At 66.8% G+C, this 230686-nt stretch carries 186 protein-coding genes, 4 tRNA genes and 17 pseudogenes (2 of these 207 only partly in view); 81 read left to right on the plus strand and 126 right to left on the minus strand.

Annotation, left to right across the window (positions count from 1 at the left end; translation table 11 throughout):
- Positions 1-530: pseudogene (locus tag SHTP_RS29830) on the plus strand (PE family protein) (it extends 778 nt beyond the left edge of the window).
- 23 nt (positions 531-553) lie between these two features.
- Here the strand turns inward: SHTP_RS29830 and ppc are convergent.
- Positions 554-3361, minus strand: a complete 2808-nt coding sequence (ppc, locus tag SHTP_RS15205; protein ID WP_096371034.1) for a phosphoenolpyruvate carboxylase — start codon at positions 3359-3361, stop codon at positions 554-556.
- A 69-nt stretch (positions 3362-3430) separates the two neighbouring features.
- Here ppc and secG point away from each other — a divergent pair, with 69 nt between their 5' ends.
- Together secG and SHTP_RS15215 are read left to right on the plus strand one after the other, a co-directional pair.
- Positions 3431-3664 carry a preprotein translocase subunit SecG gene (gene secG / locus SHTP_RS15210; RefSeq protein WP_011739926.1) on the plus strand — a complete coding sequence of 78 codons (234 nt, stop codon included), beginning with the start codon at positions 3431-3433 and terminating at the stop codon, positions 3662-3664.
- Positions 3665-3820: 156 nt separating this feature from the next.
- Entirely contained in the window at positions 3821-4165 is a 345-nt protein-coding gene (locus SHTP_RS15215) for a hypothetical protein (RefSeq protein WP_096371035.1), read from the plus strand.
- Positions 4166-4198: 33 nt separating this feature from the next.
- Here the strand turns inward: SHTP_RS15215 and SHTP_RS15220 are convergent, their stop codons facing one another.
- Positions 4199-5074 (minus strand): GntR family transcriptional regulator, encoded by an 876-nt coding sequence (locus SHTP_RS15220; protein WP_231991650.1) that lies wholly within the window; start codon positions 5072-5074, stop codon positions 4199-4201.
- A gap of 263 nt (positions 5075-5337) precedes the next feature.
- On the opposite strand from SHTP_RS15220, the gene SHTP_RS15225 reads away from it, so the two are divergent.
- From SHTP_RS15225 to SHTP_RS15235, 3 genes are read left to right on the plus strand one after another with little or no spacing between them, the layout of a single operon-like run.
- On the plus strand, positions 5338-6540 hold the full coding sequence (locus tag SHTP_RS15225; protein WP_420873012.1) for an ISAs1-like element IS2404/ISMul1 family transposase: 1203 nt from the start codon (positions 5338-5340) through the stop codon (positions 6538-6540).
- Between the two features lie 39 nt (positions 6541-6579).
- The gene (locus SHTP_RS15230) at positions 6580-7923 is read left to right on the plus strand and encodes an APC family permease (protein ID WP_096372497.1); all 1344 of its coding nucleotides are present in this window, start codon (positions 6580-6582) and stop codon (positions 7921-7923) included.
- Positions 7920-10859: an aminotransferase gene (locus tag SHTP_RS15235; protein WP_096371037.1), complete on the plus strand. Its 2940-nt coding sequence runs from the start codon at positions 7920-7922 to the stop codon at positions 10857-10859. The genes SHTP_RS15230 and SHTP_RS15235 overlap by 4 nt, the downstream gene beginning before the upstream one ends.
- Positions 10860-10903: 44 nt before the next feature.
- On the opposite strand, the gene tpiA is transcribed toward SHTP_RS15235, so the two are convergent.
- From tpiA to gap, 3 genes are read right to left on the minus strand one after another with little or no spacing between them, the layout of a single operon-like run.
- Positions 10904-11689 carry a triose-phosphate isomerase gene (gene tpiA / locus SHTP_RS15240; RefSeq protein WP_096371038.1) on the minus strand — a complete coding sequence of 262 codons (786 nt, stop codon included), beginning with the start codon at positions 11687-11689 and terminating at the stop codon, positions 10904-10906.
- Positions 11686-12936 carry a phosphoglycerate kinase gene (locus SHTP_RS15245; protein WP_096371039.1) on the minus strand — a complete coding sequence of 417 codons (1251 nt, stop codon included), beginning with the start codon at positions 12934-12936 and terminating at the stop codon, positions 11686-11688. Before SHTP_RS15245 ends, tpiA begins: the two co-directional genes overlap by 4 nt.
- A gap of 12 nt (positions 12937-12948) precedes the next feature.
- Positions 12949-13968 carry a type I glyceraldehyde-3-phosphate dehydrogenase gene (gene gap / locus SHTP_RS15250; protein WP_096371040.1) on the minus strand — a complete coding sequence of 340 codons (1020 nt, stop codon included), beginning with the start codon at positions 13966-13968 and terminating at the stop codon, positions 12949-12951.
- Between the two features lie 343 nt (positions 13969-14311).
- Between gap and SHTP_RS15255 the strand changes: the two genes are divergently transcribed.
- Positions 14312-14989 (plus strand): beta-xylosidase, encoded by a 678-nt coding sequence (locus SHTP_RS15255; protein ID WP_172900553.1) that lies wholly within the window; start codon positions 14312-14314, stop codon positions 14987-14989.
- A 7-nt stretch (positions 14990-14996) separates the two neighbouring features.
- On the opposite strand, the gene SHTP_RS15260 is transcribed toward SHTP_RS15255, so the two are convergent.
- From SHTP_RS15260 to SHTP_RS15270, 3 genes are all read right to left on the minus strand, one after another.
- Entirely contained in the window at positions 14997-16418 is a 1422-nt protein-coding gene (locus SHTP_RS15260; protein ID WP_096371042.1) for a phytoene desaturase family protein, read from the minus strand.
- On the minus strand, positions 16415-18163 hold the full coding sequence (locus SHTP_RS15265; protein WP_096371043.1) for a DUF3556 domain-containing protein: 1749 nt from the start codon (positions 18161-18163) through the stop codon (positions 16415-16417). Before SHTP_RS15265 ends, SHTP_RS15260 begins: the two co-directional genes overlap by 4 nt.
- A 194-nt stretch (positions 18164-18357) precedes the next feature.
- Entirely contained in the window at positions 18358-20196 is a 1839-nt protein-coding gene (locus SHTP_RS15270; RefSeq protein ID WP_096371044.1) for a PE family protein, read from the minus strand.
- Positions 20197-20468: 272 nt separating this feature from the next.
- On the opposite strand from SHTP_RS15270, the gene SHTP_RS15275 reads away from it, so the two are divergent.
- Genes SHTP_RS15275 through SHTP_RS15285 form a run of 3 tightly spaced genes read left to right on the plus strand, consistent with a single transcriptional unit; the run spans position 20469 to position 24130 of the window.
- Positions 20469-21212, plus strand: a complete 744-nt coding sequence (locus SHTP_RS15275; RefSeq protein ID WP_231395689.1) for a lysophospholipid acyltransferase family protein — start codon at positions 20469-20471, stop codon at positions 21210-21212.
- Positions 21213-21215: 3 nt separating this feature from the next.
- Complete coding sequence (gene fadD12 / locus SHTP_RS15280) at positions 21216-22850, plus strand: acyl-CoA ligase FadD12 (RefSeq protein ID WP_096371045.1); 1635 nt, start codon at positions 21216-21218, stop codon at positions 22848-22850.
- Positions 22847-24130, plus strand: a complete 1284-nt coding sequence (locus SHTP_RS15285) for an alpha/beta hydrolase (RefSeq protein WP_096371046.1) — start codon at positions 22847-22849, stop codon at positions 24128-24130. Before fadD12 ends, SHTP_RS15285 begins: the two co-directional genes overlap by 4 nt.
- Here SHTP_RS15285 and SHTP_RS15290 read toward each other — a convergent pair whose 3' ends face one another.
- The 11 genes from SHTP_RS15290 to SHTP_RS15340 all read right to left on the minus strand — a co-directional run bounded on the left by SHTP_RS15290 (position 24131) and on the right by SHTP_RS15340 (position 35716).
- Positions 24131-25513 carry a WS/DGAT/MGAT family O-acyltransferase gene (locus SHTP_RS15290; protein ID WP_096371047.1) on the minus strand — a complete coding sequence of 461 codons (1383 nt, stop codon included), beginning with the start codon at positions 25511-25513 and terminating at the stop codon, positions 24131-24133. It lies immediately after the preceding gene.
- A gap of 102 nt (positions 25514-25615) precedes the next feature.
- Positions 25616-26593 carry a DNA-binding protein WhiA gene (gene whiA, locus SHTP_RS15295; protein ID WP_096372498.1) on the minus strand — a complete coding sequence of 326 codons (978 nt, stop codon included), beginning with the start codon at positions 26591-26593 and terminating at the stop codon, positions 25616-25618.
- Complete coding sequence (locus SHTP_RS15300) at positions 26590-27666, minus strand: YvcK family protein (protein ID WP_020724958.1); 1077 nt, start codon at positions 27664-27666, stop codon at positions 26590-26592. The genes whiA and SHTP_RS15300 overlap by 4 nt, the downstream gene beginning before the upstream one ends.
- Positions 27663-28583, minus strand: coding sequence for an RNase adapter RapZ (gene rapZ / locus SHTP_RS15305; protein ID WP_096371048.1), 921 nt, complete (start codon positions 28581-28583; stop codon positions 27663-27665). Before rapZ ends, SHTP_RS15300 begins: the two co-directional genes overlap by 4 nt.
- Entirely contained in the window at positions 28580-30523 is a 1944-nt protein-coding gene (gene uvrC, locus SHTP_RS15310) for an excinuclease ABC subunit UvrC (RefSeq protein WP_096371049.1), read from the minus strand. Before uvrC ends, rapZ begins: the two co-directional genes overlap by 4 nt.
- A 19-nt stretch (positions 30524-30542) precedes the next feature.
- On the minus strand, positions 30543-32012 hold the full coding sequence (locus SHTP_RS15315) for an HNH endonuclease signature motif containing protein (protein ID WP_096371050.1): 1470 nt from the start codon (positions 32010-32012) through the stop codon (positions 30543-30545).
- Positions 32013-32057: 45 nt separating this feature from the next.
- On the minus strand, positions 32058-32711 hold the full coding sequence (locus tag SHTP_RS15320; RefSeq protein WP_096371051.1) for a hypothetical protein: 654 nt from the start codon (positions 32709-32711) through the stop codon (positions 32058-32060).
- A 19-nt stretch (positions 32712-32730) separates the two neighbouring features.
- Positions 32731-33201, minus strand: a complete 471-nt coding sequence (locus SHTP_RS15325; RefSeq protein WP_012393987.1) for a PH domain-containing protein — start codon at positions 33199-33201, stop codon at positions 32731-32733.
- Complete coding sequence (gene ribH / locus SHTP_RS15330; protein ID WP_015355803.1) at positions 33198-33680, minus strand: 6,7-dimethyl-8-ribityllumazine synthase; 483 nt, start codon at positions 33678-33680, stop codon at positions 33198-33200. The genes SHTP_RS15325 and ribH overlap by 4 nt, the downstream gene beginning before the upstream one ends.
- The gene (locus tag SHTP_RS15335; RefSeq protein ID WP_096371052.1) at positions 33677-34954 is read right to left on the minus strand and encodes a bifunctional 3,4-dihydroxy-2-butanone-4-phosphate synthase/GTP cyclohydrolase II; all 1278 of its coding nucleotides are present in this window, start codon (positions 34952-34954) and stop codon (positions 33677-33679) included. The genes ribH and SHTP_RS15335 overlap by 4 nt, the downstream gene beginning before the upstream one ends.
- A 138-nt stretch (positions 34955-35092) precedes the next feature.
- Complete coding sequence (locus tag SHTP_RS15340) at positions 35093-35716, minus strand: riboflavin synthase (protein ID WP_011739904.1); 624 nt, start codon at positions 35714-35716, stop codon at positions 35093-35095.
- A 109-nt stretch (positions 35717-35825) separates the two neighbouring features.
- Here SHTP_RS15340 and SHTP_RS15345 point away from each other — a divergent pair, with 109 nt between their 5' ends.
- Both SHTP_RS15345 and SHTP_RS15350 read left to right on the plus strand, forming a co-directional pair.
- Positions 35826-36527, plus strand: a complete 702-nt coding sequence (locus SHTP_RS15345; RefSeq protein WP_096371053.1) for an LppX_LprAFG lipoprotein — start codon at positions 35826-35828, stop codon at positions 36525-36527.
- Complete coding sequence (locus SHTP_RS15350; RefSeq protein ID WP_012393983.1) at positions 36527-38080, plus strand: MFS transporter; 1554 nt, start codon at positions 36527-36529, stop codon at positions 38078-38080. Before SHTP_RS15345 ends, SHTP_RS15350 begins: the two co-directional genes overlap by 1 nt.
- Positions 38081-38084: 4 nt before the next feature.
- Here SHTP_RS15350 and ribD read toward each other — a convergent pair whose 3' ends face one another.
- From ribD to fmt, 4 genes are read right to left on the minus strand one after another with little or no spacing between them, the layout of a single operon-like run.
- The gene (gene ribD, locus SHTP_RS15355) at positions 38085-39104 is read right to left on the minus strand and encodes a bifunctional diaminohydroxyphosphoribosylaminopyrimidine deaminase/5-amino-6-(5-phosphoribosylamino)uracil reductase RibD (protein WP_096371054.1); all 1020 of its coding nucleotides are present in this window, start codon (positions 39102-39104) and stop codon (positions 38085-38087) included.
- A 7-nt stretch (positions 39105-39111) separates the two neighbouring features.
- On the minus strand, positions 39112-39810 hold the full coding sequence (rpe, locus tag SHTP_RS15360; RefSeq protein WP_096371055.1) for a ribulose-phosphate 3-epimerase: 699 nt from the start codon (positions 39808-39810) through the stop codon (positions 39112-39114).
- Positions 39811-39867: 57 nt separating this feature from the next.
- Positions 39868-41313: an RsmB/NOP family class I SAM-dependent RNA methyltransferase gene (locus SHTP_RS15365; RefSeq protein WP_420866667.1), complete on the minus strand. Its 1446-nt coding sequence runs from the start codon at positions 41311-41313 to the stop codon at positions 39868-39870.
- Entirely contained in the window at positions 41310-42248 is a 939-nt protein-coding gene (gene fmt / locus SHTP_RS15370; protein WP_096371057.1) for a methionyl-tRNA formyltransferase, read from the minus strand. Before fmt ends, SHTP_RS15365 begins: the two co-directional genes overlap by 4 nt.
- 201 nt (positions 42249-42449) lie before the next feature.
- On the opposite strand from fmt, the gene SHTP_RS15375 reads away from it, so the two are divergent.
- Complete coding sequence (locus SHTP_RS15375; RefSeq protein ID WP_011739897.1) at positions 42450-43274, plus strand: class I SAM-dependent methyltransferase; 825 nt, start codon at positions 42450-42452, stop codon at positions 43272-43274.
- A 122-nt stretch (positions 43275-43396) separates the two neighbouring features.
- On the opposite strand, the gene SHTP_RS15380 is transcribed toward SHTP_RS15375, so the two are convergent.
- Positions 43397-43879 carry a MarR family winged helix-turn-helix transcriptional regulator gene (locus SHTP_RS15380; protein ID WP_012393977.1) on the minus strand — a complete coding sequence of 161 codons (483 nt, stop codon included), beginning with the start codon at positions 43877-43879 and terminating at the stop codon, positions 43397-43399.
- A gap of 222 nt (positions 43880-44101) precedes the next feature.
- Here SHTP_RS15380 and SHTP_RS15385 point away from each other — a divergent pair, with 222 nt between their 5' ends.
- On the plus strand, positions 44102-44926 hold the full coding sequence (locus tag SHTP_RS15385; RefSeq protein WP_096371058.1) for a class I SAM-dependent methyltransferase: 825 nt from the start codon (positions 44102-44104) through the stop codon (positions 44924-44926).
- Between the two features lie 17 nt (positions 44927-44943).
- On the opposite strand, the gene SHTP_RS15390 is transcribed toward SHTP_RS15385, so the two are convergent.
- Together SHTP_RS15390 and SHTP_RS15395 are read right to left on the minus strand one after the other, a co-directional pair.
- Positions 44944-46890, minus strand: a complete 1947-nt coding sequence (locus SHTP_RS15390; RefSeq protein ID WP_096371059.1) for a primosomal protein N' — start codon at positions 46888-46890, stop codon at positions 44944-44946.
- Positions 46891-47000: 110 nt separating this feature from the next.
- Positions 47001-47738: a lysoplasmalogenase gene (locus tag SHTP_RS15395; RefSeq protein ID WP_020724949.1), complete on the minus strand. Its 738-nt coding sequence runs from the start codon at positions 47736-47738 to the stop codon at positions 47001-47003.
- On the opposite strand from SHTP_RS15395, the gene SHTP_RS15400 reads away from it, so the two are divergent.
- The 4 genes and pseudogenes from SHTP_RS15400 to SHTP_RS15415 all read left to right on the plus strand — a co-directional run.
- The gene (locus tag SHTP_RS15400; RefSeq protein WP_012393973.1) at positions 47737-48711 is read left to right on the plus strand and encodes an alpha/beta hydrolase; all 975 of its coding nucleotides are present in this window, start codon (positions 47737-47739) and stop codon (positions 48709-48711) included. The two genes, SHTP_RS15395 and SHTP_RS15400, sit on opposite strands and share 2 nt — an antisense overlap.
- 26 nt (positions 48712-48737) lie before the next feature.
- A complete protein-coding gene (locus SHTP_RS15405) occupies positions 48738-49709 on the plus strand; it encodes an alpha/beta hydrolase (protein WP_096371060.1) in 972 nt (323 codons plus the stop codon).
- A gap of 150 nt (positions 49710-49859) precedes the next feature.
- Complete coding sequence (locus SHTP_RS15410) at positions 49860-51389, plus strand: flavin-containing monooxygenase (protein ID WP_096372499.1); 1530 nt, start codon at positions 49860-49862, stop codon at positions 51387-51389.
- A gap of 40 nt (positions 51390-51429) precedes the next feature.
- Positions 51430-51990 (plus strand): annotated as a pseudogene (locus tag SHTP_RS15415) (pyridoxamine 5'-phosphate oxidase family protein); the annotation flags it as partial.
- A 95-nt stretch (positions 51991-52085) separates the two neighbouring features.
- Here the strand turns inward: SHTP_RS15415 and metK are convergent.
- The 12 genes from metK to pyrR form a co-directional block, all read right to left on the minus strand.
- The gene (gene metK, locus SHTP_RS15420) at positions 52086-53297 is read right to left on the minus strand and encodes a methionine adenosyltransferase (protein ID WP_096372500.1); all 1212 of its coding nucleotides are present in this window, start codon (positions 53295-53297) and stop codon (positions 52086-52088) included.
- 128 nt (positions 53298-53425) lie between these two features.
- The gene (coaBC, locus tag SHTP_RS15425; protein ID WP_096371061.1) at positions 53426-54667 is read right to left on the minus strand and encodes a bifunctional phosphopantothenoylcysteine decarboxylase/phosphopantothenate--cysteine ligase CoaBC; all 1242 of its coding nucleotides are present in this window, start codon (positions 54665-54667) and stop codon (positions 53426-53428) included.
- Positions 54668-54682: 15 nt separating this feature from the next.
- Positions 54683-55015: a DNA-directed RNA polymerase subunit omega gene (gene rpoZ, locus SHTP_RS15430; protein ID WP_012393967.1), complete on the minus strand. Its 333-nt coding sequence runs from the start codon at positions 55013-55015 to the stop codon at positions 54683-54685.
- 86 nt (positions 55016-55101) lie between these two features.
- Positions 55102-55695 (minus strand): guanylate kinase, encoded by a 594-nt coding sequence (gene gmk, locus SHTP_RS15435; RefSeq protein ID WP_012393966.1) that lies wholly within the window; start codon positions 55693-55695, stop codon positions 55102-55104.
- Positions 55696-55824: 129 nt separating this feature from the next.
- The gene (gene mihF, locus SHTP_RS15440; RefSeq protein WP_015355818.1) at positions 55825-56142 is read right to left on the minus strand and encodes an integration host factor, actinobacterial type; all 318 of its coding nucleotides are present in this window, start codon (positions 56140-56142) and stop codon (positions 55825-55827) included.
- Positions 56143-57116: 974 nt separating this feature from the next.
- The gene (gene pyrF, locus SHTP_RS15445) at positions 57117-57953 is read right to left on the minus strand and encodes an orotidine-5'-phosphate decarboxylase (RefSeq protein WP_012393964.1); all 837 of its coding nucleotides are present in this window, start codon (positions 57951-57953) and stop codon (positions 57117-57119) included.
- Positions 57950-61315 (minus strand): carbamoyl-phosphate synthase large subunit, encoded by a 3366-nt coding sequence (gene carB, locus SHTP_RS15450; RefSeq protein ID WP_096371062.1) that lies wholly within the window; start codon positions 61313-61315, stop codon positions 57950-57952. Before carB ends, pyrF begins: the two co-directional genes overlap by 4 nt.
- A 91-nt stretch (positions 61316-61406) precedes the next feature.
- On the minus strand, positions 61407-62534 hold the full coding sequence (gene carA / locus SHTP_RS15455; protein WP_096371063.1) for a glutamine-hydrolyzing carbamoyl-phosphate synthase small subunit: 1128 nt from the start codon (positions 62532-62534) through the stop codon (positions 61407-61409).
- Positions 62531-63040, minus strand: a complete 510-nt coding sequence (locus tag SHTP_RS15460; RefSeq protein WP_096371064.1) for a PH-like domain-containing protein — start codon at positions 63038-63040, stop codon at positions 62531-62533. The genes carA and SHTP_RS15460 overlap by 4 nt, the downstream gene beginning before the upstream one ends.
- Positions 63037-64329 carry a dihydroorotase gene (locus SHTP_RS15465; protein WP_096371065.1) on the minus strand — a complete coding sequence of 431 codons (1293 nt, stop codon included), beginning with the start codon at positions 64327-64329 and terminating at the stop codon, positions 63037-63039. Before SHTP_RS15465 ends, SHTP_RS15460 begins: the two co-directional genes overlap by 4 nt.
- Entirely contained in the window at positions 64326-65288 is a 963-nt protein-coding gene (locus SHTP_RS15470; protein WP_096371066.1) for an aspartate carbamoyltransferase catalytic subunit, read from the minus strand. Before SHTP_RS15470 ends, SHTP_RS15465 begins: the two co-directional genes overlap by 4 nt.
- Positions 65285-65848 (minus strand): bifunctional pyr operon transcriptional regulator/uracil phosphoribosyltransferase PyrR, encoded by a 564-nt coding sequence (gene pyrR / locus SHTP_RS15475; protein WP_012393958.1) that lies wholly within the window; start codon positions 65846-65848, stop codon positions 65285-65287. The genes SHTP_RS15470 and pyrR overlap by 4 nt, the downstream gene beginning before the upstream one ends.
- Before the next feature lie 183 nt (positions 65849-66031).
- Here pyrR and SHTP_RS15485 point away from each other — a divergent pair, with 183 nt between their 5' ends.
- Positions 66032-66667 (plus strand): class I SAM-dependent methyltransferase, encoded by a 636-nt coding sequence (locus SHTP_RS15485; RefSeq protein WP_172900554.1) that lies wholly within the window; start codon positions 66032-66034, stop codon positions 66665-66667.
- 6 nt (positions 66668-66673) lie between these two features.
- Here SHTP_RS15485 and SHTP_RS15490 read toward each other — a convergent pair whose 3' ends face one another.
- From SHTP_RS15490 to SHTP_RS15510, 5 genes and pseudogenes are all read right to left on the minus strand, one after another.
- On the minus strand, positions 66674-67687 hold the full coding sequence (locus tag SHTP_RS15490) for a sulfotransferase domain-containing protein (RefSeq protein ID WP_172900555.1): 1014 nt from the start codon (positions 67685-67687) through the stop codon (positions 66674-66676).
- A 37-nt stretch (positions 67688-67724) separates the two neighbouring features.
- Positions 67725-68699 (minus strand): annotated as a pseudogene (locus tag SHTP_RS15495) (sulfotransferase domain-containing protein); the annotation flags it as partial.
- An 80-nt stretch (positions 68700-68779) separates the two neighbouring features.
- Complete coding sequence (locus SHTP_RS15500; RefSeq protein WP_096371069.1) at positions 68780-69961, minus strand: type III polyketide synthase; 1182 nt, start codon at positions 69959-69961, stop codon at positions 68780-68782.
- Positions 69958-71420 (minus strand): annotated as a pseudogene (locus tag SHTP_RS15505) (fatty acid desaturase). Before SHTP_RS15505 ends, SHTP_RS15500 begins: the two are co-directional and overlap by 4 nt.
- Before the next feature lie 266 nt (positions 71421-71686).
- Positions 71687-72565 carry an LppX_LprAFG lipoprotein gene (locus SHTP_RS15510; RefSeq protein WP_096372502.1) on the minus strand — a complete coding sequence of 293 codons (879 nt, stop codon included), beginning with the start codon at positions 72563-72565 and terminating at the stop codon, positions 71687-71689.
- A gap of 408 nt (positions 72566-72973) precedes the next feature.
- On the opposite strand from SHTP_RS15510, the gene SHTP_RS15515 reads away from it, so the two are divergent.
- From SHTP_RS15515 to SHTP_RS15525, 3 genes are read left to right on the plus strand one after another with little or no spacing between them, the layout of a single operon-like run.
- Positions 72974-74179 (plus strand): serine hydrolase domain-containing protein, encoded by a 1206-nt coding sequence (locus SHTP_RS15515; protein ID WP_071497941.1) that lies wholly within the window; start codon positions 72974-72976, stop codon positions 74177-74179.
- Positions 74180-74194: 15 nt separating this feature from the next.
- Positions 74195-74767, plus strand: coding sequence for a GNAT family N-acetyltransferase (locus tag SHTP_RS15520; protein WP_096371070.1), 573 nt, complete (start codon positions 74195-74197; stop codon positions 74765-74767).
- Positions 74768-74812: 45 nt separating this feature from the next.
- Entirely contained in the window at positions 74813-76033 is a 1221-nt protein-coding gene (locus tag SHTP_RS15525; RefSeq protein ID WP_096371071.1) for an FAD-dependent monooxygenase, read from the plus strand.
- Between the two features lie 5 nt (positions 76034-76038).
- Here SHTP_RS15525 and SHTP_RS15530 read toward each other — a convergent pair.
- The 5 genes and pseudogenes from SHTP_RS15530 to SHTP_RS15550 all read right to left on the minus strand — a co-directional run bounded on the left by SHTP_RS15530 (position 76039) and on the right by SHTP_RS15550 (position 81677).
- Positions 76039-78868, minus strand: a pseudogene (locus SHTP_RS15530) (aminotransferase class I/II-fold pyridoxal phosphate-dependent enzyme).
- Positions 78869-79049: 181 nt separating this feature from the next.
- On the minus strand, positions 79050-79457 hold the full coding sequence (locus tag SHTP_RS15535; protein WP_012393948.1) for a hypothetical protein: 408 nt from the start codon (positions 79455-79457) through the stop codon (positions 79050-79052).
- Positions 79457-79978, minus strand: coding sequence for a transcription antitermination factor NusB (nusB, locus tag SHTP_RS15540; RefSeq protein ID WP_011739866.1), 522 nt, complete (start codon positions 79976-79978; stop codon positions 79457-79459). Before nusB ends, SHTP_RS15535 begins: the two co-directional genes overlap by 1 nt.
- A 2-nt stretch (positions 79979-79980) precedes the next feature.
- Entirely contained in the window at positions 79981-80544 is a 564-nt protein-coding gene (efp, locus tag SHTP_RS15545) for an elongation factor P (RefSeq protein ID WP_096371072.1), read from the minus strand.
- 14 nt (positions 80545-80558) lie between these two features.
- Positions 80559-81677 (minus strand): M24 family metallopeptidase, encoded by a 1119-nt coding sequence (locus SHTP_RS15550; protein WP_096371073.1) that lies wholly within the window; start codon positions 81675-81677, stop codon positions 80559-80561.
- 33 nt (positions 81678-81710) lie between these two features.
- Here SHTP_RS15550 and SHTP_RS15555 point away from each other — a divergent pair, with 33 nt between their 5' ends.
- On the plus strand, positions 81711-82469 hold the full coding sequence (locus SHTP_RS15555; protein ID WP_096371074.1) for a B-4DMT family transporter: 759 nt from the start codon (positions 81711-81713) through the stop codon (positions 82467-82469).
- On the opposite strand, the gene aroQ is transcribed toward SHTP_RS15555, so the two are convergent.
- The 10 genes from aroQ to SHTP_RS15605 form a co-directional block, all read right to left on the minus strand.
- Positions 82466-82906, minus strand: a complete 441-nt coding sequence (aroQ, locus tag SHTP_RS15560; protein WP_012393943.1) for a type II 3-dehydroquinate dehydratase — start codon at positions 82904-82906, stop codon at positions 82466-82468. The two genes, SHTP_RS15555 and aroQ, sit on opposite strands and share 4 nt — an antisense overlap.
- Entirely contained in the window at positions 82903-83991 is a 1089-nt protein-coding gene (aroB, locus tag SHTP_RS15565) for a 3-dehydroquinate synthase (RefSeq protein WP_096371075.1), read from the minus strand. The genes aroQ and aroB overlap by 4 nt, the downstream gene beginning before the upstream one ends.
- Positions 83988-84542 (minus strand): shikimate kinase, encoded by a 555-nt coding sequence (locus SHTP_RS15570; RefSeq protein ID WP_096371076.1) that lies wholly within the window; start codon positions 84540-84542, stop codon positions 83988-83990. Before SHTP_RS15570 ends, aroB begins: the two co-directional genes overlap by 4 nt.
- An 8-nt stretch (positions 84543-84550) precedes the next feature.
- A complete protein-coding gene (aroC, locus tag SHTP_RS15575; protein ID WP_096372504.1) occupies positions 84551-85774 on the minus strand; it encodes a chorismate synthase in 1224 nt (407 codons plus the stop codon).
- Positions 85775-85850: 76 nt separating this feature from the next.
- Entirely contained in the window at positions 85851-86294 is a 444-nt protein-coding gene (locus tag SHTP_RS15580; RefSeq protein ID WP_012393939.1) for a prepilin peptidase, read from the minus strand.
- 11 nt (positions 86295-86305) lie between these two features.
- Complete coding sequence (locus tag SHTP_RS15585) at positions 86306-87139, minus strand: shikimate dehydrogenase (RefSeq protein WP_094357527.1); 834 nt, start codon at positions 87137-87139, stop codon at positions 86306-86308.
- Complete coding sequence (gene mltG, locus SHTP_RS15590; protein WP_012393937.1) at positions 87136-88392, minus strand: endolytic transglycosylase MltG; 1257 nt, start codon at positions 88390-88392, stop codon at positions 87136-87138. The genes SHTP_RS15585 and mltG overlap by 4 nt, the downstream gene beginning before the upstream one ends.
- A complete protein-coding gene (gene ruvX / locus SHTP_RS15595) occupies positions 88385-88897 on the minus strand; it encodes a Holliday junction resolvase RuvX (RefSeq protein ID WP_096371077.1) in 513 nt (170 codons plus the stop codon). Before ruvX ends, mltG begins: the two co-directional genes overlap by 8 nt.
- The gene (alaS, locus tag SHTP_RS15600; protein ID WP_096371078.1) at positions 88898-91603 is read right to left on the minus strand and encodes an alanine--tRNA ligase; all 2706 of its coding nucleotides are present in this window, start codon (positions 91601-91603) and stop codon (positions 88898-88900) included.
- A 118-nt stretch (positions 91604-91721) separates the two neighbouring features.
- Entirely contained in the window at positions 91722-92123 is a 402-nt protein-coding gene (locus tag SHTP_RS15605) for a secondary thiamine-phosphate synthase enzyme YjbQ (RefSeq protein WP_096371079.1), read from the minus strand.
- A 212-nt stretch (positions 92124-92335) separates the two neighbouring features.
- Here SHTP_RS15605 and SHTP_RS15610 point away from each other — a divergent pair.
- Positions 92336-92958: pseudogene (locus SHTP_RS15610) on the plus strand (hypothetical protein).
- 45 nt (positions 92959-93003) lie between these two features.
- Here the strand turns inward: SHTP_RS15610 and SHTP_RS15615 are convergent.
- Entirely contained in the window at positions 93004-94362 is a 1359-nt protein-coding gene (locus SHTP_RS15615) for a replication-associated recombination protein A (RefSeq protein ID WP_096372505.1), read from the minus strand.
- 190 nt (positions 94363-94552) lie between these two features.
- Between SHTP_RS15615 and SHTP_RS15620 the strand changes: the two genes are divergently transcribed.
- From SHTP_RS15620 to SHTP_RS15630, 3 genes and pseudogenes are all read left to right on the plus strand, one after another.
- The gene (locus tag SHTP_RS15620) at positions 94553-95659 is read left to right on the plus strand and encodes a hypothetical protein (RefSeq protein ID WP_096371080.1); all 1107 of its coding nucleotides are present in this window, start codon (positions 94553-94555) and stop codon (positions 95657-95659) included.
- Between the two features lie 153 nt (positions 95660-95812).
- A pseudogene (locus SHTP_RS15625) lies at positions 95813-99148 on the plus strand (transglutaminase family protein).
- A gap of 45 nt (positions 99149-99193) precedes the next feature.
- Complete coding sequence (locus SHTP_RS15630) at positions 99194-101869, plus strand: circularly permuted type 2 ATP-grasp protein (protein WP_096371081.1); 2676 nt, start codon at positions 99194-99196, stop codon at positions 101867-101869.
- A 23-nt stretch (positions 101870-101892) separates the two neighbouring features.
- Here the strand turns inward: SHTP_RS15630 and SHTP_RS15635 are convergent, their stop codons facing one another.
- Together SHTP_RS15635 and SHTP_RS15640 are read right to left on the minus strand one after the other, a co-directional pair.
- Positions 101893-102948, minus strand: coding sequence for a zinc-binding metallopeptidase family protein (locus SHTP_RS15635; RefSeq protein WP_015355849.1), 1056 nt, complete (start codon positions 102946-102948; stop codon positions 101893-101895).
- On the minus strand, positions 102941-103885 hold the full coding sequence (locus SHTP_RS15640; RefSeq protein WP_086084675.1) for a transglutaminase family protein: 945 nt from the start codon (positions 103883-103885) through the stop codon (positions 102941-102943). Before SHTP_RS15640 ends, SHTP_RS15635 begins: the two co-directional genes overlap by 8 nt.
- A gap of 133 nt (positions 103886-104018) precedes the next feature.
- Here SHTP_RS15640 and SHTP_RS15645 point away from each other — a divergent pair, with 133 nt between their 5' ends.
- Complete coding sequence (locus tag SHTP_RS15645) at positions 104019-104417, plus strand: MmcQ/YjbR family DNA-binding protein (RefSeq protein WP_096371082.1); 399 nt, start codon at positions 104019-104021, stop codon at positions 104415-104417.
- Between the two features lie 6 nt (positions 104418-104423).
- On the opposite strand, the pseudogene SHTP_RS15650 reads toward SHTP_RS15645, so the two are convergent.
- From SHTP_RS15650 to aspS, 3 genes and pseudogenes are all read right to left on the minus strand, one after another.
- Positions 104424-105483: pseudogene (locus tag SHTP_RS15650) on the minus strand (FUSC family protein).
- A gap of 28 nt (positions 105484-105511) precedes the next feature.
- Positions 105512-105938: pseudogene (locus SHTP_RS15655) on the minus strand (nitroreductase family deazaflavin-dependent oxidoreductase).
- Positions 105935-107716 (minus strand): aspartate--tRNA ligase, encoded by a 1782-nt coding sequence (aspS, locus tag SHTP_RS15660; protein WP_096371083.1) that lies wholly within the window; start codon positions 107714-107716, stop codon positions 105935-105937. Before aspS ends, SHTP_RS15655 begins: the two are co-directional and overlap by 4 nt.
- Before the next feature lie 91 nt (positions 107717-107807).
- Here aspS and SHTP_RS15665 point away from each other — a divergent pair, with 91 nt between their 5' ends.
- The 3 genes from SHTP_RS15665 to ypfJ all read left to right on the plus strand — a co-directional run bounded on the left by SHTP_RS15665 (position 107808) and on the right by ypfJ (position 110175).
- Positions 107808-108695, plus strand: a complete 888-nt coding sequence (locus SHTP_RS15665) for an oxidoreductase (RefSeq protein WP_231991619.1) — start codon at positions 107808-107810, stop codon at positions 108693-108695.
- An 18-nt stretch (positions 108696-108713) separates the two neighbouring features.
- Positions 108714-109229, plus strand: coding sequence for an SRPBCC family protein (locus SHTP_RS15670; RefSeq protein ID WP_096371084.1), 516 nt, complete (start codon positions 108714-108716; stop codon positions 109227-109229).
- Between the two features lie 61 nt (positions 109230-109290).
- A complete protein-coding gene (gene ypfJ / locus SHTP_RS15675) occupies positions 109291-110175 on the plus strand; it encodes a KPN_02809 family neutral zinc metallopeptidase (protein WP_096371085.1) in 885 nt (294 codons plus the stop codon).
- A 49-nt stretch (positions 110176-110224) separates the two neighbouring features.
- Here the strand turns inward: ypfJ and SHTP_RS15680 are convergent, their stop codons facing one another.
- Entirely contained in the window at positions 110225-111115 is an 891-nt protein-coding gene (locus SHTP_RS15680; RefSeq protein ID WP_096371086.1) for a dihydrodipicolinate synthase family protein, read from the minus strand.
- Between the two features lie 37 nt (positions 111116-111152).
- Complete coding sequence (locus tag SHTP_RS15685) at positions 111153-111938, minus strand: aldolase (protein ID WP_096371087.1); 786 nt, start codon at positions 111936-111938, stop codon at positions 111153-111155.
- 92 nt (positions 111939-112030) lie between these two features.
- Here SHTP_RS15685 and SHTP_RS15690 point away from each other — a divergent pair, with 92 nt between their 5' ends.
- Complete coding sequence (locus tag SHTP_RS15690; protein WP_012393918.1) at positions 112031-112573, plus strand: helix-turn-helix domain-containing protein; 543 nt, start codon at positions 112031-112033, stop codon at positions 112571-112573.
- An 11-nt stretch (positions 112574-112584) separates the two neighbouring features.
- Here SHTP_RS15690 and SHTP_RS15695 read toward each other — a convergent pair whose 3' ends face one another.
- Positions 112585-113067 carry an Rv2576c family protein gene (locus tag SHTP_RS15695; RefSeq protein ID WP_172900556.1) on the minus strand — a complete coding sequence of 161 codons (483 nt, stop codon included), beginning with the start codon at positions 113065-113067 and terminating at the stop codon, positions 112585-112587.
- Positions 113068-113095: 28 nt separating this feature from the next.
- Between SHTP_RS15695 and SHTP_RS15700 the strand changes: the two genes are divergently transcribed.
- Both SHTP_RS15700 and SHTP_RS15705 read left to right on the plus strand, forming a co-directional pair.
- Entirely contained in the window at positions 113096-113941 is an 846-nt protein-coding gene (locus tag SHTP_RS15700) for a patatin-like phospholipase family protein (RefSeq protein WP_172900557.1), read from the plus strand.
- Between the two features lie 38 nt (positions 113942-113979).
- Entirely contained in the window at positions 113980-115563 is a 1584-nt protein-coding gene (locus SHTP_RS15705) for a purple acid phosphatase family protein (RefSeq protein ID WP_096371089.1), read from the plus strand.
- Between the two features lie 7 nt (positions 115564-115570).
- Here SHTP_RS15705 and SHTP_RS15710 read toward each other — a convergent pair whose 3' ends face one another.
- The 4 genes from SHTP_RS15710 to SHTP_RS15725 all read right to left on the minus strand — a co-directional run bounded on the left by SHTP_RS15710 (position 115571) and on the right by SHTP_RS15725 (position 120341).
- Positions 115571-116599 (minus strand): Rv2578c family radical SAM protein, encoded by a 1029-nt coding sequence (locus tag SHTP_RS15710; RefSeq protein ID WP_096371090.1) that lies wholly within the window; start codon positions 116597-116599, stop codon positions 115571-115573.
- Between the two features lie 280 nt (positions 116600-116879).
- On the minus strand, positions 116880-118343 hold the full coding sequence (locus SHTP_RS15715; RefSeq protein ID WP_096371091.1) for an HNH endonuclease signature motif containing protein: 1464 nt from the start codon (positions 118341-118343) through the stop codon (positions 116880-116882).
- Positions 118344-118407: 64 nt separating this feature from the next.
- The gene (gene hisS, locus SHTP_RS15720; protein ID WP_096371092.1) at positions 118408-119670 is read right to left on the minus strand and encodes a histidine--tRNA ligase; all 1263 of its coding nucleotides are present in this window, start codon (positions 119668-119670) and stop codon (positions 118408-118410) included.
- A complete protein-coding gene (locus SHTP_RS15725) occupies positions 119667-120341 on the minus strand; it encodes an MBL fold metallo-hydrolase (protein WP_096371093.1) in 675 nt (224 codons plus the stop codon). Before SHTP_RS15725 ends, hisS begins: the two co-directional genes overlap by 4 nt.
- 164 nt (positions 120342-120505) lie before the next feature.
- On the opposite strand from SHTP_RS15725, the gene SHTP_RS15730 reads away from it, so the two are divergent.
- Positions 120506-121393, plus strand: coding sequence for a peptidylprolyl isomerase (locus SHTP_RS15730; protein WP_096371094.1), 888 nt, complete (start codon positions 120506-120508; stop codon positions 121391-121393).
- 56 nt (positions 121394-121449) lie between these two features.
- On the opposite strand, the gene SHTP_RS15735 is transcribed toward SHTP_RS15730, so the two are convergent.
- The 6 genes from SHTP_RS15735 to yajC form a co-directional block, all read right to left on the minus strand.
- Positions 121450-123822: a RelA/SpoT family protein gene (locus SHTP_RS15735; RefSeq protein WP_096371095.1), complete on the minus strand. Its 2373-nt coding sequence runs from the start codon at positions 123820-123822 to the stop codon at positions 121450-121452.
- A 67-nt stretch (positions 123823-123889) separates the two neighbouring features.
- Positions 123890-124459, minus strand: coding sequence for an adenine phosphoribosyltransferase (locus SHTP_RS15740; RefSeq protein ID WP_015355866.1), 570 nt, complete (start codon positions 124457-124459; stop codon positions 123890-123892).
- Positions 124441-126153 carry an ABC transporter family substrate-binding protein gene (locus SHTP_RS15745; protein ID WP_231991489.1) on the minus strand — a complete coding sequence of 571 codons (1713 nt, stop codon included), beginning with the start codon at positions 126151-126153 and terminating at the stop codon, positions 124441-124443. Before SHTP_RS15745 ends, SHTP_RS15740 begins: the two co-directional genes overlap by 19 nt.
- Positions 126154-126158: 5 nt before the next feature.
- A complete protein-coding gene (gene secF, locus SHTP_RS15750; RefSeq protein WP_096371096.1) occupies positions 126159-127499 on the minus strand; it encodes a protein translocase subunit SecF in 1341 nt (446 codons plus the stop codon).
- 4 nt (positions 127500-127503) lie between these two features.
- Complete coding sequence (gene secD / locus SHTP_RS15755; protein ID WP_096371097.1) at positions 127504-129351, minus strand: protein translocase subunit SecD; 1848 nt, start codon at positions 129349-129351, stop codon at positions 127504-127506.
- A 111-nt stretch (positions 129352-129462) separates the two neighbouring features.
- Positions 129463-129804, minus strand: coding sequence for a preprotein translocase subunit YajC (yajC, locus tag SHTP_RS15760; protein WP_011739829.1), 342 nt, complete (start codon positions 129802-129804; stop codon positions 129463-129465).
- 229 nt (positions 129805-130033) lie between these two features.
- Between yajC and gabT the strand changes: the two genes are divergently transcribed.
- The 3 genes and pseudogenes from gabT (at position 130034) to SHTP_RS29835 (ending at position 137309) form a co-directional block, all read left to right on the plus strand.
- Entirely contained in the window at positions 130034-131374 is a 1341-nt protein-coding gene (gene gabT / locus SHTP_RS15765; RefSeq protein ID WP_096371098.1) for a 4-aminobutyrate--2-oxoglutarate transaminase, read from the plus strand.
- 180 nt (positions 131375-131554) lie between these two features.
- Positions 131555-135079: a carboxylic acid reductase gene (car, locus tag SHTP_RS15770; protein ID WP_096371099.1), complete on the plus strand. Its 3525-nt coding sequence runs from the start codon at positions 131555-131557 to the stop codon at positions 135077-135079.
- Between the two features lie 153 nt (positions 135080-135232).
- Positions 135233-137309: pseudogene (locus SHTP_RS29835) on the plus strand (PE family protein).
- Positions 137310-137346: 37 nt separating this feature from the next.
- Here the strand turns inward: SHTP_RS29835 and SHTP_RS15780 are convergent.
- Both SHTP_RS15780 and SHTP_RS15785 read right to left on the minus strand, forming a co-directional pair.
- Positions 137347-138039, minus strand: coding sequence for a hypothetical protein (locus tag SHTP_RS15780; RefSeq protein WP_096371100.1), 693 nt, complete (start codon positions 138037-138039; stop codon positions 137347-137349).
- An 89-nt stretch (positions 138040-138128) separates the two neighbouring features.
- Positions 138129-138515 (minus strand): DUF1304 domain-containing protein, encoded by a 387-nt coding sequence (locus SHTP_RS15785; protein WP_041300342.1) that lies wholly within the window; start codon positions 138513-138515, stop codon positions 138129-138131.
- 194 nt (positions 138516-138709) lie between these two features.
- On the opposite strand from SHTP_RS15785, the gene SHTP_RS15790 reads away from it, so the two are divergent.
- Both SHTP_RS15790 and SHTP_RS15795 read left to right on the plus strand, forming a co-directional pair.
- Positions 138710-140371 carry a PE family protein gene (locus SHTP_RS15790; protein WP_096372509.1) on the plus strand — a complete coding sequence of 554 codons (1662 nt, stop codon included), beginning with the start codon at positions 138710-138712 and terminating at the stop codon, positions 140369-140371.
- Between the two features lie 220 nt (positions 140372-140591).
- Positions 140592-142055 carry a PE family protein gene (locus SHTP_RS15795; protein ID WP_096372510.1) on the plus strand — a complete coding sequence of 488 codons (1464 nt, stop codon included), beginning with the start codon at positions 140592-140594 and terminating at the stop codon, positions 142053-142055.
- A 25-nt stretch (positions 142056-142080) separates the two neighbouring features.
- Here SHTP_RS15795 and ruvB read toward each other — a convergent pair whose 3' ends face one another.
- Genes ruvB through ruvC form a run of 3 tightly spaced genes read right to left on the minus strand, consistent with a single transcriptional unit; the run spans position 142081 to position 144266 of the window.
- Complete coding sequence (gene ruvB, locus SHTP_RS15800) at positions 142081-143118, minus strand: Holliday junction branch migration DNA helicase RuvB (RefSeq protein ID WP_012393880.1); 1038 nt, start codon at positions 143116-143118, stop codon at positions 142081-142083.
- 3 nt (positions 143119-143121) lie between these two features.
- Positions 143122-143715, minus strand: a complete 594-nt coding sequence (ruvA, locus tag SHTP_RS15805; RefSeq protein WP_011739821.1) for a Holliday junction branch migration protein RuvA — start codon at positions 143713-143715, stop codon at positions 143122-143124.
- Positions 143712-144266: a crossover junction endodeoxyribonuclease RuvC gene (gene ruvC, locus SHTP_RS15810; RefSeq protein ID WP_011739820.1), complete on the minus strand. Its 555-nt coding sequence runs from the start codon at positions 144264-144266 to the stop codon at positions 143712-143714. Before ruvC ends, ruvA begins: the two co-directional genes overlap by 4 nt.
- A 214-nt stretch (positions 144267-144480) precedes the next feature.
- Between ruvC and SHTP_RS15815 the strand changes: the two genes are divergently transcribed.
- The 6 genes and pseudogenes from SHTP_RS15815 (at position 144481) to SHTP_RS15840 (ending at position 149173) form a co-directional block, all read left to right on the plus strand.
- Entirely contained in the window at positions 144481-145089 is a 609-nt protein-coding gene (locus tag SHTP_RS15815; protein WP_096371101.1) for a DUF4178 domain-containing protein, read from the plus strand.
- Positions 145090-145104: 15 nt separating this feature from the next.
- Positions 145105-145332 (plus strand): annotated as a pseudogene (locus tag SHTP_RS15820) (DUF2617 family protein); the annotation flags it as partial.
- Positions 145329-145760: a DUF4247 domain-containing protein gene (locus SHTP_RS15825; protein ID WP_096371102.1), complete on the plus strand. Its 432-nt coding sequence runs from the start codon at positions 145329-145331 to the stop codon at positions 145758-145760. The pseudogene SHTP_RS15820 and the gene SHTP_RS15825, both read left to right, overlap by 4 nt.
- Positions 145761-145793: 33 nt before the next feature.
- Complete coding sequence (locus tag SHTP_RS15830) at positions 145794-146264, plus strand: DUF350 domain-containing protein (RefSeq protein WP_011739815.1); 471 nt, start codon at positions 145794-145796, stop codon at positions 146262-146264.
- Positions 146261-147847, plus strand: coding sequence for a polyamine aminopropyltransferase (locus tag SHTP_RS15835; protein WP_096371103.1), 1587 nt, complete (start codon positions 146261-146263; stop codon positions 147845-147847). Before SHTP_RS15830 ends, SHTP_RS15835 begins: the two co-directional genes overlap by 4 nt.
- Before the next feature lie 123 nt (positions 147848-147970).
- Positions 147971-149173 carry an ISAs1-like element IS2404/ISMul1 family transposase gene (locus SHTP_RS15840; RefSeq protein WP_420811867.1) on the plus strand — a complete coding sequence of 401 codons (1203 nt, stop codon included), beginning with the start codon at positions 147971-147973 and terminating at the stop codon, positions 149171-149173.
- Here the strand turns inward: SHTP_RS15840 and SHTP_RS15845 are convergent, their stop codons facing one another.
- From SHTP_RS15845 to SHTP_RS15865, 5 genes are all read right to left on the minus strand, one after another.
- On the minus strand, positions 149174-151054 hold the full coding sequence (locus SHTP_RS15845; protein WP_231991651.1) for a PE domain-containing protein: 1881 nt from the start codon (positions 151052-151054) through the stop codon (positions 149174-149176).
- 169 nt (positions 151055-151223) lie between these two features.
- Positions 151224-153095 (minus strand): hypothetical protein, encoded by a 1872-nt coding sequence (locus tag SHTP_RS15850; RefSeq protein ID WP_477506046.1) that lies wholly within the window; start codon positions 153093-153095, stop codon positions 151224-151226.
- Between the two features lie 657 nt (positions 153096-153752).
- The gene (locus SHTP_RS15855; RefSeq protein ID WP_420873013.1) at positions 153753-154955 is read right to left on the minus strand and encodes an ISAs1-like element IS2404/ISMul1 family transposase; all 1203 of its coding nucleotides are present in this window, start codon (positions 154953-154955) and stop codon (positions 153753-153755) included.
- Between the two features lie 119 nt (positions 154956-155074).
- On the minus strand, positions 155075-156751 hold the full coding sequence (locus tag SHTP_RS29840) for a PE family protein (RefSeq protein ID WP_172900558.1): 1677 nt from the start codon (positions 156749-156751) through the stop codon (positions 155075-155077).
- A gap of 68 nt (positions 156752-156819) precedes the next feature.
- Positions 156820-158022, minus strand: a complete 1203-nt coding sequence (locus tag SHTP_RS15865; RefSeq protein ID WP_420873014.1) for an ISAs1-like element IS2404/ISMul1 family transposase — start codon at positions 158020-158022, stop codon at positions 156820-156822.
- A gap of 182 nt (positions 158023-158204) precedes the next feature.
- Between SHTP_RS15865 and SHTP_RS15870 the strand changes: the two genes are divergently transcribed.
- Positions 158205-158414, plus strand: a complete 210-nt coding sequence (locus SHTP_RS15870; protein ID WP_420866668.1) for a helix-turn-helix domain-containing protein — start codon at positions 158205-158207, stop codon at positions 158412-158414.
- Positions 158415-158429: 15 nt separating this feature from the next.
- Here SHTP_RS15870 and SHTP_RS15875 read toward each other — a convergent pair whose 3' ends face one another.
- Positions 158430-159185 carry a YebC/PmpR family DNA-binding transcriptional regulator gene (locus SHTP_RS15875; RefSeq protein WP_096371107.1) on the minus strand — a complete coding sequence of 252 codons (756 nt, stop codon included), beginning with the start codon at positions 159183-159185 and terminating at the stop codon, positions 158430-158432.
- A gap of 274 nt (positions 159186-159459) precedes the next feature.
- On the opposite strand from SHTP_RS15875, the gene SHTP_RS15880 reads away from it, so the two are divergent.
- Positions 159460-161256 carry a PE family protein gene (locus SHTP_RS15880; protein WP_096371108.1) on the plus strand — a complete coding sequence of 599 codons (1797 nt, stop codon included), beginning with the start codon at positions 159460-159462 and terminating at the stop codon, positions 161254-161256.
- A gap of 26 nt (positions 161257-161282) precedes the next feature.
- Here the strand turns inward: SHTP_RS15880 and pdxT are convergent, their stop codons facing one another.
- The 11 genes from pdxT to SHTP_RS15935 form a co-directional block, all read right to left on the minus strand.
- Positions 161283-161879: a pyridoxal 5'-phosphate synthase glutaminase subunit PdxT gene (gene pdxT / locus SHTP_RS15885; protein ID WP_011741064.1), complete on the minus strand. Its 597-nt coding sequence runs from the start codon at positions 161877-161879 to the stop codon at positions 161283-161285.
- A 7-nt stretch (positions 161880-161886) separates the two neighbouring features.
- Positions 161887-162732 carry an acyl-CoA thioesterase II gene (gene tesB / locus SHTP_RS15890; protein ID WP_012393869.1) on the minus strand — a complete coding sequence of 282 codons (846 nt, stop codon included), beginning with the start codon at positions 162730-162732 and terminating at the stop codon, positions 161887-161889.
- Positions 162733-162741: 9 nt separating this feature from the next.
- Positions 162742-163695, minus strand: coding sequence for a pyridoxal 5'-phosphate synthase lyase subunit PdxS (pdxS, locus tag SHTP_RS15895; protein ID WP_015355890.1), 954 nt, complete (start codon positions 163693-163695; stop codon positions 162742-162744).
- An 86-nt stretch (positions 163696-163781) separates the two neighbouring features.
- Positions 163782-164849, minus strand: coding sequence for an NUDIX hydrolase (locus SHTP_RS15900; protein ID WP_012393867.1), 1068 nt, complete (start codon positions 164847-164849; stop codon positions 163782-163784).
- Positions 164849-165973: a glycosyltransferase family 4 protein gene (locus SHTP_RS15905; protein ID WP_096371109.1), complete on the minus strand. Its 1125-nt coding sequence runs from the start codon at positions 165971-165973 to the stop codon at positions 164849-164851. Before SHTP_RS15905 ends, SHTP_RS15900 begins: the two co-directional genes overlap by 1 nt.
- Positions 165973-166923 carry a phosphatidylinositol mannoside acyltransferase gene (locus tag SHTP_RS15910; protein WP_096371110.1) on the minus strand — a complete coding sequence of 317 codons (951 nt, stop codon included), beginning with the start codon at positions 166921-166923 and terminating at the stop codon, positions 165973-165975. Before SHTP_RS15910 ends, SHTP_RS15905 begins: the two co-directional genes overlap by 1 nt.
- The gene (pgsA, locus tag SHTP_RS15915; RefSeq protein WP_096371111.1) at positions 166920-167624 is read right to left on the minus strand and encodes a phosphatidylinositol phosphate synthase; all 705 of its coding nucleotides are present in this window, start codon (positions 167622-167624) and stop codon (positions 166920-166922) included. The genes SHTP_RS15910 and pgsA overlap by 4 nt, the downstream gene beginning before the upstream one ends.
- Before the next feature lie 7 nt (positions 167625-167631).
- The gene (locus SHTP_RS15920) at positions 167632-168204 is read right to left on the minus strand and encodes an ATP adenylyltransferase (RefSeq protein WP_096371112.1); all 573 of its coding nucleotides are present in this window, start codon (positions 168202-168204) and stop codon (positions 167632-167634) included.
- Positions 168205-168206: 2 nt separating this feature from the next.
- Complete coding sequence (thrS, locus tag SHTP_RS15925) at positions 168207-170282, minus strand: threonine--tRNA ligase (protein WP_096372511.1); 2076 nt, start codon at positions 170280-170282, stop codon at positions 168207-168209.
- Positions 170283-170409: 127 nt separating this feature from the next.
- On the minus strand, positions 170410-171033 hold the full coding sequence (locus SHTP_RS15930) for a PaaI family thioesterase (protein ID WP_096371113.1): 624 nt from the start codon (positions 171031-171033) through the stop codon (positions 170410-170412).
- Positions 171034-171119: 86 nt separating this feature from the next.
- Positions 171120-171980, minus strand: coding sequence for an aldo/keto reductase (locus SHTP_RS15935; RefSeq protein ID WP_420866694.1), 861 nt, complete (start codon positions 171978-171980; stop codon positions 171120-171122).
- A gap of 79 nt (positions 171981-172059) precedes the next feature.
- Between SHTP_RS15935 and SHTP_RS15940 the strand changes: the two genes are divergently transcribed.
- The gene (locus tag SHTP_RS15940) at positions 172060-172563 is read left to right on the plus strand and encodes a DUF1990 domain-containing protein (protein WP_012393859.1); all 504 of its coding nucleotides are present in this window, start codon (positions 172060-172062) and stop codon (positions 172561-172563) included.
- A 32-nt stretch (positions 172564-172595) separates the two neighbouring features.
- On the opposite strand, the gene SHTP_RS15945 is transcribed toward SHTP_RS15940, so the two are convergent.
- The 5 genes from SHTP_RS15945 to fdxA are packed head-to-tail and all read right to left on the minus strand — an operon-like array spanning position 172596 to position 175350.
- Complete coding sequence (locus tag SHTP_RS15945; RefSeq protein WP_020787924.1) at positions 172596-173540, minus strand: NAD(P)H-dependent flavin oxidoreductase; 945 nt, start codon at positions 173538-173540, stop codon at positions 172596-172598.
- Positions 173541-173542: 2 nt separating this feature from the next.
- Positions 173543-173887, minus strand: coding sequence for a cupin domain-containing protein (locus SHTP_RS15950; protein ID WP_096371115.1), 345 nt, complete (start codon positions 173885-173887; stop codon positions 173543-173545).
- 12 nt (positions 173888-173899) lie between these two features.
- Entirely contained in the window at positions 173900-174274 is a 375-nt protein-coding gene (locus SHTP_RS15955) for a hypothetical protein (protein ID WP_096372512.1), read from the minus strand.
- A 47-nt stretch (positions 174275-174321) separates the two neighbouring features.
- Positions 174322-174993: a helix-turn-helix transcriptional regulator gene (locus SHTP_RS15960; protein WP_231991490.1), complete on the minus strand. Its 672-nt coding sequence runs from the start codon at positions 174991-174993 to the stop codon at positions 174322-174324.
- A 9-nt stretch (positions 174994-175002) separates the two neighbouring features.
- On the minus strand, positions 175003-175350 hold the full coding sequence (fdxA, locus tag SHTP_RS15965; protein ID WP_096371117.1) for a ferredoxin: 348 nt from the start codon (positions 175348-175350) through the stop codon (positions 175003-175005).
- Positions 175351-175517: 167 nt separating this feature from the next.
- Here fdxA and SHTP_RS15970 point away from each other — a divergent pair, with 167 nt between their 5' ends.
- The 3 genes from SHTP_RS15970 to SHTP_RS15980 all read left to right on the plus strand — a co-directional run bounded on the left by SHTP_RS15970 (position 175518) and on the right by SHTP_RS15980 (position 178973).
- On the plus strand, positions 175518-176936 hold the full coding sequence (locus tag SHTP_RS15970) for an MFS transporter (RefSeq protein WP_096371118.1): 1419 nt from the start codon (positions 175518-175520) through the stop codon (positions 176934-176936).
- Positions 176937-177125: 189 nt separating this feature from the next.
- Entirely contained in the window at positions 177126-177950 is an 825-nt protein-coding gene (locus tag SHTP_RS15975) for a class I SAM-dependent methyltransferase (RefSeq protein ID WP_012393853.1), read from the plus strand.
- Between the two features lie 129 nt (positions 177951-178079).
- Positions 178080-178973 carry a universal stress protein gene (locus tag SHTP_RS15980; RefSeq protein ID WP_096371119.1) on the plus strand — a complete coding sequence of 298 codons (894 nt, stop codon included), beginning with the start codon at positions 178080-178082 and terminating at the stop codon, positions 178971-178973.
- Here SHTP_RS15980 and SHTP_RS15985 read toward each other — a convergent pair.
- From SHTP_RS15985 to SHTP_RS16005, 5 genes are all read right to left on the minus strand, one after another.
- The gene (locus tag SHTP_RS15985; protein WP_096371120.1) at positions 178970-179764 is read right to left on the minus strand and encodes a universal stress protein; all 795 of its coding nucleotides are present in this window, start codon (positions 179762-179764) and stop codon (positions 178970-178972) included. The two genes, SHTP_RS15980 and SHTP_RS15985, sit on opposite strands and share 4 nt — an antisense overlap.
- 53 nt (positions 179765-179817) lie before the next feature.
- On the minus strand, positions 179818-180996 hold the full coding sequence (locus SHTP_RS15990; protein ID WP_096371121.1) for a site-2 protease family protein: 1179 nt from the start codon (positions 180994-180996) through the stop codon (positions 179818-179820).
- A gap of 89 nt (positions 180997-181085) precedes the next feature.
- Complete coding sequence (locus SHTP_RS15995) at positions 181086-181763, minus strand: hypothetical protein (RefSeq protein ID WP_096371122.1); 678 nt, start codon at positions 181761-181763, stop codon at positions 181086-181088.
- A 57-nt stretch (positions 181764-181820) separates the two neighbouring features.
- Complete coding sequence (locus tag SHTP_RS16000) at positions 181821-183248, minus strand: wax ester/triacylglycerol synthase family O-acyltransferase (RefSeq protein ID WP_096371123.1); 1428 nt, start codon at positions 183246-183248, stop codon at positions 181821-181823.
- 15 nt (positions 183249-183263) lie between these two features.
- Positions 183264-184517 carry an alpha/beta hydrolase family protein gene (locus SHTP_RS16005; protein WP_231991491.1) on the minus strand — a complete coding sequence of 418 codons (1254 nt, stop codon included), beginning with the start codon at positions 184515-184517 and terminating at the stop codon, positions 183264-183266.
- 254 nt (positions 184518-184771) lie between these two features.
- On the opposite strand from SHTP_RS16005, the gene SHTP_RS16015 reads away from it, so the two are divergent.
- The 3 genes from SHTP_RS16015 (at position 184772) to SHTP_RS16025 (ending at position 189233) form a co-directional block, all read left to right on the plus strand.
- Positions 184772-186637: an AMP-dependent synthetase/ligase gene (locus SHTP_RS16015; RefSeq protein ID WP_096371125.1), complete on the plus strand. Its 1866-nt coding sequence runs from the start codon at positions 184772-184774 to the stop codon at positions 186635-186637.
- 61 nt (positions 186638-186698) lie between these two features.
- Positions 186699-187823 (plus strand): Rv2629 family ribosome hibernation factor, encoded by a 1125-nt coding sequence (locus SHTP_RS16020; protein WP_096371126.1) that lies wholly within the window; start codon positions 186699-186701, stop codon positions 187821-187823.
- A 99-nt stretch (positions 187824-187922) separates the two neighbouring features.
- The gene (locus SHTP_RS16025; RefSeq protein ID WP_096371127.1) at positions 187923-189233 is read left to right on the plus strand and encodes a phosphoribosyltransferase; all 1311 of its coding nucleotides are present in this window, start codon (positions 187923-187925) and stop codon (positions 189231-189233) included.
- A gap of 53 nt (positions 189234-189286) precedes the next feature.
- Here SHTP_RS16025 and SHTP_RS16030 read toward each other — a convergent pair whose 3' ends face one another.
- A complete protein-coding gene (locus tag SHTP_RS16030; RefSeq protein ID WP_096372514.1) occupies positions 189287-189568 on the minus strand; it encodes a DUF1876 domain-containing protein in 282 nt (93 codons plus the stop codon).
- A 100-nt stretch (positions 189569-189668) separates the two neighbouring features.
- On the minus strand, positions 189669-191978 hold the full coding sequence (locus SHTP_RS16035; RefSeq protein ID WP_096372515.1) for a PE family protein: 2310 nt from the start codon (positions 191976-191978) through the stop codon (positions 189669-189671).
- Between the two features lie 883 nt (positions 191979-192861).
- On the opposite strand from SHTP_RS16035, the gene SHTP_RS16040 reads away from it, so the two are divergent.
- Together SHTP_RS16040 and SHTP_RS16045 are read left to right on the plus strand one after the other, a co-directional pair.
- Positions 192862-194064, plus strand: a complete 1203-nt coding sequence (locus tag SHTP_RS16040; RefSeq protein ID WP_420873015.1) for an ISAs1-like element IS2404/ISMul1 family transposase — start codon at positions 192862-192864, stop codon at positions 194062-194064.
- Positions 194065-194085: 21 nt separating this feature from the next.
- A pseudogene (locus tag SHTP_RS16045) lies at positions 194086-194577 on the plus strand (phosphotransferase-like protein); the annotation flags it as partial.
- Positions 194578-194586: 9 nt separating this feature from the next.
- Here the strand turns inward: SHTP_RS16045 and SHTP_RS16050 are convergent.
- Positions 194587-196224, minus strand: a complete 1638-nt coding sequence (locus SHTP_RS16050; RefSeq protein ID WP_096371130.1) for an acyl-CoA synthetase — start codon at positions 196222-196224, stop codon at positions 194587-194589.
- 231 nt (positions 196225-196455) lie between these two features.
- Here SHTP_RS16050 and SHTP_RS16055 point away from each other — a divergent pair, with 231 nt between their 5' ends.
- On the plus strand, positions 196456-197112 hold the full coding sequence (locus SHTP_RS16055) for a DedA family protein (RefSeq protein WP_096371131.1): 657 nt from the start codon (positions 196456-196458) through the stop codon (positions 197110-197112).
- Positions 197113-197122: 10 nt separating this feature from the next.
- Here SHTP_RS16055 and SHTP_RS16060 read toward each other — a convergent pair whose 3' ends face one another.
- Entirely contained in the window at positions 197123-197728 is a 606-nt protein-coding gene (locus tag SHTP_RS16060) for a TetR/AcrR family transcriptional regulator (protein ID WP_015355360.1), read from the minus strand.
- A gap of 152 nt (positions 197729-197880) precedes the next feature.
- Here SHTP_RS16060 and SHTP_RS16065 point away from each other — a divergent pair, with 152 nt between their 5' ends.
- On the plus strand, positions 197881-198321 hold the full coding sequence (locus SHTP_RS16065) for an anti-sigma factor antagonist (protein ID WP_096371132.1): 441 nt from the start codon (positions 197881-197883) through the stop codon (positions 198319-198321).
- A gap of 19 nt (positions 198322-198340) precedes the next feature.
- Here the strand turns inward: SHTP_RS16065 and SHTP_RS16070 are convergent, their stop codons facing one another.
- The 3 genes from SHTP_RS16070 to SHTP_RS16080 all read right to left on the minus strand — a co-directional run bounded on the left by SHTP_RS16070 (position 198341) and on the right by SHTP_RS16080 (position 200078).
- Entirely contained in the window at positions 198341-199288 is a 948-nt protein-coding gene (locus tag SHTP_RS16070; RefSeq protein WP_096371133.1) for a catalase family peroxidase, read from the minus strand.
- 42 nt (positions 199289-199330) lie between these two features.
- Complete coding sequence (locus tag SHTP_RS16075) at positions 199331-199621, minus strand: hypothetical protein (RefSeq protein ID WP_012393834.1); 291 nt, start codon at positions 199619-199621, stop codon at positions 199331-199333.
- A gap of 97 nt (positions 199622-199718) precedes the next feature.
- Positions 199719-200078, minus strand: coding sequence for an Rv2640c family ArsR-like transcriptional regulator (locus SHTP_RS16080; RefSeq protein ID WP_011741093.1), 360 nt, complete (start codon positions 200076-200078; stop codon positions 199719-199721).
- Positions 200079-200179: 101 nt separating this feature from the next.
- Here SHTP_RS16080 and SHTP_RS16085 point away from each other — a divergent pair, with 101 nt between their 5' ends.
- The 7 genes and pseudogenes from SHTP_RS16085 to SHTP_RS16120 all read left to right on the plus strand — a co-directional run bounded on the left by SHTP_RS16085 (position 200180) and on the right by SHTP_RS16120 (position 207684).
- Positions 200180-200650, plus strand: coding sequence for an ArsI/CadI family heavy metal resistance metalloenzyme (locus SHTP_RS16085; protein ID WP_096371134.1), 471 nt, complete (start codon positions 200180-200182; stop codon positions 200648-200650).
- Between the two features lie 79 nt (positions 200651-200729).
- Positions 200730-201107: an ArsR/SmtB family transcription factor gene (locus SHTP_RS16090; protein ID WP_011741095.1), complete on the plus strand. Its 378-nt coding sequence runs from the start codon at positions 200730-200732 to the stop codon at positions 201105-201107.
- A pseudogene (gene arsB, locus SHTP_RS16095) lies at positions 201104-202419 on the plus strand (ACR3 family arsenite efflux transporter); the annotation flags it as partial. The gene SHTP_RS16090 and the pseudogene arsB, both read left to right, overlap by 4 nt.
- 142 nt (positions 202420-202561) lie before the next feature.
- Positions 202562-203753 (plus strand): annotated as a pseudogene (locus SHTP_RS16105) (ISAs1-like element IS2404/ISMul1 family transposase).
- Between the two features lie 22 nt (positions 203754-203775).
- Positions 203776-203991: pseudogene (locus SHTP_RS16110) on the plus strand (low molecular weight phosphatase family protein); the annotation flags it as partial.
- 127 nt (positions 203992-204118) lie between these two features.
- Positions 204119-204934: a hypothetical protein gene (locus SHTP_RS16115; protein ID WP_096371136.1), complete on the plus strand. Its 816-nt coding sequence runs from the start codon at positions 204119-204121 to the stop codon at positions 204932-204934.
- A 539-nt stretch (positions 204935-205473) separates the two neighbouring features.
- Positions 205474-207684, plus strand: a complete 2211-nt coding sequence (locus tag SHTP_RS16120; RefSeq protein WP_096371137.1) for a PE family protein — start codon at positions 205474-205476, stop codon at positions 207682-207684.
- Positions 207685-207787: 103 nt separating this feature from the next.
- Here SHTP_RS16120 and SHTP_RS16125 read toward each other — a convergent pair.
- Positions 207788-207859, minus strand: a tRNA-Val gene (locus tag SHTP_RS16125).
- Positions 207860-208029: 170 nt separating this feature from the next.
- Here SHTP_RS16125 and SHTP_RS16130 point away from each other — a divergent pair.
- The 4 genes from SHTP_RS16130 (at position 208030) to SHTP_RS16145 (ending at position 209826) form a co-directional block, all read left to right on the plus strand.
- A tRNA-Gly gene (locus SHTP_RS16130) sits at positions 208030-208102 on the plus strand.
- A 29-nt stretch (positions 208103-208131) separates the two neighbouring features.
- Positions 208132-208205, plus strand: a tRNA-Cys gene (locus SHTP_RS16135).
- A 15-nt stretch (positions 208206-208220) separates the two neighbouring features.
- A tRNA-Val gene (locus tag SHTP_RS16140) sits at positions 208221-208295 on the plus strand.
- A 130-nt stretch (positions 208296-208425) separates the two neighbouring features.
- Positions 208426-209826 (plus strand): APC family permease, encoded by a 1401-nt coding sequence (locus tag SHTP_RS16145; protein WP_096371138.1) that lies wholly within the window; start codon positions 208426-208428, stop codon positions 209824-209826.
- On the opposite strand, the gene SHTP_RS16150 is transcribed toward SHTP_RS16145, so the two are convergent.
- From SHTP_RS16150 to SHTP_RS16160, 3 genes are read right to left on the minus strand one after another with little or no spacing between them, the layout of a single operon-like run.
- Positions 209804-211471, minus strand: coding sequence for a tetratricopeptide repeat protein (locus SHTP_RS16150; protein WP_096372516.1), 1668 nt, complete (start codon positions 211469-211471; stop codon positions 209804-209806). The two genes, SHTP_RS16145 and SHTP_RS16150, sit on opposite strands and share 23 nt — an antisense overlap.
- A gap of 31 nt (positions 211472-211502) precedes the next feature.
- Entirely contained in the window at positions 211503-212462 is a 960-nt protein-coding gene (locus SHTP_RS16155; protein WP_012393826.1) for an alpha/beta fold hydrolase, read from the minus strand.
- 53 nt (positions 212463-212515) lie between these two features.
- The gene (locus tag SHTP_RS16160) at positions 212516-212839 is read right to left on the minus strand and encodes a DUF732 domain-containing protein (protein WP_172900559.1); all 324 of its coding nucleotides are present in this window, start codon (positions 212837-212839) and stop codon (positions 212516-212518) included.
- A 108-nt stretch (positions 212840-212947) separates the two neighbouring features.
- Between SHTP_RS16160 and SHTP_RS16165 the strand changes: the two genes are divergently transcribed.
- The 3 genes from SHTP_RS16165 to SHTP_RS16175 all read left to right on the plus strand — a co-directional run bounded on the left by SHTP_RS16165 (position 212948) and on the right by SHTP_RS16175 (position 214835).
- The gene (locus SHTP_RS16165) at positions 212948-213691 is read left to right on the plus strand and encodes a Clp protease N-terminal domain-containing protein (RefSeq protein WP_096371140.1); all 744 of its coding nucleotides are present in this window, start codon (positions 212948-212950) and stop codon (positions 213689-213691) included.
- 78 nt (positions 213692-213769) lie between these two features.
- On the plus strand, positions 213770-214330 hold the full coding sequence (locus SHTP_RS16170; RefSeq protein WP_020787955.1) for a hypothetical protein: 561 nt from the start codon (positions 213770-213772) through the stop codon (positions 214328-214330).
- A 1-nt stretch (position 214331) separates the two neighbouring features.
- Positions 214332-214835 carry a GNAT family N-acetyltransferase gene (locus SHTP_RS16175; RefSeq protein ID WP_223161269.1) on the plus strand — a complete coding sequence of 168 codons (504 nt, stop codon included), beginning with the start codon at positions 214332-214334 and terminating at the stop codon, positions 214833-214835.
- Here the strand turns inward: SHTP_RS16175 and zapE are convergent.
- The gene (gene zapE / locus SHTP_RS16180) at positions 214813-215925 is read right to left on the minus strand and encodes a cell division protein ZapE (protein WP_096371141.1); all 1113 of its coding nucleotides are present in this window, start codon (positions 215923-215925) and stop codon (positions 214813-214815) included. The genes SHTP_RS16175 and zapE overlap by 23 nt on opposite strands.
- Positions 215926-215946: 21 nt before the next feature.
- On the opposite strand from zapE, the gene SHTP_RS16185 reads away from it, so the two are divergent.
- From SHTP_RS16185 to msrB, 4 genes are read left to right on the plus strand one after another with little or no spacing between them, the layout of a single operon-like run.
- Positions 215947-216729, plus strand: a complete 783-nt coding sequence (locus SHTP_RS16185) for a pyrimidine reductase family protein (RefSeq protein ID WP_096371142.1) — start codon at positions 215947-215949, stop codon at positions 216727-216729.
- A 30-nt stretch (positions 216730-216759) separates the two neighbouring features.
- Complete coding sequence (locus SHTP_RS16190; RefSeq protein ID WP_096371143.1) at positions 216760-218349, plus strand: alpha/beta fold hydrolase; 1590 nt, start codon at positions 216760-216762, stop codon at positions 218347-218349.
- 19 nt (positions 218350-218368) lie between these two features.
- Positions 218369-219679: an arabinofuranan 3-O-arabinosyltransferase gene (gene aftC, locus SHTP_RS16195; protein WP_096371144.1), complete on the plus strand. Its 1311-nt coding sequence runs from the start codon at positions 218369-218371 to the stop codon at positions 219677-219679.
- Entirely contained in the window at positions 219676-220116 is a 441-nt protein-coding gene (gene msrB, locus SHTP_RS16200) for a peptide-methionine (R)-S-oxide reductase MsrB (RefSeq protein WP_096371145.1), read from the plus strand. The genes aftC and msrB overlap by 4 nt, the downstream gene beginning before the upstream one ends.
- 7 nt (positions 220117-220123) lie before the next feature.
- On the opposite strand, the gene SHTP_RS16205 is transcribed toward msrB, so the two are convergent.
- From SHTP_RS16205 to hemE, 4 genes are read right to left on the minus strand one after another with little or no spacing between them, the layout of a single operon-like run.
- Positions 220124-220873, minus strand: coding sequence for a class I SAM-dependent methyltransferase (locus tag SHTP_RS16205; RefSeq protein WP_096371146.1), 750 nt, complete (start codon positions 220871-220873; stop codon positions 220124-220126).
- On the minus strand, positions 220870-221565 hold the full coding sequence (gene hemQ / locus SHTP_RS16210) for a hydrogen peroxide-dependent heme synthase (RefSeq protein WP_011741110.1): 696 nt from the start codon (positions 221563-221565) through the stop codon (positions 220870-220872). Before hemQ ends, SHTP_RS16205 begins: the two co-directional genes overlap by 4 nt.
- Before the next feature lie 5 nt (positions 221566-221570).
- Entirely contained in the window at positions 221571-222938 is a 1368-nt protein-coding gene (locus tag SHTP_RS16215; protein WP_096371147.1) for a protoporphyrinogen oxidase, read from the minus strand.
- Positions 222935-223996, minus strand: a complete 1062-nt coding sequence (gene hemE, locus SHTP_RS16220) for a uroporphyrinogen decarboxylase (protein ID WP_096371148.1) — start codon at positions 223994-223996, stop codon at positions 222935-222937. The genes SHTP_RS16215 and hemE overlap by 4 nt, the downstream gene beginning before the upstream one ends.
- 122 nt (positions 223997-224118) lie before the next feature.
- Here hemE and SHTP_RS16225 point away from each other — a divergent pair, with 122 nt between their 5' ends.
- The 3 genes and pseudogenes from SHTP_RS16225 to SHTP_RS16235 all read left to right on the plus strand — a co-directional run bounded on the left by SHTP_RS16225 (position 224119) and on the right by SHTP_RS16235 (position 226957).
- On the plus strand, positions 224119-224928 hold the full coding sequence (locus SHTP_RS16225) for an enoyl-CoA hydratase/isomerase family protein (protein WP_012393814.1): 810 nt from the start codon (positions 224119-224121) through the stop codon (positions 224926-224928).
- Positions 224929-224968: 40 nt separating this feature from the next.
- Positions 224969-225648: pseudogene (locus tag SHTP_RS16230) on the plus strand (DUF3000 domain-containing protein).
- Position 225649: 1 nt separating this feature from the next.
- Positions 225650-226957, plus strand: coding sequence for a ribonuclease D (locus SHTP_RS16235; RefSeq protein WP_011741115.1), 1308 nt, complete (start codon positions 225650-225652; stop codon positions 226955-226957).
- On the opposite strand, the pseudogene SHTP_RS29090 reads toward SHTP_RS16235, so the two are convergent.
- Positions 226954-227815 (minus strand): annotated as a pseudogene (locus SHTP_RS29090) (transketolase C-terminal domain-containing protein); the annotation flags it as partial. The gene SHTP_RS16235 and the pseudogene SHTP_RS29090 overlap by 4 nt on opposite strands.
- Before the next feature lie 685 nt (positions 227816-228500).
- Between SHTP_RS29090 and SHTP_RS30040 the strand changes: the two are divergent.
- Positions 228501-230686, plus strand: the 5' portion of a protein-coding gene (locus SHTP_RS30040) for a PE family protein (RefSeq protein WP_276527381.1). It continues 301 nt past the right edge of the window; 2186 of the gene's 2487 nt are visible here — the first part of the coding sequence; the start codon lies at positions 228501-228503; its stop codon lies off the right edge, out of view.

Below are 230686 nucleotides of genomic sequence, written 5' to 3' on the forward strand. Positions count from 1 at the left end.
GCGGGATCGGAGGCAGCGGCGGCGCCGGTGGTGACGGCGGGTGGATGTACGGCGACGGTGGGGCGGGCGGCGCTGGCGGCAAAGGCGGCACGGGCGGTCAGGGCTTGGGCATCGGCGGCATCGGCGGCGACGGCGGCGGCGGGGGCGATGGAGGCGCGGGCGGCAATGGCGGCTGGGTGGTCGGCAACGGCGGCATTGCCGGCGCGGGCGGCCACGGCGGCACTGCGGGCTCCGGAGGCCAGTCCAGCGGCAACGCCGACGGCGGTGACGGCGGCAACGGCGGAGCCGGCGGCACCGGCGGACGGCTGCTCGGCAGTGCCGGTGACGGCGGCGGCGGCGGAGATGGCGGCTTGTCCGTTGGCCCCCACAGCGGCCGCGGCGCGGGTGGCGGTGGCGGTGGCGGCGGTAGCGCGCTGCTGATCGGGAACGGGGGCAATGGCGGGGCCGGTGGCACCGGCTTACCGGAGGGAACCGGCGGCAACGGCGGCACCGGCGGACTGCTCTTCGGCACACCCGGGATGCACGGGTAGCCGTCCAGGGCGGCCAGCCGCGATCAGCCGCTGTTTCTTAGCGCGCTGGCCAGCCCGTTCATCGTCAGCAGAATGCCGCGCTGCACGGATTCGTCGTCCTCACCGCTGCGGTAACGGCGGAGCAGTTCGACTTGAAGGTGGTTGAGCGGTTCCAAGTAGGGGAACCGGTTGAACACCGAGCGCGCCAGGGCCGGGTTGTCGGCAAGTAGGTCGTCTTGTCCGGTGATCCGCTTGTACATGGCGATGGTGCGGTGGTGCTCGTCGGCGATTTTGTCGAACACCCGGCGCCGCAGCGTTTCGTCGGCCACCAGTTCGGAGTAGCGGGCCGCCAGTTCCAGGTCGCTCTTGGCCATCACCTGCGCCATGTTGGACAGCACGCTGCGGAAAAACGACCACCGCTGATACAGGTCGTGCAGCACCTGCAGCCGGTCGGCCTCACTTTCGGGACCCGCCGCTAGCCATTGCTCGAATGCCGAGCCGGTGCCGTACCAGCCGGGAAGCATCACCCGCGACTGGCTCCAAGCCAGCACCCACGGGATGGCCCGCAGGTCGGCGATGGAAGCGGTGGGTTTGCGCGAGGTCGGCCGGCTGCCGATGTTCAGCGCCCCGATTTCGCTGACTGGGGTGGAAGCCTTGAAGTACTCGACGAAACCCGGTGTCTCGTGCACCAATTCGGCGTAGGCACGTTGCGCCAATGCCGCCACCTCGTCGAGCACCGCATAGGCCGGCGCCGCCGTATCGCCCAACCCCTCGACGTCCAGCAGCGTCGACTCCAGGGTGGCGGCCAGCAGGCTCTCCAGATTGCGTCGGGCCATCTGCGGTTCGGCGTACTTGGCGGCGATCACTTCACCCTGTTCGGTGAGCCGCAACGATCCGCTTACCGCACCCGGCGGCTGCGCCAGGATGGCCTGGTAGCTGGGTCCGCCACCGCGGCCGACCGTGCCGCCACGGCCATGGAAGAGCCGCAGCCGGATTCCGGTCTTGCGCGCCGTCTCCACCAGCGCGAGTTCGGCTCGATACACCGCCCAGTTGGCGGCCAGATACCCGCCGTCCTTGTTCGAGTCCGAGTAGCCGAGCATCACCTCCTGGCAACCACCCCGGGCCGTCACCAAAGCGCGATAGAGCGGAAGATCCAACATCGCTTGCAGAATGGCCGCCCCGTTGTGCAGGTCCTCGATCGTCTCGAACAGCGGCGAGATACCCACCGGGCAATAGGGTTCCGACTCGGAAGCGTCCAGTAGGCCGACCTCTTTGAGCAGGACCGCGGCTTCCAGCATGTCCGATACCGACCGGCACATCGAGATGATGTAGTTGGGCACCGCGGCGGGACCAAAGGTCCAGACGGCGTGGGCGGCGGCCGCCAGAACGCCCAGTTCGCTGCGAGCCAAATCGGAAAGCTGCGCGCCATCGCGGATCAGCGGCCGGCGGGTGCTCAGTTCGGCCGCCAACAGCTCGACCCGCTCCGCTTCGGCCAGCGAGGTGTAGTCCGGGTGCACGCCCGCCCACGCGAGCAGCTCTCCGACCACCTGCTCGTGGACGTCGGAGTTCTGTCGCATGTCCAGGCCGGAGAGATGAAATCCGAAGACCCGCACCGCTTCACGCAGCCGGGCCAGCCGGTCGTCGGCCAACAACCCGGCGCCGTGGTTATGCAGTGAGGCATCGATGGTGTCCAGATCGGCCCGCAGTTCGGCCGCGGTGGCATATGGCGGCAACCCCAACTCCAGCGTGTGCTGCGGTTGCTGGTCCAGGATTTCGGCCGCGGTGGCGCTGAGCCGGCCGCGCACGACCTGCAAGGCGCGCCGGTACGGCTCGTCGGGGCGGGCACCCGCCGGACAGGCATCGGCCAGCGTGGCCAATTCGGGGGTGACGGTGATCAGTCGCGCCGACATCGAAAGCTCCTGCGCAAGTGCCGTCAGTTCGGCCAGGTAGTGCGCCAGCGCGGTGAAAGCGGCACTGCCGGTGGCCAGCCGAACCACCTCGGCGGTGACGTTCGGGTTTCCGTCCCGGTCCCCGCCGATCCACGAGCCCGGCCGCAAAATGGGTTCGGAAAGCAGGTCGGCATCGGGCCAGCGGGCTCGCAACGCATCCCGCACCTCGGCATTCACCTGCGGAATCACCTCGAAGAGCGCCGCCGGGTAGTACCGCAACCCGACCTCGATCTCGTCGGAGATCTGTAACCGAAACAGCCGGATCAGCGCGGTCTGCCACAACCTCAAGACCTGCCGACGCAATTCGACTTCGATGCCGCGCCCGTCGTCGGTTTCGGTGTGGCCTTCCGCGTGCAACCGCATCAACTGGGTGATCCGGTGCTGGGTCTCGAAAATGGTGCGCCGCCGGGTCTCGGTCGGATGGGCGGTGATGACCGGAGACACTAGTGCGCCCTTCAGCGCTTCGGCGATGGTTGCCGAATCCAACTGGGCCGCGTCAAGTTTCATGTACGTGGCGGCCAGACTGCTGTCCTGCGGCGGCTCACCGGCGGCGACGTGAATGCTGCGACGGCGCTCCCGGTGGATGTCTTCGGCCACATTGGCCAGCAACGCGAAGTGACTGAACGCACGGATGATCGGGATGGCGTGGTGGATGTCGATGCCCTCGAACATGCGCGCCATCTCGGCACGGTCGATCTCGGAGTGCCGCACCCGAAAGGCCTCCACCCGCGCCCGCTCCACCAACTCGAAGACCTCGTCACCGTTTTGCTCACGGACGGTATCCCCGAGGATGGCGCCCAGCAGTCTGATGTCGGCTCGCATTGGTTCGGTAGCCCCGCGGCCAATCCGGGTCCGGTGGACGTCGCCAATGGGCTCGAGTGCGGTATCGGACACCTCAACCATGTGTCCCAGTATCAAGGACCAACTCGCCCGGCGCCTGTTGTCGATCGGTTGTTCGGTAGGCTGCTGGTCATGGAGTTGGCCCTGCAGATCACCTTGGTGATCACCAGTGTGCTGGTGGTGTTGCTGGTGCTGCTGCACCGCGCGAAGGGTGGCGGCCTGTCAACGCTGTTCGGCGGCGGTGTGCAGTCCTCGCTGTCCGGGTCCACCGTGGTGGAGAAGAATCTCGACCGGTTGACCCTGTTCATCACCGGGATCTGGCTGGTATCGATCGTCGGCGTGGCATTGCTGATCAAGTACCGCTGACGCGGCACACCTCGGTGAGCTATCCCCACCAACCGGCGCCGTACCCGCATGATCGCCCCCACATCAGGCTTATCCGCCCGCACCGCACGGCTACGTCCAGCCGAGCCCGGGTTCCGGCGGAATCGCGGTAACGACTCAGTACTTCCCGCTGGGTTCATGTTGGCGCTGTTCAAGCCCAAGATTTTCATCAATGGCTTCGAGGTACCGGTTGCCGGTTGGGATCGTACGGTCGTGCCCGTGCAACCGGGACGGCACCGGGTGCACGTGCATGTGCCCTACTGGTTGCCGTCGCAGATCGGGCCGGCGGACACCCTGGTGGATGTCTACCCTGGGCACTTGGCCGAATTGGAGTACACGGCGCCGGTTTGGGGGTACAGCGCCGGGTCGCTGGGCACCCCGCCGCAAAGCTACAACGGCGTCGGAATCACCATCGCCGTGCTCACGATCGTCGCGGCCTTGGTGTTCGTACTGCCGATCATCGTGGCGTTGTTTCTGGCCTGACTCAGCGGACCCGCAGCACTGCAGCCGCTGCAGTCAGCTGGCGACAATCCGGATCAGGACGTCGCGATTGATCCGAAGATGTTCGGAGATTAGCTGCGTCGAACGTTGCTCGTCGCGGTCTCGAAGCGCCTCATACATTGCTTTGTGCTCACCGAATGCCTTTGCCGCATCGGTCTTGTACTCGCCCTCGCTGGCCTCGAGAATGGCCAGCGCATAGAGCATCTCGGCCTCGATCGCCGCAAAAAAGCGATCCACGCGCGGGCTGTCGAGGAGGCCGATGATTGCCGCGTGGAAGTCAAGGTCAGACTTGACGATCAGCCCGGAATCGGTCCCCCGCGAGGCCTGCTCCAGCCGGCCAAGCGCCTCGGTCAGGCGGTGGAATCGGTACCCGGAATCCACCTCGCCTGCCCTACACCACCGTTTTGCGGCATCGAGTTCGAGGACCTCGCGCGACCGGTACATATCGGTGATGTCTTCAGCACTGAAGTCGACCACGGTCGAGCCCTTGTGCCGCTGATGGCGAACCAGCCCGTTGGACTCCAATACCCGAAGCGCATCTCGAACCGTGCGACGAGACACCTGATACCGGTCGGCAATCAATTCTTCGCGCAGCGGCGCACCGCGCTTTGCCTCGCCGGACAGGATCGACTCCTGGATCAGATCCGCGACCTGTTCGCCGATGGTGCCGCGCGCCGGTAACCGCCCGCACGTCTGATCTGGACTATCCGCCCTTGGGATCACCACCGCTTCTTCCTCGAGCATTCGTCGTTTCAAAACATTGTTACCACGACGGTTTACACCGCCAATGAGCACGCGCCCGGCGGCCGGCCGAAGTCTTCGGTTCGCGCTTACCGAGATCGGCGCGTATCGTCTACCGACGAATCGTATCATTGTGATATTGGTGATCAATCTTTCCTCGCAAATCTACACACCTCTAGGTGGGAGGCCAAGCATGCAAGACGGTTCGACGCAGTTGATCAGACCGGTGCCATCGTGAGTCAGCCCACAGGCGAACCACGGCTGCGCCGGCAGGGCTCCGGCGTTGTTGATTAGCAGGCTTGTGAGCTGGGTTGATGATCTTTGGTGCCGCGCTATTGGGGCCGGAGTGTAGGCACGGGCTATCTGGAGAACGATCGAGTTGGTTACTGTTCGTCGTTGGTCTGGAGTTGCCCGTGCCTACCGTTTCAGTATTGCCTGTGTCGTCGGTTCCAGAGGTGTTCGACCGCTGGAGTCCTGGTGAGCGCAGCGAGCTCATCGGATCGGAGTTTCTCGATGTGTTGGCCTCGGTGCCAGACCCGAGGGGCCCACGCGGTCGGAGGTATTCGCTGATGGCTTTGTTGGCGATCGCGGTTCTGGCCACTGCCGCGGGGATGCGCGGCTATGCTGGTTTTGCCACATGGGCGGCCACCGCTCCCGATGATGTGTTGGCCCAATTAGGGGTCCGGTTCCGGCGGCCCAGTGAGAAGACCTTCCGCGCTGTTTTGTCTCGGCTAGACCCCGCCGACCTCAACGCCAGGATGGGCAGTTACTTCACTGCACACGTGGCCAGCAGCGACCCCAGTGGATTGGTGCCGATCGCGTTGGACGGCAAGATGCTGCGTGGTGCTTTACGCGCCAAAGCGACAGCCACGCATCTCGTGTCGGTGTTCGCCCACCGTGCCCGATTGGTGCTCGGTCAACTCGCTGTCGCCGAGAAAAGCAATGAAATTCCCTGCGTACGTGCCCTGCTCACGCTGCTGCCGGGTAGCTTGCGGTGGCTGGTCACCGTGGATGCGATGCATACCCAGGTCGTCACCGCGAAGTTGATCTGCGCCACCTTGAAGTCGCACTACCTGATGATCGTCAAGTCCAACCAAGCCAAAATACTTGCGCGTATCACCGCGCTGCCCTGGGCCGAGGTGCCCGCAGCCGCTACCGACGACTCCCGCGGCCACGGCCGTGTCGAGACCCGCACCCTGCAAATCATCACCGCTGCACGAGGAATCGGCTTCCCCTACGCAAAACAAATCATCCGGATCACTCGTGAACGCTTGATCACCGCCACCGACCAGCGCAGCATGGAGGTGGTCTATGCCATCTGCAGCCTGCCGTTCGAGCACGCCCGCCCTACCGCGATCATGACCTGGATGCGTCAACACTGGGGAATCGAGAACAGCCTGCACTGGATACGCGACGTCACCTTCGACGAAGACCGTCAAAGGGCACATACCGGAAACGGCGCACAGGTCCTAGCAACGCTACGCAACACCGCGATCAATCTGCACCGCCTCAACGGCGCCGACAACATCGCCGAAGCCTGCCGGATCACCGCTTTGACCGCCAACCGCCGCCTAGACCTCCTCAATCCACAATTCCCCAGCTCACAAGCCTGCTAATCAACAACGCCGGAGTCCTGGCTGCGCCGGGCGTTGGGCGTGGCCGGGCTGGTTGCATTCGGCTTGGCCTACATCGACCCGCTCGCCATGTTCGACACATTCGGCGTCGTCAGCCAAACGACGCACGGCCACGTGCCGACCGCCTACGTCGTGACATTTGTTGCGATGCTGTTCACCGCCGCAAGCTACGCCGTGCTCGTCCAAGCCTACCCCAGCGCCGGGAGCGCCTACACTTTCGCGCGCCGCTCCTTCGGCGGCAACGTCGGCTTTCTGACCGGCTGGGCATTGATGCTCGACTACCTGCTGTTGCCCCTGGTAAACTACCTATTGATCGGGATCTACCTCAACGCGCAGTTCCCCGCCGTCCCGGCGCCCGTCTTCTGCTTGGCCGCAATCGCCTTGGTCACCACCGTCAACATTGTCGGCGTCGTCATCATGAACCGCCTCAACTTCGCGCTCGTCGGTTTGCAGCTGGCGTTCGTCCTGGTCTTCATCACGGTGTCGCTGCTGTACCTGCGCGACCACCCGGACGCGTCGCTGCTACAGCCGCTCTACAGCGCCGGATTCCGCGGCGGAGACATCCTCGGCGGGGCGGCCGTCGTCGCCTTGAGCTTCGTTGGGTTCGACGCGGTGTCAACGATGGCTGAGGAGGCACGCAACCCGCGCCGCACGGTTCCGCTGGCGATCATCCTCACGGTGCTCATCGGCGGTGCGACCTTCTTGTCAGTCTCCTACTGTGCCACCCTGGTCGAGCCGGACTACCGCGCAATCACCACGCCAAACTCGGCCGCATTGCAGATTGTCGTCTCCGCCGGCGGCCATTCGCTGCAAACATTTTTTATCATCGCCTACATGTGCGCCTGCAGCGCCGCCGCGCTGTCATCGCAAGTCAGCGTCACCCGCATCCTCTACGCCATGGGACGCGACGGTGTGTTGCCCCGTGCGGTGTTTGGCCGGATCAGCCGACGATTCCGCACCCCGATCGGAGCGGCGCTGGTCGTCTCGGCAGTCTCCACGCTGGCGCTGATCGCGGACCTCGAGACGATGGCGTCGATCGTCAGTTTCGGCGCATTGGCCGCCTTCACCCTGGTACATCTCGCGGTCACCAAACACTTCCTGATCGATCAGCGCCGGCGCGGCTGGCGAAGCTGGGCGCTGTACGCGGCTATGCCTGCCGTCGGTGTGGTCCTCACGGGCTGGCTTTGGACCAGCCTGTCCGTCGGTGCCTTTGCCATCGGGTTTGCCTGGCTCGGGATCGGAACCAGCTACCTGGCCGTACTGACGCGCGGATTTCGCAAGCCAGCACCGACGGTGGATTTCGACGCCGACGCCGCGCCCATCCAGACCGAAATTGATCTCACCAAAGAAGGGACCCTGCAGTGAAACCCGTGAAAGCCCCGACGGGCTTCGACTTCTTCGCGCACCCGGAACTGCCGGGGCCGCCGGTCAGCGAACGCGATGCCGAGAAGTTTGTCGTCGAGAACTACGAAATCAGCGCTTGCGCCAGGAGTCTGGGAAGCCAGCAGGACGCCAACTTCTTGATGACAGATCCCCACGGCAACACGGTCGGGGTGCTCAAGGTGGCCAACGCGGTGTTCAGCACCGAAGAGATCGACGCCCAGGTCGAAGCCGTTGAATGGGTGGCCGAACGCGACAGCGCACTACGACTCCCCCGCGCCATCCCGGACCGCCGGGGCCAGCGCCACGCTCCCATGTCGATCGGGCAGGAAATGCTGGGAGTGGCCCGCCTGCTGACCTTCCTACCGGGCGGCGCCATGTCGCAGTCCGGATACCTCGCACCGAAGATTCTCGCCGGGATGGGCAATGTGACGGGTCGTGTCAGCCGGGCGCTTGCCTCATTCGAGCATCCTGGGTTGGATCGCGTGCTGCAGTGGAATCCACGCTTCGCGAGCGAGTCCGTCGATGCCCTCATCGGGCATGTAGCCGAACCCGCGGAGGCGCACCGCCTAGCGGTCGCCACCGCCACGGCGGTCAACAGCCTGCAGCGCCTTGACCCACAACTGCCGCGACAGGCCGTTCATCTCGATATCGCCGACACCAACATGGTGGGGTCCCCGGGCAGCGACGGTCGCCACCACCCCGATGGCGTCATCGATTTCGGCGACCTGACCAAGACCTGGGCGATCGCCGAGCTTGCCACCACCGTGGCCTCCTGCCTGTACCACGCGGGCGCCGAGCCGGCCACCATTCTTCCGGTCGTCGCCGCCTTCCACGCCATTCGTCCCCTCAGCAGCGACGAGATCGAAGCGCTGTGGCCCATGGTGATCGCGCGGGCTGCCGTGCTACTGGTCAGCGACCTGCAACAGATCGCCATCGACCCCGGCAACGAATACGCCGCCAACACCGTCCAACGCGAACGGGTCATCCTCGACCAGGCTCTGCTGGTGCCGGCCCCGGTGATGACCGGCCTCATACGCGACCGGCTCGGCATCGCGCAACCGCAGCACCACCCGCTCCCCAAACCGCACCGACCGATCATCGATATCGACCCAAAGTCCATTGTGAGATTGGACTTTTCCGTGGAGTCCGACGCGGCGAACCGGGGCGCCTGGCTCGATGGCGCCCTCGCCCACGAGCTGGCAGACTCCGCACTTTCATCCAACGCACTCGCCGCAGCGACGCGCTACGCGGCCACCCGCGCGGATTACATCGCACCGTTGCACCCACGAAGCAGCCCCGCCATCGCCACCGGCATCGATTTCTGGCTGCGCGAAGACACGGAGCTCGTTGCCCCGTGGGCCGGAGACGTCGTCGCCAGCACCGGGGCCATCACCCTACGCACCGACTCCCATGAGCTGCAGCTCACCGGCGCACAGCCGGTGCCGACTAGCGGCCAGCGGGTCCAGGCGGGCCAGCCCTGGGCCAAAGCCCCCTTTGGCCAACGCATTCACCTCGCGCTACGCCCGACCGACGCGCCCACCGCGCCCCACACGGTACGTCCCGAGTACGCACCTGGCTGGTTGGCCGTCACCGAAGATCCGGCCGCGCTGCTGGGCTTGGAGCCAGCCCCCTCTGATGGGCTCGACGTGCTGGAACGGCGCGCCGCCACATTCGCCGAAGTGCAGGAGCACTATTACGACGACCCGCCTCAGATCGAACGAGGCTGGCGGCACTACTTGCTGTCCACGGCGGGGCGAAGCTATCTGGACATGGTCAACAACGTCACCGTTCTGGGACATGCCCACCCAGGTGTGGCCGCGGCGGCGGCGCGCCAACTGGAGCGACTCAACACCAACTCGCGATTCAACTACGCGGTGGTGGTCGAGTTCTGCGAACGACTTACCCAGCTGCTGCCGGATCCCCTCGACACCGTATTCCTGGTCAACTCCGGTTCGGAGGCCGGCGACCTCGCATTGCGGCTGGCGATGGCGGCCGCCGGCCGGCGCGATGTCGTCGCGGTCGGCGAGGCGTATCACGGCTGGACCTACGCCACCGACGCGGTATCCACGTCGACCGCGGACAACCCCAACGCGTTGAACACCCGCCCGGACTGGGTGCACACCGTGGAGTCCCCGAACAGTTTCCGCGGAAAGTACCGCGGTGCCGGGGCGTCCCAGTACGCCCACGACGCCGTCGCCGCCATCGAGGACCTGGTGCAGTCGGGCCGTGCGCCCGCGGCATTTATCGCCGAAACCGTCTATGGCAGCGCCGGAGGGATGGCACTTCCCGATGGATACCTGGACGCGGTATACACCGCCATTCGTGCCGCGGGCGGCCTGACCATCGCCGATGAGGTCCAGGTCGGGTACGGCAGGCTCGGCAAGTGGTTCTGGGGATTCGAGCAACAAGGCGTTGTGCCCGATATCGTGGCGATCGCCAAAGCGACGGGGAACGGTCATCCCGTCGGCGCCGTCATCACCAGCAAGGCCATCGCGCAGCGATTCCGTTCGCAGGGCTACTTCTTCTCGTCCACGGGTGGCAGCCCGCTGTCGAGCGCAATCGGGATCGCGGTACTCGACGCCCTGAAAAGCGAACGGCTACAACACTATGCCCTGGCCGTCGGCAGTCACCTAATCGCCCGGATACGCAAGCTGGCCACCAAACACCCGCTGATCGGTACCGTCCACGGTTTCGGCCTCTACATCGGCGTCGAGATGGTCCGCGACCGCAAGACACTGGAGCCAGCGGCCGAAGAGACCGCTGCCATCTGCGACCGGATGCTCGAACTCGGAGTCATCATCCAACCAACCGGCGAGCGGATGAACATTCTGAAGACCAAGCCACCGCTGTGCATCGACATGACCGCGGCGGACTACTTCGCCGATACGCTGGACCGAGTGCTCACCGAGGGTTGGTGAGCACTCGGTGAGCACTCGCGGGACCGCTCGCCGTGACTGCCCGGTTACGGCAGCGGTCCCCCGGCGGCGATGGCCGCCAGCGTCGCAAACTGTTCACCGTCCAACGACGCGCCACCCACCAGGCCACCGTCGACGTCCGCCTGCGCGATCAGTTCGCCGATGTTCTTCGCGTTGACCGAGCCGCCGTAGAGCACCCGAACCGCGTCAGCGATCTGCGGCGAGGCCAGCGAACCAAGCTCGCTGCGGATTGCCGCACAGACTTCCTGGGCGTCGGCTGCGCCGGCTACCCGCCCGGTGCCGATCGCCCAGACCGGCTCGTAGGCGATGACCACCTTGCTGATCTGCTCTGCTGAAAGCCCGGACAGCGAACCGCGCAGTTGTTCGACGTTGTGCGCCACGTGATTTCCCGCCTCACGCACATCGAGGTGCTCGCCGATGCAGACGATCGGAGTCAGGTCGTGCTTGAGCGCCGCGGCAGCCTTGGCGGCCACTAGAGCGTCGTCCTCGTTGTGGTAGGTGCGCCGTTCCGAATGCCCCACGACGACGAAGCTGCAGCCCAGTTTGGCCAGAAATGCCCCACTGATGTCACCGGTATAGGCACCGGAGTCGTGCTGGGACAGGTCTTGACCGCCATAGGTCAGGCGCAGCTTGTCACCGTCGACCAAGGTCTGTACAGTGCGCAAGTCGGTGAACGGCGGAATGACCGTCACATCGACTTTGTCGTAGTACTTGTCCGGCAACGAGAATGCGATCTTCTGCACCAGAGCGATCGCCTCGAAGTGATTGAGGTTCATCTTCCAGTTGCCGGCGATCAACGGCTTGCGGCTCACGCGGGTCCTCCGCCCTCGGTTTGGCCGTGCTGGGGTCTACCGAGCACCTCGATGCCGGGCAGCGTCTTGCCCTCCAGGTATTCCAGCGACGCGCCGCCGCCGGTGGAAATGTGCGAGAACGATCCCTCCGAAATGCCAAGCGCGCGAACCGCGGCGGCGGAGTCACCGCCGCCGACCACGCTGAACGCACCCTTGCCGGTCGCCGCGACAATCGCCTCGGCGATGCCCCTGGTGCCCGTCGCGTACGCCGGGAATTCGAATACGCCCATCGGACCATTCCAGAAGATGGTCTTGGCGTTGGACAGCAGCGCGGCGAACCTCTTGACCGATCCCGGCCCGATATCCAAGCCCATCGTGTCGGCCGGGATCGCATCCGCGGCAACGGTTTGAGGTGGTGAATCGGCGGCGAACTTCTCGGTCACCACCACGTCGACGGGTAGCCGCAGCACATCGTGGTAGGTGTCGAGCAGCCTTCGACAGGTGTCGATCATCTCTTTTTCCAGCAGCGACGTGCCGACCGAGTAACCTTGGGCGGCAAGGAATGTGAAACACATTCCGCCGCCGATCACGATGCTGTCGGCCTTGGTTGCCAGCGACTCGATGACACCGAGCTTGTCGGATACCTTCGACCCGCCCAGCACCACCGCGTACGGCCGCTCGGTCGAACTGGTCAACTGCTCGAGCACGCGGATTTCATCAGCCACCAGCCTGCCGGCATAGTGCGGCAGCAACGTGGCGACGTCATACACCGAAGCTTGCTTGCGGTGCACCACGCCAAAGCCATCCGAGACGAAAGCACCTCCCGGGCTGACCAGTTCGGCGAGCTGCTTGGCGAAAGCGAGGCGCTCGCCGTCGTCCTTGCTGGTTTCGCGCTTGTCGAAGCGGATGTTCTCCAGCAGCAGGACGTCGCCGTCGGTCAGCCCTTCGGCACGAGCGAGCGCATCGGTGCCGACGATGTCTCCGGCCAACTGCACGTGCCGGCCCAGTTGCTCGCCAAGAGCCGCGGCAACCGGCTCCAGAGACAGCTTCGGGTCGGGCCCATCCTTGGGACGACCCAAATGCGCTGCGACGACGACCTTGGCGCCGCCGTCGAGCAGCGCCTTCAACGTCGGTACCGACGCGGTGATACGGCCCGCGTCGGTAATGACACCGTTCTCGTCGAGCGGCACATTCAGATCGGAGCGCACCAGCACCCCGCGACCCGAAACACCTTCAGCGAGAAGGTCTTCAAGGGAATGGATGGTCACGGCTGCCGGAACCTAGAGGGACTTGCCGACCAGCGCGACCAGGTCGATGAGCCGGTTAGAGTAACCCCATTCGTTGTCGTACCAAGACACCACCTTGGCCTGGTCATCGATCACCTTGGTCAGCCCGGAATCGAAGATTGAGCTGTGCGGGTCGGTGACGATGTCGCTGGACACAATCGGGGCGTCGTAGTACTTCAGAATGCCCTTGAGTCTGCCCTCGGCCGCGGCTTTGAACGCCGCGTTGATCTCTTCGGCGGTCGCGGCCTTGGCCAATTCCGCGGCCAGGTCGGTCACCGAACCGGTCGGGATCGGCACCCGCAGCGCGTAACCGTCGAGCTTGCCCTTGAGCTCGGGCATCACCAGACCGATGGCTTTGGCGGCGCCGGTAGAAGTCGGCACGATGTTGAGCGCGGCGGCCCGGGCACGACGCAAGTCCTTGTGCGGCCCATCCTGCAGGTTCTGGTCCTGGGTGTAGGCGTGGATGGTGGTCATCAGGCCCTTGACGATGCCGAACTCGTCGTGCAGCACCTTGGCCAACGGCGCCAGGCAGTTCGTCGTGCACGACGCGTTGGAGATGATGTTCTGGCTGCCGTCGTACTTGTCGTCGTTGACCCCCAGCACGATGGTGAGGTCCGGGTCGGTCGCAGGCGCCGAGATGATCACCTTCTTCGCACCCGCGTCCAGGTGGCCCTTGGCCTTGGCGGCGTTGGTGAAAAGACCGGTGGACTCGACGACGACATCGACCCCCAGGTCGCCCCAGGGCATCGCCGCCGGGCCCTCCCGCACCTCGAGGGCCTTGATCTTCACACCGCCGACGACGATGGTGTCCTCGCCCTCGAGACTCACGTCCTGGGGCAACCGGCCCAGAATCGAGTCGAATTTGAGCAGCTGGGCCAGCGTCTGGTTGTCGGTGATGTCATTGACGGCGATCACCTCGATGTCCGCGCTGCCCTGCTGTTGTTGAGCCAATAAGGCCCGGTAAAAGTTGCGGCCGATTCGACCAAAGCCGTTGATACCTACCCGGACCGTCACTTGCCTCTCCCTGCCTTCCATGTCCGCCTAAAAGCGCCTTGCCCGTCAGCCTAGATCAGTGACACGCGTCACCGCCCTGCCGGTAACAACTGCCAGAACTCTGCGGCCGCGAAAGCCCAGGCGCGGCGCGGCGGGTTCGCCGGCCCCGGCGGACAGGGCCGGAAGGGGATTCGAGGGGAAACGTCACCATTTGGAAACGGCGCGGTGCGGCGCGGCGCGTGTATCGCGGCGGCCGCTAACAATTGTGCCGGTCGGCTAGACACGAGTGCAGTAGGACCATGCGGTGTTACTGCACCAATTGATTGCAGAAGTACCGGGCGCGAATAAAGAGGAGTCGGCGTTGATGACGATCTTTGATCGGTTCAACTTCAAGGTAGTTGCCTGCGCTGGGCTGTGCGGAGCCGCTATTGCGTTGAGCCCACAAGCGGCAGCTGTCCCGCTGAAAACCGACGGCTACGCGTGCATCCAAGGGATGGCGGGCGAAGGCGGAGCACCGGCGGCGGGCGGTCCGGCTGCGGCGGGCGGTCCAGCTGCGGCCGGCGGTCCGGCAGCGGCCGGCGCGACATGCGCGGCCAGCGCTCCCATCAATGACATGGCTGGTGTTCCGATGGCGGTGCCAGGGCCCATTCCGGTGCTTCCGGCTGGTGCGCCACTGATCGATCTCGGTGGGGCCGCGGCGGCCGCACCGGTGCCGATCCCGGCCGCCGCACCGGTACCCATCCCGGCCGGCGCACCCGTGCCCATCCCGGCCGGCGCACCCATCCCCATCCCGGCCGGCGCACCCATCCCCATCCCGGCCGGCGCACCCATCCCCATCCCGGCCGCCGCACCGGTACCCATCCCGGCCGGCGTTCCGCTGATCGCGCTCGGGCCGGTGCCCGCGGGCGTTCCGGCGGCCGGAGCTCCCATCATCGATATGTCGGGAACCGGCAAGGACGGGCCAATCGGTCCGGCGCCGGCCGGCGGACCTGTGGCGGGTCAGCCGGTTCAGCCCGGCCCGTCGGGTGCGGGAGCCGGCTGAGACAGCCTCAGCGCCGCTTACGCAACCCCTGCAACGCCGATTCCGCGGCGTGGTAGCCACACAGTCCGTGGATTCCGGCGCCCGGCGGGGCGGATTGGGAACACAGATAGACACCGGGTACCCCGATCGCATACGGATCGAGGGCTATCCGCGGCCGGAAAATGACCTGGAGCCCGTCATTGGCCCCGCCGATGATGTCACCGCCGATGAAGTTGCGGTTGTAGGCCTGTAGCTCGGCGGTCGACTTGCTGACGGTCGCGGTGATGCGATCGCGGAATCCGGGCGCGAATCGTTCTATCTGGTCGATGACGGCGGCAGTGGCGTCGCCGGCATAGCCGAACGGTACGTGTGCGTAGGCCCAGATCGGGTTGATGTTGCCCGCCGAACGCGACGGGTCGGCCAGGTATTGCTGCCCGATCAAGACGAACGGTCGTTGCACCATTCGACCTTGTGCGCGTTGGCGTTCGGTGTCCGCGATCTCGGCGAACGTGCCCCCGAGGTGGACGGTCCCGGCCCGCCGGCAGTCAGGATTGGTCCATGGAATGTCGCCTTCGATGGCGAAGTCGACCTTGAACGCCGACGATCCTTCCCGATAACGCCGGTAGGACCGCTTGATCCGCGCGGGCATCGCATCGCCGTACAGCGTCAGAACGTTGGCCGGGCTGAGGTCGAGCATGACGATGTCGGCATCGGGGATGTCACGGCGGCTGGTGACGGTTATCCCCGTGGCCACGACACCGCCGAGCGCGTCCAGGGCGGCTCCCAGTGCCGCGGTTATCGACCCGGAACCGCCTTGTGCGACGGGCCAGCCGTAGCGGTGGCCGCTGGCCAAGATCATCAACCCCAGCGACGCGGTCAGCGACCGGTCCAGCCGGGTGTAGACGTGCGCGGCAGCGCCTCCGAACAATGCGCGCGCCTGCTCGGTACGGAACCAGCGCGCCATCATGGTGGCGGGCAGCGCCGCCCGAGGCCCGAAGGCGGCCAGCCGAAGCGGGTGACGGGGAACGCCGAGCACCGGGCGGAGCAGGTCGCCCGCCAGTTCATCGAAACCGGCCGCCAGGTCCCCCACCGCACAGCGCCACCGTTTGCCGTCGGGCCCCATGCCCGCCGCCGTGCGTTCAATCGACTGGTGCAGCACCCCGGCCGTGCCGTCGTCGAGCGGATGTGCGCAGTCGACTTCGGGCCAATTCCACGTCAACCCGTAGCTTTGAAGGTCGATCTCATTCCAGAACGGTGAGCCGACACCCAGTGGGTGAAACGCTGAGCAGTGATCGTGGATCACCCCGGGCACGGTCAGCTCACCCGAACGCGCTCCCCCACCGATGGTGTCGTGCGCTTCAAGCACCTGCACCTCGACCCCGTGCTTGGCCAACTGGATCGCGGCGGCCAGGCCGTTGGGCCCGGCCCCGACAACGACTGCCTTGGTCATTGGGCGGCGCGTTGAGTCGTCACGTGTACCGGAAATTCGTCGCCGGGCTCGGGCCACGGCTGCCGGGCAAGCATGTCCTCGACTGTGACGTACCCGGCTTCGATCAATCCGGTCTTGGCGTCGACGATGCGGTACCACTGCTTTTGGATGTGGATCGGTTGACCTTCAAGGATGATGACGCGCAGGTCGCCGTCGGCGAGATTGCAGCGCCGCTGCACGGCCTGTACCAGCTGCTCATTGTGCAGGTGGCCCTCGCCGAAGTTCCAGCCGACCAACGGCCCGGCCACGATTTCGCCCTCACGGACCTTGTACTCGGCTTCGTTGCCGATCGCCCGGGGCAACAACCCGTTGAGCGCCCTGCCGTGGGTATGCATGGCCCGGAACGCGGCCGTCTTGTCGACCATGATTTCGGCCGTGTTCGCGTCGTAGAGCTTGGCCAACTGGTTGACCACCAGCGCGGAGCTCTTGACGACGCTGGCCTCGATCTTTTCCTCGGCCCCGGCACGGAAACACCACACGCTGGTGGCCCAGTTACCCGCGTAGTAGCGCATCGCCGGCAGGAACGAAATCTTCTCCGGGAAAAGGTTTCCCGCTACCACCACGGCGACAGCGGCGAGCACGATCGCTAGCAGCAGCGGGGATCGAAGAGCTATGGCGCGGATCGAGCCGTAGTGCCCGAACAGATAGAACAGCGAAAAGACGAAGAACACATTCCACTCCAGCGGGACTCCCATGGGGAGGTTGGAGAGGATGTTGAGGTGGAAGATCACCATGAACCCGATCAGGAACCAGCGCCACGGCTGGTCACCGGCGACGAGCACCAGAACCGCCGGAACCAGGAACTCCGCCGTGGTCCCACCCACGTGGGCCATGATTTTCGGCAGCCAGGACGGGCGCAGGTCGTTGACGTGGTCGCGGTAGAGCAGATGCTTGATCGGATTGAACAGCCTGCCGCGCAGTAGCGCGTTATTGCTGGTCATCACCGCGACGACGTACGGAAAATGGTGGTTGAGCTTGGACGTGGCCGCTCCCCACCACAGGCAGAGCATGATGATCTTGAACGCCGCGATCTGATCGGTGAACGGGAAGAAGAACACGAACAGCTTCAGCCAATAGTGTTCCCCGCGCGCGGCCAAAAAGACCGTCTTGTCACGCAGACCCAGTAGCGCCAGCGCGATGATCGTCGGTACCACCAGGATCGGGTCGATCAGGCCGACGTCACCGCTGGCTGTCACCTGTCCCGCATGGCCGGGAGAAAACAGTGCCCACCCCCCGCTGATCAGGACGATGGCGTAGAGCGTCACATCCACCACGGTGCGAGTGTCCCCGTCGGTGAAGGGCACCTTTGCCGGCCAGGGTGGCAGGCGAATTGTCTTGGGTCGCAGCCAATAAAGGAATCCGCCAACCGGCGGCATGAACCGCCCGGTCAACGGTCCGGACCCGCAGCCAAATCCGAGGACCTCGAACAGCAGTGTGAAGATGATGACCTTCTGATACACGATTGGTTGCGTCCACCAGTCGGCGATATGCCCCAGCCCACCCAAACCCGGCGTCAGCGAGATGATCGCCGCGGGGGCGGCGACGTAGATCCCGATCTTGAGCAAATAGAGCAGGTACACCGCATACGGGGTCCCGAAGCCATGTTCGGCCCAGTGCCGAGTAACAACCTGCAGTCGCGTTGCACGTGGCAGGGTATGCCAGGTTTCGTGATCGACGTCTGACAAGTCCGGTGACATGAATCCCATAGCGGCCTCATTCTCGGTGCGAAACCCTGCTGGTGTGTCCCTTGCGGTTCCAATCTATCGGCACCACGCGGCCGACGAATAGATGCTTTTGAATCCCGCCGCGCCTTCTCCGTCCGGCCGCGACGAAAAGCACTAGCACACAATGTCTTCACGGCCTTCATGGCCTTCAGGTTGCTGCACCGACACGGCAACTATCAGGGAAAGTCACGACCGATGTAAGCGGAGACCCCGGCCGCGATCGGAATTGTCGCACCGAAAGTCAGCAGCATGGCGTTGGTGGCAGGGATGAGTTGCAGGTTTTGATTGAAGCCGCTGAGGTTGCCGGCCGCCAGATCCTTGATCGCGTTGATCGAATAGTAGGTATCGGCGGTCAGAATGACCCCCGGCCCTTCGATCAAGATCGGCAACACCTGCCGGCCAACGTAGATCGCGTTGAGCAGTTCGGAAGAAGCGCCGTGCCTGGCGGCCTCGGTGGAGAGGTCGGCACCATATTGATAGATACCCGATGTGATGGCGGGATTTATCTGCCCGTTGATGACGCTGTCGAGTGTGCGATACAGATGATCGAGCGGCCCGGCTATCGCACCGCCGAGCTGCGGTGGAACCGCAATGGCGCTAGGAACACTCGCCGGCCAGCCGGGGATGGGCGGCGCATTGCTCCATATTTCCGGCAGCAACGGCGCGGCCGGCAGATCCGGTAGCGGCGGTAGCCCCATGCCGGCCAGGCCATTATCGATCCCCCGCACCGCGCCCTCTACGAACGCGCCCGCGACCACGTTGGGATTGACATTGGCGGGGAACAACGACGCGGGGGTGGGAACATCCGCGTATCCGGTTCGGTCGTAGCCCAACTCAACGACGTCGCGCAGACCGGGCTCAATGCCATCGAGCACCGAATCGGGCACAATGCCGCGCAGTGGTTGCAGCAAAGGCAAGTGCTCGTTCGGGATCAAGATATAGGTGGTGTTGACGTCCGGCGAGGACACCGGCAGCACCACGCCCGCCGCCACTTGATCAGGCGTGAGCCCGTAGTAGAGGCTGTGCGAATAGGAGATACCCAACAGCGCATTGACGTCCGCGACGACATTGAGCGGGTACTGCGGGAAATCGGCAAAGCCGTCATATTGGGTCGTGTAGACCGTCGTCGGGTACTCGGTGACCGCCGTCGCGCCATTGAATGTCAGACCCACTGATTGGATATACAGACCTGGAAAACGCGCCAGGATCCCGCCGTTCGGATTGTTCGGATTGCCGAGCAATACGAACGAGAGGTCCTCGGGGCTCGGCCTGCTGTCGATGGGCAGGCTCTGCAGATGCCGCATCTCCAGGGTCGCCACCGAAGCGCCCTGCGAAAAGCCGGCAACGACAACGCGATTCCCGTCGGCGAGTTGTTGCGTGATCGCGGCGTGCAAGTAGCTGGCTCCCGTAGCGGCCGATTCATCGAAGGTCAGGTTGGGAATCCCGGTGAACGGCTGGAACTGCGCGGGTGTCTGTACGCCGAAAAGCGAATCGCCAAAATAGTGCGGTGCGACAAACAGGTCGTAGACCTCCCGCATGAAGCGATACGACGGTCGCGGGGTTCCGGTGGAGCCCACGACCAAGACCGAGCGCCCGCCGGACAGCAAGGCCGAACTCATCAGCGCGTCAACGCCGGACGCTCCCGCGGAGGCGGCGCCGGCCCCAGACCATGCCCTGCCCGGCGCCGTCAACCCGGTGAGTAACTCCTGCTGCACGTTGCGCAACAGCGCCGCGTTGCCGGTTTCCGCGTCCGCGTACCAACCCGCGGTCCGATCGAGGGCCTGCACCAATTGGTCGTGGTAGGTGGCCAGCTGGCCGCCCAGGAGCTGATATTCCTGGGCGTGGGTGCTCATCAACGCCGCGATCCCCGCCGATACCTCGTCAGCAGCCGCGGGAAGAAGCCGCGTGGTCAGGGCCGCGGCCGCCGCGTTGGCCGCCTCGATTGCCGATCCGATGCCCGTTAGTTGGGACGCCGCGGCGACCACCGTCTCCGGCGCGGTGACCACGAACGACATCCCACCCCCCCCTCCGCCGCCTGACCCAGGCAGCTCTGGCAAGGTCAGCCGCCCAGCACATCTAGCAGGGCGGATGCTATCGCGATCCGGCAAACTCTGGTGGGTGATTCGCCGAGATCACTGCCGCCCACCCGGTGGGGCCGCCGGCCGCGGGACCAATTGGCGATCGGTACCATCGGTTGACCCACAGCGCCCATGGTCAGGGGATCTTCGTGAGCGATACCGACAACGACAAAGACATCGAGAAGTTCGACCCGGGCCTGACCCGGCGCATGATCGGTGTGATGCGGCCGGTAGTGAAGACGTACTTCCGCTCCGAGGTCCACGGCTTGGACTCGTTTCCGCCGGGCGGGGCGCTGGTGGTGGGCAACCACTCCGGTGGCATGTTCCCGATGGACGTCCCGATCTTCAGCGTCGACTTCTACGACAAGTTCGGTTATGACCGGCCGGTCTACACGCTCAGCCACGACATCCTGTTCATGGGCGCGACCGGGTCGTTCTTTCGGCGCACCGGCTACATCCGGGCCAGCCGAGACAATGCGGCAAAGGCATTGCGCTCCGGCGGGGTGGTGATCGTGTTTCCCGGTGGCGACTACGACGCGTACCGGCCCACGCTTTCGGAAAACGTCATCGACTTCAACGGCCGCAAGGGGTACGTCAGCACCGCGATCGAAGCCGGTGTCCCCATCGTGCCCGCGGTGTCCATCGGCGGACAGGAAACCCAGCTCTACCTGTCCCGGGGCACCTGGCTCGCCGAACGGCTTGGGCTAAAGCGGTTGCTGCGCAGCGATATTCTGCCCCTCTCGTTCGGCTTCCCGTTCGGATTCAGCGCGGCTATCCCGCCCAACCTGCCGCTGCCGACCAAGATCGTCACCGAGGTGCTGGATCCGATCGACGTCATCGCCCAATTCGGCGAGGATCCCGACGTGGACCAGGTCGACCAACATGTTCGTTCGGTGATGCAGGAGGCTCTCACCAGGCTGGCCGCCACTCGTCGATTCCCGATTCTGGGCTGAGCCATGGCGCCTCGCATCGACCAGATCCTGGGTCTGATCACCACGTTGGCGCGGTCCGGTCTGATCGCCCCGATGCGACCGGACCGGTACCTGAAGATCGCCGCCGCCATGCGTCGCGAGGGGATGGGATTCACTGCGGGATTCGCGGCAGCCGCCCAGCGCTGCCCACATCGGCCGGGCCTGGTCGACGAGTTGGGCACGCTGACCTGGCGGCAGCTCGACGAGCGCAGCAACGCGCTGGCCGCAGCGCTGCAGGCACTGCCGGCCGGCTCGCCCAAGGTCGTCGGAATCATGTGCCGCAACCATCGCGGGTTCGTCGAAGCGCTGGTGGCGGCCAACCGGATCGGTGCCGACATTCTGCTGCTCAATACCGCATTCGCGGGTCCGGTGCTGGCCGATGTGGTGGCCCGCGAAGGCGTCGACACCGTCATCTACGACGAAGAATTCACCGCCACGGTCGACCGCGCATTTGATGGCCGGCCACAGGCCACTCGAATCGTCGCGTGGTCTGATGGACAGCACGACCTGACCGCCGAACAGCTCGTCAACGCCCACCTGGGTCACCAGCCCGAGCGCACCGGCCGCACCGGGCGGCTGATCCTGCTGACTTCAGGCACCACCGGAACGCCTAAGGGCGCCGAGCATTCTGGAGGTAGCGGCGGAATCGGCACCCTGAAAGCGATTCTGGACCGCACATCGTGGCGAGCCGAACAGCCCATCGTGATCGTGGCGCCGATGTTCCACGCCTGGGGCTTCTCACAGCTGGTACTGGCCGCATCACTGGCATGCACGATCGTCACCCGCCGCAAGTTCGACCCGGAAGCGACGCTGGACCTCATCGACCGCCATCGGGCGACCGGCCTGGTGGTGGTGCCGGTGATGTTCGACCGCATCATGGAACTGCCCACCAAGGTGCTCAACCGCTACAGCGGCCGCACATTGCGGTTTGCCGCGGCGTCCGGTTCCCGGATGCGCCCCGACGTCGTCGTCGCGTTCATGAACCGATTCGGCGACGTGATCTACAACAACTACAACGCGATCGAGGCCGGGATGATCGCCACCGCGACGCCGGCAGACCTGCGTGCCGCACCCGACACCGCGGGCCGCCCCGCCGAAGGAACCGAAATCCGGATCCTGGACCAGGAATTCAACGAAGTGCCGGAGGGCGAGGTCGGCAGCATCTTTGTCTGCAACGACAGCCAGTTCGACGGATACACATCGGGCACCACCAAGGATTTCCAGGCCGGCTTCATGTCGTCGGGCGACGTGGGCTACCTGGACCGCAACGGACGGCTGTTCGTGGTCGGGCGCGACGACGAAATGATCGTCTCCGGAGGAGAGAACGTCTACCCGATCGAGGTGGAAAAGACCCTTGCTACCCATCCCGAAGTCGCGGAGGCCGCGGTGATCGGCGTCGACGATGAACAGTACGGACAGCGGCTGGCCGCATTCGTGGTGCTCGAACCCGACGCTGATCTTGATGAGAATGCCGCCCCCGAAACCCTCAAACAACATGTGCGCGACAACCTGGCCAACTACAAGGTGCCCCGCGAAATTGCGGTTCTCGACGAGTTGCCCCGCGGTAGTACCGGCAAGATATTGCGTGCCGAACTGCAGGCAAAGGTCTGCGGCACATGAGGGGCGATCGACTGCGCAAGCTGGCCCGCCGGCCCCGGCCCCGGCCCCTGACCCGGGCGACGGCCGAACTCGTCAACGCCGCCAACGGATTACGGCCCATCAGCCGCAACCCCTATGCCGCCTTTTTCGTGTTCTGGCTTGGCTGGCCGACCTCGGAGGTGCCTGGTCTTTACCTGACCGCGTCAGTGGTGGACGCGCTGCGCCGCGGACGACGCGGTGATTTCGCCGGGCCGAAGGGCAAAGTCGCGTTGGCCCTTACCGCCGCGGCCTGGGCAACGCTGGGCGTGATCCGCTACCGCGGCATCACCACCCCCGGCCCGGTCCTCGAGGAGGGGTTGACCGAAGGACTGGGGGCTGACTACGCCCAGGAGTTGGCCACCCTGCCGACCGAGCCGACGCGGCGGGGACGACGCAACCTCCCCCTGCGCACGACCGTGGCACGCCGACTCTATGTGGAGAAGACCAACATCGTGGCCTACGGCCCACACCGCCGTGCCAACCTGGCCGACATCTGGCGGCGACGCGATCTGCCGCGCGACGGCAAGGCCCCGGTGCTGGTGCAGGTGCCCGGTGGCGCCTGGGTCCTCGGATGGCGCCGCCCCCAGGCGTATCCCCTGATGAGCAACCTGGTTTCGCGTGGCTGGGTCTGTGTGTCGCTGAACTATCGGGTCTCTCCCCTACACACCTGGCCGGCGCATATCGTCGACGTCAAGCGCGCGCTGGCCTGGGTGAAAGAAAACATCGCCAACTACGGCGGCGACCCGGACTTCGTGGCGATCAGCGGCGGGTCAGCGGGCGGCCACCTGTCCGCGCTGGCGGCTCTGACCCCCAACGAGCCCAGGTTTCAATCCGGCTTCGAGGAAGCCGACACCTCTGTGGCGGCAGCGGTTCCCATCTATGGCCGCTACGACTGGTATTCGACCGAGGCCGAGGGGCGACCTGAATTCGTCGAATTGCTAGCGCGTTTCGTGGTGAAACGGAAATTCCGCGACCACCGCGAGGTCTTCGTCGATGCTTCGCCAATCCACCATGTACGGGCCGACGCACCACCGTTCTTCGTGCTACACGGCCAAGACGACTCCCTCATCCCGGTGGTCGAAGCTCGAGAGTTCGTCGAAGAATTACGGGCGGTGTCGAAGTCCCCGGTCGCCTACGCCGAATTGCCCAACGCCCAGCATGCCTTCGACATCTTCGGTTCCCCACGCGCGCATAAGGCTTCCGAAGCCGTGGCCCGGTTCCTGTCCTGGGTGTACGTCACCAACGGCCCGGGCCCACGCTAGCTAGAGACCAGCCGCGCGTTCGAGCTCGGCCAGCGCCGGTTCGATGAGGTCGGCCATCTCGTCGATGTCATTGGCTACCTCGGGTGTCGTCACGAACCCGAAGTCCAGATGCTCCTGATACGAGAAGCAGGTGATGTTCAACGCCACGTCCATCACCGGCGGCCCTAGCGGCACCAAGGAGTCCAGCCGCGCACCCGCCATATAGAGGGGGAACTGCGGGCCGGGGACGTTGGATACGACGAGGTTGATCGGGGCCAGGTTATGGGAAAGCCCGGTAGCGGTGTACGCGCGGGCGGCCAGATGGAGCAGACCTGGCGGGGTGGTCTCGGTAAGCCCCATGATCTGATGCGCCGAGAGCGCCTTGGCCATCTCTTTGGCGTTCTGGGTGCTCTCGTGAATGGCCTTGAGACGCTCGGCCGGATCATTGATGTGGGTCGCCAGCGACGCCGTCATCGAGCTGATCTGGTTGCCGACGTCCTCCTTGGTTTGATCGGTGCGGGTGGACACCGGGATCTGCGCGATGAGCGGCTTGGCGGGCAGCTCGTCGCGCTTCTTCAGGTATTCCCGCGCCGCCCCGGCCACCGTCGCCAGCACAACGTCGTTGAGTTTGACGCCGAAGGCATCCTTGACCGCCTTGGCTCTTGCCAGTTCAATGCGGCACCCACTGACCCGCCGGTGCGGCGACACATGTGCGTTGAACCGGGTCTTGGGTGCATCGAAGTAGCGGGGTGGCCTGGCGCTCACGCCCAGCGCCGCGATCTGCTGGCGCACGGTTTGCTCCACCAGCCGTGCGATGCGGAACGGGGTCATGATTCCCACGTTGATCAGGGCACCCACCGCGCGGCGCTCCAGCCTGGGGATCTGGAATCCGACGAATCCAACTGTTTCCTCTTGCGGCGGCCGAGGTTCGGGCGTGACATCCAGCAGGATTTCACCTAACCCGGCACCCGAGACACCGTCGACAATGGCGTGGTGCATCTTGGTCAGGGTGGCGATGCGCCCGCCTTCGACACCCTCGATGACCCAGAGTTCCCACAGCGGTCGAGAGCGATCAAGCTTGTAGGACATGAGCCGACCGACGAGTTCCTCGAGCTCGCACCGGCCGCCCGGCGCGGGGACTCCGATTCGCCGCACGTGAAAGTCGACGTCCAGATCCTGGTCTTCGACGAACCAGGGCCGGTCCAGCCCCAGCGGGGCCCCGGTGACTCTCCAGCGCAGCTGTGGGATCTCCGGGAGCCGTTCGATGAGTAGTTCGCGCAACCGCTGAAAGCTGTAGTCGGGCGCATCGGTCGGATCGCAAATCGCCAGCGCACCAACATGCATGTGCCAGCCTGCGGTCTCCGCAGACCAGAACGCCGCATCAACACTCGAGAGCCGCCTCATTGGGCGACCATAACCTCCCGTGAGCTGCTAGGGCCAGCACTCCCAGAAATCTCACAACGCGCCGTCGTCGTGCGACGGACCCGCAAGCAGTGCTTGCGCGGACTACGCATCCTCGAGCAAGTCGGGCGTCACCGCCGATTCGGTGTCGGGAATTCCTTCCACCTTCGCCTTGCGATCGGCCATCGACAGCAGCCGCCGAATCCGACCCGCCACAGCATCTTTCGTCATCGGTGGATCGGCGAGGCGGCCCAGCTCCTCCAGCGACGCCTGGCGATGCTCGACACGCAGTTTGCCGGCCGAGGCCAGATGATCGGGCACCGTGTCACCGAGGATCTCCAGCGCTCGTTCCACCCTGGCGGCCGCCGCCACCGCCGCGCGCGCCGAGCGGCGCAGATTGGCATCATCGAAATTGGCCAGCCGGTTGGCCGTCGCGCGCACCTCGCGACGCATCCGGCGCTCTTCCCAGACCAGCCTGGTGTCCTGCGCCCCCATTCGGGTCAGCAGGGCACCGATCGCCTCGCCGTCGCGCACCACCACGCGATCGGCTCCGCGGACCTCACGGGCCTTGGCACCCACCCCGAGCCTGCGGGCGGCCCCCACCAGCGCCAGGGCAGCTTCCGGGCCCGGGCAGCTGACCTCGAGGGCCGACGAGCGCCCGGGTTCGGTCAGTGACCCATGCGCCAGAAAGGCGCCCCGCCACGCGGCTTCCGCGTCGCCGATACTGCCGCCGACCACCTGGGCCGGCAGGCCACGCACCGGACGGCCCCGCATGTCGAGCAGTCCGGTCTGACGCGCCAGCGCTTCGCCGTCGTTGGCGACCCGCAGCACGTACCGGGTGTTCTTGCGGATCCCGCTGGCCGACAGCACGTGCACCACCGCGCTGTAGCCATAGAGGTCGAAGATGTCTTTGCGCAGCCGCCGCGCGATGCTGCCCAGATCCACCTCGGCCTCGACGACGACGCACCCAGCCACTATGTGCAGGCCCCCGGCGAATCTGAGCAGCGAAGTGACCTCAGCGCGCCGGGCGCTGACCGATTTGACTACTAGGCGACTCAGTTCGTCCTTGACTTCAGTCGTCATCGCCACGCGTCGTCACCCTTCGGTTTGTTGCCACCCGCCCCGGGCCCGCCGGTCTGTTGACGTCCGCCCTCGATCGGTATCTCCTGCGGACTCGTCACCGGAGGTGTCGTGAGGTCCCTGTCACGGACCCGCACTGCATCCAGGACGGCCGCTAGCTTGCCCGGGTCATGTAAAGGTGTACCAGGTCGGGCAACGTCGGCGAAGTGGACCTCGGCCTGAAGCATTGTTGCCGTGCGGCGAAGTTGCTCCTTCTCTCGATCGCTAGGCACCCGGTCCGCGTCGATGATTATGTCGTGGACCGTGAACCCCGGGGCATGCTGGGCCAGGACGTGCAGGTGACGCTCAACCGAGAAACCGGCCGTCTCCCCCGGCTCGGCCACCAGGTTGAGCACCAGCGCGCGACGCGCCGACGTGGCCTGCAACGCCGCGAACAGCCCCGGCACCAGCACATGCGGAATCACACTGGTAAACCACGACCCGGGACCTAAGACGATGAGATCGGCAGCCATGATGGCGTCGACGGCCTGGCGGGTCGCCGGTGGGTCGGCCGGCCGCAACCGCACCCGTCTCACCTTTCCCGGGGTGGTGGCCACCGCCACCTGGCCGCGGATCAGCCGGAACATCCGCGGATCAGACTCCAGCCCGGAAACGTCGGCTTCGATCTGCAGCGCAATCGGACACATCGGCAGCACCCGGCCCTTGACACCGAGGATGCGTCCGAGTTCGTCGAGCGCGGCTACCGGATCGGCCAGCACCTCGGACAGGCCGGCCAGCAACAGGTTGCCGATCGGATGCCCGGCCAGCGCGCCGCTGCCACCGAACCGGTGCTGCAGAATGGTCGCCCAAAGTCGGCCGTACGGACTGTCGGATGCCAAGGCCGCCAGCGCCATTCGCAAATCACCCGGCGGTATCACGTCGAGTTCGCTACGTAGCCGACCCGAGGATCCACCGTCGTCGGCAACGGTCACGATCGCGGTGACGTAGGGAGTGAGCCGACGAGCCGCCGACAGCGTCGCGTATAGCCCGTGTCCGCCACCCAAAGCAACGATGCTGTGGCTCGCCGGTGAATTCATTCGCGGCCCAGATCCCGGTGCAGTACCCGCACCGAAAGTCGCGAATTCGACCGCAGCAGCCCCACCAGTGCTTCGGCGATGGCGACGCTGCGATGCTTGCCACCGGTGCAGCCGATCGCGACCGTCATGTAGCGCTTGCCCTCCCGGCGATAGCCCTCCACGACCAGGGATAGCAGCTCATGGTAGGTCTGCAGAAACTCGGACGCGCCAGACCGGCCCAGGACGTAGTCGCTGACCGCCTGGTGTTGGCCGGTCAGTGGCCGCAGCTCGTCGACCCAGTGCGGGTTGGGCAAAAACCGCACGTCCATGACCATGTCCGCGTCCATCGGCAGTCCGTACTTGAAGCCGAAGGACTCCACGGTGACGCTGGTGATCGCCGCGGCGTCGCCGCCGAAAGCTCGTTCGATGTTCTCCCGCAGCCCGCGCACCGAGAGCGTGGACGTGTCGATGATGAGGTCAGCGGTGGCGCGCACCGGCTCGAGCATCTTGCGCTCGGCGGCGATCCCCTCGGCAAGTGTGTGCCCGCCCTGCAGCGGGTGGCTACGGCGATTCTGTTCGTAGCGGCGCACCAACATGTCGTCGGACGCCTCCATGAACACCACTCGGGGGGTGATGTTGCGGGTGGCCAGTTCGTTGCGCACCGAATCCAGGTCGCCGGTGAAGCCCCGTGACCGAACGTCCATCACCACGGCGAGTTGGGTGATGCGCGATCCGGCCGCCAGCCCGAAATCCACCATTCGGGTGATCAGCTGCGGAGGCAGGTTATCCGCGACATACCAGCCCAGGTCCTCTAGCACCTTGGCCGCCGTGCCGCGGCCCGCCCCGGACAGCCCGGTCACCAGCACCACGTCGATACCGGCCGAGGCGTCGCCTTCTGGACCGGGCGGATTTCCGCCACCCGCAATATGGTTGGTCATTGGGCACCCCCCGGCTGGTCGGGACGCAACGCCTCGAGCACGGCAGTTGCCGTTGCTACGCCAATACCCGGTACCGCGGTGATCTGGTCGACGGTGGCCTCCTTGAGGCGGGCTATCGATCCGAAATGGGTGACGAGCGCCTTGCGACGGTAATCTCCCAATCCGGGCACCGCATCCAGCGCCGACGCCGTCATCCGCTTGGATCGCTTGCTCCGATGGTAGGTGATGGCGAATCGGTGCGCCTCGTCGCGCACCCGCTGCAGCAAGTAAAGGCCCTCGCTGTTACGCGGCATGATGATCGGATCCGGCTCGGAGGGCACCCATACTTCTTCCAGCCGCTTGGCCAGGCCGATCACCGCGACGTCGACGATACCCAGCTCCTCGAGAACGGCGCTGGCGGCGTTGACCTGCGGCGCACCGCCGTCAACGACATAGAGATTGGGCGGATAGGCGAATCGGCGAGATTTTCCTTCCGGGGAAAGCAGATTCGGATCGTTCTGTTCACTCAGGTGGCGCTGGAACCGGCGTCGAGTCACTTCGGCAATGGATGCGACGTCGTCGGAGCGGCCCTGCCCAGCCGCTTCCCGGATGGCGAAGTGGCGGTAGTCGGACTTGCGCGGTAGGCCGTCCTCAAAGACCACCAGCGAGGCGACCACATCGGTGCCCTGCACGTGGCTGATGTCGACGCACTCGATGCGCAACGGCGCATCGGCCAGCCCGAGCGCCTCCTGAATATTCTGCAGTGCAGCAGATCTGGCGTTGAAGTCACCGGCCCGCTTCAGCTTGTGCTGCTGCAGCGCCTCTTTCGCATTTCGCTGCACCGTTTCGGCCAGCGCGCGCTTGTCTCCGCGGCGCGGCACGCGCAGCGTAACCCGCGAGCCGCGCAAGCCGGACAACCAGCTGGACAGTTGGTCGGCGTTGGAGGGCAGGCACGGCACCAGTACCTCGCGGGGAACCGGGTTGACCGACTCATCGGCGGCACCGCCCAACTCCGCCTGGTCGCCATAGAACTGAGCCAGGAATTGCTCCACCAACTGTTCCTCGACCGAAACATCTGGTGCACTGGGCTTTTCGACCACCCAGCCGCGCTGACCGCGGACCCGACCGTCGCGGACATGGAACACCTGCACCGCCGCCTCGAGTTCGTCGTCGGCAAATGCCACCACGTCCGCGTCGGTGCCGCCCCCCAGCGCCACCGCTTGCTTTTCCATCGCGCGCTTCAATGCAGACCGGTCATCTCGCAGCCGTGCGGCGCGCTCGAAGTCGAGGTTCTCCGCAGCGGCGTTCATCTGCTGTTCCAGCTCGCGGGCGTATCGGTCGGTCTTACCGGAGAGAAAGTCGCAGAAATCATCGACAATCTGGCGATGCTGCTCTTTGCTGACCCTGCCGATACAGGGAGCCGAGCACTTGTCGATATAGCCGAGCAGGCATGGCCTGTCTATCTGCTTGTGCCGCTTGAACACTCCCATCGAGCAGGTGCGCGCCGGAAACACCCGGGTAAGCAGATCCACTGTCTCGCGGATCGCCCACGCGTGCGAGTAGGGCCCGAAATAGCGGACCCCTTTGCGCCGTGGACCGCGATAGACCATGAGCCGGGGAAAATCTTCGTTGAGCGTGACGGCCAGCACCGGATATGACTTGTCATCGCGGTAGCGAACGTTGAAGCGAGGATCGAATTCCTTGATCCAGTTGTACTCGAGCTGCAGCGCCTCGACTTCTGTGTTGACCACCGTCCACTCGACCTTTGCGGCGGTGGTCACCATCTGGCGGGTCCTCGGCTGCAAGTGCGCGATGTCGGCAAAATACGACGTCAGCCTGCTGCGCAGGCTCTTGGCCTTGCCGACATAAATGACTCGCCCATGCGGGTCCCGGAATCGGTACACCCCCGGCTCGACCGGGATGGACCCGGGCGCGGGGCGATACGTCGCGGGATCTGGCACGTACCCAGGCTAGTAGCCGCTAGAAGGGCGGCGGCTCGTCGGGACCGATTGTCGGCTCCGGGGTGTCGTACCGGTCGGCGTGGACGCCGCCGACGGCTTCCAGTGCCCTGCGATTGCATCGGCGCTCGGTGTCGATGCGATTCGCCCGGTTTTGTGCGCGGGTTCGGGCACGGGTCGGCATCCTCGCCGCTCGGCCAGCACGGGGGCTGCCGGCCGTGCCCACGATTGGCGGTAGCTCCCCGGTCGGCACGCATAGGTTCGGAAACAGCAGCGCGCTACCCGGGGTGGTCACGTAGGTGTGCCCGTCGGGCAGCAGCCAGATCACCGTGCCGTCGGGTAGCTGCAGGTCGCGCCAGCCCCAGAACGTTTTCAGCAGATGGTGTTTGCGGCACAAGCACTTCAGGTTCGACGCGTGCGTGTGCCCGCCGTCACCGTATGCAACGGTATGGTCCAGATCACAGCAAACTGCCGGCTGGTCGCAGCCGGGTGCTCGACACGTCAGATCACGGCACCGCACGAATTCGGCGAGCCCCGCTGATGGCGCGTATCCGGACTCGGGGCGCCCTGACGGTCGCATCAGCGGCCGCAGTGTGGCGACCTTGGCCAGCTCGGCGATCAACGAGGCCGGGATCAGCCCTTCGGCGCCGAGCAACACAGCGGGCGTGTGACCGGTTCCGTCGACAGTCGATTGATCGGCAACGACGTGAATCACCACCTTGCTCGGAGCTGACCGCGCTGCGGCAGTGCAATCGGCGGACGTGCAGCCGCACGCCAACCGATCACTGCCCGCCACCAGCGCCCCCACCGCGTCGGCACGACGCTGCTCACGGGTGCGCGGGTCGGCGGCGCACACCGTGTTCGCAAGCTCGTCGAGGCGCCGGTCAAAGGCTCGCCCCGCGGTCGCGAGCACGCTTCCGGCCAGCGCGGCCAAGCCCGAACCGTCGGCGATCACATCCACATCGACGAATCGACCGTCGGCCGCCTCGGCAACGCGGCGCACGGCATCGCGATCGACATCGGCCACCACTTGATCGACCGCAACGGACAGCCGACCTCGAGTTACCGCAGGACATCGCGCCAAAAACGCGGCGAGCTGTGCGTCCACCTTCGCCAGCACCTCGGCGTCGGTGATGAGGTCGGTGCGAAACACGATCGTCTGGAATGCCCGGTAATCGATATCTCCGGCGCGGAAGGCCTGCCCCACCTTCGGCAATCGGTTGCGCATCGCCATCGCATAACGCAAATAGCTCGAGCCCATCGCCACGCTGGTTCGTAATGCGGCAGCCACCTGCGCGGCGACCGCCTCCCAAGTATCCGTCGCCCATTCGGCACGGTCGCCGGACTCCCGGCACCGCAGCACGAACAATGCACCGACCACGTCCAGCCGTTCGGCCGCGGCCGCAGCCTCCCGGCGAGATGCCTCTCGCGCCCTCTCCAACAGCGCATTCGACTCCGCCGTCGGACGGGAGGCATACCAGCACTCGAACATACGTTCGACCCTAGCAACCGATGGCGACACTTCCCCCGACTCGTGTCAGACCCGGTCGTCGAGCTGCGCCCGTCGGGTGACCGCCCACTCCGCCATCGGAAATCCGGAATTTTGGTCCCACGCGGATATGACCAGAGCGGCCCGCGGCACCACCGCCAGTCCGTAGTCGCAGTTCCAATCCGAACGGCCCATGCTCCACACCAGCACACCCTCAGCCGGAGTGCCGAAGGACTTGAGCGTGATCAGCCCGAACTCCCCCGCCGGATACCCGGCAAATGCATCGCCATGGCATTGCGACACCGCGCGGAATCCGTTCTGCACCACGTCGTGAGGATTCAACGGGCTGTTGTAGACATCGACCGACTCGGCATACATCGCCGTAGCCTGCACTCGGTATGCGGACTCGGCGAAGTCCGCCGAGCCCGGTGGCCGTAGCGGCGAACCTTTGAACAACACCGCGGCCGTGCATTCGGGTGGCCGGGCGCTGGTGAAATAGGTTTCGCCCACCCGAGTCGAAGACGCCGGCCCCAGCGGCGTGTTGTCCCCATCCTGCAACAACAAGTCACGAGCCGAGATGTGGGCACGCGGCTGACCGGAGGCCCGAATCGCGCGACCGGCAACGGAATTGGTGCACGCGGCCATCGCCACCACCACGACGAGCAACACCACCGCCGCGCAGATACGCCCAAGACGCGTCATCGGCAGATCGTAGCGCGGCTCAGCGGGTGGGCAGGTCCGGGCGATATTGGGTCAGCAGGGAGCGCACCGCGTCCATTGACGCCACCGCACGCTCCTTGTCCACGGCCTGAATCGCCATCACCGGGATGTACTCGTCATCGGGCAAGTCGATTCGCGCCCAGCGACTCCCCCCAGGAAACGACACACCGACCACGTCTTTCCAAGGAATCAGCTTATAGCCCAACAGATTACGCACCGAGATGCCCGCAGCACCGATCCTTAGCCGCGGTCGGGTGAACAGCAGCACAGCACCGGCGAGAATGAGCCCGAGGGCGCCCATCGCCACTTGATCACCGGTCTGAAATATCATCCCGCTCGAGCCCACCTTGAGGAACAATCCACCGGCTACATGCGCCGCCACGATCAGGATCGCCGCGGTGTACGCGACAACCGGTGTCCAGTAGGGACGCAAGACGACGTCCCACTCGGCGCGTTGTGCTTCGTCGGTCATGACTCAGCACGCAGCTCGCGCAGGGTCAACGCGGTGGTCAACGCCGCCGCGGTCGCCTGCGCGCCCTTGTCCTCATCTGAGGTTGGCAGGCCAGCCCGGTTGAGCGCCTGTTCCTCGGAGTTGGTGGTCAAAACCCCATTGGCCACCGGCGTGGAGGAGTCCAGCGAGACCCGGGTCAGACCCTGGGTCACCGCATCGCAAACGTAGTCGAAATGCGGTGTCTCACCACGTATTACCACACCCAACGCGACCACAGCGTCGTGATTTCGAGTCAGTTCCTGTGCCACCACCGGAATTTCGATCGCCCCCAGGACGCGCACCACCGTCGGGTTGTCGATTCCGGAATCGGCAGCCGTGTTGCGCGCACCGGCGAGCAGGGCATCACAAATCTTGGTGTGCCAGGTGCTGGCGACGATAGCCAGCCGAACGCCGGAAGCGTCGAACGCCGGCACGTCCGGAATGCCGGCGCCACCGCTCACAAAGCACCACCGAATTCCCCTGGCAGGTGCACCGATTCGTGAAAGTCGTCTAATCCGGTCAAGTCATGTCCCATCCGGTCGCGCTTGGTCATCAGATAGCGGATGTTCTCCGCATTGGCCCGCACCGGCAACGGGACCCGCTCGATGATGTGCAAACCGTAACCGTCCAGCCCTACCCGCTTTGCCGGGTTGTTGGTCAGCAGCCGCATCGAACGGACCCCCAGATCAACCAGAATCTGGGCCCCGATCCCATAGTCGCGTGCATCAGCGGGCAGACCGAGCTTGAGGTTGGCGTCGACGGTGTCATCCCCGGCGTCCTGGAGTTGATAGGCCTGCAGCTTGTGCAACAACCCGATGCCGCGGCCCTCGTGTCCGCGCATGTACAGCACCACCCCACGCCCCTCCCTGGCGACCATGGCCATGGCCGCGTCGAGCTGGGACCCGCAGTCACAACGACGTGACCCGAAAACGTCGCCGGTCAGACACTCCGAGTGCACCCGCACCAATACGTCGTCGCCGTCGCTGTTCGGCCCGGCGATCTCGCCGCGCACCAGTGCAACGTGCTCGACGTCTTCATAGATGCTGGTGTATCCGATGGCGCGAAACTCCCCGTGCCGGGTCGGAATCCGGGCCTCGGCAACGCGCTCGATGTGTTTCTCGTGCTTACGCCGCCATTCGATCAGGTCGGCGATGGTAATCAGTGCCAGCCCGTGTTCGTCGGCGAAGACCCGCAGCTCGTCGGTCTGGGCCATCGACCCTTCATCTTTTTGGCTGACGATCTCACAGATCGCGCCCGCGGGCTGCAGGCCAGCCATCCTGGCCAGGTCCACCGCGGCCTCGGTATGGCCCGGGCGGCGTAACACCCCGCCGTCCTTGGCGCGCAACGGAACGACGTGACCGGGACGGGTGAAGTCTTCGGCCACACTCGCCGGATCCGCAAGCAGCCGCATCGTGGTCGCTCGGTCGGAAGCTGAAATACCAGTTCCCACGCCATTTTTCGCATCCACCGTAACGGTGTAGGCGGTACCGTGCTTGTCCTGGTTGACCGCGTACATCGGCAGCAGTCCCAGCCGGTCACACACCGCTCCATCCAGCGGGACGCACAGGTACCCAGAGGTGTAGCGCACCATGAACGCCACCAGCTCCGGTGTTGCCTTCTCAGCGGCGAAGATCAGGTCGCCCTCGTTCTCGCGGTCCTCGTCATCGATGACGATGACAGCCTTGCCCGCACCAATGTCGGCAGCCGCTCGCTCGACGGAGTCCAACCTCGTCATCTTTGCTACCTTGCTGTCAGACCTACTCACACGAGATGTTTCACGTGCTGCAATCAGTATGGACTACCGCACCGCCACAGTTACTGTCTTGCGGCTTTGAGGTCCCTGCCCGCTGATTCTGACCGGTTTCCTACCGCGCTAGTGCGCCGGGTCGGCTGTCGGTCCGGATTGCATCAGTCGTTCGACATATTTGGCGATCACGTCCACCTCCAGGTTTACCTGCGTACCCACCGGCGCTTGTCCCAGCGTGGTGAGCTCTCGGGTGGTCGGAATCAGCGAAACCTCGAACCAGTCCCGAGGCTGCGCACCTAGATCGGAGACGGTCAGGGAAATGCCGTCGACGGTGATCGATCCCTTCTCCACGACATAGCGGGCCACCGTCGCTGGGACCTGAATGCGCACCACTTCCCAGTGCTCCGACGGGCTCCGGGCGATGATCTCGCCGGTCCCGTCGACATGGCCCTGGACGATGTGCCCACCGAGGCGGCTGTTGACGGCCGCGGCACGCTCCAAATTGACCTGGCTACCGACCTGTAGTTCCCCCAGGTTGGACCGGTTCAGCGTCTCGGCCATCACATCGGCGGTGAACTGGCCGTCGGCGAGCACCTCCACCACCGTCAGGCAGACACCGTTGACTGCGATCGAATCACCATGACCGGCGTCGGCGGTAACGATCGGGCCACGAATGGTCAAGCGTGCCGCATCGGTGAGGGTGCTCCGGTCGGTGATTTCGCCGAGTTCCTCGACTATTCCGGTGAACATTGCACCAGGCTAATTGGCCCTCGGCGGGCCGCGACAAACGCCGTTGTGTAGCACGCTGCACACCCCGCGTTGCCCGACCCGGTCGGCGGCACCCTCTACGATGCAGGATATGCAGACCCGCCGCCGTCTATTCGCTGTCCTCGCCGCCCTCGGCACCGCCACCGCCCTGGTTGCCGGCTGCTCGTCGGGCACGAAGGACAGCGGCGGACCACTACCCGATGCGACACCGTTGGTGAAGCAAGCAACCGAGCTCACCAGGAACCTCAAGAGCGCGCACCTGGTCCTCACCGTGAACGGCAAGATCCCCGGCCTGTCGATGAAGACGCTCTCCGGCGATCTGACCACCAACCCGACCGCCGCGAAGGGAAACGTCGAGCTCACGCTCGGCGGATCTGCGATCGACGCCGATTTCGTGGTGGTGGACGGAACCCTGTATGCCACCCTCACCCCGAACAAGTGGAGTGATTTCGGCCCGGCTGCCGACATCTACGACCCGTCGCAGATCCTGAACCCGCAAGTTGGCCTGGCCAATGTGCTGGCCAATCTCCAGGACGCCAAGGCCGACGGTCGCGACACCATCGACGGACAGACCACGATCCGGATCACCGGAAAGGTCACTGCCGAGGCGGTGAACCAGATCGCGCCCCCGTTCGATGCAACAGAACCCGTGCCGGGCACCGTGTGGATTCAGGAGAACGGTGACCATCAGCTGGTGCAAGCCAAACTGGACCGCGGGTCGGGCAATTCCGTCGAGATGACCTTGTCCAAGTGGGGCGAGCAGGTCAGCGTCAGCAAGCCCCCGGTGAGCTGATGAGCACGCAGACAGGGCGCCGCGTCGCCATCAGCGCCGGCAGCCTGGCGGTATTGTTGGGCGCCCTCGACACCTACGTCGTGGTCACCATCATGCGCGACATCATGGGCAGCGTCGGCATCCCGGTTAACCAATTGCAGCGGATCACCTGGATCGTCACCTGGTATCTGCTCGGCTACATCGCCGCGATGCCGCTGCTGGGACGGGCTTCCGACCGGTTCGGCCGCAAGCTGATGCTGCAGGTCAGCTTGCTCGGCTTCGCCGCCGGCTCGGTGGTCACCGCGCTGGCGGGGCATTTCGGCGATTTCCATATGCTGCTCGCCGGCCGGGCACTTCAAGGTGTGGCCAGCGGTGCGCTGCTGCCGATCACCTTGGCGCTGGGTGCGGATCTGTGGGCACAACGAAACCGCGCCGGCGTCCTCGGCGGTATCGGAGCCGCCCAGGAACTCGGCAGCGTGCTGGGGCCGCTCTACGGGATTTTCATCGTCTGGTTGTTCCATGACTGGCGAGACGTCTTCTGGATCAACGTCCCCCTGACCGCGATCGCCATGCTGATGATCCAATTCAGCCTGCCGGCGCACGACAAGAACGCAGAGCCGGAGAAGATCGACCTGGTTGGCGGTGCGCTGCTGGCAATCGCGTTGGGGCTCGCCGTCATCGGGCTGTACAACCCCAACCCGGACGGCAAAGAGGTGTTGCCGAGCTACGGACTACCGGTGCTGACCGGCGCGATCGTGGCCGCGGTGGCGTTCTTCGCCTGGGAGCGGTTCGCTCGAACCCGGCTGATCGACCCGAATGGGGTGCACTTCCGGCCGTTCTTGGCCGCCCTGGGTTCATCGGTGGCCGCGGGTGCCGCGCTGATGGTGACTCTGGTGAACGTGGAGTTGTTCGGCCAGGGCGTGCTGAGCATGGACCAGACCCAGGCGGCGGGGATGCTGCTGTGGTTCCTGATCGCCCTTCCGATCGGCGCGGTGACCGGCGGGTGGATTGCCACCAGAGTCGGCGACCGGGCGGTGACGTTTGTCGGGCTACTGATCGCCGCCGGCGGCTATTTGCTGATTTCGCATTGGCCCGTCGATCTGCCGGATTATCGGCACAGCATCTTCGGCTTGTTCACCGTGCCCGCCATGCACGCCGACCTGCTGGTGGCCGGCCTAGGGCTTGGCCTGGTGATTGGGCCGCTGTCGTCGGCCACGCTGCGAGTTGTACCGGCCGCCCAACATGGCATCGCCTCGGCGGCGGTGGTGGTCGCGCGGATGACCGGCATGTTGATCGGTGTGGCCGCGCTGAGCGCCTGGGGTCTGTACCGGTTCAACCAGATCCTGGCGGGATTGTCGGCGGCCGTACCGCCCGACGCGACCTTGCTCGAGCGCGCGGCCGCGATCGGAGCCCAATACCAACAGGCATTCGCCTTGATGTACGGCGAAATCTTCACGATCACCGCGTTTGTGTGCGTCTTTGGTGCGGTGCTGGGTCTGCTGGTCAGCGGACGCAAGGAGCACGCGGAAGAACCGGAGATCTCGGAGGAACCGGCCGTAGCGCCCCGGCCGTGAGTCGCTAGCGCGACACCAGGCTGAGCAACAGGTCGGGGCCGCACCGCTCGACGCCGTCGAACTGCCAGCGCAATGCGTGCGCGATGCTGGACACGCCCACGTCGTCAACGGCGGTGACCGGGCCGCCGAGCAGGATCGGCGCCACGTAGGCCAGGATGCGGTTGATGGCTCCGGCCCGTAAGAAGGCCCCGGCCAGGGTCGGACCCCCTTCTAGCAACACGTCGGTGCGGTCGGAGAGGGCTCGCAGGACCTCCACCGGCTCGTGGGTCTTGATCATCATCGTTCGCGCATCGTCGTTGAGCACCTCGGCTTCGGGCGGAATGTCACGCTTGCCCACCACCACGCGCAGCGGCTGCTCGGCCGCCAAGGAACCATCCGACAGCCGGGCGGTCAGGGTTGGATCGTCAACCAGCACGGTGCCGGTACCGACCACGATCGCATCGGAAATGGCGCGGCGCCGATGCAGATCCGCACGGGCCGCCTCGCTGGAAATCCACTGGCTGGAACCGTCGGCGGCAGCGCTACGGCCATCGATACTCGTGGCGTACTTCCAGGTCACATGCGGCAACCCGGTGCGCTGCTTGTGCAGCCACTCCCGCAACGGTCCGGCCGCCACATGATCGGCCAGCACGCCGGATCGCACCTGCAGGCCGGCGGCCGACAGCCGCCCCGCGCCCCCACCTGCGATCCCATCGGGGTCGGCGACGCCGTATATCACCGTTCCGACCCTGGCTTCGATCAACGCGTTCACACATGGCGGAGTCTTGCCGAAGTGGTTACAGGGCTCCATGGTGACCACCGCTATGGCGCCGGCCGCCAAACCACCCGCCTTGCGCAGCGCCACCACCTCGGCATGATCACCACCGGAGGGCTGGGTGCCGCCGATGCCGACGACCCGGCCTTCCTGGTCGACAATGACAGCGCCGACCGGCGGGTTCGGGTACGTCGTGCCTTTGACCAGCATCGACTGCTCGATCGCCAGACGCATCGCCTCTTCGAGGCTCTTGACCTGTTCGACTGTCATCTGGCGCTCACCGGCCGTGATGGCTGGAAACGGCCCCGGCCTGTCGCCGAAGTGCCTCCACCGCGGCAGCGGGATCCTGGGCTCCATACACCGCCGACCCGGCGACGAAGCAGTCCACGCCGGCCTCCGCCGCTTGCTCGATGGTGTCTGCGTTGATGCCGCCGTCGATCTCGATCAGGATCGTCAACTCACCCGAATCGACCAGCTTGCGTACCGTCCGCACCTTGCTGAGCACCTCGGGAATGAAACTCTGTCCGCCGAAGCCGGGCTCCACCGACATCACCAGCAGGGTGTCGAAGTGCGGCAGGATCTCGAGGTAGGGATCCAGCGGGGTTCCCGGTTTCACACTGAACCCGGCTTTCGCACCGGCCGCGCGAATGTCGCGGGCCACCGCGATCGGGTTGTCGGTGGCCTCGGCGTGAAACGTGACGTTGTAAGCCCCGGCCTCGGCGTAGGGCGGAGCCCACCGATCCGGGTTGTCGATCATGAGATGGCAATCCATTGGAATGCCGCTGGCCGCCAGCAGACTCTCCACCACGGGAAGCCCGAGCGTCAGATTGGGCACGAAGTGACCATCCATCACGTCGACGTGCAACCAATCGGCACCGCGCACCGCAGCGGCTTCGTCGGCTAGCCGGGCAAAGTCAGCTGACAGGATCGACGGCGCGATCATGGGACCCCCGATGCTGTTAGGCATGAGCGACACACTACTGAGCCGCGCGGCGCGACGCGCGACGCACGTCGGCGATTCGCTCCCGCTGCCTCATGCCCGCCTGCGCAGCGCCGCGGCGAACATGGCGTCGGTGCCGTGCCGGTGCGGCCACAGCTGCACGTACGGCCCCTCCCCCAGGCCCTCGGTGATGGGCTCGAAGAGTGCTCGGGTATCCAGCGCATCCACCGGGTGCCGGCGTAGCGCGTCGGCGACGACCCCGACGGTTTCGGCCAGGTGCGGCGAACAGGTGGCATAGAACACCACCCCGCCCGGACGAGTCAGGTTGATCGCCGCGGCCAGCAGCTCACGCTGCAGCTTGACCAGGGTGGGCACGTCCGACGGTTGCCGGCGCCAGCGGGCTTCCGGCCGCCGGCGCAAGGCGCCCAGGCCGGTGCAGGGCGCATCGACGAGCACCCGGTCGAAAACCGGCTCCAGGTCGGTGTAGCGCCCGTCACCACGGACGAGATCCACCGGCAGCCCGCCGGTGTTGTCCGCCACCAGGTCGGCGCGATGCGACGACGGCTCCACGGCGGTCACCCGGGCCCCCGTTGCCACGCCCAGCGCGGCCAGCAGCGCCGTCTTGCCGCCCGGCCCCGCGCACAGGTCCAGCCACCGACCCGAGTCGCCCTCGACCGGGGCCAGCGTCAACGCCCGCGCCACCAATTGACTGCCCTCGTCCTGCACCAGCGCCTGACCGTCGCGCACGGGCGCCAGCAGCCCCGGGTCACCACCGAGCAGGTACACGGCGTACGGCGAGTACCTGCCCACGGTGCCGCGCACCTCATCGGCCAATGCGGCGGCCGTCAGCACCCCCGGACGAGCCGCCAGGTGCACTTGTGGACGCTCGTCATCGCTGGCCAGCACCGCATCGAGTTCCGCCGCCGACGGGCCCAGCGCGTCAGCGAAGGCCTGCGCGATCCAGCGTGGGTGAGCATGGACGAAGGCCGCGTGCCCGACGGGGTCGCGGCGCGGGTCTGGCGCCAGCTCCTGGACCCACGATTGCTCATCGCGATCAGCGATCGTGCGCAGCACTGCGTTGACGAAACCCGCCCGCGCCGAATCGAATTCGATGCCGGCTTGTTCGACCGTGGTGGACACCGCGGCGTGGGCGTCCACCCGGGTGCGCAACAGCTGATAGGCACCTAGCCGCAACAAGTCCAGCAGGAAGGGGTCGATCGCCTCGGGCGAACGTCCGGCCGCCGCTCCGATGATGGCGTCGAGCAGTCCCCTGGCCCGGCAGGCGCCATAGGTCAACTCGGTGGCGAAGGCGGCGTCGCGGCCGGTGATGCCGCGCTCCCTCAGCAGCGCGGGCAGCACCAGGTTGGCGTAGGCGTTGCGCTCACTCACCGCCCGCAAGGCGTTGAACGCGGCGCCGCGCGCCGGATCCAGCGGCCGCCGGCGCGGGCCCCTGCGCTGGTTCGGCACGCCCGTGCCCTCGGAGCGTCGCGGCTTTCGGTCCGGCCGATTTCGCTGTCGTTTGTCCTGGCCGGGGCTCATGATGCACGCACGCTGGGGTCCAGGCGGGCACCGCGTGCCCAGTCGGCGGCGTTCATCAGCTTCTTGCCCGGCGGCTGGACCTGGCCCAATCGCAAAGGTTCCGAGCCAGTGCCGACCCACACGTGCTTGCGATCCACCTGAATCGCACCTGGGGGCAAGGGGCCGGGAGGTTCGACCGCGGCATCGAGATACACCGGCCCCAACTTGACCCGCAGGTCACCGATGAGCGTCCAGGCGCCCGGATTGGGAGTAACGGCCCGGATCCGACGCTCGATGATGGGCACCGGCAACTCCCACCGCACCCTGGCCTGCTCGACGGAGATTTTCGGCGCCAGCGTGACGCCGTCCGCAGGTTGCGGGCGCGCTGTCAAAGCCCCCTCGGCGATCCCGTCCAGGGTGGCCGAGAGCAGCTCGGCACCCGAAACCGCAAGTCGCCCAAGCAGATCGCCAGCGGTATCGGTGGGCCGGATGGTCTCGGTGACCACCCCGTACACCGGTCCGGAGTCCAGACTGGGCTCGATCTGGAAGGTCGTGGCCCCAGTGACCGCGTCACCCGCGGCAATGGCGGCTTGCACCGGCGCCGCACCACGCCATGCCGGCAGCAGCGAAAAATGCAGGTTGACCCAGCCCTGTGGCGGCACCCCGAGCAGCGCGTCACCCAGGAGCGCGCCGTAGGCGACCACCGCACAGCACTGTGGCGCCAATTCGGATAGTTCAGCGACAAACTCCGCCGAGTTCGGCCGTGACGGCCGCAGCACCGGGATGCCCCGTTCCAGCGCCGCACGCGCCACGGGCGACGGTTCTGGCTTACCGCGCCGACCCGAAGCGGCATCGGGCCTGGTCAACACCGCGATCACGTCGTGTCGCGGCGAATTGATGAGCTGATGGAGCGCTGGCAGCGCAGTTTCGGGGGTACCGGCAAAAACGAGACGCACCGGGACAGTCTAGGAAGTGCCTGTGAAGTGGCATGGACCACAATCTTCAATGGCCAGATTCTCAGCCGTTTATAAACCTGCTATTCCATACTGTGTCCGGCGGAAACGTTCTGCGAGCATGCAGTCGAGTTTTCCCGCCGCGCCTGCGACGACGATGTCGAAGTAACGCAGCCCTTTCCCTTTCCTTTTGAGGAGCTCTGAATGACTATCGACACACCCATCCGCGAGGACGTATCGCTCGCGGCTACACACCGGGCGATGTGGGCACTGGGCGACTACGCATTGATGGCCGAAGAGGTGATGGCTCCGCTCGGCCCGATCCTGGTCGCTGCCGCCGGCATTGGGCCCGGCGTGCGCGTGCTCGACGTTGCGGCCGGCTCCGGCAACATCTCGCTTCCGGCGGCCAAGTCGGGCGCCACGGTGGTATCGACGGACCTAACATCCGAACTGCTGCAACGGTCCAAGGCGCGCGCCGCAGCCCAGGAATTGACCCTTGACTACCAGGAGGCCAACGCACAGGCACTGCCGTTCGGCGACAGCGAGTTCGACACCGTGATCTCGGCGATCGGCGTGATGTTCGCCCCGGATCACCAGTGCTCAGCCAACGAACTGGCCCGCGTCTGCAAGACCGGCGGAACCATCGGCGTGATCAGCTGGACGCCAGAAGGTTTCTTCGGCCGCATGCTGGCCACCATCCGGCCCTACCGCCCGAGCCTGTCGGCGGCCCTGCCCCCGTCTGCGCTATGGGGACGGGAAGCCTACGCCCGCGGCCTGTTTGGGAACCACGTCTCCGACATCCAAACGCAGCGCGGACAGTTGGAGGTCACACGCTTCCAAACGGCGCAGGCCGTGCACGACTACTTCAAGAATCACTACGGCCCGACGATCGAGGCCTACGCGAACATCGGCGACAACGCGGTGCTGGCGGCCGAACTCGACGCCCAGCTGGTTGAACTCGCCGACCAATACCTGACCGACGGCGTCATGGAATGGGAGTACCTGGTTCTGACCGGCACCAAGAAGTAAGCCGCTCCGCAACCGGGCCGGGCCGCCCGCCAATTCGGCGGGCGGCCTGGAACGGCTGAATCCCGACGTCTTCGAGAGGACCCCAAAGACCCAAAGCCCAAATGGGCACCAAAAGGCTGGGCCTATAGATCCATCTCGACATTTGCGTCCGGCTCACCGCCGGCCGCGGTGAACGCGGTCAGCGCGCGAACCAACCCCTGCCGTTCGGCCGGCGGCATCTGCTCGACGATACGAGCGATTTCGTCGCGCCGGTGCGCGGTGACCCGGCGGACGAGATCACGACCACGCTTGGTCAACACCGCGAGTAGTTCACGACGCGAGGTCGGGTGCGGCTGTCGGTCGATCATCCCGGCGCTGACGAGACGGTCGACCATCCGGCCGGTCGCCGACGGCTGCACCCCAAGCAGGTTCGCCAGCGTGGCCAGATTGACCGGTCCCCGATTGGACAGAATGACCAGGGTCCTAAATTGCGGGATGGTGATGTTCTCATCGACCTGCGCGATCGAATGCGCCGAGATGCCTACCAACAGCCGAGACGCCGTTAGCAGCGCATCGGTAATCATGTCCAGTGACTCTTCAGCTGCCGTCGCGTTCTCCGTGGACATTAATGGCCCCCTTCCCCGGATTTCGCTGGGCTTTTCAAGTTCGTTGTCGCACAAAACAGGCTGCAGCAAGGGAAGAGTCTAGCAGCGCCCTACATTCGTAGACAGCGATTATTGATCACGTATACAATTGCCGCCGGCAACGTTCGGAAGTGGTTTCCCTGCGCCTGCCTTGCGCCGACGATGGTGTCGCAGCAAATTTCCCGAATTCGGTCAGGAGGGGCAATGGCTCTTGACACACCAATCAGCGATCGGCGGGCCCCGGCAACCACGCATCGGGCCATGTGGGCGTTGGGCGACTATGCGGTACTGGCCAATGAAGTACTGGCCCCGCTGGGGCCAATCCTGTTCTCCACCAGCGGCATTCGCCCCGGAGATCGCGTCCTCGACGTTGCCGCGGGTTCGGGGAATGCGTCGATCGCCGCGGCGGTTGCGGGTGCTCATGTCGTCGCCTGTGACCTCACGCCGGAACTGCTGCGCAGCGCTCAGCGACGCGCCGCGGCAGCGGGAGTACACCTCAGCTGGCGGGAAGCCAATGCCGAGACCCTGCCCTTCGGGTTCAACGAGTTCGACGCGGTGCTTTCGACGATCGGGGCGATGTTCGCTCCGCGTCATCAGCGCACGGCCGACGAGCTGGCCCGGGTGTGTCGCAGGGGCGGCAAGATCAGTGTGCTGAGTTGGACGCCGGAGGGGTTCTACGGCCAGTTGCTCTCCACCCTCCGGCCGTACCGGCCGACGCTGCCGATGGGCGCCCCGCATGAGGTGTGGTGGGGGCGCGAAGAGTACATCGGCGACCTGTTCAGCGACCACGTGTGCGATGTCCGGACGCAGCGGGGCTCGTTGCGGGTAAAGCGGTTCGGGCAACCCGAAGAATGCGTCGATTACTTCAAGGATTACTACGGACCGACGATCAACGCCTACCGCAATATCAGCGACGACCCCCAACGAGTTGCCCAGCTCGACGCCGAACTCATCGAACTCAGCCGCGAATACCTCACCGACGGCGTGATGGAGTGGGAGTACCTGATTTTCACCGCGCGCAAGCGCTGACGATGGATCAATGCGGGTTAGCCGATGTGCAGCGGGTCGATCTGTACCCGGACCGGTTCATGAGTCTGGCGTGCGCTGAGCACACCGACTCCGCGGCGCAGACACCCGGCTAGTTCCAGACCCTGTTCCCGGCGTACCCGCACCAGCATCCTGGTCACGGGCACGCCGTCGGGGGTGCCTGCCGGGCGGCGTACCCCCGGCGGCAGGTCGACCGGGCCGAGCATGTCTGCGTCTTCGGGCAACCGGGCCTGATCCAGCAAGGCCAGGACCGCCTCCGCGGTGCCATCGATGGCGGCGATGTGCACGCTCGGCGGCAGCCCGACTTCGCTACGGGCCTCCAGCTCGGCTTCGGCGTGCCCCACCGGGTCCCAGCGGATCAGCGATTGCACCGTCGGGATAGACGATTCGGCGACCACCGCCACCACGCCTCCGTCGGCACGCGAGCGCACCAGGGCCGCTGCAGCCATCCAACGGCAGAGCGCTTCCTCGGCCGCGCGCAGATCTTGACGGCCCAACAACGCCCAGGTATCCAGCAACAGGGCGGTCCCGTATCCCCCGGCTGCCCGGGGCTCAGCGCCCGGGGTGGCCACGACCAGCGCCGGGCGAGCATCGACGTCGGGCACGATCGCATCGCCCGCCGAGGTGATCACCGACGTACCGGGGAAGGCGCGTCCCAGCTCTTCGGCGGTGCGCCGGGCTCCAACGACGACGGCCCGCACGGTGTCCGACCCACAGCGCGTGCAGCGCAGCAGCGGTTCCCCATGCCCGCACCATCGACAGACCGCGCCGGGCGCGCCGCGTTCCGGCAGGGACAGCGGCCCCGTGCAATGTCGGCACCGCGCGATTGCCCGGCAGCGCCCACAAGCCAGGGAGGGCACGTACCCGCGCCGTGGCACCTGGACCAGTACGGGCGCCCCCGCCTGCAACGACGAGCGGGCGGCGTGCAGGGCGATCGATGGCAGACGCGCGGTCCGTGCGGCCGGGTCGCGTTCGTCGGCGTAGCCGCTGTCATCGAGGGCAATGACGCGCGGGGTGCGCGCCCGAACCACCTGCCGGGCCGCGACGATGTCATGCGCCCACCCGCTTCGCACCAGGGCGTGGGCCTCGGCGGTTCGGGCGTAGCCGCCGATCAACGCCGCGCACCGGGCTTGATGTGCCCGCAGCATCGCCACCTCCCGGGCGTGCGGGTAGGGCGCCCGCGGCTCGGCCAGGGTGTCGTCGCCGTCCGCCCAGACCATGACCAACCCCAGGTCGCTCAGCGGCGCGAACACGGCGCTGCGGGTACCGATCACCAGTCGTGCACCACCCCGCAGCGCGGCCAGCCAGCGTCGGTAGCGGGCGGCCGGACCCAATCCGGCCGACAATGCCGCCACGCTGCGCTCATCGATGCGGGTTGTCGCCGCTCGCCACAGCTCGTCGAGGTCCCGCTGGTCGGGAACGATCGCCAGCACCGCCCGGCCGGTGCGCACCGTCTGCGCGGCGGCCTCGGCGAATCGATCGGCCCACGGCTCGCCGGGTAGCGCCTGCCAGACGGCACGCGCCGCCCGCGCCTCGCCGAGGGCGTCCAAGAATTGGCCGCCCCTGCCGTACCCCGCCCAGCCGGCCCCATCGACCGGAGCCACCTCCGGCAGGTCCGGCCGCGTTGCGACTTCGCGCTCCACCCGCGCATGCCGGGCCGGCACCGCCAGCCGCAAGACGTCCGGCCGGGTGCCTGCATAGCGAGCGGCCACGGCGTCGACCAATCGGCGGATCTCCGGCGTGAGCACCTGTTCGGCCGATACCACCCGATCCAGCCAGCCCAGCTTGCCCTGGTGGTCGGTGTCGTTGCGGCGCTCGAGCACAAACCCGTCGACCAATCGGCCGTGGAACCGCACCCGGACCCGCACCCCGGGCTGGGCATCGTCGGACTGCTCGGCGGACACCAAGTAGTCGAATTCACGATCGAGGTGGGGCACCGAAAGCATCGGTAGTACCCTCGCGATCGGCTCTACCTCGATCGGTACGCGCTCGCAGCCTCGAGATGATTTGCTAGACAATCTTTTTCTTGCTTTTTCGCAACAACGGACGCGGCGCCTCAGCCGTCGACAGCGGCCGGCCCGTTATCCGAAATATCCCGGCCGAAGAAGAACCCGGCGGTAATCAAGATCTCCGCGGCGGCATATGCCCACCAGATCGGCACCGCCAGGGCCTCGTTACCGAGGATGAACCGGCTGATCGCGATCATCGAGTCCGATACCGCGAAACTCAACGCCCCCACCGCTGTCCATATCGTCGGAAGCCTGGTGACGAAAGCCGTGCACACCATGGCGGTCAGCACCAGGATGTAGACCGTCACCGGAATCGTCAGATTTTCCTGACCGAGGTGCGGCCAAAACCAAATCAACAGCCCCACTGAGACCACGCACATCAACGCCGCCGCAGCGATCCGTGGACGCGATGGAACCGCCCCCCAGGCCATCGGCAGCATGGCTCCGAGAAAGCACAAGTGGGCCAACAAGAACGAACCAAGCCCCAGCACAAATGACTGGGTCCACCACGGGATTGCCAACAACCAGTCACCGGCGGCGGAAAACAGCAACGCCGCTATCAGCCACCGTCGCTCGCGCGCGATCGGGTGGGCGGCCGCCGCTAGCGCGAGCAGCACCGCCATCGATGCCTTGAACGGCGGCTGCAGGATCCAATGCCCGGTCAGTTCCATACCCTGCGGGCGGCGCATCGCGATGATGGTCAGGTACACGCCGTAGCCGAGGCCGGCCCATCCGGCGAGCACCCAGCCGCCGGTCACCAACCGAGGTGCGTACGGTACGTCCATGCCCAGTTTGGACAAAACCGCAGACGAGAAACCCGCTATCGACCCCATCATGCAGAAGGTACTGGATGCGGTTCCGTTTCGGCTATCCACCGAGGACGGAATCGATGCGGTACGTCAGCGGCTGCGGGACTTGCCACGCCGGCCCGTGCACCCCGAGCTTCGCGTCGAGGACCGGGCCATCGACGGACCGGGTGGATCCATCCCCATTCGGATCTATTGGCCACCAATCAGTCCCGATGCCACCGATCCACTACCGGTGGTGCTGTTCTTTCACGGCGGCGGCTTTGTCATGGGCGACCTGGACACTCACGACGGAACCTGTCGTCAGCATGCCGTCGGGGCCGACACGCTGGTCGTTTCAGTCGATTACCGCTTGGCCCCAGAGCACCCCTACCCCGCGGCCATCCAAGATGCTTGGGCCGCAACGCGATGGGTCGCCGACCACGGATCCACTATCGGCGCTGACCTCAACCGGGTAGCCGTGGCCGGTGATTCAGCAGGTGGAACCATCGCTGCGGTGATCGCACAACAGGCCCGGGACAATGCCGATGGCCCCATACCGCCGATCGCCTTTCAACTGCTGTGGTATCCGTCCACGATGTGGGATCAGACATTGCCGTCGTTCACCGAAAACGCCACCGGCGAGGTTCTCGACGTCAAGGCCATCGCCGACTTTTCCCGCTGGTATGCAGGCGATACCGACCTGTCTAACCCACCAGCGGGCATGGCTCCGGGCCGCGCCGAGAACCTGGCGAATCTACCGGCCGCCTACATCGCGGTGGCCGGCCACGACCCGCTACGTGACGACGGCATCCGGTACGGCGAATTGCTGGCCGCTGCCGGCGTCTCGGTTGAAGTTCACAACGCCGGATCCCTGGTACACGGCTACATCGGCTATGCCGGCGTGGTGCCCGCGGCCACCACCGCCATGGAGCGCGGGCTGGCGGCATTGCGCGTTGCGCTGCACGGATAGGCCACAAGTGCGTACCGTGTAGGACCATGACGGAGCAGATCGGCACCCGCCCCGGCATCGATCCCATCCTGAAGATGCTGCTCGACGCGGTTCCGATGACCTTTTGCGCCGCAGACGGCGTCGAATTGGCCCGCGAACGGCTCGCCGCGCTCAAAGCACCACCGGAACTGCTCCCCGATTTGCGGACCGAGGACCGCAAGATCGGCTATGGCGAGCTTACCGACATCCCCGTCCGAATCTATTGGCCCACCGTGGAGCCCGACTGGGTCCTTCCGGTCGTCGTGTACTACCACGGCGGCGGCTGGGCGCTGGGCAGCTTGGATACCCACGACCACGTCGCGCGGGCGCATGCGGTGGGCGCGGAGGCCATCGTGGTCTCCGTCGACTACCGGCTCGCTCCGGAGCATCCCTACCCGGCCGGGATCGAAGACAGCTGGGCGGCGTTGCGGTGGGTCGGTGAGCACGCTCACGAGTTGGGCGGGGACCCGAACCGGATCGCCGTAGCCGGCGACTCCGCTGGCGGCAACATCTCGGCGATCATGGCGCAGCTGGCCCGTGACCATGCCGGTAATGGCGCTCCGAACCTGGTCTTCCAGTTGCTGTGGTACCCGTCGTGCGTCGGCGACCTGGCCCTGCCGTCCTTCAGCGAAAACGCCACCGCGCCCATCCTGGATCTCGAGGTCATCGACGCGTTCCTGTCGTGGTATGTGCCCGACCTTGACGTCAGCGACCACACGGCGCTGCCTGCCACGCTCGCGCCGGGCAACGGCGACCTGACCGGGCTACCTCCGGCCTTCATCGGCACCGCCGAACACGACCCGCTGCGTGACGACGGGGCCCGTTATGCCGAGTTGCTCACTGCCGCGGGGATAGCGGCCGAGTGGTGCAACGAGCCCAACCTGGTGCATGGCTACGTCAGCTTCGCCGTGGTGGTGCCCTCAGCCGCCGAAGCAACCAGCCGCGGCTTGGCGGCACTGCGCAAAGTGCTGCATTACTAACAAGAACTAGCAGGGACTCGAAAGACCCGGGAGTCCGGCCCTTACCGGCCACCGCCGTCAGCCATACAGTGGTGCCATGGCCCTCGAGGCGGCGCTGATCCTGCGGCCCGAGCACGGAGTTCTCGGCATCGGAGGGGAACGCTAGTGAGCATCGAACCGGACTACCAGATCGTGATCGTCGGCGCCGGATTCTCCGGCATCGGTGCCGCGATCAGCCTCGACAAGGCGGGATTCGGCGACTACCTCGTGATCGAAGCCGGCGACGGCGTCGGCGGAACCTGGTTCTGGAATACCTATCCCGGCATAGCCGTGGATATTCCGTCGTTCTCCTACCAGTTCTCGTTCGAGCAGAGCCCGGACTGGTCGCGCAGCTACGCACCCGGCCGCGAGCTCAGGGCCTACGCCGAGCACTGCGCCGACAAGTACGGCATCAGGCCCCGAATCAGGTTCAACACCAAGGTCCTTGGTGCCGAGTTCGATGACGAGCGCAGTCTGTGGCGTCTGCAGACGGATCCCGGCGGCGAACTGACCACCCGATTCATCATCAATGCCAGCGGCGTTTTGACCGTGCCAAAGCTTCCTGACATTGCCGGCGTCGACTCCTTCGCCGGCGTCACCATGCACACCGCGCGCTGGGATCACAGCCAGGAGCTGACCGGCAAACGCGTCGGGATCATCGGCACCGGCGCGTCGGCGGTCCAGGTCATCCCGGAAATCGCACCAATCGTGAAACACCTCACGGTGTTTCAGCGAACTCCGATCTGGTGTTTTCCGAAATTCGACTTTCCGTTGCCGGCAGCGCTGCGCTGGGCAATGCGCATCCCGGGCGGAAAAGCGCTGCAGCGGCTACTCAGCCAGGCCTATGTGGAGGCGACCTTCCCAATCTCGGCGCACTACTTCACGGTGTTTCCGTTGGCGCGCTGGAGCGCGGTGCTGGGACGGCGCTATTTGCGACAGCGGGTCGACGATCCGGTGGTGCGCGACCAACTCACCCCACGCTATGCGGTCGGCTGCAAGCGACCCGGATTCCACAACGGCTACCTGTCCACCTTCAACCGCGACAACGTGCAGCTGGTCACCGAGCCGATCGAGAAGATCACCCCGACATCGGTGGCCACCGATGACGGCACCGACCACGAGATAGACGTGCTGATCCTGGCCACCGGCTTCAAGGTGCTCGACACCGACGATGTGCTGACCTATCCGGTCATCGGACGCGCAGGTCGATCACTGAGCCAGTTCTGGGAAGAGCATCGCGCGCAGGCCTACCAAGGCGTCAGCGTTCCCGGATACCCCAATTTCTTCGCCGTGTTCGGCCCGTATGGCTACGTGGGTTCGTCGTATTTCGCGCTCATCGAGACGCAGACCCACCACATCCTGCGCTGCCCGAAGCGGGCCCGACGCGACGGCGCGACCCGGGTCGAGGTGACCGAGGAAGCCAACGCCCGCTACTTCGCCGAGATGATGCGGCGCCGGTACCGCCAAGTGTTCTGGCAGGACAGTTGCCGCCGGGCCAACAGCTACTACTTCGACAAGAACGGCGACGTGCCGCTGCGTCCCACCACCACCGTGGAAGCCCACTGGCGTGGCAGGCATTTCGATCTCGACGACTACCGCTTCGGACGCCGAGAGCTCCCCCGAGACAAAACTCACGTCGCCGACCTCGCTGGCCGGCGTTAGGCTCGAACGTGCGGCTTCGAATGAGCAAAAGGAGATTTCGGTGGCCAAAGAGTTCTCGCACATCGACGAGTCGATCCGCGAGTTCATCGGCAACCAGGCCATGTTCTTCGTTGCCACCGCGCCGTCCGACGGAGGCCGAGTCAACCTCTCCCCCAAGGGTTATCGCGACACTTTCGCGGTGCTGGACGACCACACGGTCGTCTACATCGACCTATTCGGCAGCGGCGCCGAAACCATTGCGCACCTGCGCGACAACGGCCGGATCACGATCATGTTCTGCTCGTTCACCCGCAACTCGCGGATCCTGCGGCTCTATGGGACCGGACGAGTGGTGCGCCCCGATGACGGCGAATTCCAAACCCTGAGAGAACATTTCAAGACTCTTCATCCGGGCACGCGCTCCGCCGTCGTGATCGACGTCGACCGCATCGCGGATGCGTGCGGATTCGCGGTTCCCTATTACGACCTCGTCGATGAACGACCGGTGCTGGACGCCCACTTCCGCAAAGCGACCGAGGAAACCTTCTCTGGTGTCATCGATCGCAACCAGCACAGCATCGATGGCCTGCCGGCGTTGGACTCCGACCATCCCCGCCGCCCAGCGCGCAAAACTGAGCCACCACACGCGCGAGCAGACGCGGAATCGCATTGCGCGGGGATCCCGCGCGCGATTCCGCGTCTGCTCGTGCCGGAAACCTAGATGGCGCGCTTGAGGTCGTCAACCTTGTCGAGCCGCTCCCACGGCAGGTCGACATCGGTGCGACCGAAGTGCCCGTAAGCGGCGGTGGGCGCATAGATGGGCCGTAGCAGGTTCAGGTCGCGAATGATCGCGCCAGGCCGCAGGTCGAACACCTCACCGATGGCCTTCTCGATCTTGACCGGGTCGACAGCCTCGGAGCCGAATGTCTCCACGAACAGGCCGACCGGGGCGGCTTTGCCGATGGCGTAGGCCACCTGTACCTCGACCCGCTCGGCCAGTCCTGCTGCGACCACGTTTTTGGCCACCCAGCGCATCGCGTACGCCGCCGAGCGGTCCACCTTGGACGGATCCTTGCCGGAGAATGCGCCACCACCGTGCCGGGCCCACCCGCCGTAGGTGTCGACGATGATCTTGCGGCCGGTGAGGCCCGCATCGCCCATCGGTCCGCCAAGGACGAACTTTCCGGTCGGGTTGACCAGCACCCGCACCGCCGAGGCATCCAGGGTGTCGTGGGCCAGGTCGTCGAGCACGGTCTTGAGCACCTGCTCGCGAATGTCGGGATCCAGCGTCTTCACCAGGTCGATGTCGTCCGCATGCTGGGTCGAAATGACCACCGTGTCCAGCCGCACCGGCACCCGGTCCTCGTAGGCGATGGTGACCTGAGTCTTGCCATCCGGGCGCAAGTAGGGCAGCACACCGTTCTTGCGGACCTCGGTCAGTCGCCGCGACAACCGGTGAGCCAGCGCGATCGGCAGCGGCATCAGCTCCGGGGTGTCGTTGATCGCGTAACCGAACATCAGGCCCTGGTCGCCGGCGCCTTGCGCGTCCAACGGATCCGCAGCGCCCTCGACGCGGGCCTCATGGGCGGTATCAACACCTTGTGCGATGTCGGGCGACTGGGCTCCGATACCGATGTTCACTCCGCAGGATGCCCCGTCGAAGCCCTTGTCCGACGAGTCGTAGCCGATGTCGAGGATGCGTTCGCGAACGATATTGGTGATGTCAGCGAACGCCTCCTTGGCGGTCGTCGTGACCTCACCCACCACGTGCACCTGCCCGGTGGTCACCAGGGTCTCAACTGCAACACGCGAGCGGGGGTCCGCCGCCAGAAGCGCGTCGAGGACCGAGTCGCTGACCGCGTCACAGATCTTGTCGGGATGTCCTTCCGTCACCGACTCACTGGTAAAAAGGCGACCCTTTTCACGCACTATCTGCATCCTTCCGATAATTAGTTAGCCGAATTATATCCTCAGACATCAATTTGCGCTAGTCCACTCGAGCAAGGCATCGTTCAGGACCTGTCCAGCCGCTGTACAGCACCGAGCCCGTGGATCGACTACCCGCGACAGCTATCCAGGAACGTAACTATTGCGTCAACGATACGGCTTGCCATCAGCGTCTTCGACCCGTGCTGCAGCGCCGCCTCGGTTCCATCGGCGGCCAATAGCCAGCCGTCGTTGTTGTCCACCTCAAAGGCCCTGTCACCGCCCACGGCGTTGACGACCAGCAAGTCGCAGCCTTTTCGCCGCAGCTTCTGTCGGGCGTGAAACAGCACATCCCCGTTGGCGTCACCGGTCTCGGCGGCAAAACCAACGATGGCACGCATCTTGGGCAGCTGCCCATCCTCGCGCGCACGCACCGCACCGGCCAACACATCGTCGTTGCGCAGGAGTTCGATCACCGGTGGACTGTCGGCAGTCTTTTTGATCTTGGCGGTGGAAACTTGCGCCGGCCGAAAGTCGGCAACGGCGGCGGCCATCACCAGCACGTCCGCGGTGGGTGCGTGCTTGGAGACGGCGTCATCGAGTTGCTGCGCGGTGCTGACGTGCACCACCTCGACACCGGCCGGGTCGATCAACCCGGTGGTGTGCCCCGCGATCAACGTCACCTCGGCGCCCCGCTGGGCAGCGGCGCGCGCGACGGCGTAACCCTGCTTACCGGAGCTGCGGTTGCCCACGAAGCGCACCGGATCGATCGGCTCCCGGGTGCCACCGGCGGTCACCAACACCTTGCGGCCGGCCAGGTCGTAGGGCAACGCATCATGGCGTTCCAGCAGCAGCTGGGCCAGGGTGGTGATCTCCTCGGCCTCGGGCAAGCGTCCGGCGCCGGTGTCACTGCCGGTCAGCCGCCCGGATGCGGGTTCGAGCACCACCGCGCCACGACGGCGCAGCGTGGCCACATTGTCGACGGTGGCCGGATGCAGCCACATCTCGGTGTGCATCGCTGGAGCGAACATCACCGGACACCGGGCCGTGAGCAGAGTTGCTGTCAGCAGATCGTCTCCGCGCCCGGCTACCGCCCGGGCCAGCAGATCAGCCGTCGCCGGGGCGACCACGACCAGGTCAGCCTGCTGACCGATTTGAACATGCGGCACCGCCGGCACGTCGTCGAACACCCCGGTGTGCACGGGCTGACCGGAGAGCGCCTCGAAGGTGGCCGCCCCGATAAAACGGAGCGCAGATTCGGTGGGGATGACCCGGACGTGATGACCGGCCTCAGTCAGTTGACGGACGACCGTGCACGCCTTGTACGCGGCGATACCCCCAGAGACGCCGACGACGATCCGCTTACGGTCCATCCGGGGCCTGCCCTGTTACTCGCCCTCAGTGTGCTCGAGCAGATCGGCGTGGATCTCACGCATCGCGATCGATAGCGGCTTTTCCTGCAGGCCCGGCTCCACCAACGGCCCGACGTATTCCAGGATGCCCTCGCCGAGCTGGTTGTAGTAGTCGTTGATCTGCCGAGCCCGCTTCGCCGCATAAATCACCAGGGCGTATTTGCTCGAGACGCGATCCAGCAACTCGTCAATGGGCGGATTGGTGATGCCCAGCGGGGTGTCGTAGGCACCGACCCCGCCAGAGGAAGGATCGAATTGATCCACGGCGGAAACGGCGGCCAACGGCGCATCGGACTGCGGAATACTCACTTAAGACTTTCTCCTGGCGGCGTAAATCGTTGCGAAGACGGTAAAGATCTCGATTCTGAATTCTGGCTCTTTGCCTGGCTGATGACTCACCCAGAGCCGGGCACAGTTCTCACCAGCAAGGATACCAATTCAGCGCATGCGGATTCCAATCGACCGTTTACCACGACCTTGTCGAAGTCGGGTTGGGCTGCCAGTTCGGTCTGCGCGGTCTGTAACCGGCGACGAATAACGTCCGGCGTCTCAGTGCCCCGACCGACCAGCCTGGCCTTGAGGTCCTCCCAACTGGGCGGCGCCAAAAACACGCTGATGGCCTCGGGCATCGCCTTCTTGACAGCCCTGGCCCCGGCCAGATCGACCTCGATCAGCACCGGAACTCCGGAGGCCGTGGCCTCCCGCACCGGTTGAGCCGGGGTGCCCGATCGGTGCAATCCCCCGTGAATCTCGGCCCACTCCAGCAACTCGCCCTGGTCGATCATCTGCTGGAAGCTCTCCGGGGTGACGAAGTGGTAGTCCACGCCGTCCACCTCCCCCGGCCGCGGCGCCCGGGTGGTGGCCGAAACGCTGAAGTGCAGGTTTGGGATCCGCTCACGCAAACAGCGGACCACCGTCGACTTGCCGACAGCGGAAGGACCGGACAGCACGACCACATGTCCTGTGCCCGGTCCTCCGCCGGCGCTCATCGGCGCTCCTGAGTCGGCACCCCCACCAGGCACTGCAGCCTAGATCCTTGGGCGCTGATTGCCCGCACCACCCCTGCTAGCGGGTGATACCCCACCTCAGGCCCAGCGGCCTGCATCGTCGGCAGCGGGCTAGGCGGAGCCGAACTTTTCCAGCAGGGCCTTGCGCTGACGGTCACCAAGACCACGCAGCCGCCGGGTCGGGGCGATTTCGAGCTCGGTCATGATTTCCTGCGCCTTGACCTTGCCCACCTTCGGCAAAGCCTCGAGCAGCGCAGACACCTTCATCTTGCCCAAGACTTCGTCGGTCTCGGCGTCCTTGAGCACCTGGGTGAGGTTGGTGCCGCCGCGCTTCAGCCGGTCCTTGAGCTCTGCTCGCGCTCGACGTGCGGCAGCAGCCTTCTCCAACGCGGCCGCGCGCTGCTCGTCGGTCAACTGGGGAAGGGCCACGATTCCTCCGTCTCTCATCGATATCAATCGATCATTTGTTTGTCTTGGCTGGTACTACAGCCAGCGGAGACGACCGTACTCACGGTTCCTGACGAAATCTAACCCGACCCCCTGGTTTGGGTGACAAATCCCCAGCGTGGGCCCCGGCCGCGAGACGAATCAGCGCTCCGCCGCCACGCCCGAGCGGCCACAAACCACGGGGTCGAGCGCCCAGCGGGCTGGTCCGGCCACACCCCCAGATATTGATGCCTAGCTGCGGTTATTTGCGATTTGACTGGAATCTGCGGGCGGCGCCGCCCGACGATCGCACCGCCCGCCGGCCGGTTTGGGCCGCCCCGGGCCACCCCGAGCAACCCCCCGCGACCAACGTGCCATGGATCACGCATTTCGGTGGCGTGTCGCGCGTGTCGGGCGGTTCGGGGCAAATGGAGCGAATCAGCAGGCCAGCGCATGCTCGAACCGTGCGGTGGGCCCGTCCACGTTGCCGGAACGGGGCGGACCCGAGACCCCACCACGCCGACTCACGACGCGGGCGTCGCGCCGCATTCACCGACGGACGAACATCGGTCCATTTCGACTGCCCAGCAAATCTGGTACGGATGTCCAGCCGAATGCGACCAGCAACGTCGGGGTTTCCCGAACAACAGCGCGGCGCGGGCGCCCAAACGGCCACACGCAGTTGATCGCGCCGGCACCAATGCGAACGTGCCGACGCCGACTCGGGCAGTTTGGCGGGCCGCGACGAAGCCCCGGTGACCACGGAAATCTGACGATTTTCCTTTTACTGCAAGCCTTTTCAGAGTGGATTCCGGCAAGCATGGAGCCTGGCTGCCGCGCACGGTTGCCGAGCGCCGACGTGTGAGGTGGCAAGCGGGCTGGGATTCCGGCGGCGCTCAGACGCAGATCGACCCCGGGCGTCAGCGGCTACAGAAACTCCAACAGCAACGGGCGCCGAGCGTGCTTGACCCGAAGACCTAGACCGCTGAAAGGTACGCGACGGAGTCCAGCATCCGCTCGGCCGCCGCCCGGACTTCAGAAATGCTGGGGCCGGCGCGCAGGACCTCGCGCGACACCGCGGGCAACAGCTGTTGTGGCGCCGCGCCGCCGAGGCCGCCCAGCGCCTCCGGCCGGCCGCCCTGCACCCCGACGCCGGGAACCAATACGGGTCCGCCCAGCCCGCTCACATCCGGCGGATTCAGCACCGTTGCGCCGACGACCACACCAACCGATCCGGGCTCCGGCCCCGTCACTTCGCCAACTTCACTATTGAAGAGTCCGACTTGATCGACGATCAGTTGGGCCACCGTGCGGCCATCCGCGTCGGCGCGTTGAATGGTGGCGCCCTCCGGATTGGAGGTAGCCGCGAGCACAAACACACCCCGATCATTGGCCGTCGCAACCTCGAGCAGGGGCCGCAGCGAGCCGAACCCCAGAAAGGGCGAGACAGTCACGGCATCGGCCGCCAGCGGCGAGTCGCCCGCCCAGGCCGCCGCGTAGGCCGCCATCGTCGACCCGATGTCGCCACGCTTGGCGTCCGCCAGGACCAGCACACCATTGGCCCGTAGCGCGGCCATCGTGCCTTCCAGCACCGCAAATCCCGCGGCACCGTACGCTTCGAAAAACGCCACCTGCGGCTTGACCACCGCAAATCCCGCGAAGGCCGCCACGCAGATATCGCAGAACGCGGCCAATCCGTCGGCGGTGGCCGGCAGATCCCAGGCCCGAAGTAACTCGGGGTGGGGATCGATCCCCAAACACAGCGGCCCGCGGTGTGCCTTGGCCTCTGCCAAGCGTGCGCCGAATCCGGTCACCGGGCCCCGCCGTCGGCCGCGCTCTGTTGTTCGATGGCGCGGTGCAGCTCTTGCAGTGACCTCACCCCGATATCGCCGCGGATCCCGGCTTCGATGCCCTGCACCGCGGCCGACGCGCCCTGCACCGTGGTGACGCACGGGATGTTGACGGACACGGCAACCGAGCGGATTTCGTATCCGTCGACACGCGGGCCGGAGTTCCCGTATGGGGTATTGATCACCATGTCGACCTCGCCGGCCCGGATCGCGTCGACGGCGGATATCGCCGGGCGTCCGGGTTGTGGCGCCTCGAAATGCTTGCGAACCTCGTCGCAGGGAATCCCATTGCGTCGCAGCATCTCTGCCGTGCCCTCGGTAGCGAGCACCCGAAAGCCCAGGTCGGCGAGCCGCTTGACGGGGAACACGAGTGAGCGTTTGTCCCGGTTGGCGACCGAAACGAACACGGTCCCCGCCGCGGGCAACGAACCGTACGCGGCGGTCTGGCTCTTGGCAAAGGCGCTGCCGAAGTCCCGGTCGATCCCCATCACCTCGCCCGTCGACTTCATCTCCGGTCCAAGCAGCGAATCGATGGCCGCGCCGTCCGCGCGCCGGAAGCGGTGGAAAGGCAGCACAGCCTCTTTGACGGCTATCGGGGCACGCGGGTCGGCGTTGGCGCCGTCCCCGGTACGCGCCAGCATCCCTTCGGCGCGCAACTGGGAAATACTGGCGCCCAACATGACCCGGGCACATGCCTTGGCCAGCGGGACGGCGGTGGCCTTGGACACGAAGGGCACGGTGCGGCTGGCGCGCGGATTGGCCTCCAAGACATACAAGATGTCGTCTTTGAGCGCATACTGCACATTGAGCAGACCCACCACACCGATGCCATGCGCGATGGCTTCCGTGGCTTTGCGAACCTTTTCAATGTCGCTGCGGCCCAAGGTCACCGGCGGCAGGGCACACGCCGAGTCACCGGAGTGGATCCCGGCCTCCTCGATGTGCTCCATGACCCCGCCGATGTAGACCTCGGTCCCGTCGCACAACGCGTCCACGTCGATCTCGACAGCGTCTTCGAGGAAGCGGTCGACCAGCACCGGATGTGCCGGCGAGAGTTCGGTCGCGCGGGTGATGTAGCCGCGCAGCGTCTCCTCGTCGTAGACGATCTCCATCCCCCGGCCACCCAGCACGTACGACGGCCGCACCAGCACCGGATAGCCGATGTCTTCGGCGATACGGCGGGCTTGCGCGAAGGTGGTTGCGGTGCCATAGCGTGGCGCGGGCAGTCCCGCCGCGGTCAGCACATCGCCGAACGCCCCGCGGTCTTCGGCCAGGTCGATGGCGGCGGGCGGGGTGCCGACGATCGGCACCCCCGCGTTGGCCAGCCGTTCTGCCAGCCCGAGCGGCGTCTGGCCGCCGAGTTGCACGATGACTCCCACCACGCCGGCCCCACCGGCGGCCGACTGCTCCTCGGCATGAAATACCTCGAGCACGTCCTCGAACGTCAGCGGCTCGAAGTACAGCCGATCCGCGGTGTCATAGTCGGTGGATACCGTCTCCGGATTGCAGTTGATCATCACCGTCTCGAAACCGGCCTGGCTCAACGTGGTTGCCGCATGCACGCAGCTGTAGTCGAACTCGATCCCCTGGCCGATGCGGTTAGGCCCGGACCCGAGGATCAGAACCTTCGGTTTGTCGATCTGCGGAGCCACTTCGGTCTCGGCCGCCGGATCCAGCTCGTAGCTGCTGTAGTGGTACGGAGTCTTGGCCTCGAACTCGGCGGCACAGGTGTCCACCGTCTTGTACACCGGGTGGATGCCCAGCCGCTCGCGCAGTGAGCGCACACCGTCTTCCCCGGCCAGTTCGGGTCGCAGCGAGGCGATCTGCCGATCGGATAGCCCACTGTGTTTGGCGTGGCGCAGCAGATCCGCGTCGAGCACCGGCGCGTCGACCAATTCGGCACGCAAACCGACCAGCTCGTCGATCTGCGCGACGAACCACGGGTCCACGCCGCTGGCCTCGGCCACCCGATCGACCGAGGCCCCCAGCCGCAGCGCCAGTTCCAGGTCGTAGAGCCGACCTTCGGTCGGGGTTTGCAGCCTGGTCAGGACGTCGTCGAGGCCGCCTTCGGGATCGGTGGCGGTCCAGAACCCGGCCCGGCTGGTTTCCGGCGAACGCATCACCTTGCCGAGCGCCTCGACGAAGTTGCGGCCCAACGACATCGCCTCGCCCACCGATTTCATGGTGGTGGTCAGCGTGGCATCGGCACCCGGGAACTTCTCGAAGGCGAACCGCGGCGCCTTGACCACGACGTAGTCCAGGGTGGGTTCGAAGCAGGCCGGCGTTTCTTTGGTGATGTCGTTGACGATCTCGTCGAGCGTGTATCCGATGGCCAGCTTCGCGGCGATCTTGGCGATCGGAAACCCGGTCGCCTTGGACGCCAACGCACTTGACCGCGATACTCGCGGGTTCATCTCGATGACGATCAGCCGGCCGTCTCGGGGGTTGACCGCAAACTGAATGTTGCAGCCGCCGGTGTCCACCCCGACCTCGCGCAGGATCGCAATCCCCAAGTCACGCAGCCGCTGGTATTCCCGATCGGTCAGCGTCATGGCCGGCGCAACGGTGACCGAGTCGCCGGTGTGCACGCCCATCGGGTCGAGGTTCTCGATCGAGCACACCACCACCACGTTGTCGTGGCCATCGCGCATCAGCTCGAGTTCGAATTCTTTCCAGCCGTAGATCGATTCCTCGATGAGCACATTGGCGCTGGGCGAGGCGGCCAGCCCGGCGCCGGCCATCCGATCCACCTCGTCGGCGGAGTAAGCCATACCCGAGCCCAACCCGCCCATGGTGAAGCTGGGCCGCACCACCACTGGAAGGCCCAGCTCGGCAACGGTCTCGCGAACCTCGTCCATGGTGAAACACACTCGGCTGCGGGCGGATTCACCCCCGACCTTGGCAACGATGTCCTTGAACCGCTGCCGGTCCTCGCCGCGCTGAATGGCTTCGAAATCGGCACCGATCAGCTCGACGCCGTAGCGTTCCAGCGCCCCGTTCTCGTGTAGAGCGACGGCGGTGTTCAGGGCGGTCTGCCCACCCAGGGTGGCCAGCACGGCGTCAATCTTGTTGCCGCGCTCGGCTTGCTGAGCGATGACCCGCTCGACGAACTCTGGGGTAATTGGCTCGACGTAGGTGAAGTCAGCATACTCGGGGTCGGTCATGATCGTCGCCGGATTGGAGTTGACCAGACTGACCTGTAGGCCCTCGGCGCGCAGTACCCGGCACGCCTGGGTTCCGGAGTAGTCGAACTCGCAAGCCTGGCCGATGACGATCGGCCCCGAGCCGATGACCAGAATGTGGTGTAAATCGGTGCGGCGCGGCACTAGCAGCCCCCTAAGGTTTGGACGCGAAGGTGCGCGGTCTTGCGCCGAACCCAGCGTGTCAGCTGGGGGCACCCGCTCGCGGCGATGAGCATCAGCGGTCCCCCGCCATCAGGTCAACAAACTGATCGAACAGGTACTCGGCATCGTGTGGGCCCGCCGCGGCCTCGGGGTGGTACTGCACCGAGAATGCGCGGCCGTCAACCAGTCTGACCCCCTCGACCACACCGTCATTGGCGCAGGTGTGGCTGACAGCGGCCCGGCCGAACGGCGTCTCGAAAGACTGCCCGGCCTCCCCTTCCAGCGCGAAACCGTGGTTCTGCGCGGTTACCGCGACTCTCCCGATGGCGTGGTCGATGACCGGAATGTTGATGCCCCGGTGCCCGAACACCATCTTGTAGGTCGATAATCCCAGCGCTCGGCCGAGGATCTGGTTGCCGAAGCAGATACCGAACAGCGGGATTCCGGCACCGAGCACCTCACGGGTCAGCGACACGACATGGTCTGCGGTCGCCGGATCGCCGGGTCCGTTGGACAAGAACACGCCGTCTGGCTTGATATCGGCGATCTGATCGAAGGTCACCGACGAGGGCAGCACATGGCTGCGAACGCCGCGCCGGGCGAAGTTGCGCGGCGTGTTGGTCTTGATACCGAGGTCCAGGGCAACCACGGTAAAACGCTGCGGCCCTTCTGGTTCGACGATGTACGCCTCGGGGGTGCTGACCTCTCCGGCGAGATCGGCACCCAGCATCGGGGGTTGGGCAGCCACCCGCTCGACCAGCTCGGCTACTTGCGTGCCGGCGGTCAGGGCCGCACCGGAGAACACACCGGCCTTCATCGAGCCGCGGCTGCGTAGATGACGCACCACTGCGCGGGTGTCGATGCCGGCGATCCCCACGATGCACTGGCGGATGAGCTCGTCTTCCAGTGTCGTCGATGAGCGCCAGTTGGAGGCGCGCGGCGACGGGTCACGTACCGCGTAGCCCGCGACCCAGATCTTGTCGCCGCGGCTCTCGCCGTCCTCGTCGTTCCAGCCGGTGTTGCCGATCTGCGGGGCGGTGGCCACCACGATCTGGCGGTGGTAACTGGGATCGGTCAGCGTCTCCTGATAGCCGGACACGCCGGTGCTGAAAACGGCTTCCCCCAGTGTTTGGCCAACCGCACCGAATGACATTCCGGTGAAGACTCGGCCATCTTCAAGTACGAGCAAGGCTTTGCTCACACGATTCCCTCCGTTCGGGGCTGAAGCCAGCCTGCTAGCCAGCCGTCGTACTCGTCACGATTGTCTGCCCGGAACCCGGTGTCGATCTCAGTACCTGATGGCAGCCGCCACCGGATTGCCAGTATCCCGTCGCGCGCCGCGATCTTGCCGGCGATTCCGCGCTCGGTGCGTACCGCGGTGATCGAATCCTGTGGGATCCAAATCGGCTGCGCCCGCGCACGTTTCACCAGAATTCCGTCCGGATGACGGGTCAGTTCCGCCCGGCTGCGGTACCCGAGGTCGCCGACCACAACCCGGTGGTTGGACGCCGGCGCCAGGGTGCAACCGACGTACATGCCGCAAGTGATGACCGACGCGGGACCCACCGCGGTGGGCAGGTCGGGCAACGCACCGATCAGCTCGCTTTGCAGTCGCGCGCGACGCCGCCAGCCCCTGATCACCATCGCGATCAACACCGCCAGCACGGCCGCAAAGATCAGGGAGCCGATCAGCGTGCCTGAGTTCATGCCGGGCTCTTTCCGTCCCTGGCGGTGATCTTTCCACGCAACAGCGTCGCCGTGACCCGGGCGGGCAAGGTCATCGACTCGTACGGGGTGTTGGCCGAGCGGCTGGCCAGGTCGGCCCCGGTGACAGTCCAGGTGGCGTCGGGATCAATCACGGTCAGGTTGGCCGGCTCCCCTACCTCGAGCGGCCGGCCATGATCGGGCAGCCCCACGATTCGCGCCGGGTTCTCGCTCATCACCCGCGCGACATCGCGCCAGCTCAGCAGACCCGGCTGCACCATCGTCTGCACCACCACCGACAGCGCGGTCTGCAGCCCGAGCATGCCCGGGCGCGCCGCGGAGAACTCGACGCATTTCTCGTGCTCGGCGTGCGGCGCGTGATCGGTGGCCACACAATCGATGATCCCGTCGGCCAGCGCCTGTCGCAGCGCCATCGCATCAGACGCCTCGCGCAGCGGTGGATTGACCCGATTCACCCCGTCGTAGCCGGACAGTCTGCGGTCATCGAGCAGCAGGTGATGCGGAGTAACCTCCGCTGTGATCGAAATACCTTGTGATTTAGCCCATTTCAATATTTCGACGGTTCCCACGGTGGAGGCGTGGCAGATGTGCACCCGCGCGCCCGCGTCTCGGGCCAGCAGCGCGTCGCGGGCCACAATCGATTCCTCAGCCGCCCTGGGCCAACCCGCCAGGCCCAACTGCGCGGCATTCGGGCCTTCGTGGGCGACCGCACCGACGGTCAGCCTGGGCTCCTCGGCGTGCTGGGCGATCAGCACACCCAGGCCGGTGGCGTATTCGAGAGCGCGGCGCATGATCAGCGGGTCGTGCACGCAGATCCCGTCGTCGGAGAACATCCGCACCGCGGCGACACCGGCATTCATCATGCCCATCTCGGTGAGTTCAGTTCCGGCGAGCCCGATCGTGACGGCGCCGACGGGATGTACGTCGACCAAACCGACCTGCTGTCCCCGGTGCCAGACGTGGTCGGTGACCACCGGACTGTCGGCCACCGGATGGGTGTTGGCCATCGCGAACACCGCCGTGTAGCCACCCAGCGCTGCTGCCGCCGAACCGGTCTCGATGTCCTCGGCATATTCGCGGCCCGGCTCGCGCAGGTGGGTGTGCAGGTCGACCAGCCCCGGCAGCAGCACGTGATCGGTGGCATCGATGACATCCGCCGTATCGGGGATGGCCAGTCCGGTCCCGATGTCAGCGATCTGGTTGTCGTCGACGAGCACGTCGACCCGTTCGCCCTCGCCGTACAACCGCACTCCGCGCAGCAGAACGCTCACGCCGCACCCTCTTCCCCAGCCGACTCGAGTCCAACCAGGACATGGAACAGCACCGCCATGCGTATGTGGACTCCGTTGGAAACCTGTTGCAACACAGCCGACTGTGACGAGTCGGCAACCGATGAGGCGATCTCCATGCCGCGCAGCATCGGCCCGGGATGCAGCACCACCGCGTGACCGCCCAGCATCGCCTGCCGACGGTCGGACAGACCGTACAAGGTCGAGTACTCCCGCACCGAGGGGAAGAATCCGCCGTTCATCCGCTCGGCCTGCACCCGCAGCATCAGCACCGCGTCGGCGGCGGGAAGCTCGGCGTCAAGGTCATGGGATACGGTGACCGGCCAATCCGCGACACCCACCGGCAGCAAGGTGGGCGGCGCCACCAGCACCACCTCGGCACCCAGCGTGTGCAGCAGCGTGACGTTGGAGCGGGCCACCCGGCTGTGCAGGATGTCGCCGACGATGACGACGCGCCGGCCCTCGATGCCACCGAGCCGCTGCCGGATGGTCAGGGCGTCCAGCAGCGCCTGCGTCGGGTGCTCGTGAGTGCCGTCGCCGGCGTTGATCACCGAAGGGCCACCGTCGGATTGGCCGGCGGTCCAATCGGCGAGCAGCCGCGCCGCCCCGGACGCGGGGTGCCGGATGATCAGGGCGTCGGCGCCAGCCGCACGCAGGGTCAGCGCGGTGTCGCGCAGCGACTCGCCCTTGCTGACCGAGGACCCGCTCGCGCTGACATTGATCACGTCCGCGCTCATCCACTTACCGGCCACCTCGAAGGACACCCGGGTTCGTGTCGAGTTCTCGTAAAACATCGCCACCACGGTGCGACCGCGCAGCGTCGGCAACTTCTTGACCTCACGACCAACCAGGGCCTGCGCGAAGCGGTCGGCGTCGTCAAGGATCGCAATGGCGTCGTCGCGGCTCAAGTCGCCCGCCGCCAGCAGATGCCTGGGTGTCATCGAGAGATCACCACCCCATCGTGGCCGTCGTGTTCGCTGAACTGGACATGCACGCTTTCGCTGCGGGCGGTGGGCACGTTCTTGCCCACGTAGTCCGCGCGCACCGGCAGTTCCCGGTGCCCGCGGTCGACCAACACGGCCAGCTGGACCGATCGCGGCCGCCCGACATCGCGCAACGCGTCCAGCGCCGAGCGCACCGAGCGCCCGGAGTAGAGCACGTCATCGACCAGAATCACCAAGGCGTCGTCGACGCCGCCGGCCGGGATCTCGGTCTCCTCCAGCGGCCGCGGCGGTTTGCTCATCAGATCATCGCGATACAGCGTGATGTCCAGCGCACCATGGTCGACCTCGATGCCACTGTATTCACCGATGTTGGCCGCCAACCGCGACGCCAGGATCACACCGCGAGTCGGGATCCCGAGCAACACGACGCGTGGCGAGTCCGGGCTATCCAGCGCGGTCTTTTCGATGATCTGGTGCGCAATGCGGGAAATAGTTCGACCGACGTCGGCCGCGGACATCAACTCCCTGCCATCCACGGCATCATTGGCGGCACCCATGCGAGAACCTGACCTCCTTCTCCGCCTCTCCGGACGGGTCGTTAAAGGATGTCGACTGCCCGACACCGTAGCATTGCGCGCCCGCGGCCACGATGCGGGGCCCGCCGTGGGGATACCCTGGCATAGGTGAGGGACTCCACCGCTTCTGGGGATTCCACCGGTTTTCCCGCCGGGCTGCAACAGATGGATTTTGCTGCGCTGTACCGCGGCGAGAGCCCGCGCCGGGGCGTTGCGCCGATGACGACGCCCCCGTGGGATACCAAGGCTCCCAAAGAAAATGTCATCGCCTGGCAAGCCGGCGGCTGGGTGCACGGCGACGTGCTGGACATCGGTTGTGGGCTGGGCGACAACGCGATCTACCTGGCTGCGCACGGACACCCGGTGACCGGCCTGGACATTTCCCCGACCGCGCTGATCACCGCGGCGCGCCGAGCCGATGACGCGGGCGTGCACGTCACGTTTGCGGTGGCCGACGCCACCAAGCTCGACGGTTACACCGACGCCTTCGACACCTTGATCGACAGCGGCATGTTCCACTGCCTCGACGACGAGGGCAAGCGCAGCTATGCGGCCGCGGTGCACCGCGCCACCAGACCTGGCGCCACCCTGCTGATGAGTTGCTTCTGCGATGCCAACCCGCCCAACGAACAACAGCCGCGCCCGGCGGTGCCCGAGCAGACGCTGCGCGACGTGCTAGGCGGTGCGGGCTGGGAGATCGCGGCGCTGGATCCGGTCACGGTGAACCGCCAACTCGGTGGATCCGACGGGCAGCCCATCGAGCTGGCCTTCTGGTACGTCCGCGCGCGGCGGCAAAACTAGCGCAGCTCAGCCCACCGGCCCGGCGGGATCACAGCCCCGGCGACCCTCATGCGCCCAGGCCAGCAGATCCGGCGCGGCCAGCTGGTTGATGCGATCGTAGTAGCGGCGATAGACGCGCTCGTCGAAGAACTCCTGCCATTCGCCGCTACCACCGGCCCGGAAAAAGCGCTCGTTGCTGCGCCAAATGCCTTCGGTGGACTCGGGGGCGAGTTCGGCGGCGCGCGCACGCATCGAGTTCAGCGTGGCATGCTGCGCGAGCTCCTCGGCACGATCGCGGCCAAGGGAGCAGCCCAGGACCCCCGCCAGGCGGATCAGCTCACCCACGAGGTCGGCGCGGTAGTCGGTGTAATGGAACATCGACACGTTGGGCAGCTGACGTCGCGACCAGACCGTGTTGAAGTGATGCAGGATGTTGGACAGCGAGCCCATGTGTTTGGCCATGGGCGGCATCGGGCCCGGTCCCCCGTGCGGAGGCGGGAATCCGGGGCCGGGGGGCGGCGCGATCGCCGAAGGTGGGGGTGCAACCGGGCCTTCCGGGGGCATGATCGGCCCTTCCATCCAGGCCCGGAAGGCCTGGATGGGCGTGGGATCATCCTGTCGATCGCCGGCGGCGGACCCCCTCCGGTTGAGGTTGGCGTGGTTCATGTTGCCCCACTGGAAAAGCTCCGACATCGCGGCGTCGCGCGGGTCGCGGCCCACACCGATGTAGGTGACCCGGTCATCGAGCACCACGCCGTCCAGCGGCGTGTGGGTCTTGATGAATCGGCGGTGGCCCTGCGCGTTGAGGGCGGCAACAACCTCGTTCACCGGCCGGACCGTCCTATCCAGCCATGGCGAAACCTCGGCCAGCGGCCCCGGCAACTGCGGTCCATCGAAGACCAGCAGCGACACCAGGCGCTGGGTCAACGTGACGCCGCACTTCGACGGTGCCGAAATCACGATGTCGCCCTCGCGCAGCTCCAGCGCGTCCCAACGCCGGTTGTCGCTGATCCACGAGCGATACCCAACTCGGGTGGCCATCAGGACTCCCCCGCCCGACGGGGCCACGGCGGTCCCCGCGACCCCGGTGAGCCCAGTCGAGGAACTCCGGGCCGCCCAGATTCCCGGCCAATTCGGCCGCGCGTTCGCCGTAACGCCGATGCTCGGCGGCGGTGAAAATGTCGTGCCACTGGCCACGTCCACCGGCCCGGAAGAAGGGGGCTTCGGTACGCGGCTGGTGCCCGGGTAAGACGCCGCGGGTGGCCGCGGGAGCAAGCGCATCGGCGTGCGCGCGCATGGCGTCGAGGGTGGCGTGTTCGGCCAACTCCGCGGCGCGATCGGGACCCAGCTCGGTACCCAGGACCGAGCCGAGGCGCAACAGTTCACCGACGAGGTCCGCCCGGTAGTCCGCGTAGTGGAACATCGCGACGTTGGGCTGCCTGCGCCGGTCCCAGAACATGGCGAAGTGATGCAGGATGGTGGCCAACGAAGCGACCCCCTCGGTGGGTACGTTGGGCCCTTCCAGCCAGCGCCGCATCACATCGAGCGGGCTGAACTCGCCGTCGAAGTCCAAACCCGGGGGCGCGAATCGCTCACCTGGCGGCCCCAGCACCTCGTGCAGCGCCCGCATCCGGTGCTGGTCCATCAGCATCGAGACCGCGGCATCGCGGGGATCGCGCCCCACCCCGATATAGGTGACCCGATCCTCGAGCACCAAGCCGTCCAGCGGCGTGTGGGTCTTGATGAACCGGCGATGGGGCTGGGCGTCGAGTGCGGCGGCGACCTCCTGCACCGGCCGGGCGGTCAAGTCCAGCCACGGCGACACCAAGTGCATCGGCGCCGGCAGCTGCGGCCCATCGAAGATGAGCAGGGAAATCAGGCGTTGCGTCCAGGTGGTGCCGCACTTCGGCGGTGCCGAGATCACGATGTCGCCGTCCCGCAACGTCAAGCTATCCCAGCGCAGGTTGTCGCTCATCCAGGAGCGGTAGGCAACCCGGTCATCGGTCCGGAACTGACCGGATGACGGCGCCGGAGGCGGGTGATTGTTGCCCATTTCATCGGATGCGATTGGCACGACACTTCTCCTGCTCAGCATGGTCTCGGCTGGTTGGGTTCTCGGCTGGGCAGCGGCCATCAGCGGCGGATGGTGTCGAACAGCATGCCTTCGACCGTGACACCCGGGGCGAAGGCGAACGCCACACCCGTTGAGATGGGTTTGTCCGACTCGGCCTGCGCAACCATCATTTCCAGCACGAAGATCAGCGATACGCTCAACATGTTGCCGAACTGGGCTAGTACATCCCAGCTCTGCACGGCTCGCCCGACGGGAATCCCCAACGAGCGTGCCGACTGCTCGATGATCTTCGGCCCACCCGGATGTATCGCCCACAGATCGATATCGGCCTTGCTCAACCCGTTGTCCCGCAACATCTCTGCGACCACCGGGTCGACCGAACGGTAGATGTAGCTGGGCAGATTCTCCGACAGTTCACACGTGATGCCGTCGTGATTGACCCCAAGCACGATCCCGTCCTCGGAGTCGTCGAGCAGCTGGCTGAAGCTGCTGCGGATCACCACGTTGCCAGCGGGCAGCGGCTGCTGGACCTGGCTGGCTCCAATGACCAATGCGCCGCAGCCATCTCCGAACAAACTGTGGATTACGACGTCGTTGATGTCATCGGCGAAAACCGCATTCACCGAGGACAATTCGATGCACACCACCAATGCCTTCATGCTCGGGTGGGCTCGGACGTAGTTCGTCGCGGTGCGAATGGCGTTCATTGCGGCAGCACAACCCATGAAGTTGACCACCACCCGCGATATCGACCGGGGCAGACCGAGCTGCTTGACGATCTCTACATCCACGCCCGGTGCAATGAAACCGGTGCTGGTGACGAACACCAGCTGGCCGATCTCGTCGGCGGCGTATGGGAGGCCGTCGAGGGCACGGGCGGCCACGTCGACCGCCAGCGGTACGGCGTGCTGATAGAACAGGTTCATCCGGTCCCGGATCGTTGCCGGCTCGCGCCGGAACTCGTCGAACTCGTCGTCGAGCGGATCCACTGCCATCCTGCGGGTATCAATCCGGGTCTTGTCATATATCCGCGAAATTCGTTCCCGCTGTTGCGGATCAACAAACAACTCAGAAACACGAGCGGCGGCGTCGGCCTGAGCAACCACCCGTTGCGGGGCGCCGGTGGCCATGCCTTCGATAACGGCCACCGTGGTGGGCGGTGCCGGCGGCAATTGCGCGAGGTCGTAACGCGGCTCGTGGCCGGCCCGGCGGATTGCGCCGCCCTCGGCTGCGGTGCTCATACCGACCCGATTCCGACGAAGCCGGCGACCACGTAGCTGGCGCTGGCTTTCCAGGCTGCGGGTGAGCAATGCTCACGGATCAGGCCCCAACCTTGCTCCCTGGCCTGCCGGGACGGTGCCAACAGATATGAGCGGCAGAGCTTGGGCAGTCGGTCCGCGACGAAGCTCTTCGGCGCAAGCCACTCGACACCGAACCTTGCAGCCTCTTCCCGCAACACGTCCTCGGTGACAATGTTGGCAAATCTGCTGCGCTGGAACGGCAGCACGTGATGAACGCGGTGCGAACTCAACCCCGCGGACAAAAGCAGTCAACGTAGCGATTCCCGATCACCGTGAGGTCGTTGGCGTGCACGACTTGGTCCACACCCCAGTCCTCGCCCTGCTCGACACCCTCCGCCGAGTCGTCCTCGAACTCGTGGCTGGCGACCACCAAGAAGGTGCTGACCCACAGCGTCACGATGAATTGCAGGGCCCAGGCCCAAAAATCGCCCGCCAGGGTGAACACCACCAGCTCGGTGACCAACAGCAGCCGCACTCCCGACGAGCCGAGGAAGTGCGGCAGCGCCGCACGCCAGCTTCCGTAGGACTCTTGTACACCTACCTTGCGGGTGATTTTCCATACGTCGGCAATCCGAATGGCCATGCCGGTGAACATGTGGCCGAACTTGTGAATGGTATGCACCGGGATCCGATACAACCGGGGCAGTCCCATCATCATGGTGAACACGTTCTTCTTGATGTCCACATCGCTTTGCGTGTACGGGTGGTGCAGCAGGGTATGTCCGTCAGCGGTCACCAAAGCCAGTGCCACATAGTTCATATCGAAGCTATTCCCGAGCACCCTGTTGACGCCCCGTTGGGCGCGGTGCAAGGCGTAGTGACCGAAGCCGGCAAGCGAGCTGCGCAACAACACCATCGCGGTCACGAAGGCCGGCAACGGCATCCATCGGGTGTCGAGCAATCGCAGACCCTGCACGGCGAAATAGGCAACCGCCAGCAGCGCCACAACGATGTTGAAAAGTCGATCCGTGCGCTTGATCCGGGCGGCCAGCGCGGGCTCGTTCAGCCGGGCTTTGACGCGGTGCATCAGGTCGTTCCGGTCGTCAAAGCGGTACTTGGGGGTATCGCGCCAACTGTTGAAATCGTCTTTGAACAAGAACGCCGGCGCGTTGTGCTTGGGATGGATATTTCTGGGAGTCGCGTCGCGCCCCAACGCATATCGTTGCAGCATCCGCTCGATCTTGGCCGGGTCGCGATGGTAGGCGGCGCTGATGGCGGTGATGTCGCGGTTCTTGGTCCGCCCGATGAAGAAGGCGCCGCCGGGGTGTTTGGAAATCCAATCGCTGAGGTCGTAGGCCCTTCCGTTGTAGACCCATACGTCGGCCATCGGCGGCCCTCCGGGCGGAGGAGCAGGACGTAGCCCAGGGCGCTCCTGAACTTCTGGGAGGTCGTTCGGCATTCGTATTCCTCCAGGTGTGGTCGGGTGAGATCGGTTGCTAATCGCCATTTCCGGCGAAGTGACCCCAATACTGGAGCGACGACCTTGGAGGATTCTCAACGGAATTCCGGATCGCGGAACTGGGGTGTCTGCAACGACGCGGCACCAGATCTGTTGCGCCCGCACGGCGAACCACCGACGAGAGCCGGCCCGGAAACTACCGGCAGCCCTTTCCCCCATGCTGCGTTTCCGGGCCGGTTCTCAATCCGAAGTCCACCGCTGCCGTGTTACCCCGTCGGGTTGGGGATGGTCACCGGGACACCCCAGTTGTACAGGGTTAGCTCGACGTTGCCCTGGCCTTTGTCGACCACCATCCGGACCAGGTTTGCCGCCGGCGGCTCCGGTGCCGGCGACTCGGCGGTCGAACTCGCCGGAGCCTGGGCACTGGTGTCAACGATCCACAGGGTGATCGGCATCGTCCCCCCGTCCTTACCCAACTGAGGCACGATCGGATCGATCACCGCGCCGTCGATGGTGCCCGACACCTTGACGGTTGCCATGCCGTCGACCGTTTCGTTTCCTTCGATCTTCGGGTTCTGCACCTGTGCGATCACCGCACCCAGGCCACGGTCCTTGTCCAGGATGATGCCCGGGTCGTAGATCCTATGGGCCGGACCGACCGACGTGTAGGTCTCGCCGTTCTTGGTGTGCATGGTCTTGTTCGTGACCAGGAAGTCGGTCGCGACGGCCGGAGCATCCGGCTGCATCCGGACCTTGGCATTGCCTACCGCCTGGCCGTTGCCCTGCGGCTGATTGGTCACGTCGGCATTCACGCTTTCGAACGGCAGCTTCGGTAGATCGGTGACGTTCACCGCGACGTGAACCGAATGCAGACCCTTGGTCGCCTTGGAACTGTCTTGCAAGATCTGCTGGGCTTGTGGTGATGGGGCGCCCGTGGCCCCGGATGTCGCCGTGGTGGCAGAGGTTCCCGACGCCCCTGGGGTTTGCGAGGTTGCCGTTGTGGATTTGTGCCCGCACCCGGTCATGACCGTTGCGACAAGTGCCGTCGCAAACAGGATTGCGACAGACGTCGGGGTCGAGAATCGACGGCAGGGACGGGAGAGAAGTCGGTGGGAGGTGTGCGCTTGGGAGATCAAGCCATTCATGGCCAACCTTTGCTGAGTTATCCAACCGGTGGTAATGAGCAGCGGGTCGCTACCCTCGTCGTAGCACATGGACAGCGCCAGCCAGTTCGGCCCCGTCCATGGTGGCGGGTCTTGGTGACTGCACCCCGCACCCTGGTTCACCAGCAACAACACTGCAGTCATTCGCGCGCCATTGCCCTCACAGTATGTTCCCCAGATCACATTTGCCGGAGAGCGCGACAGTAACACGCGACCACTGACCGAGAAGGCCTTTCGCAGAACTAGCAATCAATCCGGCACCACCGCGAAGCCGTGGGCGTTGCCCGACCTCGTTGGCGCGGTCCACGCGCGGCGTGGTTCGCCGGCGCCCGCAAACCATCGGACGGCCGCCGCCTGACCCGCCGACCGCCAGCGGCTAACCTCAATCCGATGAATCTCGACGCCAACCAGGCTGATATCCGCGAGGTCTGCGATGCCGGATTGCTCTCCGGCGCAGTGACCGTGGTTTGGCAGCACGGAGAAGTACTGCAGGTCAACGAAATCGGCTACCGAGACGTCGAGGCGGGCCTGCCGATGCAGCGCGACACGCTGTTTCGCATCGCGTCCATGACCAAACCCGTCACCGTTGCCGCGGCCATGAGCATGGTCGACGAGGGCAAAATAGCCCTGCGTGACCCGATCACACGCTGGGCGCCCGAGTTGCGCGACATCCGGGTGCTTGACGACCCGCACGGCCCGTTGGACCGCACGCACCCCACCCGACGGCCGATCCTCATCGAGGACCTGCTGACCCACACCAGCGGGCTGGCCTACAGTTTTTCGGTGTCCGGGGACATTTCCCGGGCGTACATGCGATTGCCATTTGGTCATGGTTCCGACGCCTGGCTGGCCGAACTCGCCGCGCTGCCACTGGTGCACCAGCCCGGCGAGCGGGTCACCTACAGCCACGCCATCGATCTGCTCGGCGTCATCATGTCCCGCATCGACGACAAGCCTTTCTACCAGGTGCTCGACGAGCGAATACTGGGCCCGGCCGGCATGACCGACACCGGCTTCTTCGTGTCGACACAGGCCCAGCGCCGCGCCGCAACCATGTACCGCCTCGACGAGCTGGACCAGCTACGACACGACGTCATGGGCCCGCCGCACGTGCGGCCTCCGTCGTTCTGCAACGCCGGCGGCGGATTGTGGTCAACCGCCGACGACTACCTGAGATTTGTCCGGCTACTGCTCGGCGACGGGACGATCGACGGCGTTCGGGTGCTCTCACCGGAGTCGGTGCGGCTGATGCGCACCGACCGGCTCAGCGACGAGCACAAGCGACACAACTTTCTCGGGGCGCCCTTCTGGGTGGGCCGCGGGTTCGGGCTGAACCTGTCGGTGGTGACCGACCCGGTTCAGTCCACTCCACTGTTCGGCCCGGGCGGGCTTGGCACCTTCAGCTGGCCCGGTGCCTACGGGACCTGGTGGCAGGCCGATCCTGGCGCCGACCTGATCCTGCTGTATCTGATTCAGCATTGTCCCGACTTGTCCGTGAACGCGGCGGCTGCGGTCGCGGGCAACCCGGGGCTGGCCAAGCTGCGCACGGCACAACCCCGGTTCGTCCGGCGCACCTACCGCGCGCTCGGACTGTAGCGGCGCGAGGTCGAGATGGCCCACTTCCCCCCTCGATACCTGGACAGGCGGCGTCTGCTCCTGCGGCCACCCAAACTCGACGACGCCGACCCGATATACAAGAAAATCGCCAAAGATCCCGAAGTCACCCGCTTCCTGCTGTGGAGAGCACACCGCAACGTGGCGGAAACCCGCCGAGTGCTGATCAACCAGCTCAGCCGGAGCCGCTACGAACGCAATTGGGTGATCTCGCTACACGGCAGCGGCGAGATCGTCGGCCTGATCAGCTGCCGAAGGGACGCGCCCCGCTCGATCGAGATTGGCTACTGTCTGGGCCGGCAATGGTGGGACATGGGTTTCATGTCCGAGGCGCTGAGCCTGTTGCTGGCCGGGCTGCCGGCCGACGCCGCCGGGTGCCGCGTCTGGGCAACATGCCACATCGACAACGCCCGGTCGGCGCGGCTGCTGCAGCGCGCCGGGTTCGTCCTGGAGGCCAGACTCTGCCGTCACGCCGTCTATCCGACCATGGGTCCCGAACCCAACGACAGTCTGCTGTACACCAGGATCCTGCGGCTCAACCGCGCCCCGATGCCACGGTTTGCCCCCTGAGCACAGCTTCGCGCCCACTGGAACCGCTGCCCTAGGCTGAGCCCCATGGCGAAGCCGATCGTCCTGATCAGCGGCGCGGGGATCGCCGGCCCGGCGCTGGCATTCTGGCTCACCCACAGCGGATACCAGGTGGTGGTGACCGAACTCGCCGACGACATCCGCCCGGGCGGTCAGACCGTCGACTTGCGGGGGGCCGGACGGCTGGTCATCGAACGGATGGGACTGCTGGAGCAGATGCGCCAGCGCACCCTGCGCCAGCGCGGCATCGCCTGGATACGGGCGGACGGCCGGCGCCGCGCCGAGATGCCGGTTGAGGCCTTCCACGGCAACGGACCGGTCAGCGAGCTCGAGATTCTGCGCGGTGACCTGGCCGCGGTGCTCTACCGGGCCACCGCCGCCGGCACCGACTACCGATTCGGTACCCGCATCACCGATCTGGCACCGTCGGGCGACGCGGTCCAGGCGAGGCTGTCCGACGGGACGACGGTGCGGGCGGATCTGGTGGTCGGCGCCGACGGTCCACACTCGGGTGTCCGACGGCTGGCCTTTGGCCCCGAAGAGCAGTTCGCCCGGCCGCTGGGCGGCTACAACGCCTGGTTCAGCGCACCCGACACGGTCGGCCTCAACGGCTGGTACCTGATGTACCAGGCCCCCGGAGGGCTCAACGCGTCGATGCGCCCGTCGCACGATCCCGCGACAGCCAAGGCCGGACTGGCATTTCGCTCCGCTCCGATCCGCTACTTCCGTGGCGACCTGGACGCCCAACGCGATCTGCTCGCCGCCCGCTTCGCCGGTGCCGGCTGGCAATCCGACGCGCTGATCGCCGCGGCGCGCGAGGCCGATGACTTCTACCTGGACGCGATCGTCCAGATTCATCTGGACGCGTGGTCACGCGGACGGGTCACGCTGGTCGGCGACGCCGGCTACTGCGCATCGCCGCTGAGCGGCATGGGCACCAGCCTGGCGCTGGTGGGTGCATACGTGCTGGCCGGCGAGTTGGGCCCGGCCCACGGCGACGGCATCGACGAGGCCGCGCTGGCGGCCGCGTTGGCCCGCTACGAGACCGTGCTGCGGCCGTATGTAGCCAACTGTCAGGACCTGCCGAACAGCATCGATCGCTTTCTGCCGATGTCGGAGTCCGAGATCCGGTCAAACGCTGCGGCGATGAAGTACATGCAGCGCTGGCCGTTTCGCTTCTTCGCCGAAAGAAAGTGGTTCACCATCGCCGAGTTCATCGAGCTGCCCCGGTATCCGCGGCTGCCCTAGCTGCGTCAGGCGTCGTCGGCGACGGCCTGAAGCACACCGTCACCGTTGACAACCGAAGAAGCCGGCGCAAGCTCGAAGGCCGGCAGCTCCGCGCCCGCCGAGGCGATCACATTGCGAGCCGCCTCCATCCGTTTCAGCGCGACGTCGGTGAACACCGACAACCCGAGTTCGTGGTTGTAGCCATGGATTTCTTTGACGTCGAGCTGAGCCAGGAAGTAGACGATCTCTTTGGACACCACCTGGCCCGGGACCAGCACCGGGAAGCCCGGAGGGTAAGGCACGACGAATGTGGTGGAGACCAATGTTCTGCCCTCGGCCAGGCGGCGCCCGGCCATGCCGATCTGGACGTACTCGCGGTCGGATTCGTCATAGCCGGCGTAGAAGGCCGACCGCATGTCGCCGAAACTGCTCGCATCATCGGGGCGGAACGCAATGTCGAACTCGCTGAAGTCGGGCAGATGCGGCAAGTCCTGGGTGATCTCCTCAACGCGACGCTCATGCAGCGCCCAGTCGGCCGCGCTGGCCGCCCGCTGGCTCCGATCGAAGTCCGTGGCGATCCGGCGCAACACGTCGAGCAGGTAGTGAACGCTCGACCAGGTCACTCCGATGGTGAAGATCAGCAGCACGCTGTTGATCGACGTCTTGTTGATCTGGATCCCGAATCGCTCCATCAAGATCTTCTCGCGGAAGTCGTATCCGTTCATCCCGGTGCTCCCGATGAACAGGGTGACCCGGGTGGCGTCCAGCACGAACTGATCCGATCGCCATGCCTCGTTCCACTCGGCCAGAGCTCCCTGTCTGACTTGGCGGTAGGAGCTGACCGATGAGGCCCGGAACTCCTCGGGAACCAGATCGGCTTCGTCGAGAATGCGGAACCACTTGCTGATCAGGCGGTCTTTACGAACACGGTGCCGAAACACCAGCGCCATGTCGTAGACCTGCCGGACCAATTGGAATCCCTCGATATCGACCTGGCGGCGCGCCAGGTCCAGCGAGGCCAGCAGTTGCTGGTTGGGCGAGGTCGAGGTGTGAGTCAAAAACGCCTCGCCGAACGCGTCGCGGGTCAGGGCGTTGAAGTCCTGGTCACGGACGTGGATCATCGATGCCTGCCGCAGCGCCGAGAGCGACTTGTGGGTGGAGTGCGTGGCGTAGACGCGCACCCGTGCCCGTTTCGGATCCGGCAGCAATCGGTGCTCGGCCCACTGCGGCCGCGGAATCCCTTGCATGGAGGCGCGCCACTTCTCGTATACGGCGCCGTATTCGTCAGAGGCCAACATTGATTCGAGGTACTCCGCGGACACCATCGCGGTGCGCTGCCGGGCCCATGGGACCGCGGTGGCAAACGCGTACCAGGCCTCGTCCCAGAGGAAACAGATATCCGGCTTGATCGCCAGCACCTCCTCCATGACCAGCCGCGGGTCGTAGACGACGCCGTCGAAGGTGCAGTTGGTCAACAGCAGCATGCGCACCTTGTGCAGCTGTCCGGCCGCCTCCAGGTCGAGCAGCACCTGCTTGATCGTGTGCAGCGATACCGCCCCATAGATGGCGAACGGGGGCAGCGGATAGGCGTCCAGATACAGCGGGTAGACACCGGCGAGCACCAGGCCGTAGTGGTGCGACTTGTGACAGTTGCGGTCGATCAGCACGATGTCGCCCGGTCGGGTGAGGGACTGCACGACAATCTTGTTCGCGGTCGAGGTGCCGTTGGTGACGAAATAGGTGTGGTCGGCGTTCCAGGTACTGGCGCCTTGTCCATGGCCTTCTTGATGTTGCCGTGCGGGTCCAGCAGCGAATCCAGACCGCCCGACGTGGTCGACGTCTCGGCCATGAAGATGTTGCGGCCGTAGAACTCCCCCATGTCCTGCAGCGACTTGGAGTGAAGATGCTGGCGCCGCGCGCGACCGGAAGCGCGTGGAACTGGCCTACCGGAGCCGCAGCGTAGGCCCGCAGAGCATCGAAAAACGGTGTGGCGAACCGGTTCCGTAGTCCGGCCAGCACCGTACTGTGCAGATCGGTGACATCGTTGAGCCGGTAGAAAGTCCGGTCGTATACGTCCGGATCGTCCTCGGCCCCGGCTGCGATCGACTCGTCGGTGCGCAGGTAGAGGTCGATGTGCGGGCGCAGCTCCCTGATCCATTCCCCACATTCGATCCAGTCGTGCGGGCTATCGGGGGCAACCACGTCATCGTTGGCCCCCAGCAGTGCGTTCATCAGCGGCAGCCGGTCCCGGGACCGAAGTGGCAGGTCGTGCCGGATGATTGCGGCCTGTATCTCGCCGTTGAGTGCGACCGCGGTGATCGCGTCCTCGACACTCGGGGCGAGCAGGACTTCGAACTGGACGTCGTCAGACGGATTGTGCAATGCCCGAAGGTGCTCGGCCAACGAGTCGGGCGCCGATGTGGGCGCATCATCGGCAACCAGCACGGTGTAGAACTGCTGCTGCTTGGCCTGGGCCACCAGTTCCTGCTCGGCCAGCGGCGCCGAAGTATCGAAAAGTGCTGTGCGGTCACCATATTCACCCAGCAGACGGACCGCCAGGGAGACCTCTTCTTTGAGCCGCACCGTGGACTTGCTTTCCAGGTGTGCGCGAAAATTTGCCAGGTTCTGTGCGCCCGGATAAAGCCAATACCGTTCGTAGGCGCCGATGCGGTCCATCAGCCGCCGCACTTTCGCCATGTCGTGGGTGATGTCCATCCCGGCCAGGTCGACCTCGGCGAGGTGACAGCACGCGTCGTCGAGCAGGTTCCACGTATCAACACGTGCGTATGACGGGTTGGCTACCGCAGCCAGAGCGGAGACACGAAGTCGTCGCGGGCGGGTGCTGTATCGCTTCATGTCGTCACCTGTTCTAGTGGTGCGGGACGCGCCGGCGGGCGGCTTAGGTATCGCCCGCGGCGTACCTTTCATACCCGAAAACTCACCCTTGCAGGTTATCGAGTCATGGGGCCGGATCTAGCCCCAATCCGGCACCGAATGTTCGCCCTGACCGCGACGCTTGAGGGTGCGATCCGTTCGGTCAGGCTTCGAACTCGTCGTCGCTGTCGACGACCCGCCGGTTTCCCCGGCCGCTGTCCACCCAGCGCAGCACCGGAAGCTGCGGGAACTGGGGAAGCTCCCAGCGGCGCGCGGGCAAGTCCGTGACATCGCCCAACGAGCGCACCACCGCCTGGGTCAGACCCATGATGGCGGCCATCACGGGAAGCAACGGCTGTAACGGCCTGGCCGCGGTACGAACCGTACTGATCCGGCGGGCCAGAATCAGCCGCTCGACCGAGTGGTACAGCCAGGCACCCACGCCCAGGGCGTAGATCGACAGTGCGGAGGCGACGATGGCCCACCCGTAGGCGGCGCATATGACCGCGCCGAGGATCACCGCCGCTGCCATCCAGGCCGCGACCACGACACGCAACTCGAGCCTGCTCATCAGCACGATCCCTGGTTTTCCGGCAGGCGCGACGATTCGTCCGGGACCGCCTGCCGGACCGCCGCGGCAGCCGCCCGAATCTGCGGCCTCACCAGCATGACCTGTCCCAGCACACCGTTGACGAAGCTCGGCGAGTCGTCGGTGGACAATTCCTTGGCCAGCTCGACGGCTTCATCGACGGCGACCGGTTCGGGCACGTCGTCGGCATACAACAGTTCCCACACCGCGACTCGCAGGATGGCACGATCCACGGCCGGCAACCGGTCCAGCGTCCAGCCCTGCAGATGCGACGTGATCAGGTCGTCGATGTGAGCGGCGTGCTCGCCAATCCCGCGCGCCACCGCCGCCGTGTACGGGTGCAGCGGCGCCACGTCCGGCTTCGTCTCGGCCAGCTCGGTGCGCAGGTCCGCGATCTCGCCCGGGCCCAGGCCCCGCGCCTCAGCCTCGAACATCAGGTCCACCGCACGCTTGCGGGCCTGGTGACGTCCTTTAACCGGTTTGCCCGGCCTTCCCTCAGGCATACTCAGGCGTTGACCCTGCCCAGGTAGCCGCCGTCACGCGAATCCACCTTCAGCTTGTCCCCGGTGTTGATGAACAGCGGCACGTTGATCTGGGCGCCCGTCTCCAGGGTGGCCGGCTTGGTGCCGGCGCTGGAGCGATCGCCCTGCAAACCCGGCTCGGTATGGGTGACCACGATCTCGACGGTCACCGGCAGCTCGATGTACAGCGGCGCTCCGTCGTGAAACGCCACCTGCACCGGCATGCCCTCCAGCAGGAATCGGGCGGCATCTCCCACCAGCGACTCCGGCAATGGGTGCTGCTCGTAGTCCTGGCTGTCCATGAACACGAAGTCGGAGCCATCGCGGTAGAGGTAGGTGGTGTCGCGCCGGTCGACGGTGGCGGTGTCCACCTTCACGCCGGCGTTGTAGGTCTTGTCGACAACCTTGCCCGAGAGCACGTTCTTGAGCTTGGTACGCACGAAGGCCGGACCCTTACCGGGCTTAACGTGCTGGAATTCCACGATGGACCACAGCTGTCCATCGATCTGCAGAACAAGTCCGTTCTTGAAGTCAGCAGTGCTCGCCACGATCGGTAAATCTCCTACAAGATGGTCAGTTCCTTCGGGAACCGGGTCAACAATTCCGGGGTCTGCGCGGCGCTTCTCGGTGTCTTCGGGCCCCCATTGGGCACTACCAACGTGTCCTCGATGCGGACACCGCCGCGGCCGGGCAAATAAACGCCGGGCTCCACGGTAACCACGGAGCCCGCCAGTAGTGTACCGACGGATGTGGCCCCGATGCCCGGTGCTTCGTGTATCTGCAGGCCAACACCGTGTCCCAGACCGTGACCGAAGTTATCTCCATGCCCCGCGTCGACGATCATCTGTCGCGCGGCGCCATCCACGTCGCGCAACTCGGCGCCCGCAGACAACGCCTCTCGACCGGCCTTTTGCGCCGCGGCGACCAGCTCATAGATCTCCAACTGCCAGTCGGCCGCCTTGTCCAGCACGAAGGTGCGGGTCATGTCCGAGTGATAGCCGGCAACCAGCGCACCGAAGTCGATCTTGACGAAATCACCCTTGGCCAGCACCGCGTCGGTGGGCCGGTGGTGTGGGATGGCCGAGTTCGGCCCGGCAGCCACAATCGTCTCGAACGACACCGCGTCGGCACCATGGTCGAGCATCAGGCCCTCAAGATCGCGGGCCACCTCGCGCTCGGTGCGGCCCGGCCGCAGCCCGCCGCGCTTGATCAAGTCCGACAGCGCGGCGTCGGCCGCCTCGCACGCCAGCCGCAATAACGCAAGCTCACCGGCATCTTTGATCTCGCGCAGTACCTCCACGGTGCCGGAGGCGCGAACCAACTCGGTGTTGGTGTCCGCCAGCGCACCCGTGAGCGCATCAAAGCCGTCCACCGTGACCACATGGCTTTCGAAGCCCAGCCGGCCAACACCGTCATCGGCAGCCCGGCAGCTCAGGTGTCGCCCGATGGCGCGTTCGATGGCCACCTCGAGGTCCGGCGCCTGATGGGCGGCCTGCGTGCGGTATCGACCGTCGGTGGCCAGCACGGCTTCACGCTCGTCGGCGAATACCAGCAACGCACCGTTGGATCCGCTGAACCCGGAGAGATATCGCACATTGATCAAATCGGTGACCAGCATCGCGTCCAGTCCGGCGGCACTGATTTTGGATTTGAGGTTGTGTCGACGCTGGGAATGTGTCACGACCCTTGACGGTACTCGCTACGCTGACCATTCATGACTAACTGGATGCTGCGTGGACTAGCGTTCGCCGCCGCGATGGTCGTTCTCCGCCTCTTCCAGGGGGCCTTGATCAACGCATGGCAGACGCAAGCCGGACTGATAAGCCTGGTGTTGCTGCTGCTGTACGTCATCGCCGTCATTGTGTGGGGCACACTCGACGGCCGTGCCGACGCCAAGGCGAATCCGGACCCGGATCGCCGCGCAGATCTGGCCATGACCTGGCTGGTGGCCGGCCTGGTGGCCGGTATCCTCAGCGGCGCGGTCGCCTGGATCATCGCGTTGTTCTACAAGGGTATCTATGTCGGCGGGCTGATCAACGAGGTTACGACGTTTACCGCCTTCACCGCGTTGATCATCTTCCTGCCGGGAATTTCCGGTGTGGCCGTGGGCAGGTGGCGGGTGGACCGCAATGCTCCCCCGGTGCCCACCCACGACGGAACCGGCGGCCGCGCCGACACTGATGTGTTCGCCGCGGTGCGCGCCGACGACAGTCCTACCGGGGAGATGCCGGTGGCCTCCAACCAGGCACAGGCAACGGCTCCCACCGCGGTTGCCACCGTCGAACGCGATGCCCCGACCGAGGTGATCGCCACCACCGAGCAAGAGTCACCGACCGAGGTGATCCGCACGGCCGAGCCGGAGGCAAAAACCGAGACGATCGCCACCACAGAAAGTGAGGCGAGCACCGAGGTGATCCAGCTCGACGAGGGCGAGACCAAGACGGACGAAGTGCCGAAAAAGAAGAAGGACTAGTAGCTGGCCAGGTACCGCAGGGCCAGCAGGTAACCCTGGATGCCCAGCCCGACGATCACCCCGGTTGCAACCGGGCTCAGGTAAGAGTGGCGCCGGAACTCCTCGCGGGCGTGGACATTTGAGATGTGCACCTCGATCAGCGGCGCGCTCAATTCCGCACAGGCGTCGCGCAGCGCCACCGAGGTGTGCGTCAACCCGCCGGCATTGAGGATCACGGGCTGGCCGGCGTCGGCGGCCCGATGAATCCAGTCCAGCAGTTCTGCCTCGCTATCACTTTGCCGAACAACCGCCTGCAGTCCCAGCCCGGCGGCCTCCCGCTCGATCAGGGCGGCGAGTTCGGCGTGCGTGGTGCTGCCGTAGACGTCGGGCTCACGCCGGCCCAGCCGGCCCAGGTTGGGACCATTGAGAACGTTGACGACGGTCATCGGCTCGCTCATGGGGCACAGATTCCCGCGTAGGCGGTCACCAGCAACCCCGGATCCGGACCCACCATCCGTCCCGGCTTGGCCAGCCCGTCGAGCACCACGAACCGCAGCACTCCGGCCCGGGTCTTCTTGTCGCCGGTCATGAATTCCAGCAACTGCGGCAGCGCATCGGCGTCGTAGCTGACCGGCAGGCCCAGCGCCGACAGGATGGTGCGATGACGCAGCGCCGTGGCGTCGTCGAGGCGCCCGGAAAGCCGGGCGAGTTCGGCCGCGAAGACCAGACCCACCGACACCGCGGCACCGTGTCGCCACTGATAACGCTCCCGGCGCTCGATCGCATGAGCCAAAGTGTGTCCGTAGTTGAGGATTTCGCGCAGCTCGGATTCTTTCTCGTCGGCCGCGACAACCTCCGCCTTGACCGCAATCGAACGCCGGATCAATTCCGGCATCACATCACCGGACGGATCCAATGCGGCCTGCGGATCGGCTTCGATGAGGTTCAGGATAACCGGATCGGCGATGAAGCCCGCCTTGACCACTTCGGCCATCCCACAGACGATTTCGTTTTGCGGCAAGGTCTGCAGCGTGGCCAGGTCGGCGAGCACCGCGAGCGGCTGGTGGAAGGCTCCGACCAGGTTCTTGCCGGCGTCGGTGTTGATACCGGTCTTGCCTCCGACGGCCGCATCGACCATGCCCAGCAACGTGGTTGGCACGTGCACGATCGAGACACCACGCAGCCAGGTGGCGGCCGCGAACCCGGCGACGTCGGTGGCCGCGCCGCCGCCCAGGCTCACCAGAGCGTCCTTTCGCCCGATCCCGATGCGCCCCAGCACTTCCCAGATGAATCCCACGACCGGCAGCTCCTTACCGGCCTCGGCGTCGGGGATCTCGATGCGGTGCGCGTCGATCCCCTTGTCGGCAAGGTGGTTACGGATGGCCTCGGCAGTCTCGGTCAGCACCGGCTGATGCAGGATGGCGACCTTGTGCCGGCCGGCGAGCAGTTCCTCCAGCTCGGTCAGCAACCCGGTACCGATCACCACCGGGTACGGCGGGTCGACGGCCACCTGCACGGTGACCGGTTCTTTGTTGTCGCTCATGTGGCGGCCCCGCTGGCGGTGGAGGAGGGACTCGTGTTCGGTGTGGGGTCGTCCAGGCGCGACATGATGTAGCGCACCACCGCACCGGGATTGCGGCGATTGGTGTCGACACGAATGGTCGACACCCGCCGATACAACGAAATCCGTTGGGACATCAGCGCGCGGAACTTCTCCGCCCGATCGGGCCCGGCCAACAGCGGCCGTACGTTGCTGCCGCCGGTGCGGCGCACCCCTTCGGCGGCACTGATCTCCAGGTAGACGACGGTGTGGCCGTCCAGCGCCGAGCGAACCCCGGGGCTGGTGACCGCGCCGCCGCCCAGCGACAGCACTCCGTCATGATCGGCTAAAGCCGCGCGCACCACTTCCTCCTCGATACGTCGGAACTCCTCTTCCCCGTCGGTGGCGAAGATCTCGGCAATGCTGCGCCCGGCCTGCTGCTCAATCGCCGCATCGGTGTCGAGCAGACTCACTCCGAGCGCCTTGGCCAGCCGACGCCCGATGGTCGACTTGCCGGAACCCGGCAATCCCACCAATACCGCTTTGGGTGCCATCGTGGCGCCTAACCCCGGATGGCCCGGGCCCGGGCGGCCGGCGCTTCCCGGTCGGCAACGCTGCGCTGATACGCCTCGATGTTGCGGCGGGTCTCGGCCAGCGAATCGCCACCGAATTTCTCCAGCGTCACTCTGGCCAGCACCAGCGCCACCATGGTCTCGACCACCACTGCCGCGGCCGGCACGGCGCACACGTCGGAACGCTGATGGATGGCGACGGCTTCATCGCCGGTGGCCAGGTCAACGGTGGCCAGCGCCTTGGGGACGGTGGAGATGGGCTTCATCGCCGCACGCACCCGCAGCGGCTGGCCATTGGTCATCCCGCCTTCCAGACCCCCGGCCCGGTTGGTGGAGCGCACCACACCGTCGGTGCCGGGGTACATCTCGTCGTGGGCGCGACTACCGCGGCGACGCGCGGTCTCGAACCCGTCACCGATCTCCACGCCCTTGATGGCCTGGATGCCCATCACCGCCGCGGCGAGCTGGCTGTCCAGCCGGTTCTCACCGCTGGTGAACGACCCCAGCCCCACCGGCAGCCCCAGCGCTACCACCTCGACGACGCCGCCGAGGGTGTCGCCGTCCTTCTTGGCCGCCTCGATCTCGGCGATCATGGATTTTTCGGCTTGCCCGTCGAACGCGCGCACCGGGCTGGCGTCGATGGCGGGCAGGTCCTCGGGCTGCGGCGGCGGGCCGTCGTAGGGCGCCGACGCGCCGATCGAGACGACGTGCGACAGCACTTCCACGCCCAGGGCCTGACGCAGGAAGGCCCGCGCTACGGTGCCCGCGGCGACTCGGGCGGCGGTCTCGCGGGCACTAGCCCGTTCCAGCACCGGCCGGGCGTCGTCGAAGCCGTACTTGAGCATGCCCGCATAGTCGGCATGCCCCGGCCGCGGCCGGGTCAGCGGCGCGTTGCGGACGGAATTCTCCAGCTCGGCCGCGGCGGCCGGGTCCAGCGGGTCGGCCGCCATCACCGCTTCCCACTTCGGCCATTCGGTGTTACCGATCTCGATCGCGATCGGGCCGCCCAGCGTGCTGCCGTGGCGTATTCCGGAGAGCACGGTCACCGCGTCACGCTCGAACGCCATCCGGGCGCCACGTCCGTAGCCGAGCCGGCGGCGGGCCAACTGATCGGCGATCTCCGTCGAGGTGACCTCTACCCCGGCAACCATTCCGTCGACCAGGGCCACCAACGCACGGCCATGGGATTCCCCCGCAGTTATCCAGCGCAACACCCGAACATCTTCCCACGATGGCCGTGCACGCCCGGCCATGGCTCGGCTGCCGGCCGCCCGAACCGGCCGGGCCCAACTACCCGAGCAGCGCCAGCCCGGCGGCCACGGCGGTCGCCAGACACATCGACGGACCGTGCGGGACGGCCAGGGCACCGGTGCGCAGCCGTGCGCCGACCGCCCACAGCGCAGTCATCAGCGGGGCCGCCAACGCCGCCAGGAACCACACCTCGACCCCGAGCGAGCCGGCCAGAGCACCCAGACCGATCGCCAGTTTCACGTCGCCGGCACCCAGCGCGGCTGGAGCCAGCAGATGCACCAGCAGGTAGACACTTGTCAGCGCGGCCGCCCCGGCCAGTGCCGCCGTCCCCCGCCCGGCCACCAGGGCACCGAGCAGCATCGCGCCCGCGCCGGGCAGCGTGAAACGGTTGGGCAGCCGCCGATGTCGAATGTCGGTGTAGCTCAACACCAGCAGCCAGGCCACCACGACGGCCACTACCGGGGTTCGGATCACCAGCCACATTCCCAGGCAGGCTAATCCAGCGCCTCCAATGCGCAAGTCATCGCCGCACGGGGGGCGGGTAACCCGGTGAATTGCTCCACCTGGGCAAATGCCTGATGCAAAAGCATGTGCAGGCCACTGATCACCCGGCCACCCGCGGCGGCCACGGCGGCCGCCAGCGGTGTCGGCCACGGGTTGTAGATCGCATCCAGCACCACCGGGACCGTGGCGAAGGTGGCCGCGTAACGTGACGCCACCTCGGCCGGAATGGTGCTGACCAGCGCCGCCGCGGATGCGGCCCGCTCGCCCAGCTCGGGGTCATCCAGTCCGCAGAACCGGCTGGCCACCCCGAGCCGGGCGCCCAGGTCGACCAATCGGGCGGCTTTGTCCGCGTTGCGCGCCGCGATCGTGATCTCTGTGACGCCGAGTTCGGCCAGCCCCACCACGGCTGCCGGTGCGGTGCCGCCCGAACCGCAGACAATGGCCGGTCCGGATGCCTGCCCCAGCGCCCCCGCGACACCGTCGATGTCGGTGTTGTCTGCCCGCCACCCGCGTGGGGTGCGGACCAGGGTGTTGGCCGATCCAACCAGCTCGGCGCGGGCGGTGCGCTCGTCGGCAAACTGCAACGCGGCGAACTTGCCCGGCATGGTCACCGATACGCCGACCCACTCCGGCCCGAAACCACCCACCACCGCGGGCAATTGCGCGGCGTCGCACTCGATCCGCTGGTATGTCCAGTCGGTCAGGCCCAGCGCCCGGTAGGCAGCCAGATGCAGCTGCGGGGACCGCGAATGAGCGATCGGCGAACCGAGGACGGCCGCTTTCCTACCGCGCGGTGGTTGATTGTGCTCCTGGCCGCTGCTCATCGCGCGCTATCGAGGACACCGTTACGTTTGGCCAGCTCGATATTCGCCAGGTGTTGCTGGTAGTCCCTGGTGAACAGCGTCGTGCCTTGGCTATCGATGGTGACGAAGTACAACCAGTCCCCGGGTTGCGGATGCTCGGCCGCGTGCAGCGCTTCGACCCCGGGCGAGCAGATCGCGGTGGCCGGCAACCCTTCGGACATGTAGGTGTTCCACGGAGTCCGCATCGCGCGGTCGGCGTCGCTGGTGGCCACCTCGCGACGATCCAGCGAGTAGTTCACCGTGGAGTCGAACTCGAGGGCGCGGTGCTCGTTGAGGCGGTTGTAGATGACCCGCGCGACTTTCGGGAAATCTTGGGCGTTGGACTCCTGCTGCACCAACGACGCCACCACCAGGATGTCGTAGGGCGACAGGCCCAGCGACTTGGCGTTGTCCACCAAACCGGATTTCAAGTACTCCACGGCACCGGCGCTGATCAGCGAGGCCAGGATCTTGTCCGCCGATCCCGCGGGATCGATGTTGAAGGTCCCCGGGGCGATCAGGCCCTCGATCCGGCGATGATCAGCGCCGAGTTCGAGCACCGGTTCGACGGCCCACGACGGCACCGCCAACGTGGCGGGCGTGCTCTTGGTCGCCGCCGTACGCAAGTCGGCCATCGAGATGCAGTGCTTCTTGCCGTCCAGGTCCACGCACGTGGCACGCGAAATCAAGGTCAGAATGCCGGGCGTCACCACATTGGTCTTCATGTCGGTGGTGTCGTCGAGCTGACGGCCCTCCGGGATGACCAGCTTGCCGACGCGGTTCTTGGGGTCCGCGAGCCGGGCGACCGCATCGGCCGCCGGGATCTCGGTACGCACCAGGTAGAAGCCCGGCTGGATCGCCGCGATCACGGCGTTGCCGTGGGCCGCGTCCACGAATGCCCGCACCGTGGCGACCACGTGGTTGTTGTACAACGTTTCGCCGACCGCGGTGGTGGAGTCGCCCGGGCTGATGTGGATGACGACGTCGCGCTTGCCCGGACCGGCGTAGTCACCGCCGGTGCCGAGCATGACATTCCATAGCTTGGTGCCGAAGACGACGACCACCACCACGAACACGACCAGCAGTCCGAAGACGAATCCCCCGAGGACGCGCCGCCGCCGGCGTCGGTTGTGTTGTTCGCGATTGCGCTTGAGCCGGTCAACCCGGCTCATCCGGTGCCGGTTGGGCCCCACCGCGACCGGCTCAGCCCGAGACCGATACACATCCTCAGCCATCGGCGCGGCCCCCGGCCAGGGTGCGCCGCTGGTCCAGCCAGGCCTGCAGGATCGCGACCGCCGCGGCCTGGTCGATCACCGCACGCTGATTCTTGGCCTGGACACCCGCCTCGCGCAGCGATCGCTGCGCACTGACGGTGGTCAGCCGTTCGTCGGCAAGCCGCACCGGTATCGGAGCCACCCGCGCCGCCAGCTCATCAGCCAGGTCGATCGCGTCCTGCGCCGAGGAGCCGATGCGGTCGGCCAGGGTCCGCGGCAGGCCGACGATGACCTCGACCGCCTCCGTTTCACCGACCAGCGTGGCCAGCCGACGCAGGTGCTTGCCGGAGCGCTCGCGCCGCACCGTTTCCAGCGGAGTCGCCAGGATGCCATCCGGATCGCTGGACGCCACCCCGATGCGCACCGTTCCCACATCGATACCCAAGCGTCGGCCTCGGCCCGTCCCGGGTTCGAGGCCCTCTGGATCACCGGGCCGGTCGGGCGAGCGGTGCGATGCGGCGACCACTCAACCGACCCGCGCTATCTCTGCACGTAATGCTTCGAGCGCGGCGTCGATGCCAGCCGGTTTCTTTCCCGACCCCTGGGCCAGGTCCGCTTTGCCGCCACCGCGGCCGTCGACTGCCGCGGCTAGGTGTTTGATCAGTTCATTGGCACCGAGGCCGAGTCCCTGGGCGGCCTGGTTGGCCGCGACCACATAAGGCACGGTGGAGGACTCTCCCCCGGCCGGGGCGGCGATCAGCGCCACCACCGCGGGGTCGCTGCCCAGCTTGCCGCGGATGTCGCCGACCAGGGTGCGCAGGTCCGCCGGCGTCATCTCGCTGGACATGCGCTGCGCCACCAGCCGGACGTTGCCGATGCGCTCGGCGCCGGCGGCGGCGTTGACCGCCGCCGCCCGCACACTGGCGAGCCGGGCACGCTCGAGTTCCTTCTCGGCGGCCTTGAGCCGCTCGACCAGGCTGGCCACCCGGGCCGGGACCTCTTCGGAGGGCACCTTCAGTGACGAGGCGAGCCCGGCCATCAGGGCGCGCTCCTTGGCCAGGTGGCGGAAGGAGTCCAGGCCGACGTAAGCCTCCACCCGCCGCACCCCCGAGCCAATCGAGGACTCGCCCAGGATCGTCACCGGACCGATCTGCGCCGAGGTGGCTACGTGGGTACCGCCGCAGAGCTCGATCGAGAACGGCCCGCCGATCTCGACCACCCGGACTTCGTCCGGATAGCTTTCGCCGAACAGCGCCATCGCGCCCATGGCCTTGGCCTTCTCCAGCTGCTCGGTGAAGGTGTGCACGGCGAAATCGGCTTGCACCGCTTGATTGGTGACTTCTTCGATTTGGCCCCGCTGCTCTTCGGTGAGCGGACCCTGCCAGTTGAAGTCGAATCGCAGGTAACCGGGACGGTTCAGGGACCCGGCCTGTACCGCGTTGGGCCCCAGCACCTGCCGCAGGGCGGCATGCACCATGTGGGTGCCCGAATGGCCCTGGGTAGCGCCTTTGCGCCAGCCCGCGTCCGCGGCCGCGACGACACCATCGCCCTCGACGAATTCCCCGGATTCGACGTTGACCCGGTGTAGCCAGAGGGTCTTGGCGATCTTCTGGACATCGGTCACCGCCGCGCGGGCGCTGCTGCCCGACCCCGTTCCGCTGATGGTTCCGACGTCGGCGATCTGGCCGCCCGACTCGGCGTACAGCGGGGTGCGGTCCAGCACCAGCTCCACCCGATCGGCGTCGACGGCCTGGCCGTGGGCCACCACCGGAACCCGCTTGCCGTCGACGAAGATGCCCAGGATCCGCGCTTCGGAGGTGAGCTCATCGAACCCGGTGAACTCGGTAGGTCCGGCATCGACCAGTTCCCGGTAGGCCGTCAGGTCGGCGTGGGCATGTTTGCGCGCGGCCGCGTCGGCCTTGGCCCGCCGGCGCTGCTGCGCCATCAGTTCGCGGAAGCCGCCCTCGTCCACCGTCAGGCCGGCTTCGGAGGCCATCTCCAGGGTCAGCTCGATCGGGAATCCGTAGGTGTCATGCAGGGTGAACGCGTCCGAACCGGACACCACGCTGACACCGGAGGACCTGGTGGCGCCGGCCACCTCGTCGAACAGCCGCGAGCCCGACGCCAGCGTGCGGTTGAACGCGGTCTCTTCGGCAACGGCGATGCGGTTGATCCGGTCGGAGTCGCTGGCCAATTCGGGATAGGAGGGCCCCATCGCATCGCGCACGGTGGCCATCAGATCTCCGACGATCGCGGTGTCGATGTTGAGCAGCTTGGCCGACCGGATGACGCGGCGCAGCAGTCTGCGCAACACGTAGCCGCGGCCGTCGTTGCCGGGGCTCACCCCGTCGGCGATCAGGATCGCAGCGGTGCGGCTGTGGTCGGCGATGATCCGGTAGCGCACATCGTCAGCGTGATTGCCCTGGTCATAACCGCGGGGCGTGCGGGCGGCAACCAAGTCGATGATCGGGCGCAGCAGATCGGTCTCGTAGACGTTGGGCACCCCCTGCAGGATCAGCGCGACGCGCTCCACACCCATCCCGGTGTCGATGTTCTTGCGAGGCAACGGGCCGAGGATCTCGTAGTCCTCTTTGGTGGTTCCCTCGCCCCGCTCGTTCTGCATGAACACGAGGTTCCAGATCTCGAGGTAGCGGTCCTCGTTGACGACGGGGCCGCCCTCGGGCCCGTAGTCCGGGCCCCGGTCGTAGTAGATCTCCGACGACGGCCCGCAGGGACCGGGAATGCCCATCGACCAGTAGTTGTCGGCCATGCCGCGGCGCTGGATCCGATCGGCCGGTAGACCGGCCACTTCACGCCACAAGCCGGCGGCCTCGTCGTCGTCGAGGTAGACGGTGGCCCAGAGCTTCTCCGGGTCCAGCCCGTAACCCCCGTCGGCGACGCTGTTGGTCAGCAGCGCCCAGGCAAGTTCGATCGCCCCGCGTTTGAAGTAGTCACCGAACGAGAAATTGCCGGCCATCTGAAAGAACGTGTTGTGCCGGGTGGTGATGCCCACCTCGTCGATATCGGGGGTACGTATGCACTTCTGGATGCTGGTGGCCGTCGCATACGGCGGGGTGCGCTGTCCGAGGAAGAACGGCACGAACTGCACCATGCCCGCGTTGACGAACAACAGGTTGGGGTCATCGAGTATCACCGAAGCGCTGGGCACCTCGGTGTGACCCGCCTTCACGAAATGATCAAGGAACCGCTTCCTGATCTCGTGTGTTTGCACCGTCGTTGTTTCCTTAAGTTTCCTTGGTTTTTCTCTAGCAGAGATCGATTGCCAGCCTATTCGCCGGACTATTAGAAGGCTGTCCAAAGACGCATTCCGGGTCCGTTCAGCCTTCCACCTAGCCTTCCAGGAAGCTCAGGCGGACCGACCGCCGCGGGTTGTCCTGATTCAGGTCGACCAGAACGACGCTTTGCCAGATACCCAACAGCGGCTCGCCCGACGACACCGGCATCGTCACCGACGGCGACACCAGGGCCGGCAACACGTGATCGGCACCGTGCCCGCGCGACCCATGCGCGTGGCGGTAGCGGTCGTCGCGCGGCAGCAATGTCTGCAGGGTGTCGACCAGGTCGTGGTCGGAACCGGCGCCCGTCTCGATGATGGCGACACCCGCCGTCGCGTGCGGGACGAAAACGTTGCACAGCCCATCACCATGGTTGGCGCAGAAGGCCCGCACCGCGTCGGTGAGATCGACGGTGCGGCGACGCGATGTGTCAACGTCGAGGACATCGGTATCCATCCAGACCAGCCTACGGTGGGCGCTCGGCGACCTGCCAATCCGTTCCCTCCCGCCGCACCATCGCCACGATCGCCCGTGAGCTGGTGGGCGGATCCCCCCGAGATCTCCCGAGATCCCCTCAGGTCATTGCCAGGCCGAATCGGCAGGAGGAAGGTAATTGGTGGGACCGGTGGCGCCACCGGGGCGCCGCCCCGACAGAGGAGGGGCCGATCGTGTACGCACGCTCCACCACCATCCAGGCGCAACCCTTGTCGGTCGACATCGGAATTGCCCATGTTCGCGATGTCGTCATGCCCGCTCTGCAGGGATCGACGGTTACGTCGGGTTGTCACTGCTGGTCGACCGCCAGTCCGGCACCTGCATCGCGACCAGCGCGTGGGAGACCTTGCAGGCCATGCGCTCGCGCGCACCGGCGGTGGCTCCCATCCGGGACCGGGCCGCGATGATGTTCTCCGACAATGCGCGGGTCGAGGAATGGGACATCACCATGCTGCACCGTGACCACCGTTCCCGGCAGGGTGCATGCGTGCGGGCCACCTGGCTCAAGGTGGTTCCGGATCAGATCGAGCGATCCCTGGACTTCTACGGGATGTACGTGTTGCCCGAGCTGGAGGGCCTGGACGGGTTCTGCAGCGCCAGCCTGATGGTCGATCACCCGGCCTGCCGGCGTGCGGTCTCGTGCGCCACCTTCGACACCATGGAGGCGATGGCGCGAAACCGCGATCAGGATTCCGAACTGCGCAGCAGGCGGGTCCGTGAATTGGGCGCCGAGGTGCTCGACGTGGCCGAGTTCGAGCTGGCGATCGCTCACCTGCGGGTGCCCGAGCTGGTCTGAGTGGGCTGAGGCCGCTATTGCGGCAGGGCAACGCCCGCCAACCGGTCAGGCACGCTTTCGGCGGATGATGGCCCGCAGCCGCTCCAGGCGGCCGCCGATCTCGCGTTCGCCGCCGCGGCCGGTCGGCCGGTAATAGTTGGTGCCCACCAATTCGTCGGGCGGATACTGTTGGGCCACCACCCCGTCCGGGTCGTCATGGGAGTACTTGTAGCCCTGTGCGTGGCCCAGCGCGGCCGCCCCGGAGTAGTGCCCATCGCGTAGGTGTGGCGGCACCAGGCCGGCCTTGCCCGCCTTGATATCGGCCATCGCCGCGGCCAGCGCGGTGGTGACCGCATTCGACTTCGGCGCGGTCGCCAGATGGATGGTGGCGTGCGCCAGCGTGAGCTGCGCCTCGGGCAGGCCGATCAGGGCGACCGTCTGCGCGGCGGCCACCGCGGTCGGAAGCGCCGTCGGATCCGCCAGGCCGATGTCCTCGCTGGCCAGGATTATCAGGCGGCGGGCGACGAACCTGGGGTCTTCACCGGCCACCAGCATCCGAGCCAGGTAATGCAGCGCGGCGTCGACATCGGAGCCCCGCACCGACTTGATGAAGGCGCTGACCACGTCGTAGTGCTGGTCACCGTCACGGTCATAGCGGACCGCGGCTTTGTCCAGCGACTGCTCGATGATCTCGACGCTTACCTGCGACCCGGCCGCCTGGGCCGCCTCGGCCGCCACCTCCAGCGCGGTCAGCGCGCGGCGCGCGTCACCGGCGGACAATTGCACCAGCAGGTCGGTGGCATCGGGGGCGATCGCGACTCGCCCACCAAGCCCGCGTGGATCCTGTGCCGCGCGCTGCACGACCGCGCGAATGTCGTCGGCGCCCAGCGGGTGCAACTGCAGAATCAGCGATCGCGACAGCAACGGGGCCACCACCGAGAAGGACGGGTTCTCGGTGGTCGCGGCCACCAGCAACACCACCCGGTTCTCGACGGCCGACAGCAGGGCGTCCTGCTGGGTCTTGGAGAACCGGTGCACCTCGTCGATGAACAGCACCGTCTGCTCGCCGCGACGGAGCACCTGCCGGGCAGTCTCTATCACCGCCCGCACATCCTTGACTCCGGCCGACAACGCCGACAGCGCCTCGAACCTTCGTCCGGTGGCGTGCGAGATCAACGCCGCCAGCGTCGTCTTCCCGCTACCTGGCGGGCCATAGAGGATCACCGAGGCGACGCCGGAGCCCTCCACCAGCCGGCGCAGCGGCGCCCCCGGAGCAAGCAAGTGGCCCTGCCCCACCACTTCGTCCAGCGACTCCGGGCGCATCCGCACCGCCAGCGGCGCGCCGGCCGACACTTCCAGAGCATGATCGCTGTGTTGCGGTGCGCCGGGCAGGTCGAACAGACCGTCGGACACGGGTTCAGACATACCACTTCGCAATATCGCCAGTTGCGCCGCATCACCGGTTGAGCAGCACATCCGAGGGGATGCGCCGGCGCCGATTACAGGCGCCGCGCGACCAATGCGCGCGCCTGCCACACATATTTGCTAAGTTCCGGTTTGCTTGATTCGCCCGTGCGCACCGCGCGGGCGAACTACGGAAGCACTTAGGAAAGCGATGAGCCAGCCGCCAGAAAATCCGGGCAATCAGGCCGACCCCCAGGGCGGCGATCAGAGCACTCCGGGCTACCCGCCACCACCGAACTACGGCACGCCTCCACCGCCTCCCCCACCGGGTTACGGCGCACCACCGGCCGGGCCTCCCGGCTACGGCGCCCCGCCCCCGCCTCCTGGTTACGGCACCCCACCACCGCCTCCGCCTCCCGGTTACGGCCAGGCGCCCGGCGGGTATGCGCCCCCGGGGTACAACCCGCCGCCACCCCCGCCCCCCGGCTACGGCCCACCGCCGGCCGGCTACCCGACCCAGCCGGGATTCGGCGGCCCGGCCAAGCCGCCCTTCAGCGTGGGCGAAGCCATCAGCTGGGCGTGGAACCGGTTCACCCAGAACGCAATGGCCCTGGTGGTTCCGATCGTCATCTACGGCTTGATCCTGAGCGCTGTCGGCGGCGTGATGGTCGGGCTCTTCTTCGCTTTCTCCGACCGCACCAGCACGACCTATACCGACGCTTACGGCAACACGTCGGAAACCGTGAACATGACCATGAGCCCGCTGGCGAGCATCGTGATGTTCATCGGCTACCTGGCCGTGTTCGCGGTGGTGCTGTTCATGCACGCCGGCATCACCACGGGCTGCCTGGACATCGCCGACGGAAAGCCGGTGACCATCGGATCGTTCTTCAAACCGCGCAACCTCGGCATGGTGATCCTCACCGGCCTGCTGGTGATCGTCTTGACCGCGATCGGCTCGGTGCTGTGCATCGTTCCTGGCCTGATTTTCGGCTTCCTGGCGCAGTTCGCGATCATCGCTGCCGTGGACCGATCGCTGTCGCCGATCGATTCCATCAAGTCCAGTTTCGCGACGGTCCGTGCCGAACTCGGTAACACCGCGTTGTCCTGGCTGGTGCAGTACGCGGTGGTGCTCGCCGGTGAGCTGCTATGTTTTGTCGGCATGCTCGTCGGCGTTCCGGTTGCCTCGCTCATCCAGACCTACACCTGGCGCAAGCTGTCCGGTGGCCAGGTTGTCGAGCTGAGCCAGCCCGGGCCTCCGGCGGGTCTGCCGCCCGGTCCGCCCCCAGGGGCGCCGCCGGGACCGCAGTTCGGGTAGGACCCCGGTCCACCCCGCAACACCAACCGTAAAGCCACCGAAACGCCGTTGTTACACGCGACGGCGTGACGCTGCCCATGGCCGTCAAGCCCACGGCGACACCGAATTTCGAAGCGCTGCGGGCAGCAGAGTCTTGTGATGGGATCAGCTTCTATGAGCATCAAAGTTGCGCTGGAGCACCGCACCAGTTACACCTTTGACAAGCTGGTGCAGGTTTATCCGCACGTTGTGCGGCTGCGCCCAGCACCGCACTCTCGCACCCCCATCGAGGCTTATTCGTTGCGGGTTGAGCCAACCGAGCACTTCGTCAACTGGCAGCAGGACGCGCTGGGAAACTTCATGGCCCGGTTGGTCTTTCCCAAACCAATGCAGCACCTGACCATCACCGTCGGGCTGATCGCCGACCTGAAGGTGATCAACCCGTTCGACTTCTTCATCGAAGAATGGGCCGAAACCTGGCCGGCCGAAGGCCTGACCTAACCCAAGGCACTGGCCGATGACCTCAAGCCGTACTTGCGGCCGGTCGACGAGACCGGCGAGGAGTCCGGCCCCGGGGACCTGGTTCGGGCTTGGGTCGCCAACTTCAGCGTGCCCGAGGGCACCCGCACCATCGACTTCCTGGTCGCGATCAACCACGCGGTCAACGCCGACGTCGGGTACAGCGTGCGGATGGAACCCGGTGTCCAGACACCGGATTTCACGCTGCGCACCGGCATCGGATCGTGCCGCGACTCGGCGTGGTTGTTGGTGTCGATCCTGCGCCAATTCGGGTTGGCCGCCCGGTTTGTGTCGGGCTACCTGGTCCAGCTGGCCTCCGACATCGAGGCCCTCGACGGACCCTCGGGCCCCACGGCAGACTTCACCGACCTGCATGCCTGGACCGAGGTCTACATTCCCGGTGCGGGCTGGATCGGGCTGGACCCGACCTCGGGGCTGTTCGCCGGTGAGGGCCACATTCCGCTCGCGGCCACGCCCCACCCCGCCAGCGCGGCTCCCATCAGCGGGGGCACCGGCGTGTGCAACACGGTGCTGGAATTCTCCAACACCGTCACCCGGGTGCATGAAGACCCGCGGGTCACCCTGCCCTACACCGATGAGGCGTGGCAGACGATCTGCGATGTAGGCCGCCGTGTGGACGAACGCCTGGCGGCCGGTGATGTCCGGCTGACCATGGGCGGCGAGCCCACCTTCGTGTCGGTGGACAACCAGGCCGATAAGGAGTGGCGCACCGCCGCCGACGGTCCGCATAAGCGATCACGGGCATCCGATCTGGCCGCGCGCCTCAAGGCCCGGTGGGCTCCTGAGGGGTTGGTCCAACGCAGCCAGGGCAGGTGGTATCCCGGGGAGCCATTGCCGCGCTGGCAGATTGCGCTGTATCGGCGCACCGATGGACGTCCGCTGTGGACCGACCCCACGCTGCTGGCCGATCCCTGGCTGGACCCGCCGACTCCGGTCGATTCCGACGCCGCCCACCAGGTGCTCAGCGCATTTGCCGAGGGAATGGGACTGCCCCTGTCGCAGGTACGCCCGGCCTACGAGGACCCGCTGGCGCGGCTGGCGGCCACGGTGCGACTGCCGTCCGGCGACCCCGTCGACCCGATCGACGACCTCGACCCCGAAACCGACTCCGACACCCCTGTCGGCCGCGCCGAGCTATTGGCCCGCCTCGACGCCTCGGTCGCGTCCGCGGCCGCCCACGTGCTCCCGCTACACCGCCGCGAGGACGGCTCGGGCTGGGCCAGCGCGGACTGGCGGCTGCGCCGCGGCCGGCTGGTCTTGATCGAAGGGGATTCACCGGCCGGGCTGCGGCTGCCCCTGAACTCCATCAGCTGGCAACCGCCGCGGACATCCTTTGACGTCGACCCGGTGACGGTGGGGTACGCACTGCCGGAACCCGCCACCGCCGGGGCCGTGGATGCGGTGCTTGACGACTCCGAAAATGCGCCGCCGACCGCGATCGTCGCCGAGGTTCGCGAGGGGCTGCTGTACATCTTCATCCCGCCCACCGAAGCGCTTGAAGACTTCGTGGACCTCGTCACCCGCATCGAGGCCGCGGCGGCGAAGGCCAACTGCCCGCTGGTGCTCGAGGGTTACGGCCCGCCACCGGACCCGCGGCTGGAATCGACGACGATCACCCCCGACCCGGGCGTCATCGAGGTCAACGTCGCACCGACCGCCAGCTTCGAAGAACAGCGCCAGCAACTGGAAACGCTGTACGAAGAAGCCCGGCTCGCCCGGCTCTCCACCGAGTCGTTCGACGTGGACGGATCCCACGGCGGCACCGGTGGCGGCAATCACATCACGCTGGGCGGCGTCACGCCCGCGGACTCGCCACTGTTGCGCCGCCCGGATTTACTGGTGTCCTTGCTGACCTACTGGCAGCGGCACCCCTCTCTGTCCTACGTGTTCGCCGGGCGCTTTGTCGGCACCACCTCCCAGGCGCCGCGAGTCGACGAGGGCCGCGCCGAGGCACTGTACGAGCTAGAGATCGCATTCGCCGAAATCGCTCGGCTGTCGGCTGGCGGTGCGGCCAAGCCCTGGGTGACCGATCGTGCGCTGCGCCATCTGCTGACCGACATCACCGGCAACACCCATCGCGCCGAGTTCTGCATTGACAAGCTCTACAGTCCCGAAGGCACCCGCGGCAGGCTCGGGCTGCTAGAGCTGCGCGGTTTCGAGATGCCGCCACATCTGCGCATGGCAATGGTGCAGTCGCTGCTGGTGCGTTCGCTGGTGGCGTGGTTCTGGGAGCAACCGCTGCGCGCTCCACTGATCCGCCACGGCGCCAACCTGCATGGGCGATATCTGCTGCCGCATTTTTTGATCCACGACATCGCCGATGTGGCCGCAGACTTGCGAGCCAACGGCATCGACTTCGAGACCAGCTGGCTGGACCCATTCACCGAATTCCGCTTCCCGCGCATCGGCACCGCCGTGTTCGACGGTGTCGAGATCGAGCTGCGCGGGGCGATCGAGCCCTGGAACACCCTTGGCGAGGAGTCGACCGCCAGCGGCACTGCCCGTTACGTCGACTCATCGGTCGAGCGCCTCCAGATCCGCGTGATCGGGGCCGACCGCCACCGCTACGTGGTCACCTGCAACGGCTACCCGGTGCCCCTGCTGGCCACCGACAACCCTGATATCCACGTCGGTGGCGTGCGATTCAAGGCCCGGCAACCGCCCAGCGCGCTGCACCCGACCAGCTCCGCCGACGGGCCGTTGCAGTTCGAGCTCATCGACCTGACCGCCGGAACCTCTCGCGGCGGGTGCACCTATCACGTCACCCATCCCGGCGGGCTCGCCTACGATGAGCCACCCGTCAACGCTGTCACAGCGGAGTCGCGCCGCGCCCGGCGTTTCGAGGCAACCGGCTTCACTCCGGGCAAACTCGACTTGTCCGACATCCGAGAGAAGCGGGCTCGGATGTTCACCGATATCGGCGCGCCTGGCATTCTCGACCTGCGACGCGTACGTACCGTGCAACAGTAATGGTCCTGCAATCCGGCAACGAATTGACGCGTGGTGGTACTTGGCATGAGTAGGCCGGCGGCTGTTGCCGCCGCCGAACCCTACGACGTCGACCGGCTGCTGGCCGGCTACCGCACCGCGCGTGCTCAGGAAGCACTGTTCGATGTGCGCGACAGCCCGGGCATCGGTTACGACGAGTTCGTCGACGCCGACGGCAATGTGCGGCCGGCCTGGACCGAGCTGGCCGACGCGGTCGCCGAACGCGGGCGAACCGGCCTGGACCGGCTGCGTTCGGTGGTGCACAGCCTGATCGACCACGACGGCATCACCTACACCGGAGTCGATTCCGGGCGCGAGGATCACGGCGTGCACGGGCTGGAGCCCGGACCGTGGCGTCTGGACACGCTGCCGCTGGTGGTGTCCGCTCAGGACTGGGAAGTTCTCGAAGCCGGACTCGTGCAACGGTCGCGCCTGCTCGATGCGGTGCTCGCGGACCTGTATGGCCCGCGCAGGTTACTCACCGAGGGTCTGCTGCCATCCGAACTGGTCTTCGGCCATCCCGCCTATGTGCGCGGCGCCAATGGCATCGAGGTGCCTGGGCATCATCAACTTTTCCTGCACGACTGCGACATCAGCCGGATACCCGACGGCAGCTACCAGGTCAACGCCGACTGGACCCAGGCGCCTTCGGGAGCCGGCTATGCGCTGGCCGACCGGCGCGTGGTCGCCCACGCCATCCCCGATCTGTACGAGAACATCGCGCCCCGGCCGACCACGCCGTTCGCGCAGGCGTTGCGTCTGGCGCTGATCGATGCGGCGCCCGACGTCGCCCAGGACCCGGTGGTCGTGGTGCTCAGCCCGGGCATCTATTCGGAGACCGCGTTCGACCAGGCCTACCTGGCTACACTGCTGGGTTTCCCGCTGGTAGAGAGCGCGGATCTGGTGGTCCGCGACGGCAAACTTTGGATGCGCTCGCTGGGGACGCTCAAACGCGTCGACGTGGTGCTGCGCCGGGTCGACGCCGCCTACGCGGACCCGTTGGATCGTCGTGCCGATTCCCGGCTCGGCGTGGTGGGTCTGGTCGAGACGCAACACCGCGGTGCCGTGACCGTGGTCAACACGCTGGGCAGCGGCATCCTGGAGAGCCCCGGCCTGATGCGTTTCCTGCCGGGGCTGGCCGAGCGCCTGCTGGGTGAGGAACCGATGCTGCAGAGCGCGCCCATGTACTGGGGTGGCATCGCCACCGAGCGTTCCCACCTTTTGGCGAATCTGTCGTCGCTGCTGATCAAGTCCACCGTCGGGGGGAAGACCCGGGTCGGGCCGACGCTCTCATCCGCGCAGCTGGCCGAGTTGGCCGCGCGAATCGAAGCGATGCCCTGGCAGTGGGTGGGACAGGAGCTCCCGGCCTTCTCCTCGGCGCCCACCGATCACGCGGGTGTTCTGTCTTCAGCCGGGGTTGGCATGCGGTTGTTCACCGTCGCACAGCGCAGCGGTTACTCGCCGATGATCGGTGGCCTGGGCTATGTCCTGGCACCCGGACCGGCCGCGTACACGCTGAGATCGGTTGCAGCAAAAGATATTTGGGTCCGCCCGACCGAACGCGCCATCGTCGAGACCGTTGCGGCGCCGGTCACCGGCCCGATTGTGCAGCCGATATTGGAGCCGTCGGCGCTGGTGCCGATCAAGACCGGTGCGGGCACCCTGGGGGTCAGTTCCCCTCGCGTGCTCTCCGACCTGTTCTGGATGGGCCGCTATGGCGAGCGCGCCGAGAACATGGCCCGCCTGCTGATGGTCGCCCGCGAGCGCTATCACCTGTTCCGACACCATCAGGACACCGAGGAATCCGAATGCGTGCCGGTGCTGATGGCCGCGCTCGGCAACATCACCGGGACCGATACCGGGGCCGCCAACGACCACGCCGAAATGATCGCCGTCGCTCCCTCGATGCTGTGGTCGATGACGGTGGACCTGGAGTGGCCGGGCTCGCTGGTTCAGTCGGTGGAGGGACTGGCGCTGGCCGCACGGGCGGTGCGTGGCCAGTTGTCCAACGACACCTGGATAGTGCTGGCCGACGTGGAACGCGCCGTCACACTCAGGTCGGATCCGCCACAGTCGCTGGCCGAAGCCGATGGGCTACTGGCCGAGGCCCAGGCGCAAACGCCGGCCGGGATGCTCACCCTCTCCGGGGTGGCCAGCGAATCGATGGTGCGCGACGTGGGCTGGACCATGATGGACATCGGCAAGCGCATCGAACGGGGCCTGTGGCTGACCGCGCTGCTGGCGGACACCCTGACCACGGTGCGCGGCGTCGTCGCCGAGCAGACCATCATCGAGTCGACGCTGGAAGTCTGTGAGTCGTCGGTGATCTACCGGCGCCGCACCGTCGGAAAGTTCCGCGTTACCGCCGTCAATGAATTGATGCTTTTCGACGCGCACAATCCGCGTTCGCTCATCCACCAGTTGGAGCGGCTGCGGGCCAATCTCAAGGATCTGCCCGGCACCTCGGGCTCCTCGCGCCCCGAGCGAATGGTGGATGAGATCAGCGCCCGGCTACGCCGGTCGCATCCGGCCGAGCTGGAAGAAATCACCGACGGGCGGCGCACCGAGTTGGCCGAACTGTTGAACGGCATCCACGTTTCGCTGCGCGAGCTGGCCGAAGTCATCACCGACACCCAGCTGGCCCTGCCCGGCGGCATGCAGCCGCTGTGGGGGCCCGAGGAACGACGGACGATGCCCGCCTAAGCAGGCGGGCACGAGGCCCTCCCCTAACCGCTGAGTGCGGCGGGACCGCACGGAGCTTGCGTCACCTGGTCGACGACCGTATGGACGAATCGCATCTTCTCCAGGACCGCGACCGGTAGCACAAATGGATACAGGTCATCGTGCCCCATGGACCGGTTGACCATGTTCAACGACCACGACAGCGGCAGCCACATGTCGATGATGGTGGGAAAGGCGCTGGGGCCCAACGCCGGCCGATCAAAGGTTGCCGATGCCGGCGCGAAACCGCACCAGGCCGCCGTGTCCAGGGTGTCGCGGATGTGCAGGTAATGCGCGAACGTCTCCGCCCAGTCCTCGGCGGGATGCATGGTGGCATACGACGACACATACCGTTCCTGCCAATTCTCCGGGGCGCCGTCGCTGTAGTGCCGGTCTAGCGCAGCCTGGTAGTCGGCGTCCGGGTCCCCGAACAACTCCCTGAATCGCGCCAGATGGTCATCGGAGGGGGCAATCAGCCGATAGAAGTAGTAGTGCCCGATCTCGTGGCGGAAGTGGCCCAGCAGGGTGCGGTAGGGCTCCTCCATCTCGACGCGGAGTTGTTCGCGGTGCACGTCGTCGCCCTCGGCCAGATCCAGGGTGATGACTCCGTCTTCGTGCCCGGTGATCACATTCTCGTGGGCACTGGACAGCAGCCGGAATGCCAGTCCGTAGGCGGGATCCTCGTCACGTCCGATGATGGGCAACTTCAGCTCGTGCAGTTCGGCGATCAGCCGCCGCTTGGCCGCCTCGGCGCGGGCGAACTCCGTGAGTCCCACGGTGTCGCCGTCGTGGGGCCGCAGCACGGTCAGTACGCAGGACTCGCACAGACCGTCGCGCTGACCGACTGGAACCAGCCAGTTGCATTCGGCCAGGTGCAGGTTCTTGCACAGCTGGTAATCGTCGGCGGCCACCGCGCCGGCGTGTTCGCTTTGGTCGCGCCCGGTGATGACCATCAGCGCCATCTGGTCCAGGGAGAAGCCCAGCGCGCTGCCGCACGACAGGCACGCGGAGTTCTCGAAGGTCAGGCGCTGGCCACAGTTGGGACAGTGGAAATCACGCATCGAGCACATCACCTTCGAACGGCACCACGTCCACACCGACGTCGATCACGCTGTGTTCCGAATTGGTGTAGATGATGCCGCGCACCGGCGGCACATCCGCATAGTCCCGGCCCCGGCCTACCACGATGTAGCGCTCATCGACCAGCTGGTCATTGGTGGGGTCCAGCCCCATCCACTCGAACTGGCCTGGTTGTTGGGGTGTCCACACCGCTGCCCAGGCGTGGGTGGCGTCAATACCGATCATCCGATCCTTTCCCGGCGGTGGGTCGGTGGCCAGATACCCGGACACGTAGCAGGCCGCCAACCCGTTGGCTCGCAGGCAGGCGATCGCCAGCCGCGCAAAGTCTTGGCATACCCCTTCGCGCGCCTGCAGAACCTCATTGACTCGGGTGGAAACCGTGGTCGACCCGGATCGGTAGGTGAAGTCGTTGTAGATCCGCGTGGTGAGATCGCGCAGCGCCTCCACCAACGGACGTTCCGGCAGGAAACTGACGGCCGCGTACTCACGTACCTCGTCGGTGATCTCGGCGGGATCCAGGTCCAGCGCGAAGTCGACGGCCAGCGCCCCTTGCATGCCGCTGGGCCGGGCCGCTTCCCAGGGCAGCAATGCCGGCCCGCTGGTGTAGAGGCCGGAATCCGGCGGTGCCACGTCGACGATGGAGTCGCTGGTGATGCCCAGCACCCGGTGCGGTTCGGTGACATGGAAATAGGAGCTGATGTTGCCGTAGGTGTCGCGGCTGGTGGAGCTGTCCGCCGGCGTCGGATCAATGGTGATTTGGTGTGTGACGCAACGCTGCCGCAGCGAGTCGCGTGGGGTCAGAAACCCGCGTCCGTAGGAGCTGGTCACGATGTCCGAGTAGCGGTATTCGGTGCGGTGCGTGACGCGATAGCGCTTGGTGTCCGGGGAGCCGAACAACGCGTCGGAAAGCAACGACAAGAGCTGACTCCTGACTTCTCGACCGTCAACCACGATCACCACACCGGTAATAGCAAGGCTGATCACAACACATCTGGGTCCGGTGCAGGCGAATGCGCCACCGAGCGCACCTCATCCGGAGCACAATCAGCATATGGCGACCTGGAGCGATGTCGCGCGCATCGTCAGTGAGCTGCCGCTCACAGAAGAGCGATCTGCGCACAACTGGCGGGTCGGCAAGAAACCGTTGGCGTGGGAGCGACCGCTGCGCAAGTCCGACTTGGCGGCCTTGGCGGCCTCCGGCAGGCAACCACCAGACGGCGATATTCTCGGCGTCCGGGTGGCCGACGAAGGCGTGAAGTTCGCCCTGGTCGCCGACGAGCCGACGGTGTACTTCACCACCCCACATTTCGACGGGTATCCGGCGGTGCTGGTGGTGTTATCCGAGATAGAGGCGATAGGCCTCGAGGAGCTGCTCACCGAGGCCTGGCTGACGCAGGCGCCGAAAAGGCTGGCAAAGGAGTGTCTGACGGGGTCAGCCAAGTCCTGTTGACGTTCCTCAATGGTCGCCGCCGGGTACGTCGATGACCCGCTGTAAATCGACTCCGCATGCGTCCACGATGTCGGCGAGCACCACCTCGGTGCGGTCGCGAGCCTGCGATAGCAATTCTTGGGCCCGATCGCGGGCAGCGGCGGCATGGGCGATCGCGGCCGCTGGTTCGTCGTCGGCGACGGCCAGCGCGGCGGCCAGTTCGGCCAGCGCGATGCGCACCGGGCGCGGTACCTGTTGCTCAGGAAGTCGGGTGATGGCGCGGACCAGATTCAAGACGCCGCTGACCAGCATCCCCAGTCGCGCCGATTGCCGCTCGATGTCGGCAATGGCGTCGCGGGCGGCCCACCGCCGGGGCGCCCGCCGCGACACCAAGACCGCCGTGGCGCGGGCCTCGATCAGCCCACCAAGCTGGTTGTGCAACCGGTCGAAGGTGGCCAGCAGCCAGTCCGGAGCGGCGCCGCCGGGATTGTCGATGAACTTGATCACCTCGACCAGGGTGTCGTGCAGGGCGGCCAGCGCGCCGGTACGCGCGTCGCGCAGTATCCGCACCGGATCGGCCGGGAACAGCAACATCGCGACCACCAGCGCCAATCCCCCGCCGATCAGCGCGTCGAAGAGGCGCTCGGCCACCACATCGCCGGTGGGGGCGAACACCAGGACCAGCACCGCGGAAACTGCGGTCTGGTTCACGAACATCAGGCCCTGGGCGACGAAGCCGCGCACGGCCAGGACCGCGACCGACAATGCGGCGAACACCGCCACGCCCATCGCGGTTGGGCCGGTGCCCAGGACGGCTTGCACGCCGGCACCCACAACGATGCCCAGCGCCACCCCGCCAACCATCTGGACGGCGCGTCGCGCGCGCAGCACCGTTGGTCGCCGACATGCACACCGCGGCCGAGATCGGTGCGAAGAACGGCTGCGGGTGGTCGAGCACATCGTGGGTGAGAAACCAGGCCAGGCCGGCGGTCACCGACGCCTGCGTGATCGGCCACAAGGCGGTGCGCAGCTGCCGGACGGCCGCGAGACTTCCGTCGGCCGCCCTGGTCAGTAGCGAAATCTCCACGTCGTGTCGGGTACCCCGATCAGGCCCGCTACAGCTCGAACAGGGGGATTACCCGGCTGGTTTTCGCTTGATAGTCGCCGAACCCCGCGGCGGCGGCGGCCACCTTCGGAAAAAGCTCGTCACGCTCTGCCGGGGGCAGTTCGCGGGCGGTCACGTCGAACGCGTCGGTACCCACCTCGACGTGTGCACGCGCGTCGGACCTGAGGTTATGCACCCAGGCCGGGTCGACATCGGCACCGGCGGAAGGAACCGACGATGAACATCTTGCCGTCGATGCGCAGGTACACCAGCGGCGCCAGCCGAGGCCGCCCGGACTTGGCCCCGGTGGTTGTGAGCAGCAACAGATCCGAGCCGGCGAACGGGCCGCCCACCTTGCCCCCATTGGCCCGGAACTCATCGACGATGTTGCTGTTGAACGCCTTGATCGTCTCGGCGTCGGGGATCCCTCGCGTCATGTCCCCTCAACTTGTTTGGGCTTGGCGTCTATTCCAGCCTCCTTGCGCTGCTGGGCGGTGATCGGCGCGGGGGCCTCGGTAAGCGGGTCGACACCGCCACCGGTTTTGGGGAACGCGATCACATCGCGGATCGAATCGGCTCCGGCCAGCAACGTGCTGACCCGGTCCCACCCGAACGCGATGCCGCCATGCGGCGGGGCGCCGAAGGTGAAAGCCTCCAGCAGGAAGCCGAACTTCTCTTCGGCCTCAGCCTTGCTCAGACCCATGACCGCGAACACCCGCTCCTGAATGTCGCGACGATGGATACGGATCGATCCACCCCCGATCTCGTGGCCATTGCAAACGATGTCGTAGGCATCGGCCAACACGCTGCCGGGGTCCGATTCGATACGGTCTTCGAACTCTGGCTTGGGCGCGGTAAACGCGTGATGCACCGCCGTCCACGCGCCAGATCCAACGGCCACGTCGCCGGAGGCGGTGGCGTCCTCGGCGGGCTCGAACAGGGGCGGATCAACCACCCAAACGAACTCCCAGGCGCTGGGGTCGATCAGGTTGAGCCGCTCGGCGATCTCGATGCGCGCCGCCCCCAGCAGCGCCCGCGACGCCTTCACCGGTCCCGCCGAGAAGAAGATGCAGTCCCCCGGACTGGCGCCCACGTGAGCGGCCAGTCCGTCACGCTCGGCATCGGTCAGGTTCTTGGCCACCGGGCCGCCCAGCGTCCCGTCCTCGCCGACCAGCACGTAGGCCAGCCCGCGGTGACCGCGCTGTTTGGCCCACTCTTGCCAGCCATCCAGCGTGCGCCGCGGCTGCGAGGCTCCGCCGGGCATCACCACCGCGCCGACGTAGGGCGCTTGGAACACCCGGAATGTGGTGTCTTTGAAGAACTCTGCGCACTCCACGAGTTCGAGGCCGAACCGCAGGTCGGGTTTGTCGGACCCGAACCGGCGCATCGCGTCAGCGTAGCTGATCCGTGGGATGGGGGTCGGAATCCGGTAGCCGATCAGCGCCCACAGCGCGGTCAGGATCTCCTCGGAGACCGCGATGATGTCCTCGACGTCGACAAAGCTCAATTCCATGTCGAGCTGGGTGAACTCGGGCTGGCGATCGGCCCGGAAGTCCTCGTCGCGGTAGCACCGGGCGATCTGGTAATAGCGGTCCATCCCGGCCACCATGAGCAGTTGTTTGAACAGCTGCGGGCTTTGCGGCAGCGCGTAGAACATGCCCGGGTGCAGCCGGGCGGGCACCAGAAAGTCGCGGGCGCCCTCCGGGGTGGAGCGGGTGATCGTCGGTGTTTCGATCTCGACGAAGTCGTGTCCGGCCAGCACCGCGCGGGCGGCGGCATTGACCTTGGAACGCAACCGAATCGCCGATGCCGGACCGTCGCGGCGCAGGTCGAGGTAGCGGTATTTCAGCCGCAACTCCTCCCCAGCGGGCTCGTCGAGCTGGAACGGAAGTGGCGCGCATTCGCCGAGCACCGTCAATGAAGAGGCGTTGACCTCGATGTCGCCGGTCGCGATCTCGGGGTTGGCGTTGCCTTCGGGACGGATCTCGACGACACCGGTGACCGCGACGCAGAACTCGGCACGCAGCCGATGCGCCTGGGCCAACACGTCGGCTTCGCGGAATACGACCTGGGCAATGCCGGAGGCGTCGCGCAGGTCGATGAAGATGACGCCGCCATGGTCGCGGCGGCGGGCCACCCAACCGGCCAGCGTCACCTGTCGCCCGGCATCGCTATCCCGTAATGCCCCAGCGGCGTGGCTACGCAGCACAAACACTCCCCTTCACCCGGCTTTGGAACGACCTAAAACGACTGCTCAGTCTAGAGGGCCGGGCCACTGGCCCACCCAACCCGGTACTTTTGGCTGCATCGCACCCAGAATCGCATTCGTAGGCCCCGGCGCCGTCGGCACGACGGTCGCCGCGCTGCTGCATGCCGCGGGGAACCCGGTGCTGCTGTGCGGCCACACGGCTCGCGACAGCATCGAGCTGCGGCCCGACGGGGCATCTCCGATCGTGGTGCCCGGTCCGGTACACACCGACCCGCAGCAGCTGTCCGGACCGGTCGATGTGCTGATATTCGCGGTCAAAGCCACTCAGACCGGCGCCGCGCGCGAATGGCTGGCCCGCCTGTGTGGTGAGCACACCGTGGTAGCCGTCCTGCAAAACGGTGTCGAACAAGTCGAGCAGGTGCAGCCGCACTGTCCGTCCTCATCCATCGTCGCGGGCAGTGTGTGGTTTGCGGCCGAGACTCAGCCGGGCGGCTGGGTACGGTTGCGCGGAGATGCCGCGTTGGTGTTGCCCACCGGGGCTGCGGCGGAGACGCTGGCCGGGTTGCTGCGTGCCGCCGGTTGCCGGGTGGACTGCGATCCCGACTTCACCACCGTCATCTGGCGCAAACTCGTACTCAATGCGCTGGCCGGACTGATGGCGCTGTCCGGGCGGCGCTCCGGAATGTTCCGGCGCGACGACATCGCCGAACTGTCTCGTCACTACGTCGCCGAATGTCTGGCGGTGGCACGCGCCGAGGGCGCGCGACTCGATGACGACGTGATCGATGAGATGGTTGATCTGTTCGCATCCGCACCCGAGGACATGGGCACCTCGATCCTGGCCGATCGAGAAGCCCACCGGCGGTTGGAATGGGACCTGCGCAACGGTGTGATCATCCGCAAGGCCCGCGCCCACGGCCTGGCGACCCCGATCAGCCAGGTGCTGGTGCCATTATTGGCCGCAGCCAGCGACGGACCCGGATAGCTGGTTAGGGTCTAGTTCATGTTCCCGTGCGAGCGCGTCGACCTGAGCTTTGTCGACCCGGATTCCGGTCAAGCGCCCTTTCTCTACCGCAACAGCGTCGACCTCGCCATCACCCCCGAGCAGCTGTTTGAGGTGCTTTCCGACGCGGAGTCCTGGCCGAGCTGGGCACCGGTGATCACCAAGGTGACCTGGACCAGTCCCCCGCCCTTCCGCGTCGGCACCACACGTACCGTCGAGATGCGCGGGGGCCTGGTCGGCAACGAGGAGTTCATCGCCTGGGAGCCGTTCAGCCACATGGCGTTTCGGTTCAATGAATGCTCGACGCAGGCCGTCGCGGCGTTCGCCGAGGATTACCGGGTCGAGGTCATCCCGGGCGGTTGCCGATTGACCTGGACCATGGCGCAAAAGCCCGCCGGCCCGGCGCGGCTGGGCATGATGTTGTTCGGTCCGCTGCTCAAACTGGGATTACGGCGCTTCTTACGCAAACTGCGCAGTTACACCGACGCCCGGTTCGAGGTGCCGCAGCAGCGTTAGGCTGGTGCCGCCCGGGTAGCCCAGCGCCCAGCCCGACGGCGGGCCAGATTTGGAGCGTGCGATGACCTTTAACGAGGGTATGCAGATCGACACCAGCGCCACGTCATACTCGGGCGGTGGCGGGTTTGGCCGGTTGGCCATCGGCGGCGGCATCGGCGGCCTGTTGATCGTCGTGGTCGCGATGTTTCTCGGTGTCGATCCGGGTGGCGTGCTGAGCCAGCAACCCATGGACGACCGCGACGTGGTGGCTCCCGGATTCGACCTGAGCCAGTGCAAGACGGGCGCCGACGCCAACAAGTACGTGCAGTGCCGGGTGGTGGCCACCGGAAACTCTCTGGACGCGGTATGGACGCAGCTGATGCCCGATCGGTACACTCGCCCGCATCTGCGCCTATTCAGCGGCCAGGTCAGCACCGGGTGCGGGCCGGCCAGCAGCGAAGTCGGCCCGTTCTACTGCCCGGTGGACCAGACGGCATATTTCGACACCGACTTCTTTCAGCTGCTTGTCACCGAATTCGGTTCCAGTGGTGGGCCGTTCGCGCAGGAATACGTGGTGGCCCATGAATACGGCCATCACGCGCAGAACCTGCTGGGCGTGCTGGGCCGCGCCCAACAGGGAGCCAAAGGCGCCGGGGGCAATGGCGTGCGCACCGAGTTGCAGGCCGACTGTTACGCGGGGGTCTGGGCACACTATGCGTCTACCGTCCGGCAAGAAAGTACCGGCGTCCCCTTCCTGGAGCCGTTGAGCGACAAGGATATCCAAGACGCGCTCTCAGCCGCGGCATCGGTGGGCGACGATCGCATCCAGCAGCAGGTGGCCGGACGCAGCAACCCCGAGACGTGGACGCACGGCTCCTCGGCGCAACGGCAGAAGTGGTTCACCGTCGGGTATCAGACCGGCGACCCCAACAAATGTGACACCTTCAGCGCCACCAACCTGGGCTAGAGATCGGTTGCCCAATAACGCAACCGACGCCGACCAATCGCTTCGCGGCTCAGCAGCCGGCTAGTAGGCGGCCCAGCTTGGCCCGTCCGTGCTCGTCGAGCGGCAGCAACGGCGGGCGCGGATCCCCGACCGGGAATCCGAGCAGCCCCAGACCGGCTTTCACCGTGGTGGCCAGCCTGCCCGCGACGATGAACTCCAGCAGCGGCTTGAGGTCGTCGTAGCGAATCTGGGCCTTCTCCAGATCCCCGGCGCACACCGCTTCGTACAGATCGATGCATGGCTGGGGCCACAAGTTGGGTGCGGCCGTGCACCATCCGGCGGCACCAACTTTGAACGCGTCGAGCACCAGCGGGTTGGAGCCGTTGTAGAACGGCAGCCGGCCGCCACTGAGTTCGGCGATGCGCCGCATCCGGGACAGGTCGCCGGTGGACTCCTTGACCATGGTGAGGTTGTCGATGCTTTCAAACATCCTGACCAACAGTTCGGGGCGCATGTCCACACCGCTGGTGGCCGGGTTGTTGTAAGCCATGATCGGGATGGTGATGGCGTCGCCAACGCTGCGGTAGTGCTGGAAGATCTCGTGTTCGTTGAGCTTCCAGTAGGACACCGGCAGGATCATCACCGCGTCAGCACCGCCGTGTTGCGCGTAGCGCGCGCGCCGAATGGTCTTGGCAGTAGTGACATCCGAGACGCCCACGACAACGGGTAGCCGGCCGCTGACCGCCGCGACCGCGGTGTCAACCGCGGTATCGAACTCGGCCTCGTCGAGGTAGGCCAGTTCCCCGGTGCTGCCCAGCGCGGCGATCGCATGGACTCCCGAGCACACCAGCCGATCGACAAGTGCCGCCAGCCGGCGCGCATCGACGTCGCCCTCGGCGGTAAAGGGCGTGACCGGGTAGGCGATGATCCCGTGAATCGTGGGCGCACCAGGTTCTGCCATAGCTGGCTCCTTTGGCTTTGGTGAACGGATTGACCAATCAGCTGCTCAGCGCATCGGGGTGACGGGCCAGTGCGCGACGCGCGTAGTAGGCAAAGTTCGCCCGGCTGCGGGAAGGTGTCAGGGTCCAATCGTGAGCCTCGCGGGCCCGTTGGTCCGGTAGTTCGGCGATTGTTCCCGCACTCATGGCCGCCAGTTGCAGTTTGGCGGCGCGTTCGATCAGGACCGCCAGCGTGCAGGCCTCCTCGATGCTGACGCCGGCTATCAACTGCCCGTGGTGCGCAAGAAGGATCGCCTTCTTGTTTCCCAATGCGGCGCTGATGATCTCGCCTTCCTCGTTACCCACCGGCACGCCTGGCCAGTCGGCGAGGAAAGCGCAGTCGTCATAGAGCGGCGTGGTGTCCATGTGCGAAACGACCAGCGGCACCTTCAGCATCGACAACGCCGCGGTGTGGAACCCATGGGTATGAACGATGCACTGCACGTCCGGCCGTTCGCGGTAGATCCAGCTGTGAAATCGATTTGCCGGGTTGGCCATTGCGGAGCCCTCGAGAACATTGAGGTCCTCGTCGACCAACAGCAAGTTGTCTTCGGTGATCTCGTCGAATCCCAAGCCGAGTTGTTGGGTGTAATAGGTGCCGGGCCGCTGCGCACGCGCGGTGATCTGCCCGGCCAGACCGGAATCGTGGCCGGCGTCGAACAATGCCCGGCAGGTCAACGCGACCTTTTGCCGGATGGTCAGCTGAGATTCGGGCGTCTGGGCATCGAGGCGTTCCTGGGCCCGTCGCATCAATTCGGACTTGGAATCGGAGAAAGTGGTTGCCATCCGAGGCTCCCTTGCATAGCGTTGATATGACACGATAGTAGCACTATAGGATACTTTGTGTCCTCGAATTTTGGCGAGTTAGGAGCTGGACAGTGACAGCACTGCTGCGCGCGGTCCGCCGGCAGCGCGGGCTCACCCTGGAACAACTCGCCCAGCGGGCCGGGCTCACCAAGAGCTACCTGTCCAAGATCGAGCGGGGACAGAGCACGCCCTCGATCGCGGTGGCGCTCAAGGTCGCGCGGGCACTCGACGTCGACGTCGGGCGGCTCTTCTCAGACGAGTCCGCCCACGAGACGATCACCGTCGACCGCGCCCACGACCGCCTAGGGCCCCAATCCGGGCGCTACCACGTGCTGGCGTCGACGCAACTTGGAAAAACCATGTCGCCGTTTGTTGTTCGGCCGACCGCCGGGCAGGACTGCGCCTCCGACGGTCCGCATCCGGAGCACACCGGCCAGGAGTTCGTCTTTGTGCACACGGGCAGCGTCGAACTCGACTACGGCGACCAGACCATCACGCTCGGTACCGGCGACAGCGCCTACTTCGACGCCTCGGTCGGCCACAAGCTAAGGGCGGTCGGCACCGAACGGGCCGAAGTCGTGGTGGTCGCGGGGGCCGAACTCGGCGGCCGGTGACTAGCGGAGCGTTACCACGGCCGGGTCGAGCAGGTGACTCCGCTGCCACCGTTCTGCGACACCACCACCTGTCCGTCGACGGCGATCTCGCAGTGGAATTCGGGATTGATCCGAAGGCCACCGCTGGCCGTGACGATGGCCCACTGACTCGGGTTCTGCAGTGTGGCCGTGTAGACCAACGGTTGGCCGCCGGTGATCGGGGTGTGCACGGAGGTCAGGTATTTCGAGGAATCGGCATCAAACGCCGACTGGCTGGGCGGATCGACATTCATGTACTGAATGTTGGCGGTCAGATCGCTGGTGGTCGTGACCGTGTAAGTCACCTGATGCCCAGCTGGATCTGCATGAGCGATCGCGGGCGTAGCTACCACCGCGGCAATCGCGACCACCGCCCCCGTCACTGAGACCGCGCTCGCCCTCTTTCGCACGTTCATCATATCGAAAACGCTACCGGATTCGTTACCGATGGCCGCGGTCCGCAATTCGTCCGACATGGCGGGTAATCGTCCCTACGATGCAAGCGTGACCACCGCATTCGTCTTGTCCGGCGGCGCAAGCCTCGGAGCGATACAGGTCGGGATGCTGCAAGCCTTGGCCGACGAAGGCATCACACCAGACCTGATCATCGGCACCTCGGTCGGCGCGCTCAACGGTGGGTGGATCGCGTCGCGGCCCGATGCTGCCGGGATTCGGGCTCTGGCCGGATTGTGGCGGTCCCTCACCCGAAAAGAGGTATTTCCCACTCAACCGATCACCGGGGTGATGGGCTTCCTCGGCCGGCGCCAGCACTTGGTCCCCAACACGGGTCTGCGGCGCATCCTCAGCAGGGAACTTGAATTCACCAATCTCGAGGATGCACCGATCCCGCTGCACGTGGTGGCCACCGACGTCATCTCCGGCACCGACGTATTGCTGTCCTCCGGCAACGCCGTCGATGCGATCGCAGCCAGCGCAGCCATTCCCGGGATATTCCCCCCGGTCAGCATCAACGGGCGTGAGCTCATCGACGGCGGTGTGGTGAACAACACCCCGGTGTCGCACGCGGTGGCGCTGGGGGCCGACAAGATCTGGGTATTGCCGACCGGCTATTCGTGCGATCTGCAGACCTTGCCAGCCTCGGCGGTCACAATGGTCCTGCACGCGATGACGCTGGCGGTCAACCACCGCCTCGCCGTCGATATCGAGCGCTTCGAGCAGACCGTCGATCTGCGCGTCATTCGGCCGCTTTGTCCGGTATCCATATCCGGAGCCGACTTCTCGCAATCGGCAACCCTTATCCTGCGCTCGCACCAGGCCACCCGCGAGTGGCTGGCGACGAATCCGGCGCGCATCGGACAGGCCGCACTACTCAAGCCGCACCTGCACTAGCCAACCGGTGTTAACCCGACTGGGGTATGAAGGCAGTAATGCCCGACGATCTGGATCAACCCGATGACCCGCAACCCGTGGGACCCAGCCGCCGCAAGTTGCTGACGACGGGTCTTGCGTCGGCTGCCGTCGGAGCGGGCATCGGCCTGGGCGGGGCGGCACTGCTGCGGCCCGGGCGCGGTCCCAGTGTCTGGTATCAGCCCGATCGCACCAGCGCGCAACCGGTTGGCGGTCTGCATCTGCAATATGGCAAGAACGCCGCCACCGAGGTCGTCGTGTCGTGGCACAGCGTTGACGCGGTCCAGAATCCGCGAGTCATGCTGGGAACCCCCGCGTCCGGGTTCGGCCGCGTCGTCAGCGCCGAGACCCGAACCTATCGGGATGCGAAGTCCAATACCGAGGTTCGCGTCAACCACGCCCGGCTAACCAACCTCACACCAGATAGCGACTACGTATACGCCGCGGTCCACGACGGCGCGGATCCACAACTGGGCACCGTGCGAACCGCGCCATTGGGGCGAAAACCGCTGCGCTTCACCAGCTTCGGGGATCAGGGCACGCCAACACTGGGCAGGTTCTCCGACGGTCGATACGTGAGCGACAACGGCGGAACGCCTGCCGCGGGCGACATCACCATCGCGATCGAGCGCATGGCCCCGTTGTTCAACCTGGTCAACGGCGACCTGTGCTACGCAAACATGGCACACGACCGCATTCGCACCTGGTCGGACTGGCTGGAAACCAACGGCCGTTCAGCGCGTTACCGGCCATGGATGCCCGCGGCCGGCAATCACGAAAATGAATTGGGCAATGGGCCAATCGGTTACGGCGCCTACCAAACCTATTTCTCGGTGCCCGGCTCTGGGGCCAGCCAGGAGTTGCGCGGGCTGTGGTACTCCTTCACCGCCGGCTCGGTGCGGGTGATCAGCCTGAGCAACGATGATGTGTGTTTTCAGGACGCCGGCAGCTCCTACGTACACGGCTATTCGGGTGGTGAGCAAAGACGTTGGCTGCAAACCGAACTCGCCGCGGCGCGCCGCGACCCGGCGGTCGACTGGGTGATCGTGTGCATGCACCAGACGGCCATCTCGACCGCCGATCATTTCAACGGCGCCGACCTGGGCATCCGACAGGAGTGGCTGCCGTTGTTCGACCAATACGAGGTCGATCTCGTGTTGTGCGGCCATGAGCACCACTACGAGCGGTCACATCCGCTGCGCGGCGCGATGGACACCCAGACCCGAACGCCGATCCCCGTGGACACCCGCGGTGACGTGATCGACGCGACCCGGGGAACGGTGCACCTGGTCATCGGTTGCGGGGGGCGGTCGCTGACCAGCAACCAGTTGTTCTTCCCCGAACCCCGCTGCCGGGTCGTGACCGCGGTCGGCCCATACGATCCCGGCGAGCGGTCCCGGCCATCGATCTACGTGCTCGAGGACGCACCATGGTCGGCGTTCCGTGACCACGACAACCCCTACGGCTTTGCGGCCTTCGATGTCGATCCCGGCCAACCCGGCGGCCACACATCGATCAAGGCGACGCACTACGCGGTGACCGGGTTGTTCGGGGCGACCACGGTTGTCGACGAATTCACGCTGACCAAGCCGCGTGGTGATTAACGCCGCGTCAAAATAGGGTCGCCTGCTCGGGAACGGGCATGACCTCCGCTTCGGCGACCGGCGAGGACGCGCGCGGGGTACCGCCCAGCCGATGCTTGGCGACCAGTGGCGCCACGCGTTGCCTGAGCATGTCGCGGTAGTACGGCGGCAAGTAGGCGCCGCGCCGGTACAGCTCCCGATAGGTGCCGACGAGGTCCGGGTGCGCCCGGGCCAGCCAGGACATGAACCAACCGCGCGTCGCTCCGCGCAGATGCAGCCCGAAAGCCGTGACACCGGTAGCACCGGCCGCCGCGATCTGGCCGAGCAAGAGATCGAGGTGCGCAGCGGAGTCGGTGAGGTGCGGTAATACCGGGGCAACCATCACATGACAATCCAGACCGGCGTCGCGGATTGCGGCGATCAGACCCAGCCGGGCCTGCGGGGCCGGCGTGCCGGGCTCGATCTCCTTGTGCAGGTCCGGGTCGGCGATGGCCAGCGACACGGCCACCGACACCGGCACCTGCCCGGACACCTCGGCCAGCAGTGGCAGATCCCGGCGCAGCAGTCTGCCCTTGGTCAGGATGGACAGCGGGGTTCCCGATCCGGCGAGCGCGCCAATGATTCCCGGCATCAGCGCGTAACGGCCCTCCGCGCGCTGGTAGGGATCGGTGTTGGTGCCGAGCGCGACGGTCTCGCGCCGCCACGATGGCCGGCGCAACTCGCGGCGCAGCACTTCGGCGACATTGGTCTTGACCACGATCTGGGTATCGAAATCCGCACCCGAGTCGAAGTCGAGGTACTCATGGGTGGGACGGGCGAAACAGTAACGACAGGCATGCATGCAGCCGCGGTAGCCGTTGACGGTGTAGCGGAAAGGCAACGCGGCGGCGTTGGGCACCTTGTTCAGCGCGGACTTGCAGAGCACTTCATGAAACGTCATGCCCTCGCAGTGCGGCGAACGGACGCTTCGAACCAACCCGATGCGCTGCAGCCCGGGTAGCGCTCCGTCATCGACGGGCTCCCCGTTGACCGCCAGGGCCTGGGCACACCAGCGCATACCACATATTCGAACACTAGTTCGATTTCTAGTCAAGCGCCCGACTAACTCGCTTTTGCCGCCCGGGATAGTCACCTAGACCTGCCCGTCGAGCGCGCATCAGGCGGGTCTCGGCGGTGGCGTTTGCAATGAAGCCGGCGCCGACCCGCCCATGAACTCGATGAAGTTCGCGAAAGGTGGCTTGCTACCGGAATTCAGGTCGCAGCGATAGTCGTCTGAGCTCGACAACACAGAACGAAGTACATCGCTTGCACGCATCTTTGACGGCGCAACGAGCCAGCTAGAAGGGCGGCGGTTCCTCGGCAGCGGCGCAGGTGCGGGTCTGCAAGTCCGAACCCTGCGCGAACACGGTGCGGGGTTGGCGCGCCTGCCGGTTGCGACGACGTTCGGTAGCGATCAGATGGGCCCGTTGCTGAGCCCGAGTGCGACGCCGTTGGGGCATCATCGCGCCCCGACCGTCGCCACAAGCGCCCTGCGCGGCCGACCTCGTGGGCACGCGGCCGGTGGGTGCACACAGCGAGGGGAACAACCACGCGCTACCCGGGGTGGTGACATAGACATGCCCGTCGGGCAGACCCCAGATCACGGTTCCATCGGGCAACTGCTGGTCGCGCCAACCCCAGAACGTCTTCAGCAGATGGTGTTTGCGGCATAGGCATTTCAGGTTCGAGGGGTGCGTGAGGCCGCCAGCCGCGTAGGGCACCGTGTGGTCGACGTCGCAGTCGGCGGCCGGGCGGTCACACCCGGGAGCCCGGCAAGTGAGGTCGCGACAGCGCACAAAGTCAGCCAGTTGCGCCGATGGGGTGTATTTCGGTTCGGCAATCTCGGCCGGCCGGATCACGGGCACCAGCCTGGCGGACTTGGCTAGCTCGGCGACCAACTCGGCCGGGACAAGCCACTCCGACCCCGCCAGCACGCCCGGCGCGGTCCCCGCGCCCTCGACGCTGGCCCGCTCGGCAATGACATGTATCACGATGTTGCTCGAACGCTCCGGTTCCGACACCGCGCACTGAGCCGACCCACAACCGCACACCAGCCGCTCGATACCGGCGGCCAGCGCCCCCAACGCGTCGGCGCGCCGCTGCTTGCGCGTGCGCGGATCGGCCGCACACGCGGTGGCCGCCAACTCATCGAGTCGCCGATCAAGGGCTTGCCCAGCGGTGGCAACCACACTGCCCTCCACCCAGGCCATTCCCGAACCATTCCCAATGACGTCGACGTACCGGTCCGAGGCCGCCTTGTGCGCCTGGCGCACCGCGTCATGATCGACCTTGGTGACAATCTGGTCGACCGCCGCGCCCAGCCCACCGCGCGTCAGCGAGGGGCGACGCGATACCAGCGCCGCCACCTGGGCATCCACCTTGGCCAACACGTCGGCATCGGCGATCAGATCGGTGCGAAACACAATTGTCTGAAAGCTCCGATAGTCGATGTCACCGGACTCGAACACCTTGCCGACCAGCGGCAGCCGATCCCGCATCGCCATCGCATAGCGCAGATAGCTCGCCCCCATCGCCACGCTGCAGCGCAACCTGGCCGCGACCTGGGCGGCGACCGCCTCCCAGGTATCGGTTGCCCACTGGGCCCGCTCCCCCGACTCGCGGCACCGCAGTACGAACAACTCCCCGATCGCCACCAGGCGCCCGGCCGCTGACTGCGCCTCTGACCGCGCGGCCTCACCCACCCGATCCAGCAACGCCGCCGACTCGGATGTCGCACGACTGACGTACCAGGATTCGAACATACATTCGATACTGCCACGGGGGTACGACACGAACGGCGATCGCCCCGACGGGGGCGCGGCCGGGCTAGCCTCCGAGCTTGGAAATCACGTCGTCGACAACCGAATCCGTCGACACCGATACCTGCTCGCCGGTACCGAGGTCCTTCACCCCGACCGTGCCCGCCTCGATGTCGCGATCCCCGGCGACCAGCGCAACGCGCGCACCGGAGCGGTCAGCCGCACGCATCGCGCCCTTGAGCCCACGGTCACCGTAGGCGAGGTCGACGCGAACACCCGAGGCCCGGAGCTGCCCGGCCAGCACCGCCAGCGTCAGCTTCGCCTGCTCGCTCAATGACACCCCGAACACGTCGCAGCGGGCGCTCTCCCCCACGCTCTTGCCTTCGGCGCGCAACGCCAGCATCGTCCGATCGACACCCAGCCCGAACCCGATGCCCGACAGGTCCTGCCCGCCCAACTGCTTCATCAGGCCGTCGTAGCGGCCCCCGCCACCGATGCCGGACTGTGCGCCCAACCCGTCGTGCACGAATTCGAAGGTGGTCTTGGTGTAGTAGTCGAGCCCGCGCACCATGCGCGGGTTGATGACATAGGGCACCCTGAGCGCGTCCAGATGCGCCAGCACCGTGTCAAAGTGCTGCTTGGCGACATCGGAGAGGTGGTCGAGCAGCACCGGGGCCTCGGCGGTCATCGCCCGCACCTCCGGGCGCTTGTCGTCGAGCACCCGCAATGGGTTGAGTGCAGCGCGCCGGCGGGTCTCATCGTCGAGGTCCAAACCGAACAGAAACTCCTGCAACAGTTCTCGGTACTGCGGCCGACAGGTCTCATCACCGAGCGAAGTGATTTCCAACCGGAACCCGTCCAGCCCCAGCGAACGGAAGCCCGCGTCGGCGATGGCGATCACCTCGGCGTCCAGCGCCGGATCGTCCACCCCGATCGCCTCCACGCCAACCTGCTGCAACTGGCGATACCGGCCGGCCTGCGGACGCTCGTAGCGGAAGAACGGACCCGCGTAACACAGCTTGACCGGCAGCGCCCCACGGTCCAGGCCGTGTTCGATCACCGCCCGCACCACCCCAGCGGTGCCCTCGGGCCGCAGCGTCACCGAACGGTCACCACGGTCGGCAAACGTGTACATCTCTTTGGACACCACGTCGGTTGATTCACCCACGCCACGGGCAAACAGCGCGGTGTCCTCGAAGATCGGCAGTTCGATGTGGCCGTAGCCGGCCCGGCGGGCGGCCGTCGCCAGGCCGTCGCGCACCGCCACAAACTGCGCCGAGTCCGGTGGCACGTAGTCCGGCACGCCTTTGGGAGCACAGAATTCCGTCACGTGCTCAACCCTTCCAGGAACGGGTTGAAGCGCCGTTCGGCGCCGATGCTGGTGGAGTTGCCGTGCCCGGGAAGCACCACGGTCTTGTCGTCGAGCACCAGCAGCTTGTCGACGATCGAACGCAGCAGGTCACGGCCGCTGCCTCCGAACAGATCGGAGCGGCCGATGGAGCGCTCGAACAGCGTGTCGCCGGTGAATACGACGTCGCGGTCATCTTTGGCCGCCTGCGGCACCCGAAAGCACACCGATCCGCGGGTGTGCCCGGGTGTGTGATCCACGTTGACGCAGATGTTGCCGAGGTCGATCTTGTCGCCGTCGCGGTCCAGTTCGACGACCTGTTTGGGCTCACGGAGGAAGGCACCGGCGAACAGCTGTGCCACCCGCGGCCCCAGGCCGTAGATGGGGTCTTTGAGCATGAATCGGTCCTCGGGATGGATGTAGGTCGGACAGCCGAACGTATCCGAGACCTTCTGAGCGGACCACATGTGGTCGATGTGCCCGTGGGTGATCAACACCGCGGCCGGAGTCAGCCGGTTCTTGTCCAGAATGCGACGCAGTTGGCCCATCGCACGCTGGCCGGGGTCGACGATGATAGCGTCCGTTCCAGGCCGCTCGGCCAGCACGTAACAATTGCACTGCAACACGCCGGCGGGAAATCCGGTGATCAACACGATTCCCAGTTTCCCATTCCCGCGGACCGGCGACGATATGGGCCAACACCGTGGGGTGCTTGACAAGGGTTTCGGCGCTGACATTAGCCTGGGCTGGCCACTCGGCCCGATTCACCGGACAAGCAGGGAGGACATTCACCGGACAAGCAGGGAGGACATCGGCCGTGCCGACCAACCAGCAGCGACGTGCCACAGCCAAGCGCAAACTAGAGCGGCAGCTGGAGCGCCGCGCCAAGCAGGCCAAGCGCCGGCGGATCCTGATGATCGTGGGTAGCGCAGTGGCCGCGGTCGCCGTGATCGCCGCCGTAGTGGTCGTTGTGGTGATCAACAAGGGCGATCACAAGACCACCGCCTCCGCGAGCCCCAGCAGTTCCGAGCCGACCAGCTCCGCCGCTGCACCCGCCGACGACTCGGTACCGCCGCTGCCGGCGTTCAAGCCTTCGGCCAACCTCGGTGCCAACTGCCAATACCCGGCATCCCCGGACAAGGCCGCCAAGCCGGCCAAGCCGCCGCGGTCGGGCAAGGTGCCGACCGAACCGGCCCAGGTGAGCGCGAGCATGATGACCAGCCAAGGAAAGGTCGGCCTCATGCTGGCCAACAACGAATCACCTTGCACGGTAAACAGTTTCGCCAGCCTGGCGCAGCAGGGCTTCTTCAAGGACACCAAGTGCCATCGGCTGACCACCTCGCCGACGCTGTCGGTGCTGCAGTGCGGCGACCCGAAGGGCGACGGAACGGGCGGTCCGGGTTACCAATTCGCCAACGAGTACCCCACCGACCAGTACCCGCCCAACGACCCGGCACTGCGCCAGCCGGTGATCTATCCGCGCGGCACCCTGGCCATGGCCAATGCCGGCCCGGATACCAACAGCAGCCAGTTCTTCATGGTCTATCGCGACTCGCAGCTACCGCCGCAGTACACCGTGTTCGGCACCATCCAAGCCGACGGGCTGGAAACGCTGGACAAGATCGCCAAGGCCGGTCTCGCCGGTGGCGGCGAGGACGGACCGCCAGCACTTGATGTGACCATCAAGTCGGTGTTCCTCGACTAGCCGGAAAGCGCCGTGAACGGCCTCGGTAGCCGCCGCTAGGCGGCTCCAGGCCGTCTCTAGGCGGCCGAAGTCACCCGGTAGACGTCGTACACGCCCTCCACGTTGCGCACGACGTTGAGTAGATGCCCCAGGTGCTTGGGGTCGCCCATTTCGAAGGTGAACCGGCTGATCGCCACCCGGTCACCCGAGGTGGTCACCGACGCCGACAGGATGTTGACCTTCTCGTCGGCCAGCACTCGGGTCACATCCGACAGCAACCGGTGCCGGTCCAGTGCCTCCACCTGAATGGCGACCAGGAACACCGACGACGGCGACGGCGCCCAATGCACCTCGATAATGCGCTCGGACTGCTGTTTGAGCGACTCCGCGTTGGTGCAGTCGGTGCGATGCACGCTGACTCCGCCACCGCGGGTCACAAAACCCATGATGTTGTCGCCGGGAACCGGTGTGCAGCACTTAGCCAGCTTGGTCATTACGCCCGGGGCACCGGGCACCGAGACCCCGACATCGTCGGAGCTGCGCGGACGGCGCGGGATGGTGGTCGGCGTGGCCCGCTCGGCGAGCTCCTCCTCGGCCTGGTCGATGCCGCCAAGCTCGGCCAGCAGCCGTTGCATGGCATGGCGGGCAGACACGTGCCCCTCGCCAATGGCGGTGTAGAGCGCCGACACATCGGTGTAGTGCAGCTCACGGGCAACCGCCCCCATGGACTCGCCATTGACCAAGCGCTGCAACGGAAGCCCACCGCGGCGCACTTCGCGCGCAATCGCCTCCTTACCCACCTCCAGCGCCTCCTCACGCCGCTCTTTGGCGAACCACTGCCGGATCTTGGTCTCGGCGCGTGGCGAGACGACGAACTGCTGCCAGTCCCGCGATGGCCCGGCATTGGGCGCCTTGGAGGTGAAAACCTCTACCACTTCGCCGTTTTCCAGCTGGCGTTCCAGTGCCACCAGCCGCCCGTTGACCCTGGCGCCGATGCAGCGGTGGCCAACCTCGGTGTGCACCGCATAGGCGAAGTCCACCGGTGTCGATCCGGTGGGCAAGGTGATGACATCACCCTTGGGTGTGAACACAAAAATCTCTTGTACGGCAAGGTCGTAACGCAACGACTCCAGGAACTCGCCCGGGTCGGCGGCCTCCCGCTGCCAGTCAAGCAGTTGACGCATCCACGCCATGTCGTCGATCTCGGATGCCGCATGTGGATGGGGAACACCGTTGCGGCCCTTGGCCTCTTTGTAGCGCCAGTGCGCGGCGATGCCGTATTCGGCGGTGCGGTGCATGTCGCGGGTGCGGATCTGCACCTCCAGCGGCTTGCCCTCCGGGCCGACCACGGTGGTGTGCAACGACTGGTACACACCGTATCTGGGCTGGGCGATGTAGTCCTTGAACCGCCCCGCCATCGGCTGCCACAGCGAATGCACCACGCCCACAGCGGCATAGCAGTCCCGGATCTCGTCGCACAGGATGCGGATGCCGACCAGGTCGTGGATGTCGTCGAAGTCGCGGCCCTTGACGATCATCTTCTGGTAGATCGACCAATAGTGCTTGGGGCGCCCCTCCACGGTGGCCTTGATCTTCGATGCACTCAGCGTGGCGATGATCTCGGCACGGACCTTGGCCAGGTAGGTGTCGCGCGACGGCGCTCGGCCGGCCACCAGGCGCACGATCTCGTCATACTTCTTGGGATGCAGGATGGCGAACGACAGGTCTTCGAGCTCCCACTTGACGCTGGCCATCCCCAGTCGATGCGCCAGGGGGGCAATGACTTCCAATGTCTCGCGGGCCTTGCGTGCCTGCTTCTCCGGGGGCAGAAAGCGCATGGTGCGCATGTTGTGCAACCGGTCGGCCACCTTGATCACCAGCACCCGCGGATCGCGAGCCATGGCGGTGATCATTTTGCGGATGGTCTCGCCTTCGGCGGCGCTACCGAGCACGACCCGGTCCAGCTTGGTCACCCCGTCGACAAGATGGCCCACCTCCTCGCCGAACTCTTCGGAAAGCGCCTCGAGGGTGTATCCGGTGTCTTCGACGGTGTCGTGCAGCAGCGCCGCCACCAGGGTGGTGCTGTCCATGCCCAACTCGGCCAGGATGTTGGCAACCGCCAGCGGGTGGGTGATGTAAGGATCACCGGAATGCCGGAACTGGCCGGCGTGGCGCTGGTCGGCGACCTCGTAAGCCCGCTGCAGCAGCGAAAGGTCGGCCTTGGGGTACACCTCGCGGTGCACCGCCACCAATGGCTCCAGAACCGGGTTGATGGCGCTGCGCTGAGCGGTTATCCGGCGGGCCAGCCGGGCACGCACCCGACGGGAGGCGCTGCTGGTTGTCTTGAGGGTCTCAGCCGGCGCCGCCTCGGGCGCCTCTACCACCGGTGGCGACTCGACGGACGGCACGACTGCCTGCGTCGTGCTTTGGTCATCGGCAACCGTCGTCACCTCCGACCTAGAGGATATCTCCAAAGTTGGACTTGCCCCGCTCGTTCTCGGCCGCTGCCGGCGCAGACTAGGCCCGGCTCAGACTGTGCACCCGCAACGGCGCGATCGCCTCGCGACCGCGCAGCGCCGTCAGTTCGACCACCACCGCCGCCCCGGTCACCCTGGCGCCAGTGCGCTCCAGCAAGCGCGTTGCCGCCCCGAGGGTCCCACCCGTGGCCAACACATCATCGATGATCATCACGCTGCGGCCCCGCAGCTCGAGGCTGTCGGCGGGAATCTCCATGCTGGCAGCGCCATATTCCCTGTCGTATTCCTCGGTGAGCACCGGCGGTGGCAGCTTGCCGCTCTTGCGAATGGACAGCACGCCGGTGCCCAGGCGTGCGGCCAGGGCCGCGGCAACCAGCGACCCACGCGACTCGATACCGGCCACCAGGTCGGTGCCGGCCGCAATGTCGGCCAGCGCGTCGATCACCGCAGCCATCGCCTCACGGTCGGCAAACAGCGGAGTCAGATCCTTGAACTGAATGCCAGGCTTGGGGAAATCTGCCACGTCCCTGGTAAGCGACGAGATCAGATCCGCGACGGGGGCGCTACCCCGCCCAGTTACCACTAAATCTGTCACTGCATCAACGCCCATCGGTCCATGTTCCAGCCTGCCCCCCAGCGAGTCGGATTCCTGCTCACGGCATACATCTTTTTTGACATCAGCAACATGCGCTCCTGCCGATACAACGGCAACGTTGGCATCTCATCCCAGAGTACCGGCGCCCCCTCGGCGAGCAACCTGACACGCTCTGCCGGATCAGCGGACACCGCAAGTGCACTGATGATGCCGTCAATTTGCGGATTTGCGTAGCCCGACAGGTTGTTTCCGTTACCGCTGTGCAGGTCATATGCATCCATCGACGACGAACCCGTGGACCCGCTACCGGAGGCCCCACCGGTACTGGCCAGCAAAACATCGATCTTGCCGTCCCGAAGCGCCCTGGGCCCCGCTGTGTCCAGCGTCACATCAGAAACCGAGATGCCGGCCGGCCCGCACGATTTGGCGATGGCGCCGATGATGGCCGCCAGCCGTGCATTGGGCCCGTGGTAGCCGATGCGCAGGGTCAGCGGCACACCGCCGAGCGCATCGCGTGCGGCGCCCGGATCACCCTTGGTGAACTTGCCCCCCTCCGCGGTGCCGTCGGCCCCGGCGATGGCGTCCTCGGTGGCCGGATTGAGCCGCGAGTTGGCGATCGGAACTCCGGCGTCGCGCGAAATCGCGTCCCGTGGCGTACACAACGCGACGGCGCGACGATTCCGAACATCGGCCAGCGGCCCCTTCGGCGAGAAGATCAGCTGTTGGATTCCCTCCGATGGCGAATCCGTGCGCTGGTAATTGTCGGGGGTGGTCAAGGTCCCCGAGGACCCGGCCGCGACGTCGACGACGTCGACGTCACGATTGTTGACCCGGTCTTGGATGTCGGCCCCCTGCGGCCGGACGATGACCCGCTTGGTGATCGCCTTGGCGCCCCACCAACGGTCGTTGGCGACGAGCACCACGCCACCATCGTCGAGAATCGACTCGATCTTGTACGGCCCCGAAGACGGGAAGTGTTTGAGATCCACACCCCGCTTGAGATCCCAGGTGGTATTCCACAGTCGCGCGATCTGCTCCACCTGGGGAGCCTTGTTGTCCAGCAGCGCCGCGGTGACGTCGATGCCAAGCTCATCGGCCAGGACGTGCGACGGCATCAATGATGTCGCGGTGAACAGCTGGGCGTAGTCGACGACCGCGCGATCCGGAATGAAGGACACTCGGGCCTTCTTCTGCCCGGGCGTGCATTCGATGTTGGCGATGTCGACGTAACCGGCCTGCGTTGCGGCATCGAAACCCGCGTAACGCCCGGATTCTGCGGCCCAGGCCAGCACCAGGTCGTCACAAGTCACCTGCTTGCCATCGGAATAGACGGCATCGTCGGCGATTTGATAATCGAGCACCAAGGGCGCGCCGCCCACTACCGAGATCGTTCCGAAGTCGTGGTCGGCCACCACCTGGCCGTCGGGTCCGTGGTACCCGAACCCCGTCAGCACTCGGGCAAATGCCTGCGCTCCGGCGGATGCGGCTCCGGTGACGGTGTTGGTGTTGTAGGTGGGCAGCGGACCATCAACCACATAGTCGATCTGCCCCGCCGCACTACCCGAGCACGCGCTCAGCGAGGATGCCGCAGCCAGCGCGGCGACGCCGACAGCGGCGATCTTGTGCCCATTGCCCCCGAAACCGCGCCGCAGGACGTTGCGCAATCCCGACCACCGGCTGAAGTTGCGTTCACGACGACAGCTGGCCATCGCGACTACCGACGGCCGGCGTTGCGCTTGCCGGTCGGACGTTTGGTAGCGGTGGGGCGCACCGGGCGCGCACCTGGCGCCGGCTTGTTCGATGCGGCCGGCTTCGCGTCAGCCTTCTCATTCGGGCGCGCAGTCTCTGTCGATGTCTCGGCGGCGGTGGTCTCGGTGAGCTCCTGCCCCGACTCGGCATCGGCTTCGGCGCGCTCGCCGGCCGCACGCGAAGCCGGAGTGCGACGCTTGATCACCTTGCGGGTGTGGGACCGCACCAGCTCGGTGCGCTCACGCAGGGTCACCAGCAACGGAGTGGCGAAGAAGATCGATGAGTAGGTGCCCACAATGATGCCGATCAACTGCACCAGCGCCAGGTCCTTCAACGTCCCGACGCCCAGCAGCCAGACCGCCACCACCATCAGTGACAGCACCGGCAATACGGAGATCAGGCTGGTATTGATCGAGCGCATGAATGTCTGGTTCACCGCCAGGTTGGCCCGCTCGGCGAAGGTGCGCCGAGTGGTGTGCTGAAAGCCGTGCGTGTTTTCTTCGACCTTGTCGAACACGATCACGGTGTCATAGAGCGAGAACCCGAGGATTGTCAGCAGTCCGATGACGGTGGCTGGGGTGACTTCGAAGCCCACCAGGGAGTACACCCCTGCGGTAACGGTCAGGTCGAAAATCATCGCCGCGATCGCCGAGATCGTCATGTACCGCTCATAGCGCACGGTGATGTAGATGGCGACCAGCACCAGGAACACCACCAGGGCGATCACCGCCTTCTTGGTGATCTGCCCACCCCAGGTCTCCGATACCGCGGCGTCGCTGATGGCTTTCTTGCTGGGCTTGCCGTCGGCCCCCTTGGGGTGGAACGCGTCGAACAGGGCGTCGCGCAGCTTTTCCGTCTGTTCGTTGGACAGCGTCTCGGATCGGATCTGCACGGTCGCCGAAGCGCCGCTACCCACGGTGACGACCGATTCGGGATCGCTGCCCACGACGTTGTGGAAAACCTCTTCGACCTGAGTGACCTGGCTGTCGCCTCGCGGGAACGACACCGTGGTGCCGCCCTTGAAATCGATCCCGAACGTGAAGCCGCGCACGATGATGCTCAGGATCGCGATCGCCATGATCGCCCCGCTGATGCCGTACCAGAGCTTGCGCCGTCCCACCACCTCGAAGGCCCCGGTACCGGTGTAGAGCCGGGAGAGCAGGTTGTGGTGCGGCAGCCCAGTGGCCTTCTCGCTGCCCGAGCCGCTCAGTTCGGCCGAGCCCTCGGAGGCTTCGGTGAGTTCGACCGCCGAAGCGCCCTTCTTGTCGTTTTTGGCTGTGGTTTCGGCCTTGGTCTCCGACGCCATGGCGTTATCCCCGTCCCGTCTTCGCGATGCCCGATCGAGTCCTCGAGTCGGAGGCACGCCGTTCGCGAGCAACCTGCTGAACCGCACCCAAGCCGTTGTAAGCCGGCTTCGCCAACCGTGGCGACTTAGAGGCCAAGTAGACCAGCGGCCAGGTCACCAGGAAGACCACGACGATGTCCAGAATCGTGGTAAGGCCCAGCGTGAATGCGAAACCCTTCACCTGCCCGATTGCCAGGAAGTACAGCACCGCGGCGGCCAGGAAGGTGACCGCGTTACCCGACACGATCGTCTTGCGGGCGCGCGCCCAACCTCGTGGCACCGCCGAGCGGAACGAACGACCCTCACGGATCTCGTCCTTGATTCGTTCGAAGAACACCACGAACGAGTCGGCGGTGGTGCCGATACCGATGATCAGACCCGCGATACCCGCCAGGTCAAGGGTGTAGTTGATATAGCGACCCAACAACACCAGGATCGCGAAAACCATTGCACCAGAGGCGATTAGCGATAGCGCCGTGAGCAACCCGAGCACCCGGTAATACAGCAGGGAGTAGAGCAGCACCAACGCCAGGCCGATCGCGCCCGCGATCAGGCCCGCTCGCAGCGACGTCAAACCCAGTGTCGCCGAAACCGTTTGTGCCTCAGACGACTCGAAAGACAGCGGCAGCGAACCATATTTCAGGACGTTGGCCAGCTGGCGTGCGGTCGATGCGCTAAATGGTGGCTCTCCCCCACTGATCTGGGTCCGGCCGCCGGGTATCGCCTCCAGAATCTGCGGTGCGCTCACGACCTGCGAGTCCAAGGTGAAGGCGGTCTGAGTACCGATGTGAGCGGCCGTGTAGTCAGCCCAGGTGTTGGCCGCCTGGCTCTTGAACTGCAGATCCACCACGTAGCCGATGCTGCGCTGATCCATTCCGGAGGTGGCGTTTTGAATCTGATCGCCGCTAATGATCGACGGCGCCAGCAGGTAGGCGGTCTTGTGGTCGGTGGAGCAGGTCACCAGGGGCAACTTCGGGTCATCGTTGCCGGCCAGGATGTCGTCCTTGCCGCACTGGGTGGCCTCGAATTGCAGAGCGACCATCTGGATGTACTGGTTGGTGCTCTGCCGCCACTTCTTCTCCTGCGCAATCCGCTCAGCGAGATCCTTGCGCGGATCCGGCAGCGCGGGCTCTTCGCCCGGCGGCAAGTCCGCCGGCTGCTGGGCCCCGGCGGCGGGTGGCGCGGGGCCGCCCGTCGGGGCCGGGCTGAGAGCGGGAGCCGGCGACGGCGGTGGGTCCTGCGGATAGGGCCGCGGCTGCGCCCCCGGGCGGCCCGGAGTTCCCGATTGCGGGGCAGCCGGGGCGCCGGATTGCGGCGAAGCGGGAGCACCGGATTCGGGCGGTTGCCCCGCATTCGGCGCCGGTCCGCCTGGGGCGGGCGCAGTGCCGCCCGGCTGCTGCGGTTCCTGCTGCGGTTCTTGGGCAGCGGGCTGGGCAGGCATCGAGTTCATCACCGGCCGGATGTACAGCCGTGCGGTCTGCCCGAGGTTGCGAGCTTCGTTGCCGTCGTTTCCGGGAACCGTAATGACCAGGTTGTCCCCGTCCACAACGACCTCGGAGCCAGACACACCGAGCCCGTTGACCCGGGCGCTGATGATCTGCTGGGCCTGGGCCAGCGCCTCGCGGCTGGGGGCCGAGCCGTCCGGGGTCCGCGCGGTCAGCGTGACCCGGGTGCCGCCCTGCAGGTCAATACCCAGTTTGGGGGCCGCCTCCTTGTCCCCGGTGAGGAAAACCAGCAGGTAGACGCCGATCAACAGGACCAGAAACACCGACAGGTAGCGGGCAGGATGCACCGGCGCAGAAGACGACGCCACGTTCCGTTTATCTCCTTGAAATTCCGTTCTTACCCCCGACAGAGCCTACGTGGCGCTGCGGGGCGCGTGCGTCACGCACGCGGCTTGCCATGTTCGGACCCCGAACCCCGATCACAGCTCCTTGGCTGTGTGGCTTTCAGAGATTTCCGAGATTTCTGGGCTTTCTGCATCGAGGTCGCCGTCGGAGTCGTCATCGGGCAGGATCCGGTCGCGTACGGCCAGCTTCATCCAGGTCGTGACCACACCGGGGGCGATCTCGAGGTCGACGGTGTCCTCGGTGATGCCGACGACGGTGGCCTGTAGGCCAGAAGTAGTGTGCACCCGGTCGCCAGGCTCGAGCGACTCGTGCAGGTCAATGGTGGCCTGCATGGCCTTGCGCTGCCGTCGCGAGGCGAAGTACATGAAGCCGCCCATGATGAGCAGGAACGGCAAAAATAGGACGAAACTCTCCATCAACACGCCTGTCTTTCGAATCGGCATTCCCTCGGCATTCGAGGACGGCGCCGAGCGTGACACCGGGCTCGCGCGCCTCGTAACGGTCCAGTCTGCCATTCCCGCAGGTCGTACCCCGACGGGCACCCGCCCCATTGCCGTCCCGCCCCACAGGGATCGCCGGGCTGGGGTGAGCAGATACGCTTTTACCCGCGACGCGACCCCCGCGCCGCGCGAGAGGAGAACACCCGTGGCCAGCCTCGATCAAAGTCGTCTCTTGGTCACCGAAATCCCCGGCCCCGCGTCGTTGGAGCTCAACAAGCGCCGGGCCGCGGCGGTGTCGGGTGGCGTCGGGGTCACCCCGCCGGTGTTCGTGGTTCGCGCGGGTGGCGGAATCGTGGAGGACGCCGACGGCAACCGGCTGATCGACCTCGGCTCCGGCATCGCCGTCACGACTATCGGCAATTCGGCGCCCCGCGTGGTGGACGCGGTACGGCACCAGGTGGAGCAGTTCACCCACACCTGCTTCATGGTGACCCCCTACGAGCATTACGTGGCCGTCGCCGAACAGCTCAATCGGATCACCCCGGGCTCCGGCGAGAAGCGGACGGTGCTGTTCAACTCCGGCGCCGAGGCGGTGGAGAACTCCATCAAGGTCGCCCGCGCGCACACCCGTAAGCAGGCCGTGGTCGCGTTCGACTACGCCTACCACGGCCGCACCAACCTGACGATGGCGCTGACCGCCAAGTCCATGCCGTACAAGAGCGGCTTCGACCCCTTTGCGCCGGAGATCTACCGCGCACCGGTGTCCTACCCCTACCGGGACAACCTGCTCGACAAAGACATCGCCACCGACGGTGAGCTTGCCGCCGAACGCGCCATCAACCTCATCGACAAGCAGATCGGCGCCGCCAACCTGGCCGCGGTCATCATCGAACCGATCGCGGGCGAGGGCGGCTTCATCGTTCCGGCCGACGGTTTCCTGCCCGCGCTGCAGCGGTGGTGCCGCGACAACGACGTGGTGTTCATCGCCGACGAGGTGCAGACCGGATTTGCCCGCACCGGCGCCATGTTCGCGTGCGACCACGAGAACGTCGAGCCCGACCTGATCGTCACCGCCAAAGGCATCGCCGACGGATTCCCCTTGTCGGCGGTCACCGGCCGGGCCGAGATCATGGACGCCCCGCACACCAGCGGCTTGGGCGGCACCTTCGGCGGCAACCCGGTCGCGTGTGCGGCGGCCCTGGCCACCATCGAAACGATCGAACGCGACGGCATGGTCGAACGGGCCCGCCAGATCGAACGACTGGTGATGGACCGACTGCTGCGCCTGCAAGCCGCCGATGACCGTCTCGGCGATGTGCGCGGCCGCGGCGCCATGATCGCCATGGAGCTGGTGAAATCGGGCACTGCCGAACCCGACGCTGCGCTCACCCAAAAGCTGGCCGCCGCCGCCCATGCTGCCGGCGTAATTGTCTTGACGTGCGGAATGTTCGGCAACGTGATCCGGCTGCTGCCACCACTGACGATCAGCGACGAGCTGCTGTCCGAAGGCCTCGACATCCTGTGCCAGATCCTGGCCGACCTCTAGCCGGCCCGTCCCCCATCCGTCGACACCCGGACTCGGCGGTGGGGTAGATCACACCCTTTGGCGACACTTGGCCCGGCCGAGGCATTGAGAAAGTTAGTTACTTTAGCTGACGTTCTAGTTGTCTAGCGCAACGTCGCGCGGTCAAATTCTCGATTTTCTGAGCTATTGCAAGGATCTGCCATGTCGCCAATCACGCGTGAAGAGCGGCTCGAGCGCCGCATCCAGGACCTCTACGCCAACGACTCGCAGTTCGCCGCCGCCAAACCCGCCACGGCGATCACCGCAGCAATCGAGCGGCCGGGTCTACCGCTACCCCAGATCATCGAGACCGTCATGACCGGATACGCCGATCGGCCGGCTCTCGCTCAGCGCTCGGTCGAATTCGTGACCGATGCCGGCACCGGCCACACCACGCTGCGACTGCTCCCCCACTTCGAAACCATCAGCTACGGCGAGCTTTGGGACCGCATCAGCGCACTGGCCGACGTGCTCAGCGCCGAACAGACGGTGAAACCGGGCGACCGGGTCTGCTTGTTGGGCTTCAACAGCGTCGACTACGCCACGATCGACATGACTTTGGCGCGGCTGGGCGCGGTGGCCGTACCACTGCAGACCAGCGCGGCGATAACCCAGCTGCAGCCGATCGTCGCCGAGACCCAGCCCACCATGATCGCGGCCAGCGTCGACGCACTCGCTGACGCCACCGAATTGGCTCTGTCCGGTCAGACCGCTACCCGAGTCCTAGTGTTCGACCACCACCGGCAGGTTGACGCACACCGCGCAGCGGTCGAATCCGCCCGGGAGCGCCTGGCTGGCTCGGCGGTCGTCGAAACCCTGGCCGAGGCCATCGCGCGCGGCGACGTGCCCCGCGGTGCGTCCGCCGGCTCGGCGCCCGGCACCGATGTGTCCGACGACTCGCTCGCGCTACTGATCTACACCTCGGGCAGCACCGGTGCGCCCAAGGGCGCGATGTACCCCCGACGCAACGTTGCGACCTTCTGGCGCAAGCGCACCTGGTTCGAAGGCGGCTACGAGCCGTCGATCACGCTGAACTTCATGCCAATGAGCCACGTCATGGGCCGCCAAATCCTGTACGGCACGCTGTGCAATGGCGGCACCGCCTACTTCGTGGCGAAAAGCGATCTCTCCACCTTGTTCGAAGACCTGGCGCTGGTGCGGCCCACCGAGCTGACCTTCGTGCCGCGCGTGTGGGACATGGTGTTCGACGAGTTTCAGAGTGAGGTCGACCGCCGCCTGGTCGACGGCGCCGACCGGGTCGCGCTCGAAGCCCAGGTCAAGGCCGAGATACGCAAGGACGTGCTCGGTGGACGGTATACCAGCGCACTGACCGGCTCCGCCCCGATCTCCGACGAGATGAAGGCGTGGGTCGAGGAGCTGCTCGACATGCATCTGGTCGAGGGCTACGGCTCCACCGAGGCCGGGATGATCCTGATCGACGGAGCCATTCGGCGCCCGGCGGTACTCGACTACAAGCTGGTCGATGTTCCCGACCTGGGTTACTTCCTGACCGACCGGCCACATCCGCGGGGCGAGTTGCTGGTCAAGACCGATAGTTTGTTCCCGGGCTACTACCAGCGAGCCGAAGTCACCGCCGACGTGTTCGATGCTGACGGCTTCTACCGGACCGGCGACATCATGGCCGAGGTCGGCCCCGAACAGTTCGTGTACCTCGACCGCCGCAACAACGTGTTGAAGCTGTCGCAGGGCGAGTTCGTCACCGTCTCCAAACTCGAAGCGGTGTTTGGCGACAGCCCACTGGTACGGCAGATCTACATCTACGGCAACAGCGCCCGCGCCTACCTGTTGGCGGTGATCGTCCCCACCCAGGAGGCGCTGGACGCCGTGCCTGTCGAGGAGCTCAAGGCACGGCTGGGCGACTCGCTGCAAGAGGTCGCAAAGGCCGCCGGCCTGCAGTCCTACGAGATCCCGCGCGACTTCATTATCGAAACAACACCATGGACGCTGGAGAACGGCCTGCTCACCGGCATCCGCAAGTTGGCCAGGCCGCAGCTGAAAAAGCATTACGGCGAGCTTCTCGAGCAGATCTACACGGACCTGGCACACGGCCAGGCCGACGAACTGCGCTCGCTGCGCCAAAGCGGTGCCGATGCGCCGGTGCTGGTGACGGTGTGCCGCGCGGCGGCCGCGCTGTTGGGCGGCAGCGCCTCTGACGTCCAGCCCGATGCGCACTTCACCGATTTGGGCGGCGACTCGCTGTCGGCGCTGTCGTTCACCAACCTGCTGCACGAGATCTTCGACATCGATGTGCCGGTGGGCGTCATCGTCAGCCCCGCCAACGACTTGCAGGCCCTGGCCGACTACGTCGAGGCGGCTCGCAAACCCGGCTCGTCACGGCCGACCTTCGCCTCGGTCCACGGCGCCTCGAATGAGCAGGTCACCGAGGTGCATGCCGGTGACCTGTCCCTGGACAAATTCATCGATGCCGCAACCCTGGCCGAAGCTCCCCGGCTGCCCGCCGCAAACACCCAAGTGCGCACCGTGCTGCTGACCGGCGCCACCGGCTTCCTCGGGCGCTACCTGGCCCTGGAATGGCTGGAGCGGATGGACCTGGTCGACGGCAAACTGATCTGCCTGGTCCGGGCCAAGTCCGACACCGAAGCACGGGCGCGGCTGGACAAGACGTTCGACAGCGGCGCCCCCGACCTGCTGGCCCACTACCGCGCACTGGCCGGCGACCACCTCGAGGTGCTCGCCGGTGACAAGGGCGAAGCCGACCTCGGACTGGACCGGCAGACCTGGCAACGCCTGGCCGACACGGTCGACCTGATCGTCGACCCCGCGGCCCTGGTCAACCACGTACTGCCATACAGCCAGCTGTTCGGGCCCAACGCGCTGGGCACCGCCGAGCTGCTGCGGCTGGCGCTCACCTCCAAGATCAAGCCCTACAGCTACACCTCGACAATCGGTGTCGCCGACCAGATCCCGCCGTCGGCGTTCACCGAGGACGCCGACATCCGGGTCATCAGCGCCACCCGCGCGGTCGACGACAGCTACGCCAATGGCTATTCGAACAGCAAGTGGGCCGGCGAGGTGCTGTTGCGCGAGGCGCATGTCCTGTGTGGCCTGCCGGTTGCGGTGTTCCGCTGCGACATGATCCTGGCCGACACCACATGGGCGGGACAGCTCAACGTGCCGGACATGTTCACCCGTATGATCCTGAGCCTGGCGGCCACCGGTATCGCGCCGGGTTCGTTCTATGAGCTTGCGGCCGACGGCGCCCGGCAACGCGCCCACTATGACGGTCTGCCCGTCGAGTTCATCGCCGAGGCGATTTCGACTTTGGGTGCGCAGAGCCAGGATGGGTTCCACACGTATCACGTGATGAACCCTTACGACGACGGCATCGGACTCGACGAGTTCGTCGACTGGCTCAACGAGTCCGGTTGCCCCATCCAGCGCATCGCTGACTATGGCGACTGGCTGCAGCGCTTCGAAACCGCACTGCGCGCACTGCCCGATCGGCAGCGGCACAGCTCACTGCTGCCGCTGTTGCACAACTATCGGCAGCCGGAGCGGCCCGTCCGCGGGTCGATCGCCCCTACCGATCGCTTCCGGGCAGCGGTGCAAGAGGCCAAGATCGGCCCCGACAAAGACATTCCGCACGTCGGCGCGCCGATCATCGTGAAGTACGTCAGCGACCTGCGCCTACTCGGCCTGCTCTGAGGACGGGGACAAGTCCAACGGCCCGAACCCATCGTGGAGCTGGGCGGTGTTTGCAAATTTTTTGCTAATAATGTGAATTTTCTATGCGCTACGCGTGAGGTGGGTGTCACATTCTTATAGGAGACTGACCGCCCTACCGCAGGAGCGCCAACGATGTCGTCTTTTGTAATCGCAACACCTGAGTTCTTGACCGCGGCAGCAAACGATTTGAGTGGGATCGGGGATGCCGTGCGGGCGGCTACCGGGGCAGCGGCGCCGTCGACCACGGCGATAGCCTCGCTGGCCGGCGACGAGGTATCAGCGGCTGTCACCCGAATGTTTGGCGCCTACGCGCAAGAATTTCAAACGCTCAGCGCGCGCATGGAGCAGTTCCATACCGACTTTGTGCGGGCACTACTTACCGGCGCAGGAGCCTATTCGGGGGCTGAGGCCGCCAACGCCTCGCCGCTGCAAACCCTGGAGCAGGACCTGCTGGCGGGCATCAACGCCCCCAGCCAAATGCTGACCGGGCGCCCGCTGATCGGCAACGGCGCCAATGGGGTGGACGGCACCGGGGCGGCCGGTGGGGACGGCGGGTGGCTGGTAGGCAACGGCGGCAACGGCGGGTCGGGCGCGCCCGGGCAGGCTGGTGGCGCGGGCGGATCAGCGGGCCTGTGGGGTGCCGGCGGGGCCGGCGGCGCCGGCGGCAGCGCGACCACTCCCGGCGGGGCTGGCGGAGCCGGCGGGACCGGCGGCGCCAACGGGCTCATCGGCGGCGGCAACGGCGGGGTCGGTGGCGCCGGTGGAGCGGGTGCGGCCGGTGGAGCCGGTGCGGTCGGCAGCACCGCAAGCGGGTGGGACTGGCGGTGACGGCGGGGCCGGTGGGGCCAATAGGCAACTGGTGTCGTTGTTCGGGGCCGGCGGGGCTGGCGGGGCCGACGGGGCCGGCGCGGACGGAGCCGCGGGAACGTTGGGCTCGGCCGGCGTGACCGGACAAATCGGTGGTTTCGGCGGGGCCGGCGGGACCGGCGGGGCCGGCGGGGCCGACCAGTCGCTGATCGGCGGGTCCAGTGGTGGCGGCGGGGCCGGCGGCCTGGGCGGGGCCGGCAGCCTAGGCGGCAACGGCGGCGACGCAACGGGCTTTGGCATGACCGGTGGCGACGGCGCAATGGGCGGCGCCGGCGGCGCCGCCGGCGCCGCGGGGGCCGCCGGCGCCGTGACCGTGCCAGTCAATTTCTTGGCGCATGCCGGCTCCGGCGGCGGCATCGGTACCGGCGGCAACGGCGGTCTCGGCGGCAACGGTGGGGCCGGCAGCATCGGCACCACCGGCACCGACGGCACCGCCCCGACCACGGGCGGCCCCGGTGGCGCCGGGGGCGCCGGGGGTGACGGAGGCGCTGGCGGCGCCGGTATCGGTGGGGTCGGCGGCGGGTCCGGTGGCAACGGCGGTCTCGGCGGCAACGGCGGCGCCGGCGGCCACGGCGGTATCAACACCGGCACCGGCGGCACCGCCAGCGCGAGCGGCGGTACCGGCGGCAATGGCGGGGCCGGCGGCAATGGCGGGGCGCCCGGCGCCGCCAACGCCATCGGCGGTCAGGGCGGCCAAGGCGATATTGGCGGAAATGGCGGAAATGGCGGCAACAACACCTCTGGCATCGATACCGCCGTCGGATATGCCGGCGGTGGCGGAGGAGGTGGCGCGGGCGGCCACGGCGGCAACGGCGGAGGCAACGGTGCCCTCGGCGGCCAAGGCGGCACCGGCGGCACCGGCGGCACCGCATCCAGTAGCAACACCGGCCCGACCCCCAGCGCCGGTACCGGCGGAGGCGGTACCGGCGGAGGCGGAGGCGGTGGCGGAGGAGGCGCGGGTGCCGCCGCCGGGACGGGTGCCGTCGGCGGGGGCGGCGGTGGAGGCGGCGCCGCCGGCGGCGCCGGTGGCACCGCCGGAAATGGAGGCGCGGGAGGCAACGCCATAGCGTTCGCCGGCAGCACCACCTTCAGCAGCGCCTTCGGCGGCTCCGGAGGCACCGGGGCTCCCGGGGGCACCGGCGGCGGGGGCGGCGGCGGTGCCCGGGCCTCCACCTTGAGCCTTGACGCTGGTAACGGCGCCGATGGAGTCAACGGCGGCACCGGAGGAACGGGCACCACCAGCGGCGGCTCGGGCGGCACGGGTGGGGGCGCGGGCGGCCAGGGCGGCAATTCCTTCCAATTTGTGCCCAGCGCCGCGGGCGGCGCCGGCCAGTCCGGTTAGTACCGGCGCCGGCCGGCGGCCAGGTCGCTCTACCCGGCTACACGCCGGCGCGGTGTCGGCGGAACGGGTGAAACGCCAGGCCGTGATGCTCGGTCTCGGCCTCGGCCTCGCTCTCCTCGGGTTCCTTCGGCGCTTCCTCTTCCGTTGCCTCGTCCTTTGACTTGGGATCCTTGGACTCGGGCTCGTCCTGCGGCTCCTCCTCGGCTGTCTGGTCCGCCTCGGGCGCGTAGGCCGCATAGGCCGGCGCGGGTACCGGTTGGACATCGCGCGCCAATCGCGCCACCAGCCTTGCCAAGACGGCACCGGCCAAGAACACGATCACCACACCCAGGCCCGAAAAGTACGAGACCTCGATGAGGGCGCGTTTGAAGTTCGTGGCCGCGACCGGGTCGCCAACGGAGCCGATCCTCAACAGTGGGGCGAGCGAAACTCCGACCACAAACCAGGCTCCGGCAAGACCGGCCAGCCAGCCACCGAACACCGCACTGGCGCGGTTTGTGGAAATGATCAATAGCAGACCAGCGACCACGGTCACGATGCCAGGCAACACCTCCAGCCAGCCGCGGGCGGCGGTCCACGCGTGGCCGGGGGTATAGCCCAAATCGAAGCTAGGCCCGACAAATGGGATCAGCGCTCCCCAGGCGCCCAGAACCACTAGAAGTATCCCGGTCACCGCGCCGCGCGAGCGTGGCATGCCCAACCGGGCGGGGCGATCTTCTATGTGCGTCATCGCAATCTCCTCTTCCGATACCTTTTCGGGTACCCGAAAGCTGAGGCGATGTAACGCCCGTCACAGGATCAAGGCAGCAGCGAATCGCCCTACGACGCGAGCCCGAGCCCGAGCAGGACCAGGCTGATCACCGGAAACAGGCCCTGCGTCACCGCGGCTCGCGCCTTGTCCGGCGCCGAGATCAACAACACGACCGCCGCCGCGGCCATCGATCCGACGCCGGCGAAGATGAGTGCGGCTCCGATCCCATTGTGGCCCATGGCCACACCAGCGATGCCCAATCCGCCGACAATCGCCAGAAACAGGTTGTAGAAGCCCTGATTGAAGGCCAGCAGCTTGGTGGTTTCAGCTTCCTCCGCCGTCGTGCCAAACGTCGCGCGGGTGCGCGGCGAGGTCCAGGTCAGCGACTCCATGGTGAAGATATAGACGTGCAGCAGTCCCGCCAGCGCGGCAAATATCAACCCGGCGATGATCATCATCACGGCCTTCCACTCGAACTACTCGAACGGCACCGGCTCGGTTCACCCGGCGGGTGGAGTCGGGTATGCGCGACCATACCGGCCCGGACCTGGCTCGAAACGCCAGGTTGGGAGCAGATCGGGAAACGGCGCCCCAAAAGCCCCACGCATTCCTAGTATGTGTAAGGCACATCACACAGGTGGAGGTTGAAATGTCGTTTGTGATCGCGGCCCCGGAGCTGGTGAGCGCGGCAGCCGAGAACGTGGCGAGTATCGGCACTTCGTTGGGCGCGGCCAACGCCGCCGTCGCGGCGTCGACCACCAGCGTGCTCTCGGCGGGCGCCGATGACGTGTCGCAGGCCATCGCCGCACTACTGAGTAGTCACGGCACGCAATATCAAGCGCTCAGCGCTCAGGCCGCGCAGTTCCACCAGGGCTTCATGCAGCTACTCAACTCTGCCGCCGGAGCCTACGCCGGCGTAGAAGCCGCCAACGTCTCCCCACTGCAGACCTTGGAATCCAACGTGGTGGGCGCACTGAACACACCCACCCAGGCGATCTTCGGACGGCCACTGATCGGCGACGGCGCCAACGGAACCGCGACGAGCCCCAACGGCGGTGCCGGCGGATTCTTGTACGGCAACGGCGGCAACGGCTACAGCTTCACCAGCGGGGGCACCCAGAGTGGCGGCACCGGCGGCTCGGCCGGACTGATCGGCAACGGCGGCAACGGCGGCAACGGCTTCCTCGGCGGGGCCGGCGGAGCCGCGGGCAGCGGCGGCTGGCTCGCCGGTAGCGGCGGCAACGGAGGTGCCGGGGGCTCGGTGACCGGCGTCGGCGAGGTCGGCGGCGCAGGCGGGGCTGGCGGCAGCGCTCCCTTGCTGGGCTGGGGCGGCAATGGCGGGGCTGGCGGTTACTCCACTCAGGGCGCCGGTGGGATGGGCGGCGCCGGCGGGGCCGGCGGCGCGCTCGCGGCCATCGGCGGGGCCGGCGGCGCCGGCGGGACCGGCGCTACTGCCGGAGGGGACGGCGGAGTCGGCGGCGAAGGATCCGGTCGTTTGTTTGGTCTAGGTGGCGCCGGCGGCGCCGGCGGAACCGGCACAACCTCCGGCGGTGTCGGCGGCGACGGCGGTGCGGGCGGCGGCCTGCTGTTCGGCCTGGGCGGCTCCGGTGGGGCCGGCGGCGCTGCCGCCGATGCCACCGGCATCGGCGGCACCGGCGGCACCGGTGGCGAGAGCGGCGTGATCATCGGCTACGCCCAGTCCGGGGCCGGCGGCATCGGTGGCTACGGCGGCGACATCGGTGGCACCGGCGGCGCCGGCGGCGACATCGGTGGCACCGGCGGCGCCGGCGGCGTGGCCGGTGTGCTCGTCGGCGCGGGTGTCGGAGGGTTCGGCGGCATGAGCGGCGCCGGCACAACCGGTGGCGCGGGCGGTGTCGGCGGCCAGGGCGTCACACTCACGGGACTGGGCGTCGGTGGCATCGGCGGCGTTGGCGGATTCGGCACTGCCACCGGCGGGGACGGCGGCGCGGGCGGCCAAGGCGCCGCGCTGTGGGGCGCGGGCTTCGGCGGCGATGGTGCTGTCGGTGGCAACAGTTTCGTCGGAGCAGGCGGCAACGGCGGTGACGGCGGCAACGGCGGCGGCCTGTTCAACATCGGGCGCGGCGGGGACGGCGGCAACGGCGGCAATGCCGGTGCCACCGGTGGCAACGGCGGCAACGGCGGCAACATCGGGGTAGTTGCCAACGGCACCTTCACCCAAACGCTTTTCGGTGACGGCGGCAACGGCGGCAACGGCGGCACCCCTGGCACCGGCGGCACCGGCGGCAGCGGCGGCATACTGATCGGCGCCGACGGGACGAACGGATCCTGATATCGGGCTGGCCGCGGCGCGCGGACACACGCGCCACCCCGCTGCGGCCACTCGTCACACCCATTTGGCGGACAAAAGCGCCGGTTGACCCAGGTCGGCCGGGGCGGCACAAAACCTGAGACAAATAGTCTCACCAAACGAAGGCAACCCCAACCAAGTTCAGTAAGAATGGCTTCTTTCGCTTGTTGGTCCGGGTGACCTGACTTGGGTGGAGGCCTCGATGGCGTTTGTGTTCGCGACTCCGGAGCTAGTGCGCGCGGCGGCGCAAGATGTGGCAAACATCGGCACATCGTTGGGCGCGGCCAACGCCGCCGTCGCAGCACCGACCACCAGCGTGCTGGCAGCGGGTGGCGATGAGGTGTCGCACGCCATCGCCACAATGCTGAGGAATCACGGAGCGCAATACCAAGCGCTCAGCGCCCAGGGCGCCCAGGTACACCAGCGCATTGTCCAGCTGCTCAACTCGGCCAGCGGAGCCTACGCAAGCGCAGAGGCCGCCAACGCCTCCCCACTGCAGACCCTGGAATCCACCGTGCTGGACGCGGTGAACACACCCACCCAGGCGCTGTTCGGACGCCCGCTGATCGGCAACGGCGCCAACGGAACCGCGACAAGCCCCAACGGCGGTGCCGGCGGCATCCTGTACGGCAACGGCGGCAACGGCTACAGCTTCACCAGCGGGGGCCTCCAAAACGGCGGCAGCGGCGGCTCGGCCGGACTGATCGGCAACGGCGGCAACGGCGGCAACGGCTTCCTCGGCGGGACCGGCGGAGCCGGTGGCAGCGGCGGCTGGCTCGCCGGCAGCGGCGGCAACGGGGGTGCCGGAGGTTCGGTGAGCGGCATCGGCGAGATCGCGGGTGCAGGCGGGGCCGGCGGCAACGCGCCCTTGCTGGGCTGGGGCGGCAACGGCGGGGTCGGCGGCAACGCTCCCCAGGGCACCGGCGGTATCGGCGGCGCCGGCGGGGCCGGCGGCGCGCTCTCGGCCGTCGGCGGCACCGGCGGAACCGGCGGGAGCGGCGGCGTGGCCGGAGGGGACGGCGGCGCCGGCGGTGCCGGGCGCGGTCTGTTCTATGGCCTGGGCGGCGCCGGCGGCATGGGCGGTTCAGCCACCGCCGTTACCCCCCACACCGGAGGTACCGGCGGTGTGGGCGGTGAGGGCGGCGCAGGAGCCGCACTCGTCGGTGTCGGCGTCGGCGGTATCGGTGGTATCGGTGGCTTCGCAAACGGCACCAGCGGCGCCGGGGGCGCGGGTGGTTCCGGCGCGGCCGTGATGGGCTTGGGCGTCGGCGGCGCCGGCAGCATCGGCGGATTCGCCAACGACTTCGGCGGCGCCGGTGGCCAGGGCGGTCAGGGCGCCGTGCTCATCGGCGCGGGCTACGGCGGTGCGGGCGGCGACGGCGGCTCGGCAACCGTCAACGCCGTGGGCAATGGCGGCGACGGCGGCAACGCGGGCGCGTTGTTCGGCAACGGCGCCGGTGGACACGGTGGCAACGCCGGCAGTGGCGTAGGGGCGGCCAACGGCGGCAACGGCGGCAGCGTCGGGGTGATTTCCGACGGCTCGTTCACCCCGACACCCGTGGGCTACGGGGGCAACGGAGGCAACGGCGTCAATGGAGGAACCGGCGGCACCGGCGGCAGCGGCGGCACGCTGATCGGCACCGATGGGACGAACGGCTCTCCCTAGCCAGCACCGCCGCCCGGCCCACTCGCTACTCGAACAGCCCCGGCTGATTCGCTCCCGCCGGTGGCGTCATGCCCAGGTGAGTCCAGGCCAGTGCGGTGGCCACCCGGCCGCGTGGAGTGCGCGCGACCATGCCGGCACGGACCAGGAACGGCTCACACACCTCCTCCACGGTGCTGGCCTCCTCCCCTACCGCCACCGCCAGCGTCGACACACCTACCGGACCGCCACTGAAACTGCGGGTCAGGGCGGAAAGCACGGCACGGTCCAGCCGATCCAGGCCCAGCTCGTCGACGTCGTAAACCGCCAGCGCCGCCTTGGCGACATCACGGGTGATCACCCCGTCGGCACGAACCTCGGCAAAGTCACGGACGCGGCGCAACAGCCGGTTGGCGATCCGCGGAGTCCCGCGTGACCGGCGGGCGATCTCGGCCCCCGCGTCCGCACCGAGTTGGATGCCCAGAATTCCGGCGGAACGGACCAGCACTCGCTCCAGCTCAGCAGGCTCATAAAAATCCATGTGTGCGGTGAAACCGAACCGGTCACGCAGCGGCCCCGTCAACGCGCCGGATCGGGTGGTGGCCCCGACCAGGGTGAACGGCGCGACGTCCAGCGGAATCGATGTCGCCCCCGGCCCTTTGCCGACCACCACGTCGACCCGGAAATCCTCCATGGCCAGATAGAGCATCTCCTCGGCGGGCCGGGCGATGCGGTGAATCTCGTCGATGAACAGCACGTCATGCTCGACCAGGTTGGACAACATCGCGGCCAGATCGCCGGCCCGCTCGAGCGCGGGACCCGATGTCATCCGCAGGGAGGAACCAAGCTCGGCGGCGATGATCATCGCCAGCGAGGTCTTCCCGAGCCCGGGCGGACCGGACAACAGAATGTGATCCGGTGTGCCGCCGCGATTCTTGGCGCCCTGAATCACCAGCTGAAGTTGTTCGCGCACCCGTGGCTGGCCGATGAACTCACGCAATGAGCGCGGCCGCAGGCTGACGTCGACATCGCCATCGCCAACGGTCAGCGCCGGTGAGACCTCGCGCTCATCGGGATCGGTGCTCATCGACTATCGGGCCTTCCCCAACAACGACAGGGCGGCACGCAGCGCGCTCGATGTCGTCGCCTCGCCGTCGCCGGCCAACACCTTGTCGGTGGCTTCCTCGGCCTGCTTGGCGGCGAACCCGAGGCCGACCAGGGCTTCGACCACCGGAGCGCGCACGGTGTGACCGTTTACCGCGGGCGCGGTGGCGGCCGAACCCGCTGGACCGACTTTGTCGCGCAGCTCCACCACCATTCGCTCGGCGCCGCGTTTGCCAATTCCGGGTACCCGGGTCAGCGCGGTGACATCGCCGTCGGCCAACGCCTGCCGAAGCCCGTTGGCGTCGTGCACCGACAGCGTCGCCATCGCCAACCGGGGCCCCACTCCAGACACCGACAGCAGTGTCAGGAACAGATCGCGGGTCTCCCCGTCAACGAAGCCGTACAGGGTCATCGAATCCTCGCGCACGATCATCGCGGTGATCAGGCGGGCATCGGTCCCCTGCCGCAGCGTCGCCAGAGTCGACGGCGTCGCGTTCACCCGATAGCCGACACCGGCGGCCTCGATGACCACGTGATCGAGTGCCACCTCGAGTACCTCACCGCGCAGCGACGAGATCATCGGGCGGCCTTGAGTTTGGCGGTATAGCTGCGCCGTTGTTGTTCGGCCAGCGCATGTGCTTTGGCCATCTGGGCGATCATAGGCGCCCTCCAGCAATGACAGATTGCCAACGCCAGTGCGTCGGCGGCGTCGGCCGGCGTCGGTTTGGTCTGCAGCGCAAGAATTCTGGTGACCATCGCGGTGACCTGTGCCTTGTCGGCGGTACCGTTGCCGGTGACCGCCGCCTTCACCTCGCTCGGGGTATGAAAGTGCACCTCCACACCACGCTTGGCCGCCGCCAGTGCGACCACGCCGCCGGCCTGCGCGGTGCCCATCACGGTCTTCACATTTTGCTGGGAGAACACCCGCTCGATCGCAACCACATCCGGACGATGCGTCTCCAGCCAGTGTTCAACGGCCTCGTTGATGGCCAGCAGCCGACTCGACAACGGGGCATCTGACGGCGTGCGCACCACGTCGACGTCCAGCGCAGTGAGCTGCCGACCCTGGCCGCTCTCGATCAGAGACAGCCCACACCGCGTCAACCCGGGGTCGACACCCATCACCCGCACTGCATGCTCCCACCTTCAGCCCTGCCGGGTCCGAACAATTGTTCGATAGCCTAGCGGCTGGCCGCCACACCGGCCGGCAGGACACGCGCGAGTTGCTCACCCAATCAATGCGGTTTGGCTGCACCCGGCCCCGGCGAAGCTGTTACGTTTGAGCACCATCGATGCGCCGTGATTGGCAAACCACTGCGCGGCAGCGCGGTACTGGAGGGTATGCGTGGGAACTCTGCTGGTTCTGCTGGCCGTGATGCTATTCATCGCCTCCATCATCGTTCTCACGGTGGCGCTGCGGCGGCCCAAGACACCAGCTAGACCCGGCCAGCGCCAAGATCCGCTCACCTTCAACGCGATGCCGCAGTTCGGCCCACGGCAACTGGGCCCGGGTGCGATCGTCAGTTACGGCGGCGTCGACTATGTGGTGCGCGGATCGGTGACGTTCCGCGAGGGCCCCTTCGTGTGGTGGGAGCATCTGCTCGAAGGCGGCGACGAGCCGATCTGGTTCAGTGTCGAAGAGGATGAGGGGCGGCTGGAGCTCGCGATGTGGACCAAGCGCACCGATCTTGCGTTGCAGCCCAGCGGCGTTCACGTGGTCGACGGCGTCACGTTCCGGGAAGAGGAGCGGGGACGTGCCGGCTACACCACCGAGGGAACGACAGGGCTGCCGGCCGGCGGGGACATGGACTATGTCGACTACGTCAGTGCCGACGAGTCCGCGCTGCTGGGTTTCGAGCGCTGGGCGCCGGACATGCCGTGGGAGATCTCCACGGGTAAGACCGTGCTGACCGGCGAGCTGACCGTCTACCCCGCGCCCCCGGCCGCCGGCTAGGGATTATCGGTGCCGCACGATGAATCGAGCTTCCGCAGCCTTGCGCACGACCTGCGACAGCGTTGCAGCCGCGACAACGGTTGGCTGGGCGGCGTGTTTCCCGGCGACGAGGCCGCGTTGACCGCACTGAGCGCCGAACCCGAGGGCAGGGGCTGGCGCTGGCATACCTGGCATCTGTACCCGCTGCACCCCGGCGGATCCGGCGGGACCGTCGTGCACACTACGAGTTGGTGGCATCCGTGAGCCGCAACCGGTTGTTCATCATCGCCAGCGCGCTGGCCGTCGCCGCCTTGGTGGCCATGGTTTTCGGAGTATCCCTGTTGAACCGCAACATCGGCTCCTATATCGCCTCGCACTATCAGCAAGAATCACGTGACGTCAACGCAACGCGCTACCTCTGCGAAGGATCGCCCAAGCAGGTGGCCAACACACTGTCCAGATACAAGTCACCGGCCGCGCGTGCGTCTTATGGCGAAACCGAGTACCTGCGCTACCGGCACAACATTGTCAGCGTCGGTCCCGCTGGCACCCATCCGTGCATCATCAAAGTCGAAAACCTCAGCGCCGGATACAACCACGGCTCGTACATCTTTCTCGGCCCCGGGTTCTATCCCGGATCTCCGTCGGGTGGTTCGGGCGGCAACCCCGGCGGCCCGGGCGGCAGCAAGTAAGACCCACTTGGCGCACACGCAAAGGAGACAGCCATGTACCAGGCCATCAACCAGGCCGGAGTCCAGTTCGGCACCCTCAGCGTCGATCCGCTCCTGCGGGGCGTGGTCGCCAGCGTTCTGTACTTCCTGGTCGCTTTCGCCATCCTGATCGTCGGCTTCGTGATGGTCAACCTGCTGACCCCGGGAAATCTGCGCACCCTGGTGTTCGTCGAACGTCGCCCCAACGCGGTCGTGCTGGCCTGCTCCATGTACGCCGCGCTGGCCCTGGTCATCATCAGCGCCATCTTCACCAGCTCCAACCAGCTCGGCGAGGGCCTGCTCGGGGTCGCGCTCTACGGGCTCGTCGGCGTCGCCCTGCAAGGGGCGGCGCTGGTAGTCCTCGAAATTGCAGTGCCGGGCCGCTTTCGGGATCACATCGAGGCGACCCAACTGCATCCGGCAGCCTTTGCCACCGCGGTGATGCTGCTGTCGGTGGGAGGTGTGATCGCTGCCGCGCTGTCATGACCGCGACTGATCACGCACCGGCACCCGACACCGTCGGGACCGTGACGGCCTCGGGACGCTGGCGGGCACTGCTGCTGGCGGCCGTCGCGGCCTGTGCGGCGTGCGGCATCATCTACGAACTCGCACTGCTCACGCTGTCGACCAGCCTGGATGGTGGCGGCATCGTGGCCACCTCGTTGATCGTGGCCGGCTACATCGCCGCGCTGGGTGCCGGTGCCCTGCTGGTCAAACCGCTGCTGGCGCACGCGGCCATCGCCTTCATCGCGGTCGAAGTCCTGCTGGGCATCATCGGTGGGCTGTCCGCGGCGGCGCTTTACGTGGCGTTCGCCTTCATCGATGGGTCGACCTGGGTGCTTGCGCTGGGCACCGCCCTGATCGGCGGACTGGTCGGTGCCGAGGTCCCACTGCTGATGACGCTCCTGCAGCGCGGCCGGTTGGCCGAGGCGGCCGACACCGGCCGCACCCTGGCCAACCTCAACGCCGCCGACTATCTGGGGGCCCTGATCGGTGGACTGGTCTGGCCTTTCGTCCTGCTGCCGCATCTGGGCATGATCCGCGGTGCGGCCGCCACCGGCATCGTCAACCTGGTGGCGGCGGCCGTCGTGTCGATCTTCCTGCTCCGTCAGGTCGTTTCCACCCGGCAGCTGGCGATGGCGCTGTGCTCTCTGCTTGCCGCGCTCGGGCTGCTGGTCACGCTGCTGGTCCATGCCCGCGACATCGAGACCACCAGCCGCCAAGAGCTTTACGCCGACCCGATCATCGCCTACCGCCACACCTCCTACCAGGAGATCGTGGTGACCCGGCGCGGCAACGACCTGCGTCTGTACCTCGATGGCGGGCTGCAGTTCTCCACCCGAGACGAGTACCGCTACACCGAAAGCCTGGTCTACCCGGCACTGGGTGACGGCTCCCGCTCGGTGCTGGTGCTGGGCGGCGGTGACGGACTGGCGGCCCGTGAACTGCTGCGCCTGCCCCGCATCGAGCGGATCGTGCAGGTGGAACTGGACCCCGCGGTCATCCAGCTGGCGCGCACCACCATGCGCGAGGCCAACGGTGGTGCGCTGGATGACCCGCGCGTGCAGGTGGTGATCGGCGACGCGATGAAATGGCTGCGCGGGACTGACTCGGGCCAGTCCCGCCGCTTCGACGCGGTCATCGTCGACCTGCCCGATCCGGATACTCCGGCGTTGGGGCGGCTGTATTCCGCCGAGTTCTATGCGCTTGCCCCCCACGCCCTGGCCCCCGATGGCTTGATGGTGGTGCAGGCCGGCAGCCCGTTTTCCACCCCGACCGCGTTCTGGCGCACCGTCTCAACCATCAAGGCCGCCGGATATGCGGTCACGCCCTACCACGTCCACGTGCCCACCTTCGGCGACTGGGGATTCGCCCTGGCCAGGCGGGGTGGCACCGCGCCCATCCCCGCCGTACCGGCCGACGCACCGTCGCTGCGCTTCCTCAACCAGCCGGTGCTCAACGCCGCCACCGTGTTCTCCAGCGACGTCGGACCCACCATGCTCGAGCCGTCCACCCTGGACAATCCGCGCATCGTCGAGGACATGCGCCCAGGGCTCCGGCGTTGTTGATTAGCAGGCTTGTGAGCTGGGTTGATGATCTTTGGTGCCGCGCTATTGGGGTCGGAGTGTAGGCACGGACTATCTGGAGAACGATCGAGTTGGTTACTGTTCGTCGTTGGTCTGGAGTTGCTCGTGCCTACCGTTTCAGTATTGCCTGTGTCGTCGGTTCCAGAGGTGTTCGACCGCTGGAGTCCTGGTGAGCGCAGCGAGCTCATCGGATCGGAGTTTCTCGATGTGTTGGCCTCGGTGCCAGACCCGAGGGACCCACGCGGTCGGAGGTATTCGCTGATGGCTTTGTTGGCGATCGCGGTTCTGGCCACTGCCGCGGGGATGCGCGGCTATGCTGGTTTTGCCACATGGGCGGCCACCGCTCCCGATGATGTGTTGGCCCAATTAGGGGTCCGGTTCCGGCGGCCCAGTGAGAAGACCTTCCGCGCTGTTTTGTCTCGGCTAGACCCCGCCGACCTCAACGCCAGGATGGGCAGTTACTTCACTGCACACGTGGCCAGCAGCGACCCCAGTGGATTGGTGCCGATCGCGTTGGACGGCAAGATGCTGCGTGGTGCTTTACGCGCCAAAGCGACAGCCACGCATCTCGTGTCGGTGTTCGCCCACCGTGCCCGATTGGTGCTCGGTCAACTCGCTGTCGCCGAGAAAAGCAATGAAATTCCCTGCGTACGTGCCCTGCTCACGCTGTTGCCGGGTAGCTTGCGGTGGCTGGTCACCGTGGATGCGATGCATACCCAGGTCGTCACCGCGAAGTTGATCTGCGCCACCTTGAAGTCGCACTACCTGATGATCGTCAAGTCCAACCAAGCCAAAATACTTGCGCGTATCACCGCGCTGCCCTGGGCCGAGGTGCCCGCAGCCGCTACCGACGACTCCCGCGGCCACGGCCGTGTCGAGACCCGCACCCTGCAAATCATCACCGCTGCACGAGGAATCGGCTTCCCCTACGCAAAACAAATCATCCGGATCACTCGTGAACGCTTGATCACCGCCACCGACCAGCGCAGCGTGGAGGTGGTCTATGCCATCTGCAGCCTGCCGTTCGAGCACGCCCGCCCTACCGCGATCATGACCTGGATGCGTCAACACTGGGGAATCGAGAACAGCCTGCACTGGATACGCGACGTCACCTTCGACGAAGACCGTCAAAGGGCACATACCGGAAACGGCGCACAGGTCCTAGCAACGCTACGCAACACCGCGATCAATCTGCACCGCCTCAACGGCGCCGACAACATCGCCGAAGCCTGCCGGATCACCGCTTTGACCGCCAACCGCCGCCTAGACCTCCTCAATCCACAATTCCCCAGCTCACAAGCCTGCTAATCAACAACGCCGGAGCCCTGCGGCTCCGAGCCATGAGACCGGTACCTGCAGGAAGCTGGGCACCGCATTGACGAGGTTTTCTACCTGCTCGTATACCACGAACGGAATCGTGGTCACGAGCGTGCGTGACGCCAGCCTCAGGCTGGTCGGAATATCCGGATACCCCTGCGCGGCGAAATCGGCGCTGAGCACACTGAAAAGGTTGTTGCCGGGGTCAACGTAGGTGCTGTCGAAACTGGGATCCGTCAGCGGCGCACCCTGCATGTACGGCAGCGGAGGAATGTGGAATTGGGCCAAGATTGTTGGTGTGGTGCTGACGATTTGCCATGAATTGTTGATAAATCCATCGTGGGCGTCGTTGTAGGCCTGATCGAAGATCAGGAAGGTTGCGGTCTCACGCGGCGATTGGAAGCCGTGAGTGAGACTGAACTGTTGGGCCCCCGTTTCACCATGGTCGGTGAGCACAAGCGTGGAGAATTCTTCGTGGTGCATTTGCTCCCAGTTGTATACCGCTCCCAATATCCCACCGCCGTCTTGGGTTTGGGAACCAAGGTTGTAGTCCATGTTCCGAATGGCCAGCTGGTATTGCGGCGAATCACCACCGTACATATGTGCGTTGTTATCGACACCGACAAAGTACGAGAAGATGAGGTTTCCCTGTTGTGGATCGGCGGCCATAATCGCGGCCTGGGTCTTCGTGCCGACCAGGTTCTGCGTCGCGATCCAGTTCGTATCACCGGCGACCTGCGGGACGAACTCGATGTTGTCGGCCGGGTGCGAGCCGGCCCCGGCTATGTCGGCAATGACCGGCCAGTTTGCGATGACGGTGGTGTTGACCTGGTCGCCATAGGTGGCCTCGAGCTGGTTGTACACGGTCGACCAGGTGTCGTATGTCCAGGGAGTGAAGACGTTGTTGGACACGCCCACCGTCTCGCTCCACACTCCGGTCTGGATGGTCGTCCACGAGGGGTTGGAGATGCTGGTGTGCCCGGAGATCGTCGACGCGGCGGTGACGCTATGCAGCATCAGCGCGTGGAAGTTCGGGGTGCCGGCGGGATCGGCCAGAATGCTGGCCAGGTTCGTGCCGTCGGTGCCGATCAACAGGAAATTCGCATCTGGTGCGGACAGAAAAAGAGCCAGGGCCTGTTGTTGAGACAGGTACAGCACGTCGGCGTGTCCCCCAGGGGTACCGGTGGCACCCGGGTTGCCTAACAAGGACAGCGCACTGCCGCCGAACCCTCCCGCCCCGCCGGCAATGTTTCCCGTTCCCACCCCTCCCGTACCGCCGGTCCCACCATTGTCCAGCAACCATCCGCCCGTGCCGCCGACGCCGCCGACGCCACCGCCGATGCCCCCGACGCCGCCGACGCCGCCGTTACCGATCAGCCCGGCGTTTCCGCCAGACCCTCCCTGCTGGCCCGGTGCCCCCGAGCCACCCGCCCCGCCATTGCCCCACAGAATGCCGCCGGCCCCACCGGCTTGGCCGGTGCCGGGCGCGCCATTGGCTCCTTCGCCGATCAACGGACGCCCCAACAGCAGGTTCGTGGGCGCGTTGACCACACCCAGAACGTCATCGATGAGGATCTGCAGTGGGTTGGCATTGGCGGCCTCCGCGGCCGCATACGCCCCGCTGACCGTACTCAGCGCCTGCACAAATTGCTCGTAGAACACCGCCGCACGCGCACTGAGCAGCTGGTACTCCTGAGCGTGGCCAGCAAACAACAAGGCGATCGCCGTCGACACTTCGTCTCCGGCAGCGGCCATCAACGTACTGGTCGGAGCAAACGCGGCCAGGTTCGCCGCCATGATCGAAGAAGCGATGCCCTCCGCATCTGCCGCCGCTGTCATCAATAGGTCCGGTGCAGCGATCAGATACGACATGTTGGCCCTCCAACTCGGCAAGCCCGCAACCATCGGCAGCTGTGACCCAGCTCATAATTGCAATTGCACTTTTTCGGCGCGTTTCCGAGTACTAGATTCAGGCGGCCGACGCGGCATGGCACGCAACCGGCATCGCATCACATACGAATTCGCTGCTGCCGCAATGTGTTCAGCCGACCCCGGTTCCGCCGTCGCCACCGCTGCCGCCGATGACCCCGTTGGGACCGGAGCCCGCAGAGCCGACCTGGCCGGACCATCCAAAGCCGCTATCGCCGCCATGGCCGCCGGTGCCGCCACTTCCGCCGGGGGCACCCGTGCCGAAAGGCGGCGGAGTTCCTGTCCCGGTGCCACCGCCACCGCCGGCGCCTCCGGTGCCACCGCGTCCGGCCCCCGTGGTTCCGGTACCGCCGTCACCGCCATCGCCGCCGGTACCACCATCGCCGGCGTCAGCAAACAGGGACGCGTCAACCCCGCGGCCGCCGTTGCCCCCGGAGCCGCCCTTGCCGCCCGCACCATTGGTGCCGTTGCCGCCGTCACCGCCGACGCCGCCGGTACCACCCTTGTTGTAAATGCCGGCGCCGGAGCGGCCGCCGGTGCCCCCGGAGCCGCCGTCGCCACCGCTGGAGCCGTTACCGCCGTTACCGCCGGCGCCTCCGTCGCCGTACTCGGGGTTGACGATGCCACCGCCGTCGGCATTGCCACCCGCGCCACCATTGCCCCCGGCGCCACCGGCGCCGGTACCGCCAGTGAGGCCTGCCCCGGCCACAGTGACCCCATCACCGCTGGTACCGCCGGCCCCACCGGCACCACCGGTCCCACCACCACCGCCAGCGCCACCGTGGCCCCCGTTGCCGACGAAGGGTTCAAACACGGTGGCATCGGCTCCGCCGCCGCCGGTGCCACCCTTGCCTCCGGTGCCGCCGGTTCCGCCCTTGCCGCCAAGGCCGCCGGCGCCGGCATCGCCGTCGTGGAATGCTCCGCCAGCGTGGGCCTGACCACCAATCCCACCGACGCCGCCGGCGCCACCGCTACCGCCCAGGCCGCCCCCGCCGCCCGCGCCACCCGCACCGTCCTGAACGCCAGCGACACCGGCGCCGCCCGCCGAACCACCGCCGCCCTGCCCGCCGGTGCCCCCAATACCACCGGAGCCGCCGCTACCGCCCTGGCCACCATTGCCGGCAAGTGCTCCTCCCTCGCCACCGGCACCACCGCTACCACCGGTGCCCCCCATCAGGCCGGTGCCGCCGGTTGCCCCTGCGCCGCTGGCATTGCTGCCGGCGGCGCCGTTCCCGCCGGCACCACCGTTTCCGCCCTTGCCGCCGTTGCCATAGAGTCCGCCGTCACCGCCGACACCGCCGGCCCCACCCTTGGCGCCGGCGGTTGCCGCACTGCCGCCATCTCCGCCGTCGCCTCCGTTACCACCCGCGGTCAGGCGGGACCCGGGCGCGCCGTCAGCACCGGTAGTCAAGCCGGTGCCGCCTTTGCCGCCCGCCCCGCCGGCGCCGTTATTGCCGCCGTGGCCACCGTTGCCGCCAGTGCCTGCGGAGCCCGCGGCCGCGTCTGCACCATCACCGCCGTTACCGGCGAGACCGGCGGTGCCGCCCATGCCGCCGGCTCCCCCCGCACCCTCGGCTCCAACCGCGTACGAGGCCGCTAACGCTTTGCCGGCGGCTCCGCCATTACCGCCCTGCCCGCCGGACCCGCCTTTGCCGCCATCGCCGCCGGTTCCCCCGTTGACGTTGCCGCCCGAGACTCCGTGGTCGCCGTTGCTGCCGTTACCACCGACACCACCGCCACCGCCCATGCCGCCGTCACCACCATCGCCGCCCTTGCCGGCCATGGCTCCACCCGAACCGCCGGCACCACCGGTACCGCCGGTCCCACCGGTAGAACCGTCTCCCCCGGTTTGTCCGCCCGGGGCGAGGAAGCTGATACCGCCCTGACCGGTGCCGCCGTCGCCGCCGTCGCCGCCCTTACCGCCGTTGCCGTACAGTCCGCCGTCACCACCGTCTCCGCCGGCAGCGCCCTTGCCGCCGATCATGACGGAATCGGCGCCGCGCCCGCCGTTGCCGCCGTTGCCGCCGGATGTGGTCGTGGTCCCGGATGCGCCGTCCGTACCGGTGGTGGAGCCACTACCGCCGGTCCCGCCCGCGCCGCCGGCGCCGTTGTCGCCGCCGTCCCCGCCGGTGCCACCGATGCCATTGCCGCCATTGGCAAACGTGCCGGCCGCGCCGGTGCCGCCATCACCCGCGAGCCCTCCGGCACCACCTTTCCCGCCGGCCCCGCCCACGCCTTGGACACCGTCGGAATATCCGGCCGCCTGCGCATGACCGGCCAGCCCACCGTTACCGCCCTGGCCGCCGGCACCTCCGGCCCCGCCGTCACCGCCGCCGCCACCGTTGGGGTTCGGGCCGGTGACCCCGTCCGCCCCGCGCGAACCGCTACCTCCCGAGCCCCCCTGGCCACCATGACCGCCGGCACCACCGTCTCCGCCGTGACCCGCCATGGCGCCGCCCATCCCACCGGCGCCGCCTTCGCCGCCGGACCCGCCGATGCCGCCGCCACCACCGTCTTGTCCGGGTGGAAAGACGATTGAGAACCCGCTCGCACCCCCCATCCCATCGCCGCCGGCGCCACCGGCGCCGCCGTTGCCATACCTTCCGCCGTCACCCCCCGCCCAGGGCTCCGGCGTTGTTGATTAGCAGGCTTGTGAGCTGGGGAATTGTGGATTGAGGAGGTCTAGGCGGCGGTTGGCGGTCAAAGCGGTGATCCGGCAGGCTTCGGCGATGTTGTCGGCGCCGTTGAGGCGGTGCAGATTGATCGCGGTGTTGCGTAGCGTTGCTAGGACCTGTGCGCCGTTTCCGGTATGTGCCCTTTGACGGTCTTCGTCGAAGGTGACGTGGCGTATCCAGTGCAGGCTGTTCTCGATTCCCCAGTGTTGACGCATCCAGGTCATGATCGCGGTAGGGCGGGCGTGCTCGAACGGCAGGCTGCAGATGGCATAGACCACCTCCACGCTGCGCTGGTCGGTGGCGGTGATCAAGCGTTCACGAGTGATCCGGATGATTTGTTTTGCGTAGGGGAAGCCGATTCCTCGTGCAGCGGTGATGATTTGCAGGGTGCGGGTCTCGACACGGCCGTGGCCGCGGGAGTCGTCGGTAGCGGCTGCGGGCACCTCGGCCCAGGGCAGCGCGGTGATACGCGCAAGTATTTTGGCTTGGTTGGACTTGACGATCATCAGGTAGTGCGACTTCAAGGTGGCGCAGATCAACTTCGCGGTGACGACCTGGGCATGCATCGCATCCACGGTGACCAGCCACCGCAAGCTACCCGGCAGCAGCGTGAGCAGGGCACGTACGCAGGGAATTTCATTGCTTTTCTCGGCGACAGCGAGTTGACCGAGCACCAATCGGGCACGGTGGGCGAACACCGACACGAGATGCGTGGCTGTCGCTTTGGCGCGTAAAGCACCACGCAGCATCTTGCCGTCCAACGCGATCGGCACCAATCCACTGGGGTCGCTGCTGGCCACGTGTGCAGTGAAGTAACTGCCCATCCTGGCGTTGAGGTCGGCGGGGTCTAGCCGAGACAAAACAGCGCGGAAGGTCTTCTCACTGGGCCGCCGGAACCGGACCCCTAATTGGGCCAACACATCATCGGGAGCGGTGGCCGCCCATGTGGCAAAACCAGCATAGCCGCGCATCCCCGCGGCAGTGGCCAGAACCGCGATCGCCAACAAAGCCATCAGCGAATACCTCCGACCGCGTGGGCCCCTCGGGTCTGGCACCGAGGCCAACACATCGAGAAACTCCGATCCGATGAGCTCGCTGCGCTCACCAGGACTCCAGCGGTCGAACACCTCTGGAACCGACGACACAGGCAATACTGAAACGGTAGGCACGGGCAACTCCAGACCAACGACGAACAGTAACCAACTCGATCGTTCTCCAGATAGCCCGTGCCTACACTCCGGCCCCAATAGCGCGGCACCAAAGATCATCAACCCAGCTCACAAGCCTGCTAATCAACAACGCCGGAGCCCTGACCCCCCGCCCCACCAGAAGCACCGGAAATGCCGGTGCCATAGCCATCCGCACCACGACCGCCATTACCGCCGTTGCCGCCGGTGGTCGGGCTCAGCCCGCCCGCGCCGGCCGCCCCGGCGCTGGATCCGGCACCCCCGGCTCCGCCGGCGCCGCCGCTGCCCGGATCACCCCCGTGACCGCCGTTCCCGCCCGCACCGGTGCCGCCAAAGAACGTGCCGGCGGCGCCGTCTCCACCGTTGCCGACCCCGCCACCGGTTCCCCCGTCGCCGCCGGCTCCACCCGCGCCCTGCCCACTCAAGAAGCTGATCCACCCGCCCCGGCCGCCGGCGCCACCAACCCCACCGGCGCCTCCGTCGCCACCATTACCGCCGTTGCCGCCCGCACTGCCCAAAGTCACCGCGTTGGCACCAGAACCACCGGCACCGCCGCTACCGCCAGAGCCCGCAGAGCCGCCGGCCCCACCACCGCCGACCAACCAGCCACCGCGCCCACCGGCCCCGCCGTCACCGGCGTCACCGCCGCCGCTGCCGGCGTCACCGTCCCCGCCCGAAGCACCGGCGCCACCGTGGGCTCCGTCACCACCGTGGCCACCGACACCCCACAGGCCGGCCGCCCCTCCCGTGCCGCCATGGCCACCGCTACCCGCGGCGACGCTCACAATGCCAGCATCGCCAGCACCGCCGACGCCACCGGCACCGCCACCTCCACCGTTGCCGTACACCAGACCGCCGAGGCCACCATCGCCACCGGCCCCGCCGCTGCCGGACCCCGCACCGGTACCGCCGTGGCCTCCGACACCACCGGTGCCAAATAGCCGGGCGTTGCCGCCCTGTCCGCCGGCCCCGCCATCGGTGGTGCCGATACCACCAGCACCACCGACCGCCCCGTTGCCGACCAACCCACTGGCACCACCGGCGCCGCCGGCGCCGCCACTGGCCATGCCCTGCCCTCCGGATCCCCCAATTCCGCCCGGGCCGAACAACACACCGGCATTGCCACCGGCACCGCCCGCACCCCCATCGAGGGCGACTCCGGTGCCACCGACTCCGCCGGCCCCGCCCGCCCCGATCAGCCCGGCCCACCCACCGGCACCGCCGGAACCGCCGTTGAACATGCCTTGCCCGCCGGCGCCGCCGGCGCCGCCGTTGCCGATCAAGCCCGCCGCGCCACCGGCACCGCCGGCCTGGCCCGCCGCACCCGAGCCGCCGCTACCGTCATTGCCCCACAAGATGCCGCCGGCCGCACCGGCCTGCCCGGTCCCTGCGGCCCCGTCAGCGCCATTGCCGATCAGCGGCCGCCCGAACAATGCCTGAGTGGGAGCATTGACCAGGTTCAGCAGGTCTTGCTCGACGTTCTGCAGCGGCAACACGTTGACCAGTTCGGCGGCCGAATAGGCGCCGACGCCGTTGGTCAGCGTCTGCACAAACTGCTCATGAAAGACCGAAAGCTGCGTGCTGATCGCCTGGTACTCCAGCGCGTGCGTACCGAACAACGCCGCGATCACCGCAGATACCTCGTCGGCGCCGGCGGCCAATATGGTCGTGGTCGACCCCGCCGCCGCCACATTGGCCGCGCTGATCGTCGACCCCAACCGCTCCAAATCCGATGCCGCGACCGCCACCATTTCGGGAGCCACACCCACAAAAGACATCTCGCACCTTCCCGCAACCCGCCCCTGGCCAGCGGTCACCGATACGTCCAGGGCTCCGGCGTTGTTGATTAGCAGGCTTGTGAGCTGGGGAATTGTGGATTGAGGAGGTCTAGGCGGCGGTTGGCGGTCAAAGCGGTGATCCGGCAGGCTTCGGCGATGTTGTCGGCGCCGTTGAGGCGGTGCAGATTGATCGCGGTGTTGCGTAGCGTTGCTAGGACCTGTGCGCCGTTTCCGGTATGTGCCCTTTGACGGTCTTCGTCGAAGGTGACGTCGCGTATCCAGTGCAGGCTGTTCTCGATTCCCCAGTGTTGACGCATCCAGGTCATGATCGCGGTAGGGCGGGCGTGCTCGAACGGCAGGCTGCAGATGGCATAGACCACCTCCACGCTGCGCTGGTCGGTGGCGGTGATCAAGCGTTCACGAGTGATCCGGATGATTTGTTTTGCGTAGGGGAAGCCGATTCCTCGTGCAGCGGTGATGATTTGCAGGGTGCGGGTCTCGACACGGCCGTGGCCGCGGGAGTCATCGGTAGCGGCTGCGGGCACCTCGGCCCAGGGCAGCGCGGTGATACGCGCAAGTATTTTGGCTTGGTTGGACTTGACGATCATCAGGTAGTGCGACTTCAAGGTGGCGCAGATCAACTTCGCGGTGACGACCTGGGTATGCATCGCATCCACGGTGACCAGCCACCGCAAGCTACCCGGCAGCAGCGTGAGCAGGGCACGTACGCAGGGAATTTCATTGCTTTTCTCGGCGACAGCGAGTTGACCGAGCACCAATCGGGCACGGTGGGCGAACACCGACACGAGATGCGTGGCTGTCGCTTTGGCGCGTAAAGCACCACGCAGCATCTTGCCGTCCAACGCGATCGGCACCAATCCGCTGGGGTCGCTGCTGGCCACGTGTGCAGTGAAGTAACTGCCCATCCTGGCGTTGAGGTCGGCGGGGTCTAGCCGAGACAAAACAGCGCGGAAGGTCTTCTCACTGGGCCGCCGGAACCGGACCCCTAATTGGGCCAACACATCATCGGGAGCGGTGGCCGCCCATGTGGCAAAACCAGCATAGCCGCGCATCCCCGCGGCAGTGGCCAGAACCGCGATCGCCAACAAAGCCATCAGCGAATACCTCCGACCGCGTGGGTCCCTCGGGTCTGGCACCGAGGCCAACACATCGAAAAACTCCGATCCGATGAGCCCGCTGCGCCCACCAGGACTCCAGCGGTCGAACACCTCTGGAACCGACGACACAGGCAATACTGAAACGGTAGGCACGGGCAACTCCAGACCAACGACGAACAGTAACCAACTCGATCGTTCTCCAGATAGCCCGTGCCTACACTCCGGCCCCAATAGCGCGGCACCAAAGATCATCAACCCAGCTCACAAGCCTGCTAACCAACAACGCCGGAGCCCTGGGGGAATTCCAGTCGGCCAGCCCGGTACTGCACGCCACCTTGCTGACCTACATCAACCAGCAATGCAATGCCGCACGCACCGCAAAGGCCCTCTACATCCACCGCAATACGCTGGTGCACCGGCTCGAGACCGCGCACCGACTCCTGCCCCAGCCGGTCGAGGCGAACATCGTTCACATCGCCGTGGCACTGGAAGTCCTACGGTGGCGCAGCGATCGGGATGGCGATTCCCTTCGGGCCATCACCTAAGCCCGGGCACCGGGACTACTCCTCGTCGAGCTCCGCCAGCACCTCATCGGACACGTCCACGTTGGTCCACACGTTCTGAACGTCGTCACTTTCTTCCAGCGCGTCGACCAGCTTGAAAACCTTGCGGGCCCCGTCGACGTCCACCGGCACGGTCACCGACGATTGAAAGCCCGCCTCGGCCGATTCGTAGTCGATGCCGGCATCCTGCAGCGCGGAGCGTACCGCGACCAGTTCACCCGGTTCGGAGATCACCTCGAAGTTGTCCCCGAGGTCGTTGACGTCCTCGGCGCCGGCTTCCAACACGGCCGCCAGCACGTCGTCTTCGGTCAGACCGTTCTTCTCCAGGGTCACCACGCCCTTGCGGGAAAACAGGTAGGACACCGACCCCGGATCAGCCATGGCGCCGCCATTGCGCGTCATCGCCACCCGCACCTCGCTGGCAGCGCGGTTGCGGTTGTCGGTCAGACACTCGATCAGTACGGCCACACCGTTGGGCGCGTAACCCTCGTACATGATGGTCTGCCAGTCCGCCCCACCGGCCTCTTCACCGGCACCGCGCTTGCGGGCCCGCTCGATGTTCTCGTTGGGCACCGAGCTTTTCTTGGCCTTTTGGATGGCGTCGTAGAGGGTGGGGTTTCCCGCCGGGTCACCGCCACCGACGCGAGCCGCGACCTCGATGTTCTTGATCAGCCGTGCGAACATCTTGCCGCGGCGGGCGTCGATGACGGCCTTCTTGTGCTTGGTGGTGGCCCACTTGGAATGGCCGCTCATCGCCGTCCTATCTCAAATCCTTTGAATGATGGCTAGCCGAGTCTACGTGGACGGCCGATCCGCTGACCCGGCCGGGAGACGCAATGCGGCGGTGGCCGCGCTGTGCCGTCGCCCTGCCCAATCTGGTGCATCCGGAGACACCATCCTCACTCGAAACAGCGCCGTTGGGCCCTCGAACGCGCTAGGTTGAGCTTTCTGGCGGATGTTCGGATTCCGATGGCCCCGTGAGCGGACCGTCTTGGCCGGTCACCGCGATGTATGTGTGAGGCGGCCGATGTCGTACATGTTCGCGGTACCCGACACGGTGGCGGCGGCGGCCGCCGATTTGGCCGGTATCGGCTCGACACTCAACGCGGCCACTGCGGCGACAGCGGCCCCGACCACCGGGGTGCTGGCCGCCGGGGCGGACCAGGTGTCGGCTGCGGTGGCAGCGCTGTTTTCTGGCCATGCCCTGGACTATCAGGCGCTGAGCACCCAGGTGGCGACGTTTCACACACAATTCGTGGAGGCCGTGACCGGTGCCGGCAACGCGTATGCGGCCGCCGAGGCGGCCAATGCCTCGCCGTTGCTGGGCATATCGCAAGACATGCTGAATGCGGTCAATGGACCCACCGAGGCATTGTTGGGGCGACCGCTGATCGGCAACGGCGCTGACGGGACGGCTCCGGAGCAGGCCGGCGGCGACGGCGGTCTGTTGTATGGCAACGGCGGCGCCGGCGGGCCCGGCGGTGCCGGCGGCAATGCCGGGTTGATCGGCAACGGCGGGGCGGGCGGCAGCGGCGCGGCCCTCGGCCTGTTCGGCGGCAGCGACGCGGCCCTCGGCCTGTTCGGCGGCACCGGCGGCAACGGGGGGCTACTGTTCGGCAACGGCGGCACCGGCGGGGCCGCCGGCGACCTGGCCTCCGGGGTCGGACTGCCTGGCGGCGCCGGCGGCCATGCCGGGCTTTTCGGCATCGGCGGCGTCGGTGGCGAAGGCGGGAATTCGGCAACCACCGCGGGCGTCGGGGGTGCCGGCGGAGCCGGCGGCACCGGCGGCACCGGCGGCACCTCGGCAAGTGGTACCGGCGCGACCGGTGGCAGCGGCGGGGCGGGCGGGCTGTTGTTCAGCCCCGGCGGCGCCGGCGGCGACGGTGGAGCCGGCTTCAGCGGTGCCGACGGCGGCGCTGGTGGGAACGGCGGGGCCGGCGGGTTGCTGTTCGGTACCGGCGGTGGCGGCGGCGAAGGCGGTGCCACCAGCCCGTCATCGAGTACCGGCAGCGGTGGCGACGGCGGTATTGGCGGTACCAGCGGGCTGTTCGGCACCGGCGGCACCGGAGGCGCCGGTGGCGCCGCGGCAAACGCCACGGGCGGCAACGGCGGGGCCGGCGGCGGCGGATTGTGGTTCGGCAACGGCGGCGCGGGCGGAATCGGCGGCTTCGATGCCCACGGAGACGGCGGAGACGGCGGAGACGGCGGCAACGCCGGCATCTACGGCGGCAATGGCGGGGCCGGCGGCACCGGCGGCGTCGGGGTTGGTGGAAACCTCTTTACCGGCGGGCAAGGCGGCGCGGGCGGCAACGCCGGCTTGTTGGCCGGCAACGGCGGGGCCGGCGGTAACGGCGGTGTCCGATTCAGCGGAAACGCCGGTGCCGGCGGGGCCGGCGGCACCGGCGGCGACGCCGGGATGTTCGGCAACGGCGGTGCCGGTGGGGCCGGCGGCGACCGAGTCGCCGGCTCCCAAGGTAACGGTGGCGACGGCGGCGACGGCGCCCACGGCGGCACGTACTTCGGGTCCGGCGGCGCCGGCGGCCACGGCGGCTACGACGATTCGGGCAGCGGTGGCCAAGGCGGTCATGGCGGGGACGGCGGCGCGGCCGGGACGATCGGTAACGGCGGTGACGGCGGCACCGGAGGCGACGCCCTGGTCAGCGGCGGCACCGGCGACGACGGCGGTGACGGCGGCGACGCTCGGGAAATCGGTAACGGCGGTAACGGCGGCAACGCCGGGGCCGGCGCTACCGCGGGCAACGAAGGCACCGGCGGCACCGGCGGACAATTGATCGGCGTGAGTGGGACCGACGGGTCGACGTAGCCGGCGGTTGGGGCCGAACTTGTTGGCTAGGCCTTGCCGTTGACGATATCGACGAACAACCGATGGATGCTGCGGTCGCCGGTCACCTCCGGGTGAAACGCGGTTGCCAGCACCGAACCCTCCCGAACCGCGACGATATGGTCGCCGGCCCGGGCCAGCACCGTCACCCCAGCACCCACGCGCTCGACCCAGGGCGCCCGGATAAACACCGCGCGCACCGGATGATCAAGACCCGTGAACGCGATATCGCCTTCAAAAGAGTCGACTTGGCGCCCGAAAGCGTTGCGCCGCACCGTCATATCGATCCCGCGCAGTGGCAGCGCCTGGCGTCCTCGGACACCGGCGTCCAGGATCTCGCTGGCCAGCATGATCATGCCCGCGCACGCGCCATAGGCCGGAAGCCCGGCAGCCAATCGGGCACGCAACGGCTCGAGCAGATCGAACCCGCACAGCAGGTGGCTGATGGTGGTGGATTCGCCACCCGGAATCACCAATCCATCCACCGCGTCGAGTTCGCTGCGGCGGCGCACGGTCATCGGCTCGGCGCCGGCTTCGCCCAGCGCCGCCAGGTGCTCGCGGGTATCGCCCTGCAGCGCCAGCACCCCAACCCTCGGAATACTCACAACCCGCTCACTTTTCGCCCGGCTGATATCCGCTTGGGTAGCGGGTCAGCCCTTCCTGCATGACCGCGGCCACCAACTCGCCTCCCTGGGTGAAGATCTTGCCGTGCGTAAGTGCGCGACCCCCGCCTGCCGACGGCGATGACTGGTCGTAGAGCAGCCACTCGTCGGCCCGAAACCCCCGCATGAACCACATCGCGTGGTCCAGGGACGCCACCTGCAGATGCTCACGCTCCGCCAGGTGGGTGACCTGCGCCGAACCCAGCAGGGTCAGATCGCTCATGTAGGCCAAGGCACAGATGTGCAGCACCGGGTCATCGGGCAGCGGGTCGCGATGGCGAAACCACACCTGCTGCTGGGATGCCTTACCCGGTAGCGGCGCGAGCAGGTCCCGCGGCACGATGCGCACATCCCACTCCTCGAACTGCCGGAACCCGGCGTCGTCGAAGACCCGCACCGACCTCAATCCGGGTAGATCGTCGGGCGGTGGCGCCGCCGGCATCGCGTCCTGGTGGCTGATGCCGTTCTGCGCGGTCTGAAACGAAGCCCCCATGCTGAAGATGACCTCGCCGTGCTGAACGGCGTTGACCCGCCTGGTCACAAACGATCCGCCATCGCGAGTGCGCTCGACCAGAAAAACCGTGGGCTCCTGGGCGTCCCCGGAGCGCAGAAAGTACCCGTGCAACGAGTGGACCTGATAGCGCGGGTCGACCGTGCGCACCGCCGACACCAGTGACTGCCCGGCCACATGGCCGCCGAATGTGCGCTGCAGAAAGCCTGATTCCGGGCTGAAGACACTACCGCGATAGATGTTGACCTCGAGTTGCTCGAGATCAAGAATCTCCTCGATTGCCACGAAAGATTCTTACCACCCGCGCTGCGCCAGGCGATGCGGCTGCGCGATCTCCTCCACGTTGATGCCCACCATTGCCTCGCCCAGCCCGCGTGACACCTTGGCCAGCACGTCGGGGTCGTCGTAGAACGTGGTGGCCTTGACGATCGCGGCGGCCCGGTGTTCCGGGGCGCCGGACTTGAAGATGCCCGAGCCCACGAAGACGCCTTCGGCGCCCAGCTGCATCATCATCGCGGCATCGGCAGGAGTGGCGATACCGCCGGCCGTGAACAGGGTGACCGGCAACTTGCCCGCCCTGGCCACCTCCACGACCAGTTCGTAGGGTGCCTGCAATTCCTTTGCCGCGACGAACAACTCGTCCTCGGACATCGACGTCAGCCGGCGAATCTCGCCGGCGATGGAGCGCATGTGCGTCGTCGCGTTGGAAACGTCACCGGTGCCGGCCTCACCCTTGGAGCGGATCATCGCCGCCCCCTCGCCGATGCGCCGCAGCGCCTCACCCAGATTCGTCGCCCCGCACACGAACGGCACGGTGAACTTCCACTTGTCGATGTGGTGGGTGTAGTCCGCGGGCGTGAGGACCTCGGATTCGTCGATGTAGTCCACCCCGAGGCTTTGCAGGATCTGCGCCTCGACGAAATGTCCGATACGCGCTTTAGCCATTACCGGAATGGTGACCGCCTCGATGATGCCCTCGATCATGTCGGGGTCGCTCATCCTCGACACCCCGCCCTGGGCGCGGATGTCGGCGGGCACCCGCTCTAGGGCCATGACCGCGACGGCGCCGGCCCCTTCAGCGATGCGTGCCTGCTCGGGGGTGACGACGTCCATGATGACGCCGCCCTTGAGCATCTCGGCCATGCCACGCTTGACCCTCGCCGTTCCGGTCTGGCTTGAACCCGACTGAGCCTGCTTGGACGATGCCGGATCTGGCCGGTCCCCACTGGGCTGGGTAGCGCTGTCCACTGTCTTTCTCCTTCAACTGTTGGAGTCTTACTTTAATGGGAACCACAAGCAAGTTTGCGGGACCGCAGTCCCGCCCGATATTCGGACTAGCGAATCGACCGGGGAACATATGCGGTGCGGACGGTCTGGTCGCCTCCCGCGCCGCCGCAAGCGGCGTCGACAATGCGATTGGCCTCGGCCAATAGCTCCCCGAGTTGGCGCGGGTAGACCTGCTCACCGGAGGCGTTGAGCGCGGCGATGTCGCTGGCATCACACCAGCGGGCCCCGTGAACATAACGCCGTTCCAGCTCGGTCCGGCCGTCCAGGGACGGCTCGAACCGACTGGTGCGGTGCACCAGATAGAACTCCTCGCTGTCGAGCTTGGAACCGTTGAACTCAAAGACCTCGTTACGTCGCCAGATGGGTCCCACCAGGTCGGCGGGGTCGACCCGCAAACCCGTCTCTTCGGCGAGCTCACGCGCCGCGGCCTGGGCCAGCCGCTCCCCCTTGCCCACCTCGCCGCCCACGGTGAACCACCACCGAGGCGCGCCGCCCTCGTCGAACGCCGCGGCGGCCGGGTCCGAACCGCATAGCAGCAGCACCGCGCCGCGGTCATCGAGCAGCACCACCCGCGCCGAGGTACGCCGGCCGATATCGCCGTCGTCGCTGTGCGCCTGCGCCTGCGGCCGCTCGGCGATCTCGAAATAGGCCGGCAGCGGAGCTCGCCCACCAAGACGGAAGGCGCGCACCATGCGCCGCTCGGCCAGCACCAGGGTGTCGCGCACGGCGTCGTTGTGGAATCTGCGGGCCAGCAATACCCGGGCCTCGGCATCGGCGAGTTCGGCCACCAGCGCCGACGGCAACGACGCCGGATCAACCATCGCCAGCGCGGCGGACAGTTCGTTTTCCGCATTCTCTCGTTCGTGTCGCGGCGCCTGCTCGGCGGCGTCGGCCAGCCGCGCCAACCGGCTGCCCTGGGGCGCGCCGCCGTAGGCATCGATCGCGACGGCGCGCGCCACCACGGCCCGGCGCGCCAGAGCACCGTCGAGCGCCTGCCAGGACAAGTCGTAGCGCACGTGCAATCGATCCAGCCGGTTGGCGCGCTGGTATCCCCAGGCCCCGAACACGACCAGCACGACGAGCAGCACGATGCCGGCGACAACCAACCACGTCATCAGCTGGCCACCTGCACCTTGACCCCGGCCCCGGCGACGGTCTCGTAGACCCGCATGATCTGGCTGGCCACCACCGACCAGTCGTAGCGGCGGACCGCTTCGGTGCCCGCCGCCACATAGCGCTCTCGCAGCTCCTGGCTATCAAGCACCTCGATCAGCGCGGCCGCCAGCGCGTCGCTGTCATCGACTGGAACCAGGCGCCCGATCTCGCCATCGCGCAGTACGCGCCGGAAGGCATCCAAGTCGCTGGCCACCACCGGGGTGCCGGCGGCCATGGCCTCAACCAGCACGATGCCAAAGCTCTCGCCGCCGGTATTGGGTGCGCAGTAGACGTCCGCACTGCGCATCGCCGATGCCTTGCCCGCGTCGTCGACCTGGCCGAGAAAACGCATGTGCTCGGTCAGCTCACCCGCCTCATCGCGTAGTTCGTCTTCGTCACCGCGGCCCACGATCAGCAGCTGCACGTCGCTGAAGCGCTCCACCAACTTGGGCAGCGCCTCGAGCAGGACACTCATCCCCTTGCGGGGCTCGTCGTATCGGCCCAAGAACAGCACCGTCTTGCCGGGGCGGGGGTATCCGTCCAGACACGACGAGGACGCGAAAGAACCGACGTCGACACCGTTGGGAATTTCGACCGCGTCCGAGCCGAGCGCCTCCATCTGCCAACGCCTGGCCAGATCGGACACCGCGATGCGACCGACGATCTTCTCGTGCATGGGCCGCAAGATGCTCTGGAAGACGGTCAACGTCAGCGACTTGGTGGTCGAGGTGTGAAACGTTGCCACGATGGGGCCCTCGGCAATGTTGAGGGCCAGCATCGACAGACTCGGCGCGTTGGGCTCGTGCAGGTGCAGGACGTCGAAATCGCCCTCGCAAAGCCACTTTTTGACCTTGCGATGGGTCGCGGGGCCGAAGCGCAGCCGCGCCACCGACCCGTTGTAGGGAATGGGAACGGCCTTGCCGCCGGAGACGACATAGTCCGGCAGGGCCGCGTGCGGCGACGCCGGTGCCAGCACGCTGACCTCATGCCCACGGGCCCGCATCACCTCGGCGAGCTGTAAGACGTGTGACTGCACCCCACCCGCCACGTCGAACGAGTAGGGACACACCATTCCGATCCGCATCAGGGCTCCCGCAGCCGCGCGCGGCGGGCATCGGACAAGTCGGCCAACCATTGTGGCTGAAACATGTGCCAATCCTCGGGATGGTCCGCGATGTTGGCTGCGAACCTATCGGCGAGCGCCTGGGTGATCGCTTCCACATCATCGCTGCTGCAATCCAGAGCCGGATAGACCTGAAAACCCCAGCCCTTGGGCTCAAACCAGCAGTGGGTCGGCAGCAGGGCGGCTCCCGTTTGGATCGCGAGTTTGGCCGGGCCCGCCGGCATCCGGGTGGGCTCGCCAAAGAAATCGACTTCAACACCGGTGCGGGTCAGATCACGCTCAGCCATCAGGCATACCACCCGGTTGTCCCGCAGTCGCTCACATAGCACCTCGAAGGGCGGCTCCGCACCGCCCGACAACGGAAGTACTTCGAAGCCAAGGGTTTCCCGATAGTCGATGAATCGCCGGTACGACGACTCGGGCTTGAGCCGCTCGGCGACGGTAGTGAAGGTGCCGTGCCGCTGCGCCAGCCACACCCCGGCCATGTCCCAGTTGCCGCTGTGTGGCAATGCCAGCACCACACCGCGTCCCGCGGCCAGCCCGGCATTGAGGTGATCTTTGCCCCCGATGGAACTGTCAATCTGGGCGGCGACCTTACGCAGGTTCATCGACGGAAGCCGAAACGCCTCCCGCCAGTAGCGGGCGTAGGACTCCAGCGACGCGCGCATCAGGGAGTCCGGGACCGCGCCGGCCCGCACCCCGGTTACCCGGGCCAGGTTCTTGCGAAGTTGCTCGGGCCCGCCGTGGCGGGCCGCGTAGTGCGCCCCGGCGTCGAAGGCGTTGCGCGCGGCGAACTCGGGCAGCGCCCGCACCATCCGCCATCCCGCCGCATACGCCAAGTCCGTCGCGTTGCCGACCAGGAGCTGCCGCGGAGCCCTGACCCATCGCAGGCCGGCCGGGGTGGAGATCACCGCTGGGTCTTTCCGGGGTCACCCGACCTCGGATGGCCCTGCGCGTCGTCGTCGCGCACCGGCGCACTGGGAACCAGCAGATCGGTGGCCCCCGGTGAGGTCCACACGGTGTACAACCGTTGTCCGCAGGTGATCACGCTGGTCACCGCCAGCAGCCACATCGCCACCGGCAGCGCCGGCGGCCAGGCGATGAACGGAAAATCGGACACCCCCGCACCGGCCAGCACGATGATCAGCCGCTCCGGTCGTTCAATGATGCCGCCGTCACCACGCAACCCGCTGGCTTCCGCCCGGGCCTTGATGTAGGAGATCACTTGCGAGGTGACCAGGCAGATCAACGTCGCCACCACCAGCAATCGGTCTCGCATGCCGAACGCGACCCACCACAGCAGCCCACTGAACACCGCGCCGTCGCTGATGCGATCGCAGGCCGCATCCAGCACCGCGTCAAATCGGGTGCCGCCGCCCCGTTCCCGTGCCATGGCTCCGTCGAGCATGTCGAAGAGCACGAAGAACCAGACCACGCACGCGCCGGGAAACAGCTTGCCCATCGGAAAAAGTACGAGCGCGCCGGCCACCGAAGCGGTGGTGCCGATGATGGTGACGGCATCGGGGGTCAGACCGATCCGGAGCAAGCCCCTGGCCAGCGGATTGGTGACCCGCGCAAATGCCGCCCGGGACAAGAAGGGCGCCTTGCTCATCGTTGCCTCATGATTGCCGAGCCCATTCGGTCGCCAGCAGCCGCCGGGTGTCGCGCAGCAACTGTGGGATGACCTTGGATCCGCCGATGATGGTGATGAAGTTCGCGTCCCCGCCCCAGCGCGGAACAACGTGCACATGCAGGTGCTCGGCCAGCGATCCGCCCGCCGATGTCCCCAGGTTCATGCCGACGTTGAAGCCGTGTGGCCGCGAGACGTTCTTGACGACGTGAATCGCTTTCTGGGTGAACGCCATCAGCTCGCCGCTCTCCGGCTCGGTGAGGTCTTCGAGCTCCGATACCCGCCGATACGGCACCACCATCAGGTGGCCGGGGTTGTAGGGGTACAGGTTGAGCACGGCGTAGACCAACTCGCCGCGGGCAACCACCAGACCTTCTTCATCAGACAGCCGCGGGATCTCGGTGAACGGCTGCGAGCGCGCGGAGTCCTCCCGCTTGAGCGGAGCCTCGGCGAGGTAGTTCATCCGGTACGGCGTCCAGAGCCGCTCCAGGTGGTCGCGCTCGCCGACGCCACGGTCCAGGATGGTGCTGTCCTGCGGCTGCGCGCTTTCCTCGTTAGTCACCGTTACTCACCGCTATCCACCTTGACCAGTTCAGCTGTGGGAGTGGCGTTTTCGCGCCGGGATATCCAGTCCACGATCGCAGCTACCGCAGCCTCGCGTGGCACGCCGTTGATCTGCGTGCGGTCGCCGAACCGGAAGCTCACCGCGTCGGCCTGCACATCGCGGTCGCCGGCCAGCAGCATGAACGACACCTTCTGGTTGGTGTGGTGCACGATCTTCTTGGCCATGCGGTCATCGCTGGTGTCCACCTCGACCCGCACCCCATGTGACTTCAACTGTGCGGCAACCTGTTCCAGGTAGGCGATGTGTTCGTCGGCAACCGGGATGCCGACCGCCTGAACGGGCGCCAGCCACGCCGGGAAGGCACCCGCGTAGTGCTCGGTGAGGATGCCGAAAAACCGCTCTATCGACCCGAACAGGGCACGGTGGATCATGACCGGGCGCTGGCGAGTCCCGTCGGCGGCGGTGTATTCGAGCCCGAATCGCTCCGGGAAGTTGAAGTCGAGCTGGATGGTCGACACCTGCCAGGTACGGCCCAGGGCGTCCTTGACCTGCACCGAGATCTTGGGCCCGTAGAAAGCCGCGCCACCGGGATCGGGTACCAGCTCCAGACCCGATTCCGCGCCCACCTCGGCGAGCACGTTGGTGGCTTCCTCCCAGACCTCATCGGAGCCGACGAACTTGTCCGGATCCTTGGTGGACAGTTCCAGATAGAAGTCGGTCAGTCCGTAGTCGCTGAGCAGATCGAGCACGAACCGCAGCAGCGAACGCAGCTCGTCACGCATCTGTTCGCGGGTGCAGAAGATATGCGCGTCGTCCATGGTCAATCCGCGCACCCGGGTCAGCCCATGCACCACACCGGACTTCTCGTAGCGGTAGACGGTGCCGAACTCGAAGAGCCGCAGCGGTAGTTCGCGATAGGACCTACCGCGCGCCCGGAAGATCAAGCAATGCATCGGGCAGTTCATCGGCTTGAGGTAATAGCCCTGGCCGGGTTTGCGCACCGTACCGTCCGCGTTGTACTCCGCGTCGATCTGCATCGGCGGGAACATGCCGTCGGCGTACCAGTCCAAGTGCCCCGAGGTGTGAAACAGCTGGGCCTTGGTGATGTGCGGACTGTTGACGAACTGGTAGCCGGCTTCGGTGTGCTTGCGACGCGAATAGTCCTCGAGCTCGCGCCGCACAATCCCACCCTTGGGATGGAAAACAGCCAGGCCAGAGCCTATTTCGTCGGGGAAACTGAACAGATCCAGCTCCACACCGAGCTTGCGATGGTCGCGGCGCTGTGCCTTTTCGATGAGCTCGATGTGCGTATCAAGCGCTTCTTGCGACTCCCATGCCGTCCCGTAGATCCGCTGCAGGCTGGCGTTCTTCTGGTCGCCCCGCCAGTAGGCCGCCGAGCTTCTGGTCAGTTTGAACGCCGGGATGTGCTTGGTAGTCGGGATGTGCGGTCCGCGGCACAGGTCACCCCAGACCCGTTCGCGGGTGCGGGGATTCAGGTTGTCGTAGGCGGTGAGCTCATCGCCACCGACCTCCATGACATCGGGATCCCCGGGCTTGTCATCGACGAGTTCGAGCTTGTAGGGCTCGTTGGCCAACTCCTCGCGCGCCTGATCCTTGGATTCGAAGACCCTGCGGTCGAAGAGCTGCCCTTCCTTGACGATCTGGCGCATCCGCTTCTCCAGCGCCTGAAGATCATCAGGGGTGAACGGCTCGAGCACTTCGAAGTCGTAGTAGAAGCCGTCGGTGATGGGCGGTCCGATACCCAGTTTGGCTTGCGGGAAGAGGTCTTGAACCGCTTGGGCCAGCACATGCGCGGTCGAGTGCCGGATAACGCTGCGACCGTCGTCGGTATTGGCCGCGATCGGGGTGACCTCCGCGTCAGCGTCGGGCACCCAGCTCAGGTCGCGCAGCTTGCCTTCGGCGTCTCGCACCACGACGATCGCGTCCGGCGCGCCGCGTCTGGGCAGCCCCGCCTCACCGATTGCGGCGGCCGCCGTGGTCCCGGCAGGAACCCGGATCGGCTGCCGCGGGTCACCGCCGTCGGCTCCTGGGGTGGGTTGTGCGGGGACGCTCATCGGGGTGGTCTCCAAGGTTCGCGAGTGAATGGGCATGTCGAATCGAACGCGACCATGCTATCGGGGCGGAGCTGGTCGAACCCAAGCCGCGTGCTAGGTCCGCGTCGGCGCCTTGGCCGAAACCGGCTCAAGGCTGGCCGGGCTTGAGCCGCACAAACAACGCATCCGCCTCGGTCAGCAGGGTCTGGCCATCGCGCAACCGGCCGGACACGAAGATCTTGCGCCCGTCCACCCGGTCCACTCCGGCGTCGATTTGCAGCTCCTTTTCGATGGGCACGATGTTGCGATAGTCGATCTTGAGGTAGGCGGTGCGCTGGCGCCGACTGCCGGTGAGCACCGACGCCGTCAAGCCCAGGAGCGTGTCGAACAACATGCCCAACGCACCACCATGGACCGCGCCATTGCGTCCGAGGTGGAACCGGGCGAAGCGGGCCCAGCCACCGATCCGGCCGTCTTGCGTCTTGCGCGCCGACATCGGGATGGTCGTGACGTTGCCCCGCATCGGCAAGTCCATTCGGCGCCGCGATGGTGACTCCCATTCGTCGGCGTCGAATGGCGCAAGCAGTATGGAGACCCGTTCGAGCAGGTCGGCGGCCTGGGTGATCACCTCGTCAGGCGCGTCGGCGGCACGCGCGTGGTCCTGCACCTTGCGCACCGCATCAATGAACCTGCCGTAGTCCGGTCCGCCCTTGTCGGTTGGCTGCGGCGGATTGAAGCCGCCGCCAGGGTGTTGCGACTGTTCGCGGGTCACCCAACCACCGTATTGCCTGCCGCCAGCCAAATGGGCGACACCGCGGCTGAGACTGGCTAGCCGGGCTCACGGGTCGCCGCCCGCCCCTACCCGCCGTGGGCGGCGCCGGCCACCGACAATGCTTCGAACTCCTGGTCAGAGAGCACAATCTCGGCAGCGGCGACGTTCTCCTGCAGGTGCGCTACCCGCGAGGTGCCGGGAATCGGCAGCATCACCGGCGACCGCTTGAGTAGCCACGCCAGGGCGAGCTGCGACGGCGTCGCGTGATGATCGTCGGCGATCTTGCGCAACGGACCGTCCGGCGCCGCCAGCGGGCCCGAGGCCAGCGGGAACCATGGGATGAATGCGATCCCCTGGCTGGTGGCCGCCTCCAGCAATGGTTCGGCGCCACGCGCGGCCAGGTTGTACATGTTCTGTACCGACACGATCTCGGTGATCTGTTGGGCCGCCTCGAGTTGGTCGACGTCGATCTCGGACAGCCCGATGTGGCGGATCTTGCCTTCGTTCTTCAGGGCGAGCAGCTCGCCCACCTGGTCGGCCAGTGGATAGTTGCGATCGATGCGGTGCAGCTGGAACAGGTCGATGGTGTCCACGCCCAGAGGCCGCAGGCTCATCTCGCATTCCTGGCGCAGATAGCTCGGATTGCCCAGCGGCACCCACACGCCTGGGCCGGTACGCAGCAGCCCGGCCTTGGTGGCGATTACCAGCCCGGTGTGGGGGTGCAACGCCTCGTGAATGATCTCCTCGGACACGTAGGGGCCGTAAGAGTCGGCGGTGTCGATGAAGTTGACGCCCAGTTCGGCGGCCCGGCGCAGCACCCGTACGGCTTCGGCACGGTCGGCGGGCGGGCCCCAGACGCCGTCGCCGGTAAGGCGCATCGCGCCGAACCCGAGCCGGTTGACGGTCAGATCGCCACCCAGGGTCAACGTTGCGGATGCTGCGGCCATGGCTTTCGCGCTGTGAGCACTCATTTTTCCGACCGTACGCCACGGGGCACACCCGATCCGGCGTGGCAAGCTGGGGGGTGTGGACCTTCGCGCGCTTTCCGGGCAACAACTGACCTACCCGGAAGTGGGCGCCACCGCGGCCGGACAGTTGCCCCCGGGATACGCCCACCTCAGTGTGTCCGACCAGATCGGCACCGGCCGGAAGCGTTTTGAGGAGGCCGCCCACGCGGTGATGCATTGGGGCATGCAGCGTGGCGCCGGGCTGGCGGTGCGGGCCACCTCGGATACGGTCGCTGTTTCGACGGTGGCGGTGATCCAGATGATGGGTGTGTTGCGCGCGCCGTGCCGCGTGGTCTACGTCATCGACGAACCCGATATCCGCGGATTTGCCTATGGCACGCTGCCGGGGCACCCGGAATGCGGCGAGGAACGGTTTGCCATTCGCTACGACCCGGACACTTCCGGGGTTTTTGCGGAGGTGTCGTCGTTCTCCCGGCCGGCGACCTGGTGGAGCAAGGCCGGTGGCCCGTTTGTGGCACTGACTCAACGCATCATCGCCAAGCGCTACTTGCGCGGGGTGTAGGCGGCGTCAGCCGAGCCGGCGACAACGCGCGGTCACGCCCATCGCGCCAACAGCTCCCGCGCACCCGAGCACATCTGCTCGATCACCTCGCCGGCCGGCGCGCCGTCGGGGATCATCCCAACTCCCTGGCCCGCGTCGACCGGCGCCACCCGCAGGTCTTCGGCCGCGCTGGCAGCGGCCAGCTCGGCACGAGCATCCGCATCGGCGGCCAGTGCCGTCTCATTGCCGTTCCAGCGCGCGACGAAGTCGTTGGTCAACACCCGCGATGGGAACCGCTGAGGCCAGGGCAGGCCGTCGGCGACGTCGAAGACCCGGGTAGTGCTGGTGTCGGTTTCGCGCGCCGCGATCAGAGCCTGACGGCTCGGCTCCCCCGTCAGCGCCTCGGGGCACGCCGCCAGACGCGTGCCTACCCAGGCCCCCGCGGCACCGGCGGCCAGCACCGCGGCCAGGCTTCGGGGCGAGGCGATGCCGCCGCCGGCCAATACCGGCACCGAGACCGCGGCCAGGACCGCGTCGAGCAACGGCAGCGTTCCCAGCCGCACCTCGCCATGGCCACCCCCCTCGGCTCCGCGCGCCACCACGATGTCCACCCCCGCATCGGCGGCACGCCGGGCCCCCACAGCGTCGTAAACCTGTGTGACGGTGTGGATTCCGGCGTCACGGGCCGGGCCGACCCATGACCAGTCGGTGCCGAAACTGACCGACAACAGGGCGGGCCCGGCGGCAAGCGCATCCTCGAGCAGCCCCGCCTCACTGCGCATCACCCAGTCCACCAGCCCGATCCCGAACCTGCCGCTGACCTGCCGCAATTGTTCGGCCAAGGCAGCCCGGGTGGCCCGGCTTCCCATGCCGATCATGCCCAGTCCACCGGCCGCGGTGACAGCGGCGGCGAGCCGGCCACCGGCGACTCCGCCCATTGGGGCGTTGACGATGGGAACCCGCAGGCCGAAGCCCCGTGACCAGCCGGTAGCGAGCACCCCTAGTGGGCGCCGGGCTGGGACTTGAGCACGGTCAACACCACCACCGAATCCTCGATGACGTGCAACGCGTGCCGCTGCGGCGGAATCGCGACATAGTCGCCCGTCTTGCCGTCCCAGGCGTCATCGCCGGTGGTGAGGCGCACATGTCCCTGTAGCACCTGCAGGGTCGCCTCACCCGGGCTGTCGTGTTCGCCGAGATTGTGGTCGGCCAGCAGTGCCAGCACGGTCTGGCGCAATTCGTGGGCGTGTCCGCCGTGGATCGTGTGGGCGGCCCGTCCGCTGTGTGACTGTTTTGCCTCGGCCAGCTTTTCGGAGGCGAGCGCGGTCAGCGAAAGCGATTCCATCGGTGAGTCCTTTCAGCCGTTCAGTAGCAGTATTCCCGCAACGATCAAGGCGGCCACCTTGACCACTTCCAAACCGACGTACACGTAGTGCGCACGGGAGCGGGGCGCATCCAACCCGGCCAGCACCTGATCGGACCGGCGGGTCAGACGGGGACGCACCGCGAGCAACTGCACCGCTAGCGCTGCGACCACGACACCGAACGCCACGATAATCCGCAGCGGCGCCGGGCCCGACACCGCTATTGCCGCCAGGACCAGCGCGAAGACGACCTCAACGATATTGAGCGCGCGGAAGACCAACCGGCCGATGCCAAGCCCGATCTGCAGCGTCACGTGCGGCGCCCGGAACTTCAGCGGAGCTTCCAGAAACGAGATGGCCAGCACCATGCCGAGCCATATGAAGGTGACGGCGATTTGGGTCGCCGCTGCGGTGCTCAACTGAGGGCTCCTTCCGGCGAAAGGTGGGCCAAGCAAAGATCCGGTTCGACAAACGGGTCGAGCCGTTCGACGGTGACGGGCGCCCCCCAACTTTCCAGCGCCCCGCGCATGAGGCCCAAGTGAATTGGACACACCACGCCCGACCGGTTCTCGGCAAGTTCCAGAAACGGGCAGTGTCGCAGGGCAACCTGTTGCTGGCCGTCGGAGACTCGGCGCTCGGGAGCGAACCCGAGTCCGTCGAGGACGCCGACCAAGTGATCGATCGATTTCTCGACGCTGTGCGCGGTCGTCGGGGCTTGCAGACGTTCGCCCCAGGCGCGGCCGGCGGCCAGCGCCTTGTCAACCGAATCGCTCTCGGCGGCAAGGCCGTTGCTGAGGATCTCGGCGAGGAGCTGGTAGTGGCGAGCGCCACCGCGGTCCATCTGCTGGACCGCCCGGAACATCAGCGGCGGGCGTCCGGGGCCGCGACGGCTGGGCTGCACGCGCTCCACCTGACCGTCATCGACCAAGCCGTCGAGGTGGAAGCGCACGGTGTTGGGGTGCACTCCCAGGTGCTCGGCGATCGCGACAATGCTCAGCGGATGGCCGAGGGCGCGCAATACCCGCAGCACCGCGCGGCGACGCCCCGCCGGATCCCCGCCCATTCTGGCGATCCGACCCTCTCCCATTTAAGAATCTTAATCATCTGCGGCTTGAGGATGACCCGCCACGAGTGGCGTATCAACACCCAGTCGGCCAATCTTGGCAGCCCCGCCCGGCGAACCCAGCGGCCCGTCCCGGCCGGGCAGGGTTTCGGTGAAAAACGCCACATTGTCGGCGAGATGCGGGTGCAGCTCCTGCGGCAGGTCGTCCTCGTAGTAGATCGCCTCGACCGGACACACGGGCTCGCAGGCGCCACAGTCCACGCATTCGTCGGGGTGGATGTACAGCGAGCGCCCACCCTCGTATATGCAATCGACCGGACACTCCTCCACACAGGCCCGATCCGTCACATCGATGCAGGGTTTTCCGATCACATACGTCATGGTTCCGGAGTTTATACAACATGATTTGTAAAAACTAGCGAGGCGGCAAAAGTTCTGTCCGACAACGCACTTGACGTCCGGATCGGCGCAGTGACGGCGCGCCACCTCAACCGCTACGATTAAAAGCCCTGGGCCCAGTCTCCACGACACGGAGTGGAAAGGATTGCATGGGACGCTCACGTCACATCGCGCACTGGGACCCCGAGGATGTCCAGGCGTGGGAAGCCGGCAACAAGGCCATCGCCCGGCGCAATCTCGTCTTCTCCATCGCCACCATGCATGTCGGTTTCTCGATCTGGACCCTTTGGTCGGTAATGGTGCTGTTCATGCCGCAGTCCGTCTACGGCATCTCGGCCGCAGACAAGTTGCTGCTGGGCGCCACCGCGACGCTGGTTGGCGGCTGCGTGCGGATCCCCTACGTGATGGCCACCGCCCGATTCGGTGGCCGCAACTGGGCGACGTTCTCGTCGTTGGTACTGCTGGTGCCCACCGTCGGAGCAATCGTGCTGCTGGCCAACCCCGGACTGCCGCTGTGGCCATACCTGGTCTGTGCCGCCCTGAGCGGCCTGGGCGGCGGCAACTACTCCGCATCGCTGGCCAACGTCGAAGCCTTCTACCCACAACGGCTCAAGGGCGTAGCTCTAGGCCTCACCGGAGGGATCGGCAATCTGGGGGTGGCCGCCATCCAGGCGGTCGGCCTGTTGGTGCTGGCGACCGCGGGCCATGAAGCTCCATATTGGGTGTGCGCCGTCTACCTGGTGCTGATCGCCATCGCCGGCCTCGGCGCGGCCCTGTTCATGGACAACTTGACCCACGTGATCGAGGTCGGGCACGTGCGATCCGTTCTCGCGGTGCCCGATACCTGGAGCGTCTCGTTTCTCTACATGTGCGCCTCCGGCTCGTTCATCGGCTCCGCCTTCGTCTTCGGTCAGGTGCTGCAGTTCAACCTGCTGGCCGGCGGGCAGAGCACCGCACAGGCGTCGCTGCACGCCGCCGAGATCGCCTTCGTCGGTCCGCTGCTGGGGTCGCTGGCGCGCATAGTCGGCGGCAAATTGGGCGACCGCTTCGGTGGCGGCCGCGTCACCCTGGGGGTCTTCGTCGCCATGATCCTCAGTGCCGTACTGCTGGTCGCAGTCAGCACACACGCCGACCTCAACCACGGCGCCGGCGGGCGCATGACAGCTGCGACGCTGATCGGCTATGTGAGCGGCTTCATCGCGTTGTTCATCTTCTGCGGGATGGGCAAGGGAACCGTGTTCAAGCTGATCCCGTCGATATTCGCGGAGCGTAGTCAGCACCTGGACATCAGCGATATGCAACGCCGCCAATGGGCACGCATCATGTCGGGGGCACTGATCGGGTTCGCCGGCTCGGTGGGCGCACTGGGCGGCGTTGGGATCAACCTGGCTCTGCGCCAGTCATATGTGCACAGCGGCACCGCGACGCCGGCCTTCTGGGCGTTCCTGGTGTGTTACCTCTGCGCGGCCGCGCTGACCTGGGCACGGTACGTGCGCCCACGCAGCCCGGTTGCCTCGGCGCCCCGCAAACCCAACGAGGATCCGCAGCTCTCCGGTGCTGCTGCCTAGGCGCACGGTGGATACCTCGGCATGCATACTGGACCCGACCTGCAGGTCTTGATCCGCGCTGTCCGGGATCGGCCGGCCGAGTAACAAGGAGGGCATCATCGACCCGTATTCCGCCTCCGCGCTCTGGCATTGCACCGCCCATCCACGGCGCCCGCTGGTTGTGGGCCTACCGACCCGACCCACCGCCTGATGGCCGGCACTCAGGGCGAATCCGGACAGCCCCTCCCGCTGTCGAATCGCAGCGACGACCATCTGCAGGGGCACTGGCTGCTGGCGCGGCTGGGCAAACGGGTACTGCGCCCCGGCGGTGTCGAACTCACCCGCACCCTGCTGGCCCGCGCCGACGTCAACCATGCCGACGTGCTCGAACTGGCGCCCGGCCTGGGCCGCACCGCGAGCGAGATCCTGGCCCGCCATCCGCGGTCCTACGTCGGAGCCGAAGCCGATCCCGATGCGGCGAACCTGGTGCGCACAATTGTGGCCGGGCACGGTGACGTGCGAGTCGCCGACGCGGCCGACACCGGATTGCCGGACTCCAGCGCTGATGTCGTCATCGGCGAGGCGATGCTGACCATGCAGGGCGATGCGGCCAAACACGCAATCGTCGCCGAGGCGGCGCGGGTGCTTCGCCCCCACGGGCGCTACGCCATCCACGAGCTGGCGCTGACGCCCGACGACGTGCCCGAAGAAATCAGCACCGAGGTCCGCCAGGCGCTGGCCCGGTCCATCAAAGTCAACGCCCGGCCGTTGACGGTGGCCGAATGGTCCCAGCTACTGGCCGGACACGGGCTGGTCGTCAGCCACGTGGCAACCGCGCCGATGGCGCTGTTGCAGCCACGGCGGATCATCGCCGATGAGGGCCTGTTGGGGGCCCTGCGTTTTGCCAAGAACCTGCTCACCCAGCCGGCCGCGCGCAAACGAGTACTGATGATGCGCAGCACATTCCGCAAACACCGGGACCGCATGGCGGCGGTAGCCATCGTGGCCTACAAGCCCTCGGCATCGGGCAGTTGACGGCCGTAGCGCCGGCCCCCCGTGCGAATGACAAACGGCTCTGACCGTGGTGACCGTTCGTCGTTAGAGTCGTGGGTAGCGGCCCGCCAATTCGGCCGAGCCGGCTGACCCGCCAACAAAGGACACGCCATGTCCTCCCAGAACCAACGATTGGGAATCATCGTCGGTATCGACCATTCACCGGCCGCGAAGGTGGCCATCCAGTGGGCAACGCGTGAAGCTGAGCTGCGAAACGCCCCGCTGACGCTCGTTCACGCGATCTCTCCCGACGTCGCGACGTGGTTGAACAAGCCATTGCCGCCCGGCCTGGCCCGCTGGCAGCGCGATCACGGCCACCAACCGGTCGAGGACGCGCTCAAGGTCATCGAGGAGGCCGCCGAGCGCGGCGGTCCCGCGGGGCTGGGTAGCGAAATCGTGCCTTCCGCCGCCGTTCCCGCCTTGGTCGACATGTCCAAGGACGCGGAGATGGTGGTAACCGGTTGCCACGGCAGCGGGCGCTGGCCGGGCCGGCCGCTGGGCTCAGTCAGTTCCGGGCTGCTGCGCTACGCGCACTGTCCGGTGGCCATCGTCCACGACGAGGACGCCTCGGCGCCGGATCGCGCCGCGGCGTCGGTGCTGGTGGGCATCGACGGCTCCCGGGCATCGGAATTCGCCACCGGCTTGGCCTTCGATGAGGCATCGCGCCGCCATACCGGGCTGGTGGCGGCGCATTCCTGGAGTGACGTCGATGTCTCGGAATGGCCGGGAATCGATTGGCCGGCAACGCAGTCGATGGCAGAACAGGTATTGGCCGAGCGCTTGGCGGGATGGCAAGAGCAATATCCCGATGTGAGCGTCAGCCGCGTGGTCGCGCGTGATCAGCCGGCCCGCCAGCTCGTGCAGCGGTCCGGCGAAGCCCAGCTGGTCGTCGTCGGTAGCCGCGGACGCGGTGGATTCGCCGGAATGGTGGTGGGTTCGGTGGCCGAATCCGTTGCCCAACTGGCCCGCGTGCTGGTGATCGTGGCGCGCGAGTCGCCGGCCTAGCCGCGGACCACGAGCACCGAGCACTCGGCGTGCCGAAAGATCGGGTGTCCGGATGGCCCCACCAGCCGCGCAACCTGATCGGCCTCGTCGGCGCCGATCACCGCCAACTGAACCCGCTCATCGTGATCGGCCAGAAATCGTGCGATGCCCGCCTGGGTGGTGATCGGATAGACGTGCACATCGGTATGGTGCTGGCCCCATTGCTGTACTCGACGTTCAAATTCCCCGTCCGCGGCGTCGGTGAGCTCCTCGGGGCGCCCACCGAGTGCGAGGATCGGTGCTTGGCGCAGTTTCGCCTCGTGGGCGGCGTATTCGATCACCGCGTCGTTGTCGGGCGCGTCGGTCACCCGCACCACGATCCAGTTGATGTCCGGCGGCGGCTGATCCGAGTTCGAACGGATGACCGCCACCGGGCAGTGCGCCTTTTCGGCGAGCTCGGTGGCCGTCGACCCCAGAATGGCTCGCGCGTAGCGGCCGATCCCTACTGAGCCCACGCAGACCAGCTCCGCATCGCGAGACGCCTCGACGAGCACGGCACCCGCCGGCCCGCGCGGGGTGTCGGTCTCCACTTTGACCGGCGCTGCGGTGGCTTCGATCGCGGATTGCGCTGCGCGCAGCGATGTCTCGGCATGCGCGAGATCATGCTCGTACTCTTCGGGGGACGAATGAGCCGTCTTGAGCACCGATATCAGCCGCAACGGCACGCCGGCGCTGACCGCCTCCGCGGTGGCCCACAGCACTGCCATGATACCCGCCGGTGAACCATCGATGCCAACGATGACCGGTTTCATGTCATTGCCCCTCTCCGGCACTGCTCACGTTCGGTAATCCACCAGATGGCCAATCAACCCGCGTTGGAATACTTTTCGTGCTGATCAGCGGAGTCCGCCGTGGCCCCCGGCCCGGCAAGCCGGTAGACGTTGATCAGCCGTGCGATGTCGCTGGCGGCGACGATGCCGACCACCGCACCGCCGTCGAGGACCAGCGCGCGGCTACCCCGGCCCGCCGGAGCCATCCGCTCGAGCAGCGTCGTCAGCGGCTCCTGCGGCGTTGCGGTGGGCACGTCATGCAGGGGTAGGGCGATTTCGCGGACCGTTGTGCCGCCTCGCCGCTCGGGCGCCAGCTCGCGCAGCTGCCGCAGGGTGACCAGACCCGTGATCGATCCATCCCGCTCGGTGACCGGGTAGGCCGAGTGCCGGTCGCCAAGCACATAGCGCGCAATGAACTCGTCGACGTCGATCCAGCCGTGAGCGGTATGTGGATGCGCGGTCATCGCGTCCGCGACCCGCAGGCCGGTAAAAAGCTGCTGAGTCGAGATCCGGGTTTCCTCCTCGCAGGCGGCGGCGAAGATGAACCAGCCGATGAAGGCCAACCACACACCGCCGACCAGGCCGCCGGCCACAAACTCCGCCAACCCCAAGATGATCAAGATCAGCGCGACCACCCGTCCGGCCCGCGCCGCACCGATTCCGGCGCGCACGATATCGCCGTGGCGTCGCCACAGGTAGGCCCGCACCAGCCGACCTCCGTCCAGCGGCGCCCCCGGCAGCAGATTGAACAGGCCCAGCATCAAATTGACCGCGGCCAGCCACCAGACGACGCTGACCACCAGATCCGGCGTTCGCACCATCGCCAGGGCGACGGCCACCGCGGTGAACATCGCGGACAGGGCCAGGCTGGTGGCTGGGCCCGCGAATGCGATCCGAAAAGCCGCCTTTGGAGTTTTGGCTTCCCCGCCCAGGGTGGTCACTCCCCCGAACAGCCAGAGCGTGACGTTTCCCACGGGTACCCCGGCCCGCCGCGCCGCGATGGCGTGCGCGAGCTCGTGGGCCAACAACGAGGCCAGCAGCACCAGTGCCCCGCACCCGCCGGCTATCCAATAGACCACCGCGCCATAGCCTTTGGCCGTTTCCGGCAATGTTGTGGCCAGACTCCAGGTGAATAGCCAAAGAATGACCAGAACGCTCCAGTGAACCTTCACCGCAAAGCCGGCGATTCGTCCCAATGGGATCTCGTCGCTCACCGCGCTACCTCCAACCTGGCGGATTGCCCTGCAACGCTCACCAACGCGATCCACCTACTCCCGAACGTAGGGCGAGCCGGCGGACTGCGCTAGGGCCGTTCGGCCTTCCGATCGCCGGCCGGCTGCGGCTGGGCCGGGGCCAGACGTTCAACTCGGTGCTTGATTCCCAGCAGCAGACCCCGGGTGCCCAGCGAGATCAGCGACCTGGCCAGCTCCAGGGCAAAGATCTCCCCCGGGTGGCGCAGGGCGATCCTGGCGCGCGTCAGCAGACGCACACGATCCTCCCAGTGCGGCTGAACGTGAAATGACCAGACCGCGTTCCAGCGTTGGTCCGGCTGGGTCGCGTTGAGCACCAGGTACTTTTCGGGCTCGATCGCAGCGACACGCAACGTCAGTCCGTCCGGCAATCCCAGCCACCCCGGCGGAGCCAGTCGAACCACATCGCCTACCGCAAGGTGTTGCCATTCCGGATGGATGCGATCGGCGTCGTAGCCAAGGCCGGCAAGGTTTTTCAGTCGCTCGTCGCCGTACCAGCCACCCCGGTCCTGCCCCATCTGCAGTAGCCAGGGCCACACGGCCGACACGGGCGCGTCGATGCACAACGCCTCGGTGGTCTGAGTCGCCGGATCCCCCACCAAACTGTCACCGGGCAACAGCATCTGAGCCTCTTGCTTGGTCGCGCCCCAGTTGCGGTAGTAGCGTCGCGCGGCGTAAAGCAGCGCCAACGAGGCTGTGGCTTCAGCAATCCGTTTCGTCGTCGTGCCCATATCCCCAGTCTGCGAGCACGGCATGCTCATTGACCAGGGCCAATGGTCCCCCATGCGCTAGCCGATGTGCCCCGACAGTCGGGGTGGCACGCGCACACAAGATTCCAGCTCGGTCAGGCATTCCTCGGTCAGCGGGATGAGGGTGTCGATATCGGGCATCACCTCGCGGCCCGCGACGTAGCCGAACCCGATCCGGTCAGCGTAGGAACACGTGGTGACGTTGAGCGCCTGACCGTCGTAGACGGTCGACACCGGATACATCTCGTCGACGTGTGCTCCGTTCCAATACCTTTCGGCGCGTGGGCCCCCAACGTGGGAAATCGGAAGGTTGTATCCGGTGCGGATTTTCGGGGTGAACGGCAGCAGCGGAAAGACAACGGTGGCAGCGATGCTGGCCGCCGTGGTGAGCAACGATGCCGCCGATCCCCGCGCCCTCACCCAGTGCTTGCCCTCCGACATCGACCGGTGAATCAGATCCAGGCGCCGGTGCGGATCTGGTAGATCGGTGCCCAAGGGGCACAACCAAAGACCGAACATGTTGGCGTGCTCGTCGGGTGCCGAAGGATGCTCGCGATCACGCACGGTGATCGGGCAGATGGCGACCAGGGAGTGATCGGGCAGTTCGGAATGGGCGAGCAACCAGCGGCGCAGCGCGCCGGCGATCACCGCGGTGACCACGTCGTTGGCCCTGACGTCGGCCGCCCGTTGTATCGCCTCGATGCGGTGCCGCGACCAACTGCCCGCCGCGACGGCGCGCTGAGCACCCAAGCGGCCGTTGAACCGCGTGTAGGGTGCGGTGAACGGCAGCACCGTTGTGTGCCCGATCAAGCTGTCCCAGACCGTGGATGCCTCCCCGGCGACGACGTGATTGATCAGCCCGATGCCCGATGCCGCGGCACCGGCCAGCGAACGCAGCGGCGCAAAAAGGCGCGCCAGCAGCCCGGTCGAGGTAGACGACGGCGGGTGGTCCAGGTGGCGGTCGGCATAGAAGGGCGGCATCGACCGGCATTCGGGATCGGTGCTCAGCGCCTCGGCGCTCATTTGAAAACCCGCCACACCATCGACGACGGTGTGATGCACCTTGATGTAGAACGCGAACCGGCCATCCTCGAGACCATCGATCAGATACGACATCCACATCGGGCGGGACAGTTCGAGCCGCTGCGCGTCCAGCTCGGCGATCAGCCGCCAGAACGCGTCGCGGCCGGCATCGACGCTGCGCCGCTGGCAGTGGTACCCGATGTCGACGGCTTGCGCATCTCTCCAGACCCAGACACCCCCGGTGTCCACGCCACGATGTGGATATCGGCGCAACCTCGGATCTATCGGTTCACCACCAGCCAGTGTTTCGCGGTGAAGCTGGTCGACGTAGTCGGCCCCGGAACCGGGTGGCGGTGACAGGATCAGCAGCGCACCGACATGCATGGGGTTGGATACCAACTCCGCGGTCAACATCAATGCGTCCAGCGGATCCAGCGGATGCATCCGGTTCCTCCGCAACTAGGCAGGGCGGTCGCGCTGCTCCGAGGGATCGTCGAGCAGGCCCGACTGCTGCAGCGCATCCTCGACGAACTGCTGCACCGGCCGAGATCGGAAGAACCCGGTATGTCCGCCCGGATACCAGACGATGTCGGGCTTACCCCAGTGTTCCCAAAGCCGGGCTACCTGCCGCCGCGGATGCACCAGCTGGTCGGCGACGCCGGCATAGATGAAACGCCCGGCCCTGGGCACCAGCGGAGTCAGGGCGAGCGGCGAGATCATGTGGCCGATGGGTTCGGCCAGCGCCACCGTCTCGCGGCGGGGGTCATCGCGACCAAAACCCGAGTGGCGGCCCAGCAAATCGACCAGATCCGCGACCGGCACACCGAGGATCGCGCAGGTCAGGTCGTCTTCCAGGCTGGCCACCAAGGACGCGATGTAGCCGCCGAGCGACAGACCGTTGATTCCGATCAGCGATTCGGGCTCCTGCATCCGGATCCAGGAGATCAGCCGACGGATGTCCCATACGGCCTGAGCGGTGGCATGGACGTTGTCGAGAACATCTTCGCCCGGATATACCGCGCCCTTGGGCAGGTCACGCGCCCGGGGACCGTGCATCGGCAGCACCGGCATGACGATGTTCAGGCCCAACTCGCGATGCAGCTTCCAGGACCGGAACAGCGCCAGATCGAGCGGGGCACGGCCCATCTCGGTGCCGTGTACGCAGACCAGCCAGGGGCGCGGTTCCCGGTGGCGCAGCAACAGCGCGTACTCGCGATTGTTCGCGGTGTACCCCAGCCACCGTTGGCCACCCGACTCCCCCGGCAGCGGGGTGTACCCGCTGTCGAAGAACATCCGGTAGAAGGAGCGTTTGCGCCCCTTGACCTTGCGGACCGTGACCTCAGAGGGGGGCGGGGGGTCGGCGAAGAATGTCCGCGGGCGCTGCAGCCAGCCCTGATCGCCGTAGAACTGCAGGGCCAGCGCCACTTCGTCATCGATTCGCTCGAACACGTGTGGATCGCTGACCGGGCGACGCGCCTTGAGCCCCATCAGCACGATCTCGTCCCGAAACGCCTGGGCCGCCAGGGCGATGGTGGGCCGGGCGATCGGGAGCCCGTCGGAGTCTTGATCGAGGTACTCGCGCCACGACTCGGCGAAGTAACGACCGGTGTGCACGAAGGGCGTGACCACGCTTCCCAAGCCCCCGAGGCCAATCAGGTTGACTTGCCGGGCCCCTGGGCTTTCCTGTGCGTCATCGCCGGCCGGTTTCGCCATGGCGCCAAAGCTAACAGGTCGCCCAAAACGCCGGTTAGGGTCTTACGTCCCGAGCAGGTCACGGGCACCAACGGACACCAAAGGACAATTGCCAATCGCCTGGATGACTTTGGGCCCTACCCCGGCCCAGGCAACCGCAGAAACATCGAAAGTGTCATCTAGCGACAGAAGAGATGCGTTATGCACTGCTTGCCAGGCCCACCAGAGATCCCGCTCGTCGGCGATGTTTGCACTGGTGAGAGGTAGTTTGCGTGATGCATCCCACGCTGGCCCACGAGCGGCCCGACATCGCAAAGATCGACAACCGACCACCATCGGTGGCGCGGATGTTCCTAGACCGCGTGGCCGCCTCCCCGAGCGCCGAAGCGTTCCGCTATCCCCACGGTGACGACTGGGAGAGCGTCACCTGGGAGCAGGTTGGCGAGCGGGTAGGCCGCCTGGCGGCCGGCCTGATCTCGTTGGGCATCGCCCCGCAGGATCGGGTCGCGCTGGCATCGTCGACCCGATACGAATGGGTGCTCGTCGATTTCGCCGTGATGTGCGCCGGAGCGGCGACAACCACGGTGTATCCGACGACCATCGCCGCCGACGTCGCCTACATCGTGGCGAACTCCGGAAGTCGAGTCGTGGTCGCCGAGGACCAGACGCAGGTCGACAAACTGGTCGAACACCGCGCCGAACTGCCCGAGGTGGCCAGGGTGGTGGTGATCGACGGCAAGGGTGATGGCGGCTGGGTGATCACGCTCGCCGAACTCGAACAACTGGGCAAGCAGCTGCTTGCCGACTCCCCCGCCGCCGTGGACCAGCGGGTCGCCGCGATCGGCCCCGACCAGCTCGCCAGCCTCATCTACACCTCCGGAACCACCGGACGGCCCAAGGGTGTGCGGTTGACCCACGGGGCTTGGACGTACACCGCCTCGGCGATCGATGCCCTCAACGTGCTCGGCCCGGCCGACCTGAACTTTCTGTGGCTGCCGCTGGCCCACGCATTCGGCAAGGTGATGCTTTCGCTGCCGCTGCTCATCGGGTTCCCCACCGCGATCGACGGGCGGGTCGACCGGATCGTCGACAATCTGGCGGAGCTGCATCCCACCGTCATGGGGGCGGCGCCGCGCATCTTCGAAAAAGCTCACGCCCGGATCGAGCAGATGGTCGCCGAGCAGGGCGGGCTCAAGAAAGCGGTGTTCGACTGGTCGATCGGTGTGGGCTTGAAAGTCTCGGCCTCCCGGCAAGCCGGCCGCCAGCCCGCACTGCTGTCCAGGCTGGCCTACCAGCTGGCCGACCGGTTGGTGTTCTCCACCATTCGCGAGCGCTTCGGCGGCCGGATCCGCTTCTTCGTCTCCGCAGCCGCGGCCCTGGACCGCAACGTCGCGCAGTGGTTCGACGCGATCGGTATCACCGTGCTCGAAGGCTACGGGCTGACCGAGACCGCCGCGGCGTCGTTCATCAACCGCCCCAACGCCTATCGGTTCGGCACGGTCGGCTGGCCGTTTCCCGCTACCGAGGCGAAGATCGCCACGGATGGCGAGATCCTGCTGCGGGGCCCTGGCTTGATGACGTCCTACCACGACTTGCCCGAGGCCACCGAGGAGGCACTCGACCACGACGGGTGGTTTCACACCGGCGACATCGGGGAGATCGACGCCGACGGCTACCTGCGGATCACCGACCGCAAGAAGGACATGTTCAAGACCTCACAAGGTAAGTACGTCGCACCTGCCGCGATCCAGGTGAGGTTCAAAGGCCTGTGCCCCTACGCGGGCGAGCTGATCGTCGTCGGTGAAGCCAAGCCCTATTACGTGGCCCTGGTCAGTCTGGACAGTGAAGCGATCACCGAGTGGGCCGCGGGGCATGGATTGGCCGGCAAGTCCTTCGCCGAGCTAACCCGCGACCCCAAGACACGCGAGTTGATCGCGGGCTACATCGACACGCTCAACGCCGAGTTCAACCGGTGGGAGCAGATCAAGAAATTCGCCGTGCTCGACCGCGAGCTGTCCATCGAATCCGGTGACCTGACACCGAGCATGAAGCTGCGCCGCAAGGTGGTTCTGGACAAGTCCGCCGACGAGATCTCGGCTCTCTACCAGCAACCAGCGGGCCAGGCACCCAAGAGCGGCTGAGCTCGCGCGACGAGACAGCAAGTATCACAACAACATAAACGACACAGCGGAGAAGTTTGGCATGCAATCAGATCGCCTCCATTGGCTAACAACTGCGGCTGGTCCATTCGCCTCGGTGTATTTCGATGACTCACACAACACCGCCGATGCCGCCGAGCGGCTGGAAGCGACATGGCGCGACATCCGGCGTCACCTCGACGGTCTGAAGGCCGACGATCAGCTCATCGGCCGGCTCGAAGAGGCGGTGTGCAACCACCGCCCGGCCGTCGGGCGGCGGGGCCGGGCGGTGGTGGCGACCAGCGACAAGGTGCTGGTCAACGAACAGCTCATCAGCCCACCGCCGGTAACCGTGGTGCGGCTGTCCGAGTACCCGTACATGGTGCCGCTGATCGACCGCGAGATTCGGCGACCGACCTACGTGTTCGCGGCGGTGGATCACGCCGGCGCCGACGTCCGGTTGTATCGCGGTGACACGTTCAGCTGCACCAGCATCGACGGCGGCGGCCACCCCATCCACAAACCGGCCACCGCCGGCTGGAAGGGCTATGGCGACTTTCAGCACACCGCCGAGGAGGCCGCCCGGATGAACTACCGTGCCGTCGCCGACCACCTCACCCAGCTGGTGGACGAGGCCGACCCCGAGGTGGTGTTCGTCTCCGGTGAGATCCGATCCCGCTCCGACCTGGTTGCGACACTGCCGCACCGGGCGGCCCAGCGAGTGTGGCAACTACATGGCGGCGCACGCAACAGCAGCATCGGTGAGGACGAGATCAACGAGCTCACCCTTGCCGAGTTTGCTCGCCGGCGAGACACCGAAATGGCCGAGGTGACACAGCGGTTCGAAGCGGAGCTGGGGCGGCGTTCGGGGCTGGCAACCGAGGGACTGTCAGCGGTCTGCGCGGCCCTGCGCAACGGCGAGGTCGACACCCTGATCGTCGGTGAGCTGCGCGACGCCACGGTGGTAACCGGGGCCGCGCTCACCACGATCGCCCCCAACGCCGACGTGCTGTCCGAGCTCGGCGAGCCCGTGGTGCGGATTGCCCGTGCCGATGAAGCGTTGCCATTCACCGCGATCGCGGCCGACGCCTCGCTGGTTCGAGCCGATGGTCAGATGGCGCCCGCCGACAGGGTGGGCGCGCTGCTGCGGTATCCGGCAAGCGACAGATTGGCCAGCCAGAGTTCGTAAGGCCTGACGGGCGATCTCGCGGGCGTAACGCCGTGGCGAACTCTGGCGTGACATTCGGCCCTGGCGTTACGCTCGCGTTGGTTGAAGGACACCCGAGGTATGAGGCAGTTCAGCGATCGCATCGACGCCGGCCGCAAATTGGGCCGCCGGCTGGAATTCCTACGTGGTCAAGACATTGTGGTGCTGGGTCTGCCGCGAGGCGGTGTCCCGGCGGCCTTCGAGGTAGCCAAAGCCTTGCACGCGCCACTTGATGTGCTGCTGGTGCGCAAGCTCGGTGTGCCGCTGCATTCCGAGCTGGCCTTCGGCGCCATCGGCGAGGGCGGCGTGCAGGTGATCAACAGTGCCGTGGTGCACGAGGCCGGGCTCGGAGAACAGGAGATGGCCGCGGTCGAGACCGCGCAGCGGGCCGAGTTGCAGCGCCGGGTGCAGCGCTACCGTGGCGATCGCCATCCGATCCCGCTGCGGGGCCGGATCGCGGTGATCGTCGATGATGGCGTCGCGACCGGAGCCACCGCCGCGGCCGCTTGCCAGGTTGCGCGCGCCCAGGGCGCCAGCCGGGTCATCCTGGCCGTTCCCATCGGTGCTACCGATACCGCACCACGATTCACTGAATACGCCGACGAGGTGGTGTGCCTGGAAACGCCCACGCCCTACTTTGCCGTCGGACAGGGATACGACAACTTCACCCAGACCTCCGATCAGGAGGTGGTGACGCTACTGGATCGGGCCCGTAGCGAATTCGGTGCGGGCCATCAGCCGCCAGTTCCTGCGCGGCGAGACGATGAGGTTCGGGTATTGGCGGGCCCGGTCTCGGTGATCGGGCGCCTCACCATTCCCGACCGCCCCACCGGAATCGTCGTCTTCGCCCACGGCAGCGGCAGCAGCCGCCACAGCCCGCGCAACCGCTACGTGGCCGAGGTACTCAACCAGGCCGGCCTGGCGACTCTGCTGCTGGATTTGCTGACGCCCGAGGAAGAACACAACCGCGCCAACGTGTTTGACATCGGATTACTCGCCCGGAGATTGGTCGACGTCACCGGGTGGCTGGCGGCACAACCGGACACCACGGCGCTGCCGGTGGGATTCTTCGGGGCCAGCACTGGCGGCGGCGCGGCTCTGGTCGCGGCCGCGCACCCCGGCGTCAAGGTGCAGGCGGTGGTGTCCCGCGGCGGGCGGCCCGATCTCGCGGGCGATGCGCTGCGCGAAGTGCACGCTCCCACGCTGCTGATCGTCGGTGGTCGTGACGAGGCCGTCCTGGAGTTGAACCGGCAAGCGCAAGCGGCGATCCCGGCGCCGTGTGAGCTTGTGGTGGTTCCCGGTGCCACTCACCTCTTCGAAGAACCTGGCGCCCTCGAGCAAGTGGCGACACTGGCGCGTGATTGGTTCCTCGGCCACCTGCGCCATCACTAGTCAGCGCTCGCACGCGCTGCGATAGCCGGCGATTCAGTGGTGGAGGCCGGAAATCAGTGGTGGAGGCCGGAAACCGGCTCGTGCGTGCTGGCTTGGATGTCGGCCGACGTCGCCGCAAACAGCTGATTGGCCAAGTCGGATAACGCTCGGGCGATCGCGAGTTCATCGCCGATCTGAGCCACCGGCTCATCGGCCGGGTCAAGCCTGGCCAACCCGATACCAACCAGAGTCTGGTCGCCGCAGACCAGTCGCGCCTTTGCCCGGGTGCGCTCGTCGCGCTCTTCGATCAGCACATCCACGTGGCAGGACTTGGCGTTGGTGGTGTTTCCTGTCATCGCCGTCTCCTTTGTCTTGCAGACACATTCGATGCCACCACCACCGAACCCACCGACAGTAGGGGCAAAGGTCATGAGACGCCGGGATGTCCAGCGACCATCACGGAACAATCTCTCCGGTCTGGCCGTTGCTGCCGGGCACCCCGAGAAGGCCGTCGAGACCGGTGTCGCCGCCCGTACCACCGGCCGCACCGCCGGCGCCGCCCTGACCACCCAGTGCCAAGTCACCACCGGCGCCGCCGGTACCACCGGTCTGGGCCGTGCCGCCGTTGCCACCACTGCCGTCGGCACCACCCTGGCCGCCCTGCCCGCCGGTAGTGCCGGCGCCGGTAGCGCCGGTCGAACCAGCCCACCCGATCACGCCGCCGGCGCCACCGCTGCCGCCGGTAGTGCCGCCGGCGCCGCCGTCGCCACCGGTGCCGCCGTCGCCGCCGAGCACGCCATTGGCACCGATGCCACCGGTCGTCGTTCCCGAAGTGGTGGTGGCCGCGCCGCCGATACCGCCGTCCCCACCGGCCCCGCCGATGCCTCCGATTCCCCCGACGCCGCCGATACCGCCGACGCCTCCGTTGCCCCCGATCCCGATGAACCCGGCCGCGCCGCCGGTGCCGTCGGCACCTCCAGCACCACCGGTCCCGCCGTTGCCACCGAGCCCTCCGACGCCTCCGACAGCGCCGTCGCCTCCGGTCGCCGCGGCGGCATCGCTGAAGGCTGCCCCACCGTCGCCACCGATACCGCCCGCATAGCCGGCCGCTCCGGTGCCGCCGGTGCCACCGGTGCCCCCGGCGCCGCCGTTGCCGATGAACATCCCGCCACGCCCACCGTTGCCGCCGGCACCGCCGGTGTCGCCATTACCGCCAGTTGCCCCCTGCAGCGTGCTACCGGCACCACCGATCCCGCCGTTACCACCTATCGCAGCACCGCTGATGGTGTTGTTCCCGAAGCCGCCGTCACCGCCGGCACCGCCGTCGCCGCCGCCGGTTCCACCGTCGGCACCAGCACCGCCGTCGCCGCCGGTCGCCGTGCCGCCGGAACTACCGTCGGTTCTGCCCTCACCGCCCATCCCGCCTTCGCCGCCGTTGCCACCGTTGGGGCCAGCGGTACCGCCGCCCCCGCCCATACCGCCGGTGCCCGAGTTACCGTCGGTCGACTCGCCGAGCCCACCCGCACCGCCGGTGCCGCCGATTTCGTCGCCCGTGCCGGCGTCACCGGGATCCCCGTTGCCTCCCGTTACGTTGCCGTTGTTGCTTTGGTCAGCACCGGCGCCACCGGTACCGGCTGTGGCACTCGGGGTCGGATTAGTCCCGTCTGTCCCCGCCAGACCGGTGCCGCCCTGGCCACCGGCACCACCCGAGCCGAACCAATTCGCGTTTCCGCCGTTGCCGCCCTGGCCGGGCAAACCGCCGACGATGCCGGTCATGGCCGCTCCGCCTTGCCCGCCGTTACCGCCGTCACCCAGGAGCGTTCCGCCGGCACCGCCGTCGCCACCGGCCGCCCCGGCCCCGCCCATCCCGCCATTGCCGCCGTTGCCGATCAGCGGGCCCGCGCCGCCCATGCCCCCGGCCGCCCCGACCCCTCCGGTACCGCCGACACCGCCGCCGCCGAGGAAGCTGCCGGCACCGCCCGCGCCGCCGACGGCACCGTCGCCACCATCGCCACCGAACCCGCCGTTGCCGAAGAAGCCACCGGTGCCACCGGTGCCGCCCATGCCGCCGTCACCACCCATGTTCGAGGCCCCGCCCGCGCCCCCGGTCCCGCCGTTGCCCAAGAATCCGGCAGCCCCGCCGGTACCGCCGGCCAACCCGGTGGCGCCAACCCCGCCCACTCCGCCCGCCCCGCCGTTGCCCAGCAGCAGCCCGCCCCGTCCGCCCAGGCCGCCGGCGGCGCCCTCGCCACCGGTACCCCCGGTGCCGCCATTGCCGAATAGTCCTGCCGCGCCGCCCGTCCCGCCGACCTGGCCCGCCGCACCCGAGCCGCCATTGCCCCCATTGCCAAGCAGGATCCCGCCGTCGCCTCCGGCAGCGCCGGTGCCATCGGCACCGTTGGCGCCATTGCCGATCAAGGGGCGCCCCAATAGGGCCTGTGCGGGGACGTTGACCACACCCATCAGTTGATCCAGCGGCGAGGCATTCGCGGCCTCAGCGGCCGCGTAGGCGCCGGCGCCGCCCGAAAGTGTTTGGAGGAAGCGCTCGTGAAACGCGGCCGCCTGAGCGCTCAGGCTCTGGTAGCCCTGGGCGTAGGACCCGAACAGCGCCGCGACGGCCGCCGATATTTCATCACCCGCTGCTGCCACGACGGTCGTTGTCGGCAGCGCCGCAGCGGCATTGGCCGTTGTGAGCACCCTTCCGATGTTCGCCAGATCCGAGACCGCGGCCGTCACCGCGTCCGGAACAGCAATCACAAACGACATCTGCCAACCTCCCATACAGGACAAGCGATGATCGAGCGCTGGGCAGCATCAAATCCTATCCCCGTCACGAATAACACAATGGATATTCGCCCAACAGCGTGCGCGCGTCGGGGAAATTCGGTTGCCCCGCAAGCCCTTCTCCAACGCCCGATCGGACCAAACACGCCGCACTCCAGCTATCGCCACACCCACGATCCGGCGCAATTGGCAGTCGCGACAAACTGAAATCCCCTGTACCGCAGATTGTTAATGGCGGGTACCGGAGAAATCCGTCCCGGCCGACCGTCGAAACCCGATAGATTCCGTTTTCGATACCAAAACCTAATCCCCGCACCGAGCTTGGCCGAACTCCCAACTCGTCAAATCCCGATGAGACAATCGAAATCCTGTTCGAGCGGGGCGGAGCCGGGTTGAGCCATGAGCCCCTAGCGGGCAGCGATGCCACCGCCCGAGACCGAAAGCCATCGCAGCTAGCAAAAGCCCTGTGCCGCAAAGTCCCCCACACCATGGGCCGTCAATCCACGTCGAGCGACCGAACGCTCCGGGCAGACGGCGCGCTCGGGTCGAGCGCCGCGGCCGGCTCGAGAACGCACAACCGGTCAATATGTCGCGCCCATTTGCACACGCTCAGCCCGATTCCGGTGAGACCCTTGACTCATGCCTCATGAAGGACCGAACCAGCTGTATGGCCTCTACCTGAGCATGCTGCGCCGAATAGGCCACTACCGATGGTTCGCGGCCAGGGCTCCGGCGTTGTTGATTAGCAGGCTTGTGAGCTGGGTTGATGATCTTTGGTGCCGCGCTATTGGGGCCGGAGTGTAGGCACGGGCTATCTGGAGAACGATCGAGTTGGTTACTGTTCGTCGTTGGTCTGGAGTTGCCCGTGCCTACCGTTTCAGTATTGCCTGTGTCGTCGGTTCCAGAGGTGTTCGACCGCTGGAGTCCTGGTGAGCGCAGCGGGCTCATCGGATCGGAGTTTCTCGATGTGTTGGCCTCGGTGCCAGACCCGAGGGACCCACGCGGTCGGAGGTATTCGCTGATGGCTTTGTTGGCGATCGCGGTTCTGGCCACTGCCGCGGGGATGCGCGGCTATGCTGGTTTTGCCACATGGGCGGCCACCGCTCCCGATGATGTGTTGGCCCAATTAGGGGTCCGGTTCCGGCGGCCCAGTGAGAAGACCTTCCGCGCTGTTTTGTCTCGGCTAGACCCCGCCGACCTCAACGCCAGGATGGGCAGTTACTTCACTGCACACGTGGCCAGCAGCGACCCCAGCGGATTGGTGCCGATCGCGTTGGACGGCAAGATGCGGCGTGGTGCTTTACGCGCCAAAGCGACAGCCACGCATCTCGTGTCGGTGTTCGCCCACCGTGCCCGATTGGTGCTCGGTCAACTCGCTGTCGCCGAGAAAAGCAATGAAATTCCCTGCGTACGTGCCCTGCTCACGCTGCTGCCGGGTAGCTTGCGGTGGCTGGTCACCGTGGATGCGATGCATACCCAGGTCGTCACCGCGAAGTTGATCTGCGCCACCTTGAAGTCGCACTACCTGATGATCGTCAAGTCCAACCAAGCCAAAATACTTGCGCGTATCACCGCGCTGCCCTGGGCCGAGGTGCCCGCAGCCGCTACCGACGACTCCCGCGGCCACGGCCGTGTCGAGACCCGCACCCTGCAAATCATCACCGCTGCACGAGGAATCGGCTTCCCCTACGCAAAACAAATCATCCGGATCACTCGTGAACGCTTGATCACCGCCACCGACCAGCGCAGCGTGAAGGTGGTCTATGCCATCTGCAGCCTGCCGTTCGAGCACGCCCGCCCTACCGCGATCATGACCTGGATGCGTCAACACTGGGGAATCGAGAACAGCCTGCACTGGATACGCGACGTCACCTTCGACGAAGACCGTCAAAGGGCACATACCGGAAACGGCGCACAGGTCCTAGCAACGCTACGCAACACCGCGATCAATCTGCACCGCCTCAACGGCGCCGACAACATCGCCGAAGCCTGCCGGATCACCGCTTTGACCGCCAACCGCCGCCTAGACCTCCTCAATCCACAATTCCCCAGCTCACAAGCCTGCTAATCAACAACGCCGGAGCCCTGGCTGCCGCCCAAGCAACTTGACCTCGCGCGAGTGTGGCCGCAGTACTACACCTGGGAAAGCGTGGTCGAAGCCGACGGGCTGGACTGGTTCACCGTGCACCCGGGGCCCATCCTGGACCAGGCCATGCATGCGCGCTACCACGCAATCAGGGCCTACCTGGACAACGGCATGAACGTCGTCGCCGATGACGTGATCTGGAAACGGGAGTGGCTCATCGATGCACTCCAGATTTTCGAAGGTGCTCAGGTCTGGATGGTCGGGGTTCACGTCTCCGATGAAGAAGGCGCCCGTCGGGAAGAAGAGCGCGGCGACCGCTATGCGGGATGGAACCGCGGCAGCGCGCGCGCTGCCCACCGCGATGCCGAGTACGACTTCGAACTCGATACCACCGCGAGCCCGGTGCGGGAGCTGGCGCGCGAACTCTACGAGTCCTACCAGGCCTGCCCGCAACCCACGGCTTTCGACCGATTGCGCAAGCGCTTCCTGCCCTGAGCCGCAGCCTCAATCTTGCGGGGCGACGGTAGCTTTGGCCCACCGGTAATCCGGCTTGCCGGCCGGCGAACGTTGCACCTTGGGGCAGAAGACAATCTCCTTCGGCAGCTTGTAGCGGGCGATGTGTCGCGCGGCCTCCCCGATGATGCTGTCGGGGTCGGGGGCCGCGCCCTCGGCCAGCTGCACGATCGCGACGACTTCGTTTCCCCAGCGCGGGCTGGGCCGCCCCGTCACCACGACGTCATAGACGGCAGGATGCTCGGCGATCGCGGCCTCCACCTCCTCGACAAAGATCTTCTCGCCACCGGAATTGATGGTGACCGAATCCCGGCCCAGCAGCTCGATCGTGCCGTCGGCGTCCCAGCGCGCCCGGTCGCCGGGAACCGAATGCCGGATTCCTTCGATGACGGGAAAGGTCCGCGCGGTCTTGGCTTTGGCACCGAGGTAGCCCAGCGGTATCACGCCCTGCTGGGCAAGCCAGCCGATCTCGCTGTCCCCCGGCGTGAGGATTCTGGTCAAATCCTCGCTAACCACCACCACACCCGGGATCGGGTCGAAGCGTCCGCTTGCGGGAAGCACCCGACTGGACACCTGGACCATTTGTGATCCCGATTCTGATGACCCGCCCACGTCCAGGATCGTCAACTGCGGCAACAGATCGACGAAACGCTGCTTGACCCCGGCGCTGAGCGCGGCGCCACCCGAAATCAGCACCGACAGGGCGGACAGGTCGTAGTCGCCGGACTCGAGTTCGTCGAGCAATGGCCGGCCGAAGGCGTCGCCGACAATCGACAGCGACATCACCCGTTCCCGAGCGGCCATCGCCCACGCCGCGGCTGGATCGAAGCGGGTGGCCATTTGCGGCATCACAAACGGCCGGCCGCCGCACAGGCTGATGAACGCCGCCCACTGCGCAGCGCCGTGCATGAGCGGAACGACCGTCATCGAGCCCGGTCCTCCTTGCCGGGATCGCTCGACGATGTCGTCGAGCCCGGTCACCAGCTCGCCGGTGCCGAACGTTCGCCCACCCATCGAGTTCATAAAGATGTCGTGCTGACGCCACAGCACCGCCTTCGGCATCCCGGTGGTGCCGCCGGTGTAGAGCATGTACAGGTCGTCTGGCGACAACTCGACGTCTAGCGGCTCGTCGGATACCGACGCCAGTAGCTCCTCATAGCGCACCGCGCCGGGCAGCGGATCATTTCCGGACTCATCGTCCACGTGGATCAGCTGCGGTTCACCGCCGGCCTTCTCCAACGTCTCGGCCAACGTCGGACCGAACCGAGCGTGGTAGATGACCGCATCCGCGCCGGCATTGCGCAGCAGGTACGCGAGTTCGTCAGCAACGTAGCGATAGTTGATGTTGAACGGGGCGACCCGCGCCTGGTACGCGCCGACCATCCCTTCGAGGAACTCGTTGCAGTTGGTCATATACAGGCCGAGGTGACTTGGACCCGACTCGTAGGGCGCCAATTGCGACCGTTCCCGGCTGGCGCCGAAACCCCACTGGTGCAGCGCCCGAGCCAAGCGGCGGGCACGCCGTTCGGTTTGAGCGAAGGTGAATCGCCGATCCCCGTAGACGATGCAGTCTCGGTCCGGGTTGGCAGCGGCCACCACCGAGAATACCTGGGCGATGTTGTATTCCACCGGCTCTCCTCAGCTCGTTCAAGCCAACGTCTGGGCCCCTAGCAACGCTATAACGCCGACCCCGATCTGCATGGCGAGTTGCGGCTGAACTTGGCGCCAGTTGCGCGAATTCGCCGAACCGCCGGCGAGTCGACCGTAATTGGCTGGATGCGACCGAGGCGCGGACGCACCGATACATTGCTCGGCTGCGTTTCGGACGCACATCTCGCGTCCGTCAGGCATCCTTTAGCCATGGATGTGGAAGCCCTGCTGCACACGATTCCGCCACTAGCGGTCTACATCCTGGTCGGCGCCGTCGTCGGGGTCGAGAGCCTGGGCATTCCCCTTCCCGGGGAGATCGTGTTGGTCAGCGCCGCCCTCCTGTCATCGCATCACGAACTGGCCGTGAATCCGGTCGGGGTTGGGGCGGCGACCGTGATCGGCGCGGTGATCGGCGACTCGATCGGTTACACGATCGGACGCCGGTTCGGCATGCCGCTGTTCGACCGGCTCGGGCGGCGTTTTCCCAAGCACTTCGGCCCGGGGCACGTCGCGCTCGCCGAACGGTTGTTCAGTCGCTGGGGCTCTCGGGCGGTCTTCTTCGGTCGTTTTATCGCGCTGCTACGGATCCTGGCCGGCCCGCTGGCCGGTGCCCTGAAGATGCACTACCCGCGATTTCTGACCGCCAACGTGTCCGGGGCGATCTGCTGGGCGGGCGGTACCACCGCGCTGGTGTACTACGCAGGCATGGCGGCCGAACACTGGCTGCAGCGGTTCTCCTGGGTCGGGCTGGTGATCGCCGTCGTGGGCGGCCTCATCGCGGCGATCCTGCTGCGCGAACGCACCGCCCGGGCCATCGCCGAATTGGAGGAAGAACACCACCGCAAGGCGCAGACCGCCGAGGCTTGACCTGGCCTGACTAGCAGGCCGCCGCACCGGCCGCGCGGTGCTGTTCGATGAGCACCTGGGCCATGCGCTGGGCGCGGCGGGCCGAATCCGGGTCACCCACCGCCGCCAAGATAATGGCGCCCTTCATCAGGATGTGCCAGGACCAGGCAAAATCCTCGACGTCGTGCAGCCCTGCGGCCACCGCTCGTTCACGCACGATGCCGCGGACGTGGTCGATGTGGCCGATGCACGCCCGCCCGGCGGGGTGATCGGCCCCCAGTTCGAGCAACACGTTGATGAATGAGCAGCCTTCGTAGCCGTCGCGGCTTTGGAACCACTCGTGCAGGACGTCGAAGATCGCCAGCAACTGTTCCTCGGGCGTGTTGCCGCGCGCCCGTGACTTCTGCTCGATCAGACCGAAAGTCCAGAGTTCTTCGCGACGCTGCAGCACCGCCAGCACCAGGTCGTCCTTCGTGGCGAAGTGCCGATAGAGCGTGGCTCTGGCCACCCCGGCACGATCGATTACCTCATCGGTGCCGACGGCCCGGATGCCGCGCCGACTGAACAGATCGTATGCGGCCCCCAAAATGCGCTCACGAGCCGACACAGCCGGCGTGGTGGCCTCCGGGATTGCCATAGCGAGGATTAACCATACTCTCAGGCCGAAGAGGTAGACAGACCGCCCTGTCTTGTTATACAAATGAGATTCGAGCGACGAAAGTCTGTCTTCAGACGCGCAGGACGGGCATCCATCGCAGCGTTACGACGCCAGTCGATTAGGAGCGCACCATGAGCGTGGATATCGCAGAACCCTTTACCCCTCACCCAATGCTCAGCATCCGGCTGCTCCGCGAGTTGGGCGACCCGCACAGCACACTGCGGGCCGCCACCGACTTCCGCAGCACCGCGGTGTTGATCCACGCGGGCGGCGAGGTGGACGCGGCCAACGAACACACCTGGCGCCAGCTGATCGCCGAGACGGCCGCCAGTGCCCCGTCGCCGGGATTGTTCGTCGTCGACCTGAGCGGCCTTGATTTCATGGGCTGCTGCGCGTTCGAGGTTCTGGCCGAGCAGGCCGGCCGATGTCGCGCCCGCGGCGTCGAGCTGCGCATCGCCAGTGCCGCCCACACCCGCGTGACTCGCATCGTGGCGGCGTGCGGGCTCAGCGACGCACTGCCCGTCTACCGGTCGGTGGACGCCGCCCTAGCGTTGCCCGCCCCATCGGATTGAGCACCCGGCCCCGTTGGGTTCAAGCGGGGTCAGGCGGGGCCTGCGGGCCGCGATCCACACCGGTACGCAACTTGACCGACGCCGAGTACGCGAGTGTGCGAAAGCGAAGCACCGGGTCATCAGAGGCTTCGATGCCGTCGGTCACCCGCATCGGGTCGAACACGACGATATCGCCGTCGTGTTCGCGTTCGGTGTCAACGCCAGTGACGTCAAGGGTGCCGACGGTCACCATCTCCGAACCCTGCCAAGGCACCGACGGATCGACGATCGAATCCCCCGGGCCGGCGATTTGGACGCGAAAATAGAACCGCACCGGCCCGGCGGCGAGGCGGGTTTGCAGTTCGTCGGTGAGGACGTCGGCGCCCTGGTTGCGGGCCGCCAGCGGCGACAGGAATTTCTCCCCGACCGCGGGAATCATGTGGTAGCGAACGAATCTCGCACTGCCGTCAGCGGCTACCCAGCGAAAAGCGTGCAGCCCGTGATATTCGCAGGTGGCGTAACTGGCCGGAATTCTGTTCGCCGCGCCCAGGATCGGCAGCGCGGCCAGCACGCGCGGGTGGGTGACCAGATACTTCGCAATGCGCGCCGGGGTGGTCAGGCTCGGCCGCAGCGCTTTGAGCAGATCTACGAACCCCTCCGGCGTGCTCGAGGTGAACAGCCGCGCGGTCTGCATCGACACATCGGTGGTGGACTTGTCGGGCAGTGTGAATTTCACTGCCATGCCGCGCACTCCGGGCGCGCCGTCGCGCTGGGTGGGCTTGCCCGATCCATTGGAAAACCGGATCAGCGCCGCGACGGTGGCGCCGTCGAAGTGTTTGGCGCGAGAAAGCCCGGCCGCCTCGGGGGTCGCGGTGAACGTGCCGCGATACAGGGTTCCCTTGGCGTGCAACGCCCGGTAACCGGGACACGCTCCCCCGGTCCCCCGGATCGCTTCGATCGCCTCGTCAGGAGTGACTGAACCGCCCATTGGCGAATCCTAAGTCCTGCCGTCGCCCCGCCGGGGCGGCGGCTACAGGTACGGGACCGTCGCGGTTGCGTACATCTGGGCGGGGTCGGCGAGCAATTCGTTGTATTTGTTCTGCAGCGTCGCGATGGAGTCCCCCACGGGTTTGTCGCAATAGCGGCAGTGCGCTTTGAACTGGCCCTGCCCGTCTTCGTCCGGCCAGAATCGGCGTGGCCCGACCTGTGCACCGGGGTCGAATTGGACCGACTGATGCGCGGCCTCTTTGAGGATCCTGCCCACCGGATGACCCTGCGGGCATTCGAGTTTCAACACGCCCAGCCCGTCGGAAAAGCTCATCGTCTGCCATCCTCCGTGTTGTTTTGGACAACCTGCCAAGGCTGACGGTATGCCATCGCGCCGGGTAGCGCCTCGCCGTGCGGCGACCGCGGCCGGCTCAGGTGCAGCAGTCGGGACTGAGCACCGCGCACAACGCCTGCAGGGCCTCGGTGTGCACTCGGTGAAAGACGTGCATGCCGCGCCGCTCGGAGACCACCAGGCCCGCCTTGCGCAGCTGGGTCAGGTGATGGCTGACGGTGCCATCGCTGAGGTTGAGCGCGGTGGCGAGGGTGCCACTGATCTCCTCCCCGGCCGGGGAACCGAAGAGCAGCGACATGATCTTGACCCGCGCCGGGTCCGCCAGGGCCTTGAGCCGCAGGGCCACCGCCAAGGCGTCGTCGTCGCCGATCGGTCCGGCGGCCACCGGGGCACAGCAAACGGGTGCGGAGATGTCGATCACGGGCAGGGCCTTGGGCACAAGTTCACTCTGCCAGATACCTTGACATATATCAAAACGGTGACGACACTGGGCAGCGGCGCCACTTTGATATATGTCTAACCAGCCGGAGGTTTCACCCGATGTCCCGTGTTCAGCTTGCCCTCAATGTCGATGACCTTGACGCGGCAATCACGTTCTATTCCAAGCTGTTTAACGCCGAACCGGCCAAACGCAAACCCGGATACGCCAACTTTGCGGTGGCCGATCCCCCACTGAAGCTGGTGCTGCTGGAAAACCCCGGCGCTGGCGGCACCCTCAACCATCTCGGCGTGGAAGTCGGCGATAGCGACACCGTGCATGCCGAGATCGCCCGCTTGGCCGAGACCGGAACGTTCACCGAGGAAGAGATGGGCACGACGTGTTGTTTTGCCACCCAAGACAAGGTGTGGGTGACCGGCCCCGGCGGTGAGCGCTGGGAGGTATACACCGTGCTGGCCGACTCCGAAACCTTCGGCACCAGTCCGCAACACCCCGCCGACCAGGAGAGCGACGCGGCCGAGGCGGGTGAGTGCTGCGGCGCGCAGACCGCGGCCGCGACATCCTGCTGCTAGGTGATGACCCGAGGCGGGTGGGGCGGCTGGGCCGAGCGCCCCACTTGCCATCGGATTCGATATCCATCAATATCGATGCATGTCGAATCGTGTCGAAATGGATGCGCCGTGCTGTGTGACAGCGCCGCTGCTGCGTGAGCCGCTCGAGGCCAGCTCAGCGGTCGAAATGGCGGCCCGATTCAAGGCATTGGCCGATCCGGTGCGGTTGCAGCTGCTGAGCTCGGTAGCAAGTCATGCCGGAGGCGAAGCCTGCGTCTGTGACATCTCCGCCGGAGTCGAGGTGGGCCAGCCCACGATTTCCCACCATCTCAAGGTGCTGCGGGACGCGGGTTTGCTCACTTCACAACGGCGCGCCTCGTGGGTGTACTACGCCGTGGTCCCGGAAGCACTCAACGCGCTGTCGCGGCTGTTGAGCGTTCACGCGGGCAGCGCAACCGAGCTGGAGACATCGGCATGACCGGCACCGTCGACCACCAGCCCGCGCCCGCGGTGGTGGGCAAGCTTTCCACCCTGGACCGGTTCTTGCCGGTATGGATCGGACTGGCGATGGCCGCCGGGTTGCTGCTCGGGCGCTGGATTCCAGGCCTGAACACGGCATTGGAAAAGGTTCAGGTCGACGGGATCTCGCTCCCGATCGCCCTGGGCCTGCTGATCATGATGTATCCGGTACTGGCCAAGGTGCGCTACGACCGCCTCGATAGCGTCACCGGCGATCGCAAGCTGTTGATCAGTTCCCTGCTGCTGAATTGGGTGGCCGGCCCGGCGCTGATGTTCGCACTGGCCTGGCTGCTGCTGCCGGATCTGCCGGAGTACCGAACCGGCCTGATCATCGTCGGACTGGCCCGCTGCATCGCCATGGTGATCATCTGGAACGACCTGGCCCGCGGGGATCGCGAGGCGGCCGCGGTGCTGGTCGCGCTGAACTCGATTTTCCAGGTGGCGATGTTCGCGGTGCTGGGCTGGTTCTACCTGTCGGTACTTCCGGGTTGGCTGCATCTGACACAGACCACCATCTCCACCTCGCCGTGGCAGATCGCCAAATCGGTGCTGATCTTCCTTGGTATCCCGCTGCTGGCCGGATACCTGTCCCGGCGGTTGGGCGAGCGGGCGAAAGGCCGCGGCTGGTATGAATCCCGGTTTCTGCCCAAGGTCGGGCCATGGGCGCTCTATGGCCTGCTGTTCACCATCGTGATCCTGTTTGCGCTGCAAGGCGATCAGATCACCAATCGCCCCCAGGATGTCGCGCGCATCGCGCTGCCGCTACTGGTTTACTTCGCCGTCATGTGGGGCGGCGGCTACCTGCTGGGCGCGGCGCTGCACCTGGGCTACCAACGCACCACGACCATGGCGTTCACCGCCGCGGGCAACAACTTCGAACTGGCCATCGCCGTGGCCATCGCCACCTACGGCGCAACCTCGGGTCAGGCGCTGGCCGGAGTCGTCGGCCCGCTGATCGAAGTGCCGGTTCTGGTGGGACTGGTCTATGTGTCCCTGGCGCTGCGCAACCGCTACTACGGTCCGGCCCCCACCGGCGCAAGCACGACATGATCAAGCCCAGCGTCTTGTTCGTCTGCGTACACAACGCCGGACGTTCGCAGATGGCCGCCGGATGGCTGCGCCACCTCGCCGGTGATCGCATCGAAGTTCGCTCGGCCGGTACCGAGCCCGCTGACGGCATCAATCCCGTCGCGGTAGCAGCGATGGCCGAACTGGGCATCGACATCACCGCCAACACACCCGAGGTGCTCACCGGGGCGTGGGTACAGACCAGGGCTCCGGCGTTGTTGATTAGCAGGCTTGTGAGCTGGGTTGATGATCTTTGGTGCCGCGCTATTGGGGCCGGAGTGTAGGCACGGGCTATCTGGAGAACGATCGAGTTGGTTACTGTTCGTCGTTGGTCTGGAGTTGCCCGTGCCTACCGTTTCAGTATTGCCTGTGTCGTCGGTTCCAGAGGTGTTCGACCGCTGGAGTCCTGGTAAGCGCAGCGGGCTCATCGGATCGGAGTTTCTCGATGTGTTGGCCTCGGTGCCAGACCCGAGGGACCCACGCGGTCGAAGGTATTCGCTGATGGCTTTGTTGGCGATCGCGGTTCTGGCCACTGCCGCGGGGATGCGCGGCTATGCTGGTTTTGCCACATGGGCGGCCACCGCTCCCGATGATGTGTTGGCCCAATTAGGGGTCCGGTTCCGGCGGCCCAGTGAGAAGACCTTCCGCGCTGTTTTGTCTCGGCTAGACCCCGCCGACCTCAACGCCAGGATGGGCAGTTACTTCACTGCACACGTGGCCAGCAGCGACCCCAGCGGATTGGTGCCGATCGCGTTGGACGGCAAGATGCGGCGTGGTGCTTTACGCGCCAAAGCGACAGCCACGCATCTCGTGTCGGTGTTCGCCCACCGTGCTCGGTCAACTCGCTGTCGCCGAGAAAAGCAATGAAATTCCCTGCGTACGTGCCCTGCTCACGCTGCTGCCGGGTAGCTTGCGGTGGCTGGTCACCGTGGATGCGATGCATACCCAGGTCGTCACCGCGAAGTTGATCTGCGCCACCTTGAAGTCGCACTACCTGATGATCGTCAAGTCCAACCAAGCCAAAATACTTGCGCGTATCACCGCGCTGCCCTGGGCCGAGGTGCCCGCAGCCGCTACCGACGACTCCCGCGGCCACGGCCGTGTCGAGACCCGCACCCTGCAAATCATCACCGCTGCACGAGGAATCGGCTTCCCCTACGCAAAACAAATCATCCGGATCACTCGTGAACGCTTGATCACCGCCACCGACCAGCGCAGCGTGGAGGTGGTCTATGCCATCTGCAGCCTGCCGTTCGAGCACGCCCGCCCTACCGCGATCATGACCTGGATGCGTCAACACTGGGGAATCGAGAACAGCCTGCACTGGATACGCGACGTCACCTTCGACGAAGACCGTCAAAGGGCACATACCGGAAACGGCGCACAGGTCCTAGCAACGCTACGCAACACCGCGATCAATCTGCACCGCCTCAACGGCGCCGACAACATCGCCGAAGCCTGCCGGATCACCGCTTTGACCGCCAACCGCCGCCTACACCTCCTCAATCCACAATTCCCCAGCTCACAAGCCTGCTAATCAACAACGCCGGAGCCCTGGGGTACAGACCAGCGACGTCGTCATCACCATGGGCTGCGGCGACGCCTGCCCGTACTTCCCCGGCGTCAGCTACCGCGACTGGACCCTGGCCGACCCGGCCGGCCAGCCCCTCGACGTCGTGCGGCCGATCCGGGAAGACATCGGCGAACGAGTGCGAGCCCTGATCGCCGAGTTGCTCAACGAGGATCCCGATACCGCGCAGATTTGCCGGGGATAGCCATTTCGGCCTCTTCCGAGGCGAGGTTTGCTAGGTTTTGTCGGGATCGTTACTGCCGGTGCGAAATCGCCCGCCGAAGAGACCTGTCAAATGAGCCAGCTCACGAGCCAGCCCGCCGGCGATCCATATGCGTGAGGCCGGTACTACTCCCGGGCCGGGGCAAATACTGCGGGTCGCCGTTCCCAGCTTCCTGTTGTTGTTCCTCGTCGCCTGTGGCGGGTCCGGACGGGTGAGCCACCCGGCGGCTCATGGCTCGTCGTCAGCGCAGGAAACCACCACTGCGCCAGAATTGAGCGCCGAACCGTTGCCCTTCAATGCCGGCGGCCTGCTTGCCGGTTCGGCGCACCCCAGCTTCCCCGAGGGGGAGCCGAACAAGATGTCCGTCGTTCAAGTCGGTCCGCTGACCGTGCATGAGGGCGGATCAGCCAAGCTCCCGTTTGCCTTCCGCAACAACACGAGCGAGACGATCTCATTCATCGACTGGACGGGGCTGGTCCGCAGTGAGGGCACCGTCATCAAGACCGGCAGCAGCCAGGGCACGATCCCCGCGCGGGTAAAGTCCGGTGAGGTGGGCCTTGCGTTCATCTACTTCGACGACAGGACGCCACCTCCACCCCCGGATGCCAAGTACGAGTTCTCGGTGAACAGCACCACCGCCGATGCGGGCCTGTCCGGCACGGCACTGCTCAAGGCCACCGAGGCCAACATGACGCCGTATTCCATCGTCGGAGCGGCCATCAACAACACCGGGAAATCCGTCGAGGGCCCATTCTCCGTCGCGGCCTACTGCTTTGACGGCAACAATTTGCTTAGCGAAGCGGACGCATTTGCTGAGCTGGATGATTTCGTCGCCGCCGGCAACCAGGTCACCTTCACCGTGGACCTCTTCGGCGCCGACTGCCCGACGTTTACCGTCGGGGTCAGCGGATACTTCGCGGCCTGACCGGGGTCCGCTGCCGCGGCCTTGCCGTGCCCCAGGGGTAGCCAGGTGCCGCGGCGCACCTACCGGGCGGCCCCGGAGCCGGGATCGAACGGAATTTGTTTGCCGAATCGGCATGCCATTGACCAGCGTTACCCCCTGGCCCGCAAGGCTTTTAGCCGTTAACTCAGCAACAGCAGACGTCAACACGCAGCGCTTGTGATCGCATACGAACCCTGGCTGATCAGCAAACAAACACCTGAGGCACCGAGACGCGGCCGACGCGCCGCTAAGCAGGCAGATAGATCAATCGCACCCGAGCGGAGTCGCAGCTAGCAAAGTTTGCTATCCGAATAATTGGAATGGCATTCCACAATAGGAATTTCCGTTCTCGACGGTCACGAATTGCGGCAATGTACCGGCTCATCAAATGGCGGTTAAATACTCTGCAGATACCGTCAAAACCCTGAATTCGCGAATGGTCGTGCCTAACATTGACGGCTGCGACTATTCGCCAACGAAACAGCGCCCCTCTGGCACGGCCAGGGGCTGGGAGGACACCGATGTCGTATGTGATCGCGGCCCCGGAAATGCCGGCGGGCGCAGCCACGGACCTGGCCGGCATCGGCGCTGCACTGCAGAGTGCCAACGGCGCCGCTGCGGCCCCGATCACCGGCGTGCTGGCCGCCGGCGCCGACGAAATCTCCGCGGCGGTGGCCGCACTGTTTTCCGGCCACGCCCTGGACTACCAGGCCCTGAGCACCCAGATGGCCGGGTTCCACCAGCAGTTCGTCACAGCCCTCAACAGCGCCGGGGCCTCCTATGCGGCCGCCGAGGCGGCCAGCGCCAACCCGCTGCAAGCTGTCGAACAACAACTGCTCGGGGTGATCAACGCGCCCACCCAAGCCCTGTTGGGGCGGCCCCTGATCGGTGACGGCACCGCGGGCGCGCCCGGGCAGAACGGCGGCGACGGCGGACTTCTGTGGGGCAACGGCGGGGCGGGTGGCGTCGGGACCGCCGCGCATCCCACCGGCGGCAGCGGCGGATCGGCCGGACTCATCGGCACCGGCGGGGCCGGCGGCGCCGGCTACGGCCCGGCCGCCCAAACCGGCGCGACCGGCGGCAGCGACGGGGTTGGCGGAACCGGGGGCTGGCTGTACGGCAATGGCGGGGCCGGCGGAATCGGCGGCACCGGCGGCAGCGGGCTGGATGGGCCCGACAGCGGCGCGGCGGGTGGCGCCGGCGGTAGCGGCGGCAGCGGCGGTGCGGCCCGGCTATTCGGCAATGGCGGCGCCGGCGGTAGCGGCGGGCAAGGCGGCAACGGCGGCAGCACCATCGAGACGGGCAACGGCGGTGCCGCCGGTGCCGGCGGCACCGGTGGCGCCGGCGGACACGGCGGCTGGCTAGTCGGCAACGGAGGAATCGGCGGCGATGGGGGCAGCGGCGGCGTAGGCGGCGACGCGGGCGCCTATGGACCCCCCGCAAACGGTGGCGCTGGGGGCCACGGCGGCATGGGCGGCGTAGGCGGCGACGCCGGGTTGCTGTTCGGCAGCGGCGGCGCCGGCGGGGTGGGCGGCAATGGCGCCATCGGTGGGACCGGTGTGATGAGCGGCGCCGGCGGCGCCGGCGGTGACGGCGGCAACGGCGGATACGCCCAGCTGATCGGTGACGGCGGCGGCGGCGCCGGCGGCGCGGGTGCGCCTGGCGCCGCCGACGGGGACCCCGGCACCGCCGGCGGCGACGGGCTGCTGTTGAGCTCGGCCAGCGCCGCCCCGCTGTACGCGGTCGAACAACAGGTGCTCGGAGCGATCAACACGCCCACCCAGGCCCTGTTGGGGCGCCCGCTCATCGGCGACGGCGCCACGGGGGCAGCCGGGCAGAACGGCGGGGACGGCGGACTTCTGTGGGGCAACGGCGGAGCCGGCGGGACCGGAACCGCTGCGCATCCCACCGGCGGCAGCGGCGGATCGGCCGGACTCATCGGCAACGGCGGCGCCGGCGGCGCCGGCTACAGCGCGAGTGGCCTGCCCCCCGCAGGGATCGGCGCACCCGGCGGCGCCGGCGGGGCCGGGGGAAACGGCGGCTGGCTGGTCGGTAACGGCGGAGCCGGCGGAATCGGCGGAATCGGCGCCAGCGGCAGCTTCGGTGCGCCCAGCGGTCAGGGCGGCAACGGCGGCATCGGCGGAGCCGCGGGGCTGTTCGGCCAGGGCGGCGCCGGCGGCAACGGCGGGCAGGGCGGCGGCGACGACTTCGCCCTGTCGGCTGGAGCGGGCGGGGCGGGCGGTGCCGGCGGGCACGGCGGCCAGCTCTACGGCGATGGCGGCGGCGGCGGCGCCGGTGGCATGGGCGGCAGCGTTGACATCGCGGAGAGCGGGGTAACCGGTGGTCGCGGTAGCAGCGGCGGCGTGGGCGGCGGCGCCGGGCTGTGGGGCGCCGGCGGGCAGGGCGGCGACGGCGCGCAGGGCGGGGACGGCGGGGCGGGCGTCGACACCACCACCGGCGCGGGCGGCGACGGCGGCGCCGGCGCTGGTGGCGGAACCAGTGGGTTCCTGTACGGCAACGGCGGAGCCGGCGGTGCGGGCGGGCATGGCGGCGGTGGGCCAGGCATGGGCGGTGATGGCGGGGACGGCGGCGACGGCGGCAGGGCCCAGCTGATCGGCACCGGTGGCAACGGCGGAGCGGGCGGCACCGCCGCCCCTGGCGGGACCGACGGGACCGCTGGCGCCGCCGGCAAAGGTGGAGTGCTGTTCGGAACCGACGGGGCAACCGGGTAACCACCACCGACCGCTGCCCGACGGCCGCTCGCGGCGCCTACGCCGGTGCTTGACTGCGAGTTCGCATCGGGCATGGGTGAAGAAAACCCATAAACAAACCTTGTGGTCCCGGCTGGGATCGAACCAGCGACCTTCCGCGTGTGAAGCGGACGCTCTCCCACTGAGCCACGGGACCGGCGCCGAACGGCAACGAGGAGGAAGACTAGCACGATCCACGGCGTCAATGAACGCGCCGTCTGAGCCGGCGACCACCAAAGCGCCCCAAAGGACCTCGCGATTTGTGCCCGTCCGCTCAAGTGGACTAGTGTCTTGCTTCGCACCGGACGACGATCTCGCCCGTTGCGCGCGGATGTAGCGCAGTTGGTAGCGCATCACCTTGCCAAGGTGAGGGTCGCGGGTTCGAATCCCGTCATCCGCTCGAAGGTGCAAGTGGCATCAATCCCCAGCGGTGGAGTGGCCGAGTGGTGAGGCAACGGCCTGCAAAGCCGTGCACACGGGTTCGATTCCCGTCTCCACCTCCAGATTTGATCCCCCCAGCGCGATTAGCTCAGCGGGAGAGCACTTCCCTGACACGGAAGAGGTCACTGGTTCAATCCCAGTATCGCGCACCAGAGTCAGCGCAGTTCGCAGGTGCTACTTAGCACTGCTCATCAATTCTCGTGGTCGAATTCGGCTACACCGTCGCCTACCGTTCGAACCGCAGAGACGGTCGTCTCCGCTGCGGAGGTGTACGTAGTACTCATGTCTGAAGGGCCACAGCGGCGGGCCGAGGCCGCGCCGGCAACTCTTGCGGCATCGGCGCTACGGCCACGCAACGTGCTGGCGATCGCGGTCTCCGCGATTTCCCCGACGACGTCGGTGTTCTTGATCTACGGCGACGGGCTGCAGATCGCCGGAACCGGCGTCGTGTGGGCGTTTGTCATTGGCTCCGCCATCGCGGTGTGTATGGCGCTGTGTTACGCCGAGGTCGGCTCGGTCTTTCCCTCCGCCGGCGGCGCCTACACGATCGTGCGCCGCGCCATCGGCCCCGTAGCGGGTGGCGTCACCAGCGTGCTGTTCCTGCTGCTCGGAGTGGTCTCGACGGCCGCCATCCTGGTCGCCGCGGCGACGTATCTGTCGTCGCTGATCGGCGCCGCCGTACCGGTGCAGGGGCTGGCGCTGGGGATGATGGCGCTCATCACGGCGCTATCGATCGGGAAGATCGCCCCGGCCAGCTGGGTTGTCGCCGCCATGCTGGCCCTCGAACTGGCCGTGATCATCGTCTTCACCGTCGTGGCCTTCGCGCACGCTTCCGCGGTTACCAAGCCGTTCACCCAGCCGGTGACGGCCGGGCCCGGCGGCGCCCTCGTTGGTGTCGGCATCGCCGGTATTTTCGCTGCGGTCGGTCCGGCGCTGTTTGCCTTCAATGGCTACGACTGGCCGCTGTATTTCTCCGAGGAGACGGCGGGATCACGACGCGCGATTCCGCACGCCGTGGTCTTGTCCGCGGTCCTGGCCGTCGTGGTCGAGTGCGTCGCGGTGATCGCCGCGACCCTGGCCATCCGCGACATTCCCGCCGCCATCACCGATGGTTCTGCGGTCGAGTTTCTTGCCCGCCAAATGATGGGTCCGGCCGGCGCGACGGTTCTGGTCGCCGGCGTGGTGGTGGCGATGTTCGATACCGGCCTGGCGGCAAACCTCGGGTATGCGCGCGTCTACTACGCCGCGGCCAGGGATGGGATGCTGCCGCGACGGCTGCAACCTCTGTTCGGTCGACTGTCAGCCCGGTCGCGGGTCCCGGTGCACGGATTCCTTTTCCTCTTCCTCGGCAACGGCCTGCTGTGCGTCTTCATGTCGCTGCCCAAGCTCATCACGTTCACCGGCGTGGTCATCGCCATCGTGTATCTGCTGGTGGCGTTGTCGGCGATCGTCTGTCGTGTTCGGGACCGCGACTTGGTGCGGCCCTTTCGGATGCCGCTGTGGCCGCTGCCGCCACTGCTGGCAGTCGTGGGCGTCGTCGTGACGCTGGCCACCCAGGAAGTCAAGGACCTCGCTATCGGCGCCGGCCTCGCCGCCGCCGCGGCCCTGGGTTATCGGATAGCCCGGCGAAGGTTGCCCGCGCGCCTGGGCGGCGACCCCGTCACTGGTCGCAGCACGCCGTAACTCGGCATGCACACGAGGCGCGGATCGGCACGTCGGCACGCGCGGCGGCCAGCGCGAGCTGTTGGCCGATGATGGCGGCCTCAGCGGTTCGACCGAGCCGCTGCAGGCACTCGTGATACCCGTGCAGGCTCCAAACGTTTCCGGGATGCTGACACGGCCGGGCCAGGGTGGGGTCCAGTCCCAGGTCGGCGGCATACACCGCGGCCGCCTCCTCGACATGGCCCTGTTCGAGCAGCAGCGCCCCATACGCATGCCGGGTGGGCTGCATCCAGCCCCAGGGCTCGTCGTAGGGCAGCGTGTCATCGAGTGTCACCGCGCGCCGTAGGTGCGCGAAGGCCTCGTCGAAACGCCCGTCGCGGTAGGCGATCTCACCGTCGAGCATGGCGGCGGCCACCGCGAGGATGTCGCGGCTGGTGTTGTTGAACAGGTACCGCGACTCCGGCACCCGCGCGCAGGCCTCGACGAACGCGACGCGCTCGGCATGGGCCTGAGCGAGTTGGCCGGTGGCCGCCAGGGCGACACCACGGCCATAGTGAATCGTGGCCGTCGTGGTGCAGTAGAGGTCCCGGTCGCATTGCAGTGGTTGTGCGATCAGCTCCTGCCATCTGCCGAACCGCACCAGCACGTGGGTCCGCAGCGGCACGAACGCCTCGAGCCAGTCGGCCATCGGCGGAGATTCGATCGATAGCAGCTCGGCCCCCAGCTGGCCGGCCAGCTCGTCGGCGGCCCGCAGCGCGATCTGCGATTGCCCTTCGAACATCGCCGAGTACACGATGAAGTGCAGGTCGTGCGCGCGGTAGAGCGAGTAGAAGTTCAGCGGGCCCTCGCGACTGACGAACCGCCGATCCGCCCGCACCGCGGCAAGATTGGCCAGCACCGAGCTGCGGTAGTCGCCGCACAACACGTCGATATGGCTAGGCATGTGCTGCAGATGCCCGGCGTCGGGCACCAAGCCGCGCAACAGGTCGGCCGCCGGCAGGGCAACCTCGGGGGTCGCCGACATCTCCATGGCGTGCAGGTACAGGTGCAGGATTCCCGGATGGGCCCGGCCCGCGGGGGTGGCCAGTGCCTGGTCCAGGAGGCGCTTGGCCTCGAGCACCCGCGAGCCGGCGGCCGGCTCCCCGGTCGCCGTGTCCCACAGGGCCCAGGCGGTGACGTTGAGCAGCGCGTCGGCGGCCAGGGCCTGCACGTCGACATCGGCCGGATAGGCGGCGGCCAGCTCTGCCATTGCGTCGGCGTAGGCGCCCAGGCCGGCGCGCAGCGCCTCCGCGTCGTCGGGGTCGTCGGTCGGGAAGCGGGCTTGCAGCGCCGCGACCAGGCCTTGGTCGACCGGACTGGCCCGTCCCTGGGCGGCCAGGGACAGCTCCATGCGTGCGCGGGCCAGTGACGTGGTCATATCGACGGGGTCGAACGCCACCCACGGCTTGTTGTAGTTCGGGCCCACCGCGTAGGCGATCCCCCACCGCGCAATGGCCAGGCCGGGATCAAGGTCCAGCGCCCGTTCAAAGCAGCGGATCGACTCTTCGTGATTGAACGCGTACGCCCACACCATCGCCCGGTCGAACCAGACCTGCGCCTGGGCGGAGGGGGTCTGGACGGGCCGGTGGTAGCTGCCGAGGTCGAAGTATTGCTCGCCGGCGGTCATCGCCACACCCCCGCCGCGTGGCCCCGCATCATCACCGCTGCGCCGCAAAGGATTCGACGACTTCGGCCAGCTCGTCGACCGCCTCCCAGTTCAGCAGGTGTCCCGCGCCGGGCACGGTGACCAGCCGGGCACCCGGGATTCCGGCGGCCAGCCGGTGCGAGTGGCTGGGCGGGGTGGTGCGATCCGAGGAGCCCACCATCACCACCGCCGGCACCGAGATCTCGGCCAGCCGTGGATAGCGATCCTCGCGCGAGAACGCCCGCACGATGGGTAGGTGCGGTCCGTGCCGGTCGAGATGTTGATGGAACCACTCGAGGAATACCGAGATCATCGCCGGTGACGGACGCGCCCCGCACTGTGCCGCCCCGAACAGCACCGCGATGGTCCTGCTGCGCAGCAGCCGTTGCAGGATCCCGCGTTCCAGCAGCGGGATCTGTAGGCGGTTCTGCGGAGCCCCGTCCAGCACCCGGCCCGCCCAGGTGGCGAACAGCACCACCGCGCGCAGCCGCTGCGCCAGGGCGCCATGGTCGAGCAGGGCGCGGATGCTGACGAAGCCCCCCATCGAATGTCCGACCAGCACGCCGTCGCGGATATCGAAGTGTTGCAGCACCGCGGCAAGATCGTCGGCCATGGGCTCCGATCCGATTCCCTCGGCGCCCAGTGTCGACCGGCCATGGCCGCGCTGATCAAAGGCAATCACCCGCAGGCCCCGGGCCAGCAGTTCGTCCCAGACGAAATTCCACTCGGTGAGGCTGGCGCAGTAGCCATGGACCAAAATCACCGGCGTCCCCCGGCCTGCCACCAACGCATGCAGCACGGTCCCGTCGGGGCGGGTGATCGCGACCCGCTCACCTTGTGGTTCGGCCAGCAACCGTTCCCTGGGAAACGGGTCGGGATTGCGCTCGATTCGGCGGGCCAGGGCCCGGGCACCACCCCAGCCGACCAGACCGCTGGCACCGGCTAGGGCCGCGGCGGCCAGCGTCGGTCTCATCCGTCCAGCTTGCCTGATTTGCCTGGCTCAGAGCACGCAATGGCCTAGCGGGCTCAGCCGGGAGGGTTTGCGCCGTGGCCGGAAAGGATCGCGGGGCAATAGGCATTGCCCGCGATCGCGGTGAACTTGGCTGCGCCATCTTCTTGGAGCCCGGAATTGGAGCTCTGTACCTGCTTGACAACGTCGACCGTCTGAGTCCCGTTGTTCACTTGCTGACATATCCATTTGGCGGCCGCGATCGCTCGTGCCGCGTCCGGATAGGTGATGCCGGCCTTTCCCAGCGCAACCAGGAATGCGTCATCGTTGGCATCGGCGTGTGCGGGTGCGGCCAGGCCGACCATGACGGCCAACCCTGTCACCCCAACCAAGAGCTTCATATCCCCCTGATGGTCCCAGACCGGCGCCATCCCTGCATCCCGGAGAACACGCCAAGATCGTCAACCTAGCGTTGACGAAACCGCTGTCGTCAACCTATCGTTGACGACGTGGCCGATCCGACCAAAATCACCTATCCCGTCCGCCTCGACGAACTGATCGACGCGATCAAACAGGTCCACACCAACGCGCTGGACCAGCTGACCGACGCGGTCCTGGCCGCCGAACACCTCGGCGAGATCGCCGACCATCTGATCGGACACTTCGTCGACCAGGCGCGTCGTTCCGGAGCCTCATGGACCGACATCGGCAAGAGCATGGGAGTGACCAAACAGGCCGCGCAGAAGCGATTCGTCCCCCGAGCCGAAGCCACCACGCTGGACCCGGAGCAAGGCTTCGGACGCTTCACGCCGCGCGCTCGCAGCGCGGTGGTCGCCGCCCAGAACGCCGCCCACCAAGGCGCCAACGACGAGATCACCCCCGACCACCTGCTGCTGGGAGTGCTGGCCGACCCCGCCGCGCTGGCCACCGCGCTGCTGCGGATGCAAGCGATCGACACCGAGGCCCTGCGCGCGTCGGTGCGCCTACCCGCGGCCACCGGCAAAACCCCCGCCCTCATCCCGTTCAGTGGACCGGCGCGCAAGGTGCTGGAACTGACCTTCCGTGAGGCCCTTCGGCTCGGCCACAACTACATCGGCACCGAGCACATGCTGCTCGCGCTGCTCGAACTCGAGGACGGAGCCGGACCGCTACACCGATCCGGTGTCGAGAAGTCACGTGCGGAGGCCGATCTGAGCAGCGCGCTCGAGTCATTGACCGGCCACGGACCGGACGGTCGTCCCGGCAAGTCCTGAAGACTCAACCCCTCCCCTTCGCATTGCCGCATGTGTAATCATGCGAAGATCCCAGAACAGGGCGCCGAGGAGGCAAACATGCACCGCTGGCCGAAGGTTGTTCGCTCCGCCCTCGTCGTTCTCGTGGCCCCCGTCTTTGCCGTCTTGCTCGCCGCCGGTGCCGGGGTGCTGGCATTGAACTCGGCCGCTCCCCGCGCCTGGGCCGGCGATGCGCCGATCGGACACATCGGTGACACGCTTCGAGTCGATACCGGCACCTATGTCGCCGACGTCACCGTGAGCAACGTGGTACCGGTCGATCCGCCGCCGGGATTCGGCTACACCCGCACCGGCGTGCCGGTGAAGAGCTTCCCCGGCAGCTCGGTGAACCGCGCCGACGTGACGGTCCGTGCGGTCCGGGTGCCCAATTCCTTCATCATGGCCACCAATTTCAGCTTCGACGGCGTCACCCAATTCGCCGACGCCTACAAGCCGCGCCCCTGCGACGCACCGGATTGGCTGGACGCCGCACTGGGCAACGCACCACAAGGCTCGATCGTGCGCGGCGGGGTGTACTGGGACGCCTATCGCGATCCGGTCTCCGTCGTCGTGCTGCTGGACCGCAAGACCGGCCAGCACCTCGCACAGTGGAACCTCTGAACTGAACGTCCAGATCGCCGCGGCGGGCCCCGTCGACGCCGCCGAGTTGGGTGCGGTGGCCGCGCGCACCTTCCCGCTGGCTTGTCCGCCCTCGGCACCGGCCGAACACGTCGCGTCGTTCATCGAGACCAACTTGTCGGGCGACCGGTTCGCCGAATATCTCAACGATCCGCAGCGCACCATTCTTGCCGCTCGCGCTGGCGGCCGAATTGTGGGCTACGCCATGCTTGTTCGCGCCGATACCGACGACTGCGATGTCGAGTTGTCCAAGCTGTACCTATTGCCCGACCAGCACGGCACCGGAACCGCCAAGGCGCTGATGGACAATGCGCTCACTACCGCCCAAGACTGGGGAGCCCGCCGGGTATGGCTCGGGGTGAACCAGGAAAACCAACGGGCACAACGCTTCTACGCCAAACGCGGGTTCACGGTGAGTGGCACCAGAACATTTCAGTTGGGCCCCCACCAAGAGAACGACTACATCATGGTTCGCGAGCTTCGCTGACCGGGGCCGTCAAAGCCAACAGTCGCGAGGTGGCACGTAGATACTTCTTGCGGTAACCGCCCGCCAGCATCTCCTCACTGAAAATGGTGTCCAGCTTGGCCCCGGATGCCACCATCGGGACGCCGGCGTCATAGAGCCGATCGGTGAGCGCCACCAGCCGCAGCGCAACATGTTGGTCCTCGATGGGGTGCACACCGGTCAGAAACACCGCGCTCACACCGTCGATCAGGGTCAGATACCGCGATGGATGCATGGTGGCCAGGTGGGCACACAGGGCGTCGAAGTCATCGAGGGTCGCGCCGCGCACCGTCGCAGCGCGCTGGGCGACCTGATCATCGGACAACGGCTGCGGCGCCGGCGGCAGGCCACGGTGGCGATAGTCCGGCCCCTCGATCCGCACCGCGGTGAAAATACTTGCCAGCGTGTTGATCTCGCGCAGAAAGTCCTGGGCGGCAAAGCGCCCCTCGCCCAGCTGTTCGGGCAGCGTATTGGAGGTGGCGGCCACCGACACGCCCCGCTGCACCAACGCCGAGAGCATCCGGGAGATCAGCGTGGTGTTACCGGGGTCATCAAGCTCGAACTCGTCGATGCACACGGCCGTGTGGTTGGCCAGCAGGTCGATGCATTCGGCGAAGCCGAAAACGCCCGCCAACTGGGTCAGCTCACCAAAGGTCGCGAACGCCTTGGGCTGTTCGGGTGCGTCCGGCCCCAAGCCGGGCAGCTGGTAGTAGGACGAGGCCAGCAAGTGCGTCTTGCCCACACCGAATCCGCCATCGAGGTACAGCCCGACCCCGGGCAACACCTCACGCCTGCCCAACAGCTTCTTGCGGCCAGCCCGGCGCTGCACCGCCTCCTGGCAGAAGTCCCGGCAGGCCACCAGGGCGGCGGCCTGGGTCGGTTCCGCGGGATCCGGCCGATACGTCGAGAAGCTCACCTCGGCGAAGGTTGGGGGCGGGCGCAATTGGGCAATCAGCCGCTCTGGCGACACCGACGGATGACGGTCCACCAGATGCGCCACCCCTCCCCAAGCACCCGCAGAAGTGGACCCGTGCATGCTGGCACTGTAGCGGCGTGTTGCAATCAACTTCATAGCCGACGTGGAGGTCTGCCCATGCCTGACCCAACCTCAGGCCGGTCCGCCGATGCACAGCTGACGCTGCTCGGAACCGACCGCCAACTCACCGACGAGGACCTGCCCGAGTTCTACGGCTATCCGGCGAAGCTGAGCGGCACCTGGTTGCGGGCCAATTTCATCACCAGCCTCGACGGCGGCGCGACCGTCGGGGGCACCAGCGGCGGCCTAGCGGGGCCGGGCGACCGAGCCGTGTTTGTCCTGCTGCGTGAGCTGGCCGACGTCATCCTGGTCGGCGCGGGCACGGTGCGCATCGAGGGCTACTCCGGCGCGCAACTGGGCGTCGCGGAACGCCAGCAGCGGCAGGCCCGCGGACAAAGCGAAGTCCCGCAACTGGCGATCGCCACCAACTCCGGTCAGCTGGACCGGGATCTGCCCGTGTTCACCCGCACCGAGGTACCACCGCTGGTTCTGACCGCCGCGGCGGCCGTCTACGACACCCGCCGGAGGTTGACCGGCCTCGCCGAAGTGGTCGACTGCTCCGGCAAGGACCCCCACCGGGTCGACGAGAGCCTGCTGCTGGCCAGACTCGCCGGGCGGGGCATGCGCCGCATCCTCACCGAGGGCGGGCCAACGCTGTTCGGATCGCTGATCGAGCAGGATCTGCTCGACGAGTTGTGTCTGACCATCGCCCCCGTTGTGGCGGGTGGTCTGCCCCGGCGCATTGCGCCCGGCCCGGGCCAGCTGCAAACCCGGATGCACTGCGCTCACGTCATCACCGACGATGCCGGGTACCTCTACACCCGCTACGTTCGAGCCTGAACTGCACGTCGCGCAGCATCGCTGAGCGGAGTGGTTAGTGTTGTCGGCATGAGTCGGCGCCTCCCGTCCACCCCGATTCTCGTCGCGGTGGCCTTCTCGGTGACCACAGTGCTGGCTGCCTGCGTTCCGGTACTGGGCGCTGACCCGCGCTTTGCCACCAACACCGGCGCGCGCCCGCAGGGCGCCGCCACCACCACACCACCGCCCAGCGGCCCGCCGCCGATCGCCGCGCCCAAGAACGATCTGTCCTGGACCGACTGCACCTCACAGGTCTATTCCGATGCCGGCGTTCAGGGCGCCCCCGGCACCCGGCTGGAGTGCGCGACCTTCGACAACGACCTGGATCCGGTCAACGGCGGATCCAGGTCGGTCAGTATCGGCGTGGTGCGCGCCCGCTCCGGCCAGACGCCACGCGACGCCGGCCCGCTGGTCTTCACCACCGGCTCCGATCTGCCGTCGTCGACTCAGTTGCCGGTCTGGCTGTCTCATGCCGGCGCCGACGTGCTGCGCACCCACCCGATCGTTGCCATCGACCGCCGCGGGATGGGCATGTCGAGCCCGATCGACTGCCGGGACCACTACGAGCGCACCGAGATGCGTGATCAGTCGCAGTTCCAAACCGGCGATGACCCGGTGGCCAACCTTTCGACGATCTCCAACGAAGCCACCACCGATTGCACCGACGCCATCGCCCCCGGCGCATCCGCCTACGACAACGGACACGCCGCATCCGACATCGAGCGGCTGCGCAATCTGTGGGATGTGCCGGCACTGGCGCTGGTCGGCATCGGCAACGGCGCCCAGGTGGCCCTCACCTACGCCGGATCACGACCCGACAAGGTCGCCCGGCTGATCCTCGACTCCCCGGTGGCTTTGGGGGTCAGCGCCGAAGCCGCCACTGAACAACAGGTCAAGGGTCAGCAAGCGGCGCTGGATGCGTTCGCCGCACAGTGTGTCGCGGTGCACTGCGCGCTCGGATCCGATCCCAAGGGCGCCGTCGCCGCACTGCTGAACGACGCCCGTTCCGACAACGGCCCCGGCGGCGAGTCGGTGGCCTCGATCGCCACCGCCATCACCACCGCCCTGGGCTTTCCCACCGGGGACCGCATCCGCACCACGACCAACCTGGCGGACGCGCTGGTGGCCGCCCGCGCGGGTGACATGAACCAGCTGTCCAACCTGATCAACCGGGCCGATGCCCTGCAGCACACCGACGGCCAGTTCGTCAGCTCGTGCAGCGACGCGGTGAATCGCCCCACCCCGGACCGGGTTCGCGAACTGGTGGTCGCCTGGGGCAAGCTCTATCCACAATTCGGCACGGTCGCCGCACTCAACCTGGTCAAGTGCGTGCACTGGCCCAGCGGCTCGACAACCGATGCCCCCAAGAGCCTCAAGGTCAACGTCCTGTTGCTGGGGGTGCAAAGCGACCCGATCGTGGGCAACGAAGGCGTCGCCCAGACCGCGGCCACGATCATCAACGCCAACGCCGCCAGCAAGCGAGTGATGTGGCAGGGCATCGGACACGGTGCCAGCATCTATTCGTCCTGCGCGGTACCACCGCTGATCGGCTATCTCAACGGCGGCAAACTGCCGGGCACCGACACCTACTGTCCCGCCTGAAACCGGCTCGGCCGCCCCGGTGTACGGTGCGCTGGTGACCGCGGCTGACTCGACCCGAACCGGCTTGCGTGAATGCATGCAAGCCGCATTCCGTCCCCGTACCGGCCCACCGAGCGCGTCGGCGATATTGCGCTCGGTGCTGTGGCCGGCGGCCATTTTGTCGGTACTGCATCGCGCCATCGTGCTGACGACCAACGGGAACATCACTGACGACTTCAAGCCGGTGTATCGGGCGGTGCTCAACTTCCGCCGCGGCTGGGACATCTATAACGAGCATTTCGACTACGTCGACCCGCACTATCTCTACCCGCCGGGCGGCACGCTGCTGATGGCCCCGTTCGGGTACCTGCCCTTCGCGCCGTCGCGCTACCTGTTCATCTCGATCAACACCGCGGCCATTCTGCTGGCGGCGTACCTGTTGCTGCGGCTGTTCAACTTCACGCTGACCTCGGTCGCCGCCCCCGCCCTGGTATTGGCCATGTTCACCACCGAGACCGTGACCAACACCCTGGTCTTCACCAACATCAACGGCTGCATTCTGCTGCTCGAGGTGCTGTTCCTGCGGTGGCTGTTGGACGGCCGGGTCAGTCATCAATGGTGGGCCGGGATAGCTATCGGATTCACGCTGGTGCTCAAACCACTACTCGGCCCGCTGCTGCTGCTGCCCCTGCTCAACCGCCAGTGGCGCACGCTGGTGACCGCCATCGTGATCCCCATCGTCATCAACCTGGCCGCCCTGCCGCTGATCAATCATCCGATGGACTTCTTCACGCGGACATTGCCCTACATTCTGGGCACCCGCGACTACTTCAACAGTTCGATCCAGGGCAATGGCATCTACTTCGGCCTGCCGACCTGGTTGATCCTGTTCCTGTGGCTGCTGTTCATCGCAATCGCGATCGCCAGCTTGTGGCTGCTGTACCGCTACTACCGCACCCGCGATCCCCTGTTCTGGTTCACCACATCCTCGGGTGTGCTGCTGCTGTGGTCGTGGCTGGCGATGTCGCTGGCCCAGGGCTACTACTCGATGATGCTGTTCCCGTTCCTGATGACGATCACGCTGCGTAACTCGGTGATCCGGAACTGGCCGGCGTGGCTGGGGATCTACGGCTTCATGACGCTGGATCGCTGGCTGCTGTTCAACTGGATGAGGTGGGGCCGCGCCCTCGAGTATCTGAAGATCACCTACGGGTGGTCGCTGCTGTTGATCGTGACGTTCACCGTGCTGTATTTCCGCTACCTCGACGCCAAGGCCGAAGACCGGTTGGACAGCGGGATCGATCCGGCGTGGCTGACGGCCGAGCGAGAGCGCGCTAGCGTGGACGCATGACCTCCTCCGACGCCGGCTCGCAGCGTCCGAAACTGCAACTCAGCGAAGACGAGTGGCGCACGAGGCTCAGCCAGCGGGAGTACGACGTGCTGCGTCTGGCCGGCACCGAACGGCCGTTCACCGGCGAGTACACCGACACCAAGACGCAGGGCATCTACCAATGCCGGGCCTGTGGCGCGGAGTTGTTCCGCAGTACCGAGAAGTTCGAATCCCATTGCGGCTGGCCGTCATTCTTTGACCCGTCGGCCAGCGAAGCGGTGATCCTGCGTCCCGACCACTCACTGGGCCAGCTGCGTACCGAGGTGCTATGCGCGAACTGCCACAGCCACCTGGGCCATGTGTTCGCCGGCGAGGGGTATCCGACACCGACGGATCTGCGTTACTGCATCAACTCGATCTCGCTGCGCCTGGTTCCCACGGACTCAGCAGCGCAATAGCGGGGGGTTAGTCCAGCCGGGTGGCGTGGACTTCCCAGAACGGGACGTGCGCGATGCCGTCGGTCAGCCAGGGCTGGATCGTCTTGAACCGCTCCACCAAGGGCCCGACCTGGTCAGCCACCTCGGGGTTTCGCGCGGCCATGGTTTCCAGCGTCTCCATGCTCACCGTGATGCGGTAGGTGGTCGGCCCCAGATAGGTGATCTCCCAACCGCCAAGTGGCAGCATCTCGCGGAAGTTTTCCTCCGGCAGCGACCGGATCGCGGTCAATCCGTTGACCTGGTGGGCGCCGAACTCGTACATGTAAAGCCGTGCGCCCGGCTTGGTCGCCCGCCACAACGCCTGCACGTAGGACCTCTGCAGCTCGGGCGCGGTACCGAACGTGTGATAGAAGGCGCAGTCGACGACGGTGTCGAATCGGTTGTCCAAGCCTTCCAGCCTCGTGGCATCGGCCACCTGGAAGTTCACCGACACCCCGGCCTTAGCCGCGTTGTCCCGGGCCCGCTCGATGGCGGTCGCCGATCCGTCGATGCCGGTCGCCGAGTAACCCTTGGACGCGTAATAGATCGCGTGGTGGCCGGGCCCGGTGCCCGGGTCGAGCACCTCCCCCTTGACCGCGCCCAGCGCGACCAGCTGCTCAACCACCGGTTGCGGGCCGCCGATGTCCCACGGTGTGGCCGCCGGCAAGCCGTGTGCCACCCGCTGGTCGCGATACATCTCCTCGAAGCGGGTGGGGTCGGTCGGATCCGGGGCGGTCATGGCAGCGAGGTCACCAGCTGCTCGACGGGCACCCGCGGCCCGCTGTAGAACGGCGTCTCCGCACGGGTGTGCCGTCGGGCGTCGGTGGCCCGCAGGTCACGCATCAAATCGACGATGCGGTCCAACTCGGGGGCCTCAAACGCCAGGATCCACTCGTAGTCCCCCAGCGCGAACGCCGGCACCGTGTTGGCCCGAACGTCCTTGTAGCCACGCGCGGCCATGCCGTGCTCGGCGAGCATGCGACGTCGCTCCTCGTCGGGCAGCAGATACCACTCGTAGGAGCGCACGAACGGATACACGCAGATGTAGGCGCCGGGCTCCTCGCCGGCTAGAAATGCCGGGATGTGGCTCTTGTTGAACTCGGCCGGACGATGCAGCCCGACGCTGCTCCACACCGGAGTGCAGGCCCGCCCCAAGGTGGTGGTGCGCCGAAAGTCCGAATAGGTCGCCTGCAACGTTTCGATGCGCTCGGCGTGGGTCCAGATCATGAAATCCGCGTCCGCCCGCAGGCCCGCGACGTCGTAGAGGCCGCGCACCACGACGCCGCGTTCCTCCTGCTGCTTGAAAAACGTCGCAGCGTCGTCGATCACGGCTTCGCGGTGGTCACCGAGTTCGCCCGGCCGCACAGAGAACACCGAGAACATCAGGTACCGAATGGTTGCGTTCAGGACGTCGTAGTCGAGGCGTGCCATGGCACCTATCGTGCCACTTGTGGGTTGAGCGCCCCAACGACGCCGTCCACCGCGCGGCTTGCCGCCCCGACACAGGCCGGCACCCCGATTCCGTCCAGATAGCTGCCGGCCACGGCCAATGTCGGGGGCAGCCCGGCCCGCACTTGCGCGACCAGCACCCCGTGACCGGGACCGTATTGCGGCATCGCCTCGATCCACCGCTGCACACGTGAATCGACGGGATCCACCGTCACACCGAACACCGTGGCCAGGTCGTCGCGCGCCCACGAAAGCAGCTGATGGTCGGACACGCGCTCGGCCAGGTCGTCGCCGAACCGCCCGAACGAAATCCGCAGCTGCTGGACGTCGCCCTGGATACCCCATTTCCGCGACGACAACGTGATTGCCTTGGCCCGCAACGGCTCACCGTTGGCCACCAGCACCCCGGAACACTGCGGGAAGGGGGTATCTGCCGGCACCGCCAGCGCCACCACAGCCGAGGAGGCACTGCGCACCCGGCTCGCGGCCGCGACGCTGCGCGGATCCACCCCGTCGACACCGTCGAGGATCCGCACCAGGCGCGGGGCCGGGATGGCCAGGATGACGGCGTCGGCGTGCCAGCGCCGGCCGGCATCGTCGTGCAGTGCCCAACCGGGTTCGATCTTGCTGACCGCGGCCTGCACCCACTGCACCCCACTGCGTGCGACCAGCTCCTCGACCAGCACCTGATAGCCGCCCGTCAAGGCACCGAACACCGGACCGGCACTGGCCGGTGGCAAGCTCTGCCGAACCGCCTCGGTCAGGCTGGTGGCGCCGCGGTCCAGCGCCGCCGCCACCGCCGGGATGGCCGCGCGCACACCGATCGTGGCGGCCGAGCCCGCATAGACGCCGCACAGCAGCGGATCGACCGACCTGGTCACGGTCTGCTCGCCGAACCGCTCGGCCACCAGTTCGGCCACCGCGGGATCGCCGCCCGGGCGCCAGTGCAGCGGCCGGTCCGGTTCGGCCTCGATCTGGGCAATCGTGGCGTCGTCAACCAGGCCGGCAAGCGAGCGCGCCGAAGCCGGGATCCCCATCACGGTGCCCGTTGGCAGCGGGTGCAGCTCTTGGCAGCTGTAGATCAGCGGCCGGGCGCCCGTGGTGGAGCGCTGCAGCCCGGACAGACCGAGTTCGGCGAGCAGGGCGGGCATCTCCGGACGGCGCACCACGAACGCTTCGGCACCCAGATCCATCGGCTGTCCGCCGACCCGCTCGGTGCGCAAGATTCCGCCCAGCCGATCGCTGGGGTCCAACAGGGTGATCAAGGCGTCTTCACCGACCGCCAGCCGCAACCGGAAGGCCGCGGTCAGGCCCGAGATTCCACCGCCCACAACACAATACGAGCCCGGTGTCATAGCGAGTGAACCAGTGACACCAGGTCGGTCAGCACCCCCGGATCGGTCTGCGGCAGTACCCCGTGCCCCAGATTGAAGACGTACCCGGCCGCACCCGCGTCGACGGCCCGACGTCCATCGTCGACGACGGCGCGTGCGGCCCGTTCCACCGCGGGCCAGCCCGCCAGCAGCACCACCGGATCCAGGTTGCCCTGCAGCGCGGTGCCGGGTTGCACCCGGGCGGCGGCATCGGCCAGCGCGGTGCGCCAGTCCACCCCGACCACCTTCGCCGTCCCCGGCTTGACCGCCTCCGACATCGCACCCAGCAGTTCAGCGGTGCCGACCCCGAAGTGCATCATCGGAACACCATGCTCGGCTAGCGTGGCGAATACCCGTGCGCTGTGCGGCAACGCGTGCTGGCGGTAGTCGGCCAACGACAACATTCCCGCCCACGAGTCGAACACCTGGATGGCATCCACGCCGGCACGGATCTGACCGAGCAGAAATTCGATGGTGAGGTCGGTCAACTTGGTCATCAACGCATGCCAGGTCGCGGGCTCGGCCAACATCATCGCCTTGGTCCGGGCATGGTGGCGGCTGGGTCCGCCCTCGACCAGGTAGGAGGCCAACGTGAAGGGCGCTCCGGCGAATCCGATCAGCGGAGTGTCACCCAGCTCGGCGACCAACAGCTCAACCGCGTCGAGCACCGGCGCAATCGACTGGGGGTCAATGGGTTTGATGGCGTCGACATCGGCAACCGTACGCACCGGCGCAGCGATGACCGGTCCGACATCGGCCACGATGTCCAAGTCCACACCGGCCGCGCGCAGCGGTACCACGATGTCGGAGAACAGGATCGCGGCATCGACGTGGTAGCGGCGGATCGGTTGCATGGTGACCTCGCAAGCCACCTCGGGTTCGAAGCAGGCGGCCAGCATGCTGTGCTGGCGGCGCAGCGCCCGGTATTCCGGCAGTGAGCGGCCGGCCTGCCGCATGAACCACACCGGTACTCGGCTGGGTTTGCGGCCGGCCACCGCGGCCAGATAGGGCGACTGCGGAAGGTCGCGACGGGTACTCATCGGCCTCAATGCTGCCATGAGGGCTGCCATGAGGCGGTTTGGGCGGCCCCGCAGGCCATCGGGCCGCTGCGTAACATCACGACGGCAACCAGCTGGCAACCAGCAACGGTCAGGAGCGCCGCATGCCACTCACCTACCAAGATTTCCCCAGCCTTCGCTTCGAGCCGGGTGAGCACGGCGTGCTGAATCTGGTGCTGGACTCCCCCGGGCTGAATTCGGTTGGACCGCAGATGCACCGCGACCTCGCTGACGTCTGGCCGGTGATCGACCGTGACCCCGACGTGCGGGTGGTGCTGGTTCGTGGTGAGGGCAAAGCGTTTTCGTCCGGGGGCAGTTTTGAGCTCATCGACGAAACGATCGGCGACTACGAAGGACGAATCCGCATCATGCGCGAGGCCCGTGACCTGGTGCTCAACCTGGTCAACCTCGACAAGCCGGTGGTTTCGGCGATTCGCGGCCCGGCCGTTGGCGCCGGTCTGGTGGTAGCGCTGCTCGCCGATATCTCGGTGGCAAGCGCAACCGCGAAAATCATCGACGGCCACACCAAGCTCGGGGTGGCGGCCGGTGACCACGCCGCGATCTGCTGGCCGCTGCTGGTCGGCATGGCCAAGGCCAAGTACTACCTACTCACCTGCGAGACACTGTCCGGCGAAGAAGCTGAACGCATCGGCCTGGTCTCGACGTGCGTCGATGACGATGAGGTGCTGCCCACCGCAACCCGGCTGGCCGAGAATCTGGCGCAGGGGGCGCAAAACGCGATCCGCTGGACCAAGCGCAGCCTCAATCACTGGTACCGGATGTTCGGGCCGACCTTCGAAACGTCGCTTGGCCTGGAGTTTCTCGGGTTCACCGGCCCCGATGTGCAGGAAGGCCTGGCCGCGCACCGGCAGAAGCGTCCCGCCCGGTTTACCGACCGCACCGAGGGGCCCTAGCCGGCGACGAAACGGCGCGCCTGTCCCCGCGTGTCGACCGATGGGTCTACCGTCGAATTCTGTGAACCGCGCCGACGATAAGACGGGGCGCAGCGATTGGGGGGCACCTCCCGCTTGCGGGGGAGAGGAGCGGCGCTTGTGACCTCAGCCGAACCGACCCCTTTCCGCGAGGCGGTAGCGGCGATGAACGCTGTCACCGTGCGGCCCGAGATTGAACTCGGCCCCATCCGCCCGCCACAGCGGCTGGCCCCGTACAGCTATGCCCTGGGGGCCGAAGTCAAGCATCCCGAGCTCGACATCGTGCCCGAACGATCCGAAGGCGACGCTTTCGGACGGCTGATTCTGCTCTATGACCCTGATGGTTCTGACGCGTGGGACGGCACCATTCGCCTGGTTGCCTACATTGAGGCCGATCTGGACTCGCACGAGGCGATCGATCCGCTGCTACCGGAAGTGGCGTGGAGTTGGCTGGTGGAGGCGCTGGAATCACGCACCGAACACGTGACCGCGCTCGGTGGCACCGTCACCGCCACCACATCGGTGCGCTACGGCGACATCTCCGGACCGCCGCGCGCCCATCAGCTCGAGCTACGAGCGTCGTGGACGGCGACCACACCCGATCTAGGCAGCCACGTCGAGGCGTTCTGCGCTGTCCTCGAGCACGCCGCGGGCCTGCCGCCGGCCGGGGTCGTCGACCTGGGCTCGAGGTCGCGCGCCTGATATGTGCTCAGCCCTATCTCCTGAGGGGAACGAACCGCCGGAGGGCACAGCACCCGAAGCCACTCCCCTGCTGAGCCCGGCGAGCGGGGTTCCGGAACTCTCCGTGACCGCCGGCCAGATCGAGGCGGCCGCGACACTCCTGGACCGCGGCAGCGGGCCCTTTGCCGTCGACGCCGAGCGCGCATCGGGCTTTCGTTACTCCAATCGGGCCTATCTGATCCAGATCCGGCGGGCCGGCGCCGGAACGGTGCTGATCGACCCGGTCAGCCACGGCGGTGACCCGCTGACCGTGCTGCAACCGCTGGCCGAAGTGCTGGCCAAAGACGAGTGGATCCTGCACTCGGCCGACCAGGACCTGCCCTGTCTGGCCGAGGTTGGGATGCGTCCGTCGGCGTTGTACGACACCGAACTGGCGGGGCGATTGGCCGGGTACGACCGGGTGAACCTGGCGACCATGGTCGAGCGGCTACTCGGCATGGGCCTGGTCAAAGGCCACGGCGCCGCCGACTGGTCCAAGCGTCCGCTGCCGTCGGACTGGCTCAACTACGCCGCGTTGGATGTGGAGTTGCTCATCGAGCTGCGCTCGGCGATCTCGGGGGTGCTGGCCGAGCAAGGTAAATCCGACTGGGCCGCGCAAGAATTCGAGTATCTGCGGACGTTCGAATCACGGTGGGTGCCGGCGACCGCCAAACCGGACCGCTGGCGGCGAACCTCGGGGATCCACAAAGTGCGTGACCGGCGAGGTCTGGCCGCCGTTCGCGAGTTGTGGATAACCAGAGATCGCATCGCCGAGCGTCGTGACATCGCGCCCCGCCGGATTCTGCCGGACTCGGCGATCATCGATGCCGCCCTCTCCGACCCGAAGTCGGTCGAAGACCTGGTGTCATTGCCGGTGTTCGGCGGGCGCAACCAGCGCCGTAACGCGACGATGTGGCTCGGGGCCCTCGACGTCGCGCGCAAGAGCCAGCATCCGCCGGAAGTGGCCGAACCCTCCAATGGGCCGCCCGTTCCGGCGCGGTGGAGCCGACGCAAACCCGAAGCTGCCGCGCGCCTGGAGGCCGCCCGCGCGGCGTTGTCCGAGGTGTCGGATTCGGTGGGAGTGCCGACGGAGAACCTGGTCACGCCCGAGCTGGTGCGGCGCCTGTGCTGGGACTGGGCACCGGTGGCCGCCGCCGAGATAACCAGCACCATCGATGAATTCTTGGCCACCGGGCAAGCCCGGGTCTGGCAGCGTGAGCTGGTGGTACCCGCCCTGGCCGCAGCGCTGGCCAATGCCGCCGAACCCGAGACCGAACCGGGCGCCCGCTAGTCGAGCTGTTCGGTGATCTCGGTTTCGGCAACGCTGGAACCCAGCGCGACAACCCAGCCGGTGATGCGGCGGGCGACATCCTGGTCGGTGAGACCCAAGTCGGCCAACACCTCGCCACGCGACGCGTGATCGAAGAAATCCTGCGGCAGGCCCACATCGCGACACGGCAGGTCGATCTCGGCACGCCGCAGCGCTGCCGACACCGCTGACCCGGTCCCCCGGTTGACCCCGTTGCCTTCGAGGGTCACCAGCAGCTTGTGCGCCACCGCCAATTCGAGCACCGCGTCGGGGACGGGCAACACCCAGCGTGGGTCGACCACCGTCACCCCGATGCCCTGGTTGTGTAGCCGCTTGGCCACCGCCACCGCCAGCGCCATCGACGTCTCCGCGCCGCTCCAAAGCCGGAATATCGTCACCGACGTCACCTCTGGGGAATCATAAAGCCGTCGGACCATCACTGAACTCGAGCGCATCCCCCAGTTCCTCGCGCAACCGGGTGGCATCCCTGGGCGCGGCTACCCGCATTTCGGGGACGATGCCCAGCATCGACAAATCCCGCATGCCGTTGTGGGCCGGACCATCCGAACCGGTGATCCCTGCCCGGTCGAGCACCATGGTGACGGGCAGCTGGTGCAGCGCCACATCCATCCTCAACTGGTCGAATGCCCGGTTGAGGAACGTCGAATAGATCGCCACTACCGGGTGCATCCCACCCATCGCCAGCCCAGCTGCCGACGTGATCGCATGTTGCTCGGCAATGCCGACATCGAACAGGCGGTCCGGAAAGCGCGGCCCGAACGCCGTCAGCCCGGTCGGCCCCGGCATGGCCGCGGTGATGGCCACAAGGTGGCAACGGCGGTTCCGGCGTCGGCGCGGGCCTGGCCGGCGGAAACGGCGGCGCCGGAGCGGGCGGCACCAGCGCCGGAAGCCTAGGGCTGCCATCCCCAGCAGGGCCGGGGGACGTCGAGGCGCGGGTGAGCGAAGCCGTAGGACGGTGCGGCACATTTCGAATATCGATAGACAAAGCGATTTATTTAGACGTGGTGAATTACAACTGCAGCAACCGCATCCGAATTAACTCCATAGAGAATTAATTTCCTAACAGAAATTCAGCAGTGAATGACTTAAGAAAAGTGCTCAAATTAGTGGAAATAGCTACACATTGGCGTACATTCGTCCAATCTAATTCCCACCACATTCCATGTGAATGGCAAGCGAGGCAGATGTGTGGTTCCACGCCGAGAACTCCCTGTTGCTACTCAGTAGCGCTGGTCGACAGCAGCGCAACCAGTCGCTGCGAGAGTCTGCCGAAGGGCCGGAAAAGAACTCTTTCTCATGTAATGGACGGCACGGTTCACAGCGAATTTCCGGTAGCCCGAGACATTGCCGACAACGAACCTTCGGTTCGAGACCGGGTGCGATCGCTGTCGCCCGACCGTGCGGAAACCATTCGGCCGTCCGGTGTTTTTCAGGGCGCGGTCAGCATTTGTCGACCGCGCTGCCTGAAGCCTGCGTTGTTGTTTGAGTTCGGAGGAGAAACCTGATCTCCTACCTAGCCATTGCACCGGAGATCGTGGCCGCCGCGGCCGCGGATATGGACGGGATCGGCTCGGCCATCACCGCCGCCAATGCCGCCGCGGCGATCCCAACCAGCGCCATCGCGGCCGCGGCCGCCGATGAGATTTCGGCGGCCATCGCCGAACTGTTCGGCAACCACGCCCAGCAATATCAGGCCCTGAGCGCCCAAATGGCGCGGTTCCACGACCAGTTCGTGCGCAGCCTGTCCGGCGCAACACAGACGTACGCCAGCGCCGAGGCCACCGGAGCCGCACCCCTGCAACCGGTGCTAGACCTGATCAACGGGCCCACCCAAGCACTGTTGGGACGCCCGCTGATCGGCAACGGCGCCAGCGGGGCCCTAGGCACCGGGCAGGCCGGCGGTGACGGGGGCCTGCTGATCGGCAACGGCGGCGCCGGCGGGGCCGCCGGACTGATCGGCTCCGGCGGCGCCGGCGGCATCGGCGGAACCGGCGCGGCCGGCGGAAAAGACGGCAACGCCGTCCTCTTCGGCGCCGGAGGCAACGGCGGCATCGGCGGGACCGGAGCCGTTGGCGGGACCGGGGCGGCCGGCGGAGCCGGCGGCAACGGCGGGTTCCTCTTCGGCCACGGCGGTGACGGCGGCACCGGCGGCACCGGCGCCAGCGGCGTTGCTGGCGCCAACGGCGGTGCGGGCCAAACCGGACTAGCCGGAACCGACGGCGGTACCGGCGGCGCCGGCGGCACCGGTTGCGACGGGCTGGCCGCCACGACCGCTGGCGGCACTGGCGGCAACGCGGGCGACGGCGGCGAGGGCGGCGCTGGCGGTAACGCTGGAGCCGGCGGCGCGGGAGGCCAAGGCGGCCTGTTCGGCAATGCGGGTACCACCGGCGCCGGCGGCGATGGCGGTAATGGCGGCAACGGCGGACTCGCGGGCAACGGCGGGGCCGGCGGCAACGGCGACGCTAGCAACCCCAACGGCGGGACCGGCGGCAACGGCGCCAACCCGGGAGCCGGCGGGGCCGGCGGCGCCGGCGGCAACGGGTCGCGCACCGGTGCACCCGGTACCACTGGCAACATCCCCACCACCGCGGCCGGCCACGGCGGCAAGGGCGGAGACGGCTTTAGTCCCGCCACCTCCGGTCAAGACGGCGGGTCTGGCGGCAAGGGCGGAGACGCCGGCCAATTCGGCAACGGCGGCAACGGCGGCAACGGCGGCAACGGCGGCAACGGAGCCGCCGGTGACGCGGCGGGCAGCGGCCACACCGGCGGCAACGGGGGCGCCGGCGGCGGCGGCGGCGGTAACGCCGGTCAATTCGGTGAACCCGGCACGGGCGGATCCGGCGGGAACGGCGGCAAAGGCGGCGACGGCGCGGCCGGCGGCTTAGCCCAAGCCGGCGGAAACGGCGGCGAAGGCGGGGCCGGTGGCAACGCTGGCGCGGGAGGCCTGAGCGGCACCGGCGACAGCACCGGCAACGCCGGCACCGGCGGCAACGGCGGTGCCGGCGGCAACGGCGGAACCGGCAACGCCGGCACCGGCGGCAACGGCGGAACCGGCAACGCCGGCAACGGCGGAACCGGCGGCGATGGCAGCGATGGCGGCACCGGCGGCACCGGCGGCAACGGCGGAACCGGCGACACAGGCGCCGAAGGCGCCACCAGCTTTGCAGGCGGCACCGGCGGCAACGGCGGTACCGGCGGCAACAGCGGCCCCGGCGGCACCAACGGCACCGGCGGCAAGGGCGGCATCGGCGGCATCGGTGGCGACGGCCGCAACGGCAGTACCGAGGCCATCGGCGGCAACGGCGGGACAGGCGGCACTGGCGGAATCGGGGGTACCGCCGGGACCGGCGGCACCGGGGGTAGCGCCGGCAACGCCGGCACCGGCGGCACCGGCGGCAATGGTGGCGCTGGTGACAGCGGCGCCTCTGGCGGCGCTGGCGGCGCTGGCGGCGAAGGCGGCGCCGGAATCGGCGGTAAAGACGGCGGTACCGGGGGCACTGGAGGCACTGGAGGCACTGGAGGTGCGGGCGTCGTCAGCGGCTTATCCGCCTTCCCCGGCGGCATCGGTGGCACCGGCGGAGCCGGCGGGCAGGGCGGCCAAGCAACCGGCGCGGCAATGCCGGCGACGGCGGCACCGGCGGGCAGGGCGGAACAGGCGGGCAGGGCGCAACAGGCCCCACAGTCAACGAC

The organism is Mycobacterium ulcerans subsp. shinshuense, from assembly GCF_002355775.1.
In the GTDB taxonomy this organism is placed as follows: domain Bacteria; phylum Actinomycetota; class Actinomycetes; order Mycobacteriales; family Mycobacteriaceae; genus Mycobacterium; species Mycobacterium marinum.

Excerpts from the sequence above, each read along its gene's own strand:
- SHTP_RS15510 (WP_096372502.1), bottom strand. The coding sequence starts at position 72,565 with ATGAATGGCTTGATCTCCCAAGCGCACACCTCCCACCGACTTCTCTCC.
- SHTP_RS15570 (WP_096371076.1), bottom strand. The coding sequence starts at position 84,542 with ATGGCACCCAAAGCGGTATTGGTGGGATTGCCGGGTTCCGGCAAGTCG.
- SHTP_RS16170 (WP_020787955.1), top strand. The coding sequence starts at position 213,770 with ATGCACCGCTGGCCGAAGGTTGTTCGCTCCGCCCTCGTCGTTCTCGTG.
- SHTP_RS15620 (WP_096371080.1), top strand. The coding sequence starts at position 94,553 with ATGAGCCAGCCGCCAGAAAATCCGGGCAATCAGGCCGACCCCCAGGGC.
- SHTP_RS16060 (WP_015355360.1), bottom strand. The coding sequence starts at position 197,728 with ATGGCAATCCCGGAGGCCACCACGCCGGCTGTGTCGGCTCGTGAGCGC.
- SHTP_RS15485 (WP_172900554.1), top strand. The coding sequence starts at position 66,032 with ATGGATTTTGCTGCGCTGTACCGCGGCGAGAGCCCGCGCCGGGGCGTT.
- SHTP_RS15335 (WP_096371052.1), bottom strand. The coding sequence starts at position 34,954 with ATGACGAGGTTGGACTCCGTCGAGCGAGCGGCTGCCGACATTGGTGCG.
- SHTP_RS15325 (WP_012393987.1), bottom strand. The coding sequence starts at position 33,201 with ATGACCGACGAAGCACAACGCGCCGAGTGGGACGTCGTCTTGCGTCCC.
- aroB (WP_096371075.1), bottom strand. The coding sequence starts at position 83,991 with ATGAGCGACAACAAAGAACCGGTCACCGTGCAGGTGGCCGTCGACCCG.
- SHTP_RS15460 (WP_096371064.1), bottom strand. The coding sequence starts at position 63,040 with ATGAACTCAGGCACGCTGATCGGCTCCCTGATCTTTGCGGCCGTGCTG.
- ruvB (WP_012393880.1), bottom strand. The coding sequence starts at position 143,118 with ATGAGCACCGATCCCGATGAGCGCGAGGTCTCACCGGCGCTGACCGTT.
- SHTP_RS15270 (WP_096371044.1), bottom strand. The coding sequence starts at position 20,196 with ATGTCGTTCGTGGTCACCGCGCCGGAGACGGTGGTCGCCGCGGCGTCC.
- SHTP_RS16150 (WP_096372516.1), bottom strand. The coding sequence starts at position 211,471 with ATGACCGCCGGCGAGCAATACTTCGACCTCGGCAGCTACCACCGGCCC.
- SHTP_RS16015 (WP_096371125.1), top strand. The coding sequence starts at position 184,772 with ATGCATCCCACGCTGGCCCACGAGCGGCCCGACATCGCAAAGATCGAC.
- gmk (WP_012393966.1), bottom strand. The coding sequence starts at position 55,695 with ATGAGCGCCGGCGGAGGACCGGGCACAGGACATGTGGTCGTGCTGTCC.
- zapE (WP_096371141.1), bottom strand. The coding sequence starts at position 215,925 with ATGAAGTTGATTGCAACACGCCGCTACAGTGCCAGCATGCACGGGTCC.
- SHTP_RS15670 (WP_096371084.1), top strand. The coding sequence starts at position 108,714 with ATGTTCCCGTGCGAGCGCGTCGACCTGAGCTTTGTCGACCCGGATTCC.
- SHTP_RS16185 (WP_096371142.1), top strand. The coding sequence starts at position 215,947 with ATGCCTGACCCAACCTCAGGCCGGTCCGCCGATGCACAGCTGACGCTG.
- yajC (WP_011739829.1), bottom strand. The coding sequence starts at position 129,804 with ATGGAGAGTTTCGTCCTATTTTTGCCGTTCCTGCTCATCATGGGCGGC.
- SHTP_RS15320 (WP_096371051.1), bottom strand. The coding sequence starts at position 32,711 with ATGACGCGTCTTGGGCGTATCTGCGCGGCGGTGGTGTTGCTCGTCGTG.
- SHTP_RS15695 (WP_172900556.1), bottom strand. The coding sequence starts at position 113,067 with ATGTCGGACGAATTGCGGACCGCGGCCATCGGTAACGAATCCGGTAGC.
- SHTP_RS16120 (WP_096371137.1), top strand. The coding sequence starts at position 205,474 with ATGTCGTATGTGATCGCGGCCCCGGAAATGCCGGCGGGCGCAGCCACG.
- SHTP_RS15880 (WP_096371108.1), top strand. The coding sequence starts at position 159,460 with ATGTCGTACATGTTCGCGGTACCCGACACGGTGGCGGCGGCGGCCGCC.
- SHTP_RS15345 (WP_096371053.1), top strand. The coding sequence starts at position 35,826 with ATGCAGACCCGCCGCCGTCTATTCGCTGTCCTCGCCGCCCTCGGCACC.
- fdxA (WP_096371117.1), bottom strand. The coding sequence starts at position 175,350 with ATGACGTATGTGATCGGAAAACCCTGCATCGATGTGACGGATCGGGCC.
- SHTP_RS16070 (WP_096371133.1), bottom strand. The coding sequence starts at position 199,288 with ATGGGCGGTTCAGTCACTCCTGACGAGGCGATCGAAGCGATCCGGGGG.
- pgsA (WP_096371111.1), bottom strand. The coding sequence starts at position 167,624 with ATGAGCAAGGCGCCCTTCTTGTCCCGGGCGGCATTTGCGCGGGTCACC.
- car (WP_096371099.1), top strand. The coding sequence starts at position 131,555 with ATGTCGCCAATCACGCGTGAAGAGCGGCTCGAGCGCCGCATCCAGGAC.
- SHTP_RS15980 (WP_096371119.1), top strand. The coding sequence starts at position 178,080 with ATGTCCTCCCAGAACCAACGATTGGGAATCATCGTCGGTATCGACCAT.
- SHTP_RS16055 (WP_096371131.1), top strand. The coding sequence starts at position 196,456 with ATGGATGTGGAAGCCCTGCTGCACACGATTCCGCCACTAGCGGTCTAC.
- SHTP_RS15285 (WP_096371046.1), top strand. The coding sequence starts at position 22,847 with ATGAGGGGCGATCGACTGCGCAAGCTGGCCCGCCGGCCCCGGCCCCGG.
- SHTP_RS15835 (WP_096371103.1), top strand. The coding sequence starts at position 146,261 with ATGACCGCGACTGATCACGCACCGGCACCCGACACCGTCGGGACCGTG.
- SHTP_RS16030 (WP_096372514.1), bottom strand. The coding sequence starts at position 189,568 with ATGACAGGAAACACCACCAACGCCAAGTCCTGCCACGTGGATGTGCTG.
- ppc (WP_096371034.1), bottom strand. The coding sequence starts at position 3,361 with ATGGTTGAGGTGTCCGATACCGCACTCGAGCCCATTGGCGACGTCCAC.
- whiA (WP_096372498.1), bottom strand. The coding sequence starts at position 26,593 with ATGACGACTGAAGTCAAGGACGAACTGAGTCGCCTAGTAGTCAAATCG.
- SHTP_RS15380 (WP_012393977.1), bottom strand. The coding sequence starts at position 43,879 with ATGTCCACGGAGAACGCGACGGCAGCTGAAGAGTCACTGGACATGATT.
- SHTP_RS15290 (WP_096371047.1), bottom strand. The coding sequence starts at position 25,513 with ATGAGGCGGCTCTCGAGTGTTGATGCGGCGTTCTGGTCTGCGGAGACC.
- SHTP_RS16000 (WP_096371123.1), bottom strand. The coding sequence starts at position 183,248 with ATGCATCCGCTGGATCCGCTGGACGCATTGATGTTGACCGCGGAGTTG.
- SHTP_RS15935 (WP_420866694.1), bottom strand. The coding sequence starts at position 171,980 with ATGGCCGCAGCATCCGCAACGTTGACCCTGGGTGGCGATCTGACCGTC.
- ypfJ (WP_096371085.1), top strand. The coding sequence starts at position 109,291 with ATGACCTTTAACGAGGGTATGCAGATCGACACCAGCGCCACGTCATAC.
- SHTP_RS15375 (WP_011739897.1), top strand. The coding sequence starts at position 42,450 with ATGACTATCGACACACCCATCCGCGAGGACGTATCGCTCGCGGCTACA.
- SHTP_RS15585 (WP_094357527.1), bottom strand. The coding sequence starts at position 87,139 with ATGAGCAGCGGCCAGGAGCACAATCAACCACCGCGCGGTAGGAAAGCG.
- SHTP_RS15500 (WP_096371069.1), bottom strand. The coding sequence starts at position 69,961 with ATGAGCACCGCAGCCGAGGGCGGCGCAATCCGCCGGGCCGGCCACGAG.
- SHTP_RS15985 (WP_096371120.1), bottom strand. The coding sequence starts at position 179,764 with ATGAAACCGGTCATCGTTGGCATCGATGGTTCACCGGCGGGTATCATG.
- SHTP_RS15845 (WP_231991651.1), bottom strand. The coding sequence starts at position 151,054 with ATGTCGTATCTGATCGCTGCACCGGACCTATTGATGACAGCGGCGGCA.
- SHTP_RS15960 (WP_231991490.1), bottom strand. The coding sequence starts at position 174,993 with ATGGGAGAGGGTCGGATCGCCAGAATGGGCGGGGATCCGGCGGGGCGT.
- SHTP_RS15630 (WP_096371081.1), top strand. The coding sequence starts at position 99,194 with ATGAGTAGGCCGGCGGCTGTTGCCGCCGCCGAACCCTACGACGTCGAC.
- SHTP_RS15905 (WP_096371109.1), bottom strand. The coding sequence starts at position 165,973 with ATGCGGATCGGAATGGTGTGTCCCTACTCGTTCGACGTGGCGGGTGGG.
- SHTP_RS16215 (WP_096371147.1), bottom strand. The coding sequence starts at position 222,938 with ATGACACCGGGCTCGTATTGTGTTGTGGGCGGTGGAATCTCGGGCCTG.
- SHTP_RS15645 (WP_096371082.1), top strand. The coding sequence starts at position 104,019 with ATGGCGACCTGGAGCGATGTCGCGCGCATCGTCAGTGAGCTGCCGCTC.
- ribD (WP_096371054.1), bottom strand. The coding sequence starts at position 39,104 with ATGACAGTCGAACAGGTCAAGAGCCTCGAAGAGGCGATGCGTCTGGCG.
- secG (WP_011739926.1), top strand. The coding sequence starts at position 3,431 with ATGGAGTTGGCCCTGCAGATCACCTTGGTGATCACCAGTGTGCTGGTG.
- SHTP_RS15635 (WP_015355849.1), bottom strand. The coding sequence starts at position 102,948 with ATGCGTGATTTCCACTGTCCCAACTGTGGCCAGCGCCTGACCTTCGAG.
- hemE (WP_096371148.1), bottom strand. The coding sequence starts at position 223,996 with ATGAGTACCCGTCGCGACCTTCCGCAGTCGCCCTATCTGGCCGCGGTG.
- SHTP_RS29840 (WP_172900558.1), bottom strand. The coding sequence starts at position 156,751 with ATGTCTTTTGTGGGTGTGGCTCCCGAAATGGTGGCGGTCGCGGCATCG.
- SHTP_RS15535 (WP_012393948.1), bottom strand. The coding sequence starts at position 79,457 with ATGAGCAGGCTCGAGTTGCGTGTCGTGGTCGCGGCCTGGATGGCAGCG.
- SHTP_RS15970 (WP_096371118.1), top strand. The coding sequence starts at position 175,518 with ATGGGACGCTCACGTCACATCGCGCACTGGGACCCCGAGGATGTCCAG.
- SHTP_RS16005 (WP_231991491.1), bottom strand. The coding sequence starts at position 184,517 with ATGGCGAAACCGGCCGGCGATGACGCACAGGAAAGCCCAGGGGCCCGG.
- secF (WP_096371096.1), bottom strand. The coding sequence starts at position 127,499 with ATGGCGTCGGAGACCAAGGCCGAAACCACAGCCAAAAACGACAAGAAG.
- SHTP_RS15215 (WP_096371035.1), top strand. The coding sequence starts at position 3,821 with ATGTTGGCGCTGTTCAAGCCCAAGATTTTCATCAATGGCTTCGAGGTA.
- SHTP_RS15265 (WP_096371043.1), bottom strand. The coding sequence starts at position 18,163 with ATGGGATTCATGTCACCGGACTTGTCAGACGTCGATCACGAAACCTGG.
- SHTP_RS16155 (WP_012393826.1), bottom strand. The coding sequence starts at position 212,462 with ATGAGACCGACGCTGGCCGCCGCGGCCCTAGCCGGTGCCAGCGGTCTG.
- SHTP_RS15555 (WP_096371074.1), top strand. The coding sequence starts at position 81,711 with ATGACTAACTGGATGCTGCGTGGACTAGCGTTCGCCGCCGCGATGGTC.
- SHTP_RS15340 (WP_011739904.1), bottom strand. The coding sequence starts at position 35,716 with ATGTTCACCGGAATAGTCGAGGAACTCGGCGAAATCACCGACCGGAGC.
- SHTP_RS15255 (WP_172900553.1), top strand. The coding sequence starts at position 14,312 with ATGACGATCTTTGATCGGTTCAACTTCAAGGTAGTTGCCTGCGCTGGG.
- SHTP_RS15715 (WP_096371091.1), bottom strand. The coding sequence starts at position 118,343 with ATGTTCGAATCCTGGTACGTCAGTCGTGCGACATCCGAGTCGGCGGCG.
- thrS (WP_096372511.1), bottom strand. The coding sequence starts at position 170,282 with ATGAGCGTCCCCGCACAACCCACCCCAGGAGCCGACGGCGGTGACCCG.
- SHTP_RS15745 (WP_231991489.1), bottom strand. The coding sequence starts at position 126,153 with ATGGCCAGCTGTCGTCGTGAACGCAACTTCAGCCGGTGGTCGGGATTG.
- SHTP_RS15470 (WP_096371066.1), bottom strand. The coding sequence starts at position 65,288 with ATGACACCCAGGCATCTGCTGGCGGCGGGCGACTTGAGCCGCGACGAC.
- SHTP_RS16065 (WP_096371132.1), top strand. The coding sequence starts at position 197,881 with ATGAGCGTGGATATCGCAGAACCCTTTACCCCTCACCCAATGCTCAGC.
- SHTP_RS15900 (WP_012393867.1), bottom strand. The coding sequence starts at position 164,849 with ATGACGTGGTTGGTTGTCGCCGGCATCGTGCTGCTCGTCGTGCTGGTC.
- SHTP_RS15260 (WP_096371042.1), bottom strand. The coding sequence starts at position 16,418 with ATGACCAAGGCAGTCGTTGTCGGGGCCGGGCCCAACGGCCTGGCCGCC.
- SHTP_RS15785 (WP_041300342.1), bottom strand. The coding sequence starts at position 138,515 with ATGATCATCGCCGGGTTGATATTTGCCGCGCTGGCGGGACTGCTGCAC.
- SHTP_RS15405 (WP_096371060.1), top strand. The coding sequence starts at position 48,738 with ATGACGGAGCAGATCGGCACCCGCCCCGGCATCGATCCCATCCTGAAG.
- SHTP_RS15515 (WP_071497941.1), top strand. The coding sequence starts at position 72,974 with ATGAATCTCGACGCCAACCAGGCTGATATCCGCGAGGTCTGCGATGCC.
- SHTP_RS15275 (WP_231395689.1), top strand. The coding sequence starts at position 20,469 with ATGATCGGTGTGATGCGGCCGGTAGTGAAGACGTACTTCCGCTCCGAG.
- SHTP_RS15400 (WP_012393973.1), top strand. The coding sequence starts at position 47,737 with ATGCCCAGTTTGGACAAAACCGCAGACGAGAAACCCGCTATCGACCCC.
- SHTP_RS16235 (WP_011741115.1), top strand. The coding sequence starts at position 225,650 with ATGTGCTCAGCCCTATCTCCTGAGGGGAACGAACCGCCGGAGGGCACA.
- SHTP_RS16145 (WP_096371138.1), top strand. The coding sequence starts at position 208,426 with ATGTCTGAAGGGCCACAGCGGCGGGCCGAGGCCGCGCCGGCAACTCTT.
- SHTP_RS16085 (WP_096371134.1), top strand. The coding sequence starts at position 200,180 with ATGTCCCGTGTTCAGCTTGCCCTCAATGTCGATGACCTTGACGCGGCA.
- SHTP_RS15385 (WP_096371058.1), top strand. The coding sequence starts at position 44,102 with ATGGCTCTTGACACACCAATCAGCGATCGGCGGGCCCCGGCAACCACG.
- SHTP_RS15365 (WP_420866667.1), bottom strand. The coding sequence starts at position 41,313 with ATGAGCCCCGGCCAGGACAAACGACAGCGAAATCGGCCGGACCGAAAG.
- mltG (WP_012393937.1), bottom strand. The coding sequence starts at position 88,392 with ATGGCTGAGGATGTGTATCGGTCTCGGGCTGAGCCGGTCGCGGTGGGG.
- SHTP_RS15520 (WP_096371070.1), top strand. The coding sequence starts at position 74,195 with ATGGCCCACTTCCCCCCTCGATACCTGGACAGGCGGCGTCTGCTCCTG.
- rapZ (WP_096371048.1), bottom strand. The coding sequence starts at position 28,583 with ATGACCAACCATATTGCGGGTGGCGGAAATCCGCCCGGTCCAGAAGGC.
- SHTP_RS15615 (WP_096372505.1), bottom strand. The coding sequence starts at position 94,362 with ATGTCTGAACCCGTGTCCGACGGTCTGTTCGACCTGCCCGGCGCACCG.
- SHTP_RS15780 (WP_096371100.1), bottom strand. The coding sequence starts at position 138,039 with ATGACGCACATAGAAGATCGCCCCGCCCGGTTGGGCATGCCACGCTCG.
- SHTP_RS15790 (WP_096372509.1), top strand. The coding sequence starts at position 138,710 with ATGTCGTTTGTGATCGCGGCCCCGGAGCTGGTGAGCGCGGCAGCCGAG.
- nusB (WP_011739866.1), bottom strand. The coding sequence starts at position 79,978 with ATGCCTGAGGGAAGGCCGGGCAAACCGGTTAAAGGACGTCACCAGGCC.
- SHTP_RS15680 (WP_096371086.1), bottom strand. The coding sequence starts at position 111,115 with ATGGCAGAACCTGGTGCGCCCACGATTCACGGGATCATCGCCTACCCG.
- SHTP_RS16225 (WP_012393814.1), top strand. The coding sequence starts at position 224,119 with ATGCCACTCACCTACCAAGATTTCCCCAGCCTTCGCTTCGAGCCGGGT.
- SHTP_RS15490 (WP_172900555.1), bottom strand. The coding sequence starts at position 67,687 with ATGGCCACCCGAGTTGGGTATCGCTCGTGGATCAGCGACAACCGGCGT.
- SHTP_RS15740 (WP_015355866.1), bottom strand. The coding sequence starts at position 124,459 with ATGGGCGTTGATGCAGTGACAGATTTAGTGGTAACTGGGCGGGGTAGC.
- fadD12 (WP_096371045.1), top strand. The coding sequence starts at position 21,216 with ATGGCGCCTCGCATCGACCAGATCCTGGGTCTGATCACCACGTTGGCG.
- coaBC (WP_096371061.1), bottom strand. The coding sequence starts at position 54,667 with ATGGACCGTAAGCGGATCGTCGTCGGCGTCTCTGGGGGTATCGCCGCG.
- SHTP_RS16075 (WP_012393834.1), bottom strand. The coding sequence starts at position 199,621 with ATGAGCTTTTCCGACGGGCTGGGCGTGTTGAAACTCGAATGCCCGCAG.
- SHTP_RS15685 (WP_096371087.1), bottom strand. The coding sequence starts at position 111,938 with ATGGCAACCACTTTCTCCGATTCCAAGTCCGAATTGATGCGACGGGCC.
- SHTP_RS15955 (WP_096372512.1), bottom strand. The coding sequence starts at position 174,274 with ATGGTGCTGGCCATCTCGTTTCTGGAAGCTCCGCTGAAGTTCCGGGCG.
- aroQ (WP_012393943.1), bottom strand. The coding sequence starts at position 82,906 with ATGAGCGAGCCGATGACCGTCGTCAACGTTCTCAATGGTCCCAACCTG.
- SHTP_RS15830 (WP_011739815.1), top strand. The coding sequence starts at position 145,794 with ATGTACCAGGCCATCAACCAGGCCGGAGTCCAGTTCGGCACCCTCAGC.
- SHTP_RS16205 (WP_096371146.1), bottom strand. The coding sequence starts at position 220,873 with ATGACCGCCCCGGATCCGACCGACCCCACCCGCTTCGAGGAGATGTAT.
- SHTP_RS15710 (WP_096371090.1), bottom strand. The coding sequence starts at position 116,599 with ATGCGCTGGTGTGCCCAGGCCCTGGCGGTCAACGGGGAGCCCGTCGAT.
- SHTP_RS15315 (WP_096371050.1), bottom strand. The coding sequence starts at position 32,012 with ATGTTCGAGTGCTGGTATGCCTCCCGTCCGACGGCGGAGTCGAATGCG.
- SHTP_RS15525 (WP_096371071.1), top strand. The coding sequence starts at position 74,813 with ATGGCGAAGCCGATCGTCCTGATCAGCGGCGCGGGGATCGCCGGCCCG.
- SHTP_RS16115 (WP_096371136.1), top strand. The coding sequence starts at position 204,119 with ATGCGTGAGGCCGGTACTACTCCCGGGCCGGGGCAAATACTGCGGGTC.
- SHTP_RS15995 (WP_096371122.1), bottom strand. The coding sequence starts at position 181,763 with ATGGGCACGACGACGAAACGGATTGCTGAAGCCACAGCCTCGTTGGCG.
- SHTP_RS15390 (WP_096371059.1), bottom strand. The coding sequence starts at position 46,890 with ATGCTTTCGGTGCCCCACCTCGATCGTGAATTCGACTACTTGGTGTCC.
- SHTP_RS15875 (WP_096371107.1), bottom strand. The coding sequence starts at position 159,185 with ATGAGCGGCCATTCCAAGTGGGCCACCACCAAGCACAAGAAGGCCGTC.
- SHTP_RS15605 (WP_096371079.1), bottom strand. The coding sequence starts at position 92,123 with ATGGATACCGATGTCCTCGACGTTGACACATCGCGTCGCCGCACCGTC.
- SHTP_RS15795 (WP_096372510.1), top strand. The coding sequence starts at position 140,592 with ATGGCGTTTGTGTTCGCGACTCCGGAGCTAGTGCGCGCGGCGGCGCAA.
- ruvA (WP_011739821.1), bottom strand. The coding sequence starts at position 143,715 with ATGATCTCGTCGCTGCGCGGTGAGGTACTCGAGGTGGCACTCGATCAC.
- SHTP_RS16160 (WP_172900559.1), bottom strand. The coding sequence starts at position 212,839 with ATGAAGCTCTTGGTTGGGGTGACAGGGTTGGCCGTCATGGTCGGCCTG.
- hemQ (WP_011741110.1), bottom strand. The coding sequence starts at position 221,565 with ATGGCACGCCTCGACTACGACGTCCTGAACGCAACCATTCGGTACCTG.
- SHTP_RS15350 (WP_012393983.1), top strand. The coding sequence starts at position 36,527 with ATGAGCACGCAGACAGGGCGCCGCGTCGCCATCAGCGCCGGCAGCCTG.
- SHTP_RS15975 (WP_012393853.1), top strand. The coding sequence starts at position 177,126 with ATGGCCGGCACTCAGGGCGAATCCGGACAGCCCCTCCCGCTGTCGAAT.
- msrB (WP_096371145.1), top strand. The coding sequence starts at position 219,676 with ATGACCTCCTCCGACGCCGGCTCGCAGCGTCCGAAACTGCAACTCAGC.
- SHTP_RS15705 (WP_096371089.1), top strand. The coding sequence starts at position 113,980 with ATGCCCGACGATCTGGATCAACCCGATGACCCGCAACCCGTGGGACCC.
- SHTP_RS15950 (WP_096371115.1), bottom strand. The coding sequence starts at position 173,887 with ATGGAATCGCTTTCGCTGACCGCGCTCGCCTCCGAAAAGCTGGCCGAG.
- SHTP_RS16090 (WP_011741095.1), top strand. The coding sequence starts at position 200,730 with ATGTCGAATCGTGTCGAAATGGATGCGCCGTGCTGTGTGACAGCGCCG.
- SHTP_RS16035 (WP_096372515.1), bottom strand. The coding sequence starts at position 191,978 with ATGTCGTTTGTGATTGCTGTTCCGGACGCGGTGACGGCCGCGGTCTCG.
- SHTP_RS15300 (WP_020724958.1), bottom strand. The coding sequence starts at position 27,666 with ATGAATTCACCGGCGAGCCACAGCATCGTTGCTTTGGGTGGCGGACAC.
- SHTP_RS16025 (WP_096371127.1), top strand. The coding sequence starts at position 187,923 with ATGAGGCAGTTCAGCGATCGCATCGACGCCGGCCGCAAATTGGGCCGC.
- SHTP_RS15850 (WP_477506046.1), bottom strand. The coding sequence starts at position 153,095 with ATGATCGGCGGCAAGGGCGCTGCCGGCGGAGACGGTGGTGACGGCGGA.
- SHTP_RS15395 (WP_020724949.1), bottom strand. The coding sequence starts at position 47,738 with ATGGACGTACCGTACGCACCTCGGTTGGTGACCGGCGGCTGGGTGCTC.
- SHTP_RS16020 (WP_096371126.1), top strand. The coding sequence starts at position 186,699 with ATGCAATCAGATCGCCTCCATTGGCTAACAACTGCGGCTGGTCCATTC.
- SHTP_RS15580 (WP_012393939.1), bottom strand. The coding sequence starts at position 86,294 with ATGTGGCTGGTGATCCGAACCCCGGTAGTGGCCGTCGTGGTGGCCTGG.
- pyrR (WP_012393958.1), bottom strand. The coding sequence starts at position 65,848 with ATGGGTGCCGCCAATGATGCCGTGGATGGCAGGGAGTTGATGTCCGCG.